The 230,686-nt window shown below is 40.7% G+C and carries 199 protein-coding genes, 4 tRNA genes, 1 other RNA gene and 1 riboswitch (2 of these 205 running past the window's edge); of the genes, 35 read left to right on the top strand and 169 right to left on the bottom strand.

Annotated elements, in window-relative coordinates; translation table 11 throughout:
• Both BV60_RS0107395 and BV60_RS21785 read left to right on the top strand, forming a co-directional pair.
• A protein-coding gene (locus tag BV60_RS0107395) for a DegV family protein (RefSeq protein ID WP_029320568.1) crosses the window boundary here: on the top strand, positions 1–87 show its end. The gene continues 750 nt to the left of window position 1, outside the view; the window shows 87 of its 837 coding nt (coding positions 751–837); the start codon falls outside the window, past its left edge; its stop codon occupies positions 85–87.
• Positions 88–195: 108 nt separating this feature from the next.
• Positions 196–1,371, top strand: a complete 1,176-nt coding sequence (locus BV60_RS21785; RefSeq protein ID WP_051656572.1) for a lysozyme inhibitor LprI family protein — start codon at positions 196–198, stop codon at positions 1,369–1,371.
• Between the two features lie 91 nt (positions 1,372–1,462).
• Here the strand turns inward: BV60_RS21785 and BV60_RS0107385 are convergent, their stop codons facing one another.
• The 32 genes from BV60_RS0107385 to BV60_RS0107225 all read right to left on the bottom strand — a co-directional run bounded on the left by BV60_RS0107385 (position 1,463) and on the right by BV60_RS0107225 (position 42,013).
• Positions 1,463–1,819 (bottom strand): Hpt domain-containing protein, encoded by a 357-nt coding sequence (locus tag BV60_RS0107385; protein ID WP_051656571.1) that lies wholly within the window; start codon positions 1,817–1,819, stop codon positions 1,463–1,465.
• A 121-nt stretch (positions 1,820–1,940) separates the two neighbouring features.
• Complete coding sequence (gene prfA / locus BV60_RS0107380) at positions 1,941–3,017, bottom strand: peptide chain release factor 1 (protein ID WP_029320565.1); 1,077 nt, start codon at positions 3,015–3,017, stop codon at positions 1,941–1,943.
• A 69-nt stretch (positions 3,018–3,086) separates the two neighbouring features.
• Complete coding sequence (prmC, locus tag BV60_RS0107375) at positions 3,087–3,929, bottom strand: peptide chain release factor N(5)-glutamine methyltransferase (protein WP_029320563.1); 843 nt, start codon at positions 3,927–3,929, stop codon at positions 3,087–3,089.
• 6 nt (positions 3,930–3,935) lie between these two features.
• Complete coding sequence (locus BV60_RS0107370; protein WP_029320562.1) at positions 3,936–4,892, bottom strand: DUF1385 domain-containing protein; 957 nt, start codon at positions 4,890–4,892, stop codon at positions 3,936–3,938.
• A 152-nt stretch (positions 4,893–5,044) separates the two neighbouring features.
• Positions 5,045–5,254 carry a 50S ribosomal protein L31 gene (gene rpmE, locus BV60_RS0107365; RefSeq protein ID WP_026510726.1) on the bottom strand — a complete coding sequence of 70 codons (210 nt, stop codon included), beginning with the start codon at positions 5,252–5,254 and terminating at the stop codon, positions 5,045–5,047.
• 193 nt (positions 5,255–5,447) lie between these two features.
• Positions 5,448–6,077: an RNA polymerase sporulation sigma factor SigH gene (gene sigH / locus BV60_RS0107360; protein ID WP_029320561.1), complete on the bottom strand. Its 630-nt coding sequence runs from the start codon at positions 6,075–6,077 to the stop codon at positions 5,448–5,450.
• A 51-nt stretch (positions 6,078–6,128) separates the two neighbouring features.
• A complete protein-coding gene (gene rlmB, locus BV60_RS0107355; RefSeq protein WP_242840958.1) occupies positions 6,129–7,049 on the bottom strand; it encodes a 23S rRNA (guanosine(2251)-2'-O)-methyltransferase RlmB in 921 nt (306 codons plus the stop codon).
• Between the two features lie 56 nt (positions 7,050–7,105).
• Positions 7,106–7,567 (bottom strand): Mini-ribonuclease 3, encoded by a 462-nt coding sequence (locus BV60_RS0107350; protein ID WP_081846613.1) that lies wholly within the window; start codon positions 7,565–7,567, stop codon positions 7,106–7,108.
• Between the two features lie 23 nt (positions 7,568–7,590).
• Positions 7,591–8,160, bottom strand: coding sequence for a 2-C-methyl-D-erythritol 2,4-cyclodiphosphate synthase (ispF, locus tag BV60_RS0107345; protein ID WP_029320558.1), 570 nt, complete (start codon positions 8,158–8,160; stop codon positions 7,591–7,593).
• A gap of 107 nt (positions 8,161–8,267) precedes the next feature.
• Positions 8,268–8,573 (bottom strand): AzlD domain-containing protein, encoded by a 306-nt coding sequence (locus BV60_RS0107340; RefSeq protein WP_029320557.1) that lies wholly within the window; start codon positions 8,571–8,573, stop codon positions 8,268–8,270.
• The gene (locus tag BV60_RS0107335) at positions 8,566–9,282 is read right to left on the bottom strand and encodes an AzlC family ABC transporter permease (RefSeq protein ID WP_029320556.1); all 717 of its coding nucleotides are present in this window, start codon (positions 9,280–9,282) and stop codon (positions 8,566–8,568) included. Before BV60_RS0107335 ends, BV60_RS0107340 begins: the two co-directional genes overlap by 8 nt.
• Before the next feature lie 61 nt (positions 9,283–9,343).
• Positions 9,344–10,552, bottom strand: a complete 1,209-nt coding sequence (locus BV60_RS0107330; RefSeq protein ID WP_029320555.1) for an alanyl-tRNA editing protein — start codon at positions 10,550–10,552, stop codon at positions 9,344–9,346.
• 415 nt (positions 10,553–10,967) lie between these two features.
• Complete coding sequence (locus tag BV60_RS0107320) at positions 10,968–12,698, bottom strand: alpha-amylase family glycosyl hydrolase (protein WP_029320551.1); 1,731 nt, start codon at positions 12,696–12,698, stop codon at positions 10,968–10,970.
• Positions 12,699–12,733: 35 nt separating this feature from the next.
• Positions 12,734–13,549, bottom strand: coding sequence for a phosphatidylserine decarboxylase (locus BV60_RS0107315; protein WP_029320550.1), 816 nt, complete (start codon positions 13,547–13,549; stop codon positions 12,734–12,736).
• Positions 13,546–14,259 carry a CDP-alcohol phosphatidyltransferase family protein gene (locus tag BV60_RS0107310; RefSeq protein WP_242840957.1) on the bottom strand — a complete coding sequence of 238 codons (714 nt, stop codon included), beginning with the start codon at positions 14,257–14,259 and terminating at the stop codon, positions 13,546–13,548. Before BV60_RS0107310 ends, BV60_RS0107315 begins: the two co-directional genes overlap by 4 nt.
• Positions 14,238–15,281 (bottom strand): lysylphosphatidylglycerol synthase transmembrane domain-containing protein, encoded by a 1,044-nt coding sequence (locus tag BV60_RS0107305; protein WP_081846612.1) that lies wholly within the window; start codon positions 15,279–15,281, stop codon positions 14,238–14,240. Before BV60_RS0107305 ends, BV60_RS0107310 begins: the two co-directional genes overlap by 22 nt.
• Positions 15,282–15,427: 146 nt before the next feature.
• Entirely contained in the window at positions 15,428–16,018 is a 591-nt protein-coding gene (locus tag BV60_RS0107300; protein ID WP_029320547.1) for an anthranilate synthase component II, read from the bottom strand.
• A 32-nt stretch (positions 16,019–16,050) separates the two neighbouring features.
• Positions 16,051–17,529 carry an anthranilate synthase component I gene (trpE, locus tag BV60_RS0107295; protein WP_029320546.1) on the bottom strand — a complete coding sequence of 493 codons (1,479 nt, stop codon included), beginning with the start codon at positions 17,527–17,529 and terminating at the stop codon, positions 16,051–16,053.
• 41 nt (positions 17,530–17,570) lie between these two features.
• Positions 17,571–18,368, bottom strand: coding sequence for a tryptophan synthase subunit alpha (gene trpA / locus BV60_RS0107290; protein WP_029320545.1), 798 nt, complete (start codon positions 18,366–18,368; stop codon positions 17,571–17,573).
• Positions 18,361–19,551, bottom strand: coding sequence for a tryptophan synthase subunit beta (gene trpB, locus BV60_RS0107285; RefSeq protein WP_029320544.1), 1,191 nt, complete (start codon positions 19,549–19,551; stop codon positions 18,361–18,363). The genes trpA and trpB overlap by 8 nt, the downstream gene beginning before the upstream one ends.
• Before the next feature lie 49 nt (positions 19,552–19,600).
• Positions 19,601–20,233, bottom strand: coding sequence for a phosphoribosylanthranilate isomerase (locus BV60_RS0107280; protein ID WP_029320543.1), 633 nt, complete (start codon positions 20,231–20,233; stop codon positions 19,601–19,603).
• Positions 20,234–20,251: 18 nt separating this feature from the next.
• Positions 20,252–21,031, bottom strand: coding sequence for an indole-3-glycerol phosphate synthase TrpC (trpC, locus tag BV60_RS0107275; protein ID WP_029320542.1), 780 nt, complete (start codon positions 21,029–21,031; stop codon positions 20,252–20,254).
• Between the two features lie 13 nt (positions 21,032–21,044).
• Positions 21,045–22,079, bottom strand: coding sequence for an anthranilate phosphoribosyltransferase (trpD, locus tag BV60_RS0107270; RefSeq protein ID WP_029320541.1), 1,035 nt, complete (start codon positions 22,077–22,079; stop codon positions 21,045–21,047).
• Between the two features lie 485 nt (positions 22,080–22,564).
• A complete protein-coding gene (locus BV60_RS0107265) occupies positions 22,565–24,691 on the bottom strand; it encodes a GGDEF domain-containing protein (RefSeq protein WP_029320540.1) in 2,127 nt (708 codons plus the stop codon).
• Positions 24,691–27,927 carry a DegV family protein gene (locus BV60_RS0107260; protein WP_051656570.1) on the bottom strand — a complete coding sequence of 1,079 codons (3,237 nt, stop codon included), beginning with the start codon at positions 27,925–27,927 and terminating at the stop codon, positions 24,691–24,693. The genes BV60_RS0107265 and BV60_RS0107260 overlap by 1 nt, the downstream gene beginning before the upstream one ends.
• Entirely contained in the window at positions 27,924–29,984 is a 2,061-nt protein-coding gene (locus BV60_RS0107255) for a response regulator (RefSeq protein ID WP_029320538.1), read from the bottom strand. The genes BV60_RS0107260 and BV60_RS0107255 overlap by 4 nt, the downstream gene beginning before the upstream one ends.
• A 226-nt stretch (positions 29,985–30,210) precedes the next feature.
• Complete coding sequence (locus BV60_RS0107250; protein WP_029320536.1) at positions 30,211–32,598, bottom strand: HD-GYP domain-containing protein; 2,388 nt, start codon at positions 32,596–32,598, stop codon at positions 30,211–30,213.
• Positions 32,599–32,622: 24 nt separating this feature from the next.
• Positions 32,623–33,381, bottom strand: coding sequence for a response regulator (locus BV60_RS0107245; protein WP_029320534.1), 759 nt, complete (start codon positions 33,379–33,381; stop codon positions 32,623–32,625).
• A 9-nt stretch (positions 33,382–33,390) separates the two neighbouring features.
• Complete coding sequence (locus BV60_RS0107240) at positions 33,391–37,653, bottom strand: hybrid sensor histidine kinase/response regulator (RefSeq protein WP_029320533.1); 4,263 nt, start codon at positions 37,651–37,653, stop codon at positions 33,391–33,393.
• Between the two features lie 28 nt (positions 37,654–37,681).
• A complete protein-coding gene (locus tag BV60_RS0107235; protein ID WP_051656569.1) occupies positions 37,682–39,853 on the bottom strand; it encodes an HD domain-containing phosphohydrolase in 2,172 nt (723 codons plus the stop codon).
• A gap of 105 nt (positions 39,854–39,958) precedes the next feature.
• Positions 39,959–40,921, bottom strand: coding sequence for a methyl-accepting chemotaxis protein (locus BV60_RS0107230; protein WP_029320529.1), 963 nt, complete (start codon positions 40,919–40,921; stop codon positions 39,959–39,961).
• A 33-nt stretch (positions 40,922–40,954) separates the two neighbouring features.
• Positions 40,955–42,013 (bottom strand): FIST signal transduction protein, encoded by a 1,059-nt coding sequence (locus tag BV60_RS0107225; RefSeq protein ID WP_029320528.1) that lies wholly within the window; start codon positions 42,011–42,013, stop codon positions 40,955–40,957.
• A gap of 196 nt (positions 42,014–42,209) precedes the next feature.
• Between BV60_RS0107225 and BV60_RS0107220 the strand changes: the two genes are divergently transcribed.
• Positions 42,210–43,208: an acyltransferase family protein gene (locus BV60_RS0107220; protein ID WP_081846611.1), complete on the top strand. Its 999-nt coding sequence runs from the start codon at positions 42,210–42,212 to the stop codon at positions 43,206–43,208.
• Here the strand turns inward: BV60_RS0107220 and BV60_RS0107215 are convergent.
• From BV60_RS0107215 to BV60_RS0107085, 26 genes are all read right to left on the bottom strand, one after another.
• Positions 43,189–44,775, bottom strand: a complete 1,587-nt coding sequence (locus BV60_RS0107215) for a bifunctional metallophosphatase/5'-nucleotidase (protein ID WP_029320524.1) — start codon at positions 44,773–44,775, stop codon at positions 43,189–43,191. The genes BV60_RS0107220 and BV60_RS0107215 overlap by 20 nt on opposite strands.
• A 66-nt stretch (positions 44,776–44,841) precedes the next feature.
• A complete protein-coding gene (gene phnE / locus BV60_RS0107210) occupies positions 44,842–45,651 on the bottom strand; it encodes a phosphonate ABC transporter, permease protein PhnE (protein ID WP_029320522.1) in 810 nt (269 codons plus the stop codon).
• A 17-nt stretch (positions 45,652–45,668) separates the two neighbouring features.
• Positions 45,669–46,490, bottom strand: a complete 822-nt coding sequence (phnE, locus tag BV60_RS0107205) for a phosphonate ABC transporter, permease protein PhnE (protein ID WP_029320520.1) — start codon at positions 46,488–46,490, stop codon at positions 45,669–45,671.
• Between the two features lie 5 nt (positions 46,491–46,495).
• A complete protein-coding gene (gene phnC, locus BV60_RS0107200) occupies positions 46,496–47,281 on the bottom strand; it encodes a phosphonate ABC transporter ATP-binding protein (protein WP_029320519.1) in 786 nt (261 codons plus the stop codon).
• 118 nt (positions 47,282–47,399) lie between these two features.
• Positions 47,400–48,500 carry a phosphate/phosphite/phosphonate ABC transporter substrate-binding protein gene (locus BV60_RS0107195; RefSeq protein WP_029320517.1) on the bottom strand — a complete coding sequence of 367 codons (1,101 nt, stop codon included), beginning with the start codon at positions 48,498–48,500 and terminating at the stop codon, positions 47,400–47,402.
• A 160-nt stretch (positions 48,501–48,660) separates the two neighbouring features.
• Complete coding sequence (locus BV60_RS0107190; protein ID WP_029320516.1) at positions 48,661–49,026, bottom strand: DUF1667 domain-containing protein; 366 nt, start codon at positions 49,024–49,026, stop codon at positions 48,661–48,663.
• Between the two features lie 92 nt (positions 49,027–49,118).
• Positions 49,119–50,387, bottom strand: a complete 1,269-nt coding sequence (locus BV60_RS0107185; RefSeq protein ID WP_029320515.1) for an NAD(P)/FAD-dependent oxidoreductase — start codon at positions 50,385–50,387, stop codon at positions 49,119–49,121.
• The gene (locus BV60_RS0107180) at positions 50,384–51,832 is read right to left on the bottom strand and encodes an NAD(P)/FAD-dependent oxidoreductase (protein WP_029320514.1); all 1,449 of its coding nucleotides are present in this window, start codon (positions 51,830–51,832) and stop codon (positions 50,384–50,386) included. Before BV60_RS0107180 ends, BV60_RS0107185 begins: the two co-directional genes overlap by 4 nt.
• A gap of 33 nt (positions 51,833–51,865) precedes the next feature.
• On the bottom strand, positions 51,866–53,365 hold the full coding sequence (gene glpK, locus BV60_RS0107175; RefSeq protein ID WP_029320513.1) for a glycerol kinase GlpK: 1,500 nt from the start codon (positions 53,363–53,365) through the stop codon (positions 51,866–51,868).
• A gap of 121 nt (positions 53,366–53,486) precedes the next feature.
• On the bottom strand, positions 53,487–54,659 hold the full coding sequence (locus BV60_RS0107170; protein ID WP_029320512.1) for an ROK family transcriptional regulator: 1,173 nt from the start codon (positions 54,657–54,659) through the stop codon (positions 53,487–53,489).
• A 20-nt stretch (positions 54,660–54,679) separates the two neighbouring features.
• Complete coding sequence (locus BV60_RS0107165) at positions 54,680–56,020, bottom strand: fucose isomerase (RefSeq protein WP_029320511.1); 1,341 nt, start codon at positions 56,018–56,020, stop codon at positions 54,680–54,682.
• A gap of 20 nt (positions 56,021–56,040) precedes the next feature.
• On the bottom strand, positions 56,041–56,175 hold the full coding sequence (locus BV60_RS24020) for a hypothetical protein (protein ID WP_255358098.1): 135 nt from the start codon (positions 56,173–56,175) through the stop codon (positions 56,041–56,043).
• A gap of 20 nt (positions 56,176–56,195) precedes the next feature.
• Entirely contained in the window at positions 56,196–56,492 is a 297-nt protein-coding gene (locus tag BV60_RS22690; protein WP_029320510.1) for a tripartite tricarboxylate transporter permease, read from the bottom strand.
• Between the two features lie 79 nt (positions 56,493–56,571).
• Positions 56,572–57,129 carry a hypothetical protein gene (locus BV60_RS0107145; RefSeq protein ID WP_029320509.1) on the bottom strand — a complete coding sequence of 186 codons (558 nt, stop codon included), beginning with the start codon at positions 57,127–57,129 and terminating at the stop codon, positions 56,572–56,574.
• A 377-nt stretch (positions 57,130–57,506) separates the two neighbouring features.
• Positions 57,507–58,175: a DUF4867 family protein gene (locus BV60_RS0107140; protein WP_029320508.1), complete on the bottom strand. Its 669-nt coding sequence runs from the start codon at positions 58,173–58,175 to the stop codon at positions 57,507–57,509.
• A gap of 29 nt (positions 58,176–58,204) precedes the next feature.
• Complete coding sequence (locus BV60_RS0107135) at positions 58,205–59,062, bottom strand: NAD(P)-dependent oxidoreductase (protein WP_029320506.1); 858 nt, start codon at positions 59,060–59,062, stop codon at positions 58,205–58,207.
• 67 nt (positions 59,063–59,129) lie between these two features.
• Positions 59,130–59,816 (bottom strand): transaldolase family protein, encoded by a 687-nt coding sequence (locus BV60_RS0107130; RefSeq protein WP_029320505.1) that lies wholly within the window; start codon positions 59,814–59,816, stop codon positions 59,130–59,132.
• A gap of 315 nt (positions 59,817–60,131) precedes the next feature.
• Positions 60,132–61,556 (bottom strand): SLC13 family permease, encoded by a 1,425-nt coding sequence (locus BV60_RS0107125; RefSeq protein ID WP_029320504.1) that lies wholly within the window; start codon positions 61,554–61,556, stop codon positions 60,132–60,134.
• Positions 61,557–61,644: 88 nt separating this feature from the next.
• Positions 61,645–63,114 (bottom strand): MFS transporter, encoded by a 1,470-nt coding sequence (locus BV60_RS0107120; RefSeq protein ID WP_029320503.1) that lies wholly within the window; start codon positions 63,112–63,114, stop codon positions 61,645–61,647.
• Positions 63,115–63,163: 49 nt separating this feature from the next.
• The gene (locus BV60_RS0107115; RefSeq protein ID WP_255358143.1) at positions 63,164–65,134 is read right to left on the bottom strand and encodes an alpha-glucosidase; all 1,971 of its coding nucleotides are present in this window, start codon (positions 65,132–65,134) and stop codon (positions 63,164–63,166) included.
• A 192-nt stretch (positions 65,135–65,326) separates the two neighbouring features.
• Complete coding sequence (locus tag BV60_RS0107110) at positions 65,327–65,563, bottom strand: hypothetical protein (RefSeq protein ID WP_029320501.1); 237 nt, start codon at positions 65,561–65,563, stop codon at positions 65,327–65,329.
• 127 nt (positions 65,564–65,690) lie between these two features.
• Complete coding sequence (locus tag BV60_RS0107105) at positions 65,691–67,124, bottom strand: serpin family protein (RefSeq protein WP_029320499.1); 1,434 nt, start codon at positions 67,122–67,124, stop codon at positions 65,691–65,693.
• Complete coding sequence (locus BV60_RS0107100) at positions 67,121–67,729, bottom strand: NUDIX hydrolase (RefSeq protein ID WP_035777128.1); 609 nt, start codon at positions 67,727–67,729, stop codon at positions 67,121–67,123. The genes BV60_RS0107105 and BV60_RS0107100 overlap by 4 nt, the downstream gene beginning before the upstream one ends.
• Positions 67,730–67,804: 75 nt before the next feature.
• Positions 67,805–68,500, bottom strand: a complete 696-nt coding sequence (locus BV60_RS0107095) for a metallophosphoesterase (protein ID WP_029320495.1) — start codon at positions 68,498–68,500, stop codon at positions 67,805–67,807.
• Between the two features lie 128 nt (positions 68,501–68,628).
• The gene (locus BV60_RS0107090; RefSeq protein WP_156036014.1) at positions 68,629–69,981 is read right to left on the bottom strand and encodes a transglutaminase domain-containing protein; all 1,353 of its coding nucleotides are present in this window, start codon (positions 69,979–69,981) and stop codon (positions 68,629–68,631) included.
• 129 nt (positions 69,982–70,110) lie between these two features.
• Positions 70,111–71,622 carry a hypothetical protein gene (locus BV60_RS0107085; protein WP_197029536.1) on the bottom strand — a complete coding sequence of 504 codons (1,512 nt, stop codon included), beginning with the start codon at positions 71,620–71,622 and terminating at the stop codon, positions 70,111–70,113.
• Positions 71,623–72,077: 455 nt separating this feature from the next.
• On the opposite strand from BV60_RS0107085, the gene BV60_RS23155 reads away from it, so the two are divergent.
• A complete protein-coding gene (locus BV60_RS23155; protein WP_029320492.1) occupies positions 72,078–72,308 on the top strand; it encodes a hypothetical protein in 231 nt (76 codons plus the stop codon).
• A 99-nt stretch (positions 72,309–72,407) separates the two neighbouring features.
• On the opposite strand, the gene BV60_RS0107075 is transcribed toward BV60_RS23155, so the two are convergent.
• From BV60_RS0107075 to BV60_RS0107030, 10 genes are all read right to left on the bottom strand, one after another.
• Entirely contained in the window at positions 72,408–74,717 is a 2,310-nt protein-coding gene (locus BV60_RS0107075; protein WP_029320491.1) for a beta-galactosidase, read from the bottom strand.
• 145 nt (positions 74,718–74,862) lie between these two features.
• Positions 74,863–75,858, bottom strand: coding sequence for a LacI family DNA-binding transcriptional regulator (locus tag BV60_RS0107070; RefSeq protein ID WP_029320490.1), 996 nt, complete (start codon positions 75,856–75,858; stop codon positions 74,863–74,865).
• Between the two features lie 32 nt (positions 75,859–75,890).
• Complete coding sequence (locus tag BV60_RS0107065; protein WP_029320488.1) at positions 75,891–76,757, bottom strand: sugar ABC transporter permease; 867 nt, start codon at positions 76,755–76,757, stop codon at positions 75,891–75,893.
• The gene (locus BV60_RS0107060; protein WP_029320487.1) at positions 76,754–78,151 is read right to left on the bottom strand and encodes a carbohydrate ABC transporter permease; all 1,398 of its coding nucleotides are present in this window, start codon (positions 78,149–78,151) and stop codon (positions 76,754–76,756) included. The genes BV60_RS0107065 and BV60_RS0107060 overlap by 4 nt, the downstream gene beginning before the upstream one ends.
• A gap of 114 nt (positions 78,152–78,265) precedes the next feature.
• Positions 78,266–79,660, bottom strand: coding sequence for an extracellular solute-binding protein (locus tag BV60_RS0107055; RefSeq protein ID WP_029320484.1), 1,395 nt, complete (start codon positions 79,658–79,660; stop codon positions 78,266–78,268).
• A 450-nt stretch (positions 79,661–80,110) separates the two neighbouring features.
• On the bottom strand, positions 80,111–81,241 hold the full coding sequence (dprA, locus tag BV60_RS0107050) for a DNA-processing protein DprA (RefSeq protein WP_029320483.1): 1,131 nt from the start codon (positions 81,239–81,241) through the stop codon (positions 80,111–80,113).
• Positions 81,241–82,854: a YifB family Mg chelatase-like AAA ATPase gene (locus BV60_RS0107045; RefSeq protein ID WP_197029535.1), complete on the bottom strand. Its 1,614-nt coding sequence runs from the start codon at positions 82,852–82,854 to the stop codon at positions 81,241–81,243. The genes dprA and BV60_RS0107045 overlap by 1 nt, the downstream gene beginning before the upstream one ends.
• A gap of 161 nt (positions 82,855–83,015) precedes the next feature.
• Complete coding sequence (locus tag BV60_RS0107040; protein ID WP_029320481.1) at positions 83,016–84,077, bottom strand: type IV pilus twitching motility protein PilT; 1,062 nt, start codon at positions 84,075–84,077, stop codon at positions 83,016–83,018.
• Between the two features lie 228 nt (positions 84,078–84,305).
• Positions 84,306–85,454: a lactaldehyde reductase gene (gene fucO / locus BV60_RS0107035; protein WP_029320480.1), complete on the bottom strand. Its 1,149-nt coding sequence runs from the start codon at positions 85,452–85,454 to the stop codon at positions 84,306–84,308.
• A 171-nt stretch (positions 85,455–85,625) separates the two neighbouring features.
• A complete protein-coding gene (locus BV60_RS0107030; protein ID WP_029320479.1) occupies positions 85,626–86,204 on the bottom strand; it encodes a TetR/AcrR family transcriptional regulator C-terminal domain-containing protein in 579 nt (192 codons plus the stop codon).
• Positions 86,205–86,402: 198 nt separating this feature from the next.
• Here BV60_RS0107030 and BV60_RS0107025 point away from each other — a divergent pair, with 198 nt between their 5' ends.
• The gene (locus tag BV60_RS0107025; protein ID WP_029320478.1) at positions 86,403–88,613 is read left to right on the top strand and encodes a fibronectin type III domain-containing protein; all 2,211 of its coding nucleotides are present in this window, start codon (positions 86,403–86,405) and stop codon (positions 88,611–88,613) included.
• A 49-nt stretch (positions 88,614–88,662) separates the two neighbouring features.
• On the opposite strand, the gene hemW is transcribed toward BV60_RS0107025, so the two are convergent.
• Together hemW and lepA are read right to left on the bottom strand one after the other, a co-directional pair.
• Positions 88,663–89,877 (bottom strand): radical SAM family heme chaperone HemW, encoded by a 1,215-nt coding sequence (gene hemW, locus BV60_RS0107020; RefSeq protein WP_051656857.1) that lies wholly within the window; start codon positions 89,875–89,877, stop codon positions 88,663–88,665.
• Positions 89,878–89,884: 7 nt separating this feature from the next.
• Positions 89,885–91,702 carry a translation elongation factor 4 gene (gene lepA, locus BV60_RS0107015; protein WP_029320476.1) on the bottom strand — a complete coding sequence of 606 codons (1,818 nt, stop codon included), beginning with the start codon at positions 91,700–91,702 and terminating at the stop codon, positions 89,885–89,887.
• A 291-nt stretch (positions 91,703–91,993) separates the two neighbouring features.
• On the opposite strand from lepA, the gene rpsT reads away from it, so the two are divergent.
• Positions 91,994–92,257, top strand: a complete 264-nt coding sequence (gene rpsT, locus BV60_RS0107010) for a 30S ribosomal protein S20 (protein WP_022760763.1) — start codon at positions 91,994–91,996, stop codon at positions 92,255–92,257.
• Positions 92,258–92,512: 255 nt separating this feature from the next.
• Here the strand turns inward: rpsT and BV60_RS0107005 are convergent, their stop codons facing one another.
• The 3 genes from BV60_RS0107005 to BV60_RS0106995 form a co-directional block, all read right to left on the bottom strand.
• The gene (locus BV60_RS0107005) at positions 92,513–93,496 is read right to left on the bottom strand and encodes a TIGR03943 family putative permease subunit (protein WP_242840956.1); all 984 of its coding nucleotides are present in this window, start codon (positions 93,494–93,496) and stop codon (positions 92,513–92,515) included.
• A gap of 28 nt (positions 93,497–93,524) precedes the next feature.
• A complete protein-coding gene (locus BV60_RS0107000; protein WP_029320474.1) occupies positions 93,525–94,769 on the bottom strand; it encodes a GTP-binding protein in 1,245 nt (414 codons plus the stop codon).
• Between the two features lie 174 nt (positions 94,770–94,943).
• Complete coding sequence (locus tag BV60_RS0106995; protein WP_029320472.1) at positions 94,944–97,628, bottom strand: hypothetical protein; 2,685 nt, start codon at positions 97,626–97,628, stop codon at positions 94,944–94,946.
• Between the two features lie 401 nt (positions 97,629–98,029).
• Between BV60_RS0106995 and BV60_RS21780 the strand changes: the two genes are divergently transcribed.
• The 3 genes from BV60_RS21780 (at position 98,030) to BV60_RS23150 (ending at position 102,360) form a co-directional block, all read left to right on the top strand.
• Entirely contained in the window at positions 98,030–99,733 is a 1,704-nt protein-coding gene (locus BV60_RS21780; RefSeq protein WP_051656567.1) for a CAP domain-containing protein, read from the top strand.
• A gap of 142 nt (positions 99,734–99,875) precedes the next feature.
• Positions 99,876–100,604 (top strand): sigma factor, encoded by a 729-nt coding sequence (locus tag BV60_RS0106985; protein ID WP_029320468.1) that lies wholly within the window; start codon positions 99,876–99,878, stop codon positions 100,602–100,604.
• 19 nt (positions 100,605–100,623) lie between these two features.
• Complete coding sequence (locus BV60_RS23150; RefSeq protein WP_156036009.1) at positions 100,624–102,360, top strand: anti-sigma-I factor RsgI family protein; 1,737 nt, start codon at positions 100,624–100,626, stop codon at positions 102,358–102,360.
• Positions 102,361–102,457: 97 nt separating this feature from the next.
• Here the strand turns inward: BV60_RS23150 and BV60_RS0106975 are convergent, their stop codons facing one another.
• Positions 102,458–103,537, bottom strand: a complete 1,080-nt coding sequence (locus BV60_RS0106975; protein ID WP_029320465.1) for a GGDEF domain-containing protein — start codon at positions 103,535–103,537, stop codon at positions 102,458–102,460.
• Positions 103,538–103,632: 95 nt separating this feature from the next.
• Between BV60_RS0106975 and rnpB the strand changes: the two genes are divergently transcribed.
• Both rnpB and BV60_RS0106970 read left to right on the top strand, forming a co-directional pair.
• Positions 103,633–103,978: RNase P RNA component class A (rnpB, locus tag BV60_RS22345), an RNA gene on the top strand.
• A gap of 66 nt (positions 103,979–104,044) precedes the next feature.
• Entirely contained in the window at positions 104,045–104,905 is an 861-nt protein-coding gene (locus tag BV60_RS0106970) for a S1 family peptidase (RefSeq protein WP_081846768.1), read from the top strand.
• A 98-nt stretch (positions 104,906–105,003) separates the two neighbouring features.
• On the opposite strand, the gene BV60_RS0106965 is transcribed toward BV60_RS0106970, so the two are convergent.
• From BV60_RS0106965 to BV60_RS0106930, 8 genes are all read right to left on the bottom strand, one after another.
• Entirely contained in the window at positions 105,004–106,656 is a 1,653-nt protein-coding gene (locus tag BV60_RS0106965; RefSeq protein WP_029320463.1) for a nucleoside kinase, read from the bottom strand.
• 14 nt (positions 106,657–106,670) lie between these two features.
• Positions 106,671–107,423, bottom strand: a complete 753-nt coding sequence (locus BV60_RS0106960) for a class I SAM-dependent methyltransferase (protein ID WP_051656566.1) — start codon at positions 107,421–107,423, stop codon at positions 106,671–106,673.
• A 4-nt stretch (positions 107,424–107,427) separates the two neighbouring features.
• Positions 107,428–108,639: an RNA polymerase sigma factor RpoD gene (gene rpoD, locus BV60_RS0106955; RefSeq protein WP_081846767.1), complete on the bottom strand. Its 1,212-nt coding sequence runs from the start codon at positions 108,637–108,639 to the stop codon at positions 107,428–107,430.
• A gap of 289 nt (positions 108,640–108,928) precedes the next feature.
• The gene (gene dnaG, locus BV60_RS0106950) at positions 108,929–110,707 is read right to left on the bottom strand and encodes a DNA primase (protein ID WP_029320460.1); all 1,779 of its coding nucleotides are present in this window, start codon (positions 110,705–110,707) and stop codon (positions 108,929–108,931) included.
• 40 nt (positions 110,708–110,747) lie between these two features.
• Entirely contained in the window at positions 110,748–111,752 is a 1,005-nt protein-coding gene (locus BV60_RS0106945; RefSeq protein WP_029320458.1) for a deoxyguanosinetriphosphate triphosphohydrolase, read from the bottom strand.
• Positions 111,753–111,865: 113 nt separating this feature from the next.
• Positions 111,866–112,168, bottom strand: coding sequence for a hypothetical protein (locus BV60_RS0106940; protein WP_029320456.1), 303 nt, complete (start codon positions 112,166–112,168; stop codon positions 111,866–111,868).
• An 18-nt stretch (positions 112,169–112,186) separates the two neighbouring features.
• Positions 112,187–112,699, bottom strand: coding sequence for a DUF6465 family protein (locus BV60_RS21770; RefSeq protein ID WP_029320455.1), 513 nt, complete (start codon positions 112,697–112,699; stop codon positions 112,187–112,189).
• Between the two features lie 64 nt (positions 112,700–112,763).
• The gene (locus BV60_RS0106930) at positions 112,764–113,177 is read right to left on the bottom strand and encodes a hypothetical protein (protein WP_029320452.1); all 414 of its coding nucleotides are present in this window, start codon (positions 113,175–113,177) and stop codon (positions 112,764–112,766) included.
• A gap of 234 nt (positions 113,178–113,411) precedes the next feature.
• On the opposite strand from BV60_RS0106930, the gene BV60_RS0106925 reads away from it, so the two are divergent.
• On the top strand, positions 113,412–115,409 hold the full coding sequence (locus tag BV60_RS0106925; protein WP_029320450.1) for a methyl-accepting chemotaxis protein: 1,998 nt from the start codon (positions 113,412–113,414) through the stop codon (positions 115,407–115,409).
• Between the two features lie 15 nt (positions 115,410–115,424).
• Positions 115,425–116,420: a substrate-binding domain-containing protein gene (locus BV60_RS0106920; protein WP_029320449.1), complete on the top strand. Its 996-nt coding sequence runs from the start codon at positions 115,425–115,427 to the stop codon at positions 116,418–116,420.
• Between the two features lie 58 nt (positions 116,421–116,478).
• Here BV60_RS0106920 and BV60_RS0106915 read toward each other — a convergent pair whose 3' ends face one another.
• Positions 116,479–117,051, bottom strand: coding sequence for a thymidine kinase (locus tag BV60_RS0106915; protein ID WP_029320448.1), 573 nt, complete (start codon positions 117,049–117,051; stop codon positions 116,479–116,481).
• Positions 117,052–117,212: 161 nt separating this feature from the next.
• Between BV60_RS0106915 and BV60_RS0106910 the strand changes: the two genes are divergently transcribed.
• Positions 117,213–117,872 carry a hypothetical protein gene (locus BV60_RS0106910; RefSeq protein ID WP_029320447.1) on the top strand — a complete coding sequence of 220 codons (660 nt, stop codon included), beginning with the start codon at positions 117,213–117,215 and terminating at the stop codon, positions 117,870–117,872.
• A gap of 118 nt (positions 117,873–117,990) precedes the next feature.
• Here the strand turns inward: BV60_RS0106910 and BV60_RS0106905 are convergent, their stop codons facing one another.
• The 12 genes from BV60_RS0106905 to BV60_RS0106850 all read right to left on the bottom strand — a co-directional run bounded on the left by BV60_RS0106905 (position 117,991) and on the right by BV60_RS0106850 (position 128,558).
• The gene (locus tag BV60_RS0106905) at positions 117,991–118,467 is read right to left on the bottom strand and encodes a hypothetical protein (RefSeq protein ID WP_029320446.1); all 477 of its coding nucleotides are present in this window, start codon (positions 118,465–118,467) and stop codon (positions 117,991–117,993) included.
• Between the two features lie 101 nt (positions 118,468–118,568).
• On the bottom strand, positions 118,569–119,873 hold the full coding sequence (gene thiC, locus BV60_RS0106900) for a phosphomethylpyrimidine synthase ThiC (protein ID WP_029320445.1): 1,305 nt from the start codon (positions 119,871–119,873) through the stop codon (positions 118,569–118,571).
• Between the two features lie 41 nt (positions 119,874–119,914).
• Positions 119,915–120,763 (bottom strand): bifunctional hydroxymethylpyrimidine kinase/phosphomethylpyrimidine kinase, encoded by an 849-nt coding sequence (thiD, locus tag BV60_RS0106895; protein ID WP_029320444.1) that lies wholly within the window; start codon positions 120,761–120,763, stop codon positions 119,915–119,917.
• The gene (thiE, locus tag BV60_RS0106890) at positions 120,760–121,395 is read right to left on the bottom strand and encodes a thiamine phosphate synthase (protein WP_029320443.1); all 636 of its coding nucleotides are present in this window, start codon (positions 121,393–121,395) and stop codon (positions 120,760–120,762) included. The genes thiD and thiE overlap by 4 nt, the downstream gene beginning before the upstream one ends.
• A gap of 51 nt (positions 121,396–121,446) precedes the next feature.
• Positions 121,447–122,277, bottom strand: a complete 831-nt coding sequence (gene thiM, locus BV60_RS0106885) for a hydroxyethylthiazole kinase (protein WP_029320442.1) — start codon at positions 122,275–122,277, stop codon at positions 121,447–121,449.
• Positions 122,278–122,832: an energy coupling factor transporter S component ThiW gene (gene thiW, locus BV60_RS0106880; protein ID WP_029320441.1), complete on the bottom strand. Its 555-nt coding sequence runs from the start codon at positions 122,830–122,832 to the stop codon at positions 122,278–122,280. It abuts the gene before it with no gap.
• A 203-nt stretch (positions 122,833–123,035) separates the two neighbouring features.
• Positions 123,036–123,140: riboswitch (TPP riboswitch) on the bottom strand.
• Between the two features lie 85 nt (positions 123,141–123,225).
• Positions 123,226–123,459, bottom strand: coding sequence for a hypothetical protein (locus BV60_RS23145; protein ID WP_029320440.1), 234 nt, complete (start codon positions 123,457–123,459; stop codon positions 123,226–123,228).
• Positions 123,460–123,544: 85 nt separating this feature from the next.
• The gene (locus tag BV60_RS0106870) at positions 123,545–125,143 is read right to left on the bottom strand and encodes a transposase (RefSeq protein WP_029318998.1); all 1,599 of its coding nucleotides are present in this window, start codon (positions 125,141–125,143) and stop codon (positions 123,545–123,547) included.
• Positions 125,144–125,247: 104 nt separating this feature from the next.
• A complete protein-coding gene (locus BV60_RS0106865) occupies positions 125,248–126,171 on the bottom strand; it encodes a hypothetical protein (protein WP_029320439.1) in 924 nt (307 codons plus the stop codon).
• Between the two features lie 170 nt (positions 126,172–126,341).
• Positions 126,342–127,082 (bottom strand): alpha/beta hydrolase, encoded by a 741-nt coding sequence (locus tag BV60_RS0106860; protein WP_029320437.1) that lies wholly within the window; start codon positions 127,080–127,082, stop codon positions 126,342–126,344.
• Positions 127,083–127,226: 144 nt separating this feature from the next.
• Positions 127,227–127,760, bottom strand: coding sequence for an NUDIX domain-containing protein (locus tag BV60_RS20980; RefSeq protein ID WP_035777124.1), 534 nt, complete (start codon positions 127,758–127,760; stop codon positions 127,227–127,229).
• Positions 127,761–128,474: 714 nt separating this feature from the next.
• Positions 128,475–128,558: transfer RNA gene (locus tag BV60_RS0106850), tRNA-Leu, on the bottom strand.
• A 257-nt stretch (positions 128,559–128,815) separates the two neighbouring features.
• On the opposite strand from BV60_RS0106850, the gene BV60_RS0106845 reads away from it, so the two are divergent.
• On the top strand, positions 128,816–130,177 hold the full coding sequence (locus tag BV60_RS0106845; RefSeq protein WP_029320433.1) for an MFS transporter: 1,362 nt from the start codon (positions 128,816–128,818) through the stop codon (positions 130,175–130,177).
• Between the two features lie 127 nt (positions 130,178–130,304).
• Here the strand turns inward: BV60_RS0106845 and BV60_RS0106840 are convergent, their stop codons facing one another.
• The 17 genes from BV60_RS0106840 to BV60_RS21765 all read right to left on the bottom strand — a co-directional run bounded on the left by BV60_RS0106840 (position 130,305) and on the right by BV60_RS21765 (position 144,476).
• On the bottom strand, positions 130,305–131,213 hold the full coding sequence (locus BV60_RS0106840) for an IS3 family transposase (protein WP_156036006.1): 909 nt from the start codon (positions 131,211–131,213) through the stop codon (positions 130,305–130,307).
• Positions 131,204–131,737 carry a helix-turn-helix domain-containing protein gene (locus BV60_RS0106835; RefSeq protein WP_051656565.1) on the bottom strand — a complete coding sequence of 178 codons (534 nt, stop codon included), beginning with the start codon at positions 131,735–131,737 and terminating at the stop codon, positions 131,204–131,206. The genes BV60_RS0106840 and BV60_RS0106835 overlap by 10 nt, the downstream gene beginning before the upstream one ends.
• A gap of 113 nt (positions 131,738–131,850) precedes the next feature.
• Complete coding sequence (locus tag BV60_RS0106830) at positions 131,851–133,449, bottom strand: transposase (RefSeq protein WP_029318998.1); 1,599 nt, start codon at positions 133,447–133,449, stop codon at positions 131,851–131,853.
• A gap of 93 nt (positions 133,450–133,542) precedes the next feature.
• Positions 133,543–133,740, bottom strand: coding sequence for a helix-turn-helix domain-containing protein (locus BV60_RS0106825; RefSeq protein WP_029320429.1), 198 nt, complete (start codon positions 133,738–133,740; stop codon positions 133,543–133,545).
• Between the two features lie 134 nt (positions 133,741–133,874).
• On the bottom strand, positions 133,875–134,216 hold the full coding sequence (locus BV60_RS0106820) for a DUF1622 domain-containing protein (RefSeq protein WP_029320428.1): 342 nt from the start codon (positions 134,214–134,216) through the stop codon (positions 133,875–133,877).
• Positions 134,217–134,332: 116 nt separating this feature from the next.
• Positions 134,333–135,067: a hypothetical protein gene (locus tag BV60_RS0106815; protein WP_029320427.1), complete on the bottom strand. Its 735-nt coding sequence runs from the start codon at positions 135,065–135,067 to the stop codon at positions 134,333–134,335.
• Between the two features lie 109 nt (positions 135,068–135,176).
• Entirely contained in the window at positions 135,177–135,839 is a 663-nt protein-coding gene (locus BV60_RS0106810) for a DUF4230 domain-containing protein (protein ID WP_029320426.1), read from the bottom strand.
• Positions 135,840–136,026: 187 nt separating this feature from the next.
• Positions 136,027–137,193: a HipA domain-containing protein gene (locus tag BV60_RS0106800; RefSeq protein ID WP_029320425.1), complete on the bottom strand. Its 1,167-nt coding sequence runs from the start codon at positions 137,191–137,193 to the stop codon at positions 136,027–136,029.
• The gene (locus tag BV60_RS0106795) at positions 137,168–137,623 is read right to left on the bottom strand and encodes a helix-turn-helix domain-containing protein (RefSeq protein WP_029320424.1); all 456 of its coding nucleotides are present in this window, start codon (positions 137,621–137,623) and stop codon (positions 137,168–137,170) included. The genes BV60_RS0106800 and BV60_RS0106795 overlap by 26 nt, the downstream gene beginning before the upstream one ends.
• Before the next feature lie 260 nt (positions 137,624–137,883).
• A tRNA-Leu gene (locus BV60_RS0106790) sits at positions 137,884–137,967 on the bottom strand.
• Positions 137,968–138,006: 39 nt separating this feature from the next.
• Positions 138,007–138,090, bottom strand: a tRNA-Leu gene (locus tag BV60_RS0106785).
• A 43-nt stretch (positions 138,091–138,133) separates the two neighbouring features.
• Positions 138,134–138,466 carry a hypothetical protein gene (locus BV60_RS0106780; RefSeq protein ID WP_029320423.1) on the bottom strand — a complete coding sequence of 111 codons (333 nt, stop codon included), beginning with the start codon at positions 138,464–138,466 and terminating at the stop codon, positions 138,134–138,136.
• A gap of 127 nt (positions 138,467–138,593) precedes the next feature.
• Entirely contained in the window at positions 138,594–139,397 is an 804-nt protein-coding gene (locus BV60_RS0106775; RefSeq protein WP_029320422.1) for a hypothetical protein, read from the bottom strand.
• Between the two features lie 2 nt (positions 139,398–139,399).
• Complete coding sequence (locus BV60_RS0106770; RefSeq protein ID WP_029320421.1) at positions 139,400–140,167, bottom strand: adaptor protein MecA; 768 nt, start codon at positions 140,165–140,167, stop codon at positions 139,400–139,402.
• Positions 140,168–140,519: 352 nt separating this feature from the next.
• Complete coding sequence (locus BV60_RS0106765; protein ID WP_051656564.1) at positions 140,520–141,842, bottom strand: flagellar hook protein FlgE; 1,323 nt, start codon at positions 141,840–141,842, stop codon at positions 140,520–140,522.
• 388 nt (positions 141,843–142,230) lie between these two features.
• Entirely contained in the window at positions 142,231–143,157 is a 927-nt protein-coding gene (locus tag BV60_RS0106760; protein ID WP_029320419.1) for a serine O-acetyltransferase, read from the bottom strand.
• 20 nt (positions 143,158–143,177) lie between these two features.
• Positions 143,178–144,476 (bottom strand): CAP domain-containing protein, encoded by a 1,299-nt coding sequence (locus BV60_RS21765; RefSeq protein ID WP_051656563.1) that lies wholly within the window; start codon positions 144,474–144,476, stop codon positions 143,178–143,180.
• Positions 144,477–144,639: 163 nt separating this feature from the next.
• Between BV60_RS21765 and BV60_RS0106750 the strand changes: the two genes are divergently transcribed.
• Positions 144,640–144,713: transfer RNA gene (locus BV60_RS0106750), tRNA-Pro, on the top strand.
• 195 nt (positions 144,714–144,908) lie between these two features.
• Complete coding sequence (locus tag BV60_RS0106745) at positions 144,909–147,617, top strand: translation factor GTPase family protein (RefSeq protein ID WP_035777120.1); 2,709 nt, start codon at positions 144,909–144,911, stop codon at positions 147,615–147,617.
• A 23-nt stretch (positions 147,618–147,640) separates the two neighbouring features.
• Here the strand turns inward: BV60_RS0106745 and BV60_RS0106740 are convergent, their stop codons facing one another.
• A complete protein-coding gene (locus tag BV60_RS0106740; protein WP_029320415.1) occupies positions 147,641–149,560 on the bottom strand; it encodes a diguanylate cyclase domain-containing protein in 1,920 nt (639 codons plus the stop codon).
• Between the two features lie 272 nt (positions 149,561–149,832).
• Between BV60_RS0106740 and BV60_RS0106735 the strand changes: the two genes are divergently transcribed.
• A complete protein-coding gene (locus BV60_RS0106735; RefSeq protein WP_029320414.1) occupies positions 149,833–150,048 on the top strand; it encodes a DUF1858 domain-containing protein in 216 nt (71 codons plus the stop codon).
• Between the two features lie 80 nt (positions 150,049–150,128).
• On the opposite strand, the gene BV60_RS0106730 is transcribed toward BV60_RS0106735, so the two are convergent.
• The 20 genes from BV60_RS0106730 to acpP all read right to left on the bottom strand — a co-directional run bounded on the left by BV60_RS0106730 (position 150,129) and on the right by acpP (position 170,995).
• Positions 150,129–151,487: an MATE family efflux transporter gene (locus tag BV60_RS0106730; protein WP_029320413.1), complete on the bottom strand. Its 1,359-nt coding sequence runs from the start codon at positions 151,485–151,487 to the stop codon at positions 150,129–150,131.
• A gap of 52 nt (positions 151,488–151,539) precedes the next feature.
• Positions 151,540–152,238 carry an MgtC/SapB family protein gene (locus BV60_RS0106725; RefSeq protein WP_029320412.1) on the bottom strand — a complete coding sequence of 233 codons (699 nt, stop codon included), beginning with the start codon at positions 152,236–152,238 and terminating at the stop codon, positions 151,540–151,542.
• A 38-nt stretch (positions 152,239–152,276) separates the two neighbouring features.
• Positions 152,277–153,338, bottom strand: a complete 1,062-nt coding sequence (locus tag BV60_RS0106720; protein WP_029320411.1) for an ABC transporter ATP-binding protein — start codon at positions 153,336–153,338, stop codon at positions 152,277–152,279.
• Between the two features lie 89 nt (positions 153,339–153,427).
• Positions 153,428–155,140: an ABC transporter permease gene (locus BV60_RS0106715; protein ID WP_029320410.1), complete on the bottom strand. Its 1,713-nt coding sequence runs from the start codon at positions 155,138–155,140 to the stop codon at positions 153,428–153,430.
• A 96-nt stretch (positions 155,141–155,236) separates the two neighbouring features.
• Complete coding sequence (locus BV60_RS0106710; protein WP_029320409.1) at positions 155,237–156,454, bottom strand: ABC transporter substrate-binding protein; 1,218 nt, start codon at positions 156,452–156,454, stop codon at positions 155,237–155,239.
• Positions 156,455–156,561: 107 nt separating this feature from the next.
• Entirely contained in the window at positions 156,562–157,962 is a 1,401-nt protein-coding gene (locus BV60_RS0106705) for a mechanosensitive ion channel family protein (RefSeq protein ID WP_029320408.1), read from the bottom strand.
• A 129-nt stretch (positions 157,963–158,091) separates the two neighbouring features.
• The gene (locus BV60_RS0106700) at positions 158,092–158,853 is read right to left on the bottom strand and encodes a response regulator transcription factor (protein ID WP_029320407.1); all 762 of its coding nucleotides are present in this window, start codon (positions 158,851–158,853) and stop codon (positions 158,092–158,094) included.
• Positions 158,854–158,904: 51 nt separating this feature from the next.
• On the bottom strand, positions 158,905–160,572 hold the full coding sequence (locus BV60_RS21760; RefSeq protein WP_051656562.1) for a sensor histidine kinase: 1,668 nt from the start codon (positions 160,570–160,572) through the stop codon (positions 158,905–158,907).
• Positions 160,573–160,591: 19 nt separating this feature from the next.
• Complete coding sequence (locus tag BV60_RS0106690; RefSeq protein ID WP_051656561.1) at positions 160,592–161,614, bottom strand: extracellular solute-binding protein; 1,023 nt, start codon at positions 161,612–161,614, stop codon at positions 160,592–160,594.
• Entirely contained in the window at positions 161,614–162,075 is a 462-nt protein-coding gene (locus BV60_RS0106685) for a MarR family winged helix-turn-helix transcriptional regulator (protein ID WP_029320404.1), read from the bottom strand. Before BV60_RS0106685 ends, BV60_RS0106690 begins: the two co-directional genes overlap by 1 nt.
• 58 nt (positions 162,076–162,133) lie before the next feature.
• Positions 162,134–163,051, bottom strand: coding sequence for a LysR family transcriptional regulator (locus BV60_RS0106680; RefSeq protein ID WP_029320403.1), 918 nt, complete (start codon positions 163,049–163,051; stop codon positions 162,134–162,136).
• 361 nt (positions 163,052–163,412) lie between these two features.
• Positions 163,413–163,865, bottom strand: coding sequence for a 3-hydroxyacyl-ACP dehydratase FabZ (fabZ, locus tag BV60_RS0106675; RefSeq protein WP_029320402.1), 453 nt, complete (start codon positions 163,863–163,865; stop codon positions 163,413–163,415).
• Positions 163,866–163,892: 27 nt separating this feature from the next.
• Positions 163,893–165,164: a beta-ketoacyl-ACP synthase II gene (gene fabF, locus BV60_RS0106670; RefSeq protein ID WP_029320401.1), complete on the bottom strand. Its 1,272-nt coding sequence runs from the start codon at positions 165,162–165,164 to the stop codon at positions 163,893–163,895.
• Between the two features lie 86 nt (positions 165,165–165,250).
• Entirely contained in the window at positions 165,251–165,988 is a 738-nt protein-coding gene (fabG, locus tag BV60_RS0106665) for a 3-oxoacyl-[acyl-carrier-protein] reductase (RefSeq protein ID WP_029320399.1), read from the bottom strand.
• A gap of 57 nt (positions 165,989–166,045) precedes the next feature.
• Positions 166,046–166,984 (bottom strand): ACP S-malonyltransferase, encoded by a 939-nt coding sequence (gene fabD, locus BV60_RS0106660; protein WP_029320398.1) that lies wholly within the window; start codon positions 166,982–166,984, stop codon positions 166,046–166,048.
• Positions 166,981–167,880, bottom strand: a complete 900-nt coding sequence (locus tag BV60_RS0106655; RefSeq protein ID WP_029320396.1) for a DUF561 domain-containing protein — start codon at positions 167,878–167,880, stop codon at positions 166,981–166,983. The genes fabD and BV60_RS0106655 overlap by 4 nt, the downstream gene beginning before the upstream one ends.
• Positions 167,881–167,905: 25 nt before the next feature.
• A complete protein-coding gene (locus BV60_RS0106650) occupies positions 167,906–168,856 on the bottom strand; it encodes a beta-ketoacyl-ACP synthase III (protein WP_029320394.1) in 951 nt (316 codons plus the stop codon).
• A gap of 5 nt (positions 168,857–168,861) precedes the next feature.
• Positions 168,862–169,866 carry an acetyl-CoA carboxylase carboxyltransferase subunit alpha gene (locus BV60_RS0106645; protein ID WP_029320393.1) on the bottom strand — a complete coding sequence of 335 codons (1,005 nt, stop codon included), beginning with the start codon at positions 169,864–169,866 and terminating at the stop codon, positions 168,862–168,864.
• 26 nt (positions 169,867–169,892) lie between these two features.
• A complete protein-coding gene (gene accD / locus BV60_RS0106640; RefSeq protein ID WP_029320391.1) occupies positions 169,893–170,741 on the bottom strand; it encodes an acetyl-CoA carboxylase, carboxyltransferase subunit beta in 849 nt (282 codons plus the stop codon).
• 26 nt (positions 170,742–170,767) lie between these two features.
• Entirely contained in the window at positions 170,768–170,995 is a 228-nt protein-coding gene (acpP, locus tag BV60_RS0106635; RefSeq protein WP_029320389.1) for an acyl carrier protein, read from the bottom strand.
• A 343-nt stretch (positions 170,996–171,338) separates the two neighbouring features.
• Between acpP and BV60_RS23140 the strand changes: the two genes are divergently transcribed.
• Positions 171,339–171,503, top strand: coding sequence for a hypothetical protein (locus tag BV60_RS23140; RefSeq protein WP_156036003.1), 165 nt, complete (start codon positions 171,339–171,341; stop codon positions 171,501–171,503).
• 151 nt (positions 171,504–171,654) lie between these two features.
• Here BV60_RS23140 and BV60_RS21755 read toward each other — a convergent pair whose 3' ends face one another.
• The 4 genes from BV60_RS21755 to BV60_RS0106610 all read right to left on the bottom strand — a co-directional run bounded on the left by BV60_RS21755 (position 171,655) and on the right by BV60_RS0106610 (position 176,393).
• Positions 171,655–172,965: a putative bifunctional diguanylate cyclase/phosphodiesterase gene (locus tag BV60_RS21755; protein ID WP_051656560.1), complete on the bottom strand. Its 1,311-nt coding sequence runs from the start codon at positions 172,963–172,965 to the stop codon at positions 171,655–171,657.
• Positions 172,962–174,278: a GGDEF domain-containing response regulator gene (locus BV60_RS0106620; protein ID WP_029320387.1), complete on the bottom strand. Its 1,317-nt coding sequence runs from the start codon at positions 174,276–174,278 to the stop codon at positions 172,962–172,964. Before BV60_RS0106620 ends, BV60_RS21755 begins: the two co-directional genes overlap by 4 nt.
• A 98-nt stretch (positions 174,279–174,376) precedes the next feature.
• Complete coding sequence (locus BV60_RS0106615) at positions 174,377–175,231, bottom strand: hypothetical protein (RefSeq protein WP_029320385.1); 855 nt, start codon at positions 175,229–175,231, stop codon at positions 174,377–174,379.
• Between the two features lie 70 nt (positions 175,232–175,301).
• Positions 175,302–176,393: a hypothetical protein gene (locus BV60_RS0106610; protein ID WP_029320383.1), complete on the bottom strand. Its 1,092-nt coding sequence runs from the start codon at positions 176,391–176,393 to the stop codon at positions 175,302–175,304.
• 396 nt (positions 176,394–176,789) lie between these two features.
• Here BV60_RS0106610 and BV60_RS0106605 point away from each other — a divergent pair, with 396 nt between their 5' ends.
• Positions 176,790–177,917, top strand: a complete 1,128-nt coding sequence (locus BV60_RS0106605) for a hypothetical protein (protein ID WP_156036001.1) — start codon at positions 176,790–176,792, stop codon at positions 177,915–177,917.
• 258 nt (positions 177,918–178,175) lie between these two features.
• Here the strand turns inward: BV60_RS0106605 and BV60_RS0106595 are convergent, their stop codons facing one another.
• Positions 178,176–178,391, bottom strand: coding sequence for a ferredoxin (locus tag BV60_RS0106595; protein WP_029320378.1), 216 nt, complete (start codon positions 178,389–178,391; stop codon positions 178,176–178,178).
• A 93-nt stretch (positions 178,392–178,484) separates the two neighbouring features.
• Here BV60_RS0106595 and BV60_RS23475 point away from each other — a divergent pair, with 93 nt between their 5' ends.
• Together BV60_RS23475 and BV60_RS20975 are read left to right on the top strand one after the other, a co-directional pair.
• The gene (locus tag BV60_RS23475) at positions 178,485–178,685 is read left to right on the top strand and encodes a hypothetical protein (RefSeq protein ID WP_197029616.1); all 201 of its coding nucleotides are present in this window, start codon (positions 178,485–178,487) and stop codon (positions 178,683–178,685) included.
• Entirely contained in the window at positions 178,655–179,299 is a 645-nt protein-coding gene (locus BV60_RS20975; protein WP_242840955.1) for a Crp/Fnr family transcriptional regulator, read from the top strand. The genes BV60_RS23475 and BV60_RS20975 overlap by 31 nt, the downstream gene beginning before the upstream one ends.
• Positions 179,300–179,547: 248 nt before the next feature.
• On the opposite strand, the gene BV60_RS0106585 is transcribed toward BV60_RS20975, so the two are convergent.
• Together BV60_RS0106585 and BV60_RS0106580 are read right to left on the bottom strand one after the other, a co-directional pair.
• Positions 179,548–180,594, bottom strand: a complete 1,047-nt coding sequence (locus BV60_RS0106585) for a M42 family metallopeptidase (RefSeq protein WP_029320377.1) — start codon at positions 180,592–180,594, stop codon at positions 179,548–179,550.
• Positions 180,595–180,741: 147 nt separating this feature from the next.
• Positions 180,742–181,800 carry an acyltransferase family protein gene (locus BV60_RS0106580; protein ID WP_029320376.1) on the bottom strand — a complete coding sequence of 353 codons (1,059 nt, stop codon included), beginning with the start codon at positions 181,798–181,800 and terminating at the stop codon, positions 180,742–180,744.
• A gap of 252 nt (positions 181,801–182,052) precedes the next feature.
• On the opposite strand from BV60_RS0106580, the gene BV60_RS0106575 reads away from it, so the two are divergent.
• The 5 genes from BV60_RS0106575 to BV60_RS0106555 are packed head-to-tail and all read left to right on the top strand — an operon-like array spanning position 182,053 to position 187,197.
• Complete coding sequence (locus BV60_RS0106575; protein WP_051656559.1) at positions 182,053–183,648, top strand: ABC transporter substrate-binding protein; 1,596 nt, start codon at positions 182,053–182,055, stop codon at positions 183,646–183,648.
• Positions 183,649–183,678: 30 nt separating this feature from the next.
• Positions 183,679–184,596 carry an ABC transporter permease gene (locus BV60_RS0106570; RefSeq protein WP_242840954.1) on the top strand — a complete coding sequence of 306 codons (918 nt, stop codon included), beginning with the start codon at positions 183,679–183,681 and terminating at the stop codon, positions 184,594–184,596.
• A complete protein-coding gene (locus tag BV60_RS0106565) occupies positions 184,593–185,417 on the top strand; it encodes an ABC transporter permease (protein WP_051656558.1) in 825 nt (274 codons plus the stop codon). The genes BV60_RS0106570 and BV60_RS0106565 overlap by 4 nt, the downstream gene beginning before the upstream one ends.
• Complete coding sequence (locus BV60_RS0106560) at positions 185,414–186,412, top strand: ABC transporter ATP-binding protein (protein WP_029320372.1); 999 nt, start codon at positions 185,414–185,416, stop codon at positions 186,410–186,412. The genes BV60_RS0106565 and BV60_RS0106560 overlap by 4 nt, the downstream gene beginning before the upstream one ends.
• Positions 186,409–187,197 carry an ATP-binding cassette domain-containing protein gene (locus tag BV60_RS0106555; protein WP_051656557.1) on the top strand — a complete coding sequence of 263 codons (789 nt, stop codon included), beginning with the start codon at positions 186,409–186,411 and terminating at the stop codon, positions 187,195–187,197. The genes BV60_RS0106560 and BV60_RS0106555 overlap by 4 nt, the downstream gene beginning before the upstream one ends.
• On the opposite strand, the gene BV60_RS0106550 is transcribed toward BV60_RS0106555, so the two are convergent.
• Entirely contained in the window at positions 187,125–187,640 is a 516-nt protein-coding gene (locus BV60_RS0106550; protein WP_029320370.1) for a hypothetical protein, read from the bottom strand. The genes BV60_RS0106555 and BV60_RS0106550 overlap by 73 nt on opposite strands.
• A gap of 50 nt (positions 187,641–187,690) precedes the next feature.
• Between BV60_RS0106550 and BV60_RS0106545 the strand changes: the two genes are divergently transcribed.
• Positions 187,691–188,167: a hypothetical protein gene (locus BV60_RS0106545; RefSeq protein WP_029320369.1), complete on the top strand. Its 477-nt coding sequence runs from the start codon at positions 187,691–187,693 to the stop codon at positions 188,165–188,167.
• Between the two features lie 211 nt (positions 188,168–188,378).
• Positions 188,379–190,808, top strand: a complete 2,430-nt coding sequence (locus BV60_RS0106540) for an InlB B-repeat-containing protein (protein ID WP_029320368.1) — start codon at positions 188,379–188,381, stop codon at positions 190,806–190,808.
• Between the two features lie 312 nt (positions 190,809–191,120).
• On the opposite strand, the gene BV60_RS0106535 is transcribed toward BV60_RS0106540, so the two are convergent.
• From BV60_RS0106535 to BV60_RS0106525, 3 genes are all read right to left on the bottom strand, one after another.
• Positions 191,121–192,608: an ATP-binding protein gene (locus BV60_RS0106535; RefSeq protein ID WP_029320367.1), complete on the bottom strand. Its 1,488-nt coding sequence runs from the start codon at positions 192,606–192,608 to the stop codon at positions 191,121–191,123.
• A 106-nt stretch (positions 192,609–192,714) separates the two neighbouring features.
• Positions 192,715–194,109, bottom strand: coding sequence for a vWA domain-containing protein (locus BV60_RS0106530; RefSeq protein ID WP_029320366.1), 1,395 nt, complete (start codon positions 194,107–194,109; stop codon positions 192,715–192,717).
• 14 nt (positions 194,110–194,123) lie between these two features.
• Positions 194,124–195,131 carry a leucine-rich repeat protein gene (locus BV60_RS0106525; protein ID WP_051656556.1) on the bottom strand — a complete coding sequence of 336 codons (1,008 nt, stop codon included), beginning with the start codon at positions 195,129–195,131 and terminating at the stop codon, positions 194,124–194,126.
• A gap of 235 nt (positions 195,132–195,366) precedes the next feature.
• On the opposite strand from BV60_RS0106525, the gene BV60_RS0106520 reads away from it, so the two are divergent.
• The gene (locus BV60_RS0106520) at positions 195,367–196,806 is read left to right on the top strand and encodes a GGDEF domain-containing protein (protein WP_029320364.1); all 1,440 of its coding nucleotides are present in this window, start codon (positions 195,367–195,369) and stop codon (positions 196,804–196,806) included.
• Positions 196,807–196,873: 67 nt separating this feature from the next.
• On the opposite strand, the gene BV60_RS0106515 is transcribed toward BV60_RS0106520, so the two are convergent.
• Positions 196,874–198,055 carry a response regulator gene (locus BV60_RS0106515; protein WP_029320363.1) on the bottom strand — a complete coding sequence of 394 codons (1,182 nt, stop codon included), beginning with the start codon at positions 198,053–198,055 and terminating at the stop codon, positions 196,874–196,876.
• Positions 198,056–198,195: 140 nt separating this feature from the next.
• On the opposite strand from BV60_RS0106515, the gene BV60_RS0106510 reads away from it, so the two are divergent.
• Together BV60_RS0106510 and BV60_RS0106505 are read left to right on the top strand one after the other, a co-directional pair.
• Complete coding sequence (locus BV60_RS0106510; protein ID WP_051656555.1) at positions 198,196–201,948, top strand: chemotaxis protein CheB; 3,753 nt, start codon at positions 198,196–198,198, stop codon at positions 201,946–201,948.
• Between the two features lie 57 nt (positions 201,949–202,005).
• Positions 202,006–202,353, top strand: coding sequence for an Hpt domain-containing protein (locus tag BV60_RS0106505; RefSeq protein ID WP_029320358.1), 348 nt, complete (start codon positions 202,006–202,008; stop codon positions 202,351–202,353).
• 138 nt (positions 202,354–202,491) lie between these two features.
• Here BV60_RS0106505 and BV60_RS0106500 read toward each other — a convergent pair whose 3' ends face one another.
• From BV60_RS0106500 to BV60_RS0106475, 6 genes are all read right to left on the bottom strand, one after another.
• On the bottom strand, positions 202,492–203,283 hold the full coding sequence (locus BV60_RS0106500; RefSeq protein ID WP_029320356.1) for an ABC transporter ATP-binding protein: 792 nt from the start codon (positions 203,281–203,283) through the stop codon (positions 202,492–202,494).
• Between the two features lie 30 nt (positions 203,284–203,313).
• Positions 203,314–204,195 carry an ABC transporter permease gene (locus BV60_RS0106495; RefSeq protein ID WP_029320355.1) on the bottom strand — a complete coding sequence of 294 codons (882 nt, stop codon included), beginning with the start codon at positions 204,193–204,195 and terminating at the stop codon, positions 203,314–203,316.
• A gap of 110 nt (positions 204,196–204,305) precedes the next feature.
• Complete coding sequence (locus BV60_RS0106490; RefSeq protein WP_035777116.1) at positions 204,306–205,469, bottom strand: ABC transporter substrate-binding protein; 1,164 nt, start codon at positions 205,467–205,469, stop codon at positions 204,306–204,308.
• A 124-nt stretch (positions 205,470–205,593) separates the two neighbouring features.
• A complete protein-coding gene (locus tag BV60_RS0106485; RefSeq protein ID WP_029320353.1) occupies positions 205,594–206,562 on the bottom strand; it encodes a flavodoxin family protein in 969 nt (322 codons plus the stop codon).
• A gap of 90 nt (positions 206,563–206,652) precedes the next feature.
• Positions 206,653–207,045 carry a C-glycoside deglycosidase beta subunit domain-containing protein gene (locus tag BV60_RS0106480; RefSeq protein ID WP_029320352.1) on the bottom strand — a complete coding sequence of 131 codons (393 nt, stop codon included), beginning with the start codon at positions 207,043–207,045 and terminating at the stop codon, positions 206,653–206,655.
• 34 nt (positions 207,046–207,079) lie between these two features.
• Complete coding sequence (locus BV60_RS0106475; RefSeq protein ID WP_029320351.1) at positions 207,080–208,087, bottom strand: sugar phosphate isomerase/epimerase family protein; 1,008 nt, start codon at positions 208,085–208,087, stop codon at positions 207,080–207,082.
• A gap of 297 nt (positions 208,088–208,384) precedes the next feature.
• Here BV60_RS0106475 and BV60_RS0106470 point away from each other — a divergent pair, with 297 nt between their 5' ends.
• Together BV60_RS0106470 and BV60_RS0106465 are read left to right on the top strand one after the other, a co-directional pair.
• Positions 208,385–209,152 (top strand): histidine phosphatase family protein, encoded by a 768-nt coding sequence (locus BV60_RS0106470; RefSeq protein ID WP_029320350.1) that lies wholly within the window; start codon positions 208,385–208,387, stop codon positions 209,150–209,152.
• 218 nt (positions 209,153–209,370) lie between these two features.
• Complete coding sequence (locus BV60_RS0106465) at positions 209,371–209,760, top strand: hypothetical protein (RefSeq protein WP_029320349.1); 390 nt, start codon at positions 209,371–209,373, stop codon at positions 209,758–209,760.
• A 130-nt stretch (positions 209,761–209,890) separates the two neighbouring features.
• Here the strand turns inward: BV60_RS0106465 and BV60_RS0106460 are convergent, their stop codons facing one another.
• The 9 genes from BV60_RS0106460 to BV60_RS0106420 all read right to left on the bottom strand — a co-directional run bounded on the left by BV60_RS0106460 (position 209,891) and on the right by BV60_RS0106420 (position 221,437).
• Positions 209,891–210,646 (bottom strand): hypothetical protein, encoded by a 756-nt coding sequence (locus BV60_RS0106460; protein ID WP_029320348.1) that lies wholly within the window; start codon positions 210,644–210,646, stop codon positions 209,891–209,893.
• A 183-nt stretch (positions 210,647–210,829) separates the two neighbouring features.
• Entirely contained in the window at positions 210,830–212,986 is a 2,157-nt protein-coding gene (locus BV60_RS0106455) for an ATP-dependent helicase (protein WP_029320347.1), read from the bottom strand.
• A 166-nt stretch (positions 212,987–213,152) separates the two neighbouring features.
• Entirely contained in the window at positions 213,153–215,351 is a 2,199-nt protein-coding gene (locus tag BV60_RS23470) for a CotH kinase family protein (protein WP_029320346.1), read from the bottom strand.
• A 35-nt stretch (positions 215,352–215,386) separates the two neighbouring features.
• Positions 215,387–216,058, bottom strand: coding sequence for a DUF4956 domain-containing protein (locus tag BV60_RS0106445; RefSeq protein ID WP_029320345.1), 672 nt, complete (start codon positions 216,056–216,058; stop codon positions 215,387–215,389).
• 22 nt (positions 216,059–216,080) lie between these two features.
• The gene (locus BV60_RS0106440) at positions 216,081–216,755 is read right to left on the bottom strand and encodes a polyphosphate polymerase domain-containing protein (protein WP_035777438.1); all 675 of its coding nucleotides are present in this window, start codon (positions 216,753–216,755) and stop codon (positions 216,081–216,083) included.
• 187 nt (positions 216,756–216,942) lie between these two features.
• Entirely contained in the window at positions 216,943–218,307 is a 1,365-nt protein-coding gene (locus BV60_RS0106435) for an MATE family efflux transporter (protein WP_029320343.1), read from the bottom strand.
• 115 nt (positions 218,308–218,422) lie between these two features.
• Positions 218,423–218,902 (bottom strand): hypothetical protein, encoded by a 480-nt coding sequence (locus BV60_RS0106430; RefSeq protein WP_029320342.1) that lies wholly within the window; start codon positions 218,900–218,902, stop codon positions 218,423–218,425.
• A 30-nt stretch (positions 218,903–218,932) separates the two neighbouring features.
• The gene (locus BV60_RS0106425) at positions 218,933–219,598 is read right to left on the bottom strand and encodes a hypothetical protein (protein ID WP_197029534.1); all 666 of its coding nucleotides are present in this window, start codon (positions 219,596–219,598) and stop codon (positions 218,933–218,935) included.
• A 177-nt stretch (positions 219,599–219,775) separates the two neighbouring features.
• The gene (locus BV60_RS0106420; RefSeq protein ID WP_029320339.1) at positions 219,776–221,437 is read right to left on the bottom strand and encodes a sensor domain-containing phosphodiesterase; all 1,662 of its coding nucleotides are present in this window, start codon (positions 221,435–221,437) and stop codon (positions 219,776–219,778) included.
• Between the two features lie 200 nt (positions 221,438–221,637).
• On the opposite strand from BV60_RS0106420, the gene BV60_RS0106415 reads away from it, so the two are divergent.
• Entirely contained in the window at positions 221,638–222,075 is a 438-nt protein-coding gene (locus BV60_RS0106415) for a PH domain-containing protein (RefSeq protein WP_029320338.1), read from the top strand.
• A 120-nt stretch (positions 222,076–222,195) separates the two neighbouring features.
• Here BV60_RS0106415 and BV60_RS0106410 read toward each other — a convergent pair whose 3' ends face one another.
• From BV60_RS0106410 to BV60_RS0106370, 9 genes are all read right to left on the bottom strand, one after another.
• A complete protein-coding gene (locus BV60_RS0106410; RefSeq protein WP_051656554.1) occupies positions 222,196–223,317 on the bottom strand; it encodes a D-alanyl-D-alanine carboxypeptidase family protein in 1,122 nt (373 codons plus the stop codon).
• A gap of 5 nt (positions 223,318–223,322) precedes the next feature.
• Complete coding sequence (locus tag BV60_RS0106405; protein WP_029320336.1) at positions 223,323–224,387, bottom strand: tetratricopeptide repeat protein; 1,065 nt, start codon at positions 224,385–224,387, stop codon at positions 223,323–223,325.
• A gap of 105 nt (positions 224,388–224,492) precedes the next feature.
• Positions 224,493–224,867, bottom strand: a complete 375-nt coding sequence (locus BV60_RS0106400; protein WP_029320335.1) for a RidA family protein — start codon at positions 224,865–224,867, stop codon at positions 224,493–224,495.
• 33 nt (positions 224,868–224,900) lie between these two features.
• Positions 224,901–225,143, bottom strand: a complete 243-nt coding sequence (locus tag BV60_RS0106395; RefSeq protein WP_029320334.1) for a hypothetical protein — start codon at positions 225,141–225,143, stop codon at positions 224,901–224,903.
• A gap of 81 nt (positions 225,144–225,224) precedes the next feature.
• Positions 225,225–226,499, bottom strand: coding sequence for a GDSL-type esterase/lipase family protein (locus BV60_RS21750; protein WP_051656553.1), 1,275 nt, complete (start codon positions 226,497–226,499; stop codon positions 225,225–225,227).
• A gap of 29 nt (positions 226,500–226,528) precedes the next feature.
• Positions 226,529–227,905: an MBOAT family O-acyltransferase gene (locus tag BV60_RS0106385; RefSeq protein ID WP_197029533.1), complete on the bottom strand. Its 1,377-nt coding sequence runs from the start codon at positions 227,903–227,905 to the stop codon at positions 226,529–226,531.
• A gap of 7 nt (positions 227,906–227,912) precedes the next feature.
• Positions 227,913–229,325 carry a tetratricopeptide repeat protein gene (locus BV60_RS0106380; protein ID WP_029320330.1) on the bottom strand — a complete coding sequence of 471 codons (1,413 nt, stop codon included), beginning with the start codon at positions 229,323–229,325 and terminating at the stop codon, positions 227,913–227,915.
• A gap of 37 nt (positions 229,326–229,362) precedes the next feature.
• Entirely contained in the window at positions 229,363–229,530 is a 168-nt protein-coding gene (locus BV60_RS23465) for a hypothetical protein (protein WP_035777107.1), read from the bottom strand.
• A 40-nt stretch (positions 229,531–229,570) separates the two neighbouring features.
• A protein-coding gene (locus tag BV60_RS0106370; protein WP_051656551.1) for a bifunctional folylpolyglutamate synthase/dihydrofolate synthase crosses the window boundary here: on the bottom strand, positions 229,571–230,686 show its 3' portion. The gene runs 285 nt beyond the window's last position; the window shows 1,116 of its 1,401 coding nt (coding positions 286–1,401); its start codon lies off the right edge, out of view; it ends in the stop codon at positions 229,571–229,573.

Below are 230,686 nucleotides of genomic sequence, written 5' to 3'. Positions count from 1 at the left end.
GTTGCCTTCAAAAATTGTCTGATTGTTGATGGTGCCGGTGTTGCCACAACCTATGCCGGTGATGGAGGAATAGTTGTAACCTGCTGATATTATCAGCAGGTTTTTTCTTTTTTTTGGAAAAAAGTGGTGTATAATGTCAAAATGATGATATTTAATCAGATATAAACATTCGTTTATAGAGGAGGTCATTTTGATATGAAAAAAAGAATCTATCTGGCACTTATCGTGTCCATGGTCGGAATCTGCGGATGCACACCGCATAAGGATTCTGAACAAATACAGGATAATACCGTAATTGAGGAAGAAAATCCCGATACTCAGGGAGAGGCTGATACTCCGGATAATACTGCTGGGGATACAGAATCAGTATCCTCCGATGAAAGTGATATATCTGCCGGGGAAGCAGATGAAGCAACAAGCAGCTCTGAAGATGAGGCAACCGCTTCCGATGATAATTCCGATTCAGAAGATGCACAAAAATCAGAGGCTGACAGCACATCAGAAGCTGACGAATCCGATATAGCAGGTACAGAAGAATCTGATGAAACAGCAGAGAACACTGATACTTCAAAAGACAACGCTGTTATCCCTAAGAATCCTATTGCAGACAGTTTTGTTTTATCAGATGATCTGTGGCATGACTACGAAGATGAGATAAAAGATGCCGTAAAAAAAATATCTTCTTCCGCATCAAGTCTTCAGGATGAACTGCAGGGAATCGAAGCACTGGAAAATCGTTTTTCAGAAGTTGCCCAGAGATCAGAAACTCAGGCAGATATGACCCAGACATCTTATTGGCCCTATGCTGTATGGGATGCTGAGATAAACAGTCTTTGGAGTAGACTTAGTGACACTTTGAAAGGAGCAGAAAAAGACAATCTGCTTAGTGAACAAAGAAACTGGATCGCTATGAAGGAAGAAGTAGTTCTTGAAACTCTCGGTCCCCGTGAAGAAGGCGGAAGCATCTACCCTACACTTGAGAATGATCTTTTAAGCAATATGACAAAGACAAGGTCCTACTACCTCGCCAGTGTTCTTGCAAATGCCACAGATGATACCATCACTCTTCCTGCTCGCGGTATTAGAGGCGCATATGTTGATAACCAGGGTACCGGAGAAGTTTACAGCTCACTGATCATCAAAGAGGGTTGGGAATCCGGCTATGATGCAACTATTTCAATATTCAGACTCGGAAATGTATCCGGTACTGTTGAGGGAAAAGGTACTGACCTGATTTTCACAAGTGAAGACGGCGCCACAACCGGTATAATTCGATATGGCTGGGGCGGTGCAAGCTTGGAGATCACCTCTTCAGGTGCATCATCCATCCTCAAAAAGGGCGATGTTTACGAGTTCAAAATGATTTTCTGATAAAGGACAGACAGAAATTACTGAGTAAATACTATATGATAAAAAACAGTTCACTTGCAAAAAGCAAATGAACTGTTTTTGTTTTACTAAATCAAGCATACTTCTTCAGAATAACAATTAGCTCGTCGTATGACTTTTTAATTTTTTCATAAAGAGGCTCAGAGCCGTCAAGTGACCCTGCCCTTAAGATTTCTGTCAGTTCCAGCACCTCGGGGCGCATACCGTCCAGTGCCAGATTACCTGTAACACCTTTTAAAGTATGACACCCTTTAAAAGCTGCTTCGACATCTTTATTTTCTAAGCCGCATGTAAGCTCCTCAAAGCTCTTATCGTTTAAAAACTTGAGCATGAATTTCTGCACAAGATCCTCATTCCCCATGAAACGTTCTTGGACATCAGTCCAGTTAACTCCCCAATCTAACAGCTCCTGCTTCATCTCTTGGTTCATGTCGGTCTCCTTATCTATAAACGTATGTTTTTATCTGGCTCATCTATAAATAAAAGTTTATAACTGACTGAAGTTTCATGATATTATTTTACCAATAAGCAGTCTTACTGTTAAGTGGTTTTTACATCATATTATTCATGCCTGCAAGTTTTTCCGCCTGACTTGCGGTTGTAAGCGCATCTATCAGCTCCTCTAGATCACCGTCCATTATTGAATCGATTTTATAGAGTGTAAGATTTATGCGGTGGTCGGTAACTCTTCCCTGATGAAAATTATAGGTTCTGATCTTTTCCGATCTGTCACCTGTTCCTACCTGGCTCTTTCTGAGTGCTGCCTCCGAGTCGTGCGCCTTTTGCCTCTCAAGGTCGAATAACTTGGCACGAAGTACCTTAAGTGCCTTTGCCTTGTTCTTGATCTGACTCTTTTCATCCTGACATGAAATCACGATTCCTGTGGGAATATGTGTAAGTCTTACCGCAGAATCGGTAGTATTGACACACTGTCCACCGTTTCCCGATGCTCTGAAAACATCAAATTTACAATCGTTCATATCAATATTTACTTCCACATCCTCAACCTCAGGCATAATGGCAACTGTGATAGTGGATGTATGAATTCTTCCGCCGGACTCAGTTACGGGAATTCTCTGAACACGATGCACACCGCTTTCAAACTTGAGCTTGGAATACGCTCCTGTACCGGACAGCATGAAGCTGACGGATTTCATACCGCCAATTCCGGTATCTTCAACACTCATCGTTTCAATTTTCCAGTTATGTCTATCCGCATATCTGGTATAGACTCTGTACATATCAGCAGCAAACAGAGCTGCTTCATCTCCGCCCGCTCCTGCTCGTATTTCAACAATTACATTTTTGTCATCATTGGGATCCTTCGGGATCATCAAAACTCTGAGTCTTTGTTCAATTAGAGGAAGCTCTTCCTTTGCCAGAGAAAGCTCTTCTCTAAGCATTTCCTTCATATCCTCATCAGATTCAGCCGAAAGAAGCTCTTCACTATCTGCGATTGTTTCTTTGCATTTTTTATAATTGGTATATTCTTCAACTATCGGAAGCAGATCGCTCTGCTCCTTCATCAGCGCCCTAAAACGGTTCTGGTCTGCCGCTACACCCGGTTCACCCAGTTCTCTGGTTATGTCCTCATATCTGCGGACGGTATCTTCTAATCTGTCAAACATAATTTGCTCCTTATCTAAAAACGTATATTTCTACCTGACTAAATATTGTCTTATGTCCGTTTTTCGAAGCTAATAAAAGCAACCGCTGACCACTCTGTCATTCCCTCCGAGATCCTTTATAACCTGAACATCCTTGTATCCGTTTTCTTCCATCAGTTTTCTTACTGCATCACCCTGATCATAGCCAATCTCAAGAAAAAGATATCCGCTTCTGTACAGATAATCCTTTGCCCCTGGTATTATCCTTCTGTAAAACAAAAGGCCATCCTCGCTTCCATCAAGTGCCATGTATGGCTCAAAGGTCTTAACCTCAGGGGCAAGCGTTTCTATCACTCCTGTTGGAATATAAGGAGGATTTGATACGATTATGTCAAATTTCTCTGTATCGGGAGCTTTAGGAAAAATGTCAGCCTTTACAGCCAAAAAGCGATCGTCAAGGCCAAGCTTAACCGCATTTTGCGAAGCTATGGCCAGCGCCGCCTCTGACATGTCTGTCCCCATCGCCCTTGTCTCATTACTGTATTTTAAAAGACTAAGAGCAATACATCCGGATCCTGTACATAAATCCAGAATGTTCATTCCGTCATGTAAAAATCTCAGAGCTTCCTCCGCAAGAGTTTCGGTATCCTGATTCGGAATCAGAACATCCTCCGTAACATCAAACTCAATTCCCATAAATTCCGTATTACCTATAATATACGCAACAGGAATTCTGCTCATTCTCTTTCCTATAAATTCTTCATAGGCCTTAATATTTTCCTCTGAAACCTCAATATCGCCATGAGATAGCAGAGTATTATGGTCGGTTTTACAAACATACTCAAGGAGAAGCCTCGCATCAAGGGAGGCTTCAGATATTCCTACACTATTTAGTTTTTCCACTCCCTCTTTATAAAGCGCTGCATACTCCATTATTTTTCACTCCGCTGTATTATCTTCAAATTTGTATCCGAAGGAATCAGCCAAAAATTCCTTCCAGTCAAACACTGCCTCAACAGACTTCATTCCTACTTCTATCATCTCATCATCAGGTTCCTTGGTGGTGAGCATCTGCAGGCATAGTCCCGGCGCAGATAATATTTTAATAAAAATATTGTTACTTCTTCCGGCAAGCCTGATGATCTCATAGGAAATACCGGCAATTACGGGAATCAAAGCAATTCTCAAAAGTATTCTTAGCGGAATTGATTCAACTCTTATAAAGAAAAACAGAATAATACTTACAAACATGACAAACAGAAGAAAACTGCTTCCGCATCTCTTATGTAGTCTCGTACTCGCTTTTACATTCTCAAGAGTAAGAGGTTTTCCGCTTTCAAGGCAGTTTATACATTTATGTTCGGCACCATGATATCTGAAAAGTCTTCTGATATCCTTCATACAGGAAATAAGCAATATATATATGATAAAAATCAATATTCTCAGTATGCCTTCAAGAAGAACCATCAAAGAATGATTTCTGATATGGCTCTCAAAAATCGAACTGAGGTAATACGGAAGTACCATAAAAATACCGATTGCAAGAATAAAAGAAAAAGCGGTGGTAAGCGCCATGGCAAATTTTTCTTTTCCTTCCTCTGCTATAGGATCCTTGGCAGCTGCTATCTCCTCCTGCCCAAAAAGTGATGCCGAATAATTAAGCGATTTCATTCCAAGGACAAGTGAATCCCAAAATACGAATACTCCGCGAATAAAGGGAATATGCGAAAGTCCCAGACTCTCCGCCTTTCCCAGGTAATGGTCTGTCTCAACAGCTATCTCTCCGTTCTCCTTGCGTACAGCAACAGAGTACATATCCTTATTGCGCATCATGACGCCTTCAAGAACTGCCTGTCCGCCAATTCCAGAATAATGATTTATCTTTTTCTTCCCCATTTCGTTTCTCCTTGATAAAAAGAATTTCGCCTGGTCGTTTTATTTATATGAATCCGTAGCAGATTTTTATCTTATAAGAAATTACTATGTAATTTCTTATAAGATAAAAAGAGGTTGAGGCAGTAGCCTCAACCTCTTAACATTTCCAGTAATTAGTTGTTAGAAGTCATACCATACTTACGGTTGAACTTATCAATACGTCCGCGAGCAGCGGTTGCCTTCTGTGTTCCTGTATAGAAAGGATGGCACTTAGAACAAATTTCTACGTGGATTTCCTTCTTTGTTGAACCTACTGTAAATGTGTTACCGCAGTTGCAGGTAACTGTTGCCTGATAGTATTCGGGCTGAATGTCCTGTCTCATCTTCTCACCTCTTTTATATCAATGATTCTTAATATTTTACAAATATTATACTATAGTTGCAAGCGTTGCTTAATCACAACAGCTTACTCATTGTAGCATATAGTGCTCTTCTTCGCAAGAGTTAATTTATTCTTTTATCGCATAGTATTTAGAGCAATTTATAGCATACACATACAATCAGATTTTATAAACTTCATACATCGGAATTCTTATTTATATATTTGCGTATCTTGTTCTTTAATCTCCAAAGTGCATTGTCCGTGGATTTTTCATCTTTTCCGAGGACCTTAGCTATCTCAACATACCCCATACCGGTCATGTGAAGTTCAAGAACCGCCTGCTCAAAACCGCTTAATTTGTTTTCAATAAAATCCTCGATGTCTCTGGTATTTTCCTTATCAATAAGCATTGATTCGGGATCTCTGTCGATGGTAGCCTCGAGAACCTGATCAAGTGAAAACTCCATATTCTCTTCATGCCCATCCATTTTGGCGTAAAGTGAAATATAGCTGTTAAGAGGAGCATGCTTCTTTCTGTTTGATGCCTGAATGGCTGTATACATCTGCCTGGACACGCACAGATCAGCAAAGGTTCTAAAGCTGGCATCCCGCCCGGCGTCATAATCTCTTATCGCCTTAAAGAGCCCTATCATCCCCTCCTGGATCAGGTCATCTCTGTCAGCCCCCAGAATGTACATGGAAGCGGCTTTGGTTCTGACCATATCCTTGTATTTATTCATGATGTGATCGGTTATATCCGATTCGCCGTCACGAATTCTCATTATCAGTTCTTCGTCCGATTCATCCCCTGTTATTTTTGTCATTCGTATGCCCCATTCGACCTAAAAGATAACGCCCCACTGCTTTTATTTTCTTTATTTTCCGAAGCCACCGCGCTGACGTACTATCTCAAAACCAAGCACGCCTGCTGCCACGGAGGCATTAAGTGAATTTATCTCACCCTTCATGGGAATTGCGGCTATCATATCGCATTTTTCACGCACAAGCTTACTTACTCCCGATCCTTCGTTTCCTATAACAAGTCCGATTGAACCCTTAAGATCAAGATCATACATTGTGGTTCCGTTCATATCCGCACAGACAAACCACATTCCTTTATCCTTTAATTCCTCGATGGTTCTGGCCATGTTCGTAACCTTTACAACAGGAGTGTAATTGAGCGCGCCCGCACTTGTTTTCGCAACGGTTGCGGTAAGTCCGGCAGCACGGTTTTTGGGAATTATCACACCGTGTGCACCGGCAATATTGGCAGTTCTTATAATAGCGCCGAGATTATGAGGGTCTTCGATATTATCAAGCAGAAAAACAAACGGCGCTTCACCTTTTTCCTCCGCAAGATTAAAGATATCCTCAAGCTCTGAATAACTGTACGCAGCTGCATAAGCAATAACACCCTGATGAGCACCGGTCTGTGAGATCTGATCAAGTCTGTCCCTGTTAACAAACTTCATCATGATGCCGGCTTTTTTAGCTTCTTTTCTGATAGTTGCAATAGGTCCGTCCTGGCATCCGTCAAGAATAAACAGTTTATCAATGGTTCTGCCGCTTCTAAGGGCCTCTATTACAGCATTTCTCCCCTCGATTGTAAGGGACTCCGTAGAACCTTCCTCAAAGACCTTGTCTTTTTCAAAGTCTCTTTCTTTGTCAAAATCCTTCCCTACGCCTTTCTCGTCATGCAGATTTCTATATGCGTTTTTACCATTATTTCTGTTTTTAGCTGACTTCATATAACCGCTATTATTATCTTTTCTTTCTTTACTAAATTTTTCTCTCATCGGTACAGTCCGTGCTTCCTTTCCTTTAGCGCAAAACTTTATACATAGATTTTTATTTATCTGTCAATTACAGAAATCCCATCCTGCAGCAACTCGATAAGTCTTGCCATATCACCTTTTAAATATAAATATCCGCATAAAGCCTCGAGCCCAGTTGCCTTACGGTAATCATTGATGCTCTGATTTTTGGCACTTGTATATGACTTTGCATTTCTGCCTCGTTTGTAGGCATCACTTTCTTCATCGGTCAGCTTTGGTTCAAGGTATTCAATTATCCGGGCCTGAGCTGCAGCATTAACATATTTGACCTTTATCTTATTTAACTGACCCGCAGGTCTGTTTGCTTCCTGAACCACAATACTTCTTATAATGATCTCATAAACACTGTCTCCCATAAATGCAAGTGCAAGCGGGCTGTATCTGTTCATAGGCTCTCCGGGAACAGAAAAGCTTTCACGTATCATTCCCGCAAGGTCAGGTACCTGCATATCTTCAGTGTTTTTTTCTATATCTTCCATATTATCCTTTTATCAAATTATGCTTATTTATCAGAATCATTTTTAGCGCAGCCGGGGCATGCTTCGCAGCCTCCCGGTATCTCGCCTGTCTGATAGGTTACATTTTTTGTATAGTACTCAATAGGACTTGCAAGAAGGCATACAGCCTGTGCGGCAATTCCTTCTCCCGCACCGGTAAACCCAAGTCCTTCCTCTGTAGTTGCTTTTACACTTACCTGTTCAATATTGATTCCAAGTGCATCGGCAATATTCTCTCGCATAGTATCAATGTAAGGTCTAAGCTTGGGTGCCTGACACAGAATTGTTGAATCGATATTTTCGATCAGGTATCCGTTTTCCTCAAGCATTCTTCCGACTTCGGAAAGAAGCTTTATTGAATCCGCTCCTTTATATTTCGGGTCGGAATCCGGAAAATGCTTACCTATATCTCCAAGTGCTGCCCCGCCAAGAAGCGCATCACTTATAGCATGAAGGAGGACGTCAGCATCCGAATGCCCGAGGAGTCCCTTCTCATAAGGAATATCCACGCCTCCGAGAATAAGCTTTCTTCCTTCAACTAATCTATGTACATCATAACCTGTTCCTATATGCATTTATTATTCCTCCTCTATAAATGCAACCTTTATATCCAAGATACATTTTGCATTTGTGGACGATACTAAAAAACATCACCAATGTCAAGAAAATTATAGCACTATCTTCAGATAAGAAATAATTCCACCGCGAATACTACCGCGCATGCGCAGACAGCAACTGTGAGAAGACTCTTTTTCCTAAAAGCCAGGATCAGAGCAACAGCAAAGCCCGCTATAGATGCCCTCATGTCATCGGAAGCATGAAGAATAGCAGGAAAAGTCATGGCTGAAAGGGTTGCGTAAGGTACGTAATGTAAAAAAGCCTTTATAAAAGGTGACGTTATTTCTTTTCTGATGAGTGTAAGCGGAAGCATTCTAACCAGGTATGTTACCAGTGCCATCACAAAAATATAGCCGTATATGTTATGCATCTGCAGTCTCCTCCTCTTTCTTTGGGGCAAGGACTGCAGCCACACCCGCAATTACTATTGTCACAATAATTATTCTGAAACCTGATGAAATATTTTTCAGTCCCGGTGCATAAGTAAATATCGTACTCATGACCATGGAACCTATTACCACAAGCATTATCGGTCGTTTTTCTCTTGCATCGGGAATCACAATAGCAAGAAACATTCCGTAAATTGCGAGCCCAAGTGCACTTATAAGTCTGTGAGGCATTATGGAACCTGCAAATGCTCCAAGAAAAGTTCCCATTACCCATCCAAAAACAGAACAGATGATTAGTCCGTAAGAATAAGCCGGATTTAATCTCCCCTTTCTTGTAACACTGAGCGCAAATATCTCGTCAGTTACGCCATAGGCTACCAGGCATCTTGAAAGAGTGCCGATCTTTGGTGATAATTTTTGCGAAAGTGCTGTACTCATCAGCATGTATCGTATATTTACCACAAGCTGTAAAAGTGCCATTTCCGCATATGTCGCATTAGTGCTTATAAGGTCCAGCGAAGAGAACTGTCCCGCGCTTGTCACATTCGATAGGGACATAAGCGATGCCTGAAAAACAGATAATCCTGCTTCTGATGCCTGAATTCCGAACGCAAATGAAACCGCAAGATATCCGAGACAAACGGGAATCGCATTAACAAGCCCCAATCTGAATTCCTTTTTATTTTCCATACTTACTCCTCATATATAAAGATAAACGCAAATTCATATCCTGCTCATACCGGTCTGTTATTCATAATAAATCAAAGACCTTCATTATATCCGCAGCCTTTGCTCCTTCAATGCTTCCCTGTACCATGGCAGGCTTTCCGCCTCCTCTGACCTGAAAGCTTTTTCGAAGTTCACAGAGAACATCATTGCTGTTTAAACCATCTTCGCAGCCTATTATAAATTTGTAATCGGTATCATCATCTCCAAAGAAAACTCCACAGAAGCCACCTCTGTCGGCAACAAGCGAATTAACAACACGCCTTGCCACATTGGAATCAGTTCCTCCATCCGCAAAAAGGCAGGTATTTTTTGTGTCCTTTGCCAGTTTGACAGCTTCCTTTAATAAAAGCTTCTCAGATACTTCGGACAGCTTTCTCTTAAGATCAAAGATTTCCTCCTGCTGCTTCTTAAACTGGTCCGGCACGTTTTCAATTGCAGTAGACATTTCGCCTGCCAGTTTTTGGATCATGGCATGCTCCCTGTAAAAATAATCAAGTGCCCTGAAGCCGCAAAGAATGCTTACTCTTGTTCCGCCCTTATAGTTCTGAGAGGTTATAACTTTAAGTATTCCGATTTCTCCGGTTCTCTTTACATGAGGCGCACAGCAGGCACAGATGTCGTATCCGTCCACTTCTACTATTCTTATAGCTCCCGTAAGTTCCTTTTTGCTGCGGTAGTTTATTCCCGAAAGCTCATTACTGTCAGGATACCGGGCACTTATGACGCGATTTTCATAAATTGCCTGATTTACCTCCCTCTCTATCATGCGTAAATCATCCTCGGAAAGCTGACCGCTATAGTCCATGGTCACAACCTGATCGCTAAGGTGAAAACCTACATTATCATAGCCAAATCGCTTATTAACAATTCCGGAAAAAATATGCTCTCCCGAATGCTGCTGCATATTACTGAAGCGATGATTCCAGTCTATTTTTCCAAAAATCTCAGTCCCTGCTGTTATCTCCTCATCAAGATAGTGATAAATTACATCGTCCTTTATCTGCACATCCAAAACGTTAATTTTTGTTTTTGCGATATCATCCTCATCAGACTTAACGATTCCCCCTTTGTCGGGCGTCTGTCCTCCCTCCTCCGGAAAGAACAGTGTTTTGTCAAATACGGCGATATATGTGTTTTCCTTTTTATCATCTTTGACACAGCTAAGAACAGTAGCTGTAAACTCCGTTCCATATGCGTCTTCGTCATAAAGTTTTATTGTTTGTGAATTCATAATGCCAATTCTACCCCATAAATTGAATTCGTGGAATACCTCAACCTGATTTTTGACATATCTGTTCTAAACTTCACAAGGAATTTCAAATTCTAAACGATATTATAATCATTTATAAAAAATTGATAGCTTTTACTCGCATTATAAGAAAATCTTTTTCCATTGATGTAAAATAAAATCAGGAATAGATATCAAAAGATATCCTGTTCCCTGACGTATAACTTCCTCTTCCGCTGTAAACATCCGCATTATACTTCCGGGTATAACAAGCGTGATCACATAAGTATTTTTAGTAAAAATCACTGAAAACATGAACGTAAAAGAACGTATAACCTCAATAAAATGGAGCATGCAAGAAACATGCTCCGTAATACAAAAATGCCTATTGGCACAATATCACAAAGGTACAATCATTTTATCTTATAAAGCTTTTTACCCAGTTAACGAGAGAATCATGATGAGTATTGTTGTATACATCTCTTCTCATCTGATCTGTTACGTTTCCGTTCTTTTCCATAATTGCAAGAATAGCTTCCTGAAGGCCTGCTATGACGCCATCTTCATAGCTCTTTCCTAAAGAAGTATCCCCGGCTTTGGGCGAAGTCTTTGATGCTGCATCACTAATCTCAGGTGCAGATTTTACCTTATCTGTACCTTTTGTTTCTCCCGCTGCTGATTTCACTTCAGAGCTTTCTTTAAGCTTTTCATCTATGTTGTCTTTTGAAGATAACTTTCCGGAAATCTTGCCTGCTTCCTTTACGATTTTTGGAGCTCCGGCAGCTTTCTTCTTTTCACCCTTATTAACGGGAATCCATATTTCACCTGAGTTTGCCTTAACGCAAACCTGAATATTACCGTATTCTACACTTACCCTGTCACCCGATAGTGCCCCCATGTATTCCGCAAAATCACCTGCGGGAAGAGTGAGTGTGCAGTCGCTGTCATCATTATTTACCGTAACTACTACGCTTCTGCCATTTGAGCTTCTTGAAAAAGCATATTGCTTGTTTTGAAGGTGGAGTTCCTTGTAATCACCGTAGGCGAGCTCGGGATTTTCCCTGCGCACTTTTCCGAGTGCTGCTATAAGTGCTGTTGCGGGATTATTTTTCACAGCGTCCTTATAGTCCCTGATATCAAGTGCGGGACGAAGTGATACATCGGAATGCTTTTCCTTTCTGCCCTCTATTGCAAATTCAGAACCATAGTAAACAGAAGGTATCCCCGGAAGGGTGTACAATAAAATGTGCACCGGAGTAAAATGTGCCTTATTACTTAGCTTTGTATATATTCTTTCAACATCGTGGTTATCAACAAAGTTGTACAGCTTAAAGCCACCTGCTCCGCTTCCTCCCATTCCGTCAAGCCTTCTCTGAGTATGGGCAATCTCAAAATAGTTGTGATCATTGTGGCCCGAATATAACGCTTTATGCATTACATAATTGGTCACCGAGTGAAGCGTTCCTTCATTTACCCATCTCGTATAATCACCGTGAATGACCTCACCCATAAGCCAGAATTCAGGCTTTACTTCGTTGGCTACAGATCTCAGGGTTTTCATAAAATCAAAATCAAGAACATCCGCAGCATCCAGGCGAAGGCCGTCAATATCAAACTCACTTACCCAGAAGCGTATTGTGTCGCATATGTAATCCTTTACTTCAGGATTTCTCTGGTTGAGTTTAACAAGCAGATTGTAGCCTCCCCAGTTGTCATAGGAAAATCCGTCATTATACTCATTATTCCCCCAGAAATTAACGTTGCAGTACCAGTCCTTATAGCGGGAATTTTCTCTGTTTTCCTTAATATCCTTAAATGCGAAGAAATCTCTTCCGGTATGATTGAAAACACCATCCAGAATTACTCTTATGCCCTTGTCGTGACATTTTTTTACAAACTGTTTTAAGTCCTTGTTGTCGCCAAGACGGGAATCGAGTTTTCTGTAATCGGTAGTCTCATAGCCATGTCCTACGGACTCGAATAAAGGACCTATATAAAGAGCATTACAGCCTAGTTCCCTAATGTGATCTATCCAGGGATTAAGTTCCTTTAGCCTGTGCGTAACACCGTCATACTTATTCTCTCTCGGAGCACCAAGAAGCCCCAAAGGGTAAATATGATAAAACACTGCTTCGTCATACCATGCCATTAAACTTACCTCCTCATAAAAGAAAAAATGTCAGTTTATATCCTTTCTGCTACAGCTTCTCCCATTTTCACGGAAGTCTCCATCCCTCTTCTCGTTTTTTCCAAAAGATAAGGCTTAACCTTAATTTTGTCCTTTGGAATCAAGACGATTATTGTAGAGCCACCATACTCAAAATGTCCTTTTTCCTGTCCCTTAATTACTTTGCCTGCCAAAGGCTTATCATTTACAATCCTTCCAACCAGCATGGCACCGACTTCCATCTGTACGCAGGTGCCAAGACCATTTGTGTCAATTATGGAATATTGCCTGCTGTTTTCCGTAAATACAGGTATTTCGGAAAGCGCAACAGGTCTTACGGTGTGATAAAAGCCTTTGATTTTTCTGTCAGCGTGCTTATGACCTCCGGAGAAATAAATATATCTGTGATAATGATCAACACATAATCTGTAAACAAAGCAGTAGCCTCCGTCAAAGCCTGCAGCCAGTTTCTTATCCCTTAAAAGACTTCTTATCGTGAAGGTGCTCTGCTTGGCATTTATTATAAGACCATCCGTTATCCGGTAAACCTTAAGCAGTCCGTCGCAGGGGGCTATAACCGCCTTTTCATCAGGGCTTATAGGCCTTAACCCCTTCTTTATTCTCCTGCAGAAAAAATCATTAAAGGAGTGAATATCATCAAGTATGTAGTCCTCAGTCCGTATCCTGTTTTTTACGGCAAAGGGACCTATCAGCAGCTTTGACAAAGATGAATCCAAAATTATTCCGGACAGATCCGACAAAGGCTTTAGTGTCATGGGTTTCAGGATTACTCTTCCGATTTTCGTTTTATATAAAAATTCAAGTGTATTCATATATTCGTCACAAGTATAAAAATCAATGTCGCAAATTCCACAGCGCCGATTATGGTAATACAGATAAGAAATTTCATACCGGGCTTTGGTATCTTAAAATTACCTATAAAAAGTGTGCCTATAATGAGCAGCACCCAAAAATAGAAAAATGTAAGATCTGCTCTTGTAAAATAATGCACAATAAGTGTCAAAGGAAAAATAATTGCAGCTGCGGTAACGGGAAGACCTGTGAAATATTCTCTTCCCTCCCTTTCCTTCTGAGCGGCTCTCTCAGATGCTGTTGAATTAAAATAAGCAAGTCTGACCAGAGCTGTAAGAATATAGAATGCCGCAATGGATAAGAGGATCACAACCATCCATACATTTGCAGTATTTGCGCTTCCTCTTACCACATCCCTGAATGCTCCGTTTACTCTAAGCTGGGCTATTCCCATGGATACGGGAAGTACTCCGAAGCATATAAGATCGGAGAGTGAATCTATCTGTGCACCGAATTCTTTTTCAAATTCCGTTCTGTTCTTTTTGGTCCTTGCGACCGTGCCGTCAAATGCATCCAGCAGCCCCGAGATCATAAGAAAAACAGCGCCGCCGTAAGGATGTCCGAGACCTGACATCGTAATAATTATGCCTATAGCACCTGAAATAGTAGAAAGATATGTGAGAATAACCGTATAGTCATATACACCTATCATCTTTTTTTCTTTTTCCATAAATATCCTCCAAGTGTTATCAGACCGCTTATCGTAACGCAAAAATAAAATGATATAGCACGACTGACCATATCAAGCTGCATCGCAGCCTCATGCGTCATTATCTTTGAAAATCCGTCTATCATCAGAAAATCCGAAATTCCCATTGCTCCAGGAATCGGAATAAAGTTATAGCCGATGGTAACAAGGCTTTGCTTGGAAAAAAGCGTTATCATATTGCTTTTATTTCCTCCAAGGCACAGATACATAAACATGGGAACCGCTATCTGCGATGCCCTCTGAAGAACGTTAAATATAAACGCCTTACTTAAAATTCTACTTTTTCCGGCAAACATCTTCGCGCAGTTTTCATAGTCTGCCTGTGTTTTATCCAGCTTCGAAAACACCTGATCTTTTACTTTAAATATATTCTTACTTTTCAAGAAGGTCAGCACCTTCCTGATAAAATCAAACACGCTTTTGCTCTTCTTAAGCAATAAATAAAAGAAATATGTAAGAGCTATAAGTATTACAAATCCCACACATATGAATATTCTGGCCACGCTTCCGAATTCTCTGAAAAAATCAGGATTCATAATTATTGATATAATTCCCAGAAATCCAATCGCACAGGTATACATCATCAGATTCAGTATAAGTGTCGCTGAAACCACTCCCGTAGGTATCCCGTCTTCATGCATAAAATACGCGCTTGCCGGCTGACCGCCTGTTGCTGAGGGCGTAATTGCAGAAAAATAAACATCGGCTGTACTGTAAATAATGCCCTCATGTATTTTTTTCTTATAGTTTATTCCTTTTAATATTGAGCATATGGCAACCGCTTCAAAAAACACATAACCCGCAGCACAGATAACCGCGATAGCAAGATATAACGGATTTCCACCTATAACAACTTTAAAAAGCTGTGAAATTGAGAGCGTTTTACTCTCCCTCAGTATTGCCCACACAGTAAATGCCGCAAGCAATAATGAGAACAGCATCCAAAAAATCTTCTTTAAACTGCTTTCTTCAATTTTAGACATCTAAAAAACTTGGCCTTTCTTGCGCCGGAAATAATACCCACAGATAATACTATTATACTAGTAAAAAGTTTCGCATGCAAAACTATCAGTAACAAAAAAGACTGCTGCACCTACTTAAGTGCAACAGCCGGTAAAGCAAAAGAATCTTACAGTTCTATGAAATTTCTTAACATGCGTTTTCCCTCGGGAGTCATAATGGACTCAGGATGAAACTGAACTCCGAAGATTGGATAATCCCTGTGCATTACAGCCATTACTTCCCCATCTGTGGTTGTGGCAGTTACCTGCAGTTCATCCGGCATTGTAGCTTCATCAGCTGCAAGTGAGTGATATCTTGCAACCTTCGTGATATCGGGGCACCCCTTAAACAGAGGGCATTCAAGATCAAGCCTTGCATCGGACTGCTTGCCGTGCATCAGCTGCTTTGCATAAGTGACGGTAGCTCCAAAGGAAGCACAGATGGACTGATGTCCGAGGCAAACTCCAAGGGTAGGGATTTTGGTTCCAAGGCTCGTTACCACCTCCATGCACACTCCCGCATCCTCAGGTCTTCCAGGGCCGGGTGAAAGAATTATCTTATCGGGCGCAAGTTTTTCAATCTCACTGACAGTAAGCTCATCGTTTCTTATTACCTTGATCACATCATTACCTTCGTTTTCCTTCTCCGTAACGATCTCACCGATCAGCTGGTACAAGTTGTATGAAAAACTGTCATAATTATCTATAAGCAAAATCATATCAGGTTAACCTCTCGTAACTATTATTCCGGTCAATTATCCAGTGCCTTTAAGGCTGCTTGGGCTTTATTCATGCATTCCTCAAATTCCTTTTCCGGAACTGAATCCGCTACTATTCCTGCACCGCTTCTTACAAATACTTTTCCGTTTTTCTTATAAACTATTCTAATGGCAATACAGGTATCCATATTTCCGGTAAAATCTATATAGCCTATTGCTCCCCCGTAAATTCCGCGCTTGTTGTTTTCAAGCTCTCCGATAATCTGACACGCACGGATCTTGGGTGCTCCTGAGAGAGTCCCTGCCGGAAGCACGGCTTCTATAGCATCAAGCGCATCCTTATCATCACGAATTTCACCGCGCACGGTTGAGCCTATGTGCATAACATGGGAATAACGCTCTATAGAGTGAAGCTTCTCCACCTGAACGCTTCCGAATTTGCTGATCTTTCCAAGGTCGTTTCTTCCAAGATCTACGAGCATATTGTGTTCCGCAAGCTCTTTTTCATCAGCAAGGAGTTCTTTCTCAAGCCTCTTGTCCTCTTCTTCACAAGCTCCTCTGGGTCTGGTACCCGCAAGAGGGAATGTATGAAGCACTCCGTTTTCAAGTTTAACAAGCGTCTCCGGTGATGCTCCGGCAACCTCCATCTCTGTTCCGGAAAAATAAAACATATAGGGTGAAGGATTAATTGTTCTGAGCATCCTGTAGGTTTCAAAAAGGCTGCCCTCAAAGGGTGCCGCAAAGCGATTCGAAAGAACTATCTGGAATATATCTCCCTCAAAAATATGATGCTTTGCTTTTTCTACCATGGCACAATACTGCTCTTTTTCAAAAAGCGGTGTAACGGCGCCAAGGAGTGTGCCTTTAGTATTCATATCCTTTTCACCATTGTGAAGAAGATCAGAAAGCTCCTGAAGATCTGCCTTCGCCTTTTCATAAGAAACTAAAAGCGCCTCGGTTTTGTTCTCAGCATCCAGCTTCATGTTCACAATAAGGATAATTTTCTGTTTGGTATTATCAAAGGCAATAACCTTGTCAAAAAGCATAAGGTCCATATCCATAAAGCCTTCTGTATCCTCAGCATTTCCTCTGACGCTCGGCTCACTGTAGCCAAGATAATCGTAAGAAAAATATCCCACCATTCCGCCTGTAAAGGTCGGCAGATATGACAGTCTTGGGCTCTTATACTCAGACAGGATGCTTCGTAGACATTCAGAAGGGTCACCTTCTATTTCCTTTGTTTCTCCGTTTATATCCGTTATTTTGATGACACCGTCCATACAGGTGATATCCATCTTGGGCTCAAAGCCAAGGAAGGTGTATCTTCCCCAGTTTTCGTTTGCCTGCGCTGATTCAAGCATGTAAACATGATCTGATGCTTTTTTCAGAATACGCATCGCTTCAATCGGTGTTATAAAATCGGATAGTATTTCCGTGCTCACAGGAATTACTTTGTAATCACCGGAAGAAGCTATTTTTTCTATGTCTGTAAATTCAGGTAATATTTTCATATTGATTCTCCGTAAGTTCCTACTTTTTATAGAGCTAATTATCAGCAGGCCACGTCTGTAAGTTCCGTGTCTTTGTAGGCGCTCTTCATGCTTTTAACAAATTCTCCCACATGAGAGGGAGCATTCTTTCCATACTGTTCAATAATTCGGACAATAGCCGATCCCACGATCGCGCCGTCGGAAATCTCTGCCATATCTGATGCCTGCTCCGGTGTCGAAATTCCAAAGCCTACAGCACAGGGAACGTCAGTAGCTTCTCTGATTTTTTCCACTATTCCTTTGACGCCTCTGTTTATTGATGTTCTTGTTCCTGTTACTCCAAGGCTTGAAACAATGTAAATAAAGCCTTTCGCATTTGAAGCTATTGTTGCTATCCTCTCCTCGGATGTGGGCGCAACCATTGAAATAAAATCTATGCCATATACGTCTGCGACTGTCTCAAATTCCTCTTTTTCTTCATAAGGAACATCGGGAAGTATCACCCCATCCATTCCGGTTTTTTTACAGTTTTCAAAAAATCTGTCCATGCCATAGGAAAAAACAACATTTGCATAGGTCATAAACACCATGGGTATTTTTACCTCAGCTCTTATTTCCTCAACCATCCCAAAGATATCGTCTGTTGTTATGCCGTTCTTCAAAGCCCTGATATTTGCTCCCTGTATCACAGGTCCTTCCGCTGTGGGATCTGAAAAAGGAATGCCAAGCTCTATAAGGTCAGCGCCGTTTTTTACAAGCTCAGATATTATTTTCTTAGTTGTATCAAGATCCGGATCACCGCAAGTGATAAACGGAATAAATGCTTTTTTGTTTTTGAATGCCTCTGCTATTTTACTCATGGATATCCTCCCCTCTGTAACGTGCGATTGCTGCACAGTCCTTATCTCCTCTTCCCGAGATTGTTATTACTATTATGTCGTCCTTACTCATGGTAGGCGCTAGTTTTATTGCGTGAGCAACCGCATGTGATGACTCGATTGCTGGAATTATCCCCTCTGTTCTTGATAAATACTCGAATGCATTTACCGCTTCATCATCGGTAACAGGCACATATTCAGCTCTTCCAATATCGTGAAGATAAGCATGCTCCGGTCCTACTCCGGGATAATCAAGTCCAGCAGATATGGAGTAAACCGGTGCTATCTGACCATATTCGTCCTGGCAGAAGTAGGATTTCATACCATGGAAAATTCCAAGCTTTCCTGTATTGACTGTAGCCGCTGTTTCAAAGGTATCAATTCCTCTTCCTGCTGCTTCACACCCTATCAGTCTTACACCCTCATCTCCTATAAAGTTGTAGAAGCTTCCGATGGCATTTGAACCGCCTCCGACACATGCAACCACGGCGCTTGGAAGTCTGCCTTCCTTTTCAAGGATCTGCTCTTTTATCTCCTTGGAAATAACTGACTGAAAATCACGTACTATTGTCGGAAAAGGGTGCGGTCCCATTACCGAACCAAGACAGTAATGCGTATCATCGATTCTTGTTGTCCACTCTCTCATTGCCTCGGAAACTGCATCCTTAAGTGTTGCTGTTCCTGTAGTTACAGGTATTACCTCAGCTCCAAGAAGGCGCATTCTGTATACATTAAGTGCCTGTCTTTCCGTATCCTCTTTTCCCATAAAGACCACGCACTCCATACCCATAAGAGCTGCTGCGGTTGCGGTTGCAACGCCGTGCTGACCTGCTCCTGTTTCAGCAATGAGTCTGGTTTTTCCCATCTTCTTTGCAAGAAGAGCCTGTCCAAGAACGTTATTTATCTTATGCGAACCTGTATGGTTTAAATCCTCTCTCTTAAGATAAATCTTTGCCCCGCCAAGATCCTTAGTCATCTTCTCAGCATAATAAAGTCTTGAAGGTCTTCCCGCATATTCATTAAGAAGCTCTGTAAGCTCCCTGTTAAAATCGGGATCGTTCTTGTAATGTTCATATGCTTTTTCAAGCTCTATTACCGCATTCATAAGAGTTTCCGGTATGTACTGTCCGCCATGGACTCCGAATCTTCCTTTTGCTACTGTCATTTTCTCACCTCATCTGTAACCAAATATTTTATATACTAAAACTGTTCTTTTACCGATTTCTGACGGCACTTATCATTTTTCTCATTTTTTCCTCATCCTTTATACCATCTGTCTCAATACCTGAGCTGACATCTATGGCATAGGGATGAATCAGTACCGCTTCTTCAATGTTGCCCCTGTTAATTCCGCCTGCAAGGAAATAATCCCGCTCTATCATCCGCAGTATATCCCAGTTAAAGGCTTTTCCGGTCCCCTGTCCGGAATCTACAAGAACCATATCAGAAGGAAATTCATTTATACCTTTTATGATATTTTCCAAAAGTCCGTTCTTTTCATCATCCGAAATGCTATCCTGTTTTATCTGAAAAGCCTTTATTATCTTAGCATCAGTCAGATCACGAAGCGTCTTTACGTATTCATCATCCTCCTGTCCGTGGAGCTGAATGATATCGATTATCCCGTTATTTGCAGCCTCTGCAACTTTACCGGGAGCTTCATCCACAAAGACACCTACCGCTTTAATGCTTTTATTTAATTTTTTCTTAAGTTCCCCTGCTTTTTCGAAGGTTACATAACGCTTACTTTTCTTATAAAAAACAAAGCCTATGTACTCAGGAAGAAACCCGTTTACTGCCTCGATGTCCTGCATTCTTGTAAGCCCGCAGAATTTAATCCTTGTCATTTGGTAAAACCTCATTCCTTACAGCGACTTGAATTCCTGCAGAAGTTTTTTTCTGTCATCGGCTCTCATAAGTGTTTCACCTATCAGAACAGCATCAACTCCGCCATCCTTCAGAGCCTTTACGTCACCGGCTGTTTTTATACCGCTCTCCGAAACATATATAACATCTCTCGGTATCATCTGACGGAGCCTCATACTGTTTGAAGTATCAACGGAAAAATCCTTCAGATTTCTGTTATTTACTCCGATTATTCGTGCTCCTGCCTCAAGTCCTATTTCTACTTCTGCCTCATCATGAGCTTCCACGAGGGCAGATAATCCAAGTTCATCACAGATGCCTATGTATTCCTCGATCTGTTCCTTTTCAAGAATTGAACAGATAAGAAGAACAGCTGATGCGCCGAGTACCTTTGCTTCATATATCATGTATTCATCAACCGTAAAATCTTTTCTGAGACATGGAATCTTAACTGCATCAGAAATCTCCGAAAGGTATCTGTCATCTCCCAAAAACCACTTGGGTTCTGTCAGGGCCGAAATGCAATCGGCACCTGCCTTCTCATAATCAAGAGCAATATCCAGATAAGGAAAATTCTCAGCGATCAGTCCCTTGGAGGGGGATGCCTTTTTACATTCGCATATAAAAGATAACCCTTCCTTTTTCAGAGCCTTTTCGAATGAGAAGTCTCCCTTTGGAAGAGCCTTAGCTTCAAAGTAAAGCTCTTCCAAAGATTTGTTCTGTTTTGCTTTTTCCACTCTGACTTTGGCATAGTCAGCAAGTTCATCAAGTATTGTCATTATGTACTCCTCATCAGGCACTGATTTCCTCAGCTCTGTTACTTACTTCGATAAGCTTTTCAAGTGTCTCCATTGCTTTTCCGGAATCGATGATCTCGCCAGCAAGCTTAACTCCTTCTGAAAAGCTTTCAGCCTTTCCTCCGATATAAAGTGAAGCTCCTGCGTTCATCAGCACCGCATTTCTCTTATGGCCTTTTTCTCCGCTAAGGATCTTTCTTGTAATCTCTGCATTCTCGGAAGGTGTGCCACCCTTAAGGTCATCCTTGGTGCATCTCTCAAAGCCGAAATCTTCGGGAGTTATTGTATAGCATTTATACCATCCGTCCTTTATCTCGCATACCTTGGTAGGTGCGCTCATTGAGATCTCATCGAGCTTATCCATTCCGTATACGACCATTCCTCTTTGTACTCCGAGACTTATAAGAACCTGAGCAAGTGGCTCAACAAGGTATTCATCATATACTCCGAGAAGCTGCATTTTAGGTGAACCGGGATTTGTAAGGGGTCCCAGAATGTTGAAAACTGTTCTGAACCCGAGCTCCTTTCTGATCGCTCCCACATACTTCATGGATGAGTGATATTTCTGAGCAAAGAAGAAACACATTCCGACCTCTTCAAGAAGTTCAATACATCTTTCAGGGCTCTGCTGAATATTTACGCCAAGCGCCTCAAGGCAGTCAGCTGTTCCGCAGCTTGAAGATGCTGCTCTGTTACCGTGCTTTGCAACCTTCATTCCTCCTGCTGCCGCAACAAGAGCTGAGGTAGTTGAAATATTGAAGCTGTGAGCATTGTCTCCGCCTGTGCCGACGATCTCGAATACATCCATTCCTGTGTCAACCTTTGTTGCATGATCTCTCATTGCTGCTGCACAGCCTGCAATTTCCTCGGTTGTTTCCGCTCTTGCGCTTTTTGTTGAAAGAGCTGACAAAAATGCTGCGTTCTGAGTAGGAGTTGTCTCGCCACCCATAATCTCATTCATTACTGCATATGCTTCATCATATGTAAGGTCCTCTTTGTTTACTATTTTTACGATTGCTTCTTTGATCATGGTCATTACCTCCCTTTTTGTACAATAATAATTGTCTGCATTACTCTCTTAATGTTCTGTCCGGAAGAATGTAATAAAAAAGTCCCTGACAGAAATATTTTTTCTGTCAAGGACGAATAATCTAAACTATCCGCGGTGCCACCTTGAATTCATAGCTAAAGCTACGCGCTTATCAGGATACCAACATATCCCCGGCAACTGACGTATGCCCTACGTTGCAGACTACCTAATGAAATTACTGTTCCATTTATCGCCCACACCCTCAGCGGTCCATTTGACAATTTGTTTCTTACCCGGCTCTCACCACCCCGGACTCTCTGTGAAGGCATCACTGCCGTTATCTCCGCTTCATCGGTTTAAAGTATTAAGTTGTAACAAAGTTTACTTTCAAATCACTGCCTTGTCAATCAATTTTATGAAATTGATTAATTTTGTTAGCAAAGAGATTAAAATAAATCAATATACAAGAATATAAAGCATTTATTCTAGCCGGATTTTTTCATATCTTCTTCCAAAAGTTCATCCACACGGTTTAAAACAATCTCCATATCTGAAGTTCCGTTAGCGCAGTAAACAGAACCTGTAAACATAGTGACACCTTTCTTTTCAATCATACGTCTTGCGCATTCAACATCATTATCAAAATATGGTTCTTCCGTTTCAAAGCCAAAGCACACAAATTCATTTCCGTTCAGACGATAAACATTTTCTTCTCCAAAAATTTCCATAAGGCTCCTGGCAACCTCTATAACTATCTTATCTCCGGCATCGTAGCCTTGTTCCTTATTTATTTCTTCAAGTCCCTTTATGTCAACCCGCATATATCCAAAGGTTCCTGCCATGTCCAGTCCGTTTTCCATAAATTTCCTGTATGCCATATGGTTTCTTGCACCGGAAAGGACATCATTATAGTTATAGTAGAACAGCCTCTTTTGCTCTTCTCGCTGTAAAATCAACTGTGAGAGGAAATATGATATCAGATTGATAATCTCTGAAATATCTATCAGTTTCACACGGGGAGCATCCATTACACCGCATATTCCCGTAAGCTTGCCGTTTATCTCAAGAGCACCTATTACAATATTCTCACCTCCGTAGTTTTTCATAAGATCATAAAAATACGGATTGGATGTTTTTAATTGTTCTATATTATTAATAATAAACCTTCTACCATTACTTATATACTTCTCATAGAGCTTATCCAGCACACCCTCATAGGGTAAATATACAAGCTCTATATCTTCAGCCGTTAAACCATCACTACTCCATTCATAAGAGCCACGATATTTACCGTTTTTCTGATCCTCAAAGATGAAAATTCTTTCAGCCTCAAGCTCTTTCCCCATAAAATCCAGCAAAGCCTTGATATTATATTCCGGCGAATCGGAAGAGAGGGCATACTGAAGAGCATGATTAATAAAGCGTTCCCTCTGAATCTGCGCATGATCCTTGGTCCACCATTTAAGAAATCTGATCATCATGTATATGACAAATATAACCATTCCAAACATGGTATATTTTCCCTGTACATCTGTCAGTGTCATACTGGTGAAATCTCTTACCAGATCTATCAGGCCGCAAACCAACACAATACCGATAACAAGGTATGTATTTCTCATTTCAACTTCCAACCCGTTACGTCTGCAATAATTGGCATTATTAACAGCGATAATCAACAAGATTATCATAATAATTACCAAATACGGTATCAGAAACAGCGAAAATGAGTAGCACATATCAAGATTAAGAATATATCTTGCTGCGATTATTCCAAATTCAAAAACTGCTGACATCCAGAAACCGATATGTTGGAATACATCATTTTTTTTGACCGTAAGTGAATTAAAGAAAGTTATGAGCGGATACCCCACAAGAAAAGGCAAAACCTTGTTCATGTCACGCCACGCATATATTGCCCCCGTCAAAAGCTGCATGATATTGGTATCTATAAAAAGCCATGTCCCGGCTATAAGGGATGTTACTCCAAGCGCCAATATATTAAAGGGCAGAGCATCCTTATTTGAAACTGCACAATATATCAATATCAGGATAATTCCAAAAAGTATCATTAGTGCACAATACAAACTGGGAACCATCATTCTCTGAAATGTCAGACGCATATAATCTGATGACGGACATATATACACATTTAATATTCTGCCTGTCTTTTGGCCTTCATAGCAGCAGCTGCTTACTATGGTTACCTTTTTTCCGGCATTTAAGGTTCCGATTCCCACTTCATGAAATACGATTCCCGTGCCGGTACCCGTAAGATTCGGCCTGGTTTTGAAGCTGTATGCCTCCTTATCATTTATAAGGACCTCAACATTTGTGTTCTGTGATTCAAAGCAAAGTGAATCCATTTCAGTCAGCTTATTCGGTAAATTTTTTTCAAGTCTGACCCGGCCGTTATAATTACCTGCAAGAACTTCCTCAATTCTCGGAATGTTTTCTTCTCCTACAGCCCAATTTTCCGAAAAACTGTCCGGCTGCTCTGTAAATCCGGATTTAAACAAATCGGTCCTAAGAGGTATAACAAAAAAAATCATTACCAATAGATTTCCGAATAATAAAGCATATATTCCTTTTATGACGCTCGTCTTTTTTTTCATTAGTATTCCTTCACAAACTTATTTATGACTTCATGGTAATATCTGTAATCGGCAATAAGCCTATCCGTGTTCTGTCTTATAAAATCAATGTCTCCGGCTTTTGCGGCATTTTCCAACCTGAGGGCTGACTTTGCCAATTCATCTGCGCCAATAATTCTTGCTGAATTCTTTAGATTGGATACTTTTGTCACATACTTTTCCCAGTCCTCATCCTTGTAGCAGTTTTCAATTTCCATTGCATTACGGTCAATTGTTTTAGAAAAAAGCTGCATCATTGCAAGCATGGTCTCTTCAGAGCCTGCATAATCAAGAGCTTTCTTATAATTTATTCCGCTTTGCTTTTCATCAGGCTTTAATATGGGATCGTTATATAATCTGTTACTTCTGTATTCATTTTTGTCTTCAATTGTATCTTCAGTTTTATCTTCCGCATTATCTTCAGCAGCATTGTCCGCGTTTTCTTCTGAGCCATCCTGTAATTTCATATTGGCAAAAGAGTCTTCGATTACATCTGGCTTTTTCTTCTCTTCCAGCATCATGCTAAGGTCGTAGGGTATGTCTCCCTTACCAATGAAAGACAAACCGATAGCTCCAAAACCACAGTTGAGGGTCATTGCCGCACAGACTTTCTTAAATATAATATTTTTAAAATTGACCCGTTTCCTTATTCTCTCTTCAATAGCTTTCCTCTCTGACTCTGTGATATCTATATATTCCACAAACAACAAATCCGTATCAGGATTCTCAAACCTGTTCAGAGCATGGTCAATATACTTTCCGTAGCAATCCTGTCTTTCTCCCATAAACAGACGCCAGACAGTAACCCTGTTGTCTATGATGCGCATAACAGGCTTTAAGGAAAATGTACTCATGATGCCATATATATTTCTGCCGATAATTCCACGTTTCATCATAAAACCGGCATCTGTTGTAATAAAACTGCATCTGATATTTTCTCTTGCTCTCTTCAGTTCTTCCAGAATCTTGTCGAGAGTTCTTCCCTGCATGGATCTCCTGTAAGCCAAAAGGACCAGTAGTCCCAAAGCGCATGAATTATATCCCGAATTAAAAACAATCACATTCTCATATGCCCTAGCTGCAGCTTTAGCATTCTCATACTCTTTACTAAATCCCGGAGCAAGCGTAAGGTAAATTATCTGATGAGCTTTTTTCATTATACGACCGAAAAAGTTCTCAAATTCCTCGACGGTTGGAGGTGCAGAATTAAATTCCATACCTTCACGCATATAGTGAATAAGGTCATCTGTACTAACCTCCTGACGGTCATAATATGTTTTACCTTCCGTTGTGATCGTAAAAGGTATTATGTCTATATTTTTTTCGTCTAACACTTTGGCAGGAAGATCACACATACTGCTGGTGCATATAGCAATAGGAAGTTTTTTGCTGTAACCGTTTGCGGTATTCATCTGAGCCGTAGTACCGCCAAATCCTTCCGTCCTGTTTATCTTGATTTCAGGCAAATGGCTTAGAAGCATGTCTTCAAGCTGTCTTCCGGTGACAGGTTTTACCAGATAGTCATCGAAGCCACTGCGGTCGTATAGCTCTCTGTTTTCGCTGTCTGCGTTAGCTGTAAGCACAATTACAGGAACTGTATTATTAAGACCACCCTCCTGATTCCTTATATTCTGAAAGCATTCAATTCCATCCATCTCCGGCATAAGATGGTCCATAAAAATAAGGTCATAACGATAATTGAGCGTCATAGACAGCGCTTCCTGTCCACTGCTCGCTGTATGTATAGTGATTTCTGTATCAGCAAGCAGCTTTTTTTCAACCTCAAGGTTCATCTCATTATCATCAACTATAAGTATTGCTGCTTCCGAAGCCGTAAAGCATGGAACATATTTGTCCGTTTCACGCTTGTTTCCGGATTTTACAAGATTGATTTCACCAATAACATCTTTTCTGGTCACCTGCTGCCACAGGGCCATCATAAATGTGGATCCCTGAGTATAAACGCTGTTTACTGTTATTCTTCCTCCCATAAGCTCAACAAGCTGTTTAACTATTGCAAGTCCAAGTCCAGTGCCTTCTATCTTACTGTTTTTTTCCTCATCTATTCTCCGGAAAGCATCAAAAAGATACGGAATAGCATCCTGTTTGATACCCATTCCCGTATCAGTCACAGAGAACAAAAGAAGTATCTGCTTATCCCTTATGTCCTCCTTCTCTACCGATAATGTTACGGTTCCCTCATTTGTGTATTTAACCGCATTGTTCAAAAGATTTATTAGTATCTGTTTGATGCGCATCTCATCGCCAAAAAGCTCTGCCGGAATTGACGGGTCGACCTCAACCTTAAGTTCAAGTCCCTTTTCTTCAGCACGCATCCATATCATATTTACAATTTCAGACAGCATCTTTTCCAGGTTATAGTTCACAGAAACTATATCCATCTTGCCTGCTTCTATTTTGGAGAAATCCAGAATGTCATTTACGAGCGCAAGAAGCATCCTGCCCGCACCCTGAATATTCTCAGCATCCTTTATTATCTCCTCAGAGGCATCCTCCTGCCTCAGAATAATCTCATTTAACCCAAGAATAGAGTTTATCGGTGTCCTTATCTCATGACTCATATTTGAGAAAAATCTGTTTTGTGCCAGGTTAAGTTCCTCTACCTTCTTTGTCTCCTCACGGGCTCTTTTATTTTCCTCCATGAGAAGCCATTCTTCAAACCACGCCATGACACAGCAAATAAATCCCACAAGTATCATAGAAATAAGGGAATCAATGTAAAACATACTCTCCTGATGCTTGCTTACCAGTTCAGGCCTGAAAAAACCATTCAGGTAAAAAATACAGGTCTCTATAGTGAGAACTATAAGCATCAGAGGTCTCCATTTACCACTTAACACAAGTCCTGTATAAAGATATGCGAAGATTATCCACAATACACCTCCGCCTCTTAAGCCTCCGCCAAAATAAAACAATATAGGCAGAAGTATGAAAACAATTCCAAGCACAATGAACCTTATAGCATACTTTACTTTATTCAGTTTTACTGCAATATATGTAATTACCGGAACAATTGCCGCGATAATAGCTACAGTTATTGTCTCAACAATATTCTCATCAAAAAATATATCGCCTATCAGTCCCAATATGATAAAGAAATCCGTTACAGATGTCAGCAGCAAAAAAACACGCTCTCTGAAGCTGCGCTTAGGGTCCTTGATCATATGAATCAGCCGGTTTAGGAAGCCAAATTTCATATTGCACCTCCTCTGCCACGGATATTGCCATTTCTCAAAATGCGGTTCATGACTCTCTCAAACGCATTTAGATTAATAGGTTTACTTATAAAGCCATCAAAGCCTTCCTTCAGGAACATTTCCCTTGCACCGCTTATGGCATTTGCCGTAAGGGCAATAACGCAAACACTCCTGTTGTTCTGTGCAGCAATCTTCCTCAGCTCTTTCATAGCTTCAATACCATCCATTTCAGGCATCATATGGTCCATAAATATGATGTCATAAAATGACTGTGAGTACTTGGCAATAGCTTCTGCTCCGCTGTTTGCGACCTCAATATTCATTTTGTATTCCTTAAAAAGTCCGCTGGCCACAACAAGGTTCATAGGTTCATCATCAACGATGAGGGCACGAAGTCCGTCAAGCACCGGCCTTCCTTCTTCAGGCAGGATATTGGCTGGATAAATATCTCCGTTTAACACTCTTAGCATCTGATACCCACTTGCAGGCTTTGCTATACGGATAATACCGCTATTCCTTGGACGCAGAAAATCATAGCGACTTGATACAGCCACTGTGATATTGCCCTGCGCTATTGTCTCAAAGTACTCAGGATCAAGGTCATATTCTTCAATTCCTATAAACACATGAGTAATCTTTCCCCTATCTATATATCGTTTCAACTCAGTCAGGCTGGGAACACCATAAAGATTAAGACGTAGTCCGGCAGCAAAGTTCGAGCCAAGTGCCTTGTAGTATTCATTAACAGCTGAATATTTGTACTTGTTCGGGATAAAATAGAATGCTATATTGATAAATCTCTTGTCAGCAACACTCATACACGGTGAATGATCGATTATTTCCTGAGCTATGCTGACACGTACGCATGTCCCCTTACGTCTCTCACTCTCAATACTTACAAATCCTTTCATAAGGCGTGCAAAACCAAATACAATGGAAAGTCCAAGGCCTATGCCGCCTGTGCTTCTGTTTCGCCTCTTATTTACCTGATATCGTCCTCTGGTTATTCTTTCAATATCACTTTCAGTCATACCTATGCCGGTATCAGATACTTCAATTGTAAGATTTATGCCATAGTCTTTTTTTATTCCTGAAATTTTCAGATAGACTCCGCCCTCACTTGTAAACTTGAAGGCATTGTCCAGAAGATGATCCATTATCTTACGAATTTTTACAGAATCTCCCCGAAGACATGCGGGCAAATTCGGATCCAAATCGATAACAAATTCAATCTTGTCGTTCTTAGCGAAAATATTATAATTTGCTACTATATCATTCAGCACAGAAGAAATTTCATATCTGTCCTCCTCTAACCTTGCATCTCCTCTTTGTATCTCACTGTAGTCCTGAATATCCTCTATCTGCTGTGAAAGGCGTACTCCCGCATTCCTGATGGCGATAACATCATCGCTTCTTTCTTTTTTCAGGATGAGGGTGGTCATACCGTTTATTACATTTACAGGTGTTCTAAGTTCATGAGAAATGTTGACAAGAAAGTCTTCAAGTCCGATACTGTCTGTCTCCTCATTGCTGTATTTGCTTTCAAGCTCATCTTCAACAACGCGTTCACTTTTCAGTATAGTCTTAAGAGCTCTGTAGCAGCATATTTCCAATAATCCCTGAAAAACCAATCTTGAAATAACAATAGAATTAAACTCGATAGCATTGGTACCCACAGCATAAATTATCTGCATAAGCATAATTGCAAAGAATTCCCCCATAATGAATATCAGAAATTCTTCCCTCTTAAGCATTGCTGTAGTCACCATAAGCAGCATAGAGAAAATGACAGCATCATAGAACCCGGTCGCATGTGCGCCATGATAGAAAGCTACCAGCATGGAAAAGGATATATAGATTTTTTCCCTAAGGCGCATTTCCAGATGGTTTCTTACATGAATACCCCAGCAGATAATGATTCCCAAAAATATAAGCGGAGGCATCCAAAATTCCCATCCCTGCAGGATGCTTTCCAATAATACACCCATGCTGGCGGTGGTTATGATTATGATAACGGCATTATGTTTTTTGGTAACAAGATCGTTTTTATCTCCCACCGTTCAATCTCCATTTAAAGAAACTGTCAGAAACCATACCCGCCCAAAAAACATAATCATACACATAAATTTTACCATGAATAGAATTAAATAAGAGTAAACTTTCAGGTCCGTTTATTAGAAGAAACCGCTATTTATATAAAGATTTTATGAAAACTGTATAGAATAAAAAAGGGCAAAGATGGCATGAAGGCCATCTTTGCCTTTTTTTCACTGTTCATGTTATTTACAGATATCTTATCTCTGTAAGTGCTACCTGATCGCCTGTGAGCGCAACATAAATCTCCTCGGGATTATCGTAAACGTTTGTGACATTTCGTATTGAAATTCCACCATTTACTGTCGTAAGGGTGATCCTGTTTCCAAACCTGGTAAATTTCAGCTCACAGTCATAGCCCTTCTTGTTGAATTCCTTCCATACATCCCAATTTTCAAAATCATCAAGGATGTTTGTAACCATCTTATTTTCCGATGATCCGTTTGACTCCCAGTACTCACCATCAAGTCTTATAAGCGCAAACTCTTTGTAATTCGGCCCGTTTACCTTTTTATCATCGGAGTAGAAAAATATAATATGCGGACAATGCCACACAAGCCTGGCTGTAGGAAGACTCATGGCGTGGAAGTCAATTCTCATTCCATCCCTGATTGGAACACCGTCAGTGATAGCCATATGATAGCCGTCAACCTGTATGTTGGGAACATCACCGACTATCGTGTTGATATAGCTTATCTCCTCAGCAATTCGAGGGATATAATTTTCATCTATAGGCTCATCTGCCTTACTTATAACTACATCGGTTATATGACAATGCTCTCCTGTAAGGGAAATATACATAAACCTTGAAGCATTAGGAAGTGCAATGATCGCCTCCACAATCTTGTATTTACTGCTTATCGTGATCTTGGCATGATCCTTGATTTTTACCGCTTCAACATCATACTCTGTTACACTCTTTTTCTCTATAACAGGCCCCTGCTTCTCCAAGACCTTTATCTGAGTCTGAATATCCCTGGCTCCGCTGCAGACCTTGTTACCATCGAACCAAATTTCACCAAATTCAAAATAATTCAGTTCTTCAATCTTTTTGGCTTCATTGTAAATACGTCCATCAAGTGAATCGAACAAAAGAAGTGCAGGCATGCTGAATTGATTACCAAGATCTTCCTCTGTCTCACATTTCATATGAATTTTTGTAGTATATTGATTTATCAGTATTCCTTCTGATACTTCACTTCTGTATTCCACAGGATGAAGCTCATTTCTTCCCGCAAGCTCTTTTAAATTCGTCTTCTCCTGCATCTCGTATTCTTCATCGATATCGATAAGATGAAGCATGATCTTGGCGAATACGGGATCAAACTGTGTACCGGTTCCCTTTATTATTTCTTCCCTGACCTTTTCCTGCGGACTTGCATCTCTGTACTTTCTCTTTGAGGTCATCACATCATAGGCATCGGCAACCGCAATTATCCTGGCTATCACAGGTATGTCATCGCCTCTTAGCTTATCGGGATAGCCCTTTCCGTCGTATCTTTCATGGTGATATTTTGCCCCGATACTAAGATATGGGAACTCGGTAATACTTGAAAGTATTTCGCTCCCGATATATACATGCTGCTGAATTTCCTCATATTCCTCATCTGTAAGTCCACTTGCCTTTTCGATTATCTCATCGGAAACCCCGATTTTGCCTACATCATGCAATAGCGCAGCGTAATATACTTCATCACATTCCTTATCGTTCATGCCGTACTCCACGGCAATTCTCCTTGCATATTCCGCAACCCTTGAAGAATGTCCGTGAGTATATTTATCTTTTGCATCAATAGCGCTTACAAGAGCCATTGCAGTCTGATCAAAAAGGTTTTTTATGCTCTTTCGTTCTTTTCGAAGATAATCAACTTCTTTTTTATAAGCAAGTTCAGCCATGTCATTGAGATCAATAAGAGAAAACGTATAGATCATTATAGAGATCACAACTATCGTGATATTTGTGAGAGAAAGCCCGTATAAAAAAATCTGAGCCGCAGTAGCTATGATAGGAGCTGTCGCAAAAAACAGAAATCCTATCCGCAATCTCCTTCTAAGATTACCGTGATATTTTATTATCGTACATAAAAAGATTATCATTGTAGCAAATGGGAACAGGTAAAAAAACATAAGTCCCGACGCTCTATGATAATGATTGGTTTCATCAAAGGTATAAAGCCAGCCGGTAAACTGTGAGACTACAAGAAATAGCTCACCCACGGAAATAATAATCTCAACGATTCTTAAACTAAAAGGCACAAAGCCAAGACAATCCTTTTCCCTAAGGACATCAGACAGGTAGAGATTGAAGGCATGCAGAATCGCGAATGACATAAAGTACACAAGAAAGTTGGTTATCCTGACCATCCAGAAGCCAAGTGTTGATTCGTCACCGCGATAAATATACGCCAGTCTGTCAGCGATCATCAGAATCATCCCGGATAACTGAAGATATGCTATGCAAGCCTTTCTCCTTGGCGTCATATTTTTTGCTAATATGGTGTATGCAGCTGTTACCCCGCAAATCCCCGCGAGGACCAGCATAATATCCAATTGACATGCACGCAATAATTCAAACATCAGATGTTCTCCCCAAAGTTACTTTTATCTGTGTAATAAAAAGAAATTCTGAAGCTTATCCAGAAGTTCCTGTCTCCCTATAGTCTTAAGAAAATAACCCTCGGGCTTAAGAGAAACTACCGACATAACGCTTTCCTTATCACTTTTACCTGTAAGAAACATTACCGGTATATTCTTTGTTTCCTCATCACTTCTAAGCATTTCAAGAACCTGAGGACCGGTTGTAACAGGCATCTCGTGGTCAAGCAGGATTAAATCAGCCTTGTTTTTGCCAAGCCACTTAATTGCCTGCATGCCTGAGGTTGCCATTGATACCTTATATGTTTCACGAAGCCATTCTCTGACAAGTCCGAGATAATTTGCATCATCGTCCACTACAAGAATGCTCTTCTTAAACTCGCCCATCGCAGCCTTACTGAACAGCTCGTTTACAGTCCGAACAAACTCCGCATTATCAACAGGACGTGTAAAGCTCCGATAAACAAGGTCTGCCGGAACGTGATCTTCGATATATTTAATATCACTTTTCTCGCCGATGGGAATCATCTCCATATGGTCATCAGTCAGCTTATCAATAAGGAATCTGAGGACTTCTTCGCTTGGTCTGTCTCCGTCAGTCATATAAGGAACGATAAGGTCGCTTCCTTCCCATCCCGCATTAATACTGTCGATTTCCCATTTTTTAAATATACCGTCCATTTCCGCATCCTTTATTTTCTGGATGAGTACTTTGACGAGGAAAGTCTCCTTCTCTCCAATAACCATAATCCGGTTTTTTTTCATAATAACTCCTTATCCAAGCAGTTTTTCCATTTCATCCCAGCTAAAGGTTTTAAGCAGTTTCTCAAGTTCAGCGATTTTCTCTTTATCTCCATCAGGAAGCTTATAGTTCTTAAGTTCATAAAGTACCATTTCAACTCCGTCATAGTCCATCTGCGGTACAAGCTCTTTTAGCGCTTCGTATGCCCCCATCAGTTCATCTTCCGGTATAAACTCCTTTGAAGAATCATCTTCAGTCTCATTAGCTCCAAGTCCTTTAAGCTTTTCCTTATATGCTCTGTAATCAGACAGAAGCGTAGATGTATTTTCATTTATAAACTCAATATCGCCTTTGTTACCTGCATTCTCAAGTTTTTCCGCAAGTGCGGAAAGCTCCATTGCACCAACAATTCTGCAGGAGCTCTTAAGCGCATGTACCTTCACTGTAAATAATCTTATATCATTACTGTTATATGCTTTTTCAATAACCTCTGCGTTACTATCTATCGTATCATAAAATAGCGTTATAGAATTAATAAAAGCAGTAATTCCTCCGGAGTTTTTTATTCCAAATAAAGAAGATATGCCTTCTACATCATTAAGCCATCGTTTATCTTCAGGGAATTCCTCAGTTTCCACATAGGCTTCATTAACTTCAGGCTTCATCATTATCTCGGGAGGCAGATGCTTCATTATTGCTTTTTCAAGCTCTACGCTGTCCACAGGCTTTGGCAGATATCCGTCAAACCCTTTGGATTTATAGAAAGCAGATCCGCCTGCTGCCGCATTCGCGGTAAGAGCATATACAGGAAGATCAGGATGTGTTTCCCTAATGTGCTCAAGGGTTTCAATACCATCCATGCCGGGCATCATATGATCAAGAAGTACCAGGTTAAAGCTGCCGTACTTTATCTTTTCAAGGCATTCCTCTCCGCTTGAAGCAGTAGTTACGAACATCCTGGTAGCCTTAAGAAGTCCTTTTATAACATTCAGGTTCATAGGATTGTCGTCAACCACAAGGATCTCCGCATCCGGAGCTATAAACTGAGGTATGTACGGTCCGCTTATTGCCTTTTCCTCATGTTCAATAAACTTGCCTATTCCTTCAGGATCAACAATCTTCTGGTTCAGGGTAAAAATGAACTCAGACCCTTTTCCATATACGCTTTCGCACCAAAGCTGTCCATTCATAAGCTCTGCGAAACGCCTGGATATATCAAGTCCCAGTCCGGTTCCCTGAATAGCCTTGTTCTTTTCTTCATCCAGTCTTTCATAAGCTGTAAAAAGTTTATCTACATCCTCAGCCTTTACACCTATACCCGTATCCTTAACGGATATTTTTATACTGCAGGTGGCTTCCGTCATCTCTGCCACAAGCACCTTTAGTGTAAAACCACCTTCATCAGTATATTTAACCGCATTTGTCAAAAGATTAAGTATTATCTGCTTGATCTTTCCGGAATCGCCATAAAGCTTTCTGGGCAGTTTTTCATCTATATTGATCTCAAATGTAAGGTCCTTCTGCTCGCTACGCACCCGTATCATCGTAACTATAGATCTTATTAATTCAATAGTATCATATTCAGTCTCCACAAGGTGCATTTTGCCGGATTCGATTTTTGATATATCAAGAAGATCGTTTATCAGATTTAAAAGTGATTCTGTTGCACTCCTTATGTCAGTGGCATAATTTATCATTGAGAGAAAATATGGCTTTGGCACATCAGTCGGATCCTCTCTCATTATCATTTCATCCATTCCCATAATTGTATTTATAGGTGTTCTGATCTCATGTGAAATATTGGCCAGAAATCTGGATTTTGCAAGATTAGCTCTCTCTGCCTCATCCCTGGCTGCCCTTATCTGTTCATACTGCCTTCTTATGACAGTCCCTGTCATAACTCTCCACACGATAAATCCGACAATAATTGAAAGAGCAACAGCCAAAAGTATCCTGATAATCGTAAGCTCCACAAAATGAGGCTTTTTAACTATCCTGAATACCTTCTCCTGATAAATATCTCCGCTTGAAGGGCTGATTATCTGTATGTGAAGATTATAGTTTCCGTATTTAAGTCCTGTATATTCAAGAGCAGACAGTTTGTTCTGGGTAGCAGTAATACCGCTGTCTCCGGCACCATCAAGATACATGTGAACCAGGGGATTTGCCATGGAATAATCAAGTATTGCTGCACTTATCTGTACTCTTCCCAGATTTGAAGGCAGTACATAATCCCCATTTGCATCAGGCATGATCTCTTCACCATTTATTGTTATGGATCTTACTCCGATTTTTATTTGTGAAGACTGATCAAAAAAATTGTTTACATTAACACTGCATACACCGCTTCTTCCGGAAATATACAGTATTCCCGAATCACTCAAAGTGCTGTATGCATTGTCCGTAGGCACACTGGTAAGACCGTTTTCTATCGTACTTAATCTGTAATCGGTAACATTGTTATCAAGCATTTCCCGCACTTTTACAGTAAATACCCCATAAGCTGAAAGTACCCACAAAATATCATTATCATCAGAATAGACATCGCAAATATTATTAAACGGGAAGGTGTCTACATTCTTAATTTTACCTTCCTTCATATACTGAATGGAATTTGATGTAATAATCCAGTAAACACCGTGTTTCTCATCCCACTTTATTTTCAGGACAACATCACTGGTAAGACCGTTTTTCCGGTTTATCCTGTTTATTCCGTTCCTTGTTATTTCAAAAATGCCACCACCGTCGGTTCCGGCAAGAATAGTATTATTATCTCCCTCTTCAATGGTAAGGATTACAGTATTTGTAAGTCCTTCATTTTCACCATAGGTCTTCTTTACCCTGCCATCCTTTATTACGGAGACACCCCCATTAGTCCCCACAAGTACCGAGCGGTCATCTGTCGTCGCTGCGCATCTTACTTCATTGCTTGACAGGCCTACACCCTCTGTATAGCATTTTATGATATTGTCTTTTGAGTAATAGATAAGTCCCTTATCATCGGTATAAGTACATATCCACAAATTATTATCTTCATCACAGACTATACATCTGATTCTTGTCCCTTTAAGGTAATCTGTCAGTTCATTCTCCACGATCTGCTCATTAGCGTCTATTATCTGTAAGCCGCTATCCGTACCGATATACAGTTCATCATCCCTTATACAGGTGGAATTTACCACATCCTTTTGCTGATGAGAAATATCCGTAAGATTTCTGAAATTACTGCTGACAATTTTCATGACGCCCTGTCTTGTTGAACAGAACCACAGATTCCCCTGATAATCGGGAACCATCATCTCTATGGAGCTGTTTAACGGTATATCTGTAAGAACATGAAAGATTTTATTTTCATCAAAATATCCTATCTGTGTGTCAGAGTTTACCCATATTCTGTCACAAGCTTCGGTTATCCAATTAATCCCCTCCAAAGGAGCAACCGGGTATTCATTGTACCTTGTAATTCTTTTGCCGAAAGGACCGTAATATACTTTGTTTCCGGGACCCCCAAGATACACATAACCAGGGTGCTTCTGATCGGCATAAATAGTGGTAATGCCACCTATCCCCATGTCTTTTCCACTAATATATTCAGTCACTTCTCCTGCGAATATGCAAAAAGCATCTCCATTTCTGGTATTTCCGTAAACCTTACAGTCAGTATCAGTTGTCATCCTGATAATATACTGATTATCAAGGCGATTATCATCAATGGGATGAACCCTGTACTCTTCGTCAATGTACACAACACCGTCAGTAGTCCCTACCCACATCTTTTTATCATTACTCTCCCCAAAGCCTCTGATGGATGATGATGGTAATCCGTCTTCATCGGTAATATGTATAGTTTCTTCATCATCAAGTATTACAATTCCGTTATCGTTTGTTCCTACCCAGATTCTGTTATTTTTATCCTCATATATAACTCTCCCGTTAACGAGTCCCGAGGATGCGTCAAGTCTGGTAAAACAATCACCGTCATATTGAAGTATTCCGCTGTAACCACCTATCCATATATATCCGTCACTCTCTGAAAAAACACAGTTTGCATCAGATGTAGGAAGTCCGTTTGTTGCATCATAAAGAACGGATGCAAACCCCACTTCCGGTATCTGACCGGAAGCAGCATAACCACCACCCGTTTTAGCAATCTCTGCTTCCTCATGCTTATCCGTTGCAGCTTCATTAGAAGCACTCTTTACATATATCTTTGGAAAAGAACTCCCTATAAAAGCAGCAAAAAAAGCTGCTGCCAATATCATTCCCGAAATCTTTTTTATACTACCGGTCTTCATACTTGGTCTCCAAATTCAGATCACGTGCTTACATATTCTGATACTGCGCAAGCACAACCTTAACTTCTTCAATTGAGTCAAGAAATACCTCGACACATTTGGGATCAAACTGAGTCCCTGACCCCTCCTCCAGAATCTCTATTGCTTTCTCTAAAGGGAAAGCAGGCTTGTACACTCTCTTTGAAACAAGTGCGTCAAAAACATCCGCTACAGCCATTATGCGGGCAGACAGTGGGATAACTTCACCATGAAGGCCTTCGGGATACCCCTTTCCATCCCATCGTTCATGGTGATATGCAGCCATATTTCTGGCTTCCTTAAGATAATTCTCACCGCTGACAGTACTTATTGCATGCTCCATTATCTGTTTCCCCGAGGTAGCATGAGTTTTCATAATTTCAAATTCTTCAGGTGTAAGCTTCCCCGGTTTATTCAAAATTGCATCCGGAATATTTATCTTACCTATATCATGAAGAGGCGCCGAAGCTATAACATCAGACATATATTTGGGTGTGATTTTTGAGGCATAATAGCCTTTTTCCTTCAGTCCCTCCAATATAATCTTCACGTAAGCAGCAATTTTCTGGCTATGGGCACCCGTTTCGGAATCACGGTTTTCAACCATATCCGCCATTGTTATGATAAGCCCGTTCTGCATCTTGGCATTTGCCTCAGCATAGTAACGAATATCTCTCATCTGGTCTGCTGTGGCAAGCGCCATATGGCAGATAGATTTATAAAGCTTCTCAACATCATCCCCAGTTCTTATATCCAGTTCTCTTAAGCTTTTAACATTTTCATCAATTTTTTCCTGATCATCATTTTTTTCCATAAAGCCATCAAGGCAGGTTGTCATTGAGTTTATGGGATAAATCAGATAAAAGCCTGTCATCCACAGACCATAACCTATGATCAATATGAAAAAGCCTGAAAAAATAAGAAGCACTCTCAGGATAAAGACTCTCATATATTCACTAAGATATGATTCAGATACATCCGCTCCGGCATAGCCCACGCATCTTCCCTTGGCGTCAAAAATGGGTTCATACGCAGTTATCATGAAATCGAATGCATTTTCCTTTTCATAGGAATCTATCGGTTCACCTTTAATAAATGCATCCATATATGGTTCAAAGGATTTGTCCAAAGGGATACTTTCACCTATGTACATTTCGTTTCGAAAAGCTTCATTGGTATGAAAAACTATGTAACAGCCGTCTTTCCTTATCTGATATATGTATAAATACTCAATCCCCGGAACTGTTTCCGCGATTGAATGAAGGAGTGCATCGCTCTTTTTGTACTCGGCATTTTCATATTCCCCGGCACTTTTTTTACTGTTAAGATACCAGTCTATTGAATTGGGGTTAACAACCTGAGTAGCAAGCTTAGCTGCTCTTGCAGCATTATTTCGATACTCATTCTTCAGATTATTGTAATAAAGCCGTAATCCCGTAGTTCCCATAATAATGGCAATAGCAAGTGAATCGAGAATTAACATGGATGTTACTCTTCTTTGAAGGGATTTTTTATTCTTCAAATTTCTCTTCTTTATTTTTTCCCTTTCAGGAATAGGAAGAGGTTTCTGCTTCCATCCACAGTTAAATGCTGCTACTTTGTAATCATTCGGAATTAATTTCAAAATAGAATATGCAAAAAGAACAGAGATTATCTTGTCAATAAAATTGACGCCGACATTTACTATAACCGTTCCTGCAACATAGTTTAATCCAACCTGTTCATTCAAATATCCCGCCATATCCGATACTTCAACAAACTGGGGCTCTCCCAGGATCACCCATTGAAAAAGTATCCCTACAAGACCGGATATAAGTGAAATTGCGCAAATATAAAACACCGGTTTATATTTTTTTTTCTGTCTAAGCTTATATCCGAACAAAGCCGTAAGCTGCGCGATATTAATATTGATAATCATATAGTACACGGCAGTCGGATTAAAAATCATACAGAGCATATTTGTTGTAACAGCAGTAATGATGCCCGGGTAAAGTCCGCACAGAGCCGACACAGCAATCGTGCCGATAGTATCAAGATAAAGCGGAAGGTGAAAAACTGAAACAACATAAGACAATATCACGTTTATCGCAACGCCAACCGTGATATAAATGATGGAATTTCCTTTATTGAAATTTTTTGTTCTGATATCAGATAATCTTATCCTTGGATAGTTAAACTTCAAATTATGGTTCCTCCAAATAGCACAAAATGTCCAAGGCTGTTCCTTATTTAATTAAGAACCCCCTGGACATTATAATACATTTTTGGATATTTGTTATCTGTATGCCTATTTTCTGTCTTTTACAATAGGCTCAATCTGGGAAACCAGATTATCTATATGCTCAAAAACACTGCTCTTGGTTGTTCCAAGTGCATTTACTCTGTCAAGCTGACTAACAAGTGCATCATACTTATTATTGATATCCGTAAAGCTGTTTCCTATTCTTCCAAGCTCATCGGAAGCAGCGTCCGCAGTATCTGAGATCTCCTGCTGAACTACATTGGCGCCGTTTGCACTCTCAATAATTTCGTCAAAAGTAGCATTGGTTTCATCAACTTCCTGAATACTTCTATCCATTGCAGCTATTGAATTCTGCATGCTAAGTGAAAGCTTTTCGCTCTCCTCCCCTGCTGCATCTATAGAAGCATTAACCTGGCTTATCATGACTTTTATCTCATCTGCAAGCTCTCTTACCTCTGTTGCAACAACCGCAAAACCTTTTCCTGCAGCTCCTGCTCTTGCAGCCTCAATTGATGCATTAAGAGCAAGAAGGTTGGTCTGAGTTGCTATGCCGATGATTTTTTTCATGTAATCAGATATCTGATCAACTGCACTCTTGAAGTTTTCGAACCCTTGTGTCATTTCATCAAAGCTGGCTCTTACTTCGTTTGAACTTTCCTTGAGCTCTGAGACTTTATTCTGGGCATTCTGTACACTGTTTAAGATATTAACCTTAACATCCTGGAATTTGCCTGCACTTTCATTCACCGCAGCAAACATCTCATTAAAAGCATCCATCTCACTTCGAAGCTGTGTATTACTTTCGATAACATTCTCAATAGCCTCTCCCATGTCATGGATCTCAGTCAGCGCCGTTACTTCATTGTGAACAAGCTCCTTCTGAAAAGTTTTTATGGAGTCTGCAATATAGATAAGCGAATCTCTCTTGTCGTCATCAATCGAGGACTTCGGTACTTTAACCTCGTTTTCAACTTCTTCTGTTTTCTTTTTAAAGATATCTGTCAGCATATTAATATCTCCTCATCTGTAAACGAATGTTTATCATTCAAAAACAACGCATGTCATTGTCTGATTAACAAATTGAGTGTTGTAATGCTCTCCAAATCCGATAAGTCCGCAGGATGGTCCAAGCTGAGCGATTTTGCCAAGGTATGTATCCATCTCGCCTCTTCCGGATAAAACCAGATATCTGAATATGCAGTTAACGGAGTAAATACCCGATATCCTGGAAAAATCATTTCTGATCTTATCAATTGTATGCTGAGCAACCTCCATGGGTTCTCTCATTTCCAGAAGTGTAAGTATGTCCGAGTCATTTATCTGTCTGTAAAGGATAAGCCCGCTTCCGGATACGTCCTTGATGGAACAGATACAAACGTCATTTCCAACCATCTTTCCAAGAGGATTCTGGAAGGTCTGGTTAATTATATCTTTATCAGATCTTGCCCCGGTAAGGTCCATATAAACCTGTTTAGCGGATCTGCCGTTAAGTTCACCGAGATAATATTTTGCCTTATCGGTTTTTGAAGCAATAAGCTGTCTGTTATCCTTAGGTTCATAAATATTCTCTTTGTAGGTCTTAACTCTTCCGCCTTCATTCCTTACGATGGCATATACCATTGCGTCCTCGTAAATCTTTCCGTTTACTGAGACCTTTCCGCCATCACCGGTAGCGCCCATAACCTGAAGATTATGCTTATCAACAATTCTTCTGAGTGTAGTAAGAACAGCGGCATCATTTCCGGTACAGAAATCTATGATTGCCGTGTTTTCTTTTCCGGGCTTGATCTCCTCAATGTCTTTTTCAATTCTGTGAATATGTCTGGCAGGCATGGTAGATACAGACTCCAGAACGCCTGTCTTTACCTTAACACCTTCAGTAAATGCAGTAATATTAACTCCTTTTTCCGAAATAGCTGAATCATAGCCCATTCCAATACAGCCGATGCTGGGAATACCAGGGAATTTTTTCTCTATATCTTCCACATTTGCTTTGAAGTGATCGGCATCACTGGTAAACAAAATAAGCTTTGGATTGGACAGCCCCTTAGCTGCATCTGCCACATTTGCTGATGCATTTTTTCCTTTGTACATTTTCATAAGGCATTTTCTCCTGTATTTTTAAGAAAAAATAGTTAAACTCTGCTTTAATCATGATAACATTCAATAGTAGGCTCTTACAATTAGCTAAAAACTATATTTCATTAAACAATCTCTTAAAATTTCATAAATTTATATCCATAAATGTGATAAACTTAAGTTAAACATTTGTAGAAAGGAATTTCTTACCGTAATCATGACAAACGAAAAGGGGAATTCATTTGGAATACTACGATATTATGCGGCTTTCTGCGTAATGTATCTTCACTTTACAGGCTATATGATGAGCCTTGTGCCGGATCATGTAAGGGGCATAGGTGTACTTCGTTCTATCGTAAACTTTTATCAGCCTACGGTAATCATGTTTGCGATCAGCGGTTTTCTCATTTCGGCTTCCCTTGAACGAGGAGGAATGGATGCGAAAACCTTCGTAAAAAAAAGATTTTCCAGGTTATATCCGGATCTCTGGCTTAGCATGGCTGTGTATATAGCCGCTCTATATCTCATTATCCGCGATAAATTCGATTCATCGATCCTTAAATGGTGCTTTACTCAGGGTATCGGAATTGCAGGGACACCTTCCTGCCTGAAAGACTTTGCCACCGGAAGCATAAACGGTCCCATGTGGTACTTCACGGTCCTTATTCAGCTGTACATCTTAGTTTTTCTTTTTAAACTCATAACTAAAAACTCAAGATCATCAGTCCTTTACGGCATAACCTGCGCCGTTTTAGCCGTATGCAACATCATCTGTTCCATGTCGGTCTCAAAAATCGGAGATACCGGCGCAAAGCTTCTGGAACGCTTTTTTCTCCCGTATGCTGTCTGGTTTTTCATGGGAGTGTTTATTCAGACCTGCAAACTTCATGAAATAAAGAATATAAAGACAATTTCTCTCATAACAGTTATCATTCACGCTGTCATCAGAATAAGCGGCACTTATGATATCGGCTACTATACAGGGGTAATCACCGGTATCTGCACCTGTATTCTTACAATAGCCGCTGCCCATCTTCTTACCTGCACAAAAATAAAGACAGACCTATCATATGGAATGTATCTCTATCACTGGCTGTTTTTGAATCTCATCATTCATTATCAGCTATATGACAAATTCCACTGGATGGTCTGCCTTATAATCTTTACTTTATCAACTATAGTTTTTGCTTATATTTTCAGGGTAAAACGCAAGTAAATCTGCTGTTTACAATCTCACCGACAGGGCTGTTTCTTCGAACAAAATCAATTACAAGATCCGGCATCTCCTCAGGATATGTTCTTATTGTTTTGCAATTGCCTATGCATTCATATCCACCTGTTCCGGTAGCCCTGTAGTTGCTTGTAACAAGAGTGTACTTCTCATCATCAAGTATCTCCTGTCCATCAAGCTTTTTCAAAGTCACTACTCTCTCACCTACAGGCCTCGTAAGATCAAATTCGTACCACAGTCCTGCATAGTAATCGTAGTTATAATGTTCAACCTTTGGCTGAAGAAATACTTCGGAAATTTTTACCTTGCCCGTTTTTTCATCAATTGCGAAATATTCGGCGCATCTCTCAAGAGCTTTTCTGATAACTGCTCCGGTTACCTCTTTTACTTCCTCAGTATTCGCAAACTGATATATTCCAAGGATATCCCTTACTGTAATCTCCTTATGAAGTCCAAGGGGCTCATTTGCAAGACTGGTGCATGAAAAATCAGCTCCGGTAAGCTCCAGTTGTACCTGATTAAACATGGATGCAACCTTACTTCCGTTAAGTGCGGCTTCAAGCTTATCCTCGGGTTCAATCTCCTTTTCAAGACACCCTATAGGCTCATCAAGCCAGGTCTGAAGGTTTTCATTCATTTTTTCCATAAATGAATGTGACTGTAGGATTTCTCTGTAAGCTTCACCGGGGCTTTCTACCGGTCGAAGTTCTGATTTAACGGCAAAACAGCGTGTTGTAAGATTATCACTCTCTGTTCCTGGTTCGCCTGCTAAAGCATCTTCTTTATTCGCTTCAAGAACGCAGTATCTCATAGCCTTGTCCGGAGGTTGTACTCCGTATGTTCCGTCAAGCATTACTCCCTCGACTGCCATGTGCTGATGTCCTGTAAGAAGTATGTCAAAATCAAGCTCTCTTGCAATTTTACAAGCCTGATTCTCCTCAGTATCTGAAAGTCTGTTACCCGTTGCAAGGTCTTCCTCAAAACCGCCATGATAAATGCATACCGTAATATCAGACACATCTCTGATTTCATCAAGCGCATTCTTTAAGGCTTCAATCGGATCTGTTATTTCAAGCTCCGTCAGATTCTTCTCCTGCTCCCAGAAATTTACATATCCTGTGACAGCACCGGTTATACCTACTCTCGTGCCGTCTTCTAAAGTATGAATAACATGCTTTTTTATGCCAAGCTCACCTCTTTTGTCATTTACGTTTGCGCAAATAAGCTCAGCTTTCATTGCCTTTGCATAGTCAGCGATAGCATCATAACCAAAGTTGAAGTCATGATTACCAAGTGTATAGTAATGAAGTCCCATGGCATTAAAGCCCTCAGCCATCGGATTAAAATCGTATTCATCTCTGTGGCTTAAGTAGTATGAAAGAAGAGGCGTGCCCTGAAGAGAGTCACCTCCGTCAATTAAGAGCGTATTGCCGTCAATTTCGTCCTTTATCTGCGCTGCAATACAAAAGAGTCCCGAGTTTTCATCCTTATTTGTAGCATAATTAATCGGGAAAACATGTCCGTGTGTATCTGATGTAAAAATGATTTTCATATGTTGTCCTCAATTTCTTTTTAACATAAATCCCCCGCTACTAAAGCGGGGGATGATCTAACGCCATTAACCTCTGGTCAGTTTAAGTCTGATCCTTGTTGAAATGTACTCAATAATAAGAATCAATACAATAAGACCTGCAAGTATTGCACCTGCTTCATTCCAACGATATGCATTCATTGCAAAAATAAGTGGAGCACCGAAACCTCCGGCACCAACCATACCGAGAATTGTCGCATCTCGAAGATTAATATCGAATCGATAGATTGCAGTTGACGCAAAGTTGGGAAGAAGCTGCGGAAGTATTCCGAATCTTATCTTCTGCCACATATTAAAGCCTGACGCATCAAGAGCCTCAATTACATGTGTATCGATGTCCTCTATAGCTTCAATATACATCTTACTGATCATTCCTACAGAGCACACACCCATTGTCAAAAGACCTGCAAACGCTCCTGGTCCGGTAACTCTTATAAACATAAGGCCATACACAAAAGCAGGTACTGTACGAACAGCCATGATTATCATTCTGCCGGCAAATGCTATTGGCTTAGGTGTAAGGTTTGAAGCTGATATAAAAGCGAGCGGAATTGAAAGAATAGCTCCCACTATCGTACCGAGAAAAGCTATACATATTGTTTCCAGCATCAGATAAGGCACACCCTTATTGGAAAAGTCAAAAAGGAATGACAGATCCGGGTGAAAAATACCGGCTAATACATTAAGTGCTATCTGCCCGCCATCCTGCGTAGTTCCCGCTGTCTCGACAGCACTTCCGCTCCATACCATAAGACCGACGAAGATGACACCGATGGCAAGATTATACATCCAGTCTTTGGGGCGTTTTTCATATGCTTCTTTAATTCTCTGATTCATATATTTCTACCCCCTTCTCAGACAAGCTTCTTTCGAAGCATTCTGCTGATCGACTCAATTACAAATACAGCTACAAAAAGTGCTACAAGCATCATTCCAACGCTTGAATACTCTCTCCAGGATATCTTTTCATTAAGAACAAGACCGATACCACCTGCTCCTACATAACCAAGAACAGCTGCATATCTCACATTACCTTCAAAGTTAAAAAGGCAGTTTGAGAGGAAGAAAGGAAGAACCTGAGGAACAATGGCTGATACAAAAGCTCTTGCCTTGGTTGCTCCCATAGCTTCCATAGCTTCGAATGCCCCCATATCAACTGTTTCTATCTCCTCATAGGTAAGCTTTCCTATATAAGCGAATGAAAATACCGCAATAGCGAAAGTACCGGCAAGCGTTCCAAGTCCAAACACGAGTGTAGCAACAAGTGCCGTAACGAGTGTGGGGAGAGTTCTTATAAGAGAAAACATAACTCGAACAACAGACACTACTACTTTGTTGGGACATACATTTGTACTAGCAAGCATTGCAAAAGGTACGGAAAGAAGTGCGCCTGCAACCGATCCCAAAAGAGACATCTTTATTGTGTCAAAAAGCGGTCCCCAAACCTTGCTCATAAAATCAGTATTCGGAGGGAGCATCTCACCGAGAATTACAAAAAACTGTCCGATACGCTGAGATAATATTTTCATGTCAAAGCCTGTGATCTTGACTGAAAGAATACTCATAAGCAAAATAAAAATGAAGTATACCGGTGCGCGAGATGCTTTCTTCTCAGCTGTATTTCCGTTGGGAAGTGTATATACTTTGGGTTTGAAAATCTTATCGTATACGCTCACGGTTATCACCTCTTTTCATTATGGTCATTTGCATCCATAATATCCTCATCCGCACTCTTGCCTTTATAGATAGAAGCAAGAACTTCTTTAGTTACTTCAGAAGCGGGTCCGTCATAAACAATCTCACCATCTCTGATACCTACAACTCTTGTTGCATATTGAAGAGCAAGATCCACATGGTGAATATTGATAAGAATTGAGATGTTCATCTCCTCGTTAATTCTCTTAAAATCATCCATTACCTGCTTGGCTGTTACAGGATCAAGAGCTGCTACCGGCTCATCGGCAAGGATGATCTGAGGATTCTGCGCAAGCGTTCTTGCAAGTGCTACTCTCTGCTGCTGTCCGCCTGATAACTGATCGGCACGGACAAATGCCTTTCTCAGGATGCCGACCTTATCAAGACATTCCAAGGCCTTTATCTTTTCATCCTTTGTATAAATACCAAAGAACGCTCTGTACCAGGGCATATCAGGAACAAATGAGGTAAGTACATTGTTTATAACTGTGGTTCTTGTGATCAGGTTGAAGGATTGGAAAATCATACCTATCTTTCTTCTGAATCTTCTAAGCTGTTTTCCGGACAGACTCATCACATCAACATCATCCACGGTGAGTTTTCCGCTCGTAACATCGTGCATCCTGTTGATGGTACGAATGAGTGTGGATTTACCTGCACCTGAAAGTCCGATTATTGCTACAAATTCTCCCTGTTCAATAGTGAGATCAATATGCTTTAATCCCTCAAAACCGTTTGGGTATCTCTTTCCTACGTCTTCAAACTTGATCATTGTATTTCTCCTGTTGTTTTATAACATGTCATCCAAAATGCTCTGCTCAAAAAAAGGGAGGGCATTGTAAAAATACCCTCCCCGAATGTTGCTGTCAATTAAAAGTAATTGGTCGGTGTTAGTTCATTGACTTGATAAGTTCCTGAGCTGCTCTCTCAGAATCATAATCTGTAGGATTAGCTTCTACATAACCGTTGTGGTTATAGATAGAAATAACTTCCTTACCGGCATCACTGTTACCGATATTAATGAATGCCTTTGAAAGAGCTGCCTTGAAAGCATCATCCATGATAGGAGATGTCTTACTTACGCTTATTGTGTCATTGTAGATACCGTCTGTTACACCTATTACTGCTGTCTCATCCCAGATGCTGGCTTCTCTGCCATACTCTGTTGTCCACTTATCCTCGTTGTCACGTCTTGCATCTGCATAGCAGCAAAGAACGTCGATCTGACCTGAAGCAAGTCTTGCGAAAGCGTTACCGTATGAGTCAGCCTGTACAGCATGTGTAAGGTCTGTTACATGCTTCTCATAGTTTGCCTGAAGCCAGAGTGAAGGATAAATATATCCTGCTGAAGATGAAGAGTTCATTACGCTCCAGTTAAGGCCGTCAAGATCTTCCCATGTGATATCCTCACCTGCATTAACCTTAGCAGCTACTGCCTGTCCTGCCTCTGAAGGACCTGCGATGATAAGTCCGCGGTAGAAAGTTACCTGATCCTCTGTGGGCTCTGTGGGCTTATTGTCATTCCAATCCTTTGCATTGGGGCTCTCGATTGAAAGGCCGTCTCTTGTTGCTGTAAGAAGAACATCACAGCCATCATCATAAAGCACATATGTACCACCGGGAATAAGACCGATATCAATTGTTCCTGCTGAAAGGCCCTCACCAACTGCTTCGTAGCTTGTACCAACAGTGATGTCTACCTCGCCAACCTCATAACCGAGTGTAGCAAGCTCGTTTGTGAGAAGCTCCTTAAGGGGCTCTGTTGCAGTAACGATTTCATCAGGTTCACGTGAAGGTACAAATCCGATTGTAAGCTTGTCAATCTTAACATTCTCTGCGTTCTCTGCAGTGTCTGCTGTCTCTTCGGAAGCACCCTCTGTCACAACTGCTTCTGCAGTCTGCTCTGCTGTGTCTGCAGTCTTGGAACCGCATCCTGCGAGCATTGATACTACGGAAACACCGGCGATCATCATTGCAAATAATCTCTTCATAATTCCTCCTGTTCAAAAAACATTTAAAGATTTTTGTCCGTAAAAAAAGCTCATGCAGAAAACCACATGAGCTCCTTACAAATTACGTCGTAATTATATGTTAACCAAAAAACTTTGTCAACAAATCCCGTGTCCGTATTTTTTAAGATTTTATTAATCTTCACACCTTGGCTATTTCTCTGGTCGCAATTACACTAACGCCTGTTCCGGCAACATTCTCAATCAAAACATCACCTATATAAACAGGAGCTTTAGCGGTTGCAGCATCAATGTCCTTCATAACATCAAATATCTTGTCCTTAGGGATATCGCTTGCTGTTTTTACAGAAACTCTTTCCTTATCTCCGTCTGTTATTTTAACCGTACTGGTAACAATTCTTGTTGGATTTACAACTTCTTTTCTGGCATATATATCGCCCTTCATGCAGGTATTTCCCGTAACCCCGGTTACCTCACCGTTTTCCATAGTAACCGTAAGCTGGCATCCCATAGGACATCCGATGCATGTAAGTTCTCTTTTTTCCATGACTTACTCCTTCTTTCTTTTACATCCGTTTCTTAGCTTCAAAGACAGCTTTTTGCTCTTTCGTAAAAGCTTAAGAAAAAATGCGTTTAATTTTATTCCGCCTCAATCTTTACAGTAATTTTCTTAAGTCCCTCGTGTTCCTTAAGCTGGCTCTTTTTTAAGATGATCTGCTCCATTTCGCCGGGGGCCATGATTCTTTTCTGATTATGCAGGATGCGTTCATCATCAAAATATACACTTACAAATGAGTCTTTATAAACATCACCTACTCTGAATCTTACTGTCAGAAGGTCGCTCATGCGATCAAGGTTTATACTGCTTGGAACAGTGTATCTTGCCCCATCTGTAGCGGCAATTTCAATAAAGTCCTGATTCTCTGAATCTCTGCAGCCCTCATTTATGTATTTAACCGCATTTTCTCCGGCTCTCTTTGCTTCCTCCGAAACATAGTCAACAAGATCGTGCACATGAAGTACGTTTCCGCAGGCAAATACGCCGGGGATGTTGGTCTCAAGTGATTCATTTACCACAGGTCCTGATGTCACGGGACTCATCTTAACTCCTGCTGATCTTGAAAGTTCATTCTCCGGAATAAGTCCGCAGGAAAGAAGAAGTGTGTCACAGGTATATCTGATCTCAGTACCGGGAATCGGCTTTCTGTCAGGTCCGACCTTAGCTATTGTAACAGCGGTAACATGGTCCTTGCCCTCAATGTCAACAACAGTATGTGAGAGTTTGAGAGGAATACCATAGTCATCAAGACACTGAACTATATTTCTCTTAAGACCGCCCGAGTATGGCATAAGCTCTGCTACCACCTTAACCTTTGCGCCTTCAAGAGTCATTCTGCGCGCCATGATAAGTCCGATATCTCCGGAACCAAGTATAACTACCTCGCGTCCCGGCATATATCCTTCAATATTTACAAGTCTCTGGGCAGTTCCGGCAGAGAAGATTCCTGCAGGTCTGTAGCCGGGGATGTTAAGTGCTCCTCTGGGTCTTTCTCTGCATCCCATGGCAAGTATTACTGCCTTTGCGGGGATAGTAAACATTCCATCCTCTCTGTTCATTGCAGTAACGGTTTTGTCAGGAGCAATGTCCATTACCATTGTATTGAGCTTATATTCAATTCCAAGATCAAGTACCTGCTTTATAAATCTGTATGCATATTCAGGTCCTGTAAGTTCTTCCTTAAAGGTATGAAGTCCGAATCCGTTATGTATGCACTGGTTAAGGATTCCACCAAGCTCATGGTCTCTTTCAAGAATCAGTATACTGTCATTTCCAGCTTCTTTTGCTGCAACAGCAGCTGCGAGGCCTGCCGGGCCTCCTCCTACGATTACAATGTCATATGTTTTCATGAGTGGCTTACCTCCCCCTTAGTTCTCTCAAGAATAATGTTGGATTTTCCGCCGCTCTTTGTAATCTTTTCATACGGAAGTCCTAATTCTCTGTTAATTATTTCCATCGTTCTCGGGCTGCAGAAGCCTGCCTGACATCTTCCCATTCCTGCTCTTGTTCTGCGCTTTACTCCATCAAGTGATCTTGCACCCAATGGTCTGTGGATAGCATCAAGTATCTCTCCTTCAGTTATTGATTCACATCTGCAGATTATTGTTCCGTATGCCGGATTTTCTTTTATGAGAGCATTCATTTCATCGATTGACAGTCCTTCTGTACTCTTAACACCTTTTCTGGTAGCGATCCAGTCAGACTTTTCTTTAAGTCCCATCTTATCCTTAAGCATATTTCCTACCATTTTGCCGATAGCCGGTGAAGCGGATAATCCGGGTGACTCTATTCCTGCCACATCGATAAAGTTCTCTGCATCCTTAACTTCTTCAATTACAAATTCGTGTTTTTCGAGATGAGCACGAAGTCCTGCAAAGGATGTAATAACATTTCTCATGGGAAGGTTCTTTACATTCTCGCTAGCCTTTGCAAAAACTTCATCAAGTCCCTTTGCAGTTGTGTTAGTTCCTTCCTTATCCTCAATATCAATAGCTGTCGGACCAACAAGCAGATTTCCGTGAACAGTTGGAGTTACAAGTACGCCCTTACCGTATTTCGTAGGCTGCGGGAAAATTGTATGTGATACAAAGCCTCCGACTTCCTTATCAAGGAGGCAGTAATCTCCTCTTCTCTCGATAATATGCATCTTGTCAGCACTTACCATGTTGTGTATTTCATCAGCGTGAACTCCTGCTGCATTTACAACCACACGGCTTACATATTCACCGTTGTTTGTTCTTATATGCCACAAGCCGTCATCACACTTTTTGATATCTTCAACTTCTGTGTTAAATCTGAATTCAACACCATTCATATTGGCATTTTCAGCCATTGCTATATTCAGTTCAAAGGGACATACAATTCCGCCGGTAGGAGCAAAAAGCGCACCTTCAACATTTTCGGAAAGGTTAGGCTCAAGCTCAAGGGCTTCCTCTCTTGAGAGTATCTTCAGACCCTTTACACCGTTTTTTACACCTCTGTCATATAAGTCCTTAATACCGTCAAGCTCCTCTTTATGTACACAAACAACGAGTGATCCGTTTCTCTTAAAGGGAATATCGAGATCCTTTGAAAGCTGATCCATCATCTCGTTGCCTTCGACATTCAGTTTTGCCATAAGTGAACCTTCTTCAGCATCAAATCCGGCATGAACTATAGCTGAATTTGCCTTGGAGGTCCCTTCACATACATCTTCACATTTTTCCAGTACACATGCAGAAACATCGTATCTTGATACTTCTCTTGCCACGGCGCTTCCTGATACGCCTGCGCCAATTATCACTATATCGTACATAATAATCTCCTTAAATAATTATAATGCTGTGCTTTAGTTTCTTGCCCATCCTCTGGTTGAAGCAACCGCCTGTTTCCAGCCGGCGAGCTCTTTTTCTCTCTTTTCCTCATCCATTGTGCTCTTAAATTCTTTCTCGACAGACCAGTTATCAAGTACGTCTTTCTTGTCCTTCCAATAACCGACTGCAAGACCTGCAAGATAAGCTGCTCCCATAGCTGTTGTTTCAACGCAGCCCGGTCTTACAACATCCGTATCTATAATATCGGCCTGGAACTGCAAAAGGAAATCATTCTTTGACGCTCCGCCGTCTACTTTTAGACTTGTGAGTTTCTTTCCTGTATCAAGTTCCATAGCCTTAAGTACATCCGCAGTCTGGAATGCAAGAGATTCAACCGTAGCTCTTATTATGTGATATTTATTAACACCACGGGTAAGTCCGACTATCGCGCCTCTCGCATATGGATCCCAGTAGGGAGCACCGAGTCCCGTGAAAGCGGGAACAACGTAGCACCCGTTTGTATCCTTTACTCTTGTTGCAAAGTATTCGGAATCGGGAGCTGAATCTATTGCCCTAAGTTCATCTCGAAGCCACTGTATCGCAGCACCCGCAACATAAACCGAACCTTCTATAGCATAAGTTACTTTTCCGTTAATTCCCCATGCAATTGTTGTAAGAAGGTCGTTTTTTGAATAAACAGGCTTATTACCTGTATTCATCAGCATAAAGCATCCTGTACCGTAAGTATTTTTAGCGTCCCCTTCTTCAAAACAGGTCTGTCCGAACAGAGCTGCCTGCTGGTCACCTGCCGCACCTGCAATTTTAATCTCACCACCGAAGAATTCGGGATCAGTTACGCCGTAAACGCAGCTTGAGGGTTTAACCTCCGGAAGCATGCTCATTGGAATGTCCAATATTTCACACAGTTCTTTGTCCCATTCCAGAGTGTTGATATTAAACAAAAGTGTTCTGGAAGCGTTGGAGTAATCGGTCACATGAACCTTTCCCTTTGTGAGCTTGTAGATAAGCCATGAATCAACCGTTCCAAAGCACAGCTCCCCTGCTTCTGCTCTTTGTCTTGCCCCTTCTACATTATCAAGGATCCATCTGATCTTGGTTCCCGAAAAATATGGATCGAATTTAAGTCCTGTCTTTTGCTGGAATTTTTCAACGATTCCCGGAACATCTTTTTTCATCTGTTCTGCAAAATCCGCTGTTCTGCGGCACTGCCATACGATCGCATGACAGATAGGCTGACCTGTTTTTCTGTCCCAGACGATTACTGTTTCACGCTGGTTTGTAATACCAATAGCTGCTATATCTTCAAAAGTGGCATCTATTTTATTCATCGCCTCACGTGCTACCGACAGCTGAGTCTGCCATATTTCACTGGCATCATGTTCAACCCAGCCGGGCTCCGGAAAAAACTGTGTGAATTCCTTTTGCGCACAGGAACATATTGTTCCTTTCTGATCAAAAAGAATACATCTGTTGCTGGTTGTCCCCGAATCCAGCGCCATAATATATTTTGCCATTACTGCTATACCCTGCCTTCCTGTTTAAAAAAATAAACCTTTTTTATATGACTCATACCTTTTTTATTGTTTTTTTGCCTTTTGCTTTAGGCGGTACGAGCTTTTTTAATGAGGAAAAGTCTTATTGGCCCTTCTCATTTATTGCCTGTGTAAGAAATACTTCACTTAATAATACCGCAAGTCCCTCTATATGGTTTTCATTTACCGAAAGCTCTGATTTAACAAAGAAATCATCCGTCACAAGAGGATCGTAACCCTTATATGCCTCTATAAAACGCCCCGCGATTCCCGGAATATCAAACATGTAGCCCACAAGCACAACATGCTTCGGATCAAGAACACTTATGGTGTTCCTCAGGTTGTGAGCAAGCATATCAAGCTTTTCGGTGATTATCCACCTGACATTCGGGTTTTCCATCGTGATATCATCAATATCAACATCTTTTTTCTCAAGCGATTTTTTTATGTCATCCATTATTGCCTTTGTAGAAACATAGGTTTCAAGGCATCCCTTTCGGCCACAGTTGCAGCTGCGTCCATCCTTTACTGCAGACATATGTCCTATCTCCGCAGCCATCTTGTTTGATCCCTGATAGATTTTCCCGTCAATTACTATTGACGCACCTACACCGGGTCCCCATTTCAATACAAAAAAATTATTAACCGTTCTTCCGATTCCAAAGTAAATTTCTGTCTGTGCATATGCCTTCAGGTTGTTTTCAACAACAACGTCTATTCCCAGTTCTTTTTGTATAAGCCGTGCAACAGGTATGCTCTCATTCCATATACTGTAGGTATTAAGACTGATACCGTTTTTTCTGTCCACACTACCCGGTATAGTAACCGTCGCACCAAGAACCTTTTCCTTTGCGATTCCGTTTTTCCAGAACAGTCTCTGGCATTCATCAGTCACATTCTTGAAAAACTTTTCGGGATTTACATTTTTATCTGTCGGAATCTTAACGTTACAAAGCACTCTCCCCTTCATATCCGTGACAGATATGTAGGTAACATCCGACTCAACCGCTATGCAGAGAACGTTTCCGTATTCCGGATTTATATCAACAAGAATTTTCTTTCTTCCTACTCTCTTTTCTTCATTAGCTTCACCCAGTTCAACGATCAGTCCCTCCTCAAGGAGCTCTGAACAAATTAATGTAACAGAGGCGGCTGTAAGGCCAACCGTCTCTGCTATATCCTTTCTTGACATCGCTCCGCTGTTATTGAGCAGCAGAAGTATCGACGATCGATTACTGAGTTTTACATTTTCTAAGTTTATCCCCTGATATTTCATACCAAATAACTACGCTTTTATCAGTAGCGTACAACTGTAACATCAAGCATGTTTGCGAGTTTCTCAAGTTCCGTTGCTATATGTTTATATATTACAACGTAATGAGGCTCCCAACCATCCTTAATTGTCTCTTTTACAATCTTTTCTGCAGATTCGTTTGTCTGAACCACTATGGAGGCACCGTTGAACTGCTTTGGCTTATCCATTACGTTACCTTCTGCAATGAAAAATCTGAATTTTCCGTCAGGAGTACGACCTACTCTGAAAATAGTCGCTTCATCTGATGCCTTGCAACCAAAGTCCATAACGGGGCCGATCTTTCTGTTGGGATGAACTCCTACTGTCGCGCCGGTATCGCAGCGGGCAAGATTGCAAGCTGCCATTCCGCAGTGCCAGAAGGTTATTGAACTTTCCTTCTCATCCATTGATACCGGGTCTCCAAAGAATGTTGACTCATCCATAAAAGCTGTACCGATATACATTGAAAGTGCACCATATACATCCGACTCACAGCTGGCGGGAACATTCACTGCATTTAACAGTGAAAGGACCATGCACACAGGTGTTCCGAACTCTGTAAAGAAATCGGGCCAGCAGCGTGATGAGATCGCACCAATTTTGTTTTCCTTAACATAAGACTTATAAGCCTTATAGAGTCTTGCAAAATCTTTGATGTTGTTCTCGGGCATTTTATCAAGACCGACAACCTTTTCCTTTGCTTCCGCAAGGTCACCTTCGCATTCTTCATCTGTATATGACTTTGCCTTATTTATAAGTTCTCTTGCCTCAATAGAATCAAGAGTAACACCGAATTTACTTAAAAGCTCTGCATCAAGTGCTCTTCCGAAGCCAAAGCCCTGAGGAGTATGACCGATAGCAGCCATTCTGAGGTTTGTGAGCTGCTTTTTTACTACTGCCGCACGCACTGTAGCTTCGATTTCCTTCCTGACACTTTCTTCCGAAGGTGCACCGAAGACATGCTCAAATTTGCCCTGTCCTCTGAAAGCACAGATCGCATTTGCTGCTGAGTACGCTCCTGTAAGTGAGTTACTGCGAAGTCTTGTTCCGTCAATAACGGGCTCCCTTAATGTCCAAAGTAAAATCGGACAGCTAAATCTTCTTAATACTTCATATGCATATGCCGCATTTGCGAAGGTGATATTCTGCAGGATTACCAGATCGGGATTCTTATCCCCTACAAAATCCGCAATTGCATCAACCGTAAGAAGAATATCTTCCGGGACAATTATGTCCTTATCAATTTCCTTTAATAATTTTACTGAGTTATCGAACTGCTCATGTGCAGTTACCATCTCGTATGTACCAACTCCTATCGGCACATATACAGTCTGAAATTTCATAGTAATTATTTCCTCGTTTCCTAAGATTGGATCGCTGCCTTTTCTTCAGAAATATGCTCCTCATTTTCTGTTTCAGCATCTTCCTTGCTGTCAGAATCTTCATTTGCATATTCTTCGTCTGCCTTTGCAGCTTCCATTGCATGTTCTTTTGCCATTTCTTCTATCTGTGCCTGGTTCATTGCCTCAAAATTGTGTAATCTCTGTCATATGCCATAGATGCGGTGACAAAGTTCTTTTCCATGATGCTCTCCAGAATCATACCAAGCATCAGAGGTGTATTATCGATATCAAGTATTGTAAGCAGATAGCTGAATACAAGTATTGCTGCACAGATTACAAGCTCCTTGGTGTTTCCTGTTGATGCAAAGGATCCTGCAAAACAGAACATGATGATAAGCGGAGCAAGATATGTGTAACGAACCTGTACTATCTTGGCAACGGCTCTTGTCATTCCAAAAAGTATTACATGCATGTGCAGACTACAGCTTACGGAGATTTTGATTTCAGAAATGACGATTTCCACGAGCTGCAGATCTGGGAAGTACCGTAATTCATAAGAATTGAAACAGCAGAGGATTTTGTTTACTTGATACAAAGGTTGTCTGCGGGAAGTTGGTGTTGTAATAATCACCTCCGCTCATTCCGTCGACATCACCCTTCCAGGTAATGTAGGTGGTCTTATCCCTTCCTACTCCGGGTTCACCGGTCCACAGAGGGAAATGTCTGCCTCTCATATCGAAGTAGGACATCTGCTCTCCGCATCCGTATACATGCTCTGCAGAATCTGCGTTAACCCTTATCCAAAATCTGTTGATTTTTTCGTTTTTCTTTTCAAATCTGATAGTCGCAAGGTCTTTCTCCATTTTGACTTCAGCTGAAAGATCATCCCCAAATTCAAGATGAACACCATCTGATGTTTCTTTTGCTTCTGTTACAAAAAGAGGTTTTCTTTCAATAACATAGTCATCAATTTTGAAATTTCCTCTGTACATCAGGACATCTTCTTTTCCCTGACCTACATATACGAAGGGATGGTCTTTGCTACTCTCAAAGATTGTTTCCTTGCCGTTTCTAAGCTTGAAATCAAGCCCTGATAAACAAATCTCCATCTTCTGCTCCTGCTGTTTCTAATGAATCCTTATTCCCCTCATCCGTCAGCTTCGCTGACACCTTCCCCCCAGGGGGGAAGGCTTTTGTAGTTTTTCATTGCTGACATCTTCACTTCTTTTGGGAAGGCTTTTGTAGTTTTTCATTGCTGACATCTTCACTTCTTTTGGGAAGGCTTTTGTAGTTTTTCATTGCTGACATCTTCACTTCTTTTGGGAAGGCTTTTGTAGTCTTTCATTGCTGACATCTTCACTTCTTTTGGGAAGGCTTTTGTAGTCTTTCATTGCTGACATCTTCACTTCTTTTGGGAAGGCTTTTGAGGTCTTTCATTGCTGACATCTTCACTTCTTTTGGGAAGGCTTTTGAGGTCTTTCATTAGTTAATATTTTAGTTCTTTGTTTTCTCCGATAAGTCCCGGGAAAGCACCCTGTCTGATGAGCGGTTCTCTCTCCGGATGAGAAATTACCCATTTATTTCTCTGAAGAAGAAGTCTCTCTTCACCGCTTTCATTTTCGGGCTTTTTATCAAGAGGTGTGTTTGTGCCTCTGGGTAATATCACTATTCCCTTAAAACCTTCATCGCAAACTCTTACAGGAGAAAGGTGAAGTGTTGTCTGGAACATTTCTATCGCTGTTCCTTTAGGTACGAAGAAGACCCTCGCATCCTCTACCTTATATGTATTATCTTCTGCTATCTCCCAAGTGTGTCCGAGAACAAGCATAAAATCAGTAACAGCAATGTTTATCTCACTACCCTTGTGATATTCAAAGCCGTTATAAGTCGTATTTCTACCGTTACAGTACCCAACCTGAATCGGCATATCCCCATATAATAATTCCCGGACCTTTGACGCAGTACCAAGTTCTTCCATCTCAGGAACGGAAGCTACATATACGTTCCCGTTCTCCGGAATATCAGTATTCTCCTCCATAAACCTTATCATTTCGGAAAAATCGTACCCCTTTACGATGTTGCCGTAGGTTTTGAAGGCTTCGTCAAATACTGAAGTGATCTTTACGTCATTTACTTCATTTAATCTTTCAAGCATACCTTCTCCTCGCCAAAAAACGCCTGTTTTTATCTGTCTCTTACAACCTTGATGGTAGCTCTGAAATCTTCTTTTGCCATTCCTCTCTCAAGAGCTGTCTGATATACATTCAGCGCATTTTCTTCGCCAGGCATCTTAACGCCGCATTCCTTAGCAAGGTTTACACAGATATTAACGTCCTTTGCCATATTCTCGATTGAGAAAGCTGTTGTATAATCCTCGGCCTCAAGCTTCTTTGCCTGTCCGTCAAGATACCAGTTGGATGCTCCGCCGTAGGAAACTGCTTCGGTAAAATCCGGAATTGAAATTCCGTTTGCCTTTGCAAGTGTGATCGTCTCGTTAACACCATTCTGAATCTGTGATACCAGTGCGTTGTGGCAAATCTTCATTACAAGGCCCTTACCGTTATCACCCATGCGGATCACATTGCAGCCCATGTACTTAAGAATCGGAAGCATTGCTTCAAAGGTCTTTTCCTCACCGCCAACATAGATACCGAGTGTTCCGTCGATTGCAGCAGGCTTTGACTTAACAACAGGTGCATCAATGAACTGTGCTCCTGTCTTCTTTACCATCTCTGAAATCTCAATTGAAACACTGGGATCGATGGTACTCATATCAATGCAGGTCTTTGATGAATCAAGAACTCCTAAGATACTCTCATATACTGATCTTGAATGCTCGCTCTTTGGAACCATTGAAATGATCACATCACTGTTCTTTGCCAGTTCTACTGAATCTGCACAGGGAACTGCTCCCTTTGATGCAAGCAAATCTACTTTTTCTTTTATAAAATCAAAGCAGTAAACTGTATCGTCGTGCTTTTTCACAATGTTTTCGCACATAGACTCGCCCATTATGCCAAGTCCTATAAATCCGATTTTCATACTAAATTATCTCCAATCTTTTTATATCAGCAGAAGTTCTGCTCACAGCTTTGCCATCGCCGGATGATCACTCAGTTGCTGTGTTGTCCCATGCTTCACAGAATGTGTTAAGTCCCTGATTTGTGTATGCATGCTTCATGCAATCCTGATATACTGCAAGTCCGCAGGTTACGATGTCTGCTCCTGCTACAGCACAGTCAGCGATCTGCTTAGGTGTACGGATTGCTGCACAGATGATCTGTGTCTTACCATAGAAACCATAGTTCTTATAAATCTCAACAATGTTCCTTATGTATTCCTTGCAATCCTCGCCGTTCTGTTCCTTCCAACCGATAAAAGGTGAAACGAAAAGTGAGCCGTTCTTTGCAGGTAAGATAGCCTGTGAAGGTGAGAAGATAAGAGTTACGTTAGTTCTTATGCCTTCCTTCTCAAGGATTCTTGCAGCTGCGATGCCGGGCTCAATTGCCGGAATCTTGATCACGAAGTTAGGACTGAGCTTTGCAACCTTTCTTGCCATCTCTACCATATCTTCTGTTTTGTCAAAATGAGGATTTATCTCAACGGATACCGGGAACTTATCTACCCCTTCAAGTCCCTCTTCTTTTATCCAGTTAGCGATGTCTGTTATAGCAGTCATAAAAGGCTTACCACTGAGCATTATATGTCTCGGATTTGTTGTAACACCGTCAATACCGAATGTGTTGTATGCAAGTTTGATTTCATCAAGTTTTGCACTGTCTAAAAAAAATTTCATTTTTGTTGCCTCCCAAATAAGATTTAATTAAATGTTTTAAGTAATTAAGATGATACCATTTTCGTCAATATAGTCAATATATCTTTCCTTTATTCGCTCTTTTTTTGTCGCTTTGCTTAATGTCTTTAATTTATTTTTGTAATTATTTACTAAAATGTTTCGTAAGTATGCATTTTCGACCATATTATGCACAAAAAGGTCCAAAACACTCATTTTTTAACTTTATTACATACACTTAAAAACAGGGCCGAGATTGCCTACATGCAATCTCAGCCCTGTTTTCACTGTGTATGTATAAGCTTAAAGTATTATCAATCAGAGAACTCCAAAGCCAGGCCATATCAGCATTGTTATATATCCCACTGCTACTGCTATGAGCATTCTCACAAAGGCTACTCCGAGTCCGCTCTTTAAGAGCTTATCCGGATCAAGGCCGTATGAAACAGAGATTGCTCTTACACTCACGGGAAGTATTGATTCAAAGTTCATGGCCATAGCAGTCGTAAATACATAAGGGAGAGGATTTAAGCCCATTTTCTGAGTAACTCCGATGACTATTGGCAGAGTAACCGCTGCTGATACAGTACTGTTTGTCATTTCGGAGATAACACAGGCAAAAAGCGCAAATACAAGTATGGTAAAGAAACCTCCGCTTAAGTTTGCTGATGAAATCATATTTGCAATAGTGTCATTGGCACCTGATCCTGTAAGTATCTGTCCAAGGGCAAGACCGCCGGCAAAAAGAAGGAGCATTCCCCACATAACCTCCTTCTGAGCCTTTTCCCAGGTAAGCAGCATTTCTTTCTTTTCAAACGAAACGATAAGAAAGTTCACAAAACCAAGTATGAGGAACAGATAAGCAGGCACAAGCCCCGGTATAAGGTCAGCATAAAGGGGTCTTACAAATGATCCGAGCATAGCTGCCACAAACAGAACAAGGCTTATCTTTTCATCCTTTTTCATAAGACCAAGGTCTTTATAGCACTTTTCAAAATACTCTCTGGTTCCTTCAAGTGAACTGGTTTTCATTGGCTTTAACAGCATTGTTAAAAGAACTGCCACTGTTGCTATTATCGTGTAAGGCAGCATTCTCGTAATCCAGTCAACGTACATGAATTCCTTACCTGTAAACTCTTCTATAAATGCGATAGCTGTGATATTCATTGCTCCGCCAAGGGGTGTGCCTGCTCCTCCGACCTGAGAACCCCAGGCTATTGCACAGAGAATGGGAGTTGCTGCCTCGCATTTTCTGATATCCTTATAGCCTGCAGCTGCAAGCATTGATACCGCGATGGGAGTAAAAATAGCCACAACCACCACGTTAGGCATCATATTGGACAGTACTACCGCAGCTATAAGCCATACAGTAATCTGTGACTTCATTGAAGGTCCGATGAGCGAGAGTGCCTTTAGTGATATTCTCTTATCGAGTCCTATCTCACTCCATGGAGCCGTGAGAAGGCATGATCCAAATATAAGTATGATGCTGCTTGATGCATATTGTGATATCACATTTTCCATTGGGACTATGTCAAACAAGGCATTTATCACACCGGGAAGAAGTGCTGTTACCGTGATGTCCACTGGTCTTGTAACCCACCAGTAAATCATCCACAGAGCAATACCTATACCCTTTGCTGCCGTAAAATCTATTATTCCTGTCTTTCCGAATCCAAAACTCATAAGTAAAAACAATGCAGGTCCGAGTATCAGATTCACCCCTCTTTTTTTGTCATTCATTATAGCTCTCCTTTGATTAACATTTTTAATCAATTATTGTATTTTTTTACTCATCCGGAGTCGCTGCTCCGAATGAGTATTGTCATTTTCAAAAAGAAAGTGCATTTTCTTTATTCCAAAGCTTATCGTATTTAAAGCCGGTTACCTTTTCACAAACGGCGATTTCCTCCGATGTTATCTCAGAATTATCTTCGCCTCTTCTTCGCTTTATTTCTTTTTTGATCACATCGTATTCTGCCTTGTTCATCGGGAACAGTTTGGCAAATACGATTGTAAGCAGCATTAGCGCGACCGGAAGCCAGATATAAAGCTGTGCAATGCCACTCTGTACTGCTGCGCTCTGCCGCATTTTCTGTGCAGCTATCGTCTCATCATAACCAATAAGAGCAAGGCAGATTCCAATCACGGTTGAACTTAATCCGGTTGCAATTTTTCTGATAAAGGTTGCCATACCGGAAACAGTTGCCGGACGGCTTATAGAAGTAATAAGCTCATCCACATCCGCCATATCTGACAAAATAGCATAAATGCTGACCGAAGCTCCCGCCATACCAAGTCCTATAATGAACGAGCATACCAGGATCATCACAAAGGGAGCACCCTCATATGAGAAGAAAAGAAGTGCAACCGTTGCCAAAATCCTCACAGGGAATCCCAGCAATATAGGAAACTTCTTGGATGTCCTCGGAGCAATTATTGAAAAGATTATAGTTCCGGAGAACTGAGACAGCAGGAGCACTCCCATCATTATGGTAAAACGTCCGCCGGAATAGGCATTAAGCACATCATCAACATAGTATACCGCAAGTCCCGTCACAAAGTCCGCTGCTCCCTGCCCTGCAAGGAATATGCAGATAAAAAGCTTAAAGGAAAAGCTCTTATAAACCGTAAAGGACTGCACAAAACTCTTTCTCAGCGGAACTCTTACCGGTTCCTTTCTCTTTTCCCAGGTTCCGAAAAAAGTAAGAAGGATTACCACCAAGAATACTGCCGAAAATATCATTGCAACAGTAAAATACAAACCTGCATTGGTGTTATCGGTTATGATTATTGTCGGTACAAGTCCTGCCATTATTGCACCAAGACTTGAAAAGACCATTCTTATTCCTGAAAAGCTTCCTCTTTTTGAGTAATCATCGACCATATCAGGTAAAAGTCCGTTGTATGGAACCATCACAATCGTAAAGCCTGTTGAAAAGAGAATGTACATTGCGGCATAGAATATATACTGTCCAAGCGTATCTGTAATTCCCGTGTTCATCCAGAGCATAAGAAACGTAACAGATGACACTATACTTCCTATCAAAATGTAAAAGCGTTTTGCTCCGAACTTCGAACTTGTTCTGTCCACAATATTACCCATTACCGGATCCGTTACCGCATCCCATACTTTTCCGATAAGAGGTATTGTTCCCGCAAGCGCCGGAGACATACCAAGCGCTTTTGTCAAAAATACCGTAAAGAATGTGCTTATGACAACAAAGGCTCCTCCACCGTAAATATCAGCAAGGCCATAAGCGCACTTTGACCAAAAATTATCTTCTCTGTTTTTCCCCATTTTTTTGTAACCCCTTTAATTATTTCCGCAGGATATGCTCCTTAAAAAGTCAGGAAACTATACTTAATAATTTTTCGAATTCTTCCGAATCCTTTCTGATGAACACACACGGTTCTCCAAGAGGTGCATCCACCGTATAATTTCCCTTTCCGTATGTTTTCCCGGAAAAAAGATGTACCCAGGTATCATCTGGCAAAGCTACTTCCCTTCTCTTTTCGTTTGCCTTTAATACCGGTGCGACCAGAATATCCCTACCCAAAAGATATTCGGTTTTATCGCTGTAGCTCCATGTCTCATCGTAATGATAAAAAACAGGCCTCATTACAGGAGTACCGTTTTTAACCGCTTCATCCACAAGTTTCCTTAAATAATCCCCTAAATTATTATGTATCCTTGTGAATCTCGCAGTGTGAGAAAGAAGCTCATCATCTTCATTGTACTGAACATTGTTTCCCGGCTGATTACCTTCATGCGTCCTAAAGAGAGGCGAAAAAGCATTCATTTCCTCCCACCTCATAAGAAGCTCTTTTGACCGCTTCATATGCATGATGGTTGTATATCCGCCGGCATCCGAATGTGTTATGCCATACCCCGACATTGCAAGTGAAAGTGTGGCAGGTATGACGGATGGAAGCCCATCGTCCACAGACCAGTCAACATGCTGATCGCCTGTCCACATCATTGCAGAATCTCCTATAGTTCCCGTAAATCCGGCCCTTGTAAAAAAGAATACCTCATCCCGGGCACCACACTCTTCTATCGCCTCACGATTAAGCCTTGCCCAGATCGCAGGCCATTCATTGTGAAGAACCCCCGGATCACCGTCAAACAAAACAGAATCCACCGGCAGATATTCCCCAAAATCTGCCATCCATCCTCCCATGCCAATTCCGATCATGTTTTCCTTGATCAGGTTCTTATACCACTCGTAGGCTTTAGGATTGGTAAAGTCAACCATTGCCGCAGGAAAAGTTGTGATGGTCACAAGGTAATCCTCACCGTTTTTATCCTTTACGCAGTAGCCGTTTTTCTTTGCGGTCTCGTAAATATCCTTCTCAAGCGCAATAAAAGGATTGATATAACCAAGGAATCTTACACCCTTCTCTTTCCATTCCTTTATTTTTTCCGGAAGCTTTGGATACTGCTTTTCATCATAGCGCCAGTTCCACATAACCTGATAGCCAAATCCCGTACACCTGCATCCGCACCAGTCCTGACACCATACTCCGCATACCTTTGCTCCCGCTTTTTCAAGCTCAGAAAGCTTTCTGTCTACGTTTCCGCAACCATCAAAGCCTTCTTTTACCTTATCCCCATCTCTGACCCAGTCCTGCATGGCGATGATCCCGCCATCATAGATCCAATCCGGAAGCTTTCTCTGACGTCCGAGAACATCAGACAATTTATATGAAAGCTGCGAAAAATCTCTGGCACTCTCGCATATAAGCTTTGGATATTCCTGAGTATATATGCATATCCTATCGGACTTTGAAAAATCAAATTCTCCGAAAGAATTCATAAATACATGTACATAATATCTGTCGGAAGATATGAAGGTTGGCTGCACATAATAAGATTCATACTTATCGAATGAAAGCTTTTTATTGTACCTTGGTCCCCTTATTTTTTCTTTTATTATCTTTTGGGATATTCGTGAGACGTTCTGATGTTCAGCTACCCAGATTCTTACCTTTTGGCCTTTCAGGTCAAACTCGGAATATGTTTCCCCGCATCCGTATATATGCTCCGAAGGATTTGTTCCAAAGCTCAGCCAGAACCTGTTTACAGCTGATGCGCTGCCCGCTTCAGATGTAAGCTCAAGCGCTGTTTTATCCTTATCTTCATCCACATGCAGATGAAGAATTTCCCCTGCTTTTTTACATTGATAAACATAATCAATACTATTTTCCGTTTTTGACTGCCCAATACATTTGCATTTCTCTCTCCATGCAAATTTTTGTTTATATTTAAAGCTTCCTCTCGTCATGGAGAAATGATTTTCTCCCCAGCCGACAGTCAGCTCAATTCCCCTGAAATCTATGATTACCCCTCCTCTGTAAACGATTTTACTTATAATTTTTTACAGCAAAAAGGATTGATTAAATGTTTTAATCAATCCTTTCTCATTCTATATTATGATTTTTGTTTTCTCAATTGTTAATATATTAAGAAAAATCAACCTGATAATTGTGCAAAAATAAGATTCGATTTTTTAATTGCTGTTTGCCATCATAGCAAGGCTTCTGGCAATTGAATCCATAGTATCCGACTTGTTACCTGACTGTCCGTCTGCGATCATAGCCAGGGTTGCGGAGATGTCATTGAGAGACATTACAATGTTTTCCATTGCGGCCTTTGTAATCTCCTCACTATTTCCTTTTTTTACTACCATATCGTACTTTAATGATCTCTGCTGCTGTAAACCTGTTACTTCGGATAATCTGCTCATAGTTAGTACACCCCTTTCGAAAAAATAAATCCTGTTACTAATAACTATAATCTAATACGTGGTAAAAAATCTCTAAAATATCTATTATCAATTGCTTACCATTTTGCTGTATAAGTCTGCCCTGTTCTTATTCCACAATTTGCCCGTAGAACAGAATCTCTTTGTTTGTTTTTCCGGTCATGATTATGAATTTAAAGGGCTCATTTGCGATAAATTCTTTCGGTTCTTCGGGATTCATTGAGGGCGGTGCGCTGCCAAGCATTGTGATAGCACTTGCTGCAGCTGCTTCAATGCCGTTTTCATCCATCAGTATTTTTGTTTTCTGAATCACATCCGAAATATAAAATCCGGAATCCTTACTCATGGCTGTAAAATCGGCCCCGTGTGAAAAGGCGCTTTTAACACCTCGCTTTTCCAGGAATGCAACAAGTTGTCCGCTATCAAGTGAAGTTATGGTATCAAGCTTCGGAATCTTTACATGTACTTTTTCTCTTGTAGCCTGACTTAGCTTATCCTGAATTTCATCGGTATTTCCTATAACAAATACAGCCTCAACATTACCCACCATAGGAAGTACAACAAGCTTAGTGTCATCATCTTCGTAAAAATTAAATCGACTCGTCTGCTCCATGAATACTTTCTTTATATTACATTCATCAAAAGCCTTGAAGTCTCCCTCCTCAGTCAGGTATTCGTCAAATTTGAAAACCCAGGTGGATTTAAGATACAAAGTATTTACAAGAACCATATCCTCAGCTGAAAGGTCATTTGCAATCTGCGGTATAAGGCCGCCTGTACCTTCATTTACCCATTTGTTTACTTCCTGTGTGATTTTGTCCGCAGAAACATCACTTGCTTTTGCCTGATAATTTGTCTCGATATACTTTTTATAGTTCTCCGACACGGTTCCTTTAAGCCTGGTATTATGCCATACAGAATTTAAAAGTTTAAAGGTAAGTCCCCCGCCTGAAGTATCAGGCGCACCGGCAAGCCCCTTATACCACGCATTCATTTCTTCTTCACTTCCAAAGCCTGCTGCCGACAATAGCTCAGCCTTGGTTTCCGAATCCGCTCCGGCAACAGCAAGAGCTATAACTGCTCTGAAAGATGCGGGAGAAATCATGTAATTTTCAATCTCAAATCCCGAAGCCTCAAGAAACTTTACCAAAGAAGTATCAAATTCAGACATTGCTTTAATCTGTCCTTGTTCATCGGAAGATAAATACTCATCATCATCATCTTCTTCCGGTTCCGCATTCTCTGTTACTTCATTTATTTTGGCAGCTTGTGGCTCATCTGCAATTTCATTTATGCCTGCTTCCTCTTCCTGTTCACCCTCAGTTTCATCCATACCATCGCTCTGTGGTGCCTGTTCCTCTCTCATCACTTCGGCTTTATCCTCACTCTCCTCTTTAGACTCACTTTCCTTACTTACAGTGGTCACATTCTTCTCACCTACCGATTTTATTAATATTAGCGACACCACAAATACCACTGCACATATCGCAACTACTATAAGTATTTTCACGATATCATCCATCGTATTTCCTCTCTTTTTCATAACGCTGCGCTCTCCTTGGCCAAAAGCCATGCCATAACATGAACGCTCTGTTGAAAACCTCCGCTTTTTATCAGTCCTTCAATATACTCGGGAGTATTGATCTCCACATTAAGAAATTCTGTATCATCCAGGTTTTGTCCCGATACTTTTCTACAGCCCTTTGCCATATAAACAAAAGCATAATTATCAGCAATTGTAGCATTTGACGGGACGGTTATAAGATGAGTCCAGTCATCTGACTCAAATCCCGTTTCTTCCTTGAGCTCTCTTTTTGCAGCAAGGAGGGCTTCTTCAACATTCTCTTTTCCGTTACCATATTCCCTGCCATCGCTCCTTTCTATACCACCTGCGGGAAACTCTGTAGTTACCTCCCGAATCCCCTGTCTGTACTGTCTTACACAAATAAGATTACCTTCTTCATCAAAAGGAACAATTACAACATAATCCTTTCTGCTGTAGCTGTAGTATGGTTCAAAAACAGTTCCGTCAGGAAACCTGAAGGTCGACTTTCTGAAATCTATCCATTCGTTTTTTATGATGTGCTCTGTTGCTATCTCCTCCCAGGCAAGATCATCACGCTTATTATCTCTGCTATCTTTATACATAAATACTTCTTTCCTTTTAGTTTTTTCAAAGAGCTTTTTTCAATATGTTTAGCCAGGGACTGTTTTCCCATGTTACTACAAAATCCTGGCAGGTTTAAAATCCAAATAATCACCCGAAACAAGGCTGTATTTTATTCCGTCCACATTTCCCATAAGGCTGTCATGGAATCTTTCTTTTCCGTGACAGTGAGCATAAATCACCTGTTCCGCACCGTATGCTTTTGCCATAAGCGTAAATCTGCTTGTTCTCTCCCCTATCTCTGTCGGTGGGTAATGCAAAAACATAATAAATTTTTCAAAGCCCTCTGCCCTTGCTGCTTCAAAAGAATTTTTCAGCCTCTTGGCCTCCCTTTCTATAAGCATATCTGCATGTGCCCTGGTGTCCAGCCCTTCATAGACATAGCCCTTTGTTCCGACTATAGCATAGTCTTTATAGGGATAAAAATTATTTTGTAAAAAGTACAATCTGTCCTTGTAAATATCATTTAACCGCTGCGTCTTTTTGGCATTCCAGAAATTATCGTGATTACCTCTTATCAGAATTTTCCTTCCCGGAAGCCTCTCGATAAATTCAAGATCCATCTCACACAGATCAAGACATTTTCCCCAGCTGTGATCTCCCACAAGCACCAGGGTGTCCTCATCTGTTATCATTTTTGCACAGTTCTTTTCTATCTTTTTTTCATGATTCTTCCACACCTTGCCAAAAATATCCATTGTCTTATCAGACTGAAAAGCAAGATGCAAATCCCCAAGCGCAAATAACGCCATTCATACTCCTCCTACTTATCTTATAAATATATGCAATTACATAGAGCATGTTTTAACTTCCCGTTTTAAAGCCCGGATAGCGCACCAAAACTACCCGGGCTCTCTTTGTGATTCATATAAAATTATTCTCACCTGCTTGCAATAAAAGTTCCTTCATTACATGCGGGAAGATATACCGAATTGTACATTCTCTTGTGCTGATAATTATCCGCATCCGAGAGATTAAAGTAATCATAGACTGTAGGATCCTGATCATCCCAGGTGCAGTCTACATTGTAGAAATTATCCCCTATCTTTATTATATCCCAGGCATGCATCTCTCCTGCGTAACCTACGCAAAGATATGTCGGTACTCCAAGCCTTTGCATGATATACTGAAAGGCCTTGGCATAGCCCGCACAGACTGTGGTATCCCCGACAATCGCGCTATAAGCACTCTGGTCAAGAGGATTGTGTTTGTAGGTAAGCTTATCCGCTAACCGGTCATGTACATAAAGCTCTTTTTCAAGATCATCACCAAGTCCTGCCGCCTCAGCAACTATGGCATCGGCCTTTGCCTGGAACTGCCTGTTCGCAGACGGAATATCTGTAATCCTGTCATAATAGCGAAGACGAAGCTTAATTGCCGTACCATTATAATCATATTCCTGATAAAAAGTCGTATCAAGCCAGAAAAGTTCAGGATGATCAAATACAACACTCAAAAGAACGGTTTGCATGGTATCCATGGAAACCTGCTTTATTGGCCTGAAAGTGGTATTGAGCGAAAGAGTATTGGCATATATCTGTCTGTACAAAGCCTTACCCGTATCGTTAAGTATATGATAATAGGGATAAAACTGAGTATCAAAGGTCAGCCCGTCTCCCAAATTACCGTAATCCGTACTGTTTATTGCCTGCTTTGCAAGTCCGGGATCAGTCAGTTCAATAATTTCCGGTTCAAAGGCTGCATAGCTGCTCTTTCCGGCAGGAATACCCGGAGTATATATTTTATTTCCCTGTTCTTTCAAAGTATCCTGGCTACCGTCGGAAAACGCCTGCTCCTCATCCTCATCAGTCTTCACAACAACGGTGATTCCTTTGCCGGTAACTGCATTTGCTATTGCGTTTGCGGCATTTGCCACATCCTCAACAGTAACATCCTCGCTACCGGGGTTGCTGACTTCCGTCGATTCCAAAGTATCTATGGCATCCGAAATTCCGTTGACGGCATTTGTTATCATATCGCCAAGTGCTGTTGACCCTTCGGAGGCATCCGGAACCTCCTCTTTTTTATTCCTGCCATAGATATAGTCCCAGTCAGGGACCTCCACATAATATTTTTTGGAATTGTCTACCGGAGCTTCCACCTTATCTTCCGGCTTTATAAGCTCATGAATCCACACGCCAATATCGGGATTGATAATACATGCAAGTATTGCTACAACCCCGGCGAAAACAAGCCCCAGTATTCCTGATGCAATGTTCTGTAGTATTTTCATATTCACATCCCTGTTCTTTCTTAACAATGTTGTTCATCCATTAACAACTGCAAAAAGGGAGCATTACGCCCCCTTTCATACATTATTATAGAAAATTATCCGCTTTATTGATATTAAATTATTATAAACTTATCTTACTTTTTTATACAGATAGTAGTTAAACTCTGCACCGTCCCACCCGTAGGTTTCTTTATCACAAAGCTCGTAGTGATCGTTTATGGATTCAGGAATATAGTCCCTTACAAGAACATAGTCAATAAGTCCTTCTTTGACATATCGCTCCTGCTCAAGATAAGGATTGTTTTCAGGCTCCTTTATATTAAGTGTCTGTGTCTGAAACCATCTGCAGGAGGGTACAATATCGCACAGAGTATAAAGCCCCGCATCAAGACAGCCCACATTAAGAAGTGTCGGATTCTCGGTTTCCAATACCCGGTCACGGAATCTGTACATGAAGTAGTCATCTCTACTAACCTTCATAAACGGAACATTCATGGAATTAAAATAAACAAGCAAAACAGCAATCGTAAGAGCCGCAAAAGATAGTAATTTACTTTTATTTTCATTACTATCTTTTAATACATACTCTGTTAAAAGATGTCCTATAAAGGCAAATCCGAAAATCGCAAATACTGACAGTGGAAGTGAGTAATACGGAAGCTCCCTTCCTCCTCCGAAAAATCCCAGGAACATAAATGCAAAAAGCACAGGCACATTCAGCCTGGTCATAAACTTTTGTTTTTTTCCGAAAAATGCATAAATTATTCCGATTATCACAAAAACAAAATACTGCGGATTGTCTCTGATAAGCCAATACAATATTTTTACCATTTGATTTATTCTTCCCATAGTTCCGGGATTAGCACTTTCAACATCCGTATATACAAACACATTTACATATACATATCCCCAGTACCATTCAAATAAAGCCCCTTTTATTCCAAAGTAAATTATCCATGGAATAAAGGTTACAAACATTCCGAAAAGAAACACAAAGCACGCTTTAATCCCATTTACAAATTCTTTGCAGGAAAGAAAGGAAAAGAACACCATCATCATCCAGGCAAAGAAAAAACCAAGTCCGGTAAACTTGATATTCGCTATAAAGCCGGCAAGTAAACCACCTATAAATACATCCTTAAAGGACATAGCCTTCTGCGGATATATGTTTTTAAAATATCTTACCGAAATATACAATCCCCAAATATACAGAGGCAGGCAGATTTCCTCTGCCGATCCGCCCCACCAAAAGCTTCTCGAGCATACAATAACCGCAAAGGTAAGGCACGAAAAACCGGCTGCCGCAATGCTTGTTTTGTAATCACCGTCAGCTCCCGCATCATTTTCATTTCCGATAAAAAGCATTATTATCCTGTAAAAACCTATCACATCCAGAAATCCAAGCACTATTTCGAGAGCAAAAACTCCGATGAATGTAGTGTGAGAAATCAGATATGCAATTCCATACAAAAAATAGAGATACATCCCTTTCTGATCAAAAACATCTCTGTATGGCATTTGGCCGTTGAAGATAGATTTTCCCATTGAAAAATAGCTGTTTGCGTCATCCCAGTTATTAAGCGGGTACAGAAAAGAGGACCTTGTTGCAATCATAAGGCAAAATATTGCCGCTACTAACATATAAAGGTATATTGTAAATTTCTTTTTTCCGGACATCATAAATTGGCTCCGTTCTTCTTATTGATAAACACTAGTATATCACAGCTTGAATTTCTAAACTGCACCGGGCTTAAACAGTTACATTAAAAGTGATCATTTTTAATGTAATTTACGAATTATTACTTATTACAGTGTATATAATATCGTATAATCGTTTTTATTTTACATCTGTATTATAAATATTATTGTTATTTCGATTATATTTATCGTGTATTAAGTAATTAGATTAACACAATTGCGTTATACTTTTACATTATTGCAATCATCAAATCCTTTATTTACTACTTTTATCCTGTTTCTTAAGTTTTTATTTATCAAATTAATATATTAATTAAATACCGCTTTAATTTTCTTTTTCATATTATCAGGTACAATATTAATGTAACATCAACCCTTTAGTGAAAGGAAAAAGTATAATGATCGACTACAACAAAATCAAAGAATTACTTTACAAACGGGGAGGATTAAGTCGCGCTATCATCATGGCTATGCACACCACAAAGCACTATAAGCTAAAAAATGATGAGCTGATATATTTAAGAGATTCCAGAGATCTCTTACGGGACGAAGTCCTTAGATGCTACAGCTACATGGATGAACATGACCAGTTGGAAATATATTTGGACTACAGAGACTGCGTCATTTAATCCAGTATGCCATTTATATTAACTTTACGATGAAAATCCCTTCTGAAGAACAAAATATTCTTCAAAAGGGATTTTTCTTTTTACACTATATTTACATTATTACCACAGTTTAATTCTGTACTGCGTGACAGATGAAACGCCTTCAACTCTGCAGGCTGCACCGATTCCATTATAATTCTCGGTGAGTTTTGGCCATTCCTGCAAATAGATTTTCTGATTTTCAACAAGCGGATAAACTGATATATCTGCCGCAAATGACTCTTCAAGGTGAGCCTTAGCTTCTGAGCCTATAAATCTCTTAAGACCTATCTCCCATTCCTGTCCGGTATAGAAGCTGTCAGCGATCATCTCTCCTGCATGGAAGACTTCCATATCGGATGACGATAACAACTCAGCCCTGTCACCCGCATAACGGATTTTCAGATAAACTTCATCTGTATCTTCGTCAATTCCTGAAACAGTCAGTTTGTACTTTGCAAAATCTCCGTCTGAGCCTTCCTCTGATATTTCAGCTTTCACTTGATTTGTCAGTTCATCTACATATCTGTAATCAGCAAAGTCCATGCTGTCCACCATGTAGGTGTCGCTTACATTTTCTGCATCGGCATGAATAAAACCTATGGGGGTTTCATCAAGGTCAGGCCATACCCTGAAGGATATGGAATACATCTCTCCATCATCCGGAATTTCCGCAAAAATCTCATAGCCGTTCGGATTTCCGTTTTCCAGAACTCCGGCTCTTCTTCTGTTTGTTCCGACTATTCTGTCCACTATCTCATGCTCACAAATAACGAGATGTTCAGCGCCTCTGTCATCCTTTATCTTTATCGCATGCTCAGCCTCATAGCTACTTAGTGTAACTATCTTTATAGCTCCAAGATCTCCTTCTATCTCTGCTGCCGCACTGTCTCTGTCGTCAGCATAGAAAACATAGGCATTCTCTCTTCCTTTCTCGTCATGAAGCTTGCACAGCGGAATCATATTGGCTTTCTTTAAAACAGCATCCTCTCCAATAGGCATGTTAAAAGGATAAAAGAAATAGTCACCGTTTTTGATGTCTCTTACTTCAAATTCGGTTATCACATTGCCTTCTGCATCAAATGCCTTAAGAACAGTATTATCATGGTCTTCCATTTTGTATCTTCTCTGATAATTGTTCACAAACAAAAATCCGCTATTTAAGGTTTCCCCGCATATCTCCTTTGTGACCATTCGAACCGCAGTCCTAAGAGCTGTCAGGTTTTCAGGCTTATCGGGATTACCGGGCTGCGCAACATAAGGCATATCACAAAGATCTGTCCCGAAATCCTTGGTGAACATGGCAAGCCTTCTTACTCTTCTGTAGGTTTCAGACATCTGTCCGTATTCTTTGATCGGAGCATTAAAGTCGTAGGACAATACCGGCAGATCATTCGGATATCCGGTTTTTGTGCTTTCCTGGAGGGTCGAAAGCTTGCCCTCCGGATTTGTACCGCCATGATACATATAATAGCCAAGCAGATTTGCACCGCTTCCCATCTTTACCATACTCATTGCCTCAGTATCTTTTCCTGTTGCAATGCATCTTCTGTGATGTGTGACCTGAAGTCCGCCTCCAAGCTCAGCCGTAAGATACGGGAATTTATCCATATCAAAGGTAATGCCTGCTCCAAGACCATGATCCGATCCTATATTATGATCATTTCTCTCTTTAGTAAAAATATAGTTTCCGCTTGGTTCAATCTCTGTTGTTCTGGGATCCCAGGGTGCTTCACAGTAGCCGCCCATTACAGGAAGCATTCCGCCTGTCACGGCACCGCCCCATCCGGTTGCTGTATAAATCGGAACATCAAATCCTATTTCCACAGCCATATCGTGGAGGGTTCTCATATGTTTTTCACCTTCTTCGCCTCCAAAACCTCCGCAGTGACCATATTCATTTTCAATCTGAACACCTATTATGGGACCTTTATCTTTTAAGAAATATCCCTTAGCCTGCTCATAAATATGCTCATAAAAATTCCTCGCATGTGAAAGGTATTCGGGAGCATTGCTTCTTAATTCGTATCCCTTTTCTTTAGCATCCTCCAAAAGCCAGTCGGGAAATCCTCCGTTCCTGGCTTCTCCGTGTGCCCATGGTCCTATCCTGAGAATGCAGTTTATTCCGACTCTCTTTACTGTTTCCAGAAATTTCCTTAAATTCCTGTCTCCGCTAAAATCAAATTCGCCACGTACCTCCTCATGATGAATCCAAATAGTATATAAGGATACGATGTCCACACCACCGCTCTTCATCTTACAGAGTTCTTCTTCCCAGTATCTGTTTCTGTATCGTGAAAAATGCATTTCTCCCATCACAGGATAGAAGCCTTTACCGTCCACAGTAAGTGACATAGGTGTGTAAGAAAGCTTACTTACATCAGATAGCATATTTTTTCTCTCCTATAATCCAAAGTGTAGCTGTTTTATATTAACCAGACTATATGCTTTCTAAAATCCGGGCAATATAGTCTATAAAGCTAAAAAGCAACTACACTAATATATATTTTGCTTAATTAAGTTAAAAGGGGAGCACTTATTTCGTGCTCTCCTTCATGATCACTTCGTAATTTTTCAGTTTTTGTGATTCGACCTTTTCCCCATCTATAATCTTCATGAGCATTCGGGTTGCAGCAGCTCCGAGATTTCTGTCATCAAAATTAAGTGATGTCACCGGAACGATTGCATTCTCAAGTATATTACTGTTATAGAAGGATGCCAGTCTTAAATCCTCAGGAATTCTGATCTGCACCGACCTGCATATACTCATAACGTATCCCGCAAGCTGATCATCCATGCATACCACACCGTCGACCTTCTTTTCGGCAAGGTTCTTCACTATTTCTGTGAGTCGCTGCTCATTCCCCTGATTAAGGTATATCAGTGATTCATCAACTTTTTTGCCGGACTGTCCGAACGCACTCATAAAGCCTTCATATCTGGTTCGGGTTATCATATGATTCTGCGAACCGCCTATAAGTGCCAGCTTCGTATGTCCTTTTCCTATAAGAATGGATGTGAGCTCTCTGCAGGCATCAAAATGATCATTGTCCACAGTGATGATGTCTTCATCCAAAGATGATCCTATAGCAACAAACGGTATTCCGCTTTTTCTTAAATAATCGGCAGGCTTATCGTCTATGAGCGTTCTTGTAAGGATTACCCCATCGACCTTATGATTGTCGATTATCCTTTTTAAGTTTGAGATCTCTTCCCCAGCCACAACCGATATAACTATATCATAGCTATATCCGCCGGTAACTTCGCTTATTCCGACCAGACACCGCTGAAAAAAAGGAAGGTCAACCAATGCGGAATCTCCGGGCCACACCACAGCTATGTTAAAGGTTCTGCGCTGTGCAAGTCCCTTGGCAACTACGTTGGGTTTGTAATTATTCTGTTCAATGTATTCGAGGACGCGGTTTCTTGTTGCCTCTCCTATTCTTCCTTTCCCTGATATTGCCCGGGATACGGTTGTCTTGGAAACCCCAAGAGCAGCCGCTACATCCTCAATAGTGATTTGATTGCTCATACCATCTCCAAATTTTTATAAGGAAGTTCTGCTCAACCTTTTACAGCACCGCCGGTAACACCTTCGACATAGTACTTCTGAAGGAACATAAACAATATTGTTACAGGAATTGCTATAAGTACGCCGCCGGCACAGAATCTGGTAAAGTATCCCTGATAATCATTTGTATTCATCCATCTGTACATAGCAACGGCTACGTTGTAACTCTTATCATGACCAAAAGCTACATATGATGCAAAAATATAGTCATTCCAAGGTGCCATGAACGCTACCAGGGCTGTATAGATGATGATTGGCTTACTCATAGGAATTGTCATGGTAAAGAATATTCTTGCTCTTGAAGCACCATCAATTCTTGCAGCCTCATCAAGGGCTTTGGGAATAGTATCAAAATATCCTTTACATACATAATATCCCATACCTGAACTTGCAACAGATACCAGAATGAGTCCGGGAATAGCTCCTGCCTGTGTAAGTCCGAATTGTTTAAGAAGGAAATACAGACAGATCATTGTTAAGAATCCCGGGAAAAGACCAAGGATAAGCCAGGACTTCATAAGAAGTGTTCTTCCCGCAAATCTCATTCTTGAAAGCGCATAGCTTACGCAAAGAATAACCATTGTCTGCAGCAGTGAAACAAAAAATGCAATTGTTACCGTGTTTTTATACCATAACAAAAAGTTGGTTTCACCAGAAAACATAAACTTGTAATTATCAAGTGAAAACTGCTTTGGAACGATATAGCTTACCATTCCGCCGTACTCAGTAGCATATGATCTGAAGCTCTGAAGTACAAGTCCCACAAAGGGAAACAGCCAAATAATACATATCAGGATAAGGAATATATAAGCAAAAACATTCCCGATAGCTTTTTTAGTTTTATATCCGGTTTTAATCATTGGAATCCCTCCTCATCCTTTACTGACGGAAGCAGGCCGTATACGCCGAGTGCAAATATTGCAGTTACTATAAATACCATAATACCGATAACGGAAGCCATCTTATAATTGCTGTCATTAACTGTCATCTTATACAGCCATGTAACAAGAAGGTCTGTTGTTCCGGCATTTCCGGCATAACTTATTGTGCCCGGGCCACCTCCTGAAAGAAGGAAAATAACACCAAAGTTGTTAAGGTTACCTGTAAACTGTGTAAGCAGGAAAGGTCCTGTAACAAAAAGCATGTAAGGAAGAGTTATACTCTTAAACATCTGCCAGGGGCTTGCACCGTCTATTCTGGCACTTTCGTATAAGTCTTCAGGTATATTCATCAAAAGACCTGTTGCGATCAACATAAGATACGGGATACCGATCCAGATGTTGATAACAATGATCGTAATTCTCGCAAGCATGGGATTTGACCAAAAAGGTATCGAATTTTCTATAAGTCCGACACTTTTAAGAAATCCGTTTATAAGTCCGTCATTAGCGAACATCTTGGCAACATAAAGAAGTGATACAAACTGTGGAACGGCAATTGTCATAACCAGAATGGTTCTCCACAGCTTCTTGAATTTTATTCCTTTTTTATTTATCAGAATTGCAACAGCAAGTCCAAGGAAATAGTCAATAAAGGTTGCAAAGAAAGCCCACACCAGTGTCCATGCCAAAACCTTAAAGAATGTGGGGCCAAGGCCCTGATTTCCAAATGAAACAAGTTCTTTAAAGTTTTCCAGTCCAACCCAGGTAAACAGGTTAGCCGGCGGCTGATGATTTGAATCATAATTCGTGAACGCTATAAATATCATGAACACGATTGGAAGTACGGTAAATACAAATATTCCCGTTACAGGAAGAAGTAATAATGTCTTATCAAAGTTTTTATCAAATAACGATGTAAAGGTTTCAAGATTTGTAGGAAGCTTCTTACCTGCTTTCAGTGCAAGCTCTTCCTTTCTGTTCTCAGCAACATTCAATCTCCATAATGTAATAATCGCGATTACCGCAAATATTGACAGTACACCAAACAAAAGAATTAAAAAGCTGTTATCGCCATAGACGGTTTTTCTCTTAATCTTCTGAGTTGCTACAGTTCCCAATGTGGTTATCTTGGAAAGATATGCCCAGCCGAATCCTTTTATATACCAGAAAAAAAGGGCTTGTGCCAACATAAGTACAAGACCGATAAGTATCTGTCCTCTTAATATTGGGCCTAGTCCCATTATGATAAATGAAAGCTTTGTTTTTATATCGCCTTCTTTAAATGTAAGCCCGATCATCTTAAGGTCATTACCGAGTGCACTTAAGAGCGTGGCCAAAGTTACTTTATTCTTTGTTTTTGAGCCGTGTGCCATTCCTGGCCTCCCTTCTTTACTATGGCGCTAAAAAATCATCCCTTTAATAAGGGCCCGGGACGAAACAGTTCCCGAGCCCTTTCAAATGGTTCATTTCTTCTAAACAGACTTAAATCATTTTGCGTAAGACTCACAGGTTGTCTGGAAATCTTCAAGAGCCTTCTTAACGTCATCGTCTGAAGCGTCTGCAGGGATTTCGCCTGAAATTACAGAGTCACCAAGTGATGTAGCAAGGCTCCAGTAATCTCCGGGATACTGGCCCTGAGGGATAGCAAACTTGAGCTGCTCGCCAAGAGCTGTAAGTGCTTCGTCAGCCTTAACCTCATCAGCACCCTGTGCCTTAAGGTTTGAAGGGCCCCAACCTACTGCATTGAATCTTGCAAGCTGAACTTCTTCGCTTGCAAGGTAATCAGCAAGAGCATCACATACAGCAAGCTTGTTCTCATCTTCCTGAGGCTTTACACCAAGAAGCTTATATCCGCCAAAGCCTGAAAGCTGATATTCTTTTCCGTCAGAACCTGTAAATGTAGGAAGCTTAGCGCATGCATAATTGTCACCAAACAGTTCCTTAGCTGCCTCTGCATCCCATGTACCATCAACGATTGCTGCAACATCTGTTGCTGATGAAATTGATGAACCATTCTGGAATGACTTTGTGTTTGCAAGCTCGATGATTTCCTTAAGAGCAACTACACCTTCATCACTTGCGTATGTTGAATTGCACTTTGTGAAGTTACCGTCATTGTCTGTATCATATGTAAGCTCAGCACCTGTTCCGAAGAAGAACGCTGTCTGATACCAGCCTGAGTTAACTTCGAAATAGAAGTTCTTTCCTGCAGCTTCACACTGCTCAGAGATACCTTCAAGAGTAGAAGGATCTGTTACAACGCTCTTATCATAGTAAAGGAAGTAGCCATTATCAGCTGTAAGGGGATAAGCATAAAGTGTGTCACCAACTGTTGCTGCTGAAACAGCACCTGCGTCATTATCTGCCTTAATCTTCTCTGCATTTGAATCTTCAACAACTTCAAGTGCACCTGCTGAAACAAGTCTTGCAATCTGATCCTGAGCAAAACCGTAAATATCTGCACCGGCCTCAACGTCTGTGATCATGTTGCCTGCTGCATCACCTTCACCTGTTGCCTCAACAGTTGCTGTGTATCCTGCAAACTGAGGGTTCTCTTCGATGAATTTGTCGAACTGTTCCTTTGTAAAGTCTACTACATTATCTGCAACCCAGATTTTGATCTCGCCTGTGCCGTAATCAACATCTTCTGCAGCTGCTGTGTCTTCTGAAGTCTCTTCAGCAGTTTCTTCTGTTGTTTCTTCTGCAGTCTCTTCTGTTGCTTCTTCTGTTGCTTCTTCTGTTGCAGCTTCCTCAGCTGTAGTCTCTGTGCTCTCAGCAGTATCTGCAGCAGGCTCAGCACTGCCACCGTTAGAACCGCAAGCAGTAAGCATTGAAGCAGCCATTGCTGTTGTCAACAAAACTGATACCAATTTCTTTTTCATTTCATTTCCTCCGTTTTTTCACCTTCACAAGAAAAGGTTTTGTTGTCCGTGCGAATTGTTCAAATTGCGCAATCGGTTGTTCTGAAAGTAATTGTAATTCCCTTTCTTTTTATCGTCAATGGTGCATTTTCAACAAACGTAAAACGTTTTCCTTATACACATTAACCAATTTCGTTTCCGGTAACGACATCCTTGATTAGCACAATGCGCAACCGATTATCCTAGCGTAATTACTGCGTTGGTATCGTTTCCAATAGATTTATTTTTAGTTTTATCTTTTATATTCTTTTTCGCATATCGTTTAACCTATTATCCTGTTTTTAACTTTTAAACTTGTGCATAAATACTGCATTTATTCTTGGTAAAACATATAACCTACGTTTACCTTTTCAGTTTTTTTGCAGAAATTATGATTATCGGTTGCGAAACTTTGTTGCAACGATATAACATTTATGACACTTTTTTATAAAAACCTGTCCCATTTTGGGATACAAAACCGGATATACATAGCTCAACAAGTCCGTTCATTACTTCAGAAACATTCATTTCCATCCCGCTTGCAACAACCTTTTCAAAAATAACCGATGATGTCTGAGGGTAAAAATCAAGCACTCTGTAGATAATCTTCTGTTTTTCAGACATGGAAAGCATTTCTTCGCACTCTCCGGTTTTAAAGTTCCGGTTATCCTCATTCAGCTTCGGAAGCTTTTTGAATAGTTCTTTTCTAAGATAAGATGCTATATCCTCCGGCGAAGATGCTATGCCTGCTCCCTGCCTTATCAGTGAATTACAGCCGTAGCTTAAGCTATCATTTATCCTACCCGGAAGCGCAAAGACTTCTCTCCCCTGTTCAAGTGCCATATCAACGGTAATAAGTGTCCCACTCTTTTCTCTTGCTTCAATAACAAGTACTGCATCCGACAATCCACTGATTATTCTGTTTCTGGGTGGAAAAAATTGTGGCTTTGGTGCTGTCCCCGGAACATACTCTGATATGATTCCTCCCTGAGTGATAAGCGCATCATAGAGCATTCGGTTTTCCTCCGGGTAACAGACATCCACTCCGCTTCCAAGCACCGCAAAGGACAATCCTCCGGAATTTATTGCTGCAGTTTGCGAAATACCATCTATTCCTCTCGCCATACCGCTGATTATCTGAATTCCAGCCAAAGCCAGCTTTTCTCCGAAAAGTCTTGCCGCATATCTGCCGTATTCGGAGCTGTTTCTTGCTCCTATAATTGAAACCGACGGTTTAAGCTCATCAGGGAGTTTGCCAATGCAATAAAGTGCAAAAGGTGCATCAGGTATATCCTTTAATCGCGCGGGATATTCCTCTGAAAAATAAGGATAAAAATCTATTCCCCTGTTGTAGAGATACTCGTATTCAGCTTCCACATCCCATTTTTTCTTTTGCTTTAAAAACATAGAAAGCTGCTTTGCCGTTACATACTTTGCAAGAGTTTCCTCTTTTACGTTATATATGTCCTTACAGCTCCCAAATTCCTCCATTAGTCTAAAGAGTGTTTTATTCCCCCAATACGGAACGTTATGAAGCATGTATGCGTAAGCATTTTCTTTCATCACAAAGCCCCTCCTCTCACAGCTATCCTGATTTCCGCATCCGTACCGCTTTTACTAAAGTATTTTGAATCCATCATTCTGTAGCAGGCTGCCTCAGAAAGATGTGCAGCTTCTATCCTTTCAGATCCGTCCAGATCCGCAATTGTTCTTGCAACCCTCAGCACTTTATGATAAGCACGGGCTGACAGATCCATGGTGGTGAAAATTCTTTCCATAAGGCGTTGTTCCTGCATTCCCAGCTTGCAATATTTCTGTATCTGCAAAGGGCTCATTTCCGAGTTGAATCTTATTCCCTCTCTTTCAAATCTCTTTCCCTGTATCTTAGTTGCTCTGATAACTCTTTTTCTTATATCCGCACTACTCTCATTGCACGCTCCGCTATGACTTAGCTCTCCCACATCTATTTTGGCCGCCTCTATACATATGTCTATCCTGTCCAGAATCGGTCCGGATATTCTTCCAAGATATCTGGTTATCTCATTTTCGGAGCATTTACATTTATTCAGATCCGGATAGTATCCGCAGGGACATGGATTCATCGCACCTACGAGAAGTATATCCGCAGGATATGAAAAGTTTCCTCCGCTCCTTGCAATATGCACTTCTCTGTCCTCAAGTGGCTGCCTTAATAGATTCAGAGTGTTTCTCTTAAACTCAGCCATCTCATCAAGAAACATCACTCCTCTGTGCGAAAGTGATATAACACCGGGATGCGGAACACTACCGCCTCCCGCAAGAGCTGCCTCTGTTATTGAATGATGCGGACTCATAAAAGGTCTTCTCGTTATAAGTGTCTCTCCCTTTTTAAGCATACCCGCAACACTGTAAATTGAGGAAACCTCAAGTGCCTCATCCCTTGACAGTGGCGGCATGATTGAGGGGATTCTTTTTGCAACCATACTTTTTCCGGATCCCGGAGGACCGATGAGAAGAATGTGATGATAGCCTGCAGCAGCAATTTCAACCGCCCTCTTAACGGCGGATTGCCCGTTCACTTCAGAAAAATCCATCCCTCCAAGATTCATCTCCATCCCATTTTGGTCAGTGAAAAGTTCATCTATATCAACAACTGTGGGTTCAATCAGACTATCTCTGTCTGCTGCCTCTGACTTTAAGTATGCCGCTGCCTCTGAAAGCGAACTTACACCGATTATTTTCATTCCACTGACCACAGCCCCTTCCCCGGCATTGTCCCGAGGTAAGATGCAGGTCTTATACCCCTTACCAAAAGCATGCGTTACCATAGGCAGCACGCCGCTTACCGCTTTAACTTCTCCGTCAAGTCCGAGCTCACCTATAACCAGCGTATCCTTAAGACTATCGGGATCTATTTCCCCTATAGCAGTGAGTATTCCGATTGCAACAGGCAGATCAACTGCTATTCCTGACTTTCTGATATCTGCCGGTGACAGATTCACCGTTATTCTCATAGGCGGAAGCGGATACCCTGCATTTTTCAAGGCAACTCTAACTCTCTCGGATGCTTCCTTAACTTCACCGCTCATAAATCCAACCATATTGAACATCGGAAGTCCGTCTGAGGTATCAACCTCAACCTGCATCAGATACGGCATGATTCCCTTTACCGCACCTGAAACTACTGTACTGAACATAATAAATACTCCTTTCGAAACGCAAAAAGCGCACAAAAAGGATTGCTTCAAAAATAAAACAAAATTCAAAGGAAAAAGCGGAGATTTTCCGCATGAAAAACAAACGCATAAAGCGCTAGATAATTATATCGTATATAAATATTTTTTCAAGGATGATTTTATCATCTGAGTATCTTGTTCTGCATTATATCAGGATCCTGAGCATATTGAATTGCCATGTCTCTGGAGATTTTGCCGCTTCTGCAAAGCTCAATAATAGCCTCATCCATGGTAATCATTCCAAGCTTTCTGTTGGTCTGCATAATAGTAATAAGCTGGTGTGTTTTTCCTTCACGGATCATGTTTCTTACAGCGGAATTTACATGCATGACTTCAAAAGCAGCCACTCTGGCTTCTCCGTCTGTTGTCGGAATAAGCTGCTGTGAAATAACCGCTTCAAGAACATTTGCAAGCTGAATTCTTATCTGTTGCTGCTGATGAGGCGGAAAAACATCTATTATTCTGTCTACAGTACTTGCAGCACCTATTGTATGAAGTGTTGATAAAACAAGATGTCCTGTTTCTGCTGCTGTAATAGCAGTACTTATGGTCTCAAGATCACGCATCTCCCCTACAAGAATTACATCAGGATCTTCACGTAGTGCTGCACGAAGCGCATTTGCATAGTTATCGCTGTCAAGTCCGACTTCTCGCTGGTTAACAATTGATTTATTGTGCTGGTACAAAAACTCAATAGGATCTTCAAGAGTTATAATATGAGCTTCTTTGTTGTTATTGATCATATCAATTATTGAAGCCAGTGTCGTGGATTTTCCGGAGCCTGTAGGGCCTGTTACCAGGACAAGTCCGCGCTGCCTCTGATAAAGATTAACAACAGACTTGGGAATTCCAAGGGTTTCCGGGTCGGGAATAGTTGTTTCAACAAGTCTTATTGCCATGGCAATAGAACCTCTCTGTTTAAAAACATTGAGTCTGAAACGTCCAAGTCCCATTATAGAAAATGACATGTCATGTTGCCCGTTTGCTTCAAGAAGTTCCTTCTGCTTAATGCTCATTATCGCATCAGCTATTTCCTGTGTATCGGCAGGAAGCATTCTCTGATATCCCTCAAGAGCTATCAGTTTTCCGTTAACACGCATCTTTGGCGGAATACCTACAGTAATATGAACATCCGAAGCACCGGATTCTTTAGCTATTTTTAGAATATCATCAATCCTTGACATTTTCTTACCCCCGGTAATCGACCTAAGTAGTACCGCTTGCTGCAGATTTTCCAGGTCAGTTAATAGTTTTGGCAATGCATATAATAATCTATCCTTATCATGAATTTATAGGTAGCCAAAGTCAACGAAATGACAATGAAAATAAGATAAAATTTAGATTAAAAAGACTGCCACACCGACAATAGTATGGCAGCCTCAAAATACAACTCAAAATTTTAAATGTTTTGCTTATGCCATCAGCATACGGAACATCTCGATAACCTGCTCCTTGGTTGCTTCTCTCGGATTTCCGGGATAGCATGCATCATTCAAAGCATCTGTTGCAAGAATATCAAGGTCTTCTTCCTTGATCTTATCAAGTGTCTTCGGAATTCCAACATCCTCAGAAAGCTTCTTAACTGCATTTATAGCTGCATCTCTGTACTCTTCCTGTGACATGCTGTCGACACCTTCAACACCCATAGCACGTGCAACTTCTCTAAGTCTCTCGCCTGTATACTCACGGTTGAACTCCATTGAAATAGGCAGAAACATTGCGCATGCTACTCCGTGAGGTGTATCGTAATGTGCGGAAAGTGTATGTGCCATTGCATGGTCGATACCAAGGCCTACGTTTGAGAAGCCCATTCCTGCAATGTACTGACCAAGAGCCATTCCCTCACGACCTTCCTTTGTATTTTCAACAGCCCCGCGAAGATTCTTGGAAATGAGACGGATAGCCTCAAGATGGAACATATCTGTCATCTCCCATGCAGCTCTTGTTGTGTAGCCTTCGATAGCATGTGTAAGAGCATCCATACCTGTAGCAGCTGTAAGTCCCTTAGGCATTGAAGACATCATCTCAGGGTCAACTATAGCAACGATGGGCATATCATGTGTATCAACACATACAAATTTTCTCTCTTTTTCAACATCAGTGATAACGTAGTTGATCGTTACCTCAGCTGCTGTTCCGGCTGTTGTAGGAATCGCAATAATCGGAACGCAGGGATTCTTTGTGGGTGCAACACCCTCAAGTGAACGTACATCAGCAAATTCGGGATTTGTGATAATGATACCGATTGCCTTTGAAGTGTCCATGGATGAACCACCGCCTACGGCTACGATACAATCAGCACCTGATTTCTTAAATGCTTCAACACCGTTCTTTACATTTTCTATTGTGGGGTTGGGTTTGATGTCGGAATATATCTCATAAGGAATCTTAGCTTCATCGAGAAGATCTGTAACCTTACCTGTAACTCCAAATTTTATAAGATCAGGATCTGAAGCAACAAAAGCCTTCTTAAATCCATTATTGTTAATTTCGGTAACAACTTCCTTGATGGCACCTGCTCCATGATAAGATGTGCCGTTTAATGAAATTCTGTTTGCCATAATACTATGTCCTCCAAACTTTTTAATTATTCCTCCCATGTTACACAGGATTCTTTCACCATTTATTAGCATAGCATTTAAGCGAATTTAACATAAGTTACACTTTACAGAATTTGTTCCATCTCAAAAATAAAACAGACCACAGATGCAATTATGCCAAGCTTCGAAAATTCATACCACAGGTGAAATTATACCAAGCTTGGAAAAAATGCCTGCCAGATGCTCCGGCATGGCATCAATCATCAGATCCGCAAGCTCCTCCTCCGATTCCTTCATTCCCTTAAGTACCCATTGAACTGTCATATAAATCGACGCCTGACAGTACATTTCGAGTAGCTTTCTTGTCCTTTTATCAGGAAGCTCACCAGTTTTTACTCTTATAAGTTTGCAATAAAACTCATATATCATAATAAAATCATGTTCTTTAAGATTGTTCTGCTCATCAAATCTAAATGCTGCCAAAAAGAATACCCGCTCAGCCTTTATGTATTTAAATTTCTTTATAAGCCCTTCCCTTAGGTCTTCTTTACTTCCCATCTCGTTAAAGGATTGTTCAAGAAGCCTGTCGAAATACCAGTTTATAAGATCATACTTATCAATAAAATTCCTGTAAAAGGTCTGCCTTGAAACCCCGCATACATCAACAATCTGTCTGACGGTTATACTTTCCACAGAGGTTGTTTTCATGCATTCCTTTATAGCCTCTGCAAGTCTGTACTTGCTGTCCTTTAACTTGTCCATTTTTTGCATCCGATAACCTTTCCTGTTTTCAAAACAATAGTATTGTATCACAGCGCGGTTATAAACACCCCTAAATTGCGAAAATAAAGCGTGTACTCAGGCTTATTTTATAGTAAAATTGTGGACTAGAGGGAAAACCAAACCAGAATGGTCCAAGGCGTCCTGCGCACGTGATGCCACCACCATTCGAAGAAAAGGGGAAATAGTATGAAAAAAGCAAAATTGTTCTTATGTCTTGCGCTTTTATGCGCATTTTTCTGTGTGCCCTGTACAGCTTCTTTTGTGTCAAAGGCATACTCGTCCAATTTGATATTTTCAAATGTAACCTCAAAATCCATCACCATTGACTTTAACGCGACCATGGCTGAAATACGCAAAGAATGCGTAAATGGCGTTTGTAATGACTATACTGTAAAGCTTAGGATCGTAAATATCAAAAACCAATATGACTGCCTATTGAAAACAGTAACTGTTCCCGGCGATAGCGCAACATATACATTCTCAGATCTTAATTCCGGAAGGCAGTATGAAGTTGAGTTTAACTACACCTGTGAAGGTACAAAATACACTATCAGCGGTTGCCGTGCAGGAAGAATAACCACAAGGCGTTCAGATAAAGGTTATACCATGAATCATATCGGCTCCACAGATACAGCCTTAGCCATATCCTATCAGGACGCTTACAATAAATTCTTAAGCGATTGTCAATCCAGAAAATGGACCGGCATATATGGCCAACAACCATATTTTGGCATTGCTGCCGAAGGTAAAAGCACCAATACCAAACAGGCTCTAAGTAAAGCAAAAAAGGACGCGCTGCAAGGCAATTACAAATATTGTTATAACAAGAAGATGATATTGAAAGGATTAAAACCCAATACCTGCTATGCTGTATTTATGGTACTGCCCTATACTTACAAAAACGAATACGGCGTATCTCAAAGCGGCGATGAATACTTTGAGCTTACAGGTATAAAGACCGACTCCCAAGGTGCGTATTCCTCAGATGATGTCGGAGATACATCAAACGCAAAATGCACTAAAAACAACAATTTGGATCAGGCCTATTCCAATTTATCCATCGTAACCAATAACTCAGTCTGTCGTAAATATGCTGATTATGATGTTACAACCGGAAGTGATTCAATCACCCTGGATTGGTCCAAATATAGTTCAGTCACAAAGCCGGGCGGAGGAAAAAACAGTTTTCTCGTAACCTGTGTTGAGGATACGGCTTACGATGCCTTTGCTGATATGGATAAAAACGGATATTATAATAACTTCGGCCCCAATATGAGAAAAGCTGTCAAGCAGGCAGCAAAAGCCACCAATAAAAACACTGTTTCAAAAGGTAAGACAAGTTATACGTTCAAAAACCTCAAGCCGGGAACACGATATTGCGTGGTACTAAAATGCGGCTGTAATGCCTCGTCTTATAAAACGAATACCTGCTATATCCTAAAAAAGATATATACAAGCGGGGGAAATGTAATAGATGAAAAGAAATATCTAAATGAGAATGTTTCCGCCGGTTATATGTTTGACGTTTCTTCAAAGCGTGAAGGCAATACCGCTCTTTTGGACTGGACGGATGCTCGAAACAAATTCATGTCTCTGGATGTCTTTAAAAAAATTCCTGTAAGAGAATACTCCAATTGCACAACCTACCTTCATTACAAGGAAATTCCAAATGGTGCGGATAACAGAGCTGTAGACAAAATATATTACACTCTGTACAACGGCGAGGCATATGGTATAAGCCTGCCATCGACAAAATTCCGCGTATATGGACTTGATCCGTCCAAAAAATATGTGTTCTGCATAAGACTAAGCTTTGATTACATGGCTAACGGTGAGAAGCACAGTCTGTATGAGAACTTCTATGCAGATGAAACAGGTATGAATTACAGAAAAAAGGAGAAGCTTGGGCTTACCAAATCTAATCCCGCTCCAGTCCCCAAAATTATCGTTCCGACAGACGATGATACAAAAGAAGATTCGAAGGATGATGGATACAGCTATAATCAGGCCAAATCGCCCGTAGCAAATACCACTCCCGCAGGTAAATCAGGATCACCGGAAGCAGTAAATACTCCCGCCCATCTGATACTGATCGGCAAAAAGGAAGACAATAAAGCACATATTTACGTAGACAAAAATAGGCTAAAAGCTTCAGAGCTCAAAAAGTCCAAGAAGTTCGTTACTATTAAGGTCGAGAATTCAGAGGGAAAAATTTCGATTAAAAACATCTCCTCTGCTAAGCTGAAAAATAACGTAAAATTCAAGATTAATGGCCGTAAGATCAGCGTAAAATTCAAGAAAGGCTCGCCAAAAGGAACTTACAAATTCAAAGTTACCGTAAAAGCCAAAGGAAACATAAAGAAAACAGTACAAACAGTAAAAGTAGTAGTAAAGTAATTTAAATCCCTCAAAGCAGATTTTTATCAAAACCTGCTTTGAGGGATTTTTACTCATCATCGATCAAAAACTTAGCCATGCAGTAATTACTAATATCAATCCCGCGTGATGTAAGTCTTAACATATCATCCTTTTTTTCCATAAGATCCTTGTCTGTAAGCTCTTTTATAACATCTGCATAGATTTCTTCTATATTTCTTCCAAATCTGTTTTTGAAATTACTGATGCTTACACCTTCAATCATACGAAGTCCAAGAAACATGAATTCCTCCATCTGTGACTTCATGTCAAGAATCCTGGCATCTTCGCGTATCAAAGATGTAGTCATGCAGCCTTCATCAGTTTGCTTTGTCTTAAGCAGGGCATCCAGATATTTCCTAAAATCTCTTGTATTATTATATCTTATCCCTTTCATAAGGGATGCTGCCCCAAGCCCAAAGCCTATATAATCTCCGCCTTGCCAATATCTCTTATTATGTATGCATTCATATCCATCCGTCGCATAATTGGATATCTCATACCGGTGATAGTCTCTACCGCCAAGTATCATCTTTGTGCGGTAATACATTTCCCTTTCGGTATCTTCATCAGGAAGCGGCGATATCTGTACGCGTAAATGTCCCGTTTCACTACTTTTCTCTTCTCCGTACATCTCGTAAAACGGTGTTCCCTCTTCTATGATGAGACTATATGCAGAAATGTGCTCCGGCTTTTGATCAAGCGAAAGTACAAAATTAAGACTTTCCTCCCAGTCTGCAAGACTTTGTCCAGGAAGTGCGCTCATAAGATCCACGTTTATATTTTCAAAGCCTGCTTTTCTGGCATTTTTGTAGCACTCTTCAAACTGCACAAGGGTATGTATCCTGCCCAATCTTTTAAGTTCCTCATCCTTTGCTGACTGAAGCCCTATGCTGATTCTGTTTATTCCTGATTTGCGATATATCTTCAAAGCCTCAAAATCCGCGGTTCCCGGATTGCATTCAATCGTTATTTCCGCATTTTTTGCAAGTCTGTATTTTTCCCGGACAAGTCTCATTACATCTTCAATAAAATTCGGTGCTACCGATGTGGGAGTCCCACCGCCGAAGAAAACAGAAACGACTTCATACTCAGAGCATTCGGGTGCACTTTCCGCTATTTCTTTTTTCAAAGCATCAAAATAAAGCGCCTGCTGTTTCCTCCCCTCCAGAAAGGAGAGGAAGTCGCAATACAAGCACTTCTGTAAACAAAAAGGTATATGAATGTATATTCCAAGTGATGTCATATATTTATCAATTTCCTTCATCCAGCTTAAGAACACTAAGGAATGCCTGCTGAGGAATTTCCACGCTACCGATCTGACGCATTTTCTTTTTGCCTTCCTTCTGTTTTTCAAGAAGTTTTCTCTTACGGCTGATATCACCACCATAGCACTTTGCGAGGACATCCTTCCTCATTGCTCTTACAGTCTCTCTGGCAATTACCTTTCCTCCGATTGCTGCCTGAATCGGGATTTCAAACAAATGTCTCGGTATCTCACCCTTAAGCTTCTCACACATCTTGCGTCCACGGTCATAGGCGCCGTCCTTATGAACTATAAATGATAATGCATCAACCTGCTCATGATTGATCAGTATATCAAGCTTAACAAGTGAAGACTCTTCATATCCTTTGATTTCATAATCAAAAGAAGCATATCCTCTGGATCTGGATTTTAGCGCATCAAAGAAATCATAAATAATTTCATTAAGAGGCAGCTCATATTTAAGCACAGCTCTTGTAGCCTCGATATATTCGGTACTTATGTATCTGCCGCGTCTCTCCTGGCAAAGCTGCATGATTGAGCCCACATAGTCCGTGGTAACCATAATCTCACCATTTACTATAGGCTCTTCCATGTACTCAATCTCAGCAGGATCGGGGAGATTGGCCGGATTTGTCAGATCAAAGACCGTACCATCTGTTTTGTGAACCTTATATACAACTCCGGGAGCTGTAGTCACAAGGTCAAGATTATACTCTCTCTCAAGTCTCTCCTGTATAACTTCAAGATGCAAAAGTCCAAGGAAGCCTGCTCTGAATCCAAAGCCCAGTGCCTGTGATGTCTCCGGCTCATAAAACAAAGAAGCATCATTAAGCTGCAGTTTTTCCAGAGCATCACGAAGCTCCGGATATCTGGCAGTATCAGCCGGATAAAGGCCACAGTAAACCATAGGCATAACCTTTTTATATCCGGGAAGTGCCTCATCACAAGGATTATCCACTGATGTTACGGTATCACCCACACGGGCATCCTGAATATTTTTTATGGATGCGGTAAAGTATCCAACGGTTCCTGCAGAAAGCTCATCGCAGGGAATAAACTGACCGGGGCCGAAATATCCAACCTCAACAACTTCCCATGAAGCTCCTGAAGCCATGCATTTAGCAGTCATGCCTTTTTTAAGGACACCGTCCCTTACTCTGACAAATACGATAACACCGCGGTAAGAATCATAAACCGAATCAAAAATAAGTGCTTTCAGAGGCGCTTTTGCATCACCTGTAGGCGCCGGAATCTTGTGTACAACAGACTCAAGTACTTCCTCTATACCGGTTCCAAGCTTCGCAGATACAAGCGGTGCATCATGTGCCTCAATACCGATCACATCCTCTATCTCTTCCTTAACTTCATCAGGTCTCGCACTCGGAAGATCTATTTTATTTATTACAGGAAAAACATCCAAATCATGGTCAAGAGCAAGATACACATTGGCCAGGGTCTGTGCCTCAACGCCTTGAGTAGCATCAACTACAAGAATTGCGCCATCGCAAGCTGCCAGACTTCGCGATACCTCATATCCAAAGTCTACGTGACCGGGAGTATCTATCATATTGAAAACATACTCCTCGCCATCCTTAGCCTTATAAATCATGCGGACTGCCTGAGATTTTATTGTAATTCCTCTCTCCCTTTCTATCTCCATATTATCGAGAACCTGATTCTGCATCTCCCGGCTTGTGAGGACACCTGTGGTCTCTATCATACGGTCTGCAAGTGTAGACTTACCATGATCTATATGTGCTACAATACAAAAATTTCTTATTTTACTCTGATCAAATTCTGCCATCTTACTCCAAATTCCATTCTGATAATTCAATTAAGCTATAGTTTTTATCATATAGAAATTACTCTAAAAGATAAAAAACCATGAATTATGATACCATAACCACACTGTTTTTCACAATGCCGGAAAAATAGCTCTCAGTAAATGCGCCCATTTTCATCAAATTACTTGACATAATGCACTCAAGTGGATAAAATATTTTGGTGTATGTGGCATTGACTGTCCGTGTCCGGTTTCATAGCCATATAACTTAGATGACAATTCAATTTTTTAGTAATATTTATGGAGGAAGTTATGGCTAATATCAAATCTGCCAAGAAGAGAATTCTTACAAATCAGAAGAAGGCTGCTAGAAATCAGGCTGTAAAGTCTGGCGTTAAGACAGCAATCAAGAAGGTTAGAACAGCAATCGAGGCTGGTAACAAGGAAGAGGCTGCTAAGGCACTTCTTGCTGCTACATCAGCAATTGATAAGGCTGAGTCAAAGGGCGTTTTCAAGAAGAACACTGCTTCTAGAAAAGTTTCTCGTCTTGCTCAGGCTGTTAACAAGATTCAGTAATTTATATATAAGATTATACAGAAATACCTCAGATATCTTCTCACCGATATCTGAGGTTTTTTTATTCTCATCTATACGTTTCTCCAAGAAAAACATAATCTATGCTTTTTCAATCTACTACCGCTTTGTTGCTTTAGCCCTTATAACGTAAGATGCGCCCCTCTTTTAACGAGGGACGCATTCAGTAAGACTATTATTTTCTGAGAAAAAAGTAAAGTAACGACACAAAACAAAAGCGTTATCCAAAAGAAGGATTCAGACCTCCGGATTGGAAAAATCAATTACCGGATTGGCAGGTTCCGTAACATGCTCAAGCTCTACTACACTAAGAAGCGGTCCCTCTCCCTGATATTCGGGAACAAGTGCTTTTCTCACTTTGGCCGTAACCTTTATCCATTCTTTTTCCTTGAGCTTTTGAGCATCCTCATACTCACACTTAAAACCAAGGAACTGCATGTCCTCTGCACAGCATGTCATAGCCATTCTTCCCGGAACAAAAGCATTGTCCGCCATATCAAAAGGCTTTGCAACCATTGCAGTAAATCTGACTGTTTTTCCTTCATAACGGTCCACATGCTCAAGAGCATCAAGATAAAACATTCCATATCCAAAATTGTTGAGTTCTATTGGATCTGCATTTAAATCAAAAGGAAGATCTTCATCAAGTGTTACATCAACCTCGCCGTTCATATCCTCGAAAATAATGTCTGCCTTCTGATTGATTGCCTTTACATTTCTCTTAAAAGTCGCAAGGTCTTCTATTCCATCGCATCTGTTAAACAGAATAAGTTCTGAATTTCTAAGCTGCTCCGAGAGAAGTGATTTCATATTTGTAAAATAAAGCTCAAAGCTTGATGCATCGATTATTGTAATTTGCTGTTCAAGCCTCCAGGCTTTGGGCAGACGGAAGTTTTTAAAATTCCACATGCCGTTGTACTCAATAAGCACTCTCTCAGGATCATATTTTGCTTCCAGCGCCATCAAAGTAGCCGGTGTAAAGTCTTCCTCTTCCTCTATTGTTTCAAGAACAGTATTGGTCATAGTGAGTAATTTTTCATCATATTCATTCTCACCTTCCTCGCAAACAATAAGAAGAGTCTGTCCCTTTGTTTTAAAGTAGGGTTGTGCAAGAGTGTACTTGAAAAAGTCGGTCTTGCCACTATCAAGAAATCCATTTATTACATATACCGGTTTCATTTTCTTTTCTCTTTTCCTTCCAAACATTGATAATTCTGCCATGAGGCAGACTCCTTCCAGTTTTTCAGTATTACAGCTTTCTTCTGAACAGCTTCTCCAGATTATCCTGGTTAAGTTCAGCCCCGATAACACAGAACTTACCTGTAACATCAGCAGCTCCGTCTCTTACAACAGGTTCGCCGGGAACATAATCAAACTCGATCCAACCGCCGTTTTCAGCGGGAACCATACCCTTTGCACGAAGAACAATACCGAATTTTTCCTCTTCCTCAAGTCTGCTGAGCATTGCCTCGATTTCGTCCTTGGTATATTTAGCAGGAGTCTCCATTCCCCAGCTTGTGAAGATATCATCTGCATCATGATGATGATGGTCATGCTCATGATCGTGGTCGTGATGATGTTCGTGTTCGTGTTCATGATCATGCTCATGGTCGTGATGATGTTCGTGCTCGTGATCATGGTCGTGATGATGTTCATGTTCGTGTTCATGCTCATAATCGTGGTCATGGTCGTGTTCATGCTCATGCTCATGATCGTGGTCATGTTCATGCTCGTGATCGTGATCATGCTCATCTTCATCATGGTGATGCTCGTGAGCTCTATATACGGTTACACCTTCCTCGTCAGTGTATTTTTCTGCGCCGTGGTCATGATGATGGTGATGTTCCTCTGCTTTCTGAGCAAGAACCTCCTTTAAGAGTTCTGCTTCAAGGTCATGGTTACCTTCAAAAGTATCAAGGATTTCTTTTCCGTCAAGCTGATCCAAAGGTGTAGTTATAATTGTAGCCTTAGGATTGTGCTGACGAATAAGCTCAACTGCAGTTTCAATCTTTGCAGCATCAGCTTTATCCGTTCTTGTAAGAAGAATAGTTCCTGCGTTTTCAATCTGATTAGTGAAGAATTCACCAAAGTTCTTTATATAAACCTTAGCCTTGCTGACATCTACAACTGTTACAGCGCTGTTCATTGAAAGTTCATCCTCTCCGTCTGCAACATTCTGAATCGCACGCATAACATCTGAAAGCTTACCTACTCCCGAAGGCTCAATAAGGATTCTCTCAGGTGAATATGTATCCATAACTTCCTTAAGTGAAGTACCAAAATCACCTACAAGTGAACAGCAGATACATCCGGAATTCATCTCTCTGATATCGATTCCAGATTCCTTTAAGAATCCGCCATCAATACCTATTTCGCCGAACTCATTTTCAATAAGTACTGTCTTTGTTCCTGCAAGTGCTTCTTTAAGAAGCTTTTTTATAAGGGTCGTCTTTCCTGCTCCGAGGAATCCGGATATAATATCTATCTTTGTCATAATTATCACACTCCGTTCTTTTGATTTCTATTGCCACAGCTCCTGTCAGTTATGAATTAATATCTGAAAAAAATTCATTATTCATCGGTCATGGCAATATAAAATGTATAAAATCTTTTAAATAGTTCAACGGATATTTTATCGCCTGCCACGATTATATGTCAAGGCGACCTGTTAGCAGTTGCTATTATCTGACTGATTTTCCTCTGTTTTGATATTCCCGTTATCAGACATTTTACCCTCTGATTCTATATTTCCGGAATTTACAGTTTTTTCCTCTGTTTTGGCATTATCTGATTCAGACGAATCCCTCTTTATTTCAGCATTGCCGGAATCGGACCAAATTTCTTCGTTTTCTGCAATTCCCAAATCCGGATGATGCTCATCTGTCTCGACAATTCCCTGGCCGGGCTGAAGTTTTTCTGCTGCAGCACTCTCTGTTACAGCATTGTCTGTTGTAGCATTACCTGTTGTAGCATTATCTGCTGTAGCATTGTCTGTTGCAGCCTTGTCTGTTGTAGCATTGTCTGTTGTCCCCTTGTCCGCTGTTGCATTGTCCGTTGTAGCATTGTCTGCTGTAGCGTTATCTGAATATGTCGGTTTATCCACGCTATCCTGTTTTTTGGCAGTATTTTCCACAGGTTCCCCCTCTGCAGCATAGCTTTCAATATCAAAATCAAGTAGTTTGTCACTTATTTTGTCCGTACTTTTTGCCGTTTTATTCATAAGCATAATATAATCGGAATCATTATATCGTCCGGGATAAGTGATTATTGTTTTTGTTATATCTCCTTTTGCATAGCCACAGCCCGCTACATAATAGTCTATTGAAGAATCGTCCTTATTACAGATTAATGGGTTAATAGCAGTAATTTTCACAATCTCACCGCTACTTGCCTCTTCATAGGAATCTGTGTGGTGGGTATGAGAATTCCCATCCTCGTACCTGCGTTTACACTTTTCGCAAACCGATATCTTATTCCCCTTTCCATCATCTGTTTCAATATATTTAGGAGCATAAACATATATATTCTTTGTTGTATAGCACTCATTTTTATGCACATGATAAACAGGCTTTGTGAAACAACCTCCTTCGTGATCGCATTTGTTTGAATCAATTTCGGTATTTCCGTCTGTATGGGTATGATATTCATTTGTGACTCTGCCATTTCTTATTCCGCTTGTCGGAACATTTTTAACAGCTTCTATAAGGTTATTAAATGTTGCACCCTCGGCATTATTGCCATTAACTTCGAACAGTACGGATGCAAGCTTATTGCGATAACTGTCCGAACACTGAAAAACCTTTTCAATATTTCTATCTATACTATTTATCTTTTGATTATTACTGCCGATGCTTTCCTCAAGTAATTCCAGATATCTCTGCAGTTCTTCAACAGATGCACTCACCTTGCTTACATCGTCTCTGACATCGTTCATATCGCTTCTGACATCCTCAATATCACTTCTGACATCGCCCACATTATTATTCATATTTGCAAAATCATTTTTGAAATTTCCAAGTCCCGCTCCGAGAAGTTCCAGCTTCTCTCCTGTCCCGCGCTGAATTGTCTGAATATCTCCGATCATGAGATTTGTACCCTTCTGAGTTTCACTGACTTCATCTATTTTTGCATTCGTTCCGTTCTGAGTTTCACGGACATCATCAATTTTGGTATTTGTCCCGTTCTGAGTCTCTTTAAGTTCATTCAAAGTTGAACTTACTCCGTCCTGGGCTGACCTTACACTCTCAATTTTGCTGTTAACCTGGTCCTGAGTGCTTCGCAATTCATCAACTTTACTGTCAGTATCATTCTGAGCAGATCTGACAGCATCTATCTTACTGTTAGTACCTTCCTGCGAATTCCTGACACCTTCAATCATTCTGTCAGTGCCGTTTTGACCATTTCTAACATCATCAATCTTACTGCTTATCCCATTTTGAGCTGCATAAACATCCTTTACACCACTCTCCACGTTTCCGACATTTTCTCCGACCTTGCTTACGGATTCCTTTACTTTTTTCACATTTTCTGAGGTTCTATTTATATTCTTTTCCAGGTCTCCAAGCAAAGTGATATAGGTACTCTGTGTATCCCTAAGCTCGGATTCCATCTTTGTCAGAGTATCCTTTGTATCTATCTTTTCAAAGGATTTCATGATATTTTCAAGCGATTTTATTATGTCTTTGTCTGATTCATTACTTTTATCATTTGCATTTCTCAGTTCATCTATAATGCCCGATACATCCGAACCGGATTTATCGCAGCTCCTCTGAATCTCATAAAGTGCATTTGTAATCTGAGTAAATTGTTCCTTATCTTTTTCAGCATTACCGGCTCCGCCTTTATCAATACTGTCCTTTAATTTTTTTACAAATTCGTTTGTGGAAGATATTTCCGAATGGATTGACTGAAGTTCTTTATCAAGGCCATTTATTTTTTCAACGACCTTTGTTGAATTACTGTTGCTTTCGTTTTCCGTCTCTGTAGTTTTTTCTGTTTCCGTAGTGATATTTTTGTCTGTTTCGATACTCTTTTCAACCAGTTCTCTTTGCTTGGTTTGTACTGTTCTGATTTCGTTTACAAGATTATTGCTTTCAGTGACTACCTTATCCAGTTTTTCAAGATAATTTTCAATTTCCTTAAGCTGTGTTCCTGCCTTTATCTGAACGCCAAGAGAATCTTTTTTATTTTCCTCTTTGGCAGCATCTGCACTTATCGTCGGAGTTGTCACATAGACGAAAGCTCCGCATAAAACTGTTGCTACAACAACTGCTGCTGTAACAAGCAGCGTATCGTGACGTCTGAGCTTTTTTAGCAGCTCTTTCATCGAGTTATTCTGTTTAATTGGTCTCATTAATCAAAACCGCCTTTCTTAAAGTTTATCAGGTAAAAAAATGGGAATCGTCACGGAGAAACTCCGAAACTATGTCAGCAGAACGCCGACAGGAAAAGACTATATCATACCTTAATTTTTACAGCAACCCTGTTTGCCCAAATTAATTATTTCTTAAGAACTTGAACACCGCACACTAAGCAAAGACTAAGTTCAAATTAATAAATAAAAAAGGAATCTATAAATAATTTCTAACTTTCCTTAAATTTCTCTGTAAAAAGGCAATTCTAAATTATAAATCGTTATAATTATTACGGAGACGTGATAAAGAGTGAATCTAAAATATAAGCTTAATTTGACTTAGAGCGACATTTACGCACCGCTAGCATCCTTGCGTAGTGTTTTTTAGATAAGGGGAGATTATGGCGAAATTCTTAAGAACTGTTCTCTTGTCAATTCTTTTCATATTAGTAAGTGCATCTACCGTTCATGCAGAAGATACTTTGTCATTACCTGTTTCCGGAACGTACGATCAAAGCGGTGCAAGATCCCTATTAGAGCTTGTTAATAATGAACGTGCAAAAATTGAGGGTCTCTCTGCTCTGTCCTATGATCAGGAGCTTGAAAATGCGGCAATGACAAGGGCTATGGAGCTCTCTGTGTGTTTTAATGGTTCTACACGACTTGACGGAACCAAATGGCAGACTGTCCTTACAAATACTTCACATGCCAGTCAGCTTACTGCTTATGGGCAATCCACTCCCGAAGCAGTTCTTAACGCCTGGATGAACGGAGCTACGAACAAAGCTGCTCTGCTTGGCAGTAATTATCAATACCTTGGTGCTTCTCATGTAACAAGAGAAGGCACTACTTTTTGGGTCATCATTTTAAGAAAAGATGCCGGGACAGCCGATGAAAAACCGGCAGTTAACGGCATAAAAAGTCCCAGGCTCAATATGACAAAAAATAAAGTTATGAGCGAAATTATTCCTGCATCTTCCTTCACCATTGGCTACGGGGATACTTATGATCTGTCATATTTAAGAGAACAGTGCTCATATGCGGGTGCCTATTCATGCAATAAAAAATGGTCCTATTCCATCAGCGGATCCATAAGCATTGGCGATGACAACATTATATCCATTACTGACAAAGTCATTACAGGCATAAAAACCGGATACACAAGCATAGCCGTTGAACGTAAAACCACCGGTGAAAAATGCGTTTTACCTGTAACCGTTACCAAAAAAGAAATTACATCAAACGAAATTAACCTGGATTCGCAAAACTACACCTTCACCGGCAAAGAGATCACCCCAACCGTTACCGTAACCGTTGGTGAAAAAAAGCTGACCGAAGGCGTAGATTTTGTCATGGTCTTCAAGAATAACATAAATGTATCCTCAAAAGGAGGCTATGTAACAGTCACAGGACTCGACAATTATGACGGTACCGCAACCAAATATTTCATGATTGAAGCTGCAGACATCAGCTTAGGTACTCTGACCTTAAAAAATGAAAAACTACTATATACCGGAAAACCCATCATTCCTGAGTATATAGTCACTTTTAACAAGGAAACTCTTAAAGAGGACTCTGATTATGTCTGCAAACTATCCGACAACACAAATGTTGGAACGGCAAATCTCACCGTTTATGGTATTGGCAATTATAAGGGTAAAATAACCGGTACATTTACCATTTATACTGAGCAGAAACCTTCCGATACTCCAAGCTCCGACACCCCCTCTTCTGCTTCTGAACAAGTACCTTCCACAGACCCTGCTACTACAGAGGAAGACAATAAAACTAAAACAAATGAAATAATATCCACTTCAATTAAAAAGACAAAAATCGTTTCCGCTACCGCCTCTAAAAATAAGATTTCAGTACGATGGAAGAAAACCTCAAAAATTGACGGGTATGAAATTCAGTATTCTACAAGCAAAAAATTCGAGCCTTCCAAAACAGTTTCAAAAAAGTATAAGAAGTCAAAAAGCAAGGCTGTAATAAAGAAGCTAAAAAGCAACAAAACATACTATGTAAGAATGAGAAGCTTCAAGAAATCAGCAAATAATATTATCTGTTCTTCATGGTCAAAAACGATAAAAATCAGAATCAAATAAATTTTACATTTAAGTAAATTAATAGAATGCAAAAAACTGCCGATATTATTAATGGCTATGCAACAAAAGGTTTTTATTTCACTAAAAACCCCAATATTATGTAACAATTTGTCGAATAAACTATTAGGTATGAGGTGACCGGATGGCATCTGATGCGCTTAGCTCCCAGGTACTTGCCGCTAGAACCGATAACAAGGCTCTTAGCAAGCTGGTACAGGGCAATGATAAGTTCATACGTAAATGTGCATATTATACAGTACACAGATTCATCACCGAGCATGATGATGAATATTCTGTAGCATTGTCTGCTTTCCTTGAGGCCGTGATGAGTTACGACCCTGATAGCGGATCCTTCTCATCCTTTGCGCAGGTAGTAATAGGCAGAAGGCTCACTGATTTTTTACGCAGCGAGTACAGGAGGCAGCCCGAGGTTGTTGTTGATCCTTCCGTTATGGGCGGCGACTACATTGAGGAAGAGCTGTCCGATATCGCTACTGAGGTCAGAGCGAAAAACGCTACCACTCTCAGCGCAGAGGATACAAAGACCAGCAGCAGAATAACCGTAAGGGATGAAATCGATGCACTTAGTGTTGAACTGTCAAAATATGGCATAGATTTCTTCACACTTGCCAAGAACTCCCCTACTTCAAGAAAGACCAAGGAAGCATGCAGGACACTGCTTGATACGATTCTAAGGGATGACGATCTTTTAAACAGATATAAAAAGAACCATACCCTGCCGGTCATGGATCTTGCAAGTGCGTCGGGAATCAGCAAAAAAATCATAGATAAATACAGAAGATACCTCATTGCATCGATTGAAATACTTACCGGGGATTATCCTCTTTTATCTGAATATCTAAAAAAATGAGCAGAAAGGTAAGAAACGAATGAAAGCGACGGTACTGGATTCCAGAGGTCACATGAGCGCAGTCTTATGTGAAGACGGAATCTTCAGACAACTAAAGGGAGTCTATGAAATCGGCTCTGATGTGCAGGTGGATGTAGGCCCCGGAAATGTGTGTGTAGAACACAAGAACTACAAGGGTGTACGCATTATGCGTTACATTGCTCCTATAGCAGCAGCTGCCAGTGTACTCTTCTGCTCTGTTGTTGGCATGGAAGCTGTAAAGGATGCAAGAGACGTATCATATGTCACAATGGATGTTAACCCTTCAATTGAGTATGCACTTAACCGCAATGAAAAAGTAATTTCGGTAAGTGCGTTAAACGAAGATGCTCAGCCAATTGTTGATGAGCTCAAAAAGCAGAAGGTTGAAAAAAAAACAAAAATAAGCGATGCCATAAGTATAACCATTTCCGTACTTAAGGATAATGATTACCTTAATGGCGATGAAAGATCAGTACTTGTAGACGTAGTAAGTGACAAGGAAGAATCCAGTGCGGTTATCAAGGATACCGTCACTGCAGCTATTGAAAAAGAAGACGAACTTATAGATCTTTGTGTGCTTGAATCCAGCATAAACGAAAGAACCACTGCTTCCGACAAAGGACTTAGTACAGGAAGATACGCAGCACTGGTAAAAGATAACAACAAGAGTTCCGAGAATGATGATGATATAACTGAATATGCTTCTCTTTCTGTAGGGACAATTGTTAAGACCATTACAGAACAGGAGTCAAAACCCGAGCAACCAATGGTTACGGTTGCACCTGCTTTAGAAACTCAAAAGACTGCTTCCGAAATATCACCTGCTCCTTATGATACAAAAGACCAGAAAGTAGCGGAATCAACAGACAGTGAAAAGCATTACACTATTGAGCCATCAAAGGAAAAAGCAGATCAGAAAAAGAAACAGAACAAAAAGTCTGAAACCAACACTGCTTCCGGTAGCGTAGTAACGCCCGCTCCTGTAGTTGTAGCAGAGCCGGAGCAAACTCCTGCAACTGTCGCACCATCTGCGGAAGCACCTGCTAATGAAACTCCCAGTCAGGTTGAGCCTGCTGCGGAAGATACCACAACCAGTACTTCCTCTTCCACTTCAAAACAGGAAGAAAAGAAGGATGACAAAAAGGATAGTAAAAAAGAAAAGACCTCTGAAGATCAGGTAAAAGATCATGAGCTTCAACCAGGTCAATCGGAAGACCAGAACGAAGTTGCTCCTACACCGGAGCCTGAGCCGGAACCCGCTCCCACTCCGGAGCCTGAACCTACTCCCGAACCGGAACCAGAGCCTGCGCCGGAACCTGCTCCCACTCCGGAACCTAACGAAGGAACAGGAGAAGTAGCTACCGTTGATCCGGAAAGCGGTACCGGTGAAGCACAAACTACGGATGCAAACGGCGAGTCAATTGTTCCACCCGCACCGGAACCTATACCCACGCCGGAACCTGAACCGACACCTGAGCCCGCACCCGCGCCGGAACCTGAACCGACACCTGAGCCCGCACCCGCGCCGGAACCTGCTCCCACTCCGGAGCCCACACCCACGCCGGAACCTGCTCCCACACCTGCGCCGGAACCTGCTCCCGCACCGGAGCCCGCACCTACGCCGGAACCTACTCCATCTCCGGAAACTGTAAATACTCCGGCACCGAGTTTTGAGGAACCTGTTGTGATTGATATGGCGCCTCCGGTTGATCCTTTTACAGATATAAATGAATAAAAAGAATTTAGAAATACTTTCCTAATAAGATAAAAAACGCAGCACTAATGGATACCTCTTGTGGTAACCAGGTGCTGCGTTTTTTGAATTTAATAAATTAAGTTGACCGGTCTTCTATATCCTCATACGATACAACCAGATTTCTTCCATGATTTTTGGCATAATACAATGCCTGATCTGCCTTGTTAACAGCTTCGCGGTAGTTGCCGCCATCATATTTACTTACACCAACGGAAATTGTAATTGGGCAGATTCCGTTGTCAGCGGCCTCAACCGAGCTCCTGATGTGCTCTGCTATATTAAGTCCAACCTCCATGGCTGCTCCTACAAGAAGAACTACAAATTCCTCTCCTCCCCATCGGATTATGATGTCAGTCGATCTTATGCATGATTTTATCTGCTCTGAAATAAATACAAGCGTCCTGTCTCCTGCATCATGACCATAGGTATCATTTACTCTTTTGAATTTATCTATGTCGATCATTAAAACAACGACATCTCTGTACTGCTCAATATCAAATCTTTCATCCTCTGAAGATACAATTTCTTCCAGCTTATTACGGTTAAATACAGTCGTCAGCTGATCTGTAACAGAATTCTTTTCTATCTGTTTTCTTATAAGATAATGGTCCGCATAGGATTTTTCCAAAATCAGCAAAATGAAAATGACACCCGCATATACCGGTAATGCAAGTGTGATCATCATATCGAAATGTTGATAATGAATAAACAGATTTGAGATTATAATATTTGCAAAAATAAGTCCATGCATGACTATGTGCTGCTTTAGCGGCATGGCAAGACCAATGCACAAAAAAGCGAAATGCATGATGATAAATCCTTCTCTCGCAAAGTCTCTGTCAGGCAGATACCATATAGCCCAAATCGTAGCCCACATGGCCGAATGAGGGATAAAATAGTATAAAAGACATCCCCGCCTATAAGTCTTTACCATAGGATTTAATATCACAAACAGAATAAGCGGTATCATCACAGAAATTCTCGGTATTAACGTCTCGTTTGCAAATCTTCCGAATATCTGGCAATCGGTAACAAAATAACAGATTTCCAGAATTCCTGTCGCTATGGCAGCAAGAGCGCTGAGTTTTCTGTAATATTCAAACTTAGACTGATAATAGCTATTCAGTTCTTCTTTAGGAATTGTTTTTTCAAGCATATTTCAATTTTACAGGAAAAGGTTACCTAAAACAATAATTTGAAATATAAAGATAGACTTGACAATATTTATTTCATTGTTAAAATTCATATGTATGAGCAGGACAAATGATCGCGGCCGCTGGTCCCGAAAGGGCGCGGGTGAGGAAAGTCCGGGCTTCGTAGGGCAGGATACCGGATAACGTCCGGCGGAGGTGACTCCCGGGAAAGTGCAACAGAAAACAACCGCTCTTTATGAGTAAGGGTGAAAAGGCGGTGTAAGAGACCACCGTGCAGATGGTAACATCTGTAGCCATGTAAACCCTATCCGAAGCAAGACCAAAAAGAAAACTATGGGCCGGCCCGGTCCGTTTTCAGGTGGGTCGCTTGAGTCTGTCGGTAACGGCAGTCCTAGATAGATGATCATTCTCGACATAACCCGGCTTACAGGCCTGCTCATATAAAAAAGGATTTCGCTTTCGACATATTCGCAAAGCGTCTTTTTTATTTTAGATTAAATAATTTTGTGATGATTACGAATAATTCATTTGGAAAAGCAAAAACAAATTGCATAATAAATCTATTGGCAGCATCGCTGATATTTTTATCAGGCCTTATACTATCTTCATCAATGGTTCATGCTCAGGGACCCATGCCCTCCGAAATTGCAAAGGACATGATCTCCACAAATGCTTTCACCGCCCCACTTAATAAATCCGATATAGCTACCGACACCGGCGTGGTCAGGACAGCGCTTAATATGCGTCCATCCGCTATACAGCTTCAGGTCGGAAAAGAATACGGAAGCGGTAACATAATCCAGATAACCAATGACAAAATATATATTCTTACTGCCAGACACGTAGTAAAAAACTGGTCCGAATCTGATAATCACTATGTTATATTTTTTAACGGAAGGGTTGCCGATGCGGAGCTTGTTACGATGAATGATGATTTTGATGCTGCGATTGTTTCGGTCAGCACTGCCCTTCTCAATGATTTCGATATCATGAATCTCAGATCGGTTGCTATTAATCTGAGCGCCACCTCGACTTTTGATAAAGAAAAAAATCAGATAGTTATTGCTCTCGACTCCAATCACCGCATCAATGCCAAAGAAATTCAAAACTACAGCTATTTCGGAGATGACACCGGAATTGGTTGCAAATATGTTTACGGATCTGTAATCAATCCCAATATTATGGTCGCTGAATACGGCTATAAAATGATGTATGTAAAATGTGACGCCCACGGCGGTATGTCCGGCGGAGGCGTTTATGATATCTATGGGAATTATATGGGAATACTTGTTGGTGGCACCGATAAGGGTGAAATGGTGGCAGTACGGGTATCCGATATAGCAACAATGCTTAAGGATTATCTTGATTGACATCCTTAAGCATTGCCTATAGTTAAAATATTTGAACTGTATATGACTTCCTGAACGCAAAAAATGAAAATGTGTTCAAGAATCTATAGTTTTGAAAATCAGACTTTAAAACAACTTCCTCCTACAAATTCACGGGTCAGCGAATTTTTGGGAAGAGCCTGTGAATCTACAGCCACAAAATACTCCAGGAATTTTAACAGTCGTTTAGCCTCCAAATATTCCGGTTCATCCTTTGTTATCGCAAAAAGAAGCGGTTCTGCATATTGTTTCAAAACAGCAAGTTCATAAATCTGCGCAGAGTTGAACATCTCATCAGCGCTCTCCTGATAAGGGAAAATATTCAGATGTTCTCCTCTTCTTACTGAATCCCACATGGCTATCGTATGTTTTGCGGATGCTCCTCTTGTTCTGGCATCTCTTACTATTCTGCGAATAAGTCTTCCATCCGTTGTAGGAATTCTGTTATGTGCATCTACACTTAAGGTTGTAAGTGCACTAATGTAAATCTTGAATTTAGATTCTGCCGGAAGGGCATAGCTCATCTTCTCATTAAGTCCGTGTATTCCCTCGATCACAAGAACATCACCTTCTTTTAGCTGAAGATAATCACCGTTCATCTCACGTTTTCCGGTAACAAAGTTAAAGGTCGGCATTTCAATTCTCTTACCCTCAAGAAGCTCAACCATGTCCTTGTTGAAGCGTTCAACGTCAAGTGCTTCGAGGCATTCAAAATTATAGCTGCCGTCTTCGTTAAGAGGCGTTTTTTCCCTCTCCACAAAATAATTGTCCAAACTTATGGGATGAGGTTTTAATCCGTAAGTCCTCATCTGAATGGAAAGTCTGTTTGCAAAGGATGTCTTTCCGGAAGAGCTTGGGCCTGCGATCATTACAAATCTTACGTCCTTTCGCTCAAAAATTTTCTGTGCAATTTCACCTATGCGTCTCTCCTGGAGAGCCTCCTGAACGAGCATAAGGTCATTAAAATCACCGCGGCAGATCGCATCATTCAAATCTCCCACCGTATCAATTCCCATCATCTGCCCCCATTGCGTGGAGCGCACCATTTCATTAAACAGCTTCTCTCTGGGTTCACTTTCCGTAATCTGATCTGGATGCCTTCTTGAGGGCAGATGCAATAACAGCCCATCATGATATTTCTCAACCTTAAACCACTTCACATAAGAAGTATTCGGGAGCATATAACCGTAAAAATAATCTTGAAAACCATCAAGCTTATAAACATTTACTTCAGAACTTCTTCTGTATCTGAAAAGCCTGACCTTATCATCCATTCCCTCTTTCCTGAAAATTTCTATAGCATCACCAAGAGGAAAACCTTTCTTTGTAATAGGCAGGGCATCATCCACCATATCCTGCATCCTTTTCTGCACTTCGCCTGCAAAGGTCTCCGTAACCTTAAAATCACCTCTTATGTTGCAGTAAAATGCATTACCGATTTTATATTCCACTTTGGTAAGGGCATGGTGTTTTCCAGATACGTCACGAACTGCTTTAATAAGCATCATCAGTGCAGTACGTGTATATGTGTTATTGCCAATCTCATCAGCGGTTGTGATAAAAGAGAGCGTTTCATCACGGTCTACCTTTTTCATGAGTTCACGAATTCTACTGCCATACATTACAGCAACTATCTGATTATCGTATTTGTCCTGATAATCCCCGGCAATCTCTTCAAAGGTTGTACCCTTTTCGTATTCTCTCTCTTTTCCTTCTATCATCAGCTTATTCATATCTTATCCTCCTACTAAAAATTATAGAGGTCTAAAACTGTTGAAATATCGTTCATTTTACTTATAATATCATGTCTTCTTTGGGCATGCTCATCTTCAGATAATTTTAATAAAATACCCTCGCATATGCTCTTTTCACGCTCAAGATATCTCTTAAGCGTATCGTCTCTTTTGATTATAAGGCAAGGACCAAATCTGTCACAGATCCTTATGGCTGTTTCCTCATCACAGTTATTTTTTAGTTCAGCTGCCACTTTATTGTAGGCAGTATTTTCTTCCTTTTCGTCCAGAGAAACTAAAATAGCCACATAATACTTACCCTCTTCAAATATTTCCGCTTCATCGAGAATATAATATTTTTCCCGTCTCAAAAATTCTCGGAAAAGCCGAAGGTCTGACTGAGGCTGTAGTACCATCTGCCTTATACCTTTTTCTCTTGGATTTCCGTCCTCAAGAATTCTTTTCATAAGGAGTCCCCCCATACCTGCGCATATTACTGCATCAGCATCCCCGGGATGAAGTTCCTCCATTCCGTTCGAAAGTCTTGTTTCTATAACATCCTCAAGCCCGTTTTCCCTTATGTGTTCTCTTGCTCTCTCAAGTGGTCCTTCATTAATATCCATTGCAAGGGCATGATGACATACCCCTGAATTAATAAGATAAATCGGAACGAATCCATGATCCGTCCCGATATCACATACACAGTCAGAGCTCTTTACGAGCCCTGCTACTGCGTTTAATCTATCTGATAAAATTACATTCTTCATAGTTTTAATCCAGATAATCCTTAAGTTTTCTGCTACGGCTGGGATGGCGAAGCTTACGAAGCGCTTTTGCCTCAATCTGTCTTATACGCTCACGTGTTACGTTAAATTCCTTACCAACCTCTTCAAGTGTTCTGGCTCTTCCGTCATCAAGACCAAAACGGAGGCGAAGAACCTTCTGTTCACGCTCTGTAAGAGTTCCGAGAACCTCAACCAGCTGTTCTTTTAATAATGTGAATGCTGCAGCATCTGCAGGTACAGGTACGTTATCATCCTGAATGAAATCACCAAGATGTGAATCTTCCTCTTCACCTATAGGTGTCTCAAGTGATACAGGCTCCTGAGAAATCTTCAGGATTTCTCTTACTCTCTCTACAGGAATGCCCATCTCCTTTGCAATTTCTTCGGGAGTGGGTTCACGACCAAGCTCCTGAAGCAACTGTCTGCTGATACGGATGAGCTTGTTGATTGTCTCAACCATATGAACAGGAATACGAATTGTTCTTGCCTGGTCTGCAATCGCACGTGTAATAGCCTGACGGATCCACCATGTAGCATAGGTTGAAAACTTGAAGCCCTTACGGAAATCAAATTTCTCAACAGCCTTGATAAGACCCAGGTTACCTTCCTGAATAAGGTCAAGGAAAAGCATACCTCTTCCCACATATCTCTTAGCAATACTTACAACAAGACGAAGGTTAGCTTCTGCCAGACGCTTTTTAGCTTCATTACCCATGAAGGAAACGTTCTTCAGTTCCTTCTCATCGAGATCCTTAACTCTCTCGTAAGCATCCTGCTCCTCTTCCTTAACATCAACCTTATCGGCTCCACCGGCTTCCATGATTCTTTCAGCCATCATTCCGTCTTCCATCTGCTGAGCAAGGTTTATCTCCTGGTCAGCTGTAAGAAGCGGAACCTTACCGATTTCCTTAAGGTACATACGGACAGGATCCTCAATGCTTATTCCATCCGGAACAGACAGGTCGATATTTTCCATATCAACCTCATCCTCGTCACCCAGAACAACACCGTCATCATCGGGAATATCAACATCAACATCCTCTTCCATTCTGATGATATCGATACCTGCTGCCTCAAGCTGTTCAAGAACCTTATCAAGATTATCCTCATCAAGATTGAGGTCTCTTAAGAAATCACTGATCTCATTGTAATCAAGAGTATTCTGCTTCTTTTTGCCAAGAGCGAGGAGTTCTCTTATCTTCTGAAGGAACTTCTCTCTTGTCTCCTCATCAAGATCTGATGAAGAAGTAGGTGTCTTAGCTGCAGTATCAGCCTTCTTTGCCTTTTCTTCCTTCTTTGCGGAGGATTTCTTTTCAACTGTCTTTATGATAGTCTTCTTTGCAGCTTCCCCCTCTTTCTTTGCAGTCTTTGCCGTTGTCTTTTTTTCTTCCTTCTTAGCTGCGGGCTTCTTTACTGCATCTTTGTCCAGTGCCTTGCCTGTTGTCTTTTTCTCTGCCACTTTATTTCTTCCTTCCTTTCAATATATCTCATGCATCCAAAATAATTTTCGCTCTCGACAGTTCCTCAAGTGTACGCTTTCCCTCTAAGGTGAAATTCCACCTCTCAGGTGCATCCTGAGGCATTTCCGAAAGCTTCTTCTCATATCCTGCTTTTTTTATGTCATAGAGAATGTCATGCATAGCCTTTTCACGTTCATCTTTTGTCTCCACCTTAACAAGGTTAGTGTTGAAAAGCTCTGCTACTTCTCTTTGTTCCTCTTCATCAGTAAAATGATTCATCACTTTGGCAGGATCAAAACTGCCATCGGAAAGTCCATTCCACATTTCACTCGCTATACCGCGGTACATGTCATCCGTAAAATCATCGGGTCCCACCCACTTCTTTACCGAGGAGAAAACTCCGGGTTCATCAGCAAGCCAGGTTATAAGTAGTCTCTGCGGTTTTCTTTGAGGACTCTCCTTGATTTTTTCTACAGGCTTTCCCGATTTTGGTCTTACCTGTTTTTTTACAATACCTCCGCCTGCTGCGATATTTGCAACAAGCTTATGCAGATCATCCGCGCTTATCATGTATCTCTGTGCAACTGCTTCAAGATAGTTTTCACGCTCAACCGCCTCGGTAAATTCACAAAGCTTATTACCTATAAACCTGTGAAACTCGGTTTTTTCGGCTGGATCGCTCATATCATATTCTTTTTCTTTTACTGCTATCTCAAAGAAAAAGGGATTCTCAGCTTTCTTTATCCTGTCCTCAAAGGCTTCCCTTCCCTCGTTTTTAATAAACTCGTCGGGGTCTTTATAGGGCTTTAGGTTTAGTACTTTCCCTTTAAGTCCTGCCTCTTTAAGTATCTCAATGCCTCTTAGTGCGGCGCTTGTTCCGGCTCCGTCACTGTCATAGGACAAAATAACAAGATCTGTGTATCTCTTTAAAAGGTTCGCCTGCTGAGAAGTAAAAGCTGTTCCCAGTGACGCTACAGCCATTCCGAAGCCTGCCTGATGCATCGCTATTACATCCATGTAGCCCTCACAGATTATGATGTAACCTGCTCTGGCATTCTTGGCATAGTTTAAACCAAACAGGTTCCTGCTCTTATCAAAAACCATTGTCTCCGGAGAATTAAGATACTTGGGTTTTCCATCCCCCATGACTCTGCCGCCAAAGCCTATGACCTTGGAGTTCGCATCAAGTATCGGAAACATTACTCTGTTCCAGAACTTATCATGCGTACCGTATTTTTCATCAAAGGATGCAAGACCTGCCTCAATGATCATGGCATCGCTGTATCCCTTGCTCCTTAAATACTTAACAAGATCATCACTTGTAACATTAGAATACCCCAGTCCGAATTTTCTTATTGTCTCATCCGACAGTGCTCTGTCCTTAAAGTATTGAAGTCCCTTTGCTCCTGCCGGAGTTTTAAGCTGATATACATAATATTTTGCGGCTTCCTTATTTATCTCAAGCATGGTCTGCCGCTTATCCCGCATCATTTTTGCCTGAGGAGATTCATCCTCCTCCGGAAGCTTGACTCCCGCCCTGTCAGCCAGGGTTTTCATAGCCTCACCGAATGTTAAATTGTCATATTTCATTAAAAAGGAAAAGACGTTGCCCCCCACTCTGCAGCCAAAGCAGTAAAACATCTGCTTCGACGGCGATACACTAAATGAGGGCGACTTTTCATTATGAAAAGGGCAAAGTCCCACATAGTTTGCACCGGTACGCTTAAGGCTCACATACTGTCCTATCACGTCTACGATGTCATTGCGGGATCTGACCTCTTCGATCAGTTCATCCGAATATCTCATTTCTCATTCCCGTATTGTCGCTATCTTACAGCCATCTTTTTTACAGAACATCCCAGCTCTTCGGCACGAAATATTCATGAAATCTTGCGATGGCAAATCTGTCTGTCATGGAACTGATAAAATCGCACACCAGCCTCTCCTTGGGCTGTGAATCCATTAGCCTTTTCAAATACTCGGGTAAAAGGTTCTCATGATCCATATAGTACTGATAAAGTATCTGGACAAGATTCTCTGCTTTTCCCTCCTGACTCTTGGCTACCGGATTGGTGTAGACATTCTCAAACATGAATTTCCTAAGGGCAAAAAGCGCATCGTTGACCTCCTCTGACATTATTATGTCATTATGTCCGCTGCTGGTCTCGACTATGTCGTGAATAAAGGTGTCAAGCCACTCACCGTTAGTATGTCCGATCACTTTCGTAATGCTGCCTGGAACATCGGATTCTTTGAGAATTCCGCCTCTGATAGCATCATCCATATCATGATGAATGTAGGCGATTTTATCGGAAAGTCTTACTACTTTCCCCTCAAGGGTCATAGGGGTAAGCTCTATTTCATGATTAAGGATACCGTCTCTTACTTCAAATGTAAGATTGAGTCCTCTTCCATCCTTCTCAAGAAACTCTACAGTTCTAAGGCTCTGCTCGTTATGCCTAAAACCATAAGGGCAAATAGCGTTAAGCGCACGCTCTCCCGCATGTCCAAAGGGTGTATGCCCAAGATCGTGACCAAAGGCTATTGCTTCCGCCAGATCTTCGTTAAGCTTAAGCGCCCTGGCAATGGTCCTCGCATTCTGGGCAACCTCAAGAGTATGCGTCATTCTCGTTCTGTAATGATCACCGTCCGGAGTAAGAAAAACCTGAGTTTTATCCTTCAGTCTTCTAAAAGACTTCGAATACAGAATCCTGTCCCTATCCCGCTGAAAGCAGGGTCTGATGTCGCAGGGTTCCTCCTCTTTTTCTCTTCCTCTGGAGTTCATACTAAGCGTTGCGTATGGACTGTAGTTAAGTCTCTCTCTGTTTTCAAGGCTCTCCCGTATTTTCATAGAAAACTCCTCACTCTATTTATATTCTGCGGTCTCTCCCGATTTCCTTTTTTTATTCCTATATTTTTTTATAATACGAAAAACAGCTGTCGCATGACGCAACAGCCGTATAGTTACCAGTTTCCGGACTCGTACTGCGCATTAATCCAAGCGACAGCCTGCTCGAAGCCCTCTTCTGTAATCTCAAATTTTTCTGATATTTTCTTTTCGTCCTCAGTGTCAAAATAGCTGTAAGGCTCAGGCCATACAGTTGCCATAAGTCTGGCATCGGGATCTCTTTGATCCACAGGTGTAAAAAATACATTCTCAAGAGGTTCTCTCGCAAGCCTGTAGCGCATTCCTTTATAGCTCCCGAAAAAAGCCTCTCCGTATTCATAATGTCTCAGGTTAAAAAATACATTTTTCTCAATTGCCATCTAATGCAGGTCTCCGGTTTAATAAGTAAATTTTCCTGTGTCCGTGTGGTTAACAACATAATATGCTGTATTCTCTTCGGGCTTTAAGTAAATCTGAAGTTCCTTTATATCTGAAACCTTATGGCCCTCAGCCACATATTTTTCACGGATAGTCTCTGCAATATCAGTAGTACGAACCTCATAGTCCTTGTACTGAATGAAAAATTCTGTCTTTGTATTTTTTCTTGCGTTTGTCTCTGTGATATCTTTGGTAGCCTGTTTAACAGCATCCGCTGCCTTCTCGCCCTGTTCCTTTATGACCTTGGTTGCGGGCTCTGTTCTCTTTTTAACTTCCTTTATAACAGGCTCTGCTTTTTCCATAACATCCTTTATAACAGGGCCGCTCTTTTCCATCACCTCATCGATAACAGGCTCTGCCTTCTCTTTAGCCATTTCAAAGTAAGGCTCTGCCTTCTCAACATAGGGCTTTGCAGCCTCACTTACATTCTTAGCGATATCGATTATCTTGTCTGTTGTCTTTTTTCCTGCCATTTTTCCCATCCTCCTATATACGAAATTTTTATCTTACCCGGTCCACAATCATCAATAAGCTATATTATCTTCCGAATGATTTCATGAACTTTGCAAACGGTCCGACAGCATCCTGCAGATCCTGAATTGCCGCATTCAAACCGTCAAAATCTACTTTAGACATCTTATCGAGAGATTCGGTAATCGTGCCTGAATTCTCAACAAGAAGTTCATTCATCTTATCGCTTGTATCTGTAAGCGATGCTGTCATCTCATTTACCTTTTCCATAGTCTTCTGAGCATCAGACACCATTTCACGGCTGCTTTGAGCAGCAAGATATATCTCATTGATTGTAGTCTGTGCTTTTGGAACAATATTTATCGCACTTATCAGTACAACACAAAATATTCCGATCAGACAAAGCGCACTTATTCTGTGAAACTTAAGGCTTTTCTCTGAATTTTCAGCTATTTTTTTTAGAAGCTCTTCGTTTTCCATCTGAAAGAATCCTCCTTAGATCAGTTCATACAACACCGATAATTACCTACTATTACAAGTATACTGTCACACCGCCAAACATGCAATTTGAAATCGCTTGTAGTTTGTGCTTTTTTTCGTAATTATTTATGCAAATTTAAGGATATGAATACAGATTTTTATGAGTAACTGTGCTACGTTTAATATGATATCATATCAACAATTTCTTTTTCCTTTGCAATAAGGAGGCTACTTATGAGTGAAGCACCCGTAAAGATCAAAAGAACCGGGAAGATAAGGAACAGACTTCTTATCTTCATTGTGCCCATTGTGGTCATTACTATTGTGGTTCTTGTCTTTATCGCATCCACGCTGTCAAAAAAGCGTATGAGTGAACTGGCAACAGCCAATCTGAACTCATCCATTTCCAATCAGGCGGATAATATCGTATCCTGGCTGGATGAAAATCTGCAATTTTTCACAACCGCAAAACAGACCATAGAAGGTCTAAATCCAAATGATTCCGACCTTCAAACTATTCTTGACTCTTACTATGGATTTAATAAGAATTCACCGGAAGGACTCTATATCGGAACCGCTTCAGGTGAGTTCATAAAGTCCACAAATTCCATTCTTGAAGAGGCTGATCCCACTTCCTCAGAGTGGTATAAACAGGGTATTACAAGAGTAAACATGCAGTATGGTACTGCTTATAAAAATGCCGAAGGCGAAAACGTTATAAGCGCTTCCGGAATTGTTAACTATGGCGATGATACCATAAAGGTTCTTTCGGCAGATGTTACACTTGATAAAATCAGTATCATCGTTAACTCCGGTGTAAAAATGGATAAGGCAAGTTCCTTCCTTGTTGACACTAACGATAATACAATACTTGCACACAGAGACAAATCTCTTGTATCAACCACGCTTTCTGCAGACAACAGTAGTAAGCTTCTTAGCGGTGTTGCCGAGTCCATAGCAAACGAAGATTATGACACAAAGGAAATCGGTACTTACGTAGTAGCTTTTAAGCAAATAGAAGGAACTGACTGGATACTGGTTTCCTACATAGCACAGGACATTATCCTTTCCAGCGTTCAGGAGCTTGCCAACTATCTCCTTATCACAGGTGTTATTGCGGTTATAATTATCATTCTCCTTATACTCTATGTAGTAAGCAGAGTAATCGCACCTCTAGCAGGAATCACAAAGAGCATCCATTCCATGAGTGAAGGTGACTTTACTATTAACGTTGAATCCGAAAGCAACGACGAAATCGGAGTAATGAGCGGAAAGATAGCCGAATTTGTTGAAAGCATGCGTCATATGCTTTCAAGTATCAGCGAAGAATCCGAAAAGCTCAAACAGGAATCCGAGACCAGTGATACCGTATCAAAGAATATGTATGATGCTTCCCAGTCTCAGGCTGAAGCCATGCAGCAGTTAAATGATACTGTTGACCAGCTGGCTGTAGCCGTAGGCGATATAGCAGAAAACGCAACCACACTTGCCACAGTAGTAGCAGACACCAGAGAAAACTCCGAAAGAGCTGATGAGTCCATGAAGGAAACCGTTAAGATTTCCCAAAAGGGCCGCGAAGATATGGAAAAACTGTCACATGCAATGGAAGGCATACAGGCTGCAAACAGCAAGCTTGTTGATTCCATCAACGAAGTCGGAACTGCTTCTGAAGAAATCACAAATATTGTAAGCATGATCGCAGAGATTGCGGAAGAAACCAATCTCCTGTCCCTTAACGCTTCCATCGAGGCAGCCCGTGCAGGCGAAGCCGGTAAAGGCTTTGCTGTAGTCGCTACACAGATTGGAAAGCTTGCACAGACCAGTTCGGAAAGTGCAACCAACATTTCAAATCTTATATCTGATGTTCACAGACTTATCGATGAAGCTGTCGGACAGGCAAACGCAAGTGCCGAAAGTATAGAAAGAAACAGTGAACTTATCCGTGTAGCAGTTGATACTTTTGATCAAATATTTAATAATATTCAGGCATCCAATGATTGCATTAAAGAAATGATACGAGATGTTCAGAAAGTTGATGATGTAGCAACCAATGTCGCTGCTATCTCCGAAGAACAGGCAGCCAGCGCTGATGAGATACTGGCAACCTCACAAAATATGGTTGAACAGGCGAAGAACATTTCCAGACACAGTGAAGATGTGGCAAACAATTCTCACGAACTTGCAAGCACATCCGACACGCTTTCTTCTCATGTTCAACAGTTTAAGATTTAAGAGGGAGGTCTTATCGTGAAGAAAAATATCTTTTCAAAAATCATAAGCATTGCTGCGGTGTGCATGCTGACCATAGGTACTCTTTCAGGATGTGGTAAGGGAGCCTCCTCTTCGTCTTCCGGAGGAAGCGGTGGAAAAATCCTCTGGATTATTACGGATGTCGATGATACCTTCAGAAAAAATCTTTCTGATAACATCGTATCCCAGGCAAGCGCCCAGGGTGTATCGCTCGATATGGTGGAAACAGGTGGCGACCTCGAAACTGAGGTTGACCTTATCACAAGTGCAAAGTCAAAGGGCTACAGTGCGATAATCTGCCGTCCCTCCGATAATTCGACAGCACTACAGCTGAATGTGGCATCCAATGATATTCCTATCATTTATGTTAACAACCAGCCGGCTGACGAGCATCTTACAGCAGACAAGTACATTTACGTAGGTTCCTATGAGCGCCAGGCAGGTCAGTATCAGGCAGAATATGTCATCAAAAAACTCGGAAAAGGTGCAATGAATGTTATCATCTTTGAAGGTGAGAAAGGTCATTCCGCAACAATAAACAGAACTGCAGGTGTAAAAAAGACACTGAAGGAAAACGGTGTAAATGCCAATTATGTTTTCGTTGACTATGCAAACTGGTCAGACCAGGAAGCTGCCGAAAGATTTTCGGTTTTCATGAAAACGGGACAGACTGTGGATGCAATCTTCTGCAATAACGACACAATGGCTCTCGGAGCCGTTGAAGCGCTTAAGGAATTTGGTCTTGATTATTCCAACATTCCGGTTTGCGGCGTGGATGCTACTGCTGACGGCTGTGCATCAATCGCAGCAGGTGAAATGGCATTTACGGTACTTCAGAGTGCTGAAGGCCAGGCAGCAAAGGCTGTCGAAGCAGCCAAGATCCTCGGAAGCGGCGGAACATTAAAGGATGTCGAAGGAACAACCAAGGATCATAAATATATCTGGGTTGATTTTGAGCCGGTAGATAAATCCAATGTAAGTAAATATCAGTAATAACAACAGGGGCTGCTTTCGCAGCCCCTGATATTTTTTGAAAAATTATTATAACCCGTTATACAGTTAATTTTCCCTTCTTAAAATGTTTCCTGCAAAGGGCAATATAGCTCTCATTTCCTCCCATGAAAACCTGCTCACCGTCACGGACAATTCTTCCGTCACATATTCTGGCATTGCAGGTCGCTTTTCTTCCGCACCAGCATACTGTCTTGACCTCTTCTATCTTATCCGCAATTTCCATAAGTCTTGCAGATCCGGGGAAAAACTTTTCCTGAAAGTCGGTTCTTAATCCGTAACAAATTACGGGAACCTTATCAAAGTCCACAATATCGGACAGCATATCAACCTGTTCAGCTGTCAAAAACTGTGCTTCATCTACAATGATCGCATCATATTGTTCAATCATTTTATGCTTTCTTCTGTACTCCTCAAAAAAATCCTCTACCAGCATACATTCAGCCTGTAGTCCGATTCTCGATCTTATTATTGTAGCCCCGTCCCTATTCTCAAGCTTCGGCTTTAGGATAATGGAATTTTTGCCTCTCTCATGATAATTATAATTAACCATCAAAGCATTAGCTGTCTTTGACGATCCCATTGCACCATATCTAAAATACAGTTGTGCCATAACTAATCTCCTCTACATAATTTTTGCTATAAACCAACTGCTTAATCTTAGCACATTTTTCATCTTTTTTTTAGAAAAAATAAAGACACTGTACATGCCTGTGTCATATGCAAGGCTGATAATAATCGTAATAGTTTTTTAAGTTTATGGAGGATTTGCTTATGAAAATGTTAAGATCACTGGCAGCATCAATTTTAATCATAATGCTTTTTAGCAGCACAGCTCTTGCTGCATCCACCGAGAGTGTTGAAAAAGCCGGTGGAAAAGCAACAGATGTTGAAATAAAGGTCACGAAAACCTATGAATATGTTTCAGAATACGGTTACAAATATTTTATTGCCGTATGTGAAAATACATCAGATTACGATCTCGATGTTTCCTGGGATACAGCAAGCTATGATAAAAACGGCAGCATTCTCGAAACCGGTTCTTCATATACTGCTTATGTATCGAGCCATCAGGAATTCGCATTATATGCACTGTTTTTAGCTTCAAAAGAAGCGGCAGATTATGACTACACGATCCATTGGGAAGAAGCCGATTATATCCTTCCTGCATGCAGAGATGTGGATTTATCCTGCGAGGAATCTGATGACGGTCAGCTTGTTATTACCGGAACAAACAATGGAACAGAGGATCTTAGCACCATACAGGCAGTAACGCTTTTCTTTAATGAAAAAAATGAAATCGTTGGCTTTGAAGATTCCTTCCTTGTAAACCAAAGCTATAATGTACTTGCGGGAGAGACCGTTACACAGTCTGTGGATGTTCCCGAAGCAGCTTCACGCTATGAGACCTACTACACTGCTTACAGATGGTAAGCTATTGCTAAAACAACAATGAGTAATACAAAAGAATTTTCATAAATTAAAAAAGCAGCAGGTACCTCATTTCGAATCCACTCGAATAATCGGTACTTGCTGCTTTAATTTTTTAATCTTAATAACCTTTTACATATTTCTCTGCATTGAAGGTAACAGGATCGACATCCGTAAGAGGTTCAAAAACAAGCTCAAGCCCATCATCATAATGCCCTGTTATCACACCGTCTTTAACCTCTGTAATTGTCAGTTCATCTTCATCCTCTTCGGATCCGCCAAACCAGAAGGTTACTTTATCATTAGTCTGTTCGCAGTCAAAGGGAGCTCCTGCACCGACTACCCCGTCCTCCGTATGACCGTAATCTACATCATAAAAAATATAGAAATATGTCTTATCATCATTTTCGACATCGGGAACATCTGTTTTTGCCACATTACCTTCTTCTATTGTTGCCTGTACAGCCTCCTGCATATTAGAAACACCGTCTGCCACACTGTTTGTTCTTTCTTTGTTGCCGCAGCCTGCAAAAATAGTTGCTGCCATTGCTGTAATAGCAGCAATAATCATTGCTTTCTCCAAAGAATTTGTTTTCATAAATTTCCCCTCCAACTTCGACCTGTCTATAGACAGAATCATCTTACAGCCAATATCTTAAACAGTTCTGTCCAACAAATGTCCATCAAGGAGAACAGTATTTATAAAATATCTATATGCTCTCCCGCAAGGGCTTTATTCATACTGCGAACAGCACAGAATTTACCGCACATTGAGCAGGTATCATCAAATTCGGGTGATCTGTCATCCCGGATTGATTTTGCTGTTTCCGGGTCAATAGCGCATTCCCACTGCTTCTCCCAATCAAATTCTTTTCTTGCATCCGCCATCTGATTATCGATATCCATCGCATGAGGAATTTTCTTTGCAATATCAGCTGCGTGAGCCGCAATTCTTGAGGCAATTATTCCCTGCTTAACGTCACTGACATTTGGAAGAGCAAGATGCTCTGCAGGTGTAACATAACAAAGGAAAGCTGCACCCGCAGCTCCTGCAATTGCACCACCTATTGCAGATGTGATGTGATCGTATCCCGGTGCAATATCCGTAACAAGAGGGCCAAGTACATAAAAAGGTGCGCCCATGCATATAGTCTGCTGCATCTTCATATTTGCCTCAATCTGATCCATAGGCATGTGTCCGGGACCTTCAACCATTACCTGAACATCCTTCTCCCAGGCTCTTTTTGTGAGTTCACCCAGCCTTACAAGCTCTTCTATCTGACATACATCACTGGCATCCGCAAGGCATCCGGGTCTGCATGCATCACCAAGCGAAACCGTAACATCATATTCTCTGCAGATATCAAGAATTTCGTCATAATATTCGTAAAAAGGATTCTCTTCACCTGTCATGCTCATCCATGCAAACACAAGTGAACCGCCTCTTGAAACGATATTCATTTTTCTCTTGTGTTTCTTTATCTGATCTATGGTTTTTCTGGTAATTCCACAGTGAAGAGTCACAAAGTCAACTCCGTCCTTTGCATGAAGTCTTACAACATCTATAAAATCCTTTGCCGTAAGCTCTGACAGGTCTCTTTGATAATGAATAACACTATCATATACAGGAACTGTTCCGAGCATTACCGGACATTCATTTACCAGTTTTTGTCTAAAAGGCTGAGTATTTCCGTGGGAAGATAAATCCATGATCGCATCAGCGCCCATATTTACAGCTGCCATCACTTTTTCCATTTCTATATTGTAGTCCTTGCAGTCTCTTGAAACTCCAAGATTTACATTTATCTTTGTCTTAAGCATTGAGCCTACACCCTTTGCCTGAAGACACTTGTGATTTTTGTTGGCACAGATTGCCACCTGTCCTTTTGCTACAAGGTCTCTTATTTCCTCAGCCGTTCTGTATTCTTCCCTTGCAACCTTCTCCATTTCGGGAGTTATTATTCCTTTTCTGGCAGCTTCCATCTGTGTTGCGTAGTTTCTCATTTATACATATCTCCTTTAATTGTTTTTTCTAAATATCATGTTTAAGCCAAATCCCCATCACTAAAGTTAACTGATATGTGCATCTGCACGTTATGGAAAAGAGGGCCTCTTCCTTTTCCCAGATCAAGTTCCATGCCTATACATCTTTCTATATATTCTTTGGCTTTTCTGACAGATGTTTCGAGTTTTTTTCCTTTTGCCAGATTACTTGCTATGGCACTTGAAAGTGTGCAGCCGGTCCCATGCGTGTTGGGGTTATTTAACCTGTTACCGCTCATCCAAATGTATTCCGGCACTTCACCACCCCGGATCAGGCACAGTAAATCCGTAGCTTTTCCCGCTTCGTCAAAGCAGCTGTGTCCTCCCTTTATAAGCACGCTGCATAAAAACTCCGAAGATAGTTTCTTTGCCGCATTTTCCATATCCTCTTTAGACGATATTTTCATCTGCGACAAGATCTCAGCCTCAGGAATATTGGGAGTTATAAGCATGCATTTGCAAAACAGCCTGTTCTTTAAATAATCAAGTGCTTCTTTTCTCGAAAACTCCGTTCCGGAAGTTGAGCTTAAAACCGGATCAAGAACCACATTTTTAAGCTCATATTTATCAATCATCTCGTTTACAGCTTCCATCGCCGAAACATCGGGAAGCATTCCGATTTTTACCGCATCAGGCAAAATATCAGAGCAGACTGCATCCGTCTGCTTTATAATAAACTCCTTTGGAACCTGCATAATTCCGCTTACTCCCATGGTATTTTGTGCAGTAAGAGCTGTAATAACACTCATCCCGAACACATCATGGGCTTCCATGGTCTTAAGATCTGCCTGTATCCCTGCGCCTCCTGAAGGATCACTTCCTGCAATAGTAAGAACTGTCTTTTGTTTCATGACTCCTCCAGTTCCTCAAAAACAAAGAGAAGCTTCCTTGCTGTTTCTTTAGGAGAAGCTGCTTTCATGATCGCCGATACAACGCAAATGCCTGCTATGGGTGCTCCTTTTAAGATCTGCAAATTATCTCTGTTTAGTCCTCCTATGGCATTTACCGGAATAGGGACTGCCTTACATATATCCTTCAAGGTATCTACTGATGTGAGCACAGTCTTTACCTTTGTTGTTGTGGGATAAATCGCACCGACTCCAAGATAATCAGCTCCTTTCTCATATGCCAGAAGTGCCTGAGAGACTGTTTTTGTCGTGGCCCCGATTATCATATTTTTGCCTACGATTTTTCTTGCGGTATCAATCTGCATGTCGCTCTGTCCAAGGTGCACCCCCTCTGCCTCTATCGCCATAGCAACATCAATTCTGTCATCTACAATGAGAGGAACTTTGTATTTTTTTGTTATTTCGTGAACCTTTGCCGCAAGTTCAATGTACTCTCTTGTAGACTTATCTTTTTCTCTTATCTGAACTATGGATACCCCGCCAAGTATGGCTTCTTCTATTTTTTTCAAAAAATCTTCCTCAGATAGCCCTGTGCTGTCTGTAACAAGATAAAGTTTTAATTTTTCACGCTCCAAATTCCCCACTTAACTGCTCCTCTCATCTCTATACACAACCTTTTATCCGGCTCACCTATAAACACATGTTTTTGACACATCAACCATTTTCATTTTTTCCTGCATTTTGTCATCAACAACCGAGAGCGCATCAAGAAGACTTATTAAAAAGCTTCCGCAGCCTGTTTTTTGTCCGTTCCCGCCAAGTGATCTCTCGGCAATCTCACCCGCTATTCCAAAAAAGCTGCAGGCATCTGCAACAATACCTGTGGCTTTTTCAGTAAGCTTTTCTTTTTCTTCTTTTCCGAGAAATGTGGCACATATTGCGCCAAGCATACAGCCTGTCCCGGTTATCTGTCCCATCTGCTTATTTCCGTTACTTATAAAAAAAGTTTTATCCCCGTCAGTAACAATGTCCTTTTCCCCGGATGCCAGTACTAAAGCCCCGAGCTCTATAGAAAGCTTTCCGGCCAGATAAGCTATCTCATCTATGTAAAGATCATCAGCTGCATCAACGCCTTTCCATCTGTAGGTCTCATCCAGGAGAGCCTTTATTTCCGAGTAATTTCCCTTAACAAGTAAAAGGCTGCCCGGATTATGTTTGTATATCCCAAGAAGCTCCAGAATAAAATCCCGCCTTAGTCTGGAACAGGCAGCCCCGACAGCATCTATAACTACCGGAATTTTCTTTTCAAGCGCTGTCTCTAAGGAAACTCTCATTGCCTCCATTCTGGAATCACTTATATTTCCTGTGTTTATCAAAAGGGCTGATGCTGTTTTTGTAATCTCGTTTACTTCAGCCGGATGTTCTGCCATGATTGGCTTTGCACCCAAAGAGAGAATGGCATTTGCGCACTGCATCATTGAAATCGGATTCGTAATACAATGAATTAAAGCTGCCATTTACGCCACCGCACCTTTATTATTTTTTTCATGTTTTTCTGTTTCAGTATCCCTTAAACTGTTCTGAATCTTTGAAAGTATTCCTGCTGCCTCAAGTCTTTTCAGAAGAAGGAAAGCAATGCTTCCCCCTATAAGAGTTCCGCAGATAAAAGATGGTACATAGAAAAACCATGTAAGTCCTTCTTTGCCCCACAAATATGTCATCACCGGATATGATACTATTGCACCGATGACACCTGTGCCTATGATTTCTCCAAGCACTGCGGCAATTATTTTTCCTTTGGATAATTTGTAGAAAATACCTGAAAGAGTTGCCCCGAAAACCGCTCCCGTAAGGGCAAGCGGGGGTATCCCCATGATCAGCATTCTGATAATACCGATCAGTACAGCACATAAAAGTGCATAAGCAGGTCCCATGAACACTGCGCATGTGATGTTGATAAGATGCGCCATCGGGCACATTCCCTCAACCCTCAGAATTGGTGATATTACAACACCAAGCGCAACAAACATAGCAAGCATCACCAATCTGAGTAAGTAGTTACTTTTTTTCATACCGTTCTCCTTTTCCCAAGTTTCTCAAAAATTTTCAAAACCATCCAGACGGTAAGAACTACTACTTATGCAAAAGGAATATATTCCTCCTGCGCCGATGCACATCCATAGCAAAGCGTTTTTCATCTTACCGGAAATACCGGGGTAATTCATGTAAGAAAAAAAACGGAAGCACCCATTTGGTTGCTTCCGCGACATTCTGAACATATCCCCATCAGTCATCCCTACGTTGGCATTATCCAAATCAGGTTATCGGTCGAAGGTCATACCTTCCTCTCAGCCTGTAATACAAGCTCCCGTCTGTTAAATTTTCTTACTCTTTATACACTATGCATGGTAATATTGCAAGCAATTTTTCGATTTTTTTATTCAATAGATATAATTTTAATCTGATCACTTATAAACAGCTATATCCGGCGTGAGCGCATCGAAGTATTTTCCGCCATAATCTGAATCCTGCCAGTTTTTTTCTCCCGAATTCCAAACATCTGCAAATTCACCTGTTTTTTCATCATATGTAGCATTCATATAAGTGACGGTCACGCTTACATCGTCCTTTTCTTCAGAGGAATAATTAATATTAATGATGTAGGTGCCAAAAGTCACATTTATACGTGACCTTGACATGTATTTTGAACATTGATAACTGAATAAAACTATGTTTGATGACAGATTTCCTTATTGAGGAGCATATTCATCCCCTTTATTACCGTCATTCCATAACCAATGCCCGGCATTTCGATTTACCTTTAATAAACCGCATCAGTTTGGCGAAATTTTGGGCACCAACTTTAAAGCCAAAGCGGTATTTTGTCTTTAGCTTTCCACGGACAGGCATTTTATCAACGCCATATTTATTTCTGAGGATTGACGGTGAAGTCTCTACACCGTTCCTGATTCTGCCGATTTTATTTCTGGTATCATCATCCAGAATCTCCAAAGATCCTAACAAACGTTTTCTGGAGTTTAAGGATATAACCATTGTGGCAGTCCGCTTCTTCAGCTTCGGATTGCATTCACATCGGTGCGGACAGTTTTCACATGTTTCTCTTGTGAAAGATACTCGTGCGCTGTTTGTCTGTTTTATGTAAGAAGTGCTCTTTGGAACATTTCCAGCAGGACATTTTGATACCGTACCTTCAGTTGTGATCTCAAATTCAGCAAGTATAGGATTTGGTTGTTTACCAATAAGGCCTGTTGAGAAAACTGCAATGCCTTTTTTAGCAGCCTGCATTTTTATCTCATGGCTGTCATAAGCTCCATCGGTTATAAGCGCTATAGCTTCAGGAGATTCTTCCTGGTTGTCGATGTATTCCTTGATGAATGATGCATCACTTCTGGTATTCACATCATACTGGTAGTCTGTGATAATGGATCCATTTTCACCAACAGTTTCTGTGAGATTGGCTACATATCCGCGGTGCTCTTTACCAGCCTTACTTCTGAAGGTTGCCTCCGGATCAGCTGGATTCTGAAGAATAGTGGCATTCATTTCACCTTTATCTTTCGGAATGATATGGCCATTGCCATCATCCTTGGTCTGTTCTGAGATTGCTCTTTCAAGCAGTTGATAGTCAGTGGTTTCTCCATGGGTATCCTTACATGTTGGAAGAAGTTTGACCGCATCATCGATTACTTTTTGAATCCGTTCTGACTGAGGGATATCCTTTTCGTAATATACGACACGATTCCTGTTGTTAGGATCCGCATAAGCTTCCAACCCTTTGATCTTGTCATTGTAACCGCCTCGTTTAAGGCTTGCTACAAGATTTGACAAGCAGGTATACAACAGTTCCAGACGTCCCATCTTCTTGATGTTAGACTCAATCATCATACTGTCCATACGTCTAATGTTAGGGTTTAAGTCCATGAACTTGCAGATATGATCAGAAAGCGAAACCATACACTCATGAACAAGGTCGATACCAGTCACAAGTTCATAAGCTGAGACTCTTTCACGGAAACGGCTGAAAGTCCTGTCACTGATTGGCTGCTTCTCAAAGCTGGTAGTATGAAGAGCATACTGATAACGGAAATCAAACTCCATGGTTTCGATCATCTCATCCTCAGAAATGCCATTGAACTCAGCAAGCATCATTGCGCCAACGATAACATTTATTGGAGCGTTTGGTCTTGAGTTGGTACTACTGCTGTATAATGGAGCAAACAGCATCTCATTGATGTTTACAAAGATCTCTTGCGAAAACTGATGAGCCCATGAACTTTCAAGCATCTTCTGTTTTCTTTCTGAGAGAAATGTAAGAGAATCAAAAAGAGACACTTGCTGATGATCATTTAAGATGAATGACATGGCTGAAACCTCGTTAAATACTGGATTTGATACTAATATTTTACCGCAGATCAGCACTAAAACATAGCTTTATTCAGTTATCAATGTGCATTTTTAGGGTGTTTCTATACTTTTGACACCCACATCATATTAATGATACCGTTCCCTCTTCTGAAAATTTCATTTATCTGATAGCCTGATTGTCTGATTTCACCTGCAAGGTCAAACCCGCATATCTTTTCCAGTTCATTTTCTGTAATTGCAGTTCCACCGTATTCTCTGAAATCCATGTCATAGCTATCATAAAAATAATAATATATTTTCCAGGTGTGCCCCATATTTGAGGCTTCGTCTTCCTTTCCTATGTCATAGGTATACATATAGTCATAGGCACTGAATGTCAGATTAAAGTCACCGGTTTTTCCGACCCTCGTTACAAAGCCCTTTTTGGAAATATCAGACTCATATACCTCCGAATCCTCCACGTAATACACAGCAGATACTGCTGCCGTGGTATATGACTCATTGAAATATATAAAGTTTCTGTCATCAAGCTTCCACTCACCAAGAACAGTATCATCTTCGTTTACTACATATTCCCAATCGTCGTGGAGTACTGTGCAGCCTTCATCATTTACAAACCATATTTTTCCCCGGCAGGTATTAGTATCTTCGTCCAATTCATTATTGTCGAGAACAAAGCCCTCATAATAACCGTCAGAGTCAAAATCATCAATAAGATAGTATTTTATTTTATCGGCAGATACCCCTGCAGACTCAGCCACCTTGGATAAAAAGACAGATTTTGCCTCGCCACTGTCAGAGACCTTATGTACAAGACTGTCTTCTGTTACAACAGTATCGGCTGTTGCGGTTTCTTCATCCGGAATCACATCGGCAGAAACAGCGGCATTTTCTTCGCTGCTTGCAACAATTTCATCGACGACCACTTCCGAATCATTATCATTCAAAGAAGCCATTCCGCATCCGGAAAGAGAGGCGGTGCCTACAGTACAAATTAATACTGCCAAAGTCTCTGCTTTTCTCATACTACCTCCAAAAGTCTCATAAGTAAAAAACCGCTGTACACAGAACATTTTAGCATTCATTCATAATAAATGCTAAACATTTCCTATGTTTCGAGCTTTTTTGGAACCAATGAACAAATTCGGCCGGCAGAATCTGCTGTTATTGCACAAAAATCTTCATAGAAAGCGAATTATAACTGTTCTTTAAGGAAGTCTTTTACAACTGAAATCATAGCCGGAAGGTCATTGTCATAGCAATGCGTATCTCCTTTAATGATCTCAAGCCTGCAGTTCTTAAACAGCTTCGCTGATTCAACCGAATAATTAACAGGTACAGCCTCATCATTATCGCCATGAACTATAAGAACAGGCTTATCGAATCTTGCTCCGGCATCCTCAAGGTGAAGTGTCTGGGCTGCCCTTATATAATTTCCGCCAAGCTCCCTTCCATCCCATGACATAAGAGCCTCGGGAATATTGTCGGGATCAAAATCCTGTCCCAAAAGGTTACCCTTTTTTGCACCCTCAAGAATGACTGTTGCAGCAGAAAGCGAAATAAGAGCTTTTACCCTGTCTCTCTCCATACCTGAAAGGAGCATTGCGGTAAGTCCTCCCTGGGAATGTCCGCAGAGGTAAATGTCTGTGACAAAGTCCAGCTTTCTGACATAATCAATTGCTGCCATTCCGTTTGAAAGCCACTTGTAAAGTGTGTGGTCTCTAAACTCTCCTTCACTTTTTCCGTGACCATACATATCAATTCTAAGTGTAGCCATTCCGATTTCATTCATAGCCTCCGAAACAGCCAATAGATGGCGTTCTTCCTTATATCCGGTAAAACCATGGATAATGATACAAATGGGACACTTCTCTGTTTTTTCCTTTGGCATATCAAGCTCTACGCTTAGTTTTATTCCATCGTCTGTAATGTACATTTCTGTCTCCTTTTCAAAAAAACTATGTCTTTTTCCATTATAAATAATAGAAGAAAACATAGCCTTTCATTTATTGCTCTTTTATGTGAAATTATTCATTCTTATGGCAGCCTTTTTTACTCTTGTCCCCCGTCTTTCAAGAAGTCAGATTTTATCTACTGCATCCCTGAAAATATCCTCATGATCGAATGCAAGATCTGACAGTTTAAGCATCAGCTCCCCATTCTTCAATGAAAAATCCCCATCTGCCTCATCTACCAAAAACCATTTTGCATCTGCAGCATCATCGCCGGCAATTGGCTTTATTTCATTTTCCTTCACACATGCAAGATAAGCACAGGATACGGTCCAGTCTCTCGGATCTCTTCCGGGCTTACTGTATACACCAACAAGCGTAAGCTTTTTTGCATCCATTTTTATACCGGTCTCTTCTTCAAGCTCTCTTGATGCAGTCTCTTCAATTCTCTCTCCGGCCTGAGAAAAGCCGCCAGGAAGTGCCCACTTACCAAGACATGGATGATTGCCTCGTCTGATAAGAAGAACCTTGTCACCGCCTTCTCCCTTGGCAATTATGCAAATATCTGCCGTAAGCGATGGCTTTTTCCATCTGTCAGGATCATAGTCCTTTAAATACTCAGCTTCTGTAAGACCGTTTTTATCTCTTAATTCATTCTCCATAACAGCTCCTTTCCCAAATAATAACCACACCAAATCCTACTCACATTGAGGTTCTCAAAAGTATGTCAAATCCGTTCTTTACAAGCTTCCGGCATGATACCCGTCCCCAGCATCATCCTAACTCCTCCCAAATCAGTTTTTCAAACAACTTATGGATAATAAGACCTTTTTGCGATTAATTTCCTTAATTGAGGCAGTATTACAGCTTAAATTATAACTGCCTATATCTGCATTTCTCAGGATATAGGCAGAACTTCGACCATAAACAACTATAAACCACTACCTATATAGTGGACAATTTTGATTTTACTTTTAGCCCATTTACAACAAATTGTATTGCTACTATTAGTAGCATCCAAGATAGTAGTAGAAAAACACCGATTCCGGCTGTATGTTCTTTTGATTTTTTAAAATATCCTCATCGGCGCCTCACCCGCCCCCTGAAGTTGAGGACTTAGTACTTTATCCCGGAATATTTTTTTCCACAGATAACATCCTGTTTCATTGTATCATTCATCCAAAAAATCCCAACATATTTCTTTAAGAATTCACTGTGAGTAAGGTGGACTAAGAAAAAGGTCCGGGGGACCTTTTCCTACCGGACGGACCGACAAAGCAGCTATGCTGCGAGAAGACCTTGAACCTAGGGTTCAAGGTCTCCTCGGCACAAAATAAAAAAGGGATTAACATTCCTGCTAATCCCTTTTTATTTCGTGCGGAAGATGGGACTTGAACCCACACGATGTAGCCATCACAAGATCCTTAGTCTTGCTCGTCTGCCAATTCCGACACTTCCGCATTCAGTTGTCTGCGCTGTATTTATCAGCGACAACTTCTATATAATAACAAATTTTCAAAATAAGTCAACACCTTTTTTCAAAAATCGTTAATTAGTTTTTTTATTGATGTTATATAGTAGCAAACAATCCCCACACTGATCGTTCCTTAAATTTGTACAATTTCTGAATCCCCATATTTATGCACATTTACGCATATTTAAAAAACTAAATAGTAGTATAATAGTTTCTATAAACATCGAAAGGAAGTATTCATAAATGAAAGAGTTAAAACCTATAACAAACAGACTTCTATGGATTTTTGCGCTTGGGCAGTTTGGCTGGAGCCTACTTTCGGGAATAGTTTCAAACTGGATGGTTTATTACTACACCGGTATGCCCAGCGAGCAAAACCCCAACACAGGCGTATTTGCATCAGGTATTACTCAGTCACCGATATTATTTAAACTCACTCTTTTTGGTCTTGTTCTTGCAGCAGGTCGTATCTTTGACGCAGTAACAGATCCGCTTATAGCAGGATGGTCTGACAGAAGCAATTACAAGGGAGGACGAAGAATCCCCTTCATGCGTGCCATGGCCATTCCCTTCTCGCTTTGCACAATCGGTCTGTTTACGCTTCCTCAGACAGCGAGCACAGGTCTTAACGATACCGTTCTTTTCATATTGCTCATGGTCTTCTACCTTTTCATGACCATGTTCTGCACACCTTATAATGCGCTGATTGCAGAGCTTGGTGATACACAGCAGCACCGCATAAATGTATCAACCTTCATATCCTTTACGTTTATTCTCGGACAGAGCATTTCCTTCCTGCTTCCCAATGTTGCGGGAGCTCTGCAGGGATCCGTTGGTCAAAAGAACTCCATCCGTATTTCGGTTGCAATCATGTCTGCAATAGCGTGCCTGGCAATGCTGATTCCCGCATTCTATATAAATGAACGCGACTATATTGATTCAAAGCCAAGTAATACCAGACCCTTCAAGTCGCTGGCAATTACTTTTTCCAACGGTCAGTTCAGACGCTTTGTCTACAGTGACGTGATTTATTTCTTTGCGCTCACTTTATTCCAGACAGGGCTTGCTTTTTATGAAACACAGCTGATGGAAATCGAAGACACCTGGACCTTCGTTCTTACTGCCACCATGACAGCAATCAGTATAACTTTATATCCTCTTGTAAATATCCTGGCAAAAAAGATTGGCAAAAAGCCACTTATTATCGTGGGATTTTTCGCATACTGCCTAGTTTTCGGCATTACAACCATATGCGGAAAAGGCCTTCACTGGGGCTTTATCATAGCAGTTTCAGCAGCTGTTCCCATGGCAATCCTTGGAATACTTCCCCAGGCTTGTGTAGCTGATGTTGCAGAACTTACAAGACTCGAGACCGGCGAAGACCGAAGCGGTATGTTCTTTGCGGCAAGAACCTTTGCATTTAAAATGGGGCAGGCAATTGCGCTTGTTACCTTCACTTCCGTAACCGTTTCACAAACAGCCTCAAGCTATCGTACAACTGCAGCTGTAGCCTTTATAACCTGTTTTATCGGTGCAGTAATATTCTTTAGATACAACGAGAAGCATATACTTCAGCAAATCAGCGATTTAAAGAACCGCCGATAAAAAAACGATATTATTTAGCTTTCAAAAGAAAAAAGGAGCTGTGAAATGATGTCTGAACCGCTCCCCGTCAAGTAGACAGTCAAAAAAATAAATTTTCTGCCATCAGTTTTTCTCCTGATGGCAGTTTTTATGCCACCAGCAAATAATTATTATGTTTCTCTATAGGCGTAAGAACACCAAGATTTCTCTGTAAACGTCTGTTGTTATAGTATTCAATGTATTCCTCAATCATCGTAACCAATGAAGCTTTATCCTTGAATCTTTTTCCATAATACCGCTCTCGCTTGATTATTCCCCAAAAGCCTTCCATGGGACCGTTGTCGATGCATTTTGCCACTCTTGACATGCTCTGAGTCATTCCAGCAGCCTCTAACTTCGCGTGGAACAGTCTGTTTGTATACTGGAATCCTCTATCACTGTGGCACAATGGTGTTGCACCAGGATTTGCAACTATAGCAGCATCAAATGTATCAAATACCAATGGGTTATTATTCGAATCACTTATCACATATGATACGATTCTTCGATCATATAAATCGAGGATAGCACTCAAATATATCTTATGAATTTCCTGATCCACATAATATTTGAATTCCGTTACATCTGTCAGCCACTTTTGGTTAGGGGCATCTGCCGAAAATTCTCTATTTAAGATGTTCTCGGCAATGAATTGAGGATTAGCCGCCTGTCTTGTGCATCCATTGTTGGCATATTTTATAGTGGATTTAATTCCCTTTTTACGGCAGATCCTAAGGACACGTTTATCATTTACCTTTATATCATGGTACCGTTCTAGATCATCTCTAATACGTCGATATCCTTTATCAGGGCTCTCTGTGTGTATTTTTTCTATTTCATCAGCTATACGTTTGTTTTCAGTTTCGTAGGCTGGAATCCCCCTATGCAACCATTTATAGTATGCGGCTCGGCTAACATTTCCCACTTTGCAGAGTGCAGAAATTGGATAGCCATGTTCATCATTCTCTGCCTTAATAGCAAGATATACCTGCTCATGACGGATAAGGCTCAGTCCCACCCCCTCTCTATTGCATCGAGTTTTTTTAAGAAAGCAGCCTCCATTTCAGCACGTTCCTTTTCTGCACGAAGTATCCTATTTTCAGCGCGTAACCTATCCAATTCTGTCATTTCTTCTTTAGACTTGGTTCTTCCACGCCTGTCTTTAAGAGCCTCAATTCCATCGGCCTTATATTTAACTGTATAGTTTCGTGCTTGCTGATATGATACCTTGAACCTCTCAGCAGTTTCTGCATAATTGCAATCATGAGAAATGCAATACTGAACAATTTCTACACGCTCATCAAATGTTGTTTTTCTCCCCTTGGTCATGATGGTTACTCCTCCTGTTTCGGAAGCTTTCAGTTCCTCATGATCATTATATTTCTTTATCCAGTTTTGTAACTTACTTTTTGCTCTAATGCCATATTTCTGACATATAGATAGTAATGAGCCTTCTCCATTTATATACTCCAGAACTGCTTTCTCCTTCAGTTCCTTGGAATATTTTTTGTATTTTCTTTGATAAAATGATGTAGGTGCCAAAAGTCACATTTATACGTGACCTTGACATGTATTTTGAACATTGATAACTGAATAAAACTATGTTTGATGACAGATTTCCTTATTGAGGAGCATATTCATCCCCTTTATTACCGTCATTCCATAACCAATGCCCGGCATTTCGATTTACCTTTAATAAACCGCATCAGTTTGGCGAAATTTTGGGCACCAACTTTAAAGCCAAAGCGGTATTTTGTCTTTAGCTTTCCACGGACAGGCATTTTATCAACGCCATATTTATTTCTGAGGATTGACGGTGAAGTCTCTACACCGTTCCTGATTCTGCCGATTTTATTTCTGGTATCATCATCCAGAATCTCCAAAGATCCTAACAAACGTTTTCTGGAGTTTAAGGATATAACCATTGTGGCAGTCCGCTTCTTCAGCTTCGGATTGCATTCACATCGGTGCGGACAGTTTTCACATGTTTCTCTTGTGAAAGATACTCGTGCGCTGTTTGTCTGTTTTATGTAAGAAGTGCTCTTTGGAACATTTCCAGCAGGACATTTTGATACCGTACCTTCAGTTGTGATCTCAAATTCAGCAAGTATAGGATTTGGTTGTTTACCAATAAGGCCTGTTGAGAAAACTGCAATGCCTTTTTTAGCAGCCTGCATTTTTATCTCATGGCTGTCATAAGCTCCATCGGTTATAAGCGCTATAGCTTCAGGAGATTCTTCCTGGTTGTCGATGTATTCCTTGATGAATGATGCATCACTTCTGGTATTCACATCATACTGGTAGTCTGTGATAATGGATCCATTTTCACCAACAGTTTCTGTGAGATTGGCTACATATCCGCGGTGCTCTTTACCAGCCTTACTTCTGAAGGTTGCCTCCGGATCAGCTGGATTCTGAAGAATAGTGGCATTCATTTCACCTTTATCTTTCGGAATGATATGGCCATTGCCATCATCCTTGGTCTGTTCTGAGATTGCTCTTTCAAGCAGTTGATAGTCAGTGGTTTCTCCATGGGTATCCTTACATGTTGGAAGAAGTTTGACCGCATCATCGATTACTTTTTGAATCCGTTCTGACTGAGGGATATCCTTTTCGTAATATACGACACGATTCCTGTTGTTAGGATCCGCATAAGCTTCCAACCCTTTGATCTTGTCATTGTAACCGCCTCGTTTAAGGCTTGCTACAAGATTTGACAAGCAGGTATACAACAGTTCCAGACGTCCCATCTTCTTGATGTTAGACTCAATCATCATACTGTCCATACGTCTAATGTTAGGGTTTAAGTCCATGAACTTGCAGATATGATCAGAAAGCGAAACCATACACTCATGAACAAGGTCGATACCAGTCACAAGTTCATAAGCTGAGACTCTTTCACGGAAACGGCTGAAAGTCCTGTCACTGATTGGCTGCTTCTCAAAGCTGGTAGTATGAAGAGCATACTGATAACGGAAATCAAACTCCATGGTTTCGATCATCTCATCCTCAGAAATGCCATTGAACTCAGCAAGCATCATTGCGCCAACGATAACATTTATTGGAGCGTTTGGTCTTGAGTTGGTACTACTGCTGTATAATGGAGCAAACAGCATCTCATTGATGTTTACAAAGATCTCTTGCGAAAACTGATGAGCCCATGAACTTTCAAGCATCTTCTGTTTTCTTTCTGAGAGAAATGTAAGAGAATCAAAAAGAGACACTTGCTGATGATCATTTAAGATGAATGACATGGCTGAAACCTCGTTAAATACTGGATTTGATACTAATATTTTACCGCAGATCAGCACTAAAACATAGCTTTATTCAGTTATCAATGTGCATTTTTAGGGTGTTTCTATACTTTTGACACCCACATCATAAAATGCTTCAGTGCCATCGCTTTGGTAAATGGCAATCCATAGTTGTACGGATGTGAGTGCAACTCCAAGCCTTGCTGCTGCATGGCACTGTGTTTCTTTTCCATCAAGAATCCCCTTTACTGTCATTAATTTTTCATCTGGATCTATCTTATATTTGGACATAAAAATGCTCCCTCCCAAGCAGTACAAGATTTTATTATTTCTCTTGTCTACCTAGAAGGGAGCATATCAAATGATGTCTTCACAGCTCCTTTTCATGTTTGTATCTATATTCACATGTTAACCGGTACCTGAACCTATTTTTTTGGTTCAAGTGCCTTCTCTTCATTCTTGATTTCCCAATGAATAAGGAAGGTAAGTGCTGCCCGAAGAGCGATAATAGCGCCAAGGATTCCAAGTTCAGCCCATTCTCTTACAACAACAGTCCTTAAAACCTCGCCACCGAGCTTAAATTCCAAAGCCAGGGCTATTCCCTGTGCAAGCTCCAATCTTATCGAATCTTTTTTCCTTATCCAGAATATAAAGCTTTTAACAGCCGTATACACAAGTATTCCTATACCGAAAAACTCAAGCAGTATAGTAGAAAACTCAACTATATAACGAAGCAGATTTTCCGCATTTTGATATAGTTCCTCCATAGGCCCTCCTTGTGCAAAAACGGCACCTTATGAATTCTTGCATTCAAAGATAAAAATCGTTCCGGAATCTATCTTTATTCTAAACTTTAAGGAAGGTGGCTGTAAACCTCTTTTACTCACTTTTGCTGTATGATCACATTTGTTGAAAATATAGTTTTTACAAGAAAAATGAGAAATACAAAAACAAGTATTGGAATCACACACGAAGTCACTATCATAACCGCCAGGGATTCCAAAAGACCGCTTAAAAATGAAGTAACCTTTTCAACGGTATCATTCTTCAATGTAGTGATTTCTCCAAGTATTCCTGAATCAGCTTCATTTTCGATGTCCAGTTCATTGTACTCTTCAACCGTTGTATTAACTCTTTCTGCCTGAGTCATGTACACCATATCGGACAGTTTTACACTTGCAGGCACTATCGTAAATATTACGATTCCAATAAATGCTATTTTGCAGGCAACGGTTTTCCAATTCTTTTTGTCAAATACGACCGCACAGCCAAATATCAGGCACGCAAGCGGAATAAAAAACGAAAATGCCACATACCCGGTGATTCCTATCATGAATTTTTCAAGATAAAGGGCACTTAATATCAAAAGGAAGTAACCGGCAAGCTCTGCCAGCTGCTCCGCAATAGGAGTACAAATATCCCCGGGAAGAACCGAAAGTGTTGCTGAAGTCGCCGCAGCGCCTCCTGACAACGTCATTACCGTTGCAATCTTTTCATCAGTCTTTTCAACATAATAAGTGTGGTTCTGCGGGTTACCTGCCCAAGGCGCAACCTTCGTAAAGGATATAACCGCAATAAGCATAAGTACTACTACCAACGTTGTTTTCTTAATATCCATAACAATCCTCACTCATCTAAACTCAGGATTTTTGAACACATCTTCATTTTTGCGTTCAAGAGGTCATATTAGAATACGGATCATGCCGATCAGTCACCGGCAAATTTGTTTACTCAAACACGATTTCATACTCCTTTGTCTGAGGAATAGACTTTATAAAATTCAATACAAGATTTTTTGCCTGCTCATCCGATCTCTCAAGTATTCCGCTATCCAGCGCTTTTTGTTTGGCAGCATCCTCGAACTCGGAAAGAGACATGTTATAGTCCTCAAGCTTCAATGGATTCCATAGGGAATCCTTCTCAGAAAAGACCTTAAAGGTATCTTTGTCTATTGTGACCGCCTGTATCTCTGACTTTGGAAGATTAACATTCAGAGTCTTTCTATTATCATCTTTACCGATCGTTATCTTCGCAAAATCTATCCCTGCCATTACCGCACCGTCATAGCTGTACATCATTTCAGATGATGAGGGTATAAGATCAAAAATCTTCTTTTCCTTTGTATACTTCTCGACCTGAGTAAAATAATATTCCTGGGTCATAAGTATTCCCATTCCCTCAAGTCCTTCCCGGATTGTCTCTGTATTGACAGTAACTACCGCCTTGTCTTCCTTTGGTTTTAACGTTGCAATAGGTGTTTTTTCCAATGCATCGTCCTTACTTGTCTGAAGATTTTTGACATAGCTCACAACAAGAATAATCATCAGGATAACTGATATTGCTATGATTGCAGGATAGATAATTTTTTTGATTATTTCAAAAATATTCATCTTACGCCCTCCCATCGAAAACGGGTTTATGTCACACTATCATCATAATAATGAAAAAAGCAAAAGTATATTTCTTCTTTGGCAAATAAACACATTCTATTTTTCTTTAATGAAACTTCAACCCAGGGTTCAATTGGGTTATCAGCACAAAATAAAACACAACGCAGCCTCTTAGCTGCATATATCATTATTTATTTTTCTCTTTATACAGCGAAATTTTCATTCCCTTCTGCATATCCTCTACCATTTCAATCTTTGTCTTATAATTTGCCGAAATGAACTCTGCTTTAGACTCCGGAATCCCGTATCTCATATAAAATTCTTTAGTCTCGTCCGGAGAAGGGAGCTTAGCCAGATCTGCCACATTTGCATTTTTAATATGTGCTATCATTTTTTCTTCCGAATCATGAAATGCTGTAATCTTCCTCTCCAGTATTTCCCTTCGGGAAAGAGGTTTTAATCTCTCGGAATTGTAAAACATACTATTTCCTGAATCAAAAATCGGGGCAGGTGATATAAATCTCATACTATCCACATCCCTAAGCACTCCAAAATTCAGTAAATGTTCATCAGTATTGCTTATTATAAAGTCTGTCAAGGTTTGATAGTCCATGTATTTCTGCGCGTTTTCCATGTCTATCCCATTTTCCGCACATATGTCAATAAACGTATCATAAAGAGACCTGTCATTCCTCGCCTTAACTGATTCAATTATTTCCAACGCAGAGACAAATTCTACTTCCTTTGATGTAAATGACTTGCACAGGCATTGTAAACTGTTATCCGATGACCTGTTCCTTGTCATATATTCAGTATAATCTATCCCCGCACCCAACCTCTTGTGCAAAAGTGATGCAAAGGATTCATTAATAACCTGTTGTCCATAAAATGCGGACGCCGTTTTCACAAGAATGGGAATATCTTGAGACACATCCCAATATTTTTCCATCTGCCCACTTAATGAGGCATTAGGATCATACGACGTTGCACTATGAAATGGAATTCTCGTCTTATAATATTGCCTTTGTTCATACAAATTTATATCATCATAATCAAGCTTTGCATCTATTGGACAAATCCAATATGAATCATTAAGGCTTAACCCTAAGTTTTTGGCTAAATATGCCTCACCACTTATGCAGTTATTATCCCTTAGTACCTGCTCGAAAGTTTTTCGTGTCCCGGGAACTGCTCGAATAGCCCACCACTTTCGCATATTCTCACTATTAGCATTGCCTAAAAAAGGTGCTTTTTCAGGATCAATCATCTCAAACGCCTGAAGTTGTCCGGTCCCTTTATCAAGTGAAATAATTCCACATAAATCATTTTTATGTTTCAGAAGATATCTTTCCATTCTTAAATTCCTCTGCAAGTTTCCTGATTTCAAGTTCTTCAAGCAATAGGTCTATTTCCATTTTTGCAAAAATCGGAGCATACTTAAAGTTCTCCGGAATTATATATGACCGCTCCATCACCCGATGATAGGTCTCGCCATCCACCTCCACAACGAGTTCCATATTATCTCCTGCATCCCGCCAGATATAGTCCACTTCATTATATCTTCCCTCAACATTCTCAAGTATTGGAAATGGATCGAGTAATTCCTCAATATGCACATCAAAAAATGCTGCAAGCTTCATCAGGGTTCTTCCTGAGCAGGAATTAATCTGCTGCTTCCGATTCAAAATCTCATTAACAGTCGTATATTGTAACCCCGACAGCTTCGCCAACTGTCTCTTATTAATTTTTTTTTCCTCAAATAAAGCAATTATTTTATCATTCATAATATTATCCTTTAGTATAATATTAACATTATAGTGTCAAATTAACAACAAAGTGTTATTTTTATCAAACCTGTGAATACTCCCTGTCTTGTACCGGAAGAAGGGGTGAGGTAGATTAAGAAAAAAGTCCGGAGGGCTTTTTTTCACCGAACCAATCGACGAAGCAGCTATGCTGCGAGGAGGCCTTCAACCCAGGGTTCAAGGGGCTCCTCGGCACGAACAAAAAAGAGGTATGACAGTTGTCATACCTCTTTCATTCGTGCGGAAGAAGGGACTTGAACCCTCACGATGTAGCCATCACAAGATCCTTAGTCTTGCTCGTCTGCCAATTCCGACACTTCCGCAAATAAAATATTAAGTTTGTTGCTAGAGCTGGACTCTAATGCAGGAAAAGGGACTTGAACCCTCATGATATTGCTATCACACGGACCTGAACCGTGCGCGTCTGCCAATTCCGCCATTCCTGCAAGCGACAATAGATATTGTAGCCACTAACTATCATTTTGTCAACTAATTTTTATAAAGAATATCCGCTGTTTTTAATAATTCACTAAAACTTCTGTATTTCTGGGCATATTGTATTAACGAAGCAACCAAAACAAGGAAACTTACAAGTCCCACAAACAGCATCGGTGCTGATGGATATGACAGCAAACCTATAACTGCAGCAGCAAAACAGATAATAAAAGCCGAAATGATAATAATTCTCCTCAAAAGTTCCTGCTGCACCATCTCAATAAGAGCAGTGATTTCCTTTTTTTCTGCAAGAAGCATTTCATCCGATAAAAGATCAAGCTCAAGTTTCTCAATTCTCTTAATTCTGTCCCTGATTCTTTTTTCCATACTCTCTCCTAATCTATATGCGCAAATTTTTATCTGAATCATGCCGGTCTGTTGCCAATACCGTTAACCAATCATGCTTCGCATTATTGGACGATACCTGACTCATCTATAAACGCATTTTTACGCCTCAATCAATACCCCCACCGAAAACAACATCCAGTATCATGCGATTAACTTCATTGCTTGCCTTAACTCCGCGTACGCTGTAGCATTCCGCAGAATCCGGAAGACACTCACCGCAGACATCTACTGCCAATATATCACTTCCAAATCTTTCCTTCAAATATCTAAGACTATTTTCAAGCTTTTCTATACTCATATTACCCTGATCCCAGTTGGTTGCTATCTCATCAGAATGCAAAACGTCCTTATCAACGGATATGTATACTTTTCCTATCTCATATTTCTCAAGTTCACAGACATCATCTATAAAAAAGGCCCTGTCTTCATATTCAGGAAACTCACTCTTTGTTTCCTTTATAAGATCCTCATCCGCGCCTATAATAAATACTCTGAATAACTCATCTTTGTCTTTTAAAGTATTTAAAATCCAGCTTCCGCAGGACAAAACTTCTCCATAGGATGTCCATTTCATATCAGTATGATGATCAAATACCACCAGGTCAAACTTCAAGTTTCCTCCAGCAGGAGTATTTTCGCACATAAGATCAATCAGGATATTCGACATATAATGGTAATTGCCATTGTCAAAAAATCTTACTAAAGAAAAAGAATCTGATGCTTCAAGGCATTTTTTCTTTATCTCCTCCCTTGCATAATCGTCGCATATACAATTTGTTCCTGATATACTTTTTAAGCTTACATATTGGCTGCCTGTATTATCAATTAAAAGAGAACGGGAGCTCTCTTTATAAAAATCGAAGCTCTCGTTCTCATAAATTCCCGTAAAATCATAGACTGTAATGTTCATGTTTACTTAGCCAGCATTTCCTTCAAGTGAAGAAGTGCATCCTCCTTGATAATACATTTTGCAGTTTCCTCGATATGAGTCTGCTCTGCAGAGTTCATCATAAGTTCCTCAGCATATTCAAGACCGCTTCTGCGAAGATCATAAATTGCATTTTCTCCGTCAGGTTCAAGTACCAGAGTCACATAGTATTCTTCGTCTTCCTTATAAAGTTTTGATGATGTGATCGGAAGACTGTATGAAACCTTGGCAAATCTTGCAGCGGAATTCAGGTCCTTAAACCTTGCCATGTATCTTTCGGTGTTAATAATAGGCTTAGCCATCGCCTCAATCTGCGGCTCCGGTTCTTCTTCCTGGTCATATATCTGTTCAATAAGTTCAGATACATGTCCTATCATCTCATTCAATGCCTGACCTTTATCGGAACCTGTCTTAGCCTTAATGGAATCGACTCTCTCCTGAGTCATCTCTCTTAGTATCGCCTCAGCTGATCCTCTGATTCTGTCTGCTGATTTCTGTATATCTTCATTCGTCATCTTAATTGCAAAGATACGAACGCTGCCATCAACCATCATATTCTTACTCATCATGAGTACTTCTGTTTCGGGATCATACCCCAACTGCTCGCCAACTTCCCTGTTCAGCTGCGCCATAAACGGAACAGTTCTTTTCTCTCCATTCATGATTGCTTCAGGGGTGAGGCCTATTTCACGTAGCTCCGATGCCGCAATACTGCATTCAACAGTCGTATTATTCATTTTAACGATTACCATAAAGCCTCATCTCCTTTCCGTTTAAAAAATGAATTCGTACGTTATGTGATTATAACTCATTATGTTAGCACTGTCTAGTACTGAGTGCTAATTGTCGCATAATTTGCTATTCCTACTATTATTGTACTATATATTTCGGTGCAAAGCACTAATTTTATTACATAATTCTTGTACGAATATTTACAAAACAGGTACACGCTTTTTTCTCATAAATAATAAAATAAATCAAGAAACTAAAATTTGTAGAAAAATCCCGCAATATCTTCATAAGATTATATAAAGAAAAACCCTATAACGAAGACTCTCCCCCAAGTGTCTCCATTATGGGTTTTTCATGGTGCCGTAAAAATATTTATCTCTTTAACTGTCTCAGTTCATCAAGCAATGTATCGGAAACTGTGATAACACGGCTGTTTGCCTGGAAGCCTCTCTGAGTAATAATCATATCCGTAAACTCAGCCGATAGATCCACATTACTCATTTCGAGGGATCCGGAACTGATATATCCGCCATCATCATCGACGTACATCATTCTGGCGGGTCCTGAGTTTCCTGTGGCTTTATAAAGGTTTTCTCCCTCTTTTGACAACCCTGTTACATTTGCAAATTCAGCAACTGATATTCTGCCTGCAAATCTGTTCTGGCCATTACTGTACAGTCTTGTAATGGTGCCGTCTCTTGCTATTGCAACTCCGTTCATGTCGCCCTCGGGATAACCTTCACCGTTACCATCTTTATCACCTCTGTGAGCTTCAAGTGATGATCCGGACATTCCGTTCTTAGGTGCATAGTTGAATGTTCCGGAAAAATCAACCGAAACAGATCCTGCTGCCGCCGCATCTCCCTGGAAATTAAGCTGGAACTGTCCCTGGGTATTGTCATTAGCACTTACAAATGCACCCGTTGTAGGATCATAAACAAGATTTACAGTGGTATTTTCTGCTACACCGCCTTCAATAAGCTGATGATTTTCATCATATATTCCGGTAACCGTTGCCCTATAAGTCGAGTCATTATTATCTCCGGCATTGTCAAACTTAAATCGTGCAGTATATGTTTTACCATCATTTCCGTAGAACTCAAGGTCTACTGTCCTTCCTCTGTCAGAAGAAAGGAGATTATCCGTTCTGCTTATGATTCCTGTTATTCTTGCGTCGGTTGTAGGTGCTCCGGCCATTTTTTCCAAATTGCCCTCATCATCCAAAGGAAGAACCTTTATTCTACCGGTTGCTCCGGCAGCTCCACCCTCCTGAAGTGAGCCTCTTACATAGAAACCGTCGGCTCTTGTTACCAGGTATCCTTCGGCATCAACAGTAAATGAGCCGTCTCTTGAATATGTCATCTCTCCCTTTTGATTTTCAATAACAAAGAATGAATCTCCGGTAATGCTAAGATCAAATACATTATCTGTCTGCTGTATGGATCCCTGCTTTTCTATGTTTGTCATAATGGCTGAATATTTTGCACCAAGACCGATCTGCTTGGCATTTGTTCCGCCTCTTACCGCTGTAGGTCCTGCAGCTTTTCTTGCATTCTGGTAAAGAAGATCACCGAATGTGGTCTTCTGGGCTTTATAAGATGTGGTATTTACGTTTGCAACGTTATTACCTATAACATCCATCTGTATCTGATGTGTCTTAAGTCCGGCAACTCCGGACCACAATGATCTCATCATAATATCACCACTTTCGAATCTGCATATACTTAAGCAGGATTCCCGAAACACTTTTACTTTACGTTCAAGAAGTCATATTTATACCTACACCTCTTATTTCGGACAGATATGTAATTTTCTTAAGACTAAATCAATAAAAAGTGTTTGGCGTATTTCATAAACAGCCACGCTGCAAAGTTATCCGTTCTGAAATGAGCAGTTCTCGGACGAGGCGATGATTTCCAAAATAAAAAAACAGATAAATGCCGATTGCTCTGAATAACATGAAATGAGGCATTTATCTGTTTTTGAATTTATGGAAATCACAACGTAGACGAAAACAAACATTTCAAAATGGATAACTTCGCGGCAAGGTGCAAGGAAAAGCTGCCCATTTTTATAAATCTTATTAAAAATCCTTGGAACTGCCGTTATTAAACTGCAATTCCTGGTTTTTGATGCTGACTTTTGTTCCGGGACCAATTGATGAGGTTAAAAATGCGTTTGATCCGACTACGGAGTCATGACCGATTACCGTCTCGCCACCAAGTATTGATGCTCCCGCATAAATTGTTACATTATCTTCGATAGTGGGATGTCTCTTTTCACCCTTAAGCGCCTGACCGCCTCTCGTTGAAAGAGCACCGATAGTAACACCCTGATATACTTTTACGTGCTCGCCGATGATTGATGTCTCACCAATAACAATGCCGGTTCCGTGGTCTATCATAAAGTATTTTCCGATTGTTGCTCCGGGATGAATATCTATTCCGGTAACGGAATGCGCATACTCTGTCATGATACGAGGAATAAGCGGCACCTTTAAAAGGTACAGTTCATGCGCCATTCTGTTAATGGCAGTCGCAAGGAGCCCGGGATATGAAAGGATTATTTCTTCTTTACTGAAAGCAGCAGGATCCCCGTCATAGGTAGCCTGAAGATCGGTATCTATAAGTTCTCTTATATGAGGGATTTTTTTGAAAAACTCATGTGTTATACATCTGGCACCGCAGGTTAATGTCTCATCCGTAGCATGCTGATAGTCTTGGCCATGTCTGAATGCAATCGCTACCTGCTTTTGCAGATTGTAAATAGCGTCCTCAATAACAACAGCAACACGATTTGAGTCATTGTAGCTCCTGTAAACTTTATCTCTGAAGTAACCCGGATAAATAACTCTCAGCAGCTTTTTTACTATATCAACAACCACATCTCTGTCGGGCTGATTGAAAATCTCCATCTGATCAACATCTCTGCCGTTGTTGTAATCATCAAGTATCAGCTCAACGATACTCTCGATTTCATTTCTAAGAATCTGTCGTTCTCCTATATCCATAGTCTCTCCCATCCTATTTTTCAATTCGTTTTTATCATTTTGATCTCAGATTTTTTGCCGTAAACCTTTTCATCATGCGCCATTCTATATGGAACAATATAATAATAATATTTCCTCTTACGCGCAAGCTTTTTATCTACATATACAAGCTTTTGCTGGTTTGTCACGGTGACGATTTTTTTATAACCGTTCTTTTTTGATGTAGAACGATATATCTCATACCCGGTTGCGCCAACGGATTTTGTATAGTTTAAAGTAGCGAACTTCTTTGAAGCCTCAATTTCTCCCCAAGTTACTCTTGATGGCGCATAATCCTCAACTTTGGCTCCAAGAGCCTTTAATGTCTTCTTATATGAGGTAAGATCATCGGAAGATACATACATGGTGACATTTTTCGTAGTACTTATTGTCTTGGTATAATCAGAATCATCTTCGGTAAATGCAAAAAGCTGAACCCAGTAATGAACACCGTTCACCTTGCAATGTCCTATCGCGCACACATTATAATTGGTACTTAACATATTTCTGCGATGTCCCTGTCCGGAGTAGTAATTGTTCATCTCAAGAAAAGCATCAAAAGCTTTGGCAGCAGTTTTATAGCCGTAGGCAATGTTTTCTCCCGCATATTTAAAATTATAGCCCGTATCAGAAAGAACGCTAAAACATGGCTTTCCATTTGGCCTTTCATGATTGAATTTAATCGCTATCTCAGCAGCTCTTATCATGGCAAGTTTCTCAAGGTTGTAATCATAGGCCAGTTTGCCGATTCCCTGTGTGTAAACCTTCTGTGTGTTATTTGCATTCCATAGCCAGGTATCCTTACCGGTTCTGAAATCATTGATCATTTTCTGCATTTTCCTGGCTGAGCTTTGAGCATATTTCACCTTAAGCTTAACCTTTGAAATCGGAAATCTTGTAGCGGTTTTGGACTCAGACTCCTCGGATACCGTATCGTTGTCAAAGCCCTTTATCATATATGTATAAATACCGCCTTCCTTCATTGCATCACCGTCAATATAAGAAAGCGTATCCGAAGAAACAGTAGCGATCAGTTCATAGGGATTGCTCTTTTTCTGTTTTCTGAAAATATAGTACCCCGTAGCACCACTTGCCGCTCTCCAGCTGATTTTAAGCCCTTTATATTCGTTTGAAATATCCGTTATAAAAGGTTTTCCGATCTTATTCTGAACAGATGCCTGTGTGTTATCATCCGCCCTTACAGTCAAAGTCCCCTGCGAAAATTCCGCCGGGGACATTAATAAAACAGCCGCTAGCGCAGCTGCAATCACTTTATTTCTACCACTAAAAACTTTTTTCATAAACTCCCCCATCGTTATTTCATTTGACCTTACCGATGATAAGAATTACTACGTTTTTTCCAAGCTCTCATAATTCTAAACATCATTTTTATTATAATTCAAAAAAAAAATAAAAAAAGTTGTTGCTTTTATTTTTAAACCGTGATAATATACCTTTTGTCGCCGGGGTGTAGCGCAGTTGGTTAGCGCGCTATCTTAGGGAGGTAGAGGCCGCGAGTTCGAGTCCCGCCACTCCGACTATTAAAAAGCTGTAGATGCAAATCTGCAGCTTTTTTGTTTATATTCTAATTTTTCTTTTGTATTAGTTTTTTCTTTTGTATTAATCCCCAATTTGATAAAATTGTATTGCTCTTTGCCGGATTGCTCTTTTGCAGAAATGAAGCAATTAACATAATCCGTAAAGGGTAAGAACAGAACAGGATAATTCATGTTATGAATAAAAATACGGTAAAAAACTTAAATATAGGAATATACGCCCACGTTGACTCAGGAAAGACCACTCTGTCAGAGGCACTTTTATTTCTTTCAGGGGCCATCAGAAAGTCCGGAAGAGTCGATCACGGCGACACTTTTTTTGATACATACTCACTTGAGAGAAGCCGCGGTATTACGATTTTTTCAAAGCAGGCAGAGCTTGATTTTTCAGAGAACACTCATGTCACACTCCTGGACACTCCGGGACATGCTGATTTCGCACCTGAAACCGAGCGTACTATGAAGGTTCTTGACTACGCTATTCTCATTATCAGTGCAGCTGATAAAGTAACATCCCAGGTTCAGACACTGTGGAAGCTTCTTGAGCATTACAAGGTACCTGTTTTTATTTTTGTAAACAAAATGGACCAGCCACAGGCAGATAAGGACGCAGTTATTTCCGATATAAGGAAAAGGCTCTCCGAACATGCCTTGGATTTTTCAGCGTTTTCACCGGAGGATGATGATTTCCAGGAAGAGCTTGCTGTCTGCGATGATGAGCTTTTAAACGCATATCTGGAGGAAGGACACAAGGTCTTAGATAGCGATATCACAAACCTCATATCAAAGAGGAAGTTGTTTCCATGCCTGTTTGGAAGCGCACTAAAAATGGAGGGTGTTTCCGAGCTTATATCACTGATAGACACCTACGCATATCCCCCATCCTATCCGGAGGAATTTGCCGCACGTGTTTACAAGATATCAAGAGACCCTGGTGGAACAAGATTATCCTGGATTAAGGTTATGGGCGGAACCCTTCATGTACGCGACGTGCTGTCACTTTCAAAAAAATCCGTTGGTGGCAAAGGCACCTCACAAACCGAAGAAAGCTCTTTAGAAAAGGTTGACCAGATACGGGTTTATTCGGGAGAAAAATATGAGCTCCTGCAGGAAGCCCCTGCCGGAAGGATCATTGCCGTAACAGGTCTTGACTCATCCCATGCAGGTCAGGGACTTGGGAGCCTTAAAGGTGAAATGGCAGGACTCTTACAGCCTATTCTTTCATCCAGAATCATTCTTCCTGAAGGAGCCGATACGTTCAAGGTTTACAGGCAGTTATCTGAATTGTCTGAGGAAGAACCTCTTCTTTCGGTAAAAAAAGATGAAGTAACAAACGATCTCTCTATCCAGGTCATGGGCGAAGTCCAGATGGAAATTCTAAAACACCAGTGCAGAGAACGTTTTGGTCTGGACATTGACTTTGGCCCCGGTAGTATCGTTTATAAAGAAACCATCAAGGCACCCGTCGAGGGAGTAGGTCATTTTGAACCTCTCCGCCACTATGCAGAGGTCCATCTCATGCTACAGCCGGGTGAGCCCGGAAGCGGCCTTTCCTTTAATGCGGATTGTCCTGTGGATGACCTTGCGGTAAACTGGCAGAACCTTATCCTCTCACATCTTGAGGAATTCAAAATACGCGGGATTCTCACAGGTTCCGAAATCACAGATATGAAAATAACCATGATAGGCGGACGATCCCATTTAAAACATACAGAGGGCGGCGATTTTCGTGAAGCCACGATACGTGCAGTGCGTCAGGGGCTTATGATGGCTGAAAACATTCTGCTTGAACCTGTATATGATTTCACTATTGAACTTCCTTCCGATTCTGTAGGGCGTGCACTTAGTGATATGCAGAAAATGGGCGGTACAACTAATCCTCCGGACTTAATGTCTGATGGAAGCAGTGTTATAACCGGCTCCGTTCCCGCAAGTGAGCTGCATGACTATGCCAAGGAACTGCTGTCGTATACCCATGGAAGAGGACGCCTTAATCTCTCTCTTAGAGGATACGAGCCCTGTCACAATGCTGAAGTCGTGATTGAGGAAAAGGGCTATGATCCAGAGCGTGATATCGAGCAGCCCACAGGCAGCGTTTTTTGCTCACATGGTGCAGGCACCGTCATTCCATGGAACGAAGTTCGAGATTATATGCATGTTGATACCGGATGGTCACCGGAAGGGTCTAAAAACACATCCTTTTCTGAAACAGATCTGACAAGACTCGGTGATGCCCTTCAGAGCTTTAAATCCGACGAAATAAGAAAAGAACAGGAACTGACCTACGAGGAAAGAACAAAAGCTTACAATGCCACAATACAGGAACTGGATAGCATTTTCGAGAGAACCTACGGACCGGTAAAGCCCCGTTATGATGCAAAAGCTGATGAAGAAAGAAAGCGCAGGGCTGCAAATAAAGCCCCCGAAAAGAAATACCGGGCTCCAAAGGACTTAAATCCAGAAAACTCATACATCCTCGTTGACGGCTATAACATAATATATGCAAATGAAGAGCTCAGAAAACTTGCTGAGCATGATATGAAATCAGCACGTGACAAGCTCATGGATATTCTCTCAAATTTCCAGGGCTACAGAAGAGAGATTGTCATACTCGTATTTGATGCCTATCGTGTTCCGGGAGGGACCGAGCATGTACTTAAATACCACAACCTTGACGTTGTATTCACAAAGGAGGCTGAGACCGCTGATCAGTACATCGAGCGCACTGCCCATAAATACAGCAAAAAGAACAGAGTAACCGTTGCCACATCAGATGCCATAGAGCAGGTTATCATTTATGGCGCCGGAGCTATCAGAATGTCAGCAAATGACTTCTGGTACGAAATAAAAAGAACAGAAGATGAAATCAGAGAAAAGCTCACGTAGAAAACCACGTGAGCTCTTTTTTATTATAGAAGTTTATGTATTCTATCCCAGTCAAGATTTAAAAGACAATGCTTCAGCTCTGCTATCTTTTCTCCTTCTGCAGGCGGAAGTTCATACATTTTCAGTGAGTCCAGAGTCATTTCAACAAGTGAAAAATCCTCTGCCCTGGAAAATTCTTTCAAAGCTGTCATGGCATCCATCAGCTTTTCCTCTGATATCTTCTCTTTTGTGCCTGGATACATATGCTCTGTCAGCACCTTTGCATAAAGCCTGTATTCATCTATGAAGGCCTTATGCTGGCTTTTTATAAACTTGAAATTATTATCAACTCCGGCCCTTTCCAAAGAGGCAGCCATCATAGAAAGCCTCATTGCGCCGATAATTCTTGATGTACTTTTTATTCCGTGAACTTTTATTTTATAATTCGTAATATCATTCTCGTCGATATACTTTTGGAGCTCCTCTATATTGTTTTCCACATATTCCAGGAAAATGTCTACAGAAGAGAGATAGGAGTCGGCTGTAACAGCGTTCTTAAGGCCCTCATGAATATCAATGAGCGGTTCGTGGAAAAACCATTTGGGAAGCTTTTCCTCCTCTCTTTTCACCTGCTCCGTTATCTCATTATCAACATCATCGCCCCGATCTCTGCCGTCTATACTCTCAGCCTCATAGGTTATTTCCACTCCGGGTATTCCATCCTTATCCCATGCTCCAAGTACACGCAGAATCGGTATCGTATAATTTTCATCATTTACCTTCATGAAAAGCATGATGACCTGATTTTTGTTGAATTTTAAAATTACATCACTTCCACGTAATTTAGTGGATGCAAGTTCAATAAATTTGTCGGTAATTTCATTTATATTCTCATCATCAGTGACTATCGTAAACATTACCATTCTGATATCCCACTGATAGTTGCTTAAAAAGCGATTGAGAAAACGATAAATTGTCCTGAAGGAATCATTATCGGCATTCAAGGCACCGCGGCCCATATTTCTTTCGTTAAAAATAATCCTCAGATTATCAAAGCTGCTGACATTGCTCACAGAGGTCTTTTCGCTCTCTTCTTCATAAAACGAGCAGCCATGCTTACCGTTCTGTTTGGTCCTGTAAAGAGCTGAATCCGCCTTAACAAAAAGCTTTAAATAGCTTTCTCCGTTCTCAGGGACCTCTACAGCACCACCGGAACAGCCAAGCGGGATTTCGATATCTTTCCCGACAAACTCACTTGCAGATTTATTGATTTCGTTATTAAGAAATTCTACCTTTTCGGCTATTACACTCTGATTTGTCAGATTTTCGCAAAAGACAATGAACTCATCTCCGCCTATACGTCCCGCAATATCCTCTTTCCTTATAACGGATTTGATAAGCTCAGCAAATCGTATAAGTATCCTGTCGCCCATATCATGTCCGTACAGATCGTTTACCAGCTTAAAACTGTCCAGATCAAGAGCAAGAAGCGTTCCCTTTTTCTTAAGACAAATCCCGTTTAAAACACTCTCTGCCGCTGCCTTGTTCAAAAGCCCGGTCATGGCATCAATTTGTGCTGCTGCCTTAAGGCGTCTGTTTTCATCAACATTATCCAAAACCCGTTCTATTCTCTTGATAAGAAGAGCCGCTTTTACAGGCTTTCTGATATAATCAGCCGCTCCCTGTTCAAGCCCCATGCTCTCACTGTCATCACTCTCATCGGCAGTCATAAAAATAAAGGGAATTGCAGGATCTATTTCTGTGTGAACTATGCTCTGGAGATCATATCCCGACATAGAGGGCATCTGCAGATCAGACAGCACAAGATCTGGCAGGCACTCATCAAAAACTCTGATAGCTTCTTCTCCGGAAGATGCCAAAAGGGTCTCATACTTGTCCTTCAGAACATTTTCCGTAAGCCGCAAAATTATCTCTTCATCATCTACAATCAGTATTTTTTTCATAGATTCGCTCCTTAACTAAAAGCATTAAAATAAAAACACAGACTGACTGCATTGTATTAAAATTTTAGGATATAACCGCAGATGTATTCAATTAAGACAGGCTAAAGCCTCTATAAAAATTTGATAAAGCATAAATTTATCAAAATATAATAAATGACTTGTAAATTGATTTTATTCTTGTTAAAATTCAATGCAACTGTTGTTTAATGTGTGCTATAACTTTTTGGCACTTACAGTCAGATATAGACATGTATTTATATTAGGAGGATATTATGAGCGATCAGATGATTACTTCAGATATGCTTGTGGGTGAGATCATTACAAAGCACCCCCTTGCAGCACAATTTCTTATGGAGTGTGGAATGGGTTGTATCCACTGCCCCGCTTCACAGATGGAGTCTCTTTCAGAGGCATGTGCGGTTCACGGCATTGACGGTGACGAGATTACCGATGCTCTCAATGATTATCTCGCTGAGCACAACGCTTAACAAATTAAACCGGAATAAACGAAGCCCCATATGACACCGGTCATATGGGGCTTCGTTTATATTTTCCGCATTTAACAGATTTATTTAATCCTGTGTTTTTTTATAAAGAATAGGTAATATCCCAAAAACAGAGCAGATGTAACACACCAGGTTATTCGATAACTCATTTCTATTGTCTCAACGGTTCTTCTCATCGGGAAAACCACCAGGATCCATCCAACTCTGAGGACGCATATTCCGCAAAGTGTAATAAGCATTGGCATGAAAGCCGCTCCCATTCCGCGCAAAACACCCGCAAATATCTCAACACAGATATATGTAATATAGAAGGGCGAAAGGTAAATTATCATCTGCACTCCTATATCTATAACGCTCTGATCAGTAACAAATATTCGCAGAAGTGTATCTCCATAGGCACAGAAGAAAAAGCTCATCGGAATAGTGATAATGGCAGCTATCGCCAGCGCCTGTCTGGTGCTGTTTCTTACTCTGTCGTACTTACCTGCACCATAATTTTGACCGGCAAAGGTTGTTGCTACTGTTCCCAGTGCACCGATTGTCATCCAGAACAGGACATCTATTTTTCCGTAGGCAGCCCAGGCGGATGCAACATCCTTACCAAGACTGTTGATTGATGACTGTATAAGCGTATTTGAGAGTGTATATGTGGTAGTCTGAAAACCTGCGGGTATTCCTATCTTTACGATCCTTAAAAGCATGCCAAAATCAAATCTTATTTTCCTGATATTTACTCTGTAGCTTGCCTTTGATTTTGCAAGAATTCCGATGACTATCACTGCGCTTATAAGCTGGCATAAAATGGTCGCAACCGCAACGCCTGATACTCCGTAGACATCTCCCATTTTTCCAAGTCCAAAGACAATAACAAATAAGACATCAAGGACAATGTTTATAACGCAGCTTATTATAAGAACAATAAGAGGACGCCTTGAATCACCGACAGCCCTCAGAATCCCGGCTCCCATGTTGTAAACAAGGTTAGGTATCATTCCCAGGAAAAAAATACGCAGATACATTGTCGCTGCTTCTGCCTGTTCCGCGGGTGTGCTCATTACGCTTATGATCCATGGAGCAATCATAACTCCTATAACCATGATGGCAGCACCTCCGGCTATCGAAAGTGCTATCGCCGTATGGACCGCTTTTTCTATCTCAGTTTTCTTATCTGCTCCGTAAAACTGCGAGATCACAACAGTAGCGCCTGATGACAGTCCAAGGAAAAACCCAAGAAACAGATTAACCACCATCGCTGCAGAACCGCCTACCGCACCCAGTGCATCACTTCCGACAGTCCTGCCAACAATGATGGCATCTACCGTATTATATAATTGTTGAAAAAAGGCTCCGAGAAGAAGTGCAAAAAAGAACGACAACATATTCTTCCATATAGAGCCCGTTGTAATACTTTTATTTTTCATAGCTACAGTATAGTAGCATTTTCTGAATCAAAATGCACCAACATTTTTTCCGTCAGATTTCCTCGACATAATTCACATATTCAAGCTCGTTGAATATCTGCAAAATCTCATCATGGGCACGTCTTTTATCCAGTTCGAGATCAATAATAAGACCTGTATCGGAGGATCTTAAGGTTTTTTCCTTGCTCTTAGAGAGGCTGGTGATCACAAAGCCCTCATCTGAAAGGAGTTTGGAGAGCTTTGTAACACCATGATTCTTATTGACCTCAATATATATACTCATATACATACTGTGCTCTTCAACCTTCTTACTTGCGTGAAGAAGAACCAGATTGGAGAATGCTATGAGCATAAAGCATGTGATCCCGACTATAATGTATCCTCCGCCAATAGCCATTCCCATACAGGATGTAACCCAAAGGGACGCAGCCGTTGACAGACCTTTAATCTGTTTTTTACCTGTAACAAGAATTGTTCCCGCCCCAAGAAAACCTATACCGCTTACGACACCTGCCGGAATACGGCTGACGTCGGCATTTAGCCCCGGCATCATAGCAAGATAAACATTCAGGGCGGTTGCAACGGCAGACCCGAGACTTACAAGCGCAAAGGTTTTAATACCCGCACTATGGTGTCTTACAAGACGTTCCCATCCCACAAGACTTCCCAAAAAAGTAGCAAGAGCAAGCCTTATAGCTACCGCAACATCATTTGTACTCTGTAAAAATTCCAAAAAACTGCCAAAACCCATTATATATCTCCATTTATAACGCTTAGGATAAGTGCGTTTTATAATGCGTACAATGTGTTATCCTCAAAGTTAAGATAAACCTCATCGCCGACTTTGTAAATCTTCTTATTTTTCGGATTATATTCCTGAATCTTAACCAGGTTCTCACCAATCTTAATGTGATAATCCTGATAAGCTCCCATGAAACATGAATATTCAACAAGTCCCTTAACTATACCTGTATCGGAAAGGGTTGCACCCTCAGGACGAAGAACCATGTTGCACTCTGCTCCAACAAAGAGACTGCCGGTTGCACACTTTATGCTGTGACCATTTACATCCACCTGATCCTGAGCTGTAACCTTTGCCTTCAGGAAATTACACTCACCTATGAAATCAGCCACAAATTTGCTCTTAGGATAGTAATAAGCTTCCTGAGGTGTTGCCACCTGCTCAACCAGTCCCTTGTTCATTATGATGACCTTATCGGAAATAGCCATTGCCTCTGACTGGTCATGAGTTACGTAAATAGCTGTTATACCTGCTTCCTGCTGGATTCTTCTGATCTCTGTACGCATGGAAACACGAAGCTTTGCATCCAGGTTTGAGAGAGGTTCATCAAAAAGAAGTACACCCGGCTCAATTACAAGCGCTCTCGCAAGAGCTACTCTCTGCTGCTGTCCGCCTGAAAGCTGGTTTGTCATACGGTTTTCCATACCTTCAAGACCTACAAGTGCAAGAATATCAGTAACCTTTCTCTTTATTGTTGCAGCATCCATCTTGCGAAGCTTAAGTCCATAAGCAACGTTATCAAAAATGTTGTAATGAGGAAGCAGTGCATAGCTCTGGAAAACCATGGCTGTATCACGCTTATTGGGTGTGAGCGCATTTATAGGCTCACCGCCAAGGTAAATCTCTCCCTCATCAGGAGACTCAAAGCCCGCTATCATACGAAGAGTTGTTGTTTTACCACATCCTGAAGGACCAAGCAGGGTTACAAAGCTGCCGGGTTCAATCTCAAGATTCTGATCCTTTACTGCATAAAAATCCTTTCCTGTTTTAGGATCTTTATAAATTTTTGATATATGTTCAAGGCGTACACCCTTTTTCTCTTTTGACATTATTACCACCTATCTCGCATGTAATGCGCTTAAAATATTGTTGTTTGTCAGTTGTTCCCCCTAAGGGAAGGCTTTATTATCATTGTTCGTTAATCATCCAGATCCACCTTGCGGCTTGTTCCGAAGAATTTCATAAGAAGATTCATAATAAGGACCGCACTGTATGTGATGATGATAAGGATTGTCGCAAAGGCGCAGGCAATTCCGTAGGAACCTTTTTCCGCAAACTCGTTGATCTGAACCGTGATCAGCAGATAAGAAGGTGTTACCAACAGGATGATCGCACTGATAGCAGTAATACTACGTACAAAGGATGTTACAAAACCGCTGAGGAAGCTATCCTTGATAAGCGGAAGTGTTACTGTCATAAATACTTTAAAGCTGTCAGCACCCATATCGTAAGCAGATTCTTCAATACTCTTATCAATCTGTCTGAGAGCAGAAATACCGCTTCGTGTACCTGTAGGAAGGCTTCGTACTATGAACACGATAACAAGAATTGCACCTGTTCCATAAAGACTCTGAAGAATTCCTGTTCCGAAAATACCACCTGAAAAGCCTCTGATATATCCTATGCCGAGTACTGTTCCGGGAACCGCCATTGCAAGCATGGAAACTGCTTCAATGAAGCCTTTTGACTTAAACTTTCTCTTTACCACGAGATAAGAAATGATCATGGACAATAGAGCGGTTATCGGAGCTGAGATAAGTGACAGAATAAAGCTGTCCTTAAAGGCCTTAAGTCCCTTATATTTTGTGAATACCTGGCCAAACCATTTAAAGGTAAGGTGGAAATCATATCCCCAGGTCTTGAACATCGCACCAAAAGGTACGCATATATACATCATTATTACGAAAATTGCAAGTGCGGAGCAAAGGATAGTGAGCGGTACGGTAACACTCTTATCAGTGATAAGCATACGTTCTCTTGAAGCTTTTCCTGAAAGTGTTGCGGTACTCTTTGCCTCCAGATAATATTTCTGAACAACAAACATCAGAAGTGTTATCCCAAGAAGAACTACCGCCATTGCGGCTGCACCCTCTTTGTCATAGGCACCTGTAATCTGCAGGTAAATAGTGGTTGCAAGTGTATCATATGAACCACCGATGATCATCGGGTTTGCGAAATCGGCAATTGACTCGATGAAGGTAACAAGAAACGCATTTCCGAGACCCGGAAGGATGAGCGGCAGCGTTACTGTCATAAATACCTTAAATCTTGATGCTCCCATATCTCTCGCCGCTTCTTCAAGTGACGGATCGATATTTTTCAAAAGTCCCTTGAGCATCATGTAACATACAGGGAAAAATGTAAGTGTCTGAACTATTGCTATACCCCAGAAACCGTAGACACTGTTGTCATAGATTTTTAATAAAAATCTTGTAATGATACCGGCTTTTCCAAAAAGCATTATCATTGAAAGTGATAAAACAAAGGGCGGTGATACTACAGGAAGCATTGAAACCACCTTGAAAAGTCCACCCATAAATTTTGTTCTGAGCTTTACATAAACTTCAACATAGGCAAAAAGAAGTCCTATGAGAGCTGATGCGATGCCCACCAGAAATCCTACCTTAAGTGTATTTGTTATAGCCCGTCTGAAATTGGCAAGCCCCATTACTCTTTTAAAAATATCCAGTGTAAATCCGTTATCCGAAATGAAACTGTCCACCAGCAATATTGCAAGCGGGTAAAGAATAAAGATTGTAAGAAAAGCAACCAACAGTACAATGGTAGTAACCATTATCGGGTCTGCCATGAGTTTTTTTCTATCCAGACTGGCACTTTGACTCTTAGCCATTTTGTCCTCCTCTGCAAACTTATGTTTAGTGAAAATTGCGATAATTAACGGGCGGATGTCGCATACCCGCCCGTTAGGAAACTTATCTATTAAGTATTATTCCGTCTGGAAACGATCATCAGCAGCACTTCCGAGTGCATTCATAACTTCTTCAATATATGTCTCGGTGTTCTGTTTAGCGTCTTCGAAGTCATAATCCATAACATTTTCAGGATCAAGACCATACTCAGCTGCTACTTCAGGCTGCTTAGCATTATCAATTACCAGGAACTGATAAGAACCGTTCTGAGCAGCAAGCTCTACGCAATCAGGTGAAAGAGCATACTCAATCCAAAGCTTAGCAGCATTGGGATGTGCACAACCCTTGAAGATTGCTGTAGCACCTACTTCGAAGGAAGTTCCTGTTGAAGGAATGATAAGACCGATATTGCCATAGCCATTGTCAACAATCTGTGTAATTCCATCATGAAGGAAACCGATACCGATTGTACACTCGCCTGTTCCAATATTCTTGGAAGGGCCTGAACCGGACTTTGTATAAACTTCGATGTTCTTATCGAGATCTACAAGATACTGAATACCTTCATCATGTCCGTATTTCTGGATCATTGTATTGATAACAAGTTTAGCTGTTCCTGCTGTGTTGTAGTTTGAAAGCCAGATGAGTCCCTTATATTTCTCATCAAGAAGATCCTTCCAGTCTGCAGGCTCATCAAGTCCCTTGCGCTCAAGCTCATCCTTGTTAACCATAAATCCAAGGATTCCCTTGTAGATACCATACCAGTATCCATCCTTGTCACGATATGTGTCACTTATAAGGTGGCTTGCATTCTGAGCCTCATATGCTTCAAGAAGACCCTCACTTGCTGATACATTGTAAGGATCTGTTGTGCCGCCAAACCATACATCACCTGAAGGATTGCCGTTCTCTTCTTCGATCTTACTCTGTACCTCACCTGTTGAAAGGCGCTGATACTGAACCTTGATTCCGTAGAGCTCTTCAAAATGCTCACATGCTGCTGCCAGATACTCCTCTTCGCAGGAACCGTAAACAACCAGTTCGCCGTCAGCCTTAGCAGCTTCGATCAGTTCTTCCATTCCTCCGACTTCTGTAGCTGCTGCATCCTCTGAAGCAGTTTCTTCTGTAGTTTCTGTTGTATCTGCTGCCTCTGTTGTCTCAGCAGCTTTCTCTTCTGCCTTTTCCGTGCTTGTCTCATTCGTAGCTGCAGGTGCATCATTTCCTGCACCGCCTCCACATCCGATGAGGCTAAGTGTCATAACTCCCGCCAATACCAATGCTAATTTCTTTTTCATAATCCTTCTCCTTTCAGTTTCGGTCATTAGATAAATAAATAATAAAAAATTCATAAAATTTTTAATACCCAATTTTCTGTTTTATTATCCGAAAATCTGAACAGGGTTCAGGATTTTTTATCTTCCCTTGCCTTTTCAACTATGAACTCAACGTTTTCCTTCGTAACACTGATTTTTATTCCGCTTGCAAATGCTCCGAGGATTGACTCGCTGAGCTCATCCTGGGTTATCTCCTTGCTATTCATATCCCAGACAAATTTCTGATTATTGTCGCTGCTGTCAACCGCCTGAACGCCGCGCATCATAGCATCAAAGATATGTCCCGCCACTCCCTTAAAGGCTTCATTTCTACCAGTACTGGAAACAGCAAGAAGACGCTTATATTCATCTGTACCTATCCTGGTATTAAGACTGATATGGATTCTGAATTCGTATCCGCTTCCCTCAATCCACATATTGGCTTTGGCTGCACCGACCAGAGTTTTAAAAAGTGATAACGATTCCTCGGTCAAAAGCTCTATCAGTTTGGCATCTTTGGGTACCAGTCTCTGCCTATCCGAAAAATGTCCTGACAGTTCCGTAGCTTTTTGTACATCGGCATCATCGCCGGTTAACCTTATGTTATTTGTTCTATAGTGTCTTCTCTCCGGTAATGTTTTTCTGATTTTTTCCTGTATGGGAGCATCCTGCTTAGTTTGTTCCATCTCGATAACATTAAGATAATTGTATGGAATCTCAATTCCATTTTTCTTAAACGCTTCATTTACACGAATATTTACATCGGTCGTTGCTACGTAGGTACTTGTTCCTTTTTGAACAAAAATAGTTGTATCCAAAAGTAATGCACTGTCAGCAAATTTCAAAAAATATACGGGACCCGAATCTTCCATAACACCATTTCTTTGAGCGCCGAGAGTATACGGACTTTCGGCAACGCAATCTCTTATTATGTCCATTGCCTTTTGTACATCAGTATCAAAGCTGACTGAATATTGAAGATGGACTCCGTTTCGTTCTTTATTTTTATAGCTAAAATTGGTAACTGTTTTTGAATTAAGCTGACTGTTTGGAACAATGATCTTAAGACCGTCGTAGATTGCAACAACAATGTGCCTTAGTGTGATATCCTCAACTATCCCCGGATCAAGACCATCTATTATTATTCTGTCCCCGATCTCAAAGGGCTTGTGGATACTTATCAGAAAACCGCAGATAACATCAGCAATAGCGGTCTGTGCCGCAAAGCCGACAATTGCAACAATTACAGCAGAACCTGTAAGAAGTATACTACGCAGGTTAAGTGAAGGATTTAAAATGTTGGTCACTCTTAAGATGCACAGTACGATTATTATGAGCTGTGCAAGCTGAAGCATGTATTTTCTATGAAGAATTTTAATGGACAAAACCTTGTTTTTTACGATATTGATTACCGTTAATAAAACAATACAGAACACTACAATACTCAATATATGAAATGCATTATCCATAAACAAAGAATTTTCGCCCATAATCAACCCCCCATTATATAAACATATCCGGCACTGTTTAGGGTATTACACGCTTACATAATGTGATTATATCATTATTGCGATAAGCTCATTCTTAAATATTGATAAACTATAGTATCTGTCCATCTATCAATTTACGAAGTCAGAGGGCGAACTGTCAGTGTACTTTTTAAAAACCGTACTGAAATACTTGTAATCACTAAAGCCTGTGAGCTCTGAAACCTCGTAAATCTTGTAGGTACCGGTTTCAAGGAGTTTTACAGCCTTCTGTATACGATACCTGTTCAAAAAATCTATATAAGTCTGCCCGGTCGCTTCCTTGAACTTCCTGGAGAGGTAACTGGCCGAAACACCAAATTCCTCCGAAAAGGTCTCCATACTGATCTTGTCAGCAAACCGCTCCTTTGTTGAGAGAAGTATCTGCTGAACATAATCATTATCCTTATCACTCTTTATAAATAAGGCATCAAAGTCATCTGCTGTTTTCATCTTTTCAGTAAGTTGGCGAAGCTGTCTGTCTTTCTCTATTTCTGCGGTTATTTTCTCAACACTGCTTCTTAGTTCAGCTTCATCCACAGGCTTCATCAGATAAGCGGAAACACCAAGCTCTATTGCCTGTTTTGCATACTCAAAATCTGCATAGCTTGTCATAATAATGGATTTAAAAACAGCGATATCCTGACCTTTTTTTATCATCTCAATACCATCAACAACAGGCATCATGATATCTGTCAGAACAATATCAGGTGAAAGCGCTTTTATCTGTTCAATGCCTTCTTTGCCGTTAGCGGCTTCACCTATGATCGTGCACCCCATGGAAATCCAATCCATCGTATATGCAATTCCTTTACGAATGATGTCTTCATCCTCAGCTATTAAGACTCTGTACATAGTCCCCCCTCATCCGGCACTTCATGCCGTCTTCCACAATAAAAAGAAGTATTATATGGTCCTTATCGGAAGGACCAGTCTGACTGTAGTTCCTTCGCCTTTCTTACTTGTGATATCAAGACCGTAATCCCCTTTATACATCAGCTTTATTCTCTTATGTATGTTATAAATACCAATATGCTGTTGTTCGGTATTAAGATCGATCAGCTTAAGCTTGATACCTGCCAGCGTTTCATCATCGATTCCAACACCGTCATCCTCACATATAAATATCAGCTTTCCCTGATGCTGATATCCGTTAATATTTACTGTAAGCTTTTCCTTTTCGCCAAAACCGTACTTAACCGCATTTTCCAAAAGAGGCTGGATCAGTAGCTTGGGGATCAGCAAATCCCTGATATCCTCAGGAACATTTATATCGTAAGCAAAACGCTTGTTGAATCTTATCTGCAAAATATTCAGATAGTATTGAAGATTATCAAGATCCTCTCTGATAGTCACCTCTTCCTTGGTTTCTCTTATGCTGTATCTCAAAAGCCCGGATAGAGAGACTATCATTTTATCTGCAGCGTCCGCATCGATTTTCGCCATGAATCTGATATTATCAAGTGTATTAAAAAGAAAATGCGGATCAAACTGACTCTCAAGACGCTTAACCTGAGCGAATGCAACATTTTCCGCAAGCTCACGGTTTTCGTCAATCTGCGTTTTTAAACTGTCAAGCATCTTATTAAAATCATTGCCGATAATCTGAAACTCTTTACTACTGTCTATTTTAAGCCCCACCTCAAGATCACCGTTTGAAACAGCCTCGAAGGCATCCTCAATCTTTTTAACATCACGTGTGTAGATTTCAGAGCTTGTTGCCGTGCTTCTGAAAGCAATAATGATGATTGCCATAAATATGACAGCTATCACGGCAGATATTATCAGCATGATCCGAAGATAACCTGTAATATCTGAAAAAGTGTAAATCATAAGGCCTTCCGGGAGTTTGCTTTCATAGCACATGTACTTTGTACCATCTATCCCGGCAATTCCGAGATTCCCTTCAAAAATCCCGTTTATCTGTCCGAATTCATCAGTAAGCCCCTGTGTATTATTAAGATAAACCCATCCGTTTGAATCCGTTATAGTACAATATCTGTTTCTTTTGTAGATAATATCTGAAATAGAGCTTGAGGGAACCTCATATATTATCGCATAGGACAGTCCCTGGTTATTGTATATTCCTCGTACAACGTACAACGTTTTATCATATAAAACGGTGAGTGTTTTTTCAGGACTTGCTTTTATCCTGTTCCACACTCCCCAGTTTGAATACTCATCTTCAATGAGACATTCCGGCACATCCCCATCGCTGGAAAAGAGGACCTTTCTGTCAGGTGTGATAAGAATCAGTTTTCCTATATCCTCATACTTTTCAGTGTAATCGTATAGAGCTTTAAAAAGATCGCTACCTGCGCTCTCTATATTATTTTTGTTTTTGAGCATGGCCTTTTCAGAATCAAAAACCATTGCATAACAGTCATTTAAAATACCACTGATCTCATTACCTATACTAAGATTATCTCCCCTGTTAGCAGAGCCTATGTAGATGCTCCAGGTAAATACAAAAAGTATGATTGCCGTAAAAACCACAGCGATAACCGGGGTAATTGAATACAATATGAAGGTACGCCTGATATTTTCCTGAAAGGATTTTATTTCCTTACTCATTCCTCTCCTTTTACATTCCTTATTGCATCATTGCGCTGAATTTTTCTATCCATTCCTGTTTTTTACAGGCTACCGTCTCTTTATCCACCTTAATCTTATTGAGCTCTTTCCTTGGTTTAACAAGCTCCGAATCCTCAATATCGGTCCGTATGCTTCTTCTGCCGAGTTTTTTTGAGATAAAATTCTGAGTGTCATAGGCAGTCATAAAATCCACAAATCGCCTGGCGTTTTCCTCATTCCTTGTCTTACTGTTTATATAAATTCCGTCAGGTGACAGCAGAACCCCCTCGGACATATACACGATTTTGACATGCTTATTCTTTTTTATCATCGTGACTGCCGCTTCTTCGAAGGTAAGGCCAACGTAATATTTTCCGGAAGATACGCCTTCATAGACACGGGATGAAGAGTCGGAAAGTTCTCCATCCAGCTGTCCTATAAATTTCTCTACAAAATCCCAGCCGTTTTCAGGATTGCCGTCTCCCATGTCATACAGCATATTAGTCAGATGTTCAAATGAAGAGGATGACTTTGAAGGATCCGCAAAGGCAATCTTTCCTTTAAGTTCAGGTTTTAAAAGATCTTCATAGCCATCAATTGTAATGTCCCCCGCAAGATCCGAATTGACCATAATTATGCTGGGGACCTCTGAAAAACATGTAATGCCTTCCCCGGGATTTTTGAATTCTTCTCCAAAATAATAAGTGTTCGAAGTCTTATAAGGCAAAAAAACGCCCTCATTTTCTCCGACACTTAAAATCGAACCACCCCAGAGAATATCAATGTTTTCATCCTCACGTATCGCTTCGAGTGCCTTCGCCGTACCACACTGGGTAACCTTACATTTAATACCGGTCCCACTCTCAAATTCATTTATAAGAGGCTTTATAAACTCAACCGGATGAGGTGATACTATTACCAGCTGCTCCTGGCTTATCTCCTTATCCGGTTGCGAAAATCTCATATTATAAAAACCGACCATCATCAGTATGATAAATAAACTGAAGGTCGCTGCAATTATCATTCTCTTTTTCATATGCATTAAAACGGTGCATCCTTAAATGCCGCAAGATCAAGCTCCGGCATAAGTTCATTGTTGATTATATCAAGCATCTCATTGAGTTTCTTGTAGTCCTCGGGAGAAAATCTCTTTTCAACTCTCTTCATAAGGATCTTCAGATAGTCCTGATTTATCTTGGCAAAGTCCAGGTACTTCTTGGTAGGACGAAGATGATACTCTCTTCCGTCATCCTTGGACTGAACTTTTTCAACATACCCCTTTTGCATAAGGCATTTCACTCTGTGTGCAGCATTGGGTGATGAGATATTGAGCATTTTTGCAAATTCCGCAACAGTAGGCTCTTCCATAGCCATAATAACTTCCATACTGAAGGTTTCAACAGTAGTAAGAGTTGCTTCCCTGTTTTCAAATCTGGAGTACACCTTCATAAAAAAATGAAGACGAAGTTTATCATAAATATGGTTTATAGCATAATCAAACATTTTAAATAATTCCTTTATAAATTTATTAAACTAAAATTAAGTATATCATACATAAAGCTTACAGTACTGTATTTTGATAAAAAGATGCGTTATCTTTATCGTACATCTCATTCACCATATTCCAAAATGCCTCTCCCACCTTGGAAAGATCCCGTCCTGCGCTCTTAACAAGAACATACCCTGCTGAAACATCCGGCTTTGTGATTTGTCTGATCACTACACCTTTACTTATGTACCTGGCAGCAGATGCCGGATAAATTGCAATCCCCACACCTTTTGTCGTAAGCTCATATGCATTTAACATATGTGCCATGCGGCAGATTATCCTGGGTTCACAGTTTAATGGTTCAAACCATTTCTCAATTTCCTTTCTGCGTGATCTGCGTGAAGGAATAATAAGTTCATAAGGAGCAAGCTTTTTCAGTTCAATCTTATCGCCCTTTTCCTTAGCCAGTGGATGATCCTCCGGAATAATGGCAACCCAGGGTTCATTGTAAATGAGGCGTCCATCGAGTCCCTCTTCATCATAGGGCAAGGTTATTATACCTATTTCGTTTAATCCGGAAAGGACCCTTTTTATAACATCATCAGAGTTCCCATTCCACACTTCGTATTCAACAAGAGGGTATTTCTTTTTAAAAATCGCAATCCAGTTTGCCAAAAGTGAAGGCGCTGATCCCTCAACGGTCGCAAGGTAAAGTCTTCCGTTTAAGCCTTCCCTCATCTCCCTGATATCCTCCATGGACTGATCCGAAAGCTGTTTAATTCGCCTTGCATATTGCATGAAACGTTCACCGGCTTCAGTAAGCGCAAGGCCTCTTGCTTTTCTCACAAAAAGTCTGGCGTTAAGCTCCTCCTCAAGATCACGTATCTGACGGCTGAGGGGTGGCTGAGCAATACAGAGCTTTTCAGCTGCTTTGGTAAAACTGCCTTCTTCTGCAATTGTAAGAAAGTATCTGATGTGCCGAAGTTCCATGATTGCCTCCTGTTATACCTTTTAGGTATATTATATCCGTTAATATATGTATTATACAATAGCTTGATTCAATGCTATCCTTTAATCATAGAAAACAACAATTCGTAAGCGCTATCGAATTTGACTACCCTAAAAAGGATTTTGCAACAGTTAGGCAGATTTAAACATATACTTTTTCATTTATAAAGGAGGGATTAGTTATGATGAAAATATTTAAAATGATTGAAGAAGTTCTTGAGAATATGTACAGTATTGAGCACAACATTGCATAACCCTATGCTAAACAATAATGTCAGTATATCTTTATAAATATCAAAGCAGTATACAAGCCTTATTGCAGGTAAGTATACTGCTTTTTATATTACACAATTGAAAAAGTTATCTCAGCTCTTGTTACAATGACGCCATCAACAAGTGCCTCAGCTTCTGCCACTCCAACAGGGCCTTTGCACCTTACCATCTTGCAGCGAAGCTCAAGAACATCCCCGGGTGTTACAGGCTTTTTAAAACGGGCATTTTTTATGCCTCCGAAAAGTGCAAGCTTGCCTTTGTTTTCAGGAAGAGAAAGTGCTGCTACTGCTCCTGTCTGTGCAAGTGCCTCGATTATAAGTACGCCGGGCATGATTGGCTTTCCGGGAAAGTGTCCCTGAAAAAAGGGTTCATCCATACTCACGCATTTTCTGCCGATGGCCCAGATTCCAGGCTCATGATCGATTATCCTGTCTACAAGTGCAAAAGGATAGCGATGTGGCAGTATACCGGCGATTTCTTCAGCGGTAAGTGATTTTTTTTCAGATCTTTCTTCTATATCCATGGTTAAAATTTTTCCTTCTTAATGTGATCATTCATACTTCTTAAAGATAAGACATGCATTGTGTCCGCCAAATCCCAAGCTGTTACTGAGAACGTATTTAAGTTCCTTCTCGATTCCTTTTCCCGGAACATAGTTAAGATCCAGTTCGGGATCCGTCTCCTTAAGTCCAACGGTTGCAGGAACAAAGCCATCCTCAAGGGCTTTAACACTAAATACGGCTTCTACTCCGCCGGCACCACCAAGAAGGTGCCCCGTCATTGACTTTGTACTTGAAACTAAAAGCTCTTTTGCATGATCTCCAAAAACAGTCTTTATAGCAGCCGTTTCGTATTTGTCATTAAGGCTTGTGGAGGTTCCGTGAGCATTTATGTAGTCGATATCAGTTCCGCTTATTCCGGCATCCTTTAGCGCAAGCTTCATGCAGGCAGCTCCGCCTGCTCCCTCGGGTGAAGGAGATGTAATATGATATGCGTCACAGTTACTACCATATCCGACTATTTCAGCATATATGTGGGCACCCCTTTTTACTGCATGCTCATATTCTTCGAGAACGAGTATTCCGCTACCCTCGCCCATTACAAAGCCGCTTCTTTCTTTATCAAAAGGAATGCTTGCACGGGTAGGATCTGTAGCATCGGAAAGTGCTTTCATGTTCTGGAAACCTGCTATTCCAAGAGGTGTAATACTGCTCTCGGTTCCGCCACAGATCATGACATCCTCATATCCGTCCCTTATTCTGAAAAAGGAATCTCCGATGGCATTACTTCCACCTGCGCATGCTGTAACGGGACAAGTGCACATTCCCTTGAAGCCATGAGAAATTGCAATCCTTGCTGCAGCCATATTGCAGATAGCCATGGGAACAAAGAATGGGCTTACCATGTTATAGCCCTTTGATTCTGCACGTCCATGCTGTTTTTCGATTTCATCAAGTCCGCCTATACCGCTTGAAACAATTACTCCGCATCTGTCTGCATCAATTTCGGAAACAGGAGTATCAAATTTATATTCACCTTCTGCACTCTTGCATAGACCTGAATCCTCAATAGCTTCCTCTGCTGCATATAATGCCAGCTGAGTAAACCTTGCTATGTGGCGAAGTTCCTTTTTATCAAGCTTCCTTGCAGGATCAAAATCTTTTACTTCAGCTGCTACCTTTGTCTTAAAATCCGCAGTATCAAATGCTGTAATTTCACCGATTCCGATTCTACTGTTTTTAATACTGTCCCAGCTCTCCTCTACAGAATTGCCTGTAGGATTAATTGTGCCAAGACCTGTTACGACTACTCTTCTTTTCATATTGTCCTCTCATCTGTATATGCATGCTTTCAGCTTCGCTCTTAGGAGCATTCTGTTTTTACGTACTAAAGTAAACTGAAGGAAAATCAGATTCCCATGCCACCATCAACTGCAAGAACATGCCCTGTAATGTAGCTACTGTTTTCATCTGCAAGGAAAAGTACTGCGTTTGCAATATCAGCCGGAGTTCCCATTCTCTTTACAGGTATTGATGAATTAATGCTTTCCTTCTGGGCATCTGTAAGTGCATCAGTCATATCCGTTTCGATCATCCCCGGTGCAACAGCATTTACAGTAATATTTCTTGATGCAAGTTCCTTTGCAATACTCTTTGTCATACCGATAAGACCTGCCTTACTTGCACTGTAGTTAGCCTGTCCTGCATTGCCATGTACGCCGACAACACTTGAAATGTTAATGATCCTGCCGTAGCGTTGTTTCATCATGGGCTTTGTTACAAACCTGCTCATAAGAAATGCACCGCGCAGGTTTGTTGCTATCACATTGTCAAAATCCTCTGCGCTCATTCTTGCAAGAAGTCCGTCTCTTGTGATTCCTGCATTATTTACAAGGACATCTACCTGTCCGTATTTTTCCATTGCTGTTTTTACCAGCTCTTCACAGGCATTTTCATCGGATACATCGCCTTTAAATGTGAGTACATCCGCTGCTCCGTTTTCCTTGCACAGTGCTTTTGTTTCTGCGGCTGCACCCTCATTTCCGGCATAACTGATAACTACATTGTAATTCTTTTTGGAAAAACTAATTGCAAGCTCACGGCCAATGCCCCTGCTTCCACCGGTAACTATTACTGTTCTTGTCATCGATTACCTCTCTCATCTATAAACGCATTTTTATCTGACTCATACCGGCCTTTTTCATCAGCTTGCCAGTTCGATATACTCTTTTATGCTATCGGAGCTTTCAAGTGTGATGCATTCGATATCATCTATGTTCATCTCCTTTGCCGTACGCTTAACAAAGCCTGTCAAAGCTTTTCCGGGGCCGATTTCAACAAAACGTCTTACTCCTTTTGAAAGAAGATGTTCTATTGTCTGAGTCATCTTTACCCCGCTCCTAACCTGTTTTTCCAAAAGCTCCTGTACAGATTCAGAGCTGTCACGCTCATCACCTGTAACATTAAATACCACGGGTATCTGCTCTTCATTAAAGGTAATATCCTTAAAATATGCTTTAAGCTCTTTCCCCGCAGGACTCATGAACTGTGTATGAAAAGGGCCGCTGACATTAAGGTACATAGCTCGTTTTGCACCTTTTTCCTTTGCCAGTTCCGCAGCCTTTTCAACTGCATTTTTTTCACCGCCTATTACTATCTGTCCGGGGCAGTTGTCATTGCATATTGAAACAATACCTTCGGAGGCTGCTTCCTCCACGCACTCTGTAAGCTTTTCTCTTGATAATCCGATGATTGCTGCCATCTTGGAATCTACACCATCAGCAGCCTTCGTCATTGCTTCTCCTCTGAAGGCTGCAAGCTTTACTGTAGTTACAGCATCCCATACCCCTGAGGCATGAAGAGCTGAATATTCGCCAAGAGAAAGGCCTGCAAGGTAGTCAGGCTTTATTCCGTTTTTATTTAAAATTGCTGTCACGCCGGCAGCAAAAGCCACCATGCATGGCTGCGTGTACTTTGTGAGATTAAGTTCTTCTTTAGGATCTTCAAAACACATCTTTTTAAGATCAAAAGCAAGGTCTGCCTTGTCAAATACTTCTCTGAATTCTTCATAATCACGGTAGAGATCCTCGCCCATTCCCTTGTGCTGGCTCCCCTGTCCCGCATACAAAAATGCTGTTTTCATGCTCTCATCAACTCCTCAAATATCTCCCTTACAGGTCTTATTTTTGTAAGCTGTCCGCAAGTCTGACCTGCCATGAGACTTCCTGTATCAGTGTCACCTTCAAATACTGCTCTTCTGAGGCTTCCAAGTGTGAACTTTTCAAGCTCCATAAGATCGGCTCCTGCCTTTTCCTGTCTGATGTATTCTCTTGTCATTTTGTTTTTAAGAACACGTACCGGTGTACCGCCGATTCTTCCGGTTACAATTGCGTCTGTTCCTTTTGCCTTCAAAACTGCCTTTTTGTAGTTATCGTGAATAGGACATTCATTGCTGGCAAGAAGACATGTTCCAACCTGGATACCACTGGCGCCGAGAGCAAATGCAGCCTTAACCTGTCTCTCATCAGCAATTCCTCCTGCTGCTATTACAGGAATGTTTACTGCATCGACTGTCTGCGGAACAAGTGTCATGGTTGTCATTTCACCCACGTGTCCTCCGCTCTCACAGCCCTCTGCAATGATCATGTCAGCCCCGCTTTTTTCAAGTGCCTTTGCAAGTATTGGTGCTGCTACAACCGGAATAACAGTTATCCCTGCTGCCTTCCACTTCTCCATGTACTTTGCGGGGTTTCCTGCTCCCGTTGTAACAACCTTTACTCCCTCTTCAACAACTATGTCCGCAAACTCATCAGCATCGGGATGCAGAAGCATAATGTTAACACCAAACGGCCTATCTGTTTTACTTTTACATATTCTGATTTCTTCCCTGAGCATCTTAGGGTTCATTCCGCCTACGCCGATAAGTCCGAGTGCTCCTGCATTTGAACAGGCTGCCGCAAATTCTCCTGTAGCAATGTTTGCCATACCACCCTGGATTATCGGAAATTCAGTTCCGAGTATTTCATTAATCTTCTTCATTTTTCAAACCTCATCCATCAACCTATTATTTTTTCCCGGCGTAGCGTATGAGGGCTCCTGCCCAGGTAAGACCGCCACCAAAACCGACCATCATAAGAAGATCACCGTCTTTTATGCTGCCGTTTCGAACAAGCTCATCCAGCGCAATCGGCACTGAAGCTGCACTTGTATTTCCGTAGCGGTCCATGTTTTTATAAAACTTTTCAGGATCTGCCTTCATTCTTCTTATGACAAAATCTATGATTCTCTCATTAGCCTGATGACACACCACTTTGCTTACATCACTTACCGCAAATCCGCTCTTTTTCTGAAGTTCATCTATGCACTTTGGTATAATTGAGGTTGCAAATTTAAATACCGCCTTACCGTCCATCTGAATATTACTGGGATCGGGTCCGGGACCGTTTGCCAGAATCTCTTGTCCGCCTCTCGCACCGAGCGTTGATGCGTAGGTTGCATCATCTGTAACACCTATAACAGCTGCTCCCGCTCCGTCACCGAAAAGAACACAGGTTGAGCGGTCGTTCATATCAAGAAGTTTCGATAACTGCTCGCAGCCTATAACAAGTGCATATTTTTCACCGCTGCAGCAAAGCATTCCCCTTGCTATTTCTATTCCGTATAAAAAGCCGCTGCAGGCTGCATTTACGTCAAAGGTTGCTATGTCTTCCCGTAGCTGTAATGTACTTTGTACCATGCATGCCATGCTTGGAGTAGCATAATCACCGGAAAGTGTGGCACATATGCATACACCTATATCATCTTTGGATAATCCGGATGCCTCGATAGCCTTTTTTGCAGCCTCAATTGCCAGACTGTCCGCAGTTTCGTTTTCATCGCAAAAATATCTTTGTCTGATTCCGGTTCTGGTACTGATCCACTCATCACTTGTATCCACTATTTTTGCAAGGTCATCGTTAGTTACGACCTTTGAAGGAATCGCTCTACCGGTTCCCAATATCTCAACATTCTTCATTGCGCTTATCCAATCTTCCTGTACTTCATCTGTCTTTCACTCTTACAGCCTGAAGGTGACAGTGTCATTAGCTCTTTAAGATGGGAATAGAGCTCTTTGTCGAGATTTTTAAACACTTCTTCATAGTTTCTCTGAGCTCCGCCGACAGGTTCTTTTACAATAGCATCGGCAACACCTGCTTCAAGAAGATCATCTGCTGTAAGTTTCATGAGCTTGCAGGCTTCCTTGTGTCTGTCTGCATCCTTCCAGAGAATACTTGCAAATCCCTCAGGACTAAGAATCGAATAGACTGCGTTTTCCAGCATTAAAATTCTGTTAGCAACGCCTATCGCAAGAGCTCCTCCGGAATTTCCCTCACCTGTAACAACTGCAATTATCGGCACGTGGAATTGGCTCATCTTTGCAAGGTTCATGGCAATAGCCTCTCCCTGCCCATGTTCTTCCGCTTCAAGTCCCGGATATGCACCGGGTGTATCTATGAAGGTGATAATAGGTCTGCCGAATTTTTCTGCCTGATTCATAAGTCTTAAGGCTTTCCTGTATCCTTCGGGACATGGCATTCCGAAATTATAGGCCATATTTTCTTCCATAGTATGACCTTTTCTGTGTCCGACAACAGTGACAGGTATCCCGTGAAATCTTGCGATTCCTCCGAAAATACTCTTATCCTCATCAAAAAGATGATCACCCTTTTGCTCAAAGAAATCCGTAAAAAGCCCTGATATAAAATCTTCTATATGTGGTCTTTTCGGATGCCTTGCAAGGAACACTTTCTCGTCGGGCGTCAGCTTTTCGCAGTCCTCAAGAAGACAGTCACGTAGTTTTTTCAATTTCTCGATTTCAGTTCCCTGAATTTCCCACGCTTCGTATTCATCCTCAATGCCTTCAAGGAGCTCGTCACACTCTATTGCTGTCTTTACCAGTTCGTTAGTTTCTCCGGCTGCCTTTTTTTCAAGTGCGGATATTTTTTTATCAAGCTTTTCAACTGACTTTAAGATTTTCTCTATCATAGACTGATTCCTCCATGATTCCTAAATCACTCATGCAGCTCAATGAGCTGAATAATCGTATCTCTCATCTCACTTCTTGGTACGATTTTGTCCACAAAGCCGTGGGCTTCAAGATACTCACTTCTCTGAAATCCCTTTGGAAGTTTTTTATGGATTGTCTGCTCAATAACTCTGGGACCGGCAAAGCCAATAAGTGCTCCGGGCTCCGCAAGAGTTATATCGCCCAGTGATGCAAAGCTTGCAGTAACACCGCCTGTGGTCGGATGTGTAAGAAAGCTTATGTAAAGGCCGCCCGATGCGTTAAACTCTTCAATCGCAGCTGCGGTCTTTGCCATCTGCATCAGACTGAATATCCCCTCCTGCATTCTGGCTCCGCCACTTGCTGAGAAAATAATCAGAGGCATCTTTTTTTCTGTTGCATATTCGACAGCTCTTGTTACCTTTTCACCGACGGTACTGCTCATGCTCCCCATAAAGAAACGACTGTCAAGAACTATTGCAACAACCTTGTGTCCGTTAATTTTTCCTGTAGCAGTAACAGCTGCCTCGGGAAGTCCGGTCTTTTCAATCTGCTTTTTTAATTTATCCCGGTACTCCGGAAATTCCATGGGATCTCTTGCCTTTAAATCCTCGTTCAGTTCCTTGAAGGTTCCCTTATCAAGAATCAGCGATAATCTGTAATATGCGCCTATCGGTCTGTAATTACCGCACACGGGACATACATAGTAGTTTTTTTGCCAGTCCTGTTTAAGCGCTCTTCTGTTACAGGCTTTGCAGGTTATAAAAACCGGATCCTTATCTTTTTTAAGAAAAACCTCTCCCAAATCCTTCCTTACTCTGGCAGGAAAAGATAAAGAGTTAAGAAATGTTCCCATCTCGAAGCCTCCTTCTTAAGGCAGTCTTATTTGTGTGCCTCGATTGCATTAAGTACATCCTGTACTGTCTTGAGGTTTACAACTTCCTCATCGGGAATCTTAATACCAAGTCTCTCCTCGATTTCCATATGAAGCTCTACAACACTGAGTGAATCAGCACCAAGATCATCAATAAGACTTGCTTCCTTTGTAACCTTATCCTCATCTACTGCAAGAATCTCTGCTATAAGTTCCTTAATCTCTTCAAAGCTCATTTTAATTTCCTCCGTTTTAACTAAATTCTTTTTAATTAAATTACTTTGAAATATTATCGTTAAAGTTTCCTTTTGTCAACGTAGTAATATGTTCTACATAACATAGCAACCTTTGCGTTTCCGAATCTTTCTGTGTTTGTCGAAAAAATTAAACTTAGTTGAAACCATATTTTTGAAATTATTTTTTAAGACAGTTTATGGATTTTGAAAGTAAAAAAAATTTGATTTTAGCCCTAAAGTTTTCTCTTTCACACTTCGATAATAATATTGAACACACAAAAGAACATGCAAAAACGGCCGAGCGCATGAAACAAGCAAAAATATATAGACGGAGGAACTTAACATGTATATGTATGAATTGTTTCTTGCAAAAAATGTAAACGGAAAAAGCGTACACTTCATAGAGACCAATCACAAAATTGATGACCTTGAGATGTGGCTTAAGAAACTGGTAAAAGACAACACAATTACAGAAGACATTGCAGACGCAGTTACCTTTGTCTGGTAAATAATAAAATCAGAATATTTAATCTCCAAAACTCGCCATGTCAGATACAATAAGATCAGTCTACAGAGTTAGTGGAAATTTTAAAAAATAGAGGGACCATGCTTGACGAAGCATGGTCCCTTTCGTATGCTGCAAAATATTTAATTGATCATCATTTATCGTAATGCTTGTTTCTGAGTCTGTCCTCAAACTCCTCTACAGGAAGAGGTCTGTCATAGTAAAATCCCTGAATCACAAAGCATCCGACCTTGTTTATAAATTCAATCTGATCCGGTCTCTCAACACCTTCGGTGATTATATCCATTCCCAGACTGGTAGCCATGTGGATAATGTCTCTAAGGATTATCTCATCCTTCCATGAGAACTCCTTTGTGTTGATAAAGGATCTGTCGATCTTAAGAGTATGCACCTGGAATTCTCTGAGCGTCGCAAGTGATGAATATCCGGCCCCGAAATCATCTATAGCCGTCATGATTCCTCTGGAATAAAGATCACTTATGAACTTTGCAAGTTCTCCGTGCTCCTGCTCATCGGCAGTTTCCGTAACCTCGATCTCGATATTCTTTTTATCAATTCCGGATGCCGTAATGATCCTGTCAATATTTTCGGCAAGATCCGGATCAAGCAGATCGTTTCTGGAAAAGTTGACAGATATAGTCACGGGAGACATCCCGCTTTCTGTCCACCTCTTTATGTCCTCACAGGCTCTTCTCAAAACATAATAATCCAAAAGGACAATCTCACCGTTCTGCTCAAGCGGCGGTATGAATACTCCGGGTGAAACCATCTGCCCGTCATGCTTCCAACGCACAAGGCCCTCTGCTCCCACAAGCATATTGGTTCTTGAATCAACCTTTGGCTGATAGAAAACCAGAAATTCCTTATTGCTTAGTGCACTCTGATATTGTTCAAGAACCGTCTTATGAATTGCGACTCTCTTCACCATATCATCGGTAACACTGACTACCGGGACGTGTAAAACATGCTTTGCGTGCTGAAGTGCTATAGACGGTCTTCCTATGGCTTCACCGGGATCTGTAAAATCCTCATCAATATCCCAAAGCCCAATAGTTGATGGAATACGAAGCTTGTGGCAGGTCCCGTCAATTCCAAGAAGAATCTCTATTCCGTTCAGCAGACGACAGAATTTTTCTTTTCGCTCTTTTTTTACGATTGCGACAAAATTGTCTCCGCCAAGGTGACCGAGTACTTCGTCATCAATCAGAAAGTCACATACTTTCTCCGAAAACTGAACAATGATCCTGTCACCATTCTGCATTCCGTAGCGCTGATTTATATTTCCAAAACCCTTTAGGTTAAAGTAAAATGCAGTGTAATTTTTTATGGTTCCATCCAAAATCCTTTTCTGGATCTCATCTATATAACCACCTGCATTCGGAAGTCCTGTCAGATAATGGATTTTTCGATCCGTATTTAATAATCCCCTTTTTTTCTGTGTCATGCTTTTACCATCTCCATCTCATATGTTACTACATATTGCCCCGACGGATCCTTCCCCTTCCAGTTGTCTATGATTCGTTTAATGATCATTTCACTGTTCATTGTCTCTGACTCTAAGAGTATTACGCGAACATGATTTTTTCCGTTTTGTGAAACCACATCGCTGCCTCTTAGTGCGTCCTTTACCACTTCATAAAAACTGTCTCCGATTTCTCCCGGTACTTTATCATTATCGGTACCCTGCGGGCTTATGGTAAATATTATGTAATGATTGCTTACCTGATAATTATCCTCAACCCTGCAGAGAAATCTGTAAATAAGTTTAAACTGATCGCTGTTAAGGCTGTATGCGCCTTTTCCTTTGCTCCTTTCCCCTAGTATCATCATGTCCTGTATGATGTCTGAGGCTGTCTGTTTATCGGCTTCTTTATCATTTTCGGATTCAACAAAAAGGCTGTGTCCGTGCTTTCCGTTCTGCTTGACGTTATAAAGCGCTTTATCAGCCTTTTTATATAAGGTCAGAAAATCCGTACCCTCAGATGGTGCAAGAACCGCACCGACTGATGCTCCGAGAGGGATGTTCATATCCTCTCCCATAAATTCCTTTGCTGATTTAAGGAGTTCCTCATTAATGTATCTGGTTTTTTCAGCAATTATCTTTTCATCCATGACATTCTGACAGAAGGCAATGAACTCATCTCCGCCCATTCTGCCTGCAATATCATTGGTTCTGATCGCTGTTCTTATTATTTCAGCGAAACGGATCAGAATCTTGTCACCCATACTGTGACCATATATATCATTGACCAGCTTAAAGCTGTCAAGATCGATCATCATAAGTACGCCACGTGTATTTCTGCACATAGCGCCAATCTCAGTCTGAGAGGAAGCCTTGTTGAGAAGCCCTGTCATAGGGTCAGTCTCTGCTGCTGCCTTAAGACCCTGAATCTTCTCCACATTCTTCAGTATATTTTCAACGCGCTTAATAAGCACATCTGCCCGGAATGGCTTTCTGATAAAGTCCACCGCTCCGGCTTCAAATCCTTTACCCTCTGTCTCCTCGTCCGCATCCGCTGTCATGAACATAACGGGAATATGCTCCGCATACTGGTCCTGCAAAGTATTTTGAAGCTCAAATCCCGACATCCCCGGCATATGCAGATCAGTAAGTATCATATCCGGACGTTCCTGTTTATATTTCTCTATCGCTTCTTTTCCGGATGTAACACAGATGGTCTCGTAATTTGTCGCAAGTATGTGCTGCGTCATTCGCAATGTAATTCTTTCATCATCTACTATCAGAATCTTTTTCATAAAAAACCTTCTTCGTCTGAGTAAAGAATTGCCTGCTTACATTATACTCGCACATAAAACAAAATTGCGCAGTTACATGAAAATTTTAATTTTTTTTATTATTTGTTTATTCCGTATGGATTGAGCCAGCTGTTTTTGGTGTTATTACTATTTCCGCTATTATTTCCGTTTGTTGTGGAAGTCTTCTCTTCTTTTTTCTTGATGTTAAAGAAATGTGACAGCTTGGAGGTTTTTTTCTTACTGCCAAGCTTTACGTGTGTTGTATCTGAAAAAGCAGTATATCCTTCCATAAAGCCTTCGTTCCAGTCAAGCATTTTCTGATAATCCCCCACGTGCGATCCGCAGATGCCTACGCAGGTATTCCTGTAGCCTGTAGGGAATTTTATTACAACAGTTTTCACATAGGAAATATAGTACTGATATACCGTTCCGTTTGACCATGAAAGTTTCTGCGGTTTGAGTCCCTTCCATTCTGTCTCTGAGACAGAAACGCCGTGATAGTTCGTTCCATCCTCCGAGGTCTCAGAGGTGTTTAGATTTTCACCTGTGTTTTTATCAACCACAACCACATCCAGGTAATCTATGAAATCATGTCCGGATCTCATCAGACTTCCGGCAACCTGTCTCGATGGTCTTTTCGGGTACTGGACCTGAATGGTCATAACAGCAGTCATGGTTGTATCCATCGACTGTGATGAGCTGCTGCTTCCGGATGTCTTGGGAGCCGGATATTCACTTAATCTGTATTTTGTTATTTTGGCATAGAACTTTGTAAGTCCGGATTTTCCCGGTATCTTGGAGTAAACAGCAATCCAGTTTCCTGCCTTTAAGTTAAAATTTGCTCCGTACTTCTTAAGATCACTGAATGCCGCTTTTGATGACATAGGCATCGCACAGAAAAAAAGTGAAAAAATAAGTAGCATCATCACAAAACTTCGAACACATCTCTTCATTTTTTGCCCCCTTAAGTCAGACCACAGTTTCAATAATACTTTAAGCCATATACTCCTTTTGAAATACCGCTTAATCATTACTGTTATAACTCTTTATCTTTTTTCTGTAGTTGAATTCCTTAAATCTTACCTTTGTGGCTGTTACTATAACCACATCCCCTACTTTCAGTTTTCTGTTCAGTTTATATTTTTTTGAAACGCTTTTTTGTGTCACAGATTTTTTCTTTGATTTTTTACCTGGTTTAAAATACAGCTTTCCGTTCTTCTTTCCTGCCTTAACTATTATTGTTACCTTGGCACCTTTATAAGTATCAACCTGTATATATCTGTTTCCGCAGCTTGAATTTACCTTTGTCCACAGACCAAGATTATAAGAACTCTGATCTATGGATACACTGATTTTATAATTTGTACCGCCACTCCCATATAAAAAGAAATATCGTATTGTACCATTACCGCTCACCACATATTCAGCGGTTCCTCTATCCCGCAAAACCCTGAGATTGTTGGTGTTTATCGTGTAGTTATACTCATCCGTTATTCTGGCGTTCATTTTCTTGGATGCAAAAACAGTGATTTTATATGCCATATTCGATGGTACCTTAAAGCAAAAGCTATCTATATCATCGTCTCTCTCCAGGTTACCTGTAAGAGGAGTCCCAACCGCAAGCTGTGTTGCAGTATCAAATTCTCCTGAGTAATCATCCTTGTATGTATTAAGACCTATGGTGTATTTTCCCAATCCTGAAACTCTGATGTAATACTTATGACCTCGCACAAGTCTTGGCATGTAAGTTCCTGTTGTGCCCTCAATCGTATTATCCAGCCTGCACACTATTTCAGACATATGATCACCGCTGGTAGCGTATGAGCCCTTTACGACATTCAAATGTTCATCCATTATTTCGTAAAAAATATTACCTTTTTCAGTATGTGCAACAACTCTCAAAATCACCCACTGATCATCTGTTGTTGTTGCGGGCGGCGCCGTAAAATAGTACCAATAGGTCGTTCCTTCTTTTACTTCGGGATCTATAAAATTATCAATTTGGATTTCTACTGCATTGAAATATCCGGTATCACCGTCACATTGTCCGGTGATTCTTATGCAAAACAGCATAAACAGTATTAAGAAAAAACTAAGAAAAATCCGTTTTCTCATACCAGAAACCTCGCTTTTATAATCCGCCTTACAAACTTTCACTTATTAGGTTTATCGGCATAAAAATTTAAATCCATAAGTCCATATGCTTTCTGCTTTGTGTTATTTATAAATTTTTCAGATTTAGTTAGCTTCGCACGACAAAAACATGACTGAGGTTGTATGAAGTCAAAGTTAGAAAATTTTGCTTCACACTTAAGCAATACGATTTTTCATCCGATATATTTATAAGCTAAGGATAGCGTTTTAATGCATAAGGACTGCATTAGGACGCTATTTTTGCAAATTGCGGCGAAAGGAGGTTTATAACATGTGACGTAATTTAAGCTTACCACTCGGTCCTTTGGAGAGTGGTGTGCATCCGACTGACTGAAGATGCACGGAAAGGATTTTTTTATGACAGATACAAGTAATTTATCCGGTTATCGCAGCGTTTATATGGCCTTTGGTGCTTTCAGCTATGGTATGGGCGATAACAATCTAAAGCTTTCGGGGGACAAGGGCCAAAAGGCCATAAATGAATTATCAGATGGCGGAGCAAGCTTTATTTCAGTAGTAAACAATGCAGCCAGGGAGCTTTCCGCTGATAAAGATGGGATTGCTACAGGGGAAGTAAAAGCCATTGAAGAGAAACCTGCTTTTTCAGAAGGCATTGATTCTGAAACCGCAAGAACAATAAACAGTGCAAAGGAACTTGGCTATCCCGGAACCGGTGCGTTCTTGTCTTATACAAGGATCATCACTGCAAGCATTCCGGAGGATATAGCATCAGCAATTGAAACTGGTAGCAAGGCTTCACCCTTTGACTTTTCAAGCGGAGCACAGGAACTGAAAATAACCATAAATGTATCAGGCGGTTCACGAATTTATACAGCGTCGGGAACCGATAAGGATGGCAATTCCTTCAGTAAAGAAATCGATCCTTATAATGTTGATCCAACAGATGCGGATTATTCTGAATTTGCCACACTTTGCGCATACATAAGGGATACTGAGGGCATGGCAGACAATGCAATGAAAGCTGTCAGGGATGCCGCGCCACAGGACATCACAGAAAAAGGAAACTATCTTTATAAAGTAGGATTTTTTGCAGAAACAAACGGAAATCTGTCCGGTGCAAAAAAACTGTTTGAACAGATGCAGACCTTCTTTGAAAGCCTCATGGGAATAGGAAAAGTAACATCCGGTGAAGGTCAGAATGATTCCGGTATCGTAAATGTAAGAAGTGATTCAGGAAACGGCATTGGTTCTTCAAACACAACAGGCGGCTCCTACCACAGCAGGATACTTGATGAGCTTCAGGAAATGATAGAGCTTATGATGCAAAAGATGATAAACGAAATTCTTAATATTGATGATGATGCTTCATATTACTCAGATGATGCGGGAGATGTTGCAGAAGTTACAGAAAATGCTGAGCCATCATCAGACGCATCTGCTACAGATCAAGCTGATACTATAGCTCCTGAATCTTCAAATTCTATACCAGATTATATCGATACATCAAATGCAGTAACTTTGTAAGGACAATTACAATAACTTTGTACGATATTTTTTGAATTTTTCAGCCGGTACATTGGAGTTCCATGTACCGGCTGTATTATTGTCTATTATTTTCTGAACCATTAACGTTCCATATACCATCTGCATTTTTGTCTATTATTTTCTGAACCAAAGAGGTTTTGAAAAAATCTCTCGGAACGTGAACAATCGGTGTAAGCCCACACAAAAACCAAACACGACCAAAAATCACTACTACTATGAAAAGAATATCACCTATAATCATGCCTTACAAGTATGGTCACAGAATTCGATGCCCTCCGTAATGGCGCCAAGCGGGCATCCATTCTTAGCATCTTCTGCACTGGCAAGTGATTCCGCAGAAACTTCTTTTTCAGAAGCAACTGCCAAACCGGAATCCCCCATTGAAAAAACTTCAGGACATGTGGATGCGCATAATCCGCATCCGATACACGCTTCGTTTACTATGTACTTCATAAGCCTCCTTAAAAACATCTCTCTTTACGTTCTTTTTTACATTGTTCTATATTTCCACAGCGATAGCAAAGCTCGTTATCACAGATTCCCTCTTTGTCGAAGAAAGACCTGATATTGTTTACTGTGGTCTCAGCTATGTTATTCAGGGCCTCTTCCGTAAGGAATGCCTGGTGTGATGTAACAATGACATTTGGCATGGAGATTAGTCTTGATAAAAGCTCATCATTAAGGATATGGCCTGATCTGTCCTCAAAGAAAGTACTTTGTTCAAAGGGATTTCTGAAAAAGAGATAAAGAAGATATTAGAAGCAACTCCTCATCACATTGAAAGTTATGATAAAGGAGAAACAATTTTCCATCTTATGGATGATGCTGACCGGATTGGCATAGTTCTCGAAGGAAGAGTTGAAGCACAGAAGTCATTTCCAAATGGAAGTCAGATTAATTTTTCTATTCGAGGTGCTGGTGAAATGATCGGTCCCGCTGCAGCTTTTTCCGGAAGTCACAAGTATCCCTGTGATGTTGTCTCCTTAGAACATGTCTCACTTATGGTGCTGCAGAGAAAAGATACTCTGGCTCTAATGCAAAGGGATATCCGGATTCTCGAAAATTTCACAAAAGAAATAGCCTCTGCAACCTATATGCTTCAGCAGAGGCTTGAGCTTTTATCTTATAATGGAATAGCGCAGAAAGCTGCATTCTGGTTGCTCCTACAGGCAAGGCAGACAGGACAGAATACTGTTAAAATCCCCGGTTCCGTTTCAAATTGGGCAATGATCATGAATGTATCACGTCCATCACTTCACAGAGAGTTAAAAAGACTGGAGGATGAAAATATTATCTCTTATAATCCGCCTATTGTAACTATCATGAGTACTTCTGATTTACAGGACGTACTGGGCGTTTGATAATCATATATGTAAAAAGACAACTGTCAATGACTGTTTTCTTATCTTCAAATACAACTTACTATCAGCGCTTTTGTTTATTTCGCAAATTTAAATTTTTACTATTTTTGCGAACCATCGTATCGATTCCTAATCTCATTTATGATCTCAATATTATTAAAATGAGGAAATATCATTATTGTCCTTAGCATGTTTTCAAGTTGTTCCTTATATTTCACTTTCAGGTTATATTAAGTGCATCATTTCGCTTAAAGTGCATACTGAATCAGAAGTCTCAGAACATTTTCTGCACCATCCCTGTGGCTTCTCTCATAACCGTGAGATGCATAAACGCCTGCTCCTATAAGTCCATGTTTAAGGTCACTTCCCGCACCTAAGGTTGCTTCAACATCACTTCCGTAATGAGGATAAATATCTATGGCATAATCTGCTCCGCTTTCTTTTGCTGCTGCCACAAGTCCCTGAACCACAGGATAGCTGTAAGGACCTCCACTGTCCTTTGCACATATGGAGACCTGTTTTTCAGTACAGGTAAGACCATCACCCACGCAGCCCATATCCACTGAAATTGCTTCCGTGCAACCCTCAGGCACGTTTCCGCATCCACCGTGCCCGACTTCCTCAAATACAGTGATATGCGCATAAAGAGCACGCTTTGGTGTTATCTTCTTTTCCTTTATATATTTACCAAGTCCAAGCAAAATACCAACACTAAGCTTATCATCGAGGAATCTTGATTTAATATAACCCGTCTTTGTCACTCTTACATTAGGTTCAAAGCATACTATATCACCTACAGAAATTCCAAGTTTTTGAGTATCCTCTTTTGACTTTACGTCTTCATCAAGTACAACTTCACAGTTTTCCCAGCTTCTCTTCGTATCATTATATTCACCGTTTACATGTATGGAAGCGTTGTTAAGCTGGAAGGTTCCCTCATATATTCCGTCAAATTTGGTAACAACCCTTACGTTTTCCGTCTCTGCATTGTTAGGATTCATTCCGCCAAGGTTCGTCAGCTGAAGTCTTCCGTTATCCTTGATTGTTGCAACCATTCCTCCAAGTGTATCGGTATGAGCCTCCAAAAGAAGTCCATTGTTTTTATCTTCTCCTGTCAGTTCTACTATCACTCCGCCCTTATTTGTAAGAGTAGCCTTAAACCCAAGCTTCTCAAACTCCTCCTTAACCCAGGCTGCTGCCTCTTCGGTGTAGCCCGTGGGCGAATCAATATTTAAAAGTGTTGTCGTCTCATCAACTATAAAATCAGTGTATTTTGTAAGGTTTAGTTTTTTCATGTCAGTCCTTTCTTAATAAGATATATTTCAACTAATTCCAACTTAAACTCACTTGTCGAAATTATTATTTAATCCAATCTGTCTAAACAAGTACTGCATCGCCGAAATAACCGGACTCGTTTATTTCAAGATGCTGTACAGTGCCTCTTAAGAAGTCATTATTTTACCAAACAATATATTTAATTTTTCCAGTACGATCTCAATAATTAAAGAGCCACAGATCATACAAATAAAATAGATTATTCTCAAAATCCAGATATTGGAAATCTGTATTCCGGTTTGGATAAAAAACATTGGCAAAACGTAATCCAAAAACAGCCTATGGTACAAAAACATATATAATGTGTGTTTCCCCAAAACTGAAATACTGCCGAAGATTTTCAGTAATCTGTCGTTGTTGCTTATCACTTGTTCCAGGAAAAATATGGATAACGCCATTAAAATCGCATATAATCCAAAACTGATACTTGGCGGGTTGTATCCGCTTCCATAGGGCAGATTCAGGTCTATCCTGCAATTATCGGTTGATATAAAATTCCACCACATTAAGGTCAATACAATACTTATGACAAGCAGAAACGCTACTACTATTTTATTAGTTGGTATTTTAGAAGAATACTTGCCAAATATCATGCCAAGGTAAAACAAAATCAGATAAGTTCCGCCAAAAAGTTTACCGCCACCGCCATAAATATCCAGGATATTTGAATAATTCGTTGTATAAAAGGATATCATCAGCACGAAAGCCAATCCTGCAATTTCAATCAGTATTCCCCTTTTTCCTTTAGCACAATTGAAGGAAAAATAAATAAAAGGTGCTATCACTAAAAGTTGAATATATAACATTACATAATAAAATGGTGAGCTTGCATTAAAATGAATTGCCCTATTTAAAAAATTCTCAAAATGAAACTGCCTATCCAATATAAGTCCATATATAAACGTAGCAATAAGATATGGTTTTAGTATTTTCAGACAGGCCTTTGAAACTTTCTTTGCAATACTCCCGTTATATCTGCTATAGCTCCAATAGCTTGTGACCCCCATCACCAGTATAAACAGGCTAACACTATAATATGAAAAGTAAGAAACCCGCACATTCTGATAAAGTAATCCGTTAGTGTGGTCTATCATGACAGCAATAATGGCCATGAATTTTGCTATATCAATCCAATATGTTCTTTTGTTTTTCTCAATTGATTCCAATTTAAACATCCTTGTCGCAACAATTATTTTTTTCGGCCCTTTTCAGCTTATATAAACAATATGATAATTCTGTATTATTTTACCTGGTTTGTCAAAAACAACATTATTCAAAATACCGATAATCTTAAATATATATAAACAATTGGCATTCTGTAATACCTTTCATAAAGCAAATGATAAAATGTCAATAAGACCTGATTCAAAAATCATATCAGTAATTTATTAACTTAACGTTTGCAGAGGAGGGTAAAAATGTTCAAAAAGTACACATGGATTCTTATTTTGGCAGCAATACTCGCACTTACCGGTTGCGGAAAAACCGATAGTAAAGACGCAACCGTGCATCTTGCGATTCCATCTGATATAGTTACCATGGATTCCCATAAAACAACCAATGACTACATCGTACCGATGAACGTGTTTGACACGCTCTTTTCCTTAAAGAAAAATGAAGACGGCTCTACAAGGATAGATAACAGTCTTGTAGATAAATATGAACTTACAGATGATGGTTTAACCTATCACTTTACATTAAAAGACGGCATCGTTTTTTCTGATGGCACGCCTCTTACAGCGCAGGATGTAAAGTTTACTTTCGAGCGCATTTTAAAGCTTCCGGACAGTGCCCAGACAGATAATGTAATACTAATTGAAGGAGCGCAGGAAATGCTCGATGGCAAAGCAGATTCTCTTCGCGGCATCACAGTAGACGATGATAAGAATTTTTCCATAACACTTACTGCGCCCTTTTCAGGCTTTACTTCCGTTTTGGCCACCCCTGCAATGGTTATTTATTCAGAAAAAATAGTCACTGAGGCTGGTGATGATTTTGGAATGGTTCCTGAAAAGACAATAGGTTCCGGGCCCTACATCATAAAGGAATGGACAAGAGGCAGCGGACTAACCTTTGAATATAATCCGAACTATTGGGGCCCCGAGCCATCAGCTAAAAAGATTGACATGAAAATCATGGAACCTCAGTCTATGGATCTGGCATTCCAGAAGGGTGATCTCGATATTCTTGATTGCCTCTACATTGATTCCGCCATCGTTAAATCAACCTATAAAACTGATAAGTACAAGGATCACATTGTTTCTGTAGACCGTTTGGGACAGAATTTCCTTATGATGAATGAAAACATCGAGCCTTTAGGAAATGTACAGGTAAGAAAAGCAATTCAGCAGGCCATTGACCGCGAATCTCTACTCAGTACTATTTACGACGGCGATGGAATGCTTGAGGATGGTATTTTTACCACCGGATGCATAGGCTACAGTAAAAACAATCAGGGCTGGCTTAAGTATGATCCCGAAAATGCCAAAAAGCTCCTCGCAGAGGCAGGTTACGCCGATGGTTTCGATCTCGAATTATGTGTTGACTCAACCGCTTCAGACTCTGTCAAAAACTCCATACAGGTAATCTCCGAAAACCTTAATGCTGTTGGTATACGCACAAGTATTAAATCAATTGACCACGCAAGTTACTTAGACATTAGAAACAGTGGTGAGCTTCCTTGTTTTTGGGCATACTGGCTTCTTGATTACAATGATCCGGACAATATCATCTATACCTTTTTCGGAAGCAAAGATAACGTAAGACTCCGCTCTCTCAACTACAGCGATGATTCTGTAATTAACCGTGTTGCCGCTGCAAAAGTAATTGCTAAAGAGGACGACAGATTAGCAGAGTATGAAGCTCTTGAAAAGAAAATCCTTCAGGATGATGCTGCCTGTGTACCTATGTTTTCACAAAAGCATCTTTTCGTAACAAGTGACAAAGTAGCCGAATTTATTCCCCATTGGGCAGGCTGGAACGACATATACTTTGATCAGATTACATTAAAGTAATGATAGATTCAAAATAGAGGAGGCTTTATTTTGAAGGAACTTCCAAAAAGATTATTGGGCATAATCTTCGTTTTGATTCTTGTTATTGTACTGATATTTGTCATGCTTAGGATCATTCCCGGAGATCCTGCTTCCGTTTTACTAAATGAACATGTCAGTCAGGCAACTATAGACAGAATGACTGCGTCCATGGGACTTGACAAGAGTCTTCCGGAACAGTTCTTTTCCTATCTCGGCGGCGTCCTAAGAGGTGATTTTGGGCAAAGCTATTATATGCAGAGGCCTGTATTGTCCCTGATTTTACACGCTTTTCCCTATACTGTCAGATTGACTCTTTTGTCTATAGCAATCGCATGGACATTGGGAATTGTTTCAGGCATCATCTCAGCCATGTATAACGAGCATTTTGCCGATTACCTGTTCCGCGGAACTGCACTTTTGGGAATATCTGTCCCGGTATTCATGGTGGCTCTGTTCCTGCAATATTTATTTTATTATCGCTTATCTCTTCTGCCTCTTGTGTATGACGGAAGTATTGCATCTATGTTTTTACCTGCGATTGCTCTTGGCTGGAACAGTGCCGGAAGTGTTGCCAGGCTGATGCGCTCCAGTCTTATGGATGAGCTGGATGCAAACTATATGGACACTGCAATGGCTAAGGGCCTCATCTATAAAAAGGCTGTTATATTCCACGCTTTTAAGAACGCTGTTCTTCCTGTGATAACAATGATGGCTCTGCAGCTTGCGGAAATGCTATCCGGAGCAGTTATCACAGAAAGCGTGTTCAGTATTCCGGGGCTTGGTAAACTGGCTCTTACCGCATTACAGACGAGAGATATGCCTCTTTTACAGGGCACCGTACTGTTCACGGCTTTCCTTATCGCTGTTGGCGGTATTATAGCTGATTTCATCAATACTCTTCTTAATCCGAGGTTAAGGTTAGAATGATTAAATTATTCAGACAAAATAAAACCGCACTCATTTCAGGAGCTGTCATACTAATTGTCGTCATTCTATCTACACTGGCACCTCTTATGTCCAATTATAATGAAACGGGCCAGGATCTGGCACACAGACTTATGGCGCCGGGAAACGGACATCTCTTTGGAACAGATGAACTGGGCAGGGATGTATTTACCAGAATCCTCTATGGTACACGTGTATCCCTTTTGATAGCGCTGCTTCCAACCGCCCTTGCAGTAGTTGTAGGAACCTTTGCGGGCGTATGTTCTGCTTTGTTTAACGGAGTGATTGACTTTATCATAATGCGTTCTGCGGATGTTATGCTGTCAATTCCGGGAATGCTGTTATCAATGGTTGTTTTGTATACCTTCGGCGGTTCTCTTTCCTCCGTCGTAATCGCTCTGGTTCTTGTCGAGTGGGGCGGAATAGCAAGAATTGTCAGGACAAAAGCCTTGGAAATCTATCATGAAGAATATATTGAAGCCGCTGTAGTAACAGGTGCTGGACAGGGGCGGATAATTTTTAATCATATCCTCCCGAATCTTATTCCTACACTTATTGTACTTTTTACTCTGAACATTCCCTCCTCTATACTTGCGGAAAGCACTCTGAGTTTCCTTGGTATCGGCATCCAGCCACCTCAGGTATCTTTAGGACTCATGACAGGATACTCTCGCCAGTATCTTTTTCAGATGCCATGGCTCGCACTTGCTCCTTCAGGCATGGTCATGCTTCTTGTACTTTCCTTCAATTTTTTCGGAGATGCTGTAAGGGATATACTTGACCCGAAGAGGAGGCCGCTATGAGTAATACTTTACTTACAATCAGGAATCTTGCGGTTTCTGTCACTAATAAGAAAAAGAGTATTCCTATAGTAAAAGGAATAGATATCGATATTCCACGAGGTCAGATTGTAGGGCTTGTTGGTGAATCCGGCTGTGGCAAAAGCATGACCGCAAAATCCATCATGGGTATTCTCCCACACTCTGCCCATATGAGCGGAAGTATACTTTGGAATGATCCTGATGGTTCGCAGACTGAACTTACCGGCTTAAATGAAAAAGAGCTTCGCAAAATGTGCGGCCCCAAGATAGGGATGGTATTCCAGGAACCCATGACATCTCTGAATCCCATGATGAAAATAGGTGATCAGATAGCCGAAGTCCTCTTTATACATAAACTGGTTAAAAATCGTGCCGAAGCCAAGGAAAAAGTGATAAGAATCCTTGATGAAGTTGGTATACAGGAGCCCGAGCGCAACTACAATTCGTATCCTCATATGCTCTCAGGAGGTATGAGGCAGAGAGTCATGATAGCTATGGCTGTAATATGTGACCCGGATCTTCTTATAGCAGATGAACCGACAACTGCTCTGGATGTTACCATAGAAGCTCAGATTCTTAAGCTTATTCGTCACATGTGCGAAACCCATAATATGAGTGCTCTGGTTATTACGCACAATATGGGTGTTGTTTCCACGCTTTGTGACAAAGTATATGTAATGTATATGGGAAGAATCCTGGAAAGAGCGCAGGTAGATCAGCTCTTTAAAACGCCTCTTCATCCCTACACAAGAGGTCTCCTCTCCTCCATTCCAAGAATCCATGCTAATCCCGAATATCTTACGACCATCCCCGGAAATATCCCGGAATTTGGAAAAGAAGCTGCAGGATGCGATTTTTGTCTAAGGTGTAGCGATGATGAACGCCGCTGCTTTTTTGAAAAGCCGGCGGAATCAGAGATTGAAAAAGACCATTTCGTCAGCTGTTTTAATGCAAATAGCAGGAGTAACCAACCATGAGCGAACAGGTTCTTATATCTGCCCGTAACGTTACAAAAAGTTTTCCATCGGGCAATAAAAAACGTCATATCGTTGTAAATAACCTAAGTCTTGATATGTTCAGAGGTGAAACCCTATCTTTGGTCGGAGAATCCGGCTGCGGTAAGAGTACATTTGCAAGGCTAATAATGGGTCTCGCACAGCCTGACAGTGGTGAAATTATCTATGATGGCGTTAATATTTCAGGCTTATCGAAAGCTGCTCTAAAGCCATATCGCAGAAAGATGCAGATGGTATTTCAGGATCCCGCATCTTCACTGGATCCCCGCATGAAGGTAAGGGACATAATTGCAGAGCCTCTTAAAGTATGGCATATCTGTAACAACAGGAAGGAAATAGAGGAGCGTGTGCTTGAACTTCTTGAAATGGTAGAACTAAAAGAGAGTGCCATAGACAGGTATCCTCATGAATTCTCCGGCGGTCAGAAACAGCGTATTGGAATAGCAAGAGCCATAGCAATAAATCCGGAACTCCTTATATGTGATGAGTCCGTATCCGCACTGGATGTTTCCGTACAGGCACAGATTCTTAATCTCTTAAAGCGCCTAAAAAAAGATCTTGGGCTTTCCTGTCTTTTCATCAGTCATGACCTGTCGGTTGTAAATTTCATCTCCGACAGAGTCTGCGTCATGAAAGACGGAAATATCTGCGAAATCGCTGATGCCGAAAGCATCTATTCCAATCCGGCACACGAATATACTAAATATCTCCTCTCAGCCATCCCACATATAAGGTATGCTGAGTAGTATAAATCAGGGGCTGTCACAGTGACAGCCCCTGAAGTCATCTTATTAAGATTGTCCAGCTTTTCGATAGCCTTTGCTCTGGTTTCTTCGCTGAGCCAGTCGGTGGAATTCAGCATGTCATAGTAGGAATTTCGAATGTCATTAACCATATCCAGTATGACCTTACGCTGCTCTTCGTTGCAGTAAGCCTGAATGTACAACTTGTTCATTGGCACATCCAGCAGCTCCTTCACCCTGCTCACCGCTATGCTCTCGTAATCGGTCGAACTCTTAATTCCCATCAGACCGTTTTCAATGGCACTGAACTCATCATATGTTTCCTTGTCCAGAAGTCTGCCCGTATCTATCATATTTCTGACCAGCAGCCAGTCGCGTATCAGGGGAACGTTTTCCTCTGTGATGATATCAGCAAGAGCGGTAATGTAATCCGGCTCTTGGACCATAAACCGTTTTGCAGAAGAATCCTATCCTATGATCCATTTGGAGCGGTGATATGTACTATGAATCAAGAACCACTCTCACATCTCACCCCGATATTGAGTATGACGACGGAAAAATTAATTACTTTTTCTATAGCGGAGGAAAAGATAACATTCCCGGTGATAAAGCCCATAGCAAATCCGTCTCAGAATTGATAAAATATATTGTAGATGGCAAACTTAGTTCTGATTCCGACTCAGACCTTGCCAGACTTGATGAAATTGTTAATTCAGTAAAGAAAAAATCGGAGGTCACAAGGGCTTATATGCAGGAATGGGATAGACAACGAATTCATGATAAAGAACTTACAGAACAGGTTACAGCTCAGGTTACTGAGGACGCTGCCATAAAATGTATTCGTAGATTGCATATTCTGGGAGTGCCTGAAAGCTCAATCAGGGAATCCATTTCCGAAGACTATGGATATTCATCCGAGCAGATTGAAATACTTATGGAGCGTGCATTATCTAAACCTCAACCAATACATTAACCTACATCTTCTGACAATATGCAAATTTCCAAGAAGCAACCGGTCTTACAACACCGGTTGCTTTTTGTTTTTATACTTCATTATTTTTCCTCATTCCTTTAATTGATAAGAGTTATTTTCCTGTTATTTAATACTGAGTTAATGGCATTATCAGCCCATATTTGGGATAATATCATAGGGTAGTTCTATATTGTTTTATGAGGGACATTCTATGATTAGCATTTATTCATTTTTAAAGAACAGGAAGTCACTGTTAATAATACCCATTCTAATCAGTTTGTTACTGACATCTGTGTTAGCAAATTCCATGCCGATCACTGCACATGCGATGAAAGATCTGTCGATTGATTATCCGACAGGTGATGTCTTTGTGGCGCCGACGCCTAAGGTCATTGAAGAGACACGGTTTGTCGATGACATGCCGTCCATTAAGCCCCTGAATTCGGGCCTAAACATGGATGTATCTACAGGAAAACACTATGCATATCTGTCCGATAAGGAAAAGGATATCTATAGGGCTCTTGTAGCTGCGTGTGATAAGGTGGTGGACTATGGCGTAAAAATCAAAGCGGGTGCAACTCCGGGAGTTGCGTTAAGTTTGGGCAGTTCATCAGAATTTTCATATACAAAAGATGAATTGCAAAATGCCTATGAAGCTGCCAGATACGACCATTTTGAGTTGCTCCAATTGACGCTATGCCAGGCCTATTTCGGATACCTTAGTACTACCAGCGGAAACACTACAACATATGACAATTACCTTTATTTACAAAGCGCGAATTCTTCATATAAGCAGAGCACTTTTGCACAAATGACATCAGAATTAAAGAATAAACGTACTGCTTTTCTTTCCGACTCATCAATAAAAAATGCCAAGAGCACACTTCAAAAAGAGTTGGCAATACACGATAAGCTCATTAATACCAATACTTATGATTACGAATGTTCATCAAATAACAGTACTCAGTACACCTATCATATTTCTCATACAGCATACGGTGCTCTTGTAAAAGGCAAATCTGTCTGTGACGGATATGCTCTTGCACTCTCCTATCTGCTTGATGGCATAGGTGTAAACTCCATGACCGTCACAGGTGTTGCAGGAGAAAACGGCAAAAAGGAATCACATGCCTGGAGTCTGGTTGATGTTAGCGGCAAATGGTATGAAGTTGACGCAACATGGAATGATCAGGATTTAGAAAACTCCGTGCCTCAGGATCTCCTGGATCAGGTTCGTCATAATTATTATCACTTAACTACTTCCGAAATTTCAAACCATTCATATAACATAGTCTCCGGCTTGTATTCCGTTAAAGGCAGTTCTCAAAGAAACAGAACCGGTTATTCCACAAAACTTCCTACTGCATCAGACACCGCTTATACATACGATAAGGTTAAGAAAATAATAGCGGAAAGCGGAGAAGGCGGAGGAAATTCTGAACCCGAACAGCCTAAAGAAATACCTGTTACAGCTTTGTCAATTACTCCCACATCAATTACGCCCTCTGTTGGTGATAAAGGAAAGTTCACAGTAGCCATCACACCTTCGAATGCTACAAACAAAACGCTGATATGGACAGCAAGCGGCGATTCCGGTGTTATAAACATCGATCAAAGCGGAAGCTATACAATTACAGGTCGTGGTACAGCAAAGGTAACAGTATCTACCGAAGATAAAAAAATATCTACAAGTGCCACCATCACAACTAAATGTACGGTATCCTTCGATCTTTGCGGCGGAATTGGATCTGCTTCAAACAAAACAGTAGTTTATCGCAGTTCCTACGGGGAACTTCCTCAGAACATAACACGTAGCGGATATACATTTGCAGGATGGTTTACCGCAAAAGAAGGCGGAATTCAGATATTCTCCTCTTCAACAGTTTCAAACAAGGAAAGCCATACTCTCTTTGCACATTGGATCAAAGAAAAATCCGAGCCGTCGGAAGAAAATAAAGAAGAAGGCAATAATAACTCAAATGGCCAAAATAACAATGGTTCAGGCAGCAATAGTTCAAATAATGGAAGCAATAATAGTTCAAACGATAATTCGAACAAAAACAAACCTGAAAACAACAACTCGAATAATGGCTCAAATAATAACAACGGTTCAAACAATAACAACAAACAGCCATCATATACCGATCCTAAAAATGATGATTCCGCAAACAATAAGAACATAACAAACACTGTAGTAACAGGTGCGGATAATACCTATGTTGTTTCCAAAGACAGAACTGCATCTGTGCTGACACCTGCAAACAAAAAGATAACAAATGTTAACATCCCCGATTCTATTACTTATTTAGGAAAAAGCTATGATGTTACCACAATTAATGCAAATGCCTTTAAAGGCTTCACATCATTAAAATCAGTCACCATTGGCAGAAATATTGAAAGAATCGAAGCGGGTGCTTTTAACGGCTGTAAGAATCTGAAAAAGCTTACTATCTACGGTGACAGCTTAGAATCTATCGGAAGCGGCAGTTTTAAGGGCATAAGCAAAAAAGCCAAAATAACTGTTATATGCTTTGATAAGTCGGATTATAAGAAGATTGTCAAAAAGCTTAAAAAGGCAGGAGCCAAAAAAGCCAAATTCAAATATAAGCATTCTGACCTTGTGATCACTATAATCATTTGACAGCAAAATATTTAATCACACGAATATATTTTAACGAAAAACCGGACTTTTCTGAAGTCCGGTTTTTTATTCTGCAGTTTTTTATTCTACAGTTTTTTCATAAACAGCCCTGTCGCGAAGCCATCCGTTCTGAAATGTGCAGTTCTCGGACGAGTATGTTGATTTTCAAAACGAAGAAAGCAGCAAAAGCCGATTGCTCTGAGAGGCGTCGAAATGAGGCATTTGATGCTTTTTGAGTTTTATAAATCACAACACAGACGAAAACAAACATTTCCGAATGGGTACCTTGGGGCTGGGCGTGATGAATTGCTGTCAAACCGACAATATCTCTGCCACTATCTCTCTTCGCCTGTCTCTGAGTAGAAGAAGCTGATTATACTTAAAGTATTCCTCAGATCCCTCATTCTGAATAAAATTCAGGCTGTAATGACCCGCATCAAGCCTTGTGAGGAACAGCACCATCTCCTGCTCTTCTCCATATATTTTCTGAAGGAATGAAAAGCAGTTTGATAAATGATTTCCTGTCTCAAGAGCATTCTGTCTTCTTGTCTTCTCCCTTTCAGAAAACCAGGTTTTAATCTCATTTTTAGCAGCTTCATCATCAGCGTCGTTTATCTCTTCCTGAAGCTTACAAAGAGCAGCAATAACCTTCTTAATCACAATCTCAGAGGACTTGTCCATAAGATGTTCTCCGGCTTTCTTGTCATAATCTTCAGACAGCTCAGAGATTCTGTTCTTTAATCTTCCGATTATTGATGCAGGCTCTGTTCCCTTTACAACTGCCGTGATTTCCTTTTGAATTGTCTTCTGAACCTTATAGTCTTTGTCATAAGCAGCAAACTCCTGATTCAGTCTGTCTACCAGTAGGTTTATAATGCTTAGTTTTTCATCAAAAGGAGCTTTCCTTAGCTTATCTCTCTCAGCAGGAACACTGCCCTTTAAAATCTCTCCAATATTGTACAGATCCTCATACTTGTGATAGAGCGCATAATACATTGCAAAATCCCGGGCAATCTCAGGCTCCTGAAGATACTGACCCGTTACCTTTTCGTCAACTTCTATACCAAGCTTTTCGTAGGCTCTGATAAGCTGTGACAGATCCTCCCATCCTCTGGCAGTAACAAAGCGTTTTCCCTGAATATCATTTTTTATGCTGTAAAAGTTGTCCTTATGAATATCAAGATATGCAAGGATTGATCCGTGAACACCATTGACGTCAGCATATTCCTTGAATGCTTCCAAATCCTCTTCAATGTCAATTCTCTTTACACGGTCCAAAGTAACAATATCAAAATCTCTTACAGCCTTGTTATACTGAGGTGGATTACCCGCAGTAACTATGATAAATCCCTCGGGAACCTGATGCGCTCCAAAGGTCTTATACTGTAAAAACTGAAGCATGGTTGGAACCAGTGTCTCTGACACGCAGTTTATCTCATCAAGAAAAAGGATTCCTTCTTTCACACCTGTCTGATTTATTCTGTCATAAACCGATGCAATGATCTCACTCATTGTATATTCGGTAACAGAGGTCTCTTTTCCTCCGTATTCCTTTTTGGAAATGAAAGGAAGTCCGATCGCACTCTGTCTTGTGTGATGCGTGATCGTATAGGATACCAGATTTACCGCAAGCTCCTCAGCAACCTGTTCCATAATTGCTGTCTTTCCTATGCCCGGAGGTCCAATGAGAAGTATCGGGCGCTGCTTCTGGACCGGGATAAGATAATTCCCCATCTCGTCCTTTTCCCTGTATGCTTTGATTGTATTTATTATTTCCTGCTTAGCTTGTTTAATATTCATCTGTAATCCTCATTAAAAAAATACATGTTTTATCTGAACACTTCGTGTTCATAGACGGTACCGGCTCTTTTCATAAGCGGTTTGAAAACATCATAACTTTGTTTTTTCAAATATATAAAGCGATTGCCCAGTCAGGCATATCATCAACACCTGTCTGCTTATCCGACGGAAAAACAAAGGCTGTATCATATTCGGTTGGATTTTGTGGGTAATCCCCAAAGCCATCCGTAAAATACATAAGGCCTCTTAAATGTTTTAATTGTCCCTTATGTCTAAGATCATCCACATATGAAAACACCGGCCTAAAATCTGTTCCGTAACCTCCGGAGATTTCGAAATTCTCAGCATATTTTTCCATCTCCTCAGGATGATTGATCTCTATATCCTTTTGGACCCTGTTGTCACACTCAATTATATGTACGTGGATCTCTCTGAAAAAATTGTCGCTACTTCGAAGAATTCCTGCGGTCTCATTCAAAAAACTCTGAACCAGTTCTTCTGAGCAGGAAGCGGAGGTATCAATGGCAATCACCAGCTCGTCAACCTTATGAGATTCACTGTACTCATTTTCCTCAATAAGAGGCATATTACCGTAAATCTCCATTCCGTAATTATACAGTCCATAGTCAAATGAGTCAGGGTCTATTTTTATTTCCTCCCTGACCACAGCTATCTGATTTAAAAACTCAGTATAATAAACTTTATCCTGCGTTTCAGCCTTCAGGTAAAATTTAAGGCTTCCGCTTTCTGTGCTTTTATCATCTCCAAGACTTGCAATATCACTCTTGATTCTCTTTGCCGTATTCTTCCAGGCTTCCTCAATTTCTTTTTTATTTGCCCGCCTGAGTCTCATCTGCATCTGCATATCAATATCGGGTCTGTCATTATTCTGAGACTCATCTTTTTTATCCTGAAGTCTCTCCCAAAAGCCGTGATCGTCAAATTTAAATTCACGAACAAGGCGATTCCAGATATCCTCAGAAATCATATCCGTACCTGTATCTTCATGATCAAAAGAAGAATCGCTGCCCCATTCTGCGTGTTCCTCAAGATAGTGGTAAATCTTCTCTGCAGTCAGTACTTTAAGTTCATTCTGCAGCTTTTCATACCATCTGTCCCTAAGATCCGAACTGACTCTGTAAATGCATTGATAATCCATGGAATCAAGAATATGCTCCACGGCAATATCACATGCAAGATCCCATATCTCACTATCACTAAAATCCGCTGCCCTGTACAAATGCCTGAACATACAGTGCATAAGCATATGCAGGTATGTCCTGTTTAGCTTAGACGGATCCTCAACATAGGTCTTGAAAATGTAGTTGGGATTATACAGAACACTCTCCCCATCAGTTCCTACAAAGGTAGTCGACAGGTCCTTTCGTATCTCAAGCACCGAAAGTGCCGGTGCCATAAATCTCATCGACAACAGTAGCTCCGTCTTTACTGAATTCCATATTTGATTTCCAAGCTTAGTCAATTGTTCTTTATTATTCATATATCATTTTCTTATTAAAAATCCAGTTCCAAAAATCCATCATCCGATTTTTCATCGGTTAAATCACAGGCATCATTTCTGCACTCTTCGGAAAAGTTCATCATCATGCTGACAATAGCTGTCATTTCCTTGTCCGATGCCATGTGTGCAAGCTCTTTTGCATCATCCTTATAAAGAAGCTTCCTTGTCATATAAAAATCAAAATGATCCTCAAGACTAAAGTCATCTATTGCACTTACACCTGCATCTTTAGTAAATACACCTAAAGCACCTACTTGCAGTGAGCTGTTCTCTATAGCTCTTTTCAGGTTCCCTTTGGCATTTTCAAGAAGCCATTTTTCATACATATCTTTGCACTCAGATGTAAGTTCATACGGAAAAGCTAATCTCGCCATAGCGATCATCTCGGCAGTCACACTATCGTCTGCCGATGCCTTGGGAAACATATTATCATATTCCCTGAAATTTATCTCACCGCTTTTTACACATTCACGGTACGCATAGCCTGTACCCTCGATCGCAAACTGAATTGTTCTAGCCATCGTGTTTTCAACAAAGTCATAGTTAAATCCGGGAAAAACCAAAAGTGCATCACCACCTGTAAGGTGCATTCTGAAGGTCAGCCTTCTGTCATTATCCTCAAGTATACGTCTGATTATCTGAAAGTTATCATGCTCAATATCTATCTCTATTTCGGTCAGATTTTCACACTGTCTGGTACTTCCGTCAAGATATTCGGTGACGCTGTCCGCCATTTTAATTTTCTTGAGATTGCTGCAGTTATGAAAAGCGAAACCAAGAATTGTGTGGATTGAATCCGGTATTACTATCTCCTCTATATCCTTTCTGGATGAAAAAGCATGATTACCGATAACCTCAACAGGCAATATATCCCCGTTCTCATCCTCAGCTTTTTCGGGAATGCAAAGCACTCTCTCCCTCTTATCCTTTTCATCTCTGTTACCTTTTATCTCGAAGAAACTGTGATCAGTCCCTTTTTTCTTTTCATATTTAAAACTCATTATCCTGAAATTTACCCCGTATCCTTAACAATAGTACCAATGCAGTGCATTTCGCTTTTACATGCAAGAAATCTTACTATTTTCCGATTACAGATTGTACCTAATCTATACTATATCCGCAACCGTAAACAAGGCATAATAATTTCTTTATCGTCTTTTTACAAATATGTATTAAATAATATAGTACTATTTTAGTAACAGTGGATTTTCAGCACCATTATTAAGGAGCCGTTTTGTGCTAAAAAAGCATTCTATTTTATTTGCAAACATAATAGTGATCTTACTTATTATAGTAGTTTCTACCGGTTTACAGATTAACGAGTATACCTACTATAAAAACGCTGCCATTAAGCAGGCCAGGGAGGATGTTGCTTTTACGTCAAGCGATATATCCTACAGACTTACTATTGCTACAACCGAACAGCTCGTGGCATCACAGATGATGGCTAATGATATTTTTCTGAAAATATGGGCTGAGGATGAAATCAGTTTCAATACTGATGAGCATAAACAGCTCTTATACGACTATCTTAATGAATACAAACAGAAATATAACTATGATGTAGTCTTCTTTGTATCTAATCAAACCTACAATTACTATTATGACGGAGGACTAAACAAGGTAGTATCTCCTACTGATGACTTTGATATATGGTACTTCAATTTTCTTGATCTCCACCAGGAATACGATATTCAGATTGACCATGATGAGGTAAATGACTTTAGCGTTACCCTCTTTGTCAACTGTCTTGTAACTGATGAGTCCGGAAATATTCTCGGCGTTGTCGGTGTCGGCAATCAGATTGATGATTTCCAGAACCAGCTTGAAAACTACGTATCAGAATATGACCTTAATATCTGCATTGTTAATAAAGGAAATGCTCATAATTCCTTTACCGGAAGCACATCCTACTATAAAACCGTGGACGATGCTACAGCTTCACTTGGTCTATCCAGAGAAACAATTCTCATGGATGTGGATGACGATGGCTATGCATGGAATGAAGGAAATCTATGCACCAAGGTAATGCGTAACAAGGCCCTCAACTGGAATATTTTTGTTCAATCCGATATCACAAAAAACATCAATATTTTGCTGGCACAGATGAATCGCAGGATTGTGCTTCTGATGCTCATTATACTAAGCTACCTTATGGTAAGTCTCACTCTCTTTTCAAGACTTAACCGCATTACTTATGAATCACACAATACCGATGAGCTTACAAGACTTGCCAACAATCGCCTTTTCAGAGAAAAATTCAACAAAGAAAACAAGAGGAAATTTTCAAAGGAAACAGCCTCCCTGTTCATGCTGGATGTAGATGATTTTAAATCTTTCAATGACACAAGAGGACATTTATACGGAAATGCAGTTCTTCAATTAGTCTCCCAGACATTAAAAGAAAATGTAGGTGAAACCGGTTTTGTCGGCAGATGGGGCGGAGATGAATTTATTGGTGTTATCTATGATACCCCTGAAAAAGCTAAGGTCATTCTTGATAATGTACAGAATATAATAAGGTCCAAAGACACAGCAATGCCAATCTCATTCAGCTGCGGAATCTCACAAATAAACAGTAATCTTACTTTGGAAAAAAACATGGAGCTGGCAGACCGGGCATTATATAAATCCAAGGAGAACGGAAAAGCTCAGTCCTCTATCTACTCACCATAAAAAAAGTGCCTTTGGCACTTTTTTTATTTGCAGACTTCACATAGCAAAAGCATGGCTGAGGTTATTTTTATATATACTCCGCAAGTGTATTGTATAGTCTTTCGGAATCTATGGGTTTTACGAGGTGAGAGTTCATTCCTGCCTTGAGACTCTGCTCGTAATCTTCATGAAAAGCGTTTACCGTCATTGCTATAATAGGCACATTCTTAGACGACGGGATTGTTGTGTTATCTCTTATCATTCGTGCAACTGCTAATCCATCAATATCAGGCATGACAATATCAAGAAGAATAAGATCGAACTTTCCATGTTCTGTTCTGTATGTAAGAAGAGCTTCCCTACCGTCTCTTACTGTAATAACTTCCGCACCTTTTTCCCTGAGAAGTTTTTCAATTATTTCAAGATTGATCTCATCATCATCCGCAACAAGAATCCTCTTCTGAGAAAAATCATAATTACGATTACTGAGTAACTCAAGCTGTTCGCCGGTAACGATAGGGAATCGTAATTTGAGGTCGATTTCAACACCCTTCTCTGCATCATTTTTCACATTAACAGTGTCTGTCCCCATCTCATGAGCATAGCATCTTAAAATAAAAATCATGGGATCCATTGAATCAATGGAATTATACATATCCTTTTCCACGTTGTTATAACCAAGCCTAAGTGCATCAACCTGGCTACTGGTCAGAATAGCCTCCGAGCTATACACCTTAAACCCGATTTCGTATTCATTGTAACTTTCGGAGCTCTTATAAACCTCAAAATCCAAAGTGCTCTTTGCCGGCAAAAGATTTGACACAAGTCTTATCATTTTTCTTAAAATCTGAAAAAGAATAGAATAATCCGCAATAATGACGCAGTCCTTCAAATCAATGGTTTTTGGTTTGAATAGAATTCCGCTATACGAAAAAATATGCGACAGATCATTTTCCAAGGCTTCAACAAGCTTATCCACATTGATGCTTTCAGGATGAATACTTACATTCTGCATGATAATCTGGCGCATAGCCATAACATCATCCATTGATTCATTCATAAAATGACCCGCACGATTGATCTGATCTAGATAATGATGAACAGCAACCTCATCAGACATAGATCCAATCGCAAGCTTTGAAAACTCTATAATTGAATAAAGCGGTCCTCTTACATTCCTACTCATCTGCTCTAAAAATGAGTCGCTAAAACAAAGCTTATTTTTTGTTTCAATAAGCTTATCTACTATCTCATTATTGTTGTTTGACATTTCTTTTCCCCTCTAGAAAATTGTCTAAAATATGAGATAATAATAGCATATCGTATATATTATTACCATTAAATATAAATTAAATAATTTGACATCTTTCTGAGATGCCAAACACAAATACAATTAAAGAGGAAATGTTTATGTACAATCATCAGGACATGTCAGTAAGCATACAACCACAATGTGTCGTAGGTATAGGAGCATCAGCAGGAGGCCTTGAAGCACTTCAGCAATTCCTGACTTTTCTTCCGTCAAATACGGGAATGGCCTTTGTTATAATTCAACATCTAGCCCCCAATCATAAGAGTATGCTTGTGGATATCCTCGGCAAATATAACACCATGCCTATAACCGAAATCGAGGATGGCATGCCTATCGAGAGAAATCACATCTATATGATTCCTCCAAAATATAATATTGAAATTCAGAACAACGAACTTAAACTCAAGGAACAAAACTCTCAGGAAATAAATCATCCTATCGATATTTTCTTCCGTTCTCTTGCCTATGCTTATGAAAACCGAGCGGTTGCCGTTATTCTTTCAGGAACAGGTTCAGATGGCACAAATGGTATCAGAGCCATAAAAGAGAACAATGGTATGATAATTGTCCAGTCTCCGGAGTCTGCTAAATTTGACGGTATGCCAAGAAATGCCATCACAACCGGCTTTGTTGACCTTATGCTCAAGCCCGATTCAATAGCCAGGGAGCTTTCTCATATTTCAAAGTCAATGATCGATGCAGAAGCTCAGATTGGTACAACTGATGATGACCTGCTTGCAAAAATATTTTCAATTCTTAAGAATGTCACCAATATTAACTATTCCTATTACAAGCAGACTACAATCTTAAGAAGAATTGAGCGAAGACTTGTTGTAACGCATAATAGAAATCTTCGTGAATATGTAAATTACATGTCCAATAATCCGGAAGAAGCAAAACTCCTCGCCAAAGAAGTGCTTATCGGTGTGACTTCATTTTTCAGGGATCCAGATTATTTTGATGTATTAAAGGAAACAGTTGTAAAAAAGCTGGTTACCGAGTCGCACCCTGATGATGAACTTCGTGTATGGGTTGCAGGCTGCTCAACGGGTGAAGAAGCCTATTCCATAGCAATTTTATTTGCAGAGGCCATGGAGGAGCTGTCAGTTCACCGCGGTATAAAGATATTCGCCACAGACCTTGACCCTGACTCCATCGGAACAGCAGTCAGAGGTGTTTACGGCAACAATATTATTGAAGATGTCTCCGTTGCCAGACTTTCCAAGTATTTTACGAGAAAAGGCAACAAATATGTCATTCATCATGACATAAGAAAAATGATAATCTTTGCTCAGCACAATGTATTCCAGGATCCCCCTTTCGGAAAACTGGATTTAATATGCTGCAGAAATGTCCTTATTTACTTCCAGACAGTTCTTCAGCGCAACCTTTTCGCCATTTTCCACATGGCACTTTCAGACAGAGGCTATCTTTTCCTTGGTCGTTCCGAATCTGTTATAGACTATTCAGACGTATTCAGGGTTGTATGTGCCGATGAAAAAATTTTCATACACTATGCGGAAGGTAATGCTCCTTCCCATGAACAGCTCGCTTATTCTATGAACAACATAGAAACACCTATTGATCCCATCAGTGTTTCCGGATACTTTGATGACGAGGAAACTACGCACTATAAGCCTCATGAGCTCGATACATCCGTTCTTGAATCCCTTATGCCGGCTACCGTGCTGATAAATGAAAAAAATGAACTTGTACGAAGCTACGGTGACTGTTCAAAGATCATCTCTCTTCCTACAGGACAGGTTACACTGGATATCTTCCAGCTTATACGAAACGATCTTAAGATAGCTCTATCTACAGCACTTAAGGAAGCCAGGCTGGAAAAATGCCGTAAAGCCTACACAGATATTCCGGTTGAAGTAAACGGTAAAGGTGAATTCGTTTCCATCGTTGCCCAGCCTATAAATGACAGCCATGGCCTGGACACTGACTTTACTGCCATCTCATTTATCAGAGGCAGACAGGATTTCAATATCGACATGGAAGAGTATCAGGTTGATATTGCCGCTACACATCGTATCTCAGATCTGGAACACGAGCTCAAGATGACCAAGAATTCGCTTCGTCAGACTGTTACTGAGCTTGAATCTACGAATGCGGAGCTCCAGGCTGCCAATGAGGAGCTTCTTACGGCAAATGAGGAATTACAGTCAAGTAACGAAGAGCTGCAGTCAGTAAACGAAGAGCTTTATACGGTCAACTCAGAATATCAGTCAAAGGTTACAGAGCTGGCAGTTGCCAACAACGATATGGCAAACTTCCTGTCTTCTACGCTTGTTGGTATCCTGATGGTAGATAAGGATCTTAATATCAGAAAATATACCGAATATATTTCTTCGGAGTTTAGTATTGCCGATCAGGATGTGGGAAGGTCTCTGCGCTATATCAGCTTTAATTTTGCAACAATAGACCTGATCGCACTTTGCAAAAATGTACTGGACACCATGACTCCTGTTGAAAAAAGATGCGCATCCGTTGCAGGAAAAACCTATCTTATCAGAATCGCACCTTATCATGAAATCGGTGTCACGGATGACTTAGAGGATGGCAGCCGCACCAGAAAGCGTGAATTGAAGGGACTGGTTCTTACCTTTGTAGATACCACAAAGCAGGTTGACGATCAGGAGCAGATAGATGAAATGGCAAAAGCTCTTCGTTCTGCAGTTCAATCCAGTCGCGAAAAGGAATCCTTCTTATCTCAGATGTCCCACGATATGAGAACACCTTTGACAGCTATTTTCGGACTGACACAGCTTTCACTTCAGGAAGAAAACGTATCGGATACCATAAAGGATAACCTTGCTAAAATCCTTACCTCAAGCAAATATCTTCTTGCTCTTATAGAAGAAATACTTGAAACAAGCCGCATAAATGCAGGTAAGATTGTTTCGGTCAGCTCTGCAGTGAAAGAGGAATCAATACTGGAATCCGTTTCCACAATAGCTGCCGAACAGGCAAGAGGTGCAGGTCTCCACTTTAACTCCACCATTAAAGGTTCAAAAGATAAGTATGTCCTTATGGACACAAAGCATGTGGAAAGATCATTGTTAAATATCCTTTCCAACAGTATAAAATTCACGCCAAACGGTGGTGATATATTTTTTACGGCAAATATCACCTACACGGATACTGATGCTATTCACACCTACATAATAAGAGATACCGGAATCGGCATCAGCGAAGCTTTCCAGAAAAAAATGTTCCTTCCTTTCGAGCAATACAGGGAATCTGATGATATCTACAGAGAAGGCTCCGGGCTCGGTCTTTTCATTTGCAAGAGCCTGATTGAGCTTATGGGAGGAACCATTACCTGTACGAGTGAACCCGGTAAAGGTACGGAATTTGTTGTAATACTTTCCTATCCTATCGCAACTGATGAACAGATTGCTCTTCATACACAGCGCTCCGAAAAATATGAGGATCATATTTTATACGGAAAGAATGTGCTGCTCGCGGAGGATAATACAATAAATGCTGAAGTTATCATAAAGCTCCTTAAGAGAAAGGGCATCCATGCTGAAGTAGCAAGAGATGGTCAGGAAGCAGTTGACATGTTTAAGAATCGCGGACCTTACCATTACCAGGCCATACTTATGGATCTTATGATGCCTGTAAAGAGCGGCCTTGATGCAAGTAAGGATATTCGCTCAATTAATACTCCGGATGCTGTTACAATACCGATCATTGCCCTTACTGCCGACATTGCCAATGATGTCACCCATAGATGCGAACTAGCAGGTATGGATAAGGTCCTTGAAAAGCCCATCGATCAGGACAAACTGTTTTCATATCTTGCTTCGGTAATACAAAAGCAACTTGATGAAGCATAAAGTATCCTATACTTTACAAAAAACCGGCACATTAAATACATTACGGAGGAAACACACATGAATGATAACAAAATAGAAGCTCTGAATAATTGGGGCGCAGATGCATCCTCCGCCGTTAAAAGGATGCTTGGTGATACGGATTTTTACCTGAATCTGATAGACATGTTTCTGACAAATAATGACTGGGAAGAACTTTCTCGTCTTATCTCAGAAAAGAAATATAAGGAAGCCTTTGTGGTATCTCACAGAATGAAGGGATCATGTGCTGACTTATCTCTGACTCCTCTATACAATGCTTTATGTGAAGTAACTGATGATCTGAGAAATGACGTACGTCCGTCTTTATCCTACAATTATGAACGGGCTGAAAAACTTCATTCTTCCTTGAAAGAAGCAATTAAATAAGTTTATCGTCAGGACTGACAAAAGGTTTTTTCTTATAGTCATTACTGAAGATCAAATAAGCCCCACATATTCCTAAAATCATGTGCAAGCACATAAATTTCCGGAATATGTGGGGCTTATATTTATATTTTATAATTTTTATGATAATACCATTGAGTCATTTACCTCATCGTTGCCGGCTTCCTCAAATTTCTGGAGGAGGTCCGATACCTTGAGGTTTTTCTTTTCCTCGCCGGATACATCATATATGATTTTTCCTTCACTCATCATGATAAGTCTGTTGCCGTGAGCAATAGCATCCTTCATGTTATGAGTAACCATAAGAGCCGTAAGGTTGTGCTCCTTGATGATGTTTTCGGAAATCTCAAGCACCTTCTTGGCTGTCTTGGGATCAAGAGCAGCTGTATGCTCGTCCAGAAGGAGCAGATCGGGTTTTTTCAGTGATGCCATAAGAAGTGTTACTGCCTGTCTCTGTCCACCGGAGAGAAGTCCTACCTTACTGGTAAGGCGATCCTCAAGTCCAAGATCAAGAGACTTAAGAAGTTCTTTATACTGAGCTCTCTCGCCGGCGTTAATCCCGCTCTTTAACCCTCTGCTTTGTCCTCTTCTTGCGGCAAGCGCAAGGTTTTCTTCTATCTGCATGGTAGCTGCTGTTCCCATCATGGGATCCTGGAAAACTCTACCGATATATTTTGCTCTCTTATATTCCGGAAGCTTTGTTATATCATGTCCGTTAAGAACAATGCTTCCCGCATCCACAGGCCATACACCTGCAACTGCATTAAGAATTGTTGATTTTCCGGCTCCGTTACCACCTATAACCGTAACGAAGTCTCCGTCATTCAGTGTGAGATTAACACCATTAAGGGCTGTTCTCTCGTTGATTGTACCTTTATTGAATATTTTTACCAGGTTCTTTATCTCTAACATATCATTTACCTCATTATGCTCAAAGTTTATTTATCTCTGCTTTACTTTTATTCCGAGATATCCCTGAATAGCCGGGATTCCAAGGAATACCGCAACGAGTACCGCACTTAAGAGTTTGAGGTATGTTGAAGGAAGTCCGAGCTGAAGAACTACTGCTATAACGATGTAATAAATGATTGCTCCTACAACCGATACTCCCATTCTTACTGCAAAATTAAGTCTTGAACCGAATATTACCTCACCGATTATTACGGCGGCGAGTCCGATTACGATTGCGCCACGTCCGGCATTTACATCAGCATTTCCCTGATACTGTGCGTAAAGTCCGCCTGCGAAAGCTGTAAGACCATTGCTGACAATAAGACCTATTCTTATGCATCTTCCGGTGTTAATGCCCTGTGCTCTGGCCATGTTCTGATTACAACCCGTAGCACGAATTGCAGATCCGATCTCGCTTCCGAAAAACATGTACAGAAGGAAGATTATTATAGCCACAATGATCACACTCATAAGTATTGAGTAATTAATAAAACGAAGGCTGACAATCAAAGCATACTGGTCAACGCTTATAGCCTGGTTGGATTTTCCCATAATAGCAAGGTTAACCGAATACAAACCAAGCTGAGTAAGTATACCTGACAAAATCGGCGGTATCTTAAGCATTGTATGCAGAAGGCCTGTGATATAGCCGGCACACATTCCTGCAATAAATGAACAGATAAGAGCCACATATACATTATGACCTGCAAGCATCATCATTACACAGGTTGCTCCACCTGTACAAAACGATCCGTCAACTGTCATGTCCGCATAATCAAGCACCTTAAATGTTAAAAATACACTGATTGCCAAAATTCCCCAAATAAGTCCCTGGGCAACAGACCCGGGCAGTGCATGTAATAATGAAACCATAAAAACTCCTTCTCAAAGATAAGAAGGTGCTCAATGTTACGTAAGCACCTTCGCCTCTTTTAAATTCTTTATTATTGTGAAGCTTTGTTAATGAATCCGGATTCGATTCATTATTCACCCATCTCGATAGCTACAAGACCATCAAGAAGGCTCTCATCAAACTCAATAGCCGCTGCTGTCTCAGGGTTATACTCATTTGTAATACCTTCTGAAACGAACTCGATAGGCATCTCTGCAGGGTTCTTGCCGTTAACAAGTATTTCGTATGCCTGCTTACCTGCTGTTACACCAAGATCGTAGTAGCTGATTGAAAGTGTAGCAAGACCACCGTTTTTGCACATGTTCTCTTCACCGCAGATTACGGGAAGCTTTTCAGGCCATGCAGCATTCTTAACGATAGACATGTTATCTGCGATAGTGTTGTCTGTAGGAATATACAGGCAATCACAATTGGAAATAGCATTTGTTACAACTGACTGGATTTCGTTTGAATCAGCAACTGTGTATTCCTTATATGCGATGCCTGCTGCATCAAGTGCTGCCTCAGCAAGATCTACCTGGAACTTGGAGTTTGCTTCTGATGAGCAGTAAAGAATACCAACCTGCTTAGCATCGGGAACAAGCTTCTGAAGAAGAGCGATCTGCTCATCAACGGGAGCAAGGTCTGAAGCACCTGTTACATTAGTGCCCGGTGCATTGTTGTCTTTAATAACGCCTGCTGACTTGTAGTCTGTGATTGATGTTCCGATTACCGGGATATCTCCTGTAGCTGCTGCAACTGCCTGAAGTGCGGGTGTTGCATTAGCCATGATAAGATCGTCCTTGTCATTAACAAATTTTGTTGCGATTGTTGCGCAGTTAGCCTGCTCACCCTGAGCGTTCTGATAATCGAACTCTACTGAATAACCGTCAGCTGACAGTGCTTCCTCAAGTCCTTCCTCAAAGCCCTTTGTTGCAGCGTCAAGTGCAGGATGCTCAACAAGCTGAATAACACCAACGTGGAAAGTCTTACCTTCTTCAGGCTTCTCTGTTTGGTCGTCGGAAGCTTCTGCTGCCTCTGTTGTTTCTTCAGCATTCTCCTCTGTGGCCTCTTCTGCTTTTTCCTCTGTGCTTTCAGCTTCTGTAGCTTCACCAGCTTCTTCAGTCTGAGCTTCCTCAGCCTTCTCCTCTGCAGGAGCCTCTGCTGTCTGGTTTCCGCCTGCTGTACGGGCACAACCTGTCATGCTGAAAATCATAGCGCCGCTGAGAATTGCGACAAGAATCTTCTTTTTCATACTTTTCCTCCTCTTAATAGAAATAGTCGAAAACAATTTGACACTTTAAATTGTCAAAGTGTTCTTTTATTATAATAGCGCAATCATTAAATTTGGTCAATAATTTAATGACTGCGCTATTTTTTTATTCAGCGTATCCGATATAGGGTTGTTTAAGTTCCTTAAGATTAGGGATCTGACCGGGTGCTACAGCACGGGTTTTAATCTCTGTAGAGTGCTCAAGTTTTCCTGCCCAGCGAAGTCTTGATCTGTTCTGTTCTTCCTCAGAGAAATTAACATCAAGTTCTCCGTCAGGTCCGATCTTAAATGTTCCTGCAATTCCGCATACAGGACATTCAATGGATTTTCTGTCAGGTGAAACCGTAAGCATGTTCATATGGCATACAGGGCAGATTCCCTGCTCATCTCCGCGCCACTTCATGCGTTTAACTTCATCACCTTCATCCTGTGCCTTGAGAGCCTCAACAATGTTTCTACCCATCTGTCTTGATCTCTCCATCTCAGGCTCATTACCAAGAACATGTTCGCATGCCATTGCACCGAAATATTCGTGAGCATCGATTACATCAATACCGCCTGACATAGTCATCTGATACATTGTGGGAAGAGTGAATGCAAGCCAGTTCTTTGTCATTGCACCGCCTACAGATATAAAAGCACCGACTCTCTTTTTAAAGCTTCTTACATCCGGAAGCTCGTCATCACTCTTACCTGCTGCCTTTCCTTCATCGTATGTAGCCTTACGGAAGGTTATATCATGTGAAGGACCGAGTCTGTCACATACCGTCTTAAATCTTCCGGTAGGTGAACACTCATAAGTAGGTGTTCCTATAATAACCGCATCGCTTTCCATAAGTGCTTCATCAAGAATATGGAAATCATCCTTAAGAGGGCATCCACCCTTTCCTCTGCCTGTTGTCATTCCTACAACACATGAAATGCATCCTGTGCAGGGTTTGATATCCATTTCATCAACTCTGAAAAACTTTACTTCCAGACCTTCTTTTTCACACTCCATGAGTGCTGTCTTTACCATAATATCTGTATTGCTAAGCTTTCTTCCAAATGAAAGCCCTAAAACTTTTTTTGCCATTTCTTCACCTTTAATTCTATTTATTTTGCGCCATCCCTTATAGCAATCATATACTTTTGTAGAAGGGAATAACTACTTGTTTCTTTTTTATTAATCTATAACCACTTCGCGTTCCTTTATTCCTTCGAGCGGAACCGGAATGTATGCCGTACGTGTTGCAACCGTAAGAGCTACCTTGTGCTGGCCCTTTGAGAGACCGCCGTCCTTAAGGACTCTGATATAAAGCGGATCTCCGTATTCCCACTTGTAGGTGGTAACAGTCTCTGCCTCCTTCATGGAAAACCAGTCATTTTGATCCACACTGATTCTGATATCCTCGTCAGAAGCTCTTTCTCCGTCAACATCCACATGAATATATTCTACCATGCTAAGAGGAATTCCTCTGTAGTATGTTATATTTGTTGTCATCTCATAACCGCTTACCTTTCCGTCTTCTGAAAAGTTTTTGCAGCTTCCTTCTATAAATACATTATTATCAAACATCGCTCTTCATCTCCTCATCTATATATATGCCCTATTATCCCTGAATCTCTTTAAGACATCCGCCGATATAATTCAGGAACATCTTAACCTGCTGTTTTTCCTGCATAGGCTGTCCTGCCAGTGTGAAGCGGTTTCCCTCATATTCACAGGCAACATATCCGTCGTAATCCTTTTCATGAAGATACTGAAGAAGTCCCTTGAAATCGATAGAAAACTCAGGTCCTTCCTGTGTCATCTCCCACATCTTGAAATGGAAGTGCTTGATGTAAGGAAGATATTCATCAAGAACCGAATAATCATAGTTTTCATATCCATCAAGAAGAGGTGCTGACATCTTGTCATGTTCACTCTTCATTGCTGCCTTAAAGCCTTCTGAGAATCCGTTGTTCTTTATAAGATCCTGATGAAGGTCTGTTCCGTTTTTGAAAAGCTCATCTATGTAATCGAATACGCTCTCGCTTGTTCCGATTGAACCTTCATAAGCTCTTACGACTCTTGGAAGTCTTCTGCAGAAAATACCTGTGTCAATTACAAGGCCAACATAGGGTGAATTTACCTTTTTCATTTCTTCGATAAATTCTCTTGTCTGAGGAATATCAAAAGCCATTCCTGCATGAACCTCAAGAGCAATTGTCACATCATACTGTTCGCAGTATGGAATAAGCGGTCTTATTACCCAGTAGGGAACCATTGATACAAGTCGTATAAGATGAATTCCAAGGCTGTTTGCCTGCTTAATTTCCTCTATAAGAAGATCAATACTTTCCTTTCTGGTAAGACTTCTGTTTTTATAAAGATTTGTATTAAGGAAAACATCCGCACAAACCGGTTTAAGATCATTTTTTGTAAGAAGACTCTTAAACTCAGATACTGTCTCATCAGATACGTGCGGCGCACCCTTAAGCATCTGATCAGGAAGTATCTCTATACCCTCTGCTCCGTTTTCTTTAACATAGGACATTATCTCTGAAAGATTCATCCTGTGGTTTAAGTATTCATCCTGTAAGCTGTAAAGGCTCACAGCCATTTTTATCTTAGACATTTTCAGCATCCTCCCATCCATCTGTAAACGCAAATTTCATCTTCGTATATTTCTCTAGTCGAAACAGCTGTATAACTTATGGTAATAATCTACTATTTTCAGCCGTGTGTTCACTTTTCCTATTTTCCTCATTTCTTGTCTTTTATTGCATATGGAATTTCTATCCGTTCACATGTGCAACCATGTGGCGGTCTTTGTTGCATGCATAGGAAATACAAAAACAGCTCTAAACGATTGCCAATGTGTTATAGTAGGCATAGCATTTTTTATCACCAAACAATGAAAAGGAAAACAGACATGAAATTATATATTCTCAGACACGGAACAACCAACTGGAATAATAAGCACCTTATACAGGGACAGACTGATATTCCCCTTGATGAATTTGGAAAGCTTATGGCTGCAGAAACAGGAAAAGGTTTAAAGGACAAGGGGATTACCTTTGACCTTGTATATTCGAGCCCGCTCATAAGGTCATATGAAACAGCACAGATAATCCTTTCGGAGCTTTGCTCAAAAACCAGCAGTACTGACATAATAAAGGATGACCGTCTGAAGGAATTACATTTTGGTTTCATGGATGGTGGTAAGGTTGAAGACATGCAGGCGGATGCTAATTCCCCTTTCAGATACTTTAAGTCGGCCCCTGATAAGTATGAAGAAGAAGTAAAGCTGTGGAGAAGCCAAAACCTCCTGGATAATGATCAGGCTTCCCGAGAGTCAGTTTCAACTGCCCTCAAAAACCCTGAACTTCTTAGTGAGCTATATAGCAGAGCGAAGGAATTTCTTGTTCAGGTTATTGAACCCTTTGCTGCAGGTTCAGGAGAAGCTTCCGGCAAAAGCATACTGATCAGTGTTCACGGGGCTCTCAGCAAGGCACTTCTTATGCATATTGCAGGCGAATCCGATCTTGCAAAATTCTGGGGAGAGGGACTTCTTCCCAATTGCGGAATTTCAGTTGTATCGCTAAAAATAGAAAACGGAAAAAGGGTTTATCACATAGATGATCCTGCTGCCATTTTTTATGACCAAAGCCTTCTGAACAAGGCTCCAAAGCTTCTTTGACGTTCCAACAAGCTAAGGCCCTGTAGTTTTTTAGCCTGCCTGATTATATAAAAAAAGAAGAAAGATTATAAACTAATCTGTCTCTTCCGATTGTAAAAAAACACTAATCATAACATATTATTATTATGCTATTGCACAATAGAAATATGACCTTTTGGGTAGTAAGATTTACTCAGAATAATAACTTTTTTATTTTTCAAGAAAAGGAAGAAAGTATTATGAAGAAGAAAATCATCTCACTCTCATTAGCAATAGCAGCAACATTAGTTATGACTGCATCATTTACCGCATTTGCTTCTGAAGATACAACAAAGGAAAAACAGAGCACAGAAACAGCAATAGCAAATGATGAACAGGTTTCAGAAAAAGAACAGGCAGAAATAGATCTGATTCTGAATGACGAAACAAAAACTCCCGAGGATAAAGCTCTTGAGCTCGCGCTAAGGCACGCTGAATACTCAAAAGAAGAAGCTGAGGAAGTCGTCATCGAAAAAGATGAAAAAGAAGAACAAATCATAAGCGTCTCGTTCTACGTAGGTGTAAGCAAATTCGATTATAAAATTGATATTACTACCGGCAAGATCATCGAGTATACAGTAGACGATTGATTCGCTGAAAATTTGATGTTTTTCTAAAAAAACAAGATAGAAATTACTAAGTTACAGCAAAATAATAAAAGCGGTCCTTTTCATAAAGTGTGATGATTGCACGCTTTATGTTACAGGATCGCTTTTTATATTATTTATATCCCATTCTGTTAAGAGCATATTCAGCCTGTTCATCCGTAAACCTGAGGACTTTGTTTACAAGCTGAGTCTTAAGTTCCTCTCTCGTATATCCATCATATATATCAAGATATAGCTGAGCTGCTTCCGCACATTCATGATTCCAGTCAACAAGATCATGAGCTTCAAGATACTCAATAGCAACCTGAGCTTCATCCTGATTGTATAACGGATCATAGGTTGCTGCCAGCTGACACATCAGCTGATACTTTGAATAAAAAGTAGTTCCAAGGAAAAACTGCGCATCCTCTATAGCCTGCTTCTCATTCTCGGTCAAAAGATCATCCGATACATAATGTGCTTCAGAGTCAAATTCAGGACCGATGTGTTCCACTTCTTCTCTTCCGTTATCTGCCTTTTTATCTTCTGTTGAAGATATGTCCTCTCTTTTATCATCAGGGCGCTCGTATGTTACGGCAATATCATTCGCATTCCGGACTTTTATGTTATGAATAAGTCTCATGGTGATAAATGCACCGGTTCCGATTATAAATGCTAACGCCACAAGAATAAACGTAAGCGCGCCTGAAGCAATATTCTTTGTTTCATTAGCTATATTCTTAGTTTCATTATTAGCATTGTTACTTCCCATTGCCGAAGCTTTTGTGATTACGTTACCGCAATATTCACATTTTACAGCCTGCTGATTTTCTTCTGCGTAGACATCTGCATTACATTTCGGACATTTCCCCAAATATACTTTTCCCATACATGACCCTCCATTTTCCGCCTGGCTAAGCCAATGGCTTTTTCCTTTATCCGGAACTCATTATAACATCAAAGCCTGAAAATGATATATCTAAATTATTAAGAGATAAAAGCCTGTATTATCGCAGATTTGGCAAAAATCATTCTCCTATAGTCTGATAAGTGCAGCTCTTATTTAGTACTATTATAGTTTTTCCAATTTTATCTTAAAGGCTATCTGCCTAGGAGTCTCCATATTATCAAACTGCACAAGATAACAGTTGTCCACGGCATCAACTTCAAGAATCGTACCTTCTCCCAGTATCGCATGCCTTACTTTTGTTCCGGGCTCAAGGAGATTTAATTTCTCTGCGCCTTTTAAGTGCCTCGAATCATTTTCTATATATTTTCTTACAGCACTCAGCATGGAATCATCCGGTTTCTCTGTAAACTCAAGTAGATCAGGGGCAATATCCAGAATAAATCTTGAGGGATATCTGGGAATGCCTTCAAAATTCATGCCACCGGCTTCTGTTATAAACAGCCTCTTTCTTGCTCTCGTCATGGCAACAAAGGCAAGTCTCCTCTCTTCCTCCATGCCTTCAAGAGTGTGTATCTTACGTGAAGGAAAAATACCCTCGTTCATTCCGCACAAAAATACGTATGGAAACTCCAGTCCTTTAGCTGCATGAACAGTCATAAGTCTTACCTTATCTTCGTTACCCGCATCTGAATCAGCATTTGTAAAAAGCGCAATATGCTTAAGATAATCCTCAAGTCCTACCTCTTCGCCGCAGGTAGTTTCATATTCGAAAACAGACTGCTTAAGCTCTGCAAGATTGTCCAGTCTCTCCTGGGCTCCTTCGGTCCTTAGCATCTCTTCGTATCCGCTCTCATTTAGTATTTTGGAAAGCACTTCCGAAACAGGAAGTCCCTCATAGTTATCGGAAAATCTGTCTATCAGATCTATGAATTTTCCTGCCTTTGTTCCTCTCATGATCTCATGGTCCAAATTCATTCGTAAAGCCTCATACAGGCTGCAATCATTTTCGACAGCATACTGTTCAAGAAAGCTCATACGTCTTTTTCCGAGATTTCTCTTTGGGACATTCGCTATCCTTCTAAAAGAAATATCATCACGATAGACAATCATTCGAAGATAGCACAGAGCATCCTTGATTTCCATCCTGCCAAAAAACTGCACTCCGGAATAAATAGTGTAGGGGATTTTCTCTTTTAAAAGTCCTTCTTCGATGGTGCGGGTCACATAATGAGCCCTGTAAAGAACAGTCATATCCCTATAGGGGATTCCGTTTCCTTTCATCGCAAGTATTTCACCTGTTATCCAGTCTGCTTCATCCGAAGTATTCGGCGCAAGGTGACATAATACACTTTCCCCGTCAGGCAGTGTAGGCGTCAGTTCCTTTTTGATTCTCTGCTTATTGGTATCAATAAGTGAATTTACGGCTTTTAGAATCTGAGGTGTCGAACGATAGTTGTCGTTCATCATTATGGTTTTCACACCAGGAAAATTCTTATCAAAGTCCAGGAGATACTTAACGTTTGCACCTCTCCAGGTATAGATGGTCTGGTCGGGATCTCCTACTATGAAGAGATTTTTATGAAAACCCGCAAGCACCTCCATGAGTTCGTACTGGAGACTGTCTATGTCCTGAAACTCATCGATCATTATGTATTCGAGGCGTTTTTGCCACTTTAGTCTGATATCCTCGTTCTGACTGAAAATATAAAGGGAAAATTTTATGAGGTCGTTGTAATCAAGTCCAAAGCACTTTTTTTCCTGATACAGATAACCATAAAAAAGAATATCCTGAACATCTGTCGCATTATCGTATTTTTTCTTCAGTGTCTCAAGCGACATCGTTATCATATCAAGGTAATATTCAGGTTCGGAAAAAATCTTCCTGACCTCGAACATATCTCTCGCCTTGCCAAAGGTCATATCCCGAAGTGAGAGTCCCCGCTCCTCGTATATGATTTTCAGCATGTCATCTATATCAGAATTATCAAGTACCAGAAAGCTCTTGGGGTAAGAAACCGCATGAGAATCCTCCTGCAGAACAGATACACAAAATCCGTGAAAGGTATTGATATATCCGGTATCATTGTCACCTGTAAGCCTGTGTATCCGCTGTCTCATCTCATTTGCGGATTTATTTGTAAACGTGACACATAGAATATGTCCGGGCATGATGCCAAGACCGTTTACAAGATAAGCGAAGCGGTGCGACAATGCTCTTGTCTTACCGCTTCCTGCTCCAGCTATAACACGCACGTATCCTTCGGTTGTTGTAACCGCTTCATTCTGTGCTTCATTTAATCCTTCAAGTATTTCCTGCATAAAACCTCATCCGACAGCTCTGCTGCCATAAGTTGCTGACATAATTTCTGTAAAACAATATTTGATGGGTTTTATTCTAGCAAACAAATGTTCAGCATGCAATAATATAGGATACCGAATTTCATCTGAAATACGATATCCTATAACTTTCTGTAATACTGTTTCTTCAGTTTTTGCTTTTACGAGGTAATTTTCTTCTCTTAAAACATACAGCAAACAAAATAGCAAGCAGCATGGCAGCTGCACTTATACCGGCATAAACATAATCCGTCGTGTTCACTGACGAATCATTCCCCGGTAAACCACCATCCCCGAAAGGATTATTATCCGGCGGTCCGCCTGCTCCGCCAAAGGGATTATCTCCTCCTTGAAAGTTCCCATTTCCTTCAAATGGGTTATCTCCTCCGGGAAAAGAATTGTCGCCTGCAGCTTTATCTGTAGCAGAATCATCTGCAGATGTACTAACTACAGAATCATTTTCTGTAGGAACATCACCTGAGGTTTCTCCATCTGAAAGTCCGGTGTCTGAGGTACCGCTGCCTGAAGATTCGTCATTTGATGGAACTGACGGTCCGCCGCCTGATGGACCACCGCCTGACGGTCCGCCACCTCCTCCCATGGAGCCCATATCGGTAAGTGTTAATGAGGAGGCATCTATGAGATTTGAAGAATCCTCTTTCTGCCCTGAATCCGTTGAGGGAATTGTTCCGTCAAGCTGTCCCTGTATGCTCTCACATCTAAGATTTACAAACTCGCTTATTGTCTGAACAGCTTTTTCAAATTCTTCTATTGTGCAGAACTTTGTCGGATCTTTATCCACGTAGTCATAGAGCATCTCATAGGTGTTATTTATAAGCTCTGAAAGATATCCGCTTGTATAGAACTTATCAATAAATTCCTTGAAATATTCATGATATTCCTCAGTATATTCTTCTGTTGATATGATCCAGTCAAACATTGGTCTGTCTGTATCATTCTCTGTGATTGACTGAGGTGTATCAATGGGATCGTTTATAATGCCTGTCGCATCCTGACCCTGGAAGGTTCCGAATGCAAGATTATAATCCCAGGGAATCATGGACATAAGTCCGTCTTCCTCATAAAGATAAAAGTTGTGGATCATGCTTCCTGTGTAGCTGTCTCCGTTTACCACAAAATTATGAACTACCATATAGCGCATGAGTTTTTCCACATCGACAGCGCTTTCTATTAGTTCCGAATCAGAATTTTCAATGCCCTCATTAAGTGCCTTTATTGAACTTATGAGACGCTTTTTATCTGATTTCTTGATCTTGGTTTTTGCACTGTCAAAAATTGCCGAGTAACTGTCTATATCATCATCAGTATATTTTAATTTTGCATCGTCACTTCCCATTCCAAATGGTGCCCCACCGGCGAATCCACCAGGCCCACCACTGGGAAATTCATTATTTCCATCAGAATTTCCACCGGGGAATGTACCCTGGAAATCCGGAGCTTCTCCTGAGAAACCCGGCATTTCCCCTGACGACTTCTCGTCTTCATTTTCCGCAGATTCTGATTTCGTCTGAGGAGTATTTGTTTCGGAATCAGTATCGTCTTTATTATTTATGGTATTATCATCTCCCCCTGTATCACCATCTTTTACACTGTCATCCGAATCATTTTTATCACTCTTTTTCTCAAAGGGATTGTCCATTCCCATTTTTTCAAAATCAACATTCTTCATGTCAAAATCGCCGCCGTTTCCTCGTCCGCCGCCCATTGACATTGTATCGGGTTTATACAGTTCTCCGTAGTTTGATCCGTAATTTCTTTCAAGGAATGAATCCTCTACTGCTTCTACCGCCAGGTATAATCCCCAGTCCTCGCCGTTTACCGTGATAAAGCAATAGCTTACGAGCGGTGAATCAACTCCGAATTCGTTCATAAGCTTGTAGGTAATATAATCCTTCATCATGGTGTAATCCTGGATGAGGTTGTTCAGGCAAAGCTTATCAAGCCCGTAATAGTTTCCCGATGACTCAAAGCAGTCAAACTCAATCTTAAAGCTGTAGCGGTCACTGTCCAGCTGTGAAACTGTGGTAAGTGAAGTATTTCCTTTACATCTGATCCCGACATTTTTAATCGTCTCACCATCTATAGTCACATTTGAAACGCTGTATTCCTCAGAGGTTGCAGTTTCTATAAAGCTGTCGAAATCATCTATTTCAATATCTATAGTATGAACATAACTGTCATCAAAGATCTTGTCCTCGTACCCCAGGGAAACCGAATCATCGGCAGCAATTCCAAGGGCTTTTCCGTTCATAAAAAGCGCAGTAACAAGAACGGCAATCACAGTTATGATAACGCATATTTTATTTATGTTTTTGTTACCAGACATTTATGCTCCTTTTCCTATAATAATCTTTGAAAAAGTTAACCCATGTATTCTCCGTTATAGCTTACAAGGACTGCACTGTTTACGCCTTCCATATCAGCAAGCTGATTTACAAAATCAGTATTGTCCTCTTTAAGTCTTACCTCTATGTTAAGCTCAAGATTTCCCTTTTGAGCGCTCTTACTCTTAACAACAAACCTTTCAACCTTGGATTTCACATACTCACTTACCCTGACCTCAGCCTCATGTCCTGTGCAGCTTACAACAACTATATAGGGCATAAGATAAGCTTTTTTATTTACAAAAATAAGAAGCATGACGCCGATAATAATACTGCCAAAAACTGCAAGAGGAATCATGCCCGCTGCAAGCACGATGCCGACAGCTATTGACCAGAACAGAAAAGCTATTTCAAGGGGCTCTTTGATCGCTGCTCTGAAACGAACGATTGAAAGGGCACCGACCATACCAAGTGAAAGAACAACGTTGCTGGTAACTGCAAGTATTACGAGGGTTGTGATCATGGACAGTGCTACAAGTGTTACACCAAAGCTTGATGAATACATGACGCCCTGGTAGGTCTTTTTATATACAAGAAAAATAAACATTCCTATTGCAAAAGCAAGTACCATGGCAAGAACCATATCTAAGATGCTTACGCTTGTTACGTTCTCTAAAAAACTGGATTTGAATATGTCATTAAAAGTCATTGTTTTTCTCCTTAAGATTTATTTATATCATTGGTTGTCTGCAGGCTTCGTATTTTGAAAACGAACCTGTTTTTGTTCCTTTAAGCTGGACGCAGTCACGGATTATGTCCGGTAAAAAATTGTCCCACTTTACTTCCATGATGCATATTCCAAAAGCTGCGGGGACCATTATGCACTCAGTGTCAAGAAAGTCGATGTTTTGCATCCCTGTGCGTATGTTGTAATCAAGTGTCACTCTCACATTACCCGGGGCATATATAAAAGGCTCTCGTGTATAATCGACGATTGTCTTTGGTTGCAATCTTTCTGAAATCATCCGCGAGTATAGCTCTCTTATGAGATCATTCTCAGAATCTCTCATCCAACTGATATCACCTCTTACAATGCTATCAGCCTGCTTTTCCGTCAAATTTGCGGAAATTTTGGTTCCAAGTCCTCCGACCTTACTCTTTTTTTCAAGATGTATAACGGATTTGTCCTTGTTATAGTACCTGATTCTAAACTTCTGCCTTCTGCTTACACCAGATTGTTTTTCCAGTAGTGCTTTGTTCTCAGGTGTATCAAAATACAGGCTTCGTATCAGATATTTACCGTCCACCGCATGTGGGTCACAGGTTGCAACCGCTCGCAATCTCTGTCTTATCGTAATCATATCCTGAGTTGTGATCTCATGCTTCAATTCATGTCTAAATTGCACGGCTTGCTCCTTTCGTATTTTTTTGTAAACAGACGTTTTTATGGCCTGTCGTATCAGCTTTTGCAATTATATTCTCCAAACCTAAAACAAACCTAAAAGAAACTAAAAAGCATAATCCGTAACAAAAAAACACACTCTGCGATTATCTTTTGAATAATCACAAAGTGTGTTTAAAGTTTTCTCTGTTTTATTTTTCAGGTAATGTTCTTACTTTTCTTCCGTATACTCTGTTAAAGAAGAATACCGAGATTATAAGGGATGCGATTTCTGCAATGGGGAATGCCCACCAGACCATGTTTACGTTACCTGTCTGTGCCAGTAGCCATGCTGCAGGGATGAGCACGACAAGCTGTCTTCCGACTGATACGACAAGTGAAAAAATGCTTTCTGAAAATGCCTGGAACACAGAGCCAAGCGCAATACATACGCCTGCAATGGGGAAGCTCAGGCTTATTACTCTAAGCGCAGGTTTTCCGATCTCTATCATATCGAGTGATGCATTGAAAAGCCCAAGAAGCCTTTCGGGAATAATCTGGAAGGCTATTGTTCCGATGATCATAATGGTTGCTGCAAGCGCAATTGAAAATTTGAGTGCTTCTCTGATCCTCTTTTTATTTTTTGCCCCAAAGTTATATGCCAGCACCGGAATAAGTCCGTTGTTAAGACCAAATACAGGCAGGAAGAAAAAGCTCTGTAATTTGAAATATACACCAAAGACTGCGGTAGCAGTGCTGGAAAATGTTGTCAGTATAAGGTTCATGGCATATGTCATAAGTGAACCTATGGACATCATAAGTATGGAAGGAACACCTACAAAATATATTTCCTTTACAACATCTGCCTTAGGATGCAGGATCATGGACATTTTAAGCCTTACATCAGGGTTAAGGCTTATGTTGCAGTAAAGTCCTATAAATGCTGCCACGACCTGTCCGATAACGGTTGCAAGCGCTGCACCTGCTACTCCCATTTTCGGTGCGCCAAACAATCCGAAAATAAGAATGGGATCCATAATAATATTGATGATCGCACCTGCCATCTGCGAGTACATACTGTAAAGTGTTCTTCCTGTTGACTGAAGCATTCTCTCAAAAGTCATCTGGCAGAACAGTCCGATTGAACAGCAGCTGACAATCCTCAGATAAGAAATACCATATCCTATTATCTTTGTATCCGTGGTCTGTGACATTATGAAGGGCTTTGCCACAAACATTCCTATAAGGAAGAATACAATATAGTTAAAAAGTGTAAGTAGCAATGTTGTATTGGCAGCCTGATCTGATCTCTTAAAATTCTTCTCACCAAGAGATCTGGAAAGAAGCGCATTCATACCTACTCCGGTACCTGAGCCCAAAGCAATCATCAGGTTCTGCATCGGAAAAGCAAGTGTAACCGCTGTAAGCGCACCCTCATCAATCTGTGCGACAAAGATACTGTCTACAACGTTGTACAAAGCCTGAACAAGCATTGAAGCCATCATAGGCAGTGACATGGAAATAATCAGTTTCTTAATGGGAAGGACTCCCATCTTGTTTTCACCGTGATTTGACATTAAAATCCTCTTTCAATCCTTTAATTATAAGTAATTACCCAAAAAAAGAATGTCCAAGGACATTCTTTTTTGCGTTTAATACTATACTATAACCCTCTCAATACTTCAACATTTTTTAATTTTTCTTGGTATTGTCTTTATCTTCCGTCTGAAGGTTGTTCGGATCATAGGTACTCTTAATTCCTGCGGCTTTATTGAAAATTGTCGCCAAAGCTCTTCCATCATTTACGTGAAGTTCATGTCTGTACCAGCCTCCCGCAACCTTAACAAACAGAAAACCATCGCACCTTACGCTTGTCCGTCTGGTGCGTCTGACCGCCTTATCAAGGAAGTTTGCAAGGTCACTTCCGTTATAGATATATGTTGCAGGGATGTACCAGCCGTTGTATTTTCTGATGAAAGTATATTTACCGTAGGTTACGGTTGTGTTTCCGTCTTTATCCTGCCCCACAGTAATATTCATCTGGTTTTCTTTTATCGCTGTATTGCTTTGCTTTGTAGTCGTGATTGCAGCCTTAGCAGGCACTGTCATGAGTGCGATCACCAATGAAAATGCCATCAGCGTTGTACATAAAATTCTTACCACTCTCTTCATAATCTTACCCCATATAATGTGACAATAAACTTACCCTCGTATTATTACCCCGTCCGATTTTTCTCCTATCAGTTTTTTTAATATCTCCCGAGCTTCATCTCTGCTTTCTGCCTCAATCTCAACTCCAAAGGCAAACCTCTTTCTATTATTAAGCTCTGCATCATGCTGCGCAAATTTTTCCTGCATGGCAGCCAGGGAATGATGTTGTCTCAGTTCAACAATATCTTTAGCAGCGAAATCCGTCAGTTCTTTCTTTTCCTCATCCGATTGAGCATATTTCCCGATAATGCTGATCGTGGACGCGAGGATAAGATAGTCGCTGGCGATGTACTCTTCTAAACTTTTCCAATGAATTCCTTCGTCGTTTGGAAGTGATGCCATTCTGCTGTCTATATAATCATCAAAGCTTATTCCCTGATTTTCAAGCCAGTCCATAGCGTACATTTTCCAGACACGCTCACGCTTATCAAAAACTTCCTGGTCATATATCGCCTGCATTTTCCTGAAGAGTTCTTCCACTATGGGAATGATGTCCTCTTCCTTTGATCTCATTATGTTAAATGCCCGGCCTGAAAACTGAGTTCCATCATTTACATCCTCAAGTGATAACGCAAACGCATTGTCATCAATGCGTGTCATTGAAACCGCCAGATTTCCCAAGCGGGCAACACAAATACTGCGGTCTTTAAGTATCACATCCCGCTGCTTGCAAAATGCATTTATCAAGAACTCAGGCTTTATGTAAGTAAACATGATCTACATTTGTTTCCACCTTTCAAATCCACCTACTCAAGCTAATTATATCTTTTTTAAGCATGATGAAACCATATTTTATAAAATGTTTATTATAAAATAAGAACTTTTTAATATCATCTATCTGCTCTTATAAAGAGACAGTCTCCTGAATTCAGCAAGTCCAACCGGCCTGGAATAGTAGTATCCCTGATAATAATCCACAGGATATTTAAAAAGTCTGTGCTCCGTATCCGCATTTCCTACCCCGGTTGCGCAGACACTCATATTCATGTTTGCTGCAAATCCCGTTATAGCCTCGGTCATATATCTGCTAAGAGGATTCTTTCCGATATTTTCGGTAATCTCGGGCGCAAGCTTTATCGTGTTTATAGGCAGCCTTGTCGCCAGATCAAGCGTTGTAAAATCAGTGACATCCAAAGCAATTCTGATTCCGCAGGATTTAAGGAAAATTACCTGGCTCTTTAAATAATCAAAATTTATTTCTCTGGAAATATTGGATAATTCTATACACAATGCCGTTCCCGGATACCTGTTTCTCCTTAATAGCTGCAGAATCGTGGTTCTGAATTCACTTCTCTCCAGCTGAACATAAGCAAGATTGATACTAAGGTAAAATCCCGGGTGATCCCTTAATATTTCCAGTCCGTCCTTCATGGCTTTATCAAGTATCCAGTTTCCCAGTACATAAAACGAGCTGTCCTGTTCAAGCCAGGGAATGAATTCGCTGGGAGATACATCACCGTAAGGATCTCTTTTCCATCTAAGGAGCACCTCTGCTCCCGACAGTTTCCCATCATTTTTGGATATTATCGGCTGGTAGTTGAGATAAAAACCTCTGCAATGATCCAGCACGCTCTCTCGTACAAGTCCGACAAGCTCTATAGTGCTCTTGTTGTATTCAAGCTCATTATTATGGAAAATAATAAGATTACCGTGTTTCTCTGACTTGGAATGTGCAAGAGCATATTTGGCGCTTGTATAAACAGCATGCACATCTGTCCCGGATTCGTCCACCACAATAACTCCTCCGCCAAGCTCTGCGGACACTCTGTTTTGTCCTATCTGTATATTCTGACGGACAAACATTCTCATACGGGAATAGAGTTTTTTCACATCTTCCAAATCCATCCCTACAGTGCAAAGTCCGAGGATAGTACCTTCTCCTCTATATACATGCCCTTTTTCACCGGCTTCATTCTGAAGCCATTCAGCCATTTGCTTTAGCATCCTGTTTCCGAACATGTAACCGTATAATCTGTTTATATCACCGAAATCAATAACATTTACCAGAAGAAGAATATAGGTTTCGTTGGTGTTCTCCAATCGGTGCATATAATTAAACATCTCGTAGTGATTTGAAAGTCCGGTAATAGGATCCGTATTGTCTACAATACCCTTATTTATAAGGGAACATGCGTAAAAAGCAGCTTTCCCGGAATAATCCTTGATCACCACTCCTCTACATGAACATGCAACATATTCACCACTCTTATTTCTGGCGCGATATTCAAAGCTTGGACTAACACGATTGCCCTCAAAGGCAGTAAGAAGATGTTCTCTATAGGATGCTCTGTCCTCGGGATGAACATGCGTCTCCCATACCTGATCTGCTTTATAGACAAACTCACCCGGCAGCCCAAAGTAATTTACCGCATTCTTGGACCACCTGGCCATATTGTTTTCAATATCATATACATAAACATATCGGCTCTTCGATGTTACAGCGAACGTATCATATATTTTGCTGATAGTATCATAAGCCCCCCGATGTTCTATCATTAAAAATCCTCCAACAAAACTTCCCCAAACCACACAAATATTCAGTAATATGATAAAATATTAGTGTTATATTAATCATATAAATGATGAAAGAGTCAAACGATAAATTTTGCCTCTGTCATCATATAGATTATAAGTTTTGCTCACATGTTATGTCCAGTACATCATTATTATCAATAAAGAAAAGGGGTAACAAATAAATGGCAAAGATTTCAAATCCTGCACAAAATGAAGCATCTGCTATTGCAAAGGGAACTCTTCAGTATAAGGAATACGGAAGACTCATTCTTTTTGGTATTCCATGGCCCTTTAAGCATTATGAAGTGTATGATAATGAGTTGACGATTACTTCCGGTTTTCTCAGCATTAAGGAAGATGACTGCTTTATGTACAAAATAACTGATGTTGAGCTTTCAAGAAGCTTTTTCCAGAGACTTGCAGGTCTCTCAACCATCACACTTTTTACTTCAGATGTCACAGATAAAACTATCATCATGAAAAATATCAAGCACGGAAAAGAAATAAAAGATTTCATCAATCAGGAATCCGAGCGTGCCCGTCTGCGTCGCCGTACAGTTAATATGCAAAATATCGGCTTTAACGATGATGTGGACTCTAATCTCGATGACCTGAACTGAGGATTATGAAAACACCTCACTATGTGAACCTTCTCTATGCTCGTAATATCCAGACTAAATGCAAATCACCTTCTACAGATCATTATATGTAGAAGGTGATTTTTTATTTTAATTTTTTTATTATTGTAAATATGTTTCGTAGATTGCAACCTGGTCATAAATACAACGCCAGGAGCTCCACGCATTGGCTGAAACACATATGTAGTGTCCGCCGCTATTGGAAACCGAATAGCTTGCTGCACAGCATCCGGACTGATTTACAAATCCGGTCTTTGCACATACTACAGTGCCATTTGTTTCCTTATCCTCAATTCGTCTGAGAAACCAGTTTGAAATGATCATCCCTTCAGGATGCTGCTCTGTCGGGCTTGTTGTATAAGTATGAGCTGAGAGAACTTCTCTTGCCAGGTCATTTTCAACGGCTGCCTTTAAGATCATAGCCATATCTGTAAGTGTACAGTAATGGTTCTCATCATATATACCCACACAGTTTGTAAAGTGAGCTGTCTCAGACAGTCCAAGTTCATCAAGCTTTTGGTTCATCATTTCCACAAATCCATCATGAGAACCGCCGACATACGTTGCAAGAGCCAGAGCTGCATCTGCTCCTGAAGGAAGAATAGTTCCGTACATCAAATCTCTTACTGTTACTACTTCGCCGACCTCAAATCCGACAATACTGCATTCGTTTGAAAATGAATAATCTGTAATTTCTCTTGTAATAGTAAATGTATCATCAAGATTTGTGACATGCTCTGCAGCAACCAGTACAGTCAGAATTTTGGTCATTGATGCTGGAGAAATTCTTACATCTGCTGCTTTTTTTGCAACGATTTCCGCCTTGTCAACATCTATAAGGACCGCATTCTCACTAATGACATCCTCACTCACTATATCTGCAGTTGAACCTGTAGCCTGTACTGTATAACCGGTTGCAAAGCTGGCAACCTCAGGCGATAATTGTCTGACCTCAACTTCAGGCTCCGGTTCAGGCTCCGGCTCCGGCTCCGGTTCCTTGACCTGAGTCTCTTCCACAGGAATTGACTCCTGAATCGTGGACAGATCAGCCGCATTATCATCCTTCTTATTCTTGTTTAATATAAAAAGAATAACTGCTATAACAGCTACAATTAACAGTACTGCAGCCACACTTAGCACAATGATTCCCTTTATATTCTTTCTCTTTGGCTTTCGCCCGATATAATAACTATTATCTAAATTTCTGTAACGATTTTTACCCAATATGATTACCTTGTAGAAAGGAATATCTCCTCTCTCTCCGCATCCAAATCGTTTGGATACGCCTTCCTGTATTTTTCCATTAAAGTCTTTGCCTGTGCAAAATTGCCGGCATATTCGTATGCCGTAATTTCATTCATCATAAGTGCTCTGTCATATTCACTGCTTCCAAGAGCAAGCCCTGCTTCGAATGAATTAACTGCCCCTTCATAATCACCGGTGCTTACCTGGCATAATCCAAGCTGGTTATAAATATCCGGATGATTGGGGTCTTCTGCCAAAAATGTTTTATATACACTTACTGCGTAATTATAATCACCCTGCTTTTCACCTGTCTGACCAAGAAGAAGCACTACAGGAGCCTTTTCAGTATCTCTCTCGTTTCTGGCAAGTTCCAGATAACTCTGTGCATCAGCGTTATTTCCTAAATAATAGGATATCTGTCCCTTCTCGTAATTTGTCATATTAGGATCTGTATTATTAAGGCAGGCTTCCAGTATTCCCTTACCTTCCTCCTCAAATCCATTTGCAGATAATGCTTTGTAAATCATTATTCTAAGATCATAGTTTCTGGGAGAAAGAGACATCGCCTTATTAAAATCATTGATTGCGCCATCATGATCTTCACTGTTAAGTCTGGCCATACCACGCATATAGTATGCTTCCTTATCTCTTTTTCTCAAATCAAGAATGGCATCATAGACTTTAGTAGCCTCATCATATTTTCCCAGATGAATATATGCATCAGCCAGATAGTAATTGGTGTCAAAATCCATATCTCCGGGGATTCCGCTCGTAGCTGACAGAGACTTAAGAAAGTCCTCTACCGCAAGATCATACTGTCCAAGGTTCTGATCAAGAATTCCCCTTGCTCTGTAAAGTAATCTGGCATTCTCCCCTGCTGCCTCCGCTGCATCAAAGCTGGCGGCAGCCTCCTCATATTCATAACTTTGAATATGCGCAAGTCCCAGATCTGTATTTTTATGACCTGCAAAACTTCCGCAACCGCTGCCAAGCAGCATTGTTCCCAACATTACCATCAAAGTGGCCGATTTTCTACGCATTACAGCCATTTTGTTTCATACCTCCTCTATAAACACATATTTATAACCAACTAATTTTTATCGGATATCCGTTTTTAAATATATGTTTTTTGATTCAGCCCTTTCTGTTTCAGATTATTTCAGATATGCTGTGATTTCTACTTCGCAGAGAACATCCTTGGGAAGCTTTTTAACTGCGACACAGCTTCTTGCGGGCTTACTTGTAAAGTACTTTTCATATACTGCGTTGAATGCTGCAAAATCTGACATCTCGGCAAGGAAACATGTCGTCTTAACAACATGGTCGAAATCAGTCTCTGCTGCCTTTAATATTTCTCCGATGTTGCGACAAACAAGATCTGCCTGTTCTGAAATATCTGTTCCCTCAATATTACCTGTTGAAGGGTTTATCGGAATCTGTCCTGAAGCAAAAAGAAAATCCCCTGCCTTTATAGCCTGTGAGTATGGTCCTATTGCTGCCGGTGCCTTGTCTGTTGATACATACTGCATTTTTTTGTCCTCCTTTAATGCTCTCAAAATATTTTATTGTTTCTCAGAATCAAACTCAGCTGTCACATAGAAGCCTCTGTCGTTCTCTTCAACCTTTAAAACCGTGCCCTTACGTTCACTCATCCTTTCCCTGAAAGGAAAGTTTGCAGACATCGCAAGTGATGGATCAATCGTATAATACACGTTACTGGGAAGTTCACCCTCGGTGACCGTTATTTCATCACCTTCTTTTAATAATCCCGGGCGTTCCATTTTAAAAACCATCTGTCTTACCATTTGCAGACTCCTCATCTATAAACGCATGTTTTATCTGACTCATACCGTTTTGCACATATGCCTTATAACAGTACTTAGTCCTTATTCAGCAGGTACTTCCGCTTCTTCAGCAGTCTGGGTATATCTTGAAAGTTCGCTTTCTTTTACATAGGCATGGTTTTTCAAATAATCATACCATAATGCGTAAGATTTTGCTTTCAAATGTACATTATCAAATGACAAATCCTGTCCGAGTCCACCATTTTCATCATCGGTAGCTTCATTCATGTCCAGATAAAATACATGCTCTCCGTCAGCAAGTGTACTTAGCATTGCATTTCTTTCATTTATGGTTGAATTCCTGAACACTCTGTCGCTGTTACTCTTTGAATTAGTAACATGCATGATTCCCTGGATAATTATAATCGCATCAGGCTGAAGCGCACGTATCTGATTTACAACACCCGCATAAGCCTGTGTAAAGGTCTCTTTTGTTCCGCTTCCAAGCTCATTCAAACCAAGCATAATATAAATCTTGGAAAATTGTTTCCTTGAAAGAGCATCTAAAACGGTTGTCTTTTCCTTAGGCAACTGATCCTCCGGTATTGTGGTAGCTGCTTCGCCCTCTCCCGGTGCCCCTGCGTTTTCATCACCTGCTTCCGTAAGAAGATAATCGCTTTCTACAGGAAGTACCGGCACAGATACAAATGCTTTATCATCAAGTCCGTATATTGTCAGTGATACCTTCGCATAAAAAGTTGCATGCGCATTAAGTTCAGGACAATACTCAGATAGCCCTACCGTTCTCGAATCGCCTATAAAAAGTGCATCATCAAAATAATCATCAGTTACACTTGTAAGAACATAACTGTCGTTAACAGGTTCTTCAACAATTTCAGCTGTTGTATCGTCAAAGGATGCATTATCTGTATCAGCTAAAGGCTCATTCCCTGCATTTCCTGATGTTACTACGAGTGCGTCTCCGTCCGATACTGCTACTGCATCTCCTGATGTCACTTCACCCGCATTTCCGGAAGATACGTCCTGTACTGCATTTCCATCAGAAACACCTGTATCCTCCAATGCGTTTCCCGAAGAAATCTCTACGTTTGAAGGAATTAGTACCTCCTCAGATTCCTCTAAAATCTCCGGACCTTCCATTTTTATTCCGAAAAGCTTCTCTCCTGCAAGCGCAATAAGATAAGGCGTCTTCCCCTCCATTATGCGGTTCAATGGCTGAGTCAGCAAAGGCTCATCAGCAAAACTATATTCAGTTTTTTCATACATATACCCCTGTCCAAGAGCTGAATCGGCAGTAAAAAAGAGTGCCACCACCACAATTCCCATGGTCAGAATATGCTGAAAAAATGTTTTCATATTCTTCCTGCTATAACTATCAAATTTATTTAAAAGTTAAAATACATAAACGGATTACCCGCTTTGGTAGATACTATCGCTGCGCACACCCAGAACAGTACCAGCATTACCACTCTGACGGGCCAGTCTCTTCTGTGCCTTGCAAAAAAGCTGTAAACTCCCGGAAGTAAAAGAGCAAGTCCCGCAAACAGGAATGGGTAATACATTGACAATAGCTTTGCAAAGTCGCCCGGGTTTATCGCTACACCAATTCCCGTAAAAGGGAACATTCTGCCAAGATAATTGAATAAGTCCTCTTTGTTTGGCAACGCAAAAATAACCCAGGTTATCGGAATCATTAAAAGTACATTTACTCTACCTATAATCTTTAAGAGTTTTTCATTACGTGACCATACAAACTTTTCAAAAACGATCATGCAAAATAGCATACCTGCCCAGATCATAAAATTGACAGTGACACCATGCCACAATCCGGTAAGAAGCCATACAATTGCAAGATTTTTTATTGTATTGATCTTACCTGCCCGGCTTCCTCCCATAGGGAAATATACATAATCTCTAAACCACGCTCCCAAGGTCATATGCCATCTGCGGTAAAACTCACCCACACTTTTTGAAGAATATGGATGATCGAAGTTTCTCACATAAGGGAATCCCAGCATAACTCCGATTCCCGCAGCCATAAGCGAATATCCCCAAAAGTCAAAATATAGATTAAGTGAGTAACAAACCACTCCTGCCCAAGCCAGGGGCGTAGAAATACTTTCATATCCTATGGTTCCCATATCGTTCCACATCATGGCAAGATAATCAGCTATAATTGCCTTCATAGCAAAGCCAAGAGTAAAATAGACAAAGCCTTCTTCAATCTTATCCAGATACACAGGTATTCTATCCTTTAATGCCTTTGATCTGTCTTCCTTTGCAGAAATAAGCTTATTCTTTTCAAAATCGGAATATCTCATAATAGGTCCTGATATAACCTGCGGAAACATTACGAAATAAGCGGCCACTTCAAAAATACCGGGACGCTTGCCTATTTTTCCCATGTAAAGATCAGCCTGGTAGCTCACCATTTTAAATGTGAAAAAGCTGATACCGAGCGGAAGCCCAAACTCACTTCCGTAACCGGCAAGAAACTTGAATGAAAGAAGAAGCAAAACATCCAATGAAACAATCAGAAACAGACTGATCTTACTATGTTCCTGACAGCCGTAAGATAGCAGGATATTAGCCACTACCGCAGCCAGTAAGATAACCAGACTTCTGGAATCCCCAATAGCATAAAAAGCAAGGCTGCCCACAAGAAGAATCAGTGGGCGCAGCCTTGATGGTAATAAATAATATGCACAAAGAAATATCGGAAGAAATCTGAATATAAAAGATAAATCCGAAAAATTAATCATATTAGGGTTAATTTGAAGCATTATTAATCTCTGCTAACTTTGTCTCGGCTGAGCTTGCACTGCTTGTGTCCGAGAAATCGTTTACAACCTGGTCATAAATGACCTTCGCATTATCAGTGTCACCACTTTCATAGTATGCATTTCCCAAGTTATAAAGAGCATCAACATTGGTATTATCATACTGGAAAGCTTTGGAAAAGGATGCAATAGCTGTCTCAAAATCCTGGTTTCTGTACGCATCAGAGCCTGTCTGATAGCTTCTCTTGGAAAGATCGCTTCCGACCAATGTCATAAATGAATTATATAGTTCAGTAAACTGTCTTGTCGCAGGTCCTTCCAAATTATTAAGATCTACGCCCTTCATCTGTTCTTCAATACTGTCAAGGTCGCTTGGTGTAGCCAGATAAGTTGCAACAGCTGCCATAAGATCATTTGCCGCAGAACCTGAACTGTCCGTCTCCTCATATGAACTTACTTCATTTTTAAGGGATTCAAGCTCAGTATTAAGCGAAGCTATCTGTTGCTCATATTCACCAAGTTTTGCCGACTTAGAATCAGATTCCTCACTTATCGCAGAAATCTGTTCTCTGAAGCTTGCGTTCATAGACTGTATTCTCGCAGGTAAAATAAGGTAATATGCTGCTGCGATTCCAAGTACAACTCCGAGAACAATTCCCCAAATTGAGCCGCTTCTTGTCAAAACATTTGAACGCACAGGCTGAATTATAGTTTCATTACCACTCTGGTAACGTACAACATCCGCCTTTGCATTTACTTTTTCTTCACTCGCCTTACTATCCTGTGGAAGCATCATTGATTCGGCTTCCTTAAGATATCTGGCAGCCATAACATTGCCGGTATCAAGTTTTAAGCTCTTTTGTGCTTCGGTTTTAGCCTTCGCATAATTGCCGTTGTTCAGATATAAAAGCGCAAGAAGCAGATGAGCCCTTATAAAGCCGGGGTTCATCGATAATACTTTCTTAAGCTGTATAACGGCCATGTCAAGCCTATCCTGATGACAATGATTTAGCGCTATATTGAATTTCTTTATTGTCTGATTAAAGGCCTCTAAGCGGGAAGGATCATTACGAACCAGATCCATGTAGTCATCAGCTGCGTTATCTTCAGGTTTAAGGTTCTTACTAATAACCCATTCACTCAAAGCAGCAACTACTTCACCGCATTCATAATAAACCAATCCTAAAAGGTTTCTGGCCTGAATATTACTCTTATTAAGTTTAAGACTCTGATGCAGTGATTCTACGGCTCCTGAAAGATCTCGGATCTCAGCACGTTCAAGCCCTTCATTATAGTAACGGTTTGACAAAGATATAATTCGTTTGTAAACCTTTACTCCCGCACCACAATTCGGACAGTAATCACGTTCAGTAAGTTCTGCCCCACATTGATAACATTTCATAATTAGAAGTACGTCCCCTCTCGTCTATAAACGCCTGTCAGTGGATGCGTGTCTGTCTAGCGGCTTCCTCAGCCTTAGCATCCTTCAGCAGACTCACAAGTACATCTGCCATATCGTCAAGATCCTGATTATAGATTATTTCCTCAGCATCCTCAATTTCGAGGCTTGGACGAAACTTCTTAAGTTCATTTTCAAAATTGATCATTATAATGCTCCCAAAAACTGACTCATAAGAAAAGCAAAATTTAGTTACCTGGCATTATACCAAGTGATTCCCTCACCTGTCCTACCAGGTATAATGAGCCTGCCGCAAATACGACATCCCCTGCCCCGCGATCGGTAATTATATCCATAAGCGCATCTCGCACACTGGTATAATACGAAAACCTGATTTCAGGTCTGTCTTTAAAATGACGAAGCTCCGACTCAAAAGCCGCTCTTAACTGTGATTCGGACACAGATCTTCCTGTTTCCAAAACAGAAACACAAATACGATCAAACAGTCCGCTTTCCAGAATCAGCTTTATCATCAGATGATATTGTTTATCTGCAACAGCTCCAAATAAAAGTGTTCTTTTTTTGTCACACGGAATCTTTTTTGCACATTCAAGAAAAGCTTCCATGCCATCAACATTATGCGCACCATCAACATACATACCGGGAAGAATAAGTTCCATTCTTCCGCCCCACTTGGCCTTTCTGAGGCCATAGCTTATATCATCATCCGTTATATTGACGCCCATATCTCTAAGAGCTCTGGTACACATTATCGCAATTGCGGCATTCTCTGTTTGAAAATCCGCAACAGTTTGCAAACGCAAATCGCAATATTTATCATACTGAGATTCATATGAAAAATCAATGCAAATATTCCCTGCATCATCCGGAGCATTGTTTATCTCAGTAACATAACCGGGTTCAACTCTATAAACCTTTGCAGAAAGTTCAGCAGCTCTCTTTTCAATAACTTCTGTACTGACATCTCTCTTATTATATACAACTACAGGAGTATTCTCCTTTATTATTCCTGCTTTTTCTCCGGCAATCTCGGAAATTGTATTGCCAAGATACTGCATATGATCCATTCCTATCTCGGTTATTACATCCAAAACAGGCTCATGGACACTGTTAGTGGCATCCAGTCTTCCGCCAAGTCCGGTTTCAAGGACCAGGTAGTCCACAGGGTACTTTGAGTACAAAATCATTGCCATAAAAAACAGGAATTCAAAATACGTAGGGAAATAGCCATCAACAGAATAATCCTCTATTTTCCTGATGAGATCACCGAATATCTCACAGAAGATAGCATCTTCTATCGGTTTTCCGTTCACGCAAAATCTTTCAGTCGTTTTCACAAGATG

The sequence above is a fragment of the Butyrivibrio sp. AE3004 genome (assembly GCF_000703165.1).
GTDB lineage: Bacteria > Bacillota > Clostridia > Lachnospirales > Lachnospiraceae > Butyrivibrio.
The sequence above is the reverse complement of the archived record's forward strand: the minus strand, read 5'-3'. Positions and strand labels throughout refer to the sequence as shown.

Excerpts from the sequence above, each read along its gene's own strand:
- trpD (WP_029320541.1), bottom strand. The coding sequence starts at position 22,079 with ATGATCAAAGAAGCAATCGTAAAAATAGTAAACAAAGAGGACCTTACA.
- BV60_RS0107320 (WP_029320551.1), bottom strand. The coding sequence starts at position 12,698 with ATGGCATGGTATGACGAAGCAGTGTTTTATCATATTTACCCTTTGGGG.
- BV60_RS0106825 (WP_029320429.1), bottom strand. The coding sequence starts at position 133,740 with ATGTCCAAATATAAGATAGATCCAGATGAAAAATTAATGACAGTAAAG.
- BV60_RS0106475 (WP_029320351.1), bottom strand. The coding sequence starts at position 208,087 with ATGTCTAAGATAAAAATGGCTGTGAGCCTTTACAGCTTACAGGATGAA.
- BV60_RS0106490 (WP_035777116.1), bottom strand. The coding sequence starts at position 205,469 with ATGAAAAAGAAGATTCTTGTCGCAATTCTCAGCGGCGCTATGATTTTC.
- BV60_RS0107190 (WP_029320516.1), bottom strand. The coding sequence starts at position 49,026 with ATGGAAAAAAGAGAACTTACATGCATCGGATGTCCTATGGGATGCCAG.
- acpP (WP_029320389.1), bottom strand. The coding sequence starts at position 170,995 with ATGAGCTTTGAAGAGATTAAGGAACTTATAGCAGAGATTCTTGCAGTA.
- BV60_RS0106550 (WP_029320370.1), bottom strand. The coding sequence starts at position 187,640 with ATGGTCCAAGAGCCGGATTACATTACCGCTCTTGCTGATATCATCACA.
- BV60_RS0107180 (WP_029320514.1), bottom strand. The coding sequence starts at position 51,832 with ATGTACGATATAGTGATAATTGGCGCAGGCGTATCAGGAAGCGCCGTG.
- BV60_RS0107095 (WP_029320495.1), bottom strand. The coding sequence starts at position 68,500 with ATGGCGTTATTTGCGCTTGGGGATTTGCATCTTGCTTTTCAGTCTGAT.
- BV60_RS23470 (WP_029320346.1), bottom strand. The coding sequence starts at position 215,351 with ATGTCTGGTAACAAAAACATAAATAAAATATGCGTTATCATAACTGTG.
- thiC (WP_029320445.1), bottom strand. The coding sequence starts at position 119,873 with ATGAGAAACTACGCAACACAGATGGAAGCTGCCAGAAAAGGAATAATA.
- BV60_RS0106505 (WP_029320358.1), top strand. The coding sequence starts at position 202,006 with ATGAATGATAACAAAATAGAAGCTCTGAATAATTGGGGCGCAGATGCA.
- fabZ (WP_029320402.1), bottom strand. The coding sequence starts at position 163,865 with ATGGATATAGAAGAAAGATCTGAAAAAAAATCACTTACCGCTGAAGAA.
- BV60_RS0106585 (WP_029320377.1), bottom strand. The coding sequence starts at position 180,594 with ATGAAAAAACTAAACCTTACAAAATACACTGATTTTATAGTTGATGAG.
- BV60_RS0106700 (WP_029320407.1), bottom strand. The coding sequence starts at position 158,853 with ATGTACAGAGTCTTAATAGCTGAGGATGAAGACATCATTCGTAAAGGA.
- BV60_RS0106615 (WP_029320385.1), bottom strand. The coding sequence starts at position 175,231 with ATGAAGAGATGTGTTCGAAGTTTTGTGATGATGCTACTTATTTTTTCA.
- BV60_RS0107040 (WP_029320481.1), bottom strand. The coding sequence starts at position 84,077 with ATGTCAAGGATTGATGATATTCTAAAAATAGCTAAAGAATCCGGTGCT.
- BV60_RS0107220 (WP_081846611.1), top strand. The coding sequence starts at position 42,210 with ATGACAAACGAAAAGGGGAATTCATTTGGAATACTACGATATTATGCG.
- BV60_RS0107350 (WP_081846613.1), bottom strand. The coding sequence starts at position 7,567 with ATGGAAGATATAGAAAAAAACACTGAAGATATGCAGGTACCTGACCTT.
- BV60_RS0106945 (WP_029320458.1), bottom strand. The coding sequence starts at position 111,752 with ATGAAAATACGGGAGAGCCTTGAAAACAGAGAGAGACTTAACTACAGT.
- BV60_RS0106780 (WP_029320423.1), bottom strand. The coding sequence starts at position 138,466 with ATGGAAAAAAGAATCAGGGACAGAATTAAGAGAATTGAGAAACTTGAG.
- BV60_RS0107185 (WP_029320515.1), bottom strand. The coding sequence starts at position 50,387 with ATGAAAACATATGACATTGTAATCGTAGGAGGAGGCCCGGCAGGCCTC.
- BV60_RS0107085 (WP_197029536.1), bottom strand. The coding sequence starts at position 71,622 with ATGTTAGTAGCGGCAATATTTTGCCTTATGATTGCAACAAGGTCCTCT.
- BV60_RS0107125 (WP_029320504.1), bottom strand. The coding sequence starts at position 61,556 with ATGAATGACAAAAAAAGAGGGGTGAATCTGATACTCGGACCTGCATTG.
- BV60_RS0106470 (WP_029320350.1), top strand. The coding sequence starts at position 208,385 with ATGAAATTATATATTCTCAGACACGGAACAACCAACTGGAATAATAAG.
- trpC (WP_029320542.1), bottom strand. The coding sequence starts at position 21,031 with ATGACAATACTTGATGAACTTGCTGACTATGCCAAAGTCAGAGTGGAA.
- BV60_RS24020 (WP_255358098.1), bottom strand. The coding sequence starts at position 56,175 with ATGGCAAAAGAACATGCAATGGAAGCTGCAAAGGCAGACGAAGAATAT.
- BV60_RS0106395 (WP_029320334.1), bottom strand. The coding sequence starts at position 225,143 with ATGGTAAGACAGATGGTTTTTAAAATGGAACGCCCGGGATTATTAAAA.
- BV60_RS0106795 (WP_029320424.1), bottom strand. The coding sequence starts at position 137,623 with ATGAATGATAAAATAATTGCTTTATTTGAGGAAAAAAAAATTAATAAG.
- prfA (WP_029320565.1), bottom strand. The coding sequence starts at position 3,017 with ATGTTTGACAGATTAGAAGATACCGTCCGCAGATATGAGGACATAACC.
- BV60_RS21760 (WP_051656562.1), bottom strand. The coding sequence starts at position 160,572 with ATGAGTAAGGAAATAAAATCCTTTCAGGAAAATATCAGGCGTACCTTC.
- BV60_RS0107215 (WP_029320524.1), bottom strand. The coding sequence starts at position 44,775 with ATGAAAATCATTTTTACATCAGATACACACGGACATGTTTTCCCGATT.
- BV60_RS0106610 (WP_029320383.1), bottom strand. The coding sequence starts at position 176,393 with ATGAGAAAACGGATTTTTCTTAGTTTTTTCTTAATACTGTTTATGCTG.
- fabF (WP_029320401.1), bottom strand. The coding sequence starts at position 165,164 with ATGAAAAGAAGAGTAGTCGTAACAGGTCTTGGCACAATTAATCCTACA.
- BV60_RS0106680 (WP_029320403.1), bottom strand. The coding sequence starts at position 163,051 with ATGGAACTTCGGCACATCAGATACTTTCTTACAATTGCAGAAGAAGGC.
- BV60_RS0107025 (WP_029320478.1), top strand. The coding sequence starts at position 86,403 with ATGAAAAAAGCAAAATTGTTCTTATGTCTTGCGCTTTTATGCGCATTT.
- BV60_RS0106860 (WP_029320437.1), bottom strand. The coding sequence starts at position 127,082 with ATGTACATTACAGACGATGGAATAAAACTAAGCGTAGAGCTTGATATG.
- trpB (WP_029320544.1), bottom strand. The coding sequence starts at position 19,551 with ATGACAGTAGCAAAAGGAAGATTCGGAGTCCATGGCGGACAGTACATA.
- BV60_RS0106815 (WP_029320427.1), bottom strand. The coding sequence starts at position 135,067 with ATGGATATTAAGAAAACAACGTTGGTAGTAGTACTTATGCTTATTGCG.
- BV60_RS0107045 (WP_197029535.1), bottom strand. The coding sequence starts at position 82,854 with ATGTTCAGTACAGTAGTTTCAGGTGCGGTAAAGGGAATCATGCCGTAT.
- BV60_RS0106960 (WP_051656566.1), bottom strand. The coding sequence starts at position 107,423 with ATGAAGAATGTAATTTTATCAGATAGATTAAACGCAGTAGCAGGGCTC.
- BV60_RS21750 (WP_051656553.1), bottom strand. The coding sequence starts at position 226,499 with ATGAAAACATTTTTTCAGCATATTCTGACCATGGGAATTGTGGTGGTG.
- lepA (WP_029320476.1), bottom strand. The coding sequence starts at position 91,702 with ATGGCAGAATTTGATCAGAGTAAAATAAGAAATTTTTGTATTGTAGCA.
- BV60_RS0107230 (WP_029320529.1), bottom strand. The coding sequence starts at position 40,921 with ATGCTGACAGATATCTTTAAAAAGAAAACAGAAGAAGTTGAAAACGAG.
- BV60_RS0106915 (WP_029320448.1), bottom strand. The coding sequence starts at position 117,051 with ATGGCACAACTGTATTTTAGATATGGTGCAATGGGATCGTCAAAGACA.
- trpE (WP_029320546.1), bottom strand. The coding sequence starts at position 17,529 with ATGAAAATATTACCTGAATTTACAGACATAGAAAAAATAGCTTCTTCC.
- BV60_RS0106545 (WP_029320369.1), top strand. The coding sequence starts at position 187,691 with ATGTACTATGAATCAAGAACCACTCTCACATCTCACCCCGATATTGAG.
- BV60_RS0106380 (WP_029320330.1), bottom strand. The coding sequence starts at position 229,325 with ATGAAATGTTATCAATGTGGGGCAGAACTTACTGAACGTGATTACTGT.
- BV60_RS0107130 (WP_029320505.1), bottom strand. The coding sequence starts at position 59,816 with ATGAAATTTTTTTTAGACAGTGCAAAACTTGATGAAATCAAACTTGCA.
- BV60_RS23150 (WP_156036009.1), top strand. The coding sequence starts at position 100,624 with ATGAAAGCGACGGTACTGGATTCCAGAGGTCACATGAGCGCAGTCTTA.
- BV60_RS0106560 (WP_029320372.1), top strand. The coding sequence starts at position 185,414 with ATGAGTAATACTTTACTTACAATCAGGAATCTTGCGGTTTCTGTCACT.
- dnaG (WP_029320460.1), bottom strand. The coding sequence starts at position 110,707 with ATGAGATATTCGGATGAACTGATCGAAGAGGTCAGATCCCGCAATGAC.
- phnE (WP_029320522.1), bottom strand. The coding sequence starts at position 45,651 with ATGAATCAGAGAATTAAAGAAGCATATGAAAAACGCCCCAAAGACTGG.
- BV60_RS0106510 (WP_051656555.1), top strand. The coding sequence starts at position 198,196 with ATGTACAATCATCAGGACATGTCAGTAAGCATACAACCACAATGTGTC.
- BV60_RS0106515 (WP_029320363.1), bottom strand. The coding sequence starts at position 198,055 with ATGTCAAACAACAATAATGAGATAGTAGATAAGCTTATTGAAACAAAA.
- BV60_RS0107110 (WP_029320501.1), bottom strand. The coding sequence starts at position 65,563 with ATGAGCAGATTATCCGAAGTAACAGGTTTACAGCAGCAGAGATCATTA.
- BV60_RS0106810 (WP_029320426.1), bottom strand. The coding sequence starts at position 135,839 with ATGAATATTTTTGAAATAATCAAAAAAATTATCTATCCTGCAATCATA.
- BV60_RS0106830 (WP_029318998.1), bottom strand. The coding sequence starts at position 133,449 with ATGTCATTCATCTTAAATGATCATCAGCAAGTGTCTCTTTTTGATTCT.
- BV60_RS0107105 (WP_029320499.1), bottom strand. The coding sequence starts at position 67,124 with ATGAAAAAGAGAGGAAATACGATGGATGATATCGTGAAAATACTTATA.
- BV60_RS0106985 (WP_029320468.1), top strand. The coding sequence starts at position 99,876 with ATGGCATCTGATGCGCTTAGCTCCCAGGTACTTGCCGCTAGAACCGAT.
- BV60_RS0106910 (WP_029320447.1), top strand. The coding sequence starts at position 117,213 with ATGAAAATGTTAAGATCACTGGCAGCATCAATTTTAATCATAATGCTT.
- BV60_RS0106710 (WP_029320409.1), bottom strand. The coding sequence starts at position 156,454 with ATGAAAAAGAAATTAGCATTGGTATTGGCGGGAGTTATGACACTTAGC.
- BV60_RS0106735 (WP_029320414.1), top strand. The coding sequence starts at position 149,833 with ATGAGCGATCAGATGATTACTTCAGATATGCTTGTGGGTGAGATCATT.
- BV60_RS0107055 (WP_029320484.1), bottom strand. The coding sequence starts at position 79,660 with ATGAAAAAGAAATTGGTATCAGTTTTGTTGACAACAGCAATGGCTGCT.
- BV60_RS0106645 (WP_029320393.1), bottom strand. The coding sequence starts at position 169,866 with ATGATAGAGAAAATCTTAAAGTCAGTTGAAAAGCTTGATAAAAAAATA.
- BV60_RS0106775 (WP_029320422.1), bottom strand. The coding sequence starts at position 139,397 with ATGAACATTACAGTCTATGATTTTACGGGAATTTATGAGAACGAGAGC.
- hemW (WP_051656857.1), bottom strand. The coding sequence starts at position 89,877 with ATGACATCACTTGGAATATACATTCATATACCTTTTTGTTTACAGAAG.
- sigH (WP_029320561.1), bottom strand. The coding sequence starts at position 6,077 with ATGACAAAAATAACAGGGGATGAATCGGACGAAGAACTGATAATGAGA.
- BV60_RS0106650 (WP_029320394.1), bottom strand. The coding sequence starts at position 168,856 with ATGAAGAATGTTGAGATATTGGGAACCGGTAGAGCGATTCCTTCAAAG.
- BV60_RS0106760 (WP_029320419.1), bottom strand. The coding sequence starts at position 143,157 with ATGGATATAGGAGAACGACAGATTCTTAGAAATGAAATCGAGAGTATC.
- dprA (WP_029320483.1), bottom strand. The coding sequence starts at position 81,241 with ATGAAAGAAAATGCTTACGCATACATGCTTCATAACGTTCCGTATTGG.
- BV60_RS0106400 (WP_029320335.1), bottom strand. The coding sequence starts at position 224,867 with ATGCAGTATGTATCAACAGACAAGGCACCGGCAGCAATAGGACCATAC.
- BV60_RS0107075 (WP_029320491.1), bottom strand. The coding sequence starts at position 74,717 with ATGCTATCTGATGTAAGTAAGCTTTCTTACACACCTATGTCACTTACT.
- BV60_RS0106940 (WP_029320456.1), bottom strand. The coding sequence starts at position 112,168 with ATGGCAATTGAGAAAAATGTATTTTTTAACCTGAGACATTATGAATAC.
- BV60_RS0106605 (WP_156036001.1), top strand. The coding sequence starts at position 176,790 with ATGACAGATACAAGTAATTTATCCGGTTATCGCAGCGTTTATATGGCC.
- BV60_RS0107240 (WP_029320533.1), bottom strand. The coding sequence starts at position 37,653 with ATGAAGACCGGTAGTATAAAAAAGATTTCGGGAATGATATTGGCAGCA.
- glpK (WP_029320513.1), bottom strand. The coding sequence starts at position 53,365 with ATGGCAAAATATATTATGGCGCTGGATTCGGGGACAACCAGCAACAGA.
- BV60_RS0106975 (WP_029320465.1), bottom strand. The coding sequence starts at position 103,537 with ATGCTTGAAAAAACAATTCCTAAAGAAGAACTGAATAGCTATTATCAG.
- BV60_RS22690 (WP_029320510.1), bottom strand. The coding sequence starts at position 56,492 with ATGCATGTAATACTTTTTGGAATGACAAGAGCCGTTGCCAAGATAGTA.
- BV60_RS0106965 (WP_029320463.1), bottom strand. The coding sequence starts at position 106,656 with ATGAATAAGCTGATGATAGAAGGAAAAGAGAGAGAATACGAAAAGGGT.
- BV60_RS0107300 (WP_029320547.1), bottom strand. The coding sequence starts at position 16,018 with ATGATTTTGCTTATAGATAATTATGACAGTTTTTCATACAACTTGTAC.
- BV60_RS0106435 (WP_029320343.1), bottom strand. The coding sequence starts at position 218,307 with ATGTCAAATCACGGTGAAAACAAGATGGGAGTCCTTCCCATTAAGAAA.
- BV60_RS0106925 (WP_029320450.1), top strand. The coding sequence starts at position 113,412 with ATGAGTGAAGCACCCGTAAAGATCAAAAGAACCGGGAAGATAAGGAAC.
- BV60_RS23140 (WP_156036003.1), top strand. The coding sequence starts at position 171,339 with ATGTATATGTATGAATTGTTTCTTGCAAAAAATGTAAACGGAAAAAGC.
- BV60_RS0107340 (WP_029320557.1), bottom strand. The coding sequence starts at position 8,573 with ATGCATAACATATACGGCTATATTTTTGTGATGGCACTGGTAACATAC.
- BV60_RS0106970 (WP_081846768.1), top strand. The coding sequence starts at position 104,045 with ATGATTACGAATAATTCATTTGGAAAAGCAAAAACAAATTGCATAATA.
- BV60_RS0106405 (WP_029320336.1), bottom strand. The coding sequence starts at position 224,387 with ATGGCTGTAATGCGTAGAAAATCGGCCACTTTGATGGTAATGTTGGGA.
- BV60_RS0106800 (WP_029320425.1), bottom strand. The coding sequence starts at position 137,193 with ATGGAAAGATATCTTCTGAAACATAAAAATGATTTATGTGGAATTATT.
- BV60_RS0107370 (WP_029320562.1), bottom strand. The coding sequence starts at position 4,892 with ATGGGGAAGAAAAAGATAAATCATTATTCTGGAATTGGCGGACAGGCA.
- BV60_RS0106995 (WP_029320472.1), bottom strand. The coding sequence starts at position 97,628 with ATGAGACCAATTAAACAGAATAACTCGATGAAAGAGCTGCTAAAAAAG.
- BV60_RS0107065 (WP_029320488.1), bottom strand. The coding sequence starts at position 76,757 with ATGATTAAAACCGGATATAAAACTAAAAAAGCTATCGGGAATGTTTTT.
- BV60_RS0106480 (WP_029320352.1), bottom strand. The coding sequence starts at position 207,045 with ATGTTTGATAATAATGTATTTATAGAAGGAAGCTGCAAAAACTTTTCA.
- BV60_RS0107120 (WP_029320503.1), bottom strand. The coding sequence starts at position 63,114 with ATGGGGAAAAACAGAGAAGATAATTTTTGGTCAAAGTGCGCTTATGGC.
- BV60_RS0106620 (WP_029320387.1), bottom strand. The coding sequence starts at position 174,278 with ATGAAAAAGATTCTGATAGTAGATGATGAAAGAATTACATTGCGAATG.
- BV60_RS0106430 (WP_029320342.1), bottom strand. The coding sequence starts at position 218,902 with ATGAAGAGAGTGGTAAGAATTTTATGTACAACGCTGATGGCATTTTCA.
- BV60_RS0107000 (WP_029320474.1), bottom strand. The coding sequence starts at position 94,769 with ATGACAAAGATAGATATTATATCCGGATTCCTCGGAGCAGGAAAGACG.
- BV60_RS0106555 (WP_051656557.1), top strand. The coding sequence starts at position 186,409 with ATGAGCGAACAGGTTCTTATATCTGCCCGTAACGTTACAAAAAGTTTT.
- BV60_RS23155 (WP_029320492.1), top strand. The coding sequence starts at position 72,078 with ATGATCGACTACAACAAAATCAAAGAATTACTTTACAAACGGGGAGGA.
- BV60_RS0106820 (WP_029320428.1), bottom strand. The coding sequence starts at position 134,216 with ATGGAGGAACTATATCAAAATGCGGAAAATCTGCTTCGTTATATAGTT.
- BV60_RS0107005 (WP_242840956.1), bottom strand. The coding sequence starts at position 93,496 with ATGGCAGAATTATCAATGTTTGGAAGGAAAAGAGAAAAGAAAATGAAA.
- BV60_RS21770 (WP_029320455.1), bottom strand. The coding sequence starts at position 112,699 with ATGGCAGGAAAAAAGACAACAGACAAGATAATCGATATCGCTAAGAAT.
- ispF (WP_029320558.1), bottom strand. The coding sequence starts at position 8,160 with ATGCATATAGGAACAGGTTATGATGTACATAGATTAGTTGAAGGAAGA.
- BV60_RS0107225 (WP_029320528.1), bottom strand. The coding sequence starts at position 42,013 with ATGAAAATGTACAAAGGAAAAAATGCATCAGCAAATGTGGCAGATGCA.
- BV60_RS0107335 (WP_029320556.1), bottom strand. The coding sequence starts at position 9,282 with ATGGAAAATAAAAAGGAATTCAGATTGGGGCTTGTTAATGCGATTCCC.
- BV60_RS0107330 (WP_029320555.1), bottom strand. The coding sequence starts at position 10,552 with ATGAATTCACAAACAATAAAACTTTATGACGAAGACGCATATGGAACG.
- BV60_RS0107145 (WP_029320509.1), bottom strand. The coding sequence starts at position 57,129 with ATGGAGATTTGTTTATCAGGGCTTGATTTCAAGCTTAGAAACGGCAAG.
- BV60_RS0107310 (WP_242840957.1), bottom strand. The coding sequence starts at position 14,259 with ATGGAAAAAGAAAAAAAGATGATAGGTGTATATGACTATACGGTTATT.
- BV60_RS0107260 (WP_051656570.1), bottom strand. The coding sequence starts at position 27,927 with ATGAAATTTGGCTTCCTAAACCGGCTGATTCATATGATCAAGGACCCT.
- BV60_RS0106870 (WP_029318998.1), bottom strand. The coding sequence starts at position 125,143 with ATGTCATTCATCTTAAATGATCATCAGCAAGTGTCTCTTTTTGATTCT.
- thiM (WP_029320442.1), bottom strand. The coding sequence starts at position 122,277 with ATGGCAGCTTTAATTCATTGTATTACGAATCCGATTTCAATGATGCAG.
- BV60_RS0106540 (WP_029320368.1), top strand. The coding sequence starts at position 188,379 with ATGATTAGCATTTATTCATTTTTAAAGAACAGGAAGTCACTGTTAATA.
- BV60_RS0106445 (WP_029320345.1), bottom strand. The coding sequence starts at position 216,058 with ATGACTTTTAATGACATATTCAAATCCAGTTTTTTAGAGAACGTAACA.
- accD (WP_029320391.1), bottom strand. The coding sequence starts at position 170,741 with ATGGGAACATTTCTTAACTCTTTATCTTTTCCTGCCAGAGTAAGGAAG.
- rpmE (WP_026510726.1), bottom strand. The coding sequence starts at position 5,254 with ATGAGACAGGACATTCAGCCCGAATACTATCAGGCAACAGTTACCTGC.
- BV60_RS0107195 (WP_029320517.1), bottom strand. The coding sequence starts at position 48,500 with ATGAAGAGATTATTTGCAATGATGATCGCCGGTGTTTCCGTAGTATCA.
- BV60_RS0106740 (WP_029320415.1), bottom strand. The coding sequence starts at position 149,560 with ATGAAAAAAATACTGATTGTAGATGATGAAGAGATAATTTTGCGGCTT.
- BV60_RS0106865 (WP_029320439.1), bottom strand. The coding sequence starts at position 126,171 with ATGAGAAAAGCAGAGACTTTGGCAGTATTAATTTGTACTGTAGGCACC.
- BV60_RS0106565 (WP_051656558.1), top strand. The coding sequence starts at position 184,593 with ATGATTAAATTATTCAGACAAAATAAAACCGCACTCATTTCAGGAGCT.
- fabD (WP_029320398.1), bottom strand. The coding sequence starts at position 166,984 with ATGAAAACAGCATTTTTGTATGCGGGACAGGGGAGCCAGCACAAGGGA.
- BV60_RS0106845 (WP_029320433.1), top strand. The coding sequence starts at position 128,816 with ATGAAAGAGTTAAAACCTATAACAAACAGACTTCTATGGATTTTTGCG.
- prmC (WP_029320563.1), bottom strand. The coding sequence starts at position 3,929 with ATGGAGTATGCAGCGCTTTATAAAGAGGGAGTGGAAAAACTAAATAGT.
- BV60_RS0106705 (WP_029320408.1), bottom strand. The coding sequence starts at position 157,962 with ATGGGCGAAAATTCTTTGTTTATGGATAATGCATTTCATATATTGAGT.
- BV60_RS0106530 (WP_029320366.1), bottom strand. The coding sequence starts at position 194,109 with ATGAATAATAAAGAACAATTGACTAAGCTTGGAAATCAAATATGGAAT.
- fucO (WP_029320480.1), bottom strand. The coding sequence starts at position 85,454 with ATGGCAAACAGAATTTCATTAAACGGCACATCTTATCATGGAGCAGGT.
- rlmB (WP_242840958.1), bottom strand. The coding sequence starts at position 7,049 with ATGAGAGAAAAATTTAGTAAAGAAAGAAAAGATAATAATAGCGGTTAT.
- BV60_RS0106385 (WP_197029533.1), bottom strand. The coding sequence starts at position 227,905 with ATGATTAATTTTTCGGATTTATCTTTTATATTCAGATTTCTTCCGATA.
- BV60_RS21755 (WP_051656560.1), bottom strand. The coding sequence starts at position 172,965 with ATGACACAGAAAAAAAGGGGATTATTAAATACGGATCGAAAAATCCAT.
- BV60_RS0106500 (WP_029320356.1), bottom strand. The coding sequence starts at position 203,283 with ATGTTAGAGATAAAGAACCTGGTAAAAATATTCAATAAAGGTACAATC.
- BV60_RS0107100 (WP_035777128.1), bottom strand. The coding sequence starts at position 67,729 with ATGTATAAAGATAGCAGAGATAATAAGCGTGATGATCTTGCCTGGGAG.
- BV60_RS0106690 (WP_051656561.1), bottom strand. The coding sequence starts at position 161,614 with ATGCATATGAAAAAGAGAATGATAATTGCAGCGACCTTCAGTTTATTT.
- BV60_RS0106730 (WP_029320413.1), bottom strand. The coding sequence starts at position 151,487 with ATGAAAAATAAAAGTATTACAACGGGCTCTATATGGAAGAATATGTTG.
- BV60_RS0106655 (WP_029320396.1), bottom strand. The coding sequence starts at position 167,880 with ATGAAGAAGATTAATGAAATACTCGGAACTGAATTTCCGATAATCCAG.
- BV60_RS0106415 (WP_029320338.1), top strand. The coding sequence starts at position 221,638 with ATGGCAAAGATTTCAAATCCTGCACAAAATGAAGCATCTGCTATTGCA.
- BV60_RS0107305 (WP_081846612.1), bottom strand. The coding sequence starts at position 15,281 with ATGTCTAAAATTGAAGAAAGCAGTTTAAAGAAGATTTTTTGGATGCTG.
- BV60_RS0106535 (WP_029320367.1), bottom strand. The coding sequence starts at position 192,608 with ATGAATATTAAACAAGCTAAGCAGGAAATAATAAATACAATCAAAGCA.
- thiW (WP_029320441.1), bottom strand. The coding sequence starts at position 122,832 with ATGAAAAAAAGTAACTACTTACTCAGATTGGTGATGCTTGCTATGTTT.
- BV60_RS0107140 (WP_029320508.1), bottom strand. The coding sequence starts at position 58,175 with ATGCTTGAAAGATTAAATGAAGTAAATGACGTAAAGATCACTTCAGTA.
- BV60_RS0106745 (WP_035777120.1), top strand. The coding sequence starts at position 144,909 with ATGAATAAAAATACGGTAAAAAACTTAAATATAGGAATATACGCCCAC.
- BV60_RS0106720 (WP_029320411.1), bottom strand. The coding sequence starts at position 153,338 with ATGTCAAAAGAGAAAAAGGGTGTACGCCTTGAACATATATCAAAAATT.
- BV60_RS0106595 (WP_029320378.1), bottom strand. The coding sequence starts at position 178,391 with ATGAAGTACATAGTAAACGAAGCGTGTATCGGATGCGGATTATGCGCA.
- phnC (WP_029320519.1), bottom strand. The coding sequence starts at position 47,281 with ATGATCAAGTTTGAAGACGTAGGAAAGAGATACCCAAACGGTTTTGAG.
- BV60_RS0107070 (WP_029320490.1), bottom strand. The coding sequence starts at position 75,858 with ATGAGCAATCAAATCACTATTGAGGATGTAGCGGCTGCTCTTGGGGTT.
- BV60_RS0106770 (WP_029320421.1), bottom strand. The coding sequence starts at position 140,167 with ATGGTAATCGTTAAAATGAATAATACGACTGTTGAATGCAGTATTGCG.
- BV60_RS0107280 (WP_029320543.1), bottom strand. The coding sequence starts at position 20,233 with ATGACAAGGATTAAATTCTGCGGGCTTACAAGAATGCAGGACATCGAG.
- BV60_RS0106715 (WP_029320410.1), bottom strand. The coding sequence starts at position 155,140 with ATGGCTAAGAGTCAAAGTGCCAGTCTGGATAGAAAAAAACTCATGGCA.
- BV60_RS0106930 (WP_029320452.1), bottom strand. The coding sequence starts at position 113,177 with ATGGAAAACGAAGAGCTTCTAAAAAAAATAGCTGAAAATTCAGAGAAA.
- BV60_RS0107165 (WP_029320511.1), bottom strand. The coding sequence starts at position 56,020 with ATGAAATTTCAGACTGTATATGTGCCGATAGGAGTTGGTACATACGAG.
- BV60_RS0106465 (WP_029320349.1), top strand. The coding sequence starts at position 209,371 with ATGAAGAAGAAAATCATCTCACTCTCATTAGCAATAGCAGCAACATTA.
- BV60_RS0106725 (WP_029320412.1), bottom strand. The coding sequence starts at position 152,238 with ATGGGTTTTGGCAGTTTTTTGGAATTTTTACAGAGTACAAATGATGTT.
- BV60_RS0106495 (WP_029320355.1), bottom strand. The coding sequence starts at position 204,195 with ATGGTTTCATTATTACATGCACTGCCCGGGTCTGTTGCCCAGGGACTT.
- trpA (WP_029320545.1), bottom strand. The coding sequence starts at position 18,368 with ATGAGTAAAATAGCAGAGGCATTCAAAAACAAAAAAGCATTTATTCCG.
- BV60_RS0107250 (WP_029320536.1), bottom strand. The coding sequence starts at position 32,598 with ATGTTTGAATTATTGCGTGCATGTCAATTGGATATTATGCTGGTCCTC.
- BV60_RS0106525 (WP_051656556.1), bottom strand. The coding sequence starts at position 195,131 with ATGAGTTTTAAATATGAAAAGAAAAAAGGGACTGATCACAGTTTCTTC.
- BV60_RS21765 (WP_051656563.1), bottom strand. The coding sequence starts at position 144,476 with ATGAAAAAAGTTTTTAGTGGTAGAAATAAAGTGATTGCAGCTGCGCTA.
- BV60_RS0106455 (WP_029320347.1), bottom strand. The coding sequence starts at position 212,986 with ATGCAGGAAATACTTGAAGGATTAAATGAAGCACAGAATGAAGCGGTT.
- BV60_RS0106575 (WP_051656559.1), top strand. The coding sequence starts at position 182,053 with ATGTTCAAAAAGTACACATGGATTCTTATTTTGGCAGCAATACTCGCA.
- BV60_RS21780 (WP_051656567.1), top strand. The coding sequence starts at position 98,030 with ATGGCGAAATTCTTAAGAACTGTTCTCTTGTCAATTCTTTTCATATTA.
- BV60_RS0107060 (WP_029320487.1), bottom strand. The coding sequence starts at position 78,151 with ATGGCACACGGCTCAAAAACAAAGAATAAAGTAACTTTGGCCACGCTC.
- BV60_RS23465 (WP_035777107.1), bottom strand. The coding sequence starts at position 229,530 with ATGATCAATTTTGAAAATGAACTTAAGAAGTTTCGTCCAAGCCTCGAA.
- BV60_RS0107245 (WP_029320534.1), bottom strand. The coding sequence starts at position 33,381 with ATGAAAAAAAACCGGATTATGGTTATTGGAGAGAAGGAGACTTTCCTC.
- BV60_RS0107135 (WP_029320506.1), bottom strand. The coding sequence starts at position 59,062 with ATGAAAATCGGATTTATAGGACTTGGCATAATGGGCGAGTCTATGTGC.
- BV60_RS0107315 (WP_029320550.1), bottom strand. The coding sequence starts at position 13,549 with ATGAATACACTTGAATTTTTATATAAAACGAAAATCGGAAGAGTAATC.
- BV60_RS23145 (WP_029320440.1), bottom strand. The coding sequence starts at position 123,459 with ATGTCAAGGTCACGTATAAATGTGACTTTTGGCACCTACATCATTAAT.
- BV60_RS0106485 (WP_029320353.1), bottom strand. The coding sequence starts at position 206,562 with ATGGCAAAAAAAGTTTTAGGGCTTTCATTTGGAAGAAAGCTTAGCAAT.
- fabG (WP_029320399.1), bottom strand. The coding sequence starts at position 165,988 with ATGACAAGAACAGTAATAGTTACCGGTGGAAGCAGGGGCATTGGCCGT.
- BV60_RS0107265 (WP_029320540.1), bottom strand. The coding sequence starts at position 24,691 with ATGAAAAAAAAGACGAGCGTCATAAAAGGAATATATGCTTTATTATTC.
- BV60_RS0107030 (WP_029320479.1), bottom strand. The coding sequence starts at position 86,204 with ATGCAAAAAATGGACAAGTTAAAGGACAGCAAGTACAGACTTGCAGAG.
- BV60_RS21785 (WP_051656572.1), top strand. The coding sequence starts at position 196 with ATGAAAAAAAGAATCTATCTGGCACTTATCGTGTCCATGGTCGGAATC.
- BV60_RS20980 (WP_035777124.1), bottom strand. The coding sequence starts at position 127,760 with ATGGAGAATGAATTAAGAGATAAAAACGGTCTTACAGAAGCTGAGTAT.
- BV60_RS0106685 (WP_029320404.1), bottom strand. The coding sequence starts at position 162,075 with ATGTTTGATTATGCTATAAACCATATTTATGATAAACTTCGTCTTCAT.
- BV60_RS0107090 (WP_156036014.1), bottom strand. The coding sequence starts at position 69,981 with ATGAAAATACTACAGAACATTGCATCAGGAATACTGGGGCTTGTTTTC.
- BV60_RS0106765 (WP_051656564.1), bottom strand. The coding sequence starts at position 141,842 with ATGATGAGATCATTGTGGTCCGGAGTTGCCGGACTTAAGACACATCAG.
- BV60_RS0106460 (WP_029320348.1), bottom strand. The coding sequence starts at position 210,646 with ATGGGAAAAGTATATTTGGGGAAATGTCCGAAATGTAATGCAGATGTC.
- BV60_RS0107385 (WP_051656571.1), bottom strand. The coding sequence starts at position 1,819 with ATGAACCAAGAGATGAAGCAGGAGCTGTTAGATTGGGGAGTTAACTGG.
- thiD (WP_029320444.1), bottom strand. The coding sequence starts at position 120,763 with ATGAAACAAAAGACAGTTCTTACTATTGCAGGAAGTGATCCTTCAGGA.
- BV60_RS0106420 (WP_029320339.1), bottom strand. The coding sequence starts at position 221,437 with ATGATAGAACATCGGGGGGCTTATGATACTATCAGCAAAATATATGAT.
- BV60_RS0107170 (WP_029320512.1), bottom strand. The coding sequence starts at position 54,659 with ATGAAATATCAGGGGATAAACTTAGAAAATGTAAAACTCAGTAATCGA.
- rpsT (WP_022760763.1), top strand. The coding sequence starts at position 91,994 with ATGGCTAATATCAAATCTGCCAAGAAGAGAATTCTTACAAATCAGAAG.
- BV60_RS0106905 (WP_029320446.1), bottom strand. The coding sequence starts at position 118,467 with ATGAAAACAAATTCTTTGGAGAAAGCAATGATTATTGCTGCTATTACA.